Genomic DNA, 225988 nt, shown 5'->3' on the forward strand with positions numbered 1-225988 from the left:
GCGCTCCGGGCCCCGCGGCCCGGGCGGACGGCCCTCTCCTGTCGCCCTGGGCGCATGTCGTCCGGGTCGCCGCGGCGCTCGCGGCGGGCATGGGGGTCGGCCGCTTCGTGTACACCCCGATCCTCCCGCTGATGCACGCCCAGGCGGGCCTGTCCACCGACGCCGGCGCCCACCTGGCCACCGCCAACTACGTCGGCTACCTCGTCGGCGCGCTCGCGGGCACCCTCTCCCCCGCCCTGGTCCGCTCGCGCGCGACCCTGCGCGGCGCACTCGTCCTGCTGATCGGCACGCTGGCTGCGATGCCGGCCACGCACAGCACGGAGCTGTGGCTCACGCTGCGACTGCTGGCGGGCGCGGCGAGCGCGCTGATCTTCGTCGTCGCGGTCAACTCGCTCCTCGGCCACCTCCGGGACCACCCGCCGCACCTGTCCGGCTGGGGCTTCGGCGGTGTCGGCGCCGGTATCGCGCTCTCCGGCCTCCTGGTCCTCGCCCTGCGCCCGACCGCGGACTGGCGGACCGCGTGGTGGGCAGCGTCCGCGCTCGCCGTCGTCCTGGCGGCGGCCTCGTGGAACCTACGGCCGGAGGTGGCGGCGGCGACTGTGTCTGCCGCGTCGCCGGACGACATGGCGTCCGCGCACATGCCGGAGGCCGCTACGGCGACGGCCGACCGCCGTTTCGTCGCCCTGTTCGTCAGCTACAGCCTGGAGGGTGTCGGCTACATCGTCGCCGGGACCTTCCTGGTCGCCGCGATCGCACAGGGCTCCCCCGGCTGGATCGGCGGCGGCGCGTGGGTGCTCGTCGGGCTGGCCGCCGTACCGTCCTCCGCGCTCTGGGCCCGGCTCGGCCGCCGCTGGTCACGGCCCGGGCTGCTGCTGGTCGCGCTGGTGATCCAGGCGGTCGGCATCGCGCTGCCCGCGCTGGTCGGCGGGGTGGCGGCGGCCCTGGTCTCGGCGCTGCTGTTCGGCGCGACCTTCATCGGCGTCAGCACCCTCGCCCTGGCCACCGGAGCCCAACTGCGCTTCCCGCGCTCGGTGGCGCTGCTGACCGCCGGCTACTCCGTCGGCCAGATCCTCGGCCCGCTCGCCGTCGCCCCGCTGCTGCGCCACGGCTACCGCCCGGCCCTGCTCCTGGCCGCCCTGGTGGTCCTCGCCGCGGCCGTCGCCGCCGCCGTCCTGCGCGCCGGCTTCCCGCACCACGCGGTGGCGGTACGACAGTCCGTGCCGGAGCAGGAACGACGGCCCGCGCCCACCGACGCGGGCCGCTGATCGGGCGGGGTGGACCCCAGCAGGGCACGGCAGTTGACCCACAGTGGGCTCAGCCACCCGTCAGGATCGACGCACCGCACGCACCGACACCGGGCCGCCGTTCAAGCGGCGCTCGCCCCCAGCAGGGCGCGGCAGTTGGACCAGAGGGGGGTCAGTCGCCCGGTGTTGTTGTAGAGCTTGGCGAACATCACCTGGCCCTCCAACTGTGCGACGACGGACCGTGCCGCCTCCCCGGTGTCGGTCACGGTGACGTCGCCGCGGTCGCGGGCCTCGGTGACGACCGCGTCGACCATCTCGACCTGGGCGTCGAAGATCTCCTGGAGCCGGGTGCGGACGGCCTCGGTCTGGTTGCTCATCTCCAGGCTGAGATTGCCGAACAGACAGCCCAGTACGGTCCCGCAGCCCTGCTGTCCGGCGCGCAGGCCCGCCTCCGTCTCCTCGAACAACTGCCGCAGCCGCTCCAGCGGTTCGGCGTCCCCACCGAGGACACGGGTCCACTCCCGCCGCTGCTCCGCCCAGTGCTCGTCGACGACGGCCAGCGCGAGGGCCTCCTTCGACTCGTAGAAGTAGTAGAAGCTGCCCTTCGGCACCCCGGCCGCCCGGCAGATCTCGGCCACTCCGAGCGCCGAGTAGCCGCGCGCCTCGAAGAGCGCGCGCCCGGCGGCGAGGATCTTCTCTCCGGCATCACTGGTCCTACCCATACGGCAACTATACGACCGGTCGGCTATGAGCCACCGAGCCCCTCCAGCCGGGCCACCAGCTCCGCCGCGGTCGACTTGATCGTCTCCAGCCCCGGCCTCCCCCACGGCCGCGGCTCCGTGTCGACGACGCACACGGTGCCGAGCACCATCCCCGTGGAGTCGATGAGCGGCGCCCCCAGATAGGAACGGATGCCGAACTCGTCGACGACCGGGTTCCCCGCGAACCGCGGATAGTCGCAGACATCCTCAAGAACCAGCGCCTTGCGTCGCACCACCACATGGGGGCAGAACCCGTATTCACGCGCCAGCTGCCGCCCCACCTCGGGCTTGGCGTGCTCCCCTCCCTTGGCGGCCCGGGGCAGCCCCGCACCGCCCGGAGTGTGCAGACCGGCGAAGAACTGCCGGTCCTCGTCAATGAAGTTGACCATGGCGTACGGCGCCCCGGTCAGCTCGGCGAGATGGTCCGCGAAGGCGTCGAGCGCCGGGTCCGGGTGCTTCCCCAGACCCAGCCCCCGCAGCCGTCGCACCCGCCCGGGTGCCTCCTTGTCCTCGGGCGTGAGCAGCAGACGACCGGCCGGACGCGGCGGGTCGTAGCTCATGGGCGTACTCCGTCCCTGTGGACGTATGTCATAGAGGAACTCCGTGAAGGGTGTGCGGGGATCACATGTGGGCCCCATGGCTCGGCGCGTGCGCCGGGGCGTGTTCGATGAGATGGCGTACGAGGGTGAGCAAGGTCTGCACCCCGGAACTGGAGATCCGCGCGTCGCAGCGCACGACCGGGACCCCGGGGTCGAGATCTATGGCGGCCCGCACCTCCTCGGGGTCGTAGCGGTAGGAGCCGTCGAACTCGTTGATCGCGACGATGAATCCGAGGCCGCGCTGCTCGAAGAAGTCGACGGCGGCGAAGCACTCCTCCAGGCGGCGGGTGTCGGCGAGGATGACCGCGCCGAGCGCGCCCTCGGACAGTTCGTCCCACATGAACCAGAACCGCTCCTGTCCGGGCGTGCCGAACAGATAGAGCACATGTTCCGGGTCGAGGGTGATCCGGCCGAAGTCCATCGCCACGGTCGTCTCGACCTTGTTCTCGATGCCTTCGAGATCGTCGGTCGCGGCACTGACCGTGGTGAGCAACTCCTCCGTGCTGAGCGGCGCGATCTCGCTCACCGCGCCGACGAAGGTCGTCTTGCCGACGCCGAAGCCGCCCGCCACCAGGATCTTCAGTGCGGTGGGGAAGGGATCGTGGCCGCTCACGTAGTCAGAGCTGTCGTCGTAGTCCATCGAGCACTGCCTCCAGAAGAGACCGGTCAGTGGGGTTGTGGTGGAACTCGGGCGGCTTGGTGGTCAGCGCTCCGCAGTCGACCAGGTCCGACAGCAGCACCTTGGTGACCACCGCCGGCAGCTTCAGGTGGGCGGCGACCTCGGCGACCGAGACGGGCGCGCGGCACAGGTCGAGCGCCTGCGCGTGCTCGGGGCCGAGATAGCCGAGGGGGGTGGAACCGGTGGCCATCACCTGCGACAGGAGATCGAGCGCGATGGACGGCCGGGTACGGCCGTTGCTGACCGTGAAGGGGCGCACAAGACGTCCGGCCGCGTCGTCCAACCAAGGCCCGTCGCCGGCCGTCGCCACGCTCAAGGCCTCATCGCAGGGGATTCGACGGCGTGCTGGCGGGGCGCGGTCACGAGGTAGGGGCGGACGCTCTTGACCAGCATCGCCATCTCGTAGCCCAGCACGGCGGCGTCGGCCTCGCGGCCGGCCAGCACGGCGAGACAGGTGCCGGAGCCCGCGGTGGTCACGAACAGCAGCGTCGAGTCGAGCTCGACGACGACCTGCCGGACGTCCCCGCCGTCACCGAAGCGGACGCCCGCGCTCCGGCCGAGGGAGTACAGGCCGGAGGCCAGGGCCGCCATGTGGTCGGCGCTGTCGGGGTCGAGCCCGTGGACCGACTTCACGAGGCCGTCGCAGGAGAGCAGTACCGCGCTGGTGGTGTGCGGTACGCGCTGCACGAGGCCGCTCATCAGCCAGTCGAGATCGGATACATGGCCGGTCGGCGCGTCGCTCGCCATGGTGGATCGACTCCTTGGGGTACGAAGGTCTGCGGGAGCGCGGGTGGGGGTGGAGGTGGGGGCGTGCGTGGTCATCCGGCTGATGCGCTCCCGTCGTGCCGGGCGGTGAGGTCGTGACCGGGCGTATGCGCGTGGGCTTCGGTTATGGGGGCGGCGTCCATGTGGGGGGCGAGGAAGAAGCTGTCCGCGCCGGTGCCGGTGCCTGCGTTGGTGCCCGCACTGGTGCTGGTGCCGGTGCCCGCGCTTGTGTCGAAACCCGTGTGGTCGGGGCCCGAGTGGTCGGAGCCCATGTGGTCGGAGCCCGTGTGAGGCCGGCTCATATACACCCCGCCTGTGTGCACGCCGTTCGCATGCGCCCCGTTCGTGTGCGGGAACTCCGTGTGGCTTGCCTCCGTGTGGGCCGACTCCATGTGTGCCGTGTCCATGTGTGGGACATCCACGTGAGGCAGCTCCGCATGCGGCACCTCCACGCGCCGGACGTCCATGTGCGGGACCTCCACGTGCCCGACGTCCACGTGAGGGACCTCCACGTGCGGAACGTCCACGTGAGATGACGCCATGTCGGTCGCCTCCTCCACCAACTCCGTCGCTTCCATGTGCTGTTGTGCCTCCGCGAGGCCGATCCCGCGTTGGAAGGCCGCCATCAGGTCCGGGTCGTGGCCGACGGGGTGTTCGGAGTCCTGGCGGGGTGCGGGGCCGTCGCGGAGTTGGGGTGCGATGTGTTCCTGGGCGCGGCGCCGGGGCAGTTGGGGCGGCTTGCCCATGGTGCCGCGTACCGCGCCGCCCCGCGGGACGGGCGGCGTGGCCGCGTTCGCCGCCACGGTGTGCCGGTCGTCGGGCCGGATGCCGGGTACGGCCTCCGCCGGGTTGGCGCGTTCCGCGTGGGCGCCGCGCACGGGCAGTGGTACCGGTCCGCCGCCGTTCGGCACCGGCGCGACGGGCGGTGCGGAGTCCCGTCGTTGATGCCGTCCGGGCGCGGCGGGCGTCGCCCCGGGCGCACCCCTCCGGCCGGCGGTCCGCCGACCGCCTTCGGCACCTCCCTGGGCCCCGCCCGTCCCACCCTGCGTCCCGCCTTGCGATCCGCCCTGCGGGGACTGCTGCGGAAGCAGAAGTGGACGCCCCCCGCCCATCGTGTCCTCCGGCCGGCCTACGGCTCCGGAATCACCCGGCGCCGTACCCAACAAGGCCTGTGGCACGACGAGTACGGCCTGTACGCCGCCGTAGATGTTGTTCTGGAGACGGACGTGGATGCCGTGGCGGCGGGCGAGTTGGGAGACCACGAACAGGCCGATGCGGCCGTCGGCCAGCAGGCTGGCGACGTTGACCTGGTCGGGGTCGGTGAGCAGGGCGTTCATCCGGCTCTGTTCGCCGACGGGCATGCCGAGTCCGCGGTCCTCGACCTCGACGGCGAGCCCCGAGGTCACGAGGTTGGCGCGGAGCAGGACCTGGGTGTGCGGAGCGGAGAACACCGTGGCGTTCTCGACGAGTTCGGCCAGCAGGTGGATCACGTCGGCGACGGCGTGGCCGCGCAGGGTGCCGTCGATGGGCGGCACGAGTTTGACGCGGGAGTACTGCTCGACCTCGGCGATGGCGGAGCGCAGCACCTCGGTCATGGAGACCGGGTTGCTCCACTGTCTGCGGGAGACGGCGCCGCCGAGGACGGCGAGGTTCTCGGCGTGGCGGCGGATGCGGGTGGCGAGGTGGTCGACGTGGAAGAGGCCCTTGAGCAGGTCGGGGTCCTCGATCTCGTTCTCCAGCTCGTCGAGGATGGAGATCTCCCGGTGCACGAGGGACTGCAGGCGCCGGGCGAGGTTGACGAAGACCTCGACCTTCTGTTCGCTGCCGGCCTGGCTGGAGAGCTGGGAGGCGGACACGACGGCGGTGACGGCGCCGTCGTGGGCGCGTGCCAGGTCGGCGGCGAGCAGGTCGAAGTCGTCGGCGTCCCCCGGCGGCCGGCCGCGCGGCTTGCGCTGGGGCGGGCCCTCGCCGCGGCGCAGCGCCTCGACCAGGTCGCGCAGATCGGCCTCGCCGCGCGCGCTGTCGCGGCGCAGGGCGCCGACGCGGTCGCTGACGGAACCGGCCGCGCGGCCCGCGGCCACGGCGGCGATCAGGATGCCCGCGCAGGTCACCGCGGTGGCTCCGGCGAGGACGCCCCAGAGGGTGAGGCTGGTCCGTGCTCCGGTGGAGCGGACGGTGAACAGGACGGCCGCGCTGGCGCTCAGCGCGACCGCGACGGGCGGGAGCACGGCGAGGCGCAGGAGCTGGGACCGTATGTGCGTCTCGGGCAGCGCTGGCACGGGTCGGGCGGCCGGTCGCCCGTGCCGGCCGCCCTCACGGCGGTCTGCGCGTGCGGCCGGTGCACGGAGTTGAGACATCGGCGTCCTCGTACTGGTGCGTCGGACCTGTTTGCTCGCGCGGGGTGCGCGATTCGGGCATACGCCATCGCGGTGCCGGTCGGGAGAGCCGAAAAAATCGGCCCCGCGTCGCCCGGCGGACACTCACAGTAGTCGTCAACGCATCAGGTGCGGTGGGCAGTTGACAAAGTCCCCCGGAGAGCGTCCCGCTCTGGTATGAGGCTTCGCACGACAGACCGATAACTCCGACGGCCGCATGCCGAAGAAGGACAAAGAACCGATCGCCCCTGATCGGAACCGGTCACGAACGGGCGCCGGGGGCCGGGGAGTTCGGTGCCGCCCGGCTCCGCCGTCCGACCGCTCCGGGCCCGGCGGCCGGGCCGGCCGAGCGATTTCAGGCGATCCGTCCCATCGTCCGCCGCGGCCCCGGCACATCACAGGCAGTGTCCGCCGGAGGGCGTCCGCTGAGCATGCGGAACCGATCCTGTCCGGGCGTTGTCCGGGCAGTAGTGGCGTCTCTTCTGTTTCTGATCCTGGTTCTCTCGCCGTTCGTGACACCGTTCGTGTGCGTGGCCGCGGCCGCGGGACTCGCCTGGCGGGCCTGCCATCGGCTGCCGGTCAGCGGGTGGCGGCGGCTGCCGAGCGTCGGGACCTGCGCGCTGGTGGCGGTGCTGGCCGGCTCGGCGGCGCTCGGCGCGTACACGTGGGGCGCCATGTCGGGGTTCTACATCCTGGACCCGGGCCAGATGTGTGCGGCGATGGGTGCGGCGGGCGACCACGTCGTGACACGGATGACGCTGCCGGTCAGTTCGCAGTGCGTCACGTCGGGCGGCGTGGGCACCGAACTGGTGCCGGGCTGGGTGAACCCGGTGGTCTTCCTGGGACTCTCCCTGCTGGTGCTCGCGTTCACGACGGGGACCTACGCGGGGGTACGGCGGCTCCGCGCCCTGCAGTGAGACATCCCCCTCGACGACGCGGCGCACCCGACCGCCGACGCCGTCGAAGGGACTGTCGCCCGTGTCAGCGTTCGCTCGCCAGGTCGAGTTCCGCCTGGGGCTCCGCCGCCTTCGACTCCGGCTCGGACCCCGCTCCCGACCCCACCGGCTCGGCCCCCCGCCAGGGACGCGCGAGCGTGCCCCCGAAGGGCCCCCACCAACGGTCCGTCGTCAGTTCGGCACCCGGTTCGAACGGCTCGCCCGGCCTCGGTGTCGCCACCGCCTGGCCCGCCGCTTCCGCCGCGTCCGCGGTCCACTCGCCGGGCTCGGCCCACGCGTGCAGCGCCAGATTGAACGTGGCCCAGTGGATGGGCAGCAGCACCCCGTGCGCCTGCCCGCCCTGGAGGTCGAGGTGGGCGCGCATGCCCTCCTCGGGTGTCATGTGGATGTCGGGCCAGAACTCGCTGTAGGCGCCGATCTGGATCATCGTGGCGTCGAACGGGCCGTGCGCCGCGCCGATGTCCTTGAAGCCCTCGAAGTAACCGGTGTCGCCGCTGTGGTAGATCCGGTGCTCGTCACCGGCGACGACCCAGGAGGCCCAGAGGGTGTGCTGGGTGTTGCGCAGGCCCCGGCCGCAGAAGTGGCGGGCCGGTGTCGCGGTGAGGGTGAGGCCGCCGACCTTGGTCTCCTCGTTCCAGTCCAGCTCGCGCAGCCGGTCCGGGGAGACACCCCAGTGCTCCAGGTGGGCGCCGACACCGAGCGGCACGGCGAACAGGGTGTCCGTGTCGGCCAGTGCCTTGATCGAGGGCATGTCCAGGTGGTCGTAGTGGTCGTGCGAGATGACCACGACGTCGACGGGACCGAGGGCGGCCAGTGGCAGGGGCACCGGGTGCAGCCGCTTGGGGCCGGCGAACGGGAACGGGGAGCAGCGTTCGCCCCAGACCGGGTCGAAGAGGACCCGGTGGCCGTCGATCTCCGCGAGCACGCTGGAGTGGCCCATCCAGGTCAGGCGCAGCCCGGTGGCTGCGGGCCCGGCCAGGTCGGCGAGGGTGGTGGCGTGCACCGGCAGCGTGCCGTCGGGGGCACGGCGGACGCGCGCCTCCTTGTCCAGGTAGGCCTTGCCCATCTCGCGCATCGTGCCGCCGGACGGGCGGACGTTCGTGTTGCCCCCGGGGTTCTGGAAGACCCCGTCCTTGAAGTGGGGCGATCTGCGGATGCGCGCCAGGCGCTCGCCGCTCGGGTCCGCGCCGAAGGCCGCGGGCTGCAGCGCGCGGAGCCCGGAGCTCAGGGTACGGATTCCGGTCACGGTGCCTCCAGGTGGAGTCGGTCAGGCTTTCCATTATGGTCGACCCCTGTGACAACGCCGGTGCATCGGCTTCGCGGGGCCGTCATTCCAAGGAAAGACCAAAGTTCCGCGCCCGGGGTTGACACCGCGTCGCTGAATTCGATCTTCCGTTGACAGGGCACGGCCCCACTTCCGATACTGACTCGCCGTTCAGTACCCGAGGAGTCCGTATGACCGCCCCCTTGATGTCGCTCACCTGGACCGACCACGTCACCGGCCGCCGGGGCTTCCTGGTCGTCGACCGGCTGGTGCGCGGGGTGTCCAGCGGCGGGCTGCGGATGCGGCCGGGCTGCACCCTCGACGAGGTGGCCGGACTCGCCCGCGGCATGACCATGAAGGAGGCGCTGCACTACGACCCGGCGGGCCGGTACATCCCGCTGGGCGGCGCGAAGGGCGGCATCGACTGCGATCCCCAGGACCCGGTGTCGTACGGCCTCCTCGTGCGCTATCTGCGGGCCATGCGGCCGTACGTCGAGAGTTTCTGGACGACGGGTGAGGACCTCGGGCTCAGCCAGGACCTGGTGGACCGGGCCGCCGCGGAGGCCGGGCTCGTGTCGTCGATCCAGGCCGTGTATCCGCTGCTCGACGACGAGGCCGCGGCGCGGCGGCGGCTCGCGGACGCGTTCGCGGTCGAGGTGGACGGGATCGGTCTCGACGAGCTGGTCGGCGGCTGCGGGGTCGCCGAGTCGGTGCTCGCGGCGCTGGACCGGGCGGGCGTGCCGTACGCGGGGACGCGGGTCGCCGTGCAGGGTCTGGGGACCATGGGTGGGGCCACGGCACGGTTCCTCACGCGCGCGGGGCTGACTGTGGTGGCCGTCGCCGACGTCAAGGGGACGATCGTGAACCCGGCCGGGCTCGACGTGGACGCGCTGCTCGCGGCGCGGGACGCGTACGGCACCGTGGACCGGTCCGTGCTGCGCCCCGGCGACCGCGAACTCCCGGACGGGGACTGGCTGTCCGTCGAGGCGGAGGTGCTGGTTCCGGCGGCGGTGTCGTACGCCGTCGACACCACGAACCAAGCAGCTGTCACCGCGCGCTGGATCGTCGAGGCGGCCAACATGCCGGTGCTGCCGGAGGCGGAGGAGCTGCTCTCCGCGCGCGGGGTCGTCGTACTGCCGGACGTGGTCGTGAACTCGGGGACGAACGCCTGGTGGTGGTGGACCCTGTTCGGCGACATCGGCGCGGACGCGGACGAGGCGTTCGCGCACACCCGGCGTTCGATGCGCGCCCTGATCGAGCTGATGCTGGCCCGCGCGGAGGCCGACGGGACGACACCGCGCGCCGCCGCGCACGCCATCGTCGCCGACCGGCTGCCGGTCATCGCCGAGCGGTTCGGCTGGTACCGGTGAGGCACGGGGCAACGCGTTCGCGGGCCACGGAATAGGGTGGCCGCGTGGCGAGAGTGCGGTTGAGTGTGGCGGAGCGGCGTGCGGAGTTGCTGCGGGCCGCCGTGGAGCAGATCGAGGCGCGGGGTGTGGCGGCGGTCAGGATCGCCGACGTGGCCTCGGCGCTCGGGGTGAGCAACGCGCTGGTGCTCTATCACTTCTCGACCAAGGAGAAGCTGGTCGCCGCCGCGTTCACGTTCGCCGCCGAGGACGATCTCGCACATCTGCGCAAGCTTCTCGGCCGCCGTACGACCGCGCTGCGCCGGCTGCGGGCGGCGGTGCGCTGGTACGCGCCGACCGGGCAGGCCAAGGGCTGGCGGCTGTGGATCGAGGGCTGGGCGGCGGCGCTGCGCGAACCCGCGCTGCTGGAGGTGACGCGCGATCTCGACCGGCAGTGGAAGCGGGCGCTCGCGGAGGTCGTCGCCGAGGGAGTGATCGCGGGCGAGTTCCACTGCGCGGACCCGAACGCGGCGGCCCTGCGCCTGACGGCCCTCCTGGACGGCCTGGCCGTACAGATGACGGCTTACGGGGGCGCGGTGTCGCGGACGCGGGCCCTGGAGTGGGTCGACGAGGCACTCGCGCAGGAACTCGGCCTGGAACGGGCGGCGTTGACGACGCCCTGACCCGCCCCTCCGTGGACGGCGGCCCGTGGATCGGTGCGGCCACGCGCGCGCGGACGCACCGATCCACGGCACCTGGGCGCCCTGCGTGTCGGCCGCGGCCACGCGCGGACGCACCACCCCGGCCGAAGGAACGCGCGCCGTCACGTGCGGCCACACGCGTGCGGACGCACCGCGGTCGTCGTCGCCGCGCTCGGTCTCACGACACGTGCGGCCACACGCGCTCGAACGCGCCGGCGCCCCGCGAGCCCTACGCCCCGTCAAGCCACCCAGTCGATCCGCATCTTGATGTCGTCGGGCGACAGCGCGCCCTTGGCCTCCACATGGTCGCCGGAGGACTCGCCGCGCAGTCGGCGGCCGATCCACGGCACCAGGTACTCGCGCGCCCAGTGCACGTCGTCGCGGCGAATGTCGAGCGTGCCGCGCGGCGGAAGCGGCGGCCAGGGCTGGTCGGGGTCGGCCGGGACCTCGACACCGAGGACCTGACCGGCGCGGAGCGCCACGCGCGTGTGGCCCTCGGGAGAGAGGTGGAGCCGGTCGCCGTCCCAGGCCCGCCGGTCCTGGACCGTCTTGAGGGACCACAGGTCGAGCACCGGGCAGCCGTAGCGGTCGGCGATGGCCCGCACATGTCCGTTGTAGGTGGCGATCTTGCCGCGCAGATGCTTGAGCACCGGCACACCGCGGGTGTCGAAGCCGGTCGTCACCAGGACGGTGCCGACGGCGGAGGTGAGGTCGGCGACCGCGCGTTCGAAGCGCTCGGCGACCTCGTCGGGGTCGGTGCCGGGCCGGATGATGTCGTTGCCGCCCGCGCAGAAGGAGACCAGGTCCGGGCCGATCTCCTTGGCCCGGGTGAGCTGGTCGGCCACGATCTGGTCGAGCAGTTTCCCGCGCACGGCGAGGTTGGTGTACTCGAAGTCGCCCTCGGGCCGCCGGTCCGCGAGCAGTACCGCGAACCGGTCGGCCCAGCCGACCATCGCCCCGTCGGGCCCGGGGTCGCCGACGCCCTCGGTGAAGCTGTCCCCCACCGCCACGTACGACCCGATCACTGATCTGTTGTCACTCTTCGAATCGTTAGCCACAGCAACCATAATTCACCTTGGACTGTGACCTACGCGATCGTATTTTGGGGTTGACGAGCGGTGAGATAAGCCACTTGTAAAGGGTTGTCCAAAGTCGGAATAAGCCCCTGGCCAGGGGCGTTGACCCCGGGAACTGCCCTGCGCCGGGCCCCGACGTCAGCCGACGGTGACGCCGTGCGAGCGGAGGTAGGCGACCGGGTCCACGTCCGAGCCGTAGTACGGAGTGGTCCGGATCTCGAAGTGCAGGTGCGGGCCGGTGACGTTGCCGGTCGCGCCGGAGAGGCCGATCTGCTGGCCCTCGGTGACGGTCTGGCCGGCCGAGACGGACAGCTGCGACATGTGGGCGTACTGCGAGTACTCGCCGTCCGCGTGCCGGATGACGACCTCGTTGCCGTAGGCGCCGTCGTAGGCCGCCGAGACGACCGTGCCCGCGGCGACCGCCTTGACGGTGGTGCCGGTCGGGACGACGAAGTCGACGCCCGTGTGATAGCCGCTGGACCACATGCTGCCCGCGACGTGGTAGCCGGTGCCGATGGTGCCGCCGGTCACGGGGAGGGTGTATCCGCTGGAGGTGCTGGTGGTGTCGGCGCTCTGGGTGGCGGTCGACTTCTTCGACGACGAGGAGGAGGACGACGACGAGGACGAACCGGCCGACGATCCGGACGACTTGGTCGTGCTCGTCGTGGCCTTCTTGCCGAGGGAGAGCTTGAGGCCCGGGTGGATCAGCGACGGGTCGGCGCCGATGGCCTCGCGGTTGTCCTGGTAGATCTTCTTCCAGCCGCCGGTGACGTCCTGGTCCTCGGCGATCTTCGCGAGCCAGTCGCCCGCCTTCACCGAATACGTCTTCACGCCTTCGGTCTTCGCGGTCGCCGCCTTCTCCGTCACCGTTTTCTCGGCGACCGGAACCGACTGAACGGCCTTTTCCGGAGCGGAAGTCGAAGGGGCGGCATGGGCGCCGGTGGCCCCCATGAGCGGAAGGGCGAGCGCGGCGCCGCCGGTTCCGGCTGCGGCTATCGAGCGGCTGAGGCGCTGGGACTTGGGGCGGCGGTGCTTACCCTTCGCGGGCATGACGAATTCCTCTCCGGCGCCTGCGGGGTGAGCTGTCGGGTGCGGGCTGGAGATGCCCGGCCGCGCGCTGGTCGCGGCTTTACCCCAAGCCCGTTCCGGAGACCGGAACAGGCGTCCTACCTGTGGGTCCCCCGCTCCTGCCGCATACGGGTGGGTGTGTGCGGAGTCCGGTCGGCGGCAGGATTGGGCGTCCGTCCGGATTGGTGGCGAACGTAAGCGAGGAAGACGCAAAGGGACAAGCAGGAGGTTCCACGGTTTTGGGTTTCTTGTGACTTCCTGTGGGAATTCACAGTCACCCTCCGTGAATTCCCACAGAACTTCCCCCTCAATTACCCTGGAAAAGCACGTCAATTACGTGAACATGACCAGCGACGTACGGTCACGGGTATGACGCTGCTCACGTACAAACTCTCAGGTTCCCTTATTCCAGAGCGAGTTGTAACGAAGGCTGCAATTCGGGCAGAAGGCTCAGATGCGACGCAGCCGGAGAACCGTCGCATCGAGGTCACCGCGCAACCCTGTCCGCAGCCCGTGGTGCAACAGGACGGCACCCCGGTGGACTTCACCCGTTTCGAGGCATTCGTACGACGCCGTCGGGTCGAGCCCGCGCAGCCGGAGCGCCGGTACCGGCTCGCCGTAGTGCTGCGCCTGGAGCAGGGCGAGGACGACGCTCTCGTCGCCGCGCGTGTACTGCACGGCGCTCAGTCCGCCGGTCGGCGGGCGCAGCCGGTGGAGGTCGCCGCGCTGCACGAGCGGCCGAATCTCCTTGTAGAGGGCGATCCACTCGCGGGCCTCGGCGAGTTCCTCCTCGGTCCACTCGGAGAGGTCGCCGCCCACGCCGAGCACCCCGGCCATGGCGCTCACGAACCGGAAGCGCAGGCTGCTCACCCGGTCGTTGAGCTGGGTGTTGGGGCTGTCGGTGACCCAGGCGGCCATCACGCGCGCGGGGTGGATCTGGCTGAAGCCATGCTGGATGGCGAGCCGGTCGAGCGGGTCGGTGTTGTCCGAGGTCCACACCTGGTCGGTACGGCTGAGGATGCCGAGGTCGATCCGGCCGCCGCCGCCCGAGCAGGACTCGAAGGCCACACCGGGGTGGGCCTCCCGCAGCCGGTCCAACAGGGCGTACAGGGCGCGCACATGGTCGACCCAGAGGCGCTGCGGATAGGCGTCGCCGGGCCAGCCCGCGTCGGTGAAGCAGCGGTTGAAGTCCCACTTCACATAGTCGATGGGGGCGCTGGAGAGGAGCCCGTCGAGCTGCTCCCAGAGATACTCCTGGACGTCCTCGCGGGCGAGGTTGAGGACGAGCTGATTGCGGAACTCCGTCCGCTTTCGTCCCTCTTGGTACTGCACCCAGTCCGGGTGGGCGCGGTACAGGTCGCTGTCCGGGTTGATCATCTCGGGCTCGACCCAGATGCCGAACTGCATGCCCAGGGAGTGGACGCGGTCCGCAAGAGGCTTGAGGCCGGCGGGGAAGCGGTCCGGGTTGGGGGTCCAGTCGCCGAGTCCGGCGCGGTCGCTGGTGCGGGCGCCGAACCAGCCGTCGTCGACCACGAACAGCTCGACGCCGGCCGCCGCGGCGCGCTGCGCGAGCACCTCCTGCTGCTCCTCGGAGATGTCGAACTGCGTGGCCTCCCAGGAGTTGTAGAGCACCGGGCGGTCCTTGTCCGCGTCCGGGACGACGTACGTCCGCTGGTAGGCGTGCCAGGTGCGGCTGGCGCCGCCGAAGCCGGCGTCGCTCCACAGGGCCGCGAAGAGGGGTGTCGTGAAGGACTCCCCGGGCGCGAGGCTCAGCAGCCCCGACTCGTCGTACCCGGCGCCGCCGGTGATCTGCACGCGCGCGTCCGGGAGTTGGGCCACGGCGATCCGCCAGGACCCCGACCAGCCGAGGGCGCAGCCGTAGACCTCGCCGCGTTCCTCGGTCGCGTCGGTGTCGAGCGCGACCCAGGGGAGGTACTGGTGTCCGGTGTGGCCGCGGCGGCTGCCGATGACCTTCTCACCGTAGGTGAGGGGGGAGCGCACCAGCCGTGACTCGGCGGCCCAGCGTCCGTGCACGTGCGACAGCTGCCACTCCTCGCGGTCGGGCAGGGTCCAGGTCGCGGAGTCGGCGCGCAGCAGCTCCAGCGGCTCGGTCCCCTCGTTGTCGAGGACGGTCCAGCGTTCCACGACGTCGCCGCGCGTGCGGTAGTGCAGGGTGATCGTCAGTCCGGCGTCGCGGAAGCGGAGCCGCAACTCGTCGCCGTCGGTGTCGTAGCGGTCGAAGGTCCACTCGGTGCCGCGCCGCTCGGCCGTGCGCACCGACAGGGCGGGGCGGACGAAGCGGGGGCCGCCCTCGACCGGGTACTCCTCGTGTCCGTCGAGCGGGGACTCGAAGGAGGAGCCGCCGGGGAGCGGGCGGGCGGCGAGTTCCTCGGCGTCGGCGAGCGCGATACGGGGACCCCAGTGGAGATGGAGCAGTTCGTCGCGCTCGGTGAGATGGACGGCGTAACTGCTCGTGGGTCCGGACAGCACCCACGTACGGCCGTTCTCGGCGGTCTCCAGCATCAAGTCCCTCACAGATTCGAACAAGTCCACTCAAGCGCCAACATCATCAATGGTGCGGGACCTGCGAGGCAACGCCTGTGGAGAACTCATAACCTGTGGAAACCCGTGTCACGCGTCCGGGTCAGCGATGCCGGCCCGGTCCGGTCAGCACTCCGCTGAAGCCGGCCAGCACGGAGGGGTTGTCGACGAGCCAGGCCCGTACCCGGTCCGCCCCGTGCCCGTCGGCCGGACCGGACCGGAAACAGGTGTCCAGGGTGTCGAGGAGGGCGCCGACCGCGCGGCGGGCCAGTGGTTCGCGCACCCGGTCGTGGGCCTTGGCGGCGCGGTCCCTCCACATCCGGGTCTCGTCGGCCGCCGAGGGGGTCGGCGGGCCGAACGCCGCGACGACCGTCAGACCGAGGGCGGACATCGCCCTGCGATCGAGCGGTGCCGTGGAGCTGTCCCACACTCCGGCGAAGATCGTCCGGGCCTCCGGGAAGCGGTCCCCGTGGAAGGCGAGCGCTCCGCGCAGGATGGCCGCGGCGGCGCGGACGTCGTCCGCGCCCAGTTCGTCGGCGAGCCGCGCCACCTCCGCGAGCCGGTGTTCGGCCGTCGCGATCGCGCCCTCCCCGATGTCCAGGCACACGATCCGCAGCGCGGTGTAGGCGTAGAGGGCGCGCGCGCCGATGGAGCGCAGGACGAGGACCGCCTCGGTCCAGTGCTCGCGGGCCCGGTCGCGGAAGCCGCCGCTCTCGTCCGCGTCGCCGCAGAGCACGAGGGAGAACGCCCGTGCGTAGTCGTCGCCCGCGGCGCGCGCCGCCGCGACGGCGGTCCGGCCGTGCGCGCGGGCGCCGTCGATGTCGCCGCGCTGGAGGCAGTACGTCGTCCAGTTGGTCTGCAGGACCGCCCGGTCCCAGTGGAAGGCGGTGCCCGCGATGCCGTTCTCGGCCCGTACGAAGAGTTCCTCCACGTCGTCGTGGCGTCCGCTCAGCATGGCGTGGAACGGTTCGTGGCAGGCTCCCAGGACGCCGACATCGGGGTTCTTCGCCCGCCGGCACGTCACCTGGTACTGGTCGATGAAGAGGCCGGCCTCGGCGTGCCGGCCGACGACATGACTGAGCCAGACGAGCCAGGTGAGCGCGCGGAACAGCGCCAACTCGTCCTCCTCGGTGGGCTCCAGGACGTCATAGGCCCGCAGACTGCGCCGCAGGCGGTCGATGCCCTCCTCCTCCCGACCGCTGATGGTCCAGTAGTAGGCCCGTCCCGCTTCCAGGGCCAGGGCCTCGGCCGTTCTCGACCGGGCCATCAGGAGGTCCGAGGCCGCCCGGACGTTGGCGGACTCCGCGGTGTGCCGGCTGATCCACTCCCCTTGGCCGCCCGGCGCGCCGTCGTGCACGAAGCGCAGGGCCCACGCCATGAAGCGTTCCTCCGCCTCGGCCTCCCGCCCTTCGGCCCGGAGCCGGTCCAGCGCGTACTCGCGGACCGTCTCCAGCATCCGCAGCCGGCTCCCCTCGGGCGTCGGAACGGTGAACAGGAGGGATTTGTCGACCAGTTGGGCCAGCACCCGCAGGGTCTCGTGGCGGTCCGCCCCGGGGAGGGAGAGCGCCGTCTCCGCGGTGTCGAGGGAGCAACCGCCGACATACAGGGCGAGTTCGGTCAGCACCCGCTGCTCGGTGGCGTCCAGGAGGGCGTAGCTCCAGTCCAGGACGGCACGCAGGGTGCGGTGCCGGGCGGGCGCGGTCCGCTTCCCCTTGGACAGTAGGGCGAAGCGGTTGTCGAGGCGGCGTTCGATCTCGCGCACAGGCAGCAACCGCACGTGCGCGGCGGCGAGTTCGACCGCGAGGGGCAGGCCGTCGAGTCCCCGGCACAGCGAACGGACGTCGTCCAGCTCCGTTCCCTCCGCGCTGAAGTCCGGGTCGTTCATGAGGGCCCGGATGCCGAACAGTTCGGCCGCCTCGCCGTCGGGCATCGGCGCCAGCGGGAACAGCCGCTCGCCCGCGACGGCCAGCGGCGCCCGGCTGGTGGCCAGGACGGTCAGTGCGGGGCACCGGCCGAGCAGGACCGCCACGAGCGGGGCGAGCGTGTCGAGCAGGTGCTCGCAGTTGTCGAGCACGAGCACGGCCTGACGCTCCGTCAGGAACGAGGTGAACCGGTGTACATAGTCGTGCGGCGGCTGGTCCGGCCGTACCGAGGCGTCCGACAGCCCGAGGGCCGCGGCGATCGCCGGAAGGACACCCGCGCCGTCCGCGGAGGCCAGATCGACCCACCACGCGGCGTCGTACGAGGACGCCATCGACGCACAGGTCTCCAGCACCAGCCGCGTCTTGCCGACACCACCGGGCCCCACGACGGTCACCAGCCGTTCCCGCTCCAGGGCCGCACGCAACCCGTCGAGGTCCGCCCCACGACCGACGAACGGGCCGAGGGGATGATCTGGCCCGCCCCGGCCGGGCGCCGGACGGGAGTCGACGGATGCCGGGACCAGTCGTACGGCGCCCCTGGCCGCCGTCCCGGGGGACCGGTCGCGGGCGAGCAACTCCTCGTACAGGGAACGCAGTTCCGGGGAGGGATCGACGCCCAGCTCGGAGCGGAGCAGTGCGCGGCCCGCCTCGTACACGTCCAGGGCCTCGGCGTGGCGACCACAGCGGTGGAGGGCGAGCATCAGGCGGGCCCGGGACCGTTCGCGCAGGGGCGCGCCGGCCACAAGTGCCGTGAGTTCGGGGACCAGTTCGGCGGCGCGGCCGAGTTCGAGACCGGCGGCGGCCGCGTCCTCCCGTGCGCCCAGGCGCAGTTCCTCAAGGCGCAGCCGTTCGGCGTCGAAGACCCGGCCCTTCAGATCGTCCAGGGCGCGGCCCCGCCACAGCTCAAGTCCCCGCCGCAGAGCGTCTTCCGCCTCCCGGTACGCGCCCGCCGCCAGCCGCTCGCGCCCCTCCTGGAGCGCCGCCTCGAAACGGACCGTGTCGAGTTCGTCCTCCGGTGCCAGCACCAACTGGTAGCCGCCGTAACGGGATTGGAGGCGCCGGTCCCCGCCGTGCGTCGCGAGGGCCGCGCGCAGCTTCGTCATCTGGACCTGGAGCGCGTTGACCGGGTCCTTCGCGCCGCGCTCCTCCCACAGTTCGTCGATGAGCGTGTCGCGGTGCACGACGGCTCCGCCGGCCAGCAGGAGCCGGCCGACGACCGCGCGGGAGACGGCACCCGGCAGAGCGACGGCACCGCTCGCGTCGGCCAGTTCCAGGCGGCCGAGGAGTCGGAAGCGGATGCCGTCATCGTTCATGTCTCGACCTTCGTGCACGTCGGCCACCGTACGGAAACGGAGGCGGTTACCCGCAAGGGCTGCTGGTACCCGTTGGGTACCATCGCTGGATGACGAAGACTTCGAACCTCTGTGACGACCCCAAGAGCGTCTATCTTGCCGCCTGCCCCTGCCGCGACATGCTGGACCTGCTCGCCAACAAGTGGAGCGCCCTCGCTCTCGGCGCCCTGGAGGACGGCCCGCAGCGCTTCGGCGCGCTGCGCTCCCGGCTCCAGGGCGTGAGCCCCAAGGTTCTCACCCAGACGCTGCGCCGTCTGGAGGACTACGGTCTGGTCGACCGCCGGATCTACGCCGAGGTGCCGCCCCGTGTCGAGTACAGCCTGACCCCGCTCGGCCTGGACGCCTGCGCGCCGCTCGCCCATCTGCGAACCTGGGTGGAGCAGAACATCGACCGTTTTCCCGACGCCGCCTGATCCGACCTGGACACTTCCCGACGGGAAGTAGGATCCCTTGCAGGTTACTACCTCCCGATGGATACCGTTCGGAGCGTGGCCGCGGCCCTTCACCGGCCACCGCACGAACCGAGGAGATCCATGATGAGCGTGACCCCGAAGACGATGCCCGCCGTCGGCTACCTCAAGAGCCTGCCGGTCGACGACGAAGAAAGCCTGCTGGACCTCGAACTGCCCGTCCCGGAGCCAGGTCCGCACGATCTGCTGGTCCAGGTCGAGGCGATCGCGGTCAACCCGGTGGACTACAAGGTCCGGCAGGGCAACGACCCGGGCGGCGAGCCCAAGGTGCTGGGCTGGGACGCCGCCGGCACGGTCGTCGCGGTCGGCGACAAGGTGGAGCTGTTCGCGGTCGGCGACGAGGTCTTCTACGCCGGCGCGATCGACCGGCCGGGCACCAACTCCCGCTTCCACACCGTCGACGAGCGCATCGTCGGCCGCAAGCCCCGCACGCTCTCCTTCGCCGAGGCGGCGGCGCTGCCGCTGACCTCGCTCACCGCCTGGGAGGGCCTGTTCGAACATCTGGGTCTGCGCCAGAGTCCGGAGCAGACCGGCACGCTGCTGGTGACCGCGGCGGCGGGCGGGGTCGGGGCCATGGTGGCCCAGCTGGCCCGGGCCCTCACCGGCCTGACCGTGATCGGTACCGCCTCGCGCCCGGAGACCGTCGAGTTCGCCCGCCGTATGGGCGTGACACATGTGGTCGACCACCATCACCCCCTGCCCGCGCAGGTGGCCGAGGTGGCGCCCGGCGGGGTGGAGTACGTCTTCGGCACGGCCGGCACGGACAAGAACTTCGCCGTGTACGCCGAGATCCTCAAGCCGTTCGGCGGACTGCTCGCCATCGACGACTTCGGTGCCGTGGAGATCGGTCTGCTGAAGTCCAAGAGCATCTCCTTCCACTGGGAGTTCATGTTCACCCGCTCCCTGTACCGGACCCCGGACCAGGTGGCGCAGCACCGCATCCTCGGCGAGATCGCCCGGCTGGTGGACGCCGGCAGCCTGCGGACCACGGCCACCCAGGATCTCGGCACGATCAACGCCGCCCATCTGCGCGAGGCGCACCGCATCCTGGAATCCGGCGCCACCATCGGCAAGGTGACGCTCACCGGATTCTGATCGGCCTGTGAACCTCCTCGTCCCTCGTCCCGTTTACCAAGCGGAAGAAGAAAAGGCTTTCCCACAACCACGGAAAGATGACGAGCATGCGGGTCATGAGGTTCACGCCGGAGCAGCGCATTGATCACCTGCTCCGCTGGGCGGCGGAATGGAACGGGACGCGACGGGGCCGAAGTATGTGGGCCTACTCGCTCAGCCTCGGGGGCTCCCACGCCCTGCTGAACGACTGGGTCAACAACGAGCGGCTCATGGATCTCCTCACCTTCGAGGAGAGGAGATCCGTGGATGAGGCACGCAAGCGGGCGAGACAATAGCCTTCCCCAGCATTCCGAAGAGCGACGGGCACCGGATGTCTCCGGTGCCCGTCGCTCTTCTCCGTCCTGTTCAGCAATTCCCGCTGCGCCTGCGGTACGACTCGGCGTACGCCCGGGCTCGAAAGGCGAGCACCGGGTCGTCGGACAGCTCGATCCCGGCGGTGACCCGGGTGGGGTCGAACCGCTGCGCGGCCCAGTAGTCCTGGTCGTCGACCGGCGCGGTGATCTCCAGGCGTCCGGCGGTGATCTCCTTGCGCCGCTCCGGCCAGGCGACGGCGGGGTCGTGCGTCGGATCGTCCTCCTCGGCCGGCTGGACCTGGAGGGTGAACGCCACCGGGCCCTGCCGTAGGCGCTGGTGGAGTTCGTCGGTCAGGTACTGGTCCGGGCGGCCGGCCGCCTCCTCGGCGGACAGTTCCGCGCGGCCGGCCTCCGGCTCCCAGCGGTAGCGCACCGGCTGTCTGTTGCCCGCCGCGTCGGTCCAGACGAACGCGTGGATCGCCCAGTAGGCGGCGGTGCCGTAGCCGACCGGAATCGGCGGGACCTGCGTCACGGCCCCGGCGAGGTGCGGATGGGCGGCGACATAGGCCTGCACCTGGCTCATGTCGGGCGCCCCGGTGGCGGGGTCCGGCCGTAGCGCCTCGGTCAGTTCGAGGAACTGTGCCGGGGTGGAGGCGACGAACAGCGGCACCGTCATGGCGACGAGATCGGTGTCGCCGCCGTCCGGCAGCTGGAACCGGGCCGCCATCCCGCGGGCCACCGGCACGGTGTCGCGTGAGCGCGGATTCCCCTCCGAGTTGGAGAACCGCACGACGACAGGGGTCGGCGGGCCCTGGAGATGGACCGCCGTGGTGAGGCCCGCCGCGTCGCCGGTCGGGGTGAAGGTCGCCTTGAAGCAGACGCCCCGCGCACCGGAGCGCCGGTGGCCCGGATACAGGCCGTGCATGCGTTCCATGCTGTCGACGACCTGCTCGGCGGTGGGCAGGGCTGCGGGGATGCTCGACATTCGTTCCTCCACGACGGAAGTGAGGTGCCGCCGACCCGGTGCCGGGCCCCGGGGGCGTCCGACGCGGCGGCGCGGACGAGCCGGTCGCCGGGCCCGTCACGTGCGGTACACGAGGAGAACCGCGGAAACGGTTCACGCACCCGGGACGCACGCCCGGCACGGCCTACGGCGTGTAGCCCCGCTCCGTGAGTGCGGCCCGAAGTGCCTTGAGGGCCAGGTGTGTCCGGGACTTGACCGTGCCCGGCGGGATGCCCAGCATGCTCGCCGTACGGGCCACGGACTGGTCCAGGAACTCGACGTGGACGAGGATCTCGCGATGCTGCAGCGTCAGGTCCGCCAGGGCCTCGCGCACGATCTTCCTGGTGAGCGCGGGGTCCATGTGTTCCGGGCCGGGCAGGTCCTGGAGGACGGTGTCGACCGTCTCCGGAGGGCGGGCCTGCCGGGCGCGGTAGCCGTCGATGACGAGGTTGCGGACCACGGTGACGAGCCAGGGCCGGATGCCCTCGGCCCCCGGGTCGAGGATGTCGGCGTGCTGCCAGGCGCGCAGGACCGCTTCCTGGACCAGGTCCTGGGCCTGGTGGCCGTCGCCCCGCAGCAGTCCGGTGGCCACGCGCAGCAGATACGCGCCGTGCTTGTCGTAGACGGCGCGGATGAACGCCTCGTCCCGTGCCCGTTCACGCGTCCCGCCGTCCGGGCAGCCCGGCCGTGTGTCCCGGATCGCTGTGCTGTGTTGCCTCATTGCCACGTTCCCCCAGTGCGCCGTGGGTCCTGTGCGGCGCACCAATTCGTTGAAAGCTGAACGGGGAAACCTTGGGAGGGGCCTCTTGCCGGCCGCTTGATCTCCGCTTTCCTCGCCCGCGCCCCCGAGGACAGGAGCGGGAAAGGAGACGGACAGCGGGCACGCGCGCGTGCCGGCTCACTGCTGACGGGGTACGGGCGGGCTCTCGGCCAGGGCGGCCCGGACCGCCGCCTCCCGCAGTTCGAGGAGTCTGCCGGACCAGTCCCCCAACAGCTCCTCGTCGGGCAGCAGTCGGACGGCGGCGAGCGCGGTGCGGATCTCGTCCACCTCGCCCGCGCAGCCCGGGCACGCCCGCAGATGGCGGCCGACGCGTACGGTCTCCCCGGGATCGAGGGCCGCCATGGCGTAGGCGGCCAGTTCGGTTGTCTCCTGCTCGCATGTCACCGCGGTCTCCAGCCTTCCGACGCCGTCCGTCCCTAGGCCGTGGTGTGTTCCGGGCCGACGGTGTGGTTGTTGACCCGGAAGAGGTTCCGCGGGTCGTACCGCCGCTTCAGGCTGCGCAGCCGGGCCAGGTCGCCGTCCGTGAACACGTTCTCCGCCCGGTCGTCACGGCCCGCGAAGTTCGTGTACGTGAGCCCCGTGGACCACGGGCGCAGCCGCTCGACCATCCCGCCCAGCATCGCCATACCGGCCTCGACGACCTCCGGCGGGCCCACCGTCGCGCCCCACACGGTGAACACCGCGTCCCGCGCGGCGACGGGAGCGGCGGCGGCCGGCTGGGCCGACAGGGCCCCGCCGAGATGCCTCAGCTCCAGGACCGTGACGAGACCCCCGGCGGCGATCTGGGCGCTCTCCACCAGGGAGTCGACGGCGGCGGCCGGCAACTCGGCCAGCAGGGCGCCCTGTTCCTCGTACGGGAAGGGTTCCGCCGGGTCGGTGTGGACGAGGGCGTACGAGCCGTAGGGGTGCCGGGCGATCGTGTCGAGGATCCCCGAGCCGATGGCCCGGAAGGGGGCGATGAGCTTCTCGGCCTCCTCGTCGGTGCCGAGGTGGGTCACCCGGACGTGGGCGAGGAACCGGCCGCGCAGCGGTTCGGGCACCTGCGGGACCGGCGGGAAGTTCAGCAGCGCCACCGAGCAGGTGAAGGCGTCGGGCGCGTCGCGGACCACCTCGGGGAAGGCGCGGAGCACGGCCTCGACGTCCTCGGCGGGGAAGTGGATGCCGCCGCCGTAGAAGGAGGTCACCGGGAAGAGCCCGATCTCCAGCGCGGTCACGACACCGAAGTTGCTGCGTCCGCCGCGCAGGGCCCAGAAGAGGTCCGGTTCGGCCTCCGGTGACACCCGGCGCAGTACGCCGTCCGGCGTGACCACCTCGATGGCCACGACGTGGTCGGCGGCCCAGCCCTGGGACCGGCCCAGGAAGGGGCTGAGTCCGCCGCCGAGGGTGAAGCCCACGACCCCCACGTCCGGGCTGGACCCGTTCAGCGGTGCGAGCCCTTCCTCCTGAGCCGGTCCCACGACGTCCGACCAGCGCGCGCCCGCGCCGACGCGGGCCACCCCACGCTCGATATCGATGTCGACCGTGCGCATCGCACCCGTCGTGACGAGCAGGAAGCCCTCCTCGGCCGGGAACGGCTGGTGTCCGGTGGCCATGACTCCGACGGGCAGGTCGTGCCGGGCGGCGAAGGCGACCGCGGTCTGCACATCGGCGGCGCTGCCGGCCGCGACGACTATGCGGGGCCGCTGCCGCGACCGCAGGTTGAACCCCGCGACCGCCTCCTCGTAGCCCGCGTCGCCCGGGACGCCCGGGACGAACACGGATCCCCCGATCCGGTCGGCCAGTTCGGTGACGGCTGCCGCGCCGACAACGGCCCGGCCCTGGTACTCGGTCATGCTGCTGTGCCTTTCGTCGGAGCGTCGGCCGCCCGGAAAGCAGGCGGAAACGGCTCCCCGACGCGACCGGGTGCCGTCCGATGGCTGCTACGGCGCACGCTCCGAAGAGGTTCACGGCGTGCGCGTACCTCTTGGCGAAAGGGTGAAGACGGTCAGCAGAAGGCGGCGAACACCGAGGGACCGCCCGCGAGCCAGGCGCAGACCTGGTCCGGGCCGCTCTGCCCGCTCCCCCCGGAGCGGTGGATGTCCAGCCGGTCCAGCAGTACGCCCACCGCGTGCCGGGCCAGCGGCTCCAGCAGTCCGCCCTGGGTGCGGCGGGCCCGGTCGGTCCAGGTCCGCACGTCGGCGGCGGCGGTGGGGCCCGGCGGGCCGAACGTCGCCAGGAGCGCGCGTCCTACGGCGGAGACCGCTCTGCGGTCGGCCGGTGCCGCCGGAGAGTGCCAGACCCCGTCGAAGACCGTCGCCGCGTCCGTGAAACGGCCGTCGTGGAGGGCCAGCACTCCGCGCAGGTTGGCCACGGCCGCCTGGAGGTCGTCCGCGCCGAGTTCGTCCGCGAGCCTGCTCACGTCGACGAGCCGCCCCTGGGCGGTGGCGAACTCCCGCTCGGCGATGTCCAGGCAGGCCAGTCTGAGCACGGTGTACGCCCAGCGGGTACGCGCTCCGACGGCGCGCAGGATGCGGGCGGCCTCGGTCCACTGCTCGCGGGCGCGGGCGCGGAGGCCGTCGCTCTCGTCCGCGTCTCCGCAGAGGGTGAGGGAGAAGACCCGGGCGAAGTCGTCCTCGGCCGCGCAGGAGGCCGCCACGGCGAGCAGACCGTGGCGGCGGGCCCCCTCGATGTCCCCGCGCTGCAGGCAGTAGGTCGACCAGTTCGTCTGCAGGACCGCCCGGTCCCAGTCGAAATCGGTGTGCGCCACGGCGGTCTCGGCCAAGGCGAACCGTTCCTCCACGTCGTCGCGCCCGTCGAGCATCGCGTGCAGCGCGTCGTAGCACCGGCCCAGGACCACGAGGTCGGGGTTCTTCGCGTGCCGCCAGACCGCGGTGTGCCGTTCCCCATAGGAACCGGCTTCCGTGTGGTGCCCGGCGACATGGTTGAGCCAGGTGAGCCAGGCGATGGTGTAGAAGAGCGCCCACTCGTCCTCCTCGGCGGGCTCCGCGGTCCGCCGGCCGGCCGCGGCGTCGTAGGCGAGCAGGGTGCGGTGGAGGCGGTCGATGCCCTCCTCCTCCCGGCCGCCGATGAACCAGAAGTAGCCCAGTCGCGCCTCCAGCAGCAGCGCCTCGGCCTCCCTGGACCTGGCCGTCATCAGGTCCGAGGCCGCCCGGATGTTGGCGGACTCCTCGGTGAGCCGGCGGGCCCACTCCTTCTGGGCTGGGGACGAGAGACCCGCGCTGCCGTCGCGGACGAAGTGGGCGGCCCAGGCCATGAGCCGTTCCTCGGCGTCCGGCGCGCGGCCTTCCTCATGGAGCCTGGCGAGCGCGTACTCGCGGACCGTCTCCAGCATCCGCAGCCGCGTCCCGTCGGGGGTGGAGAACGGGACGACGAGGGACTTGTCGACCAACCGTGCCAGTACGTGCAGCAGTTGGGCGCCGTCGGCCCCGTGCAGCGCGGCGGCGGACTCCACCATGTCGAGGGAGCAGCCGCCGACGTAGAGGGCCAGTTCCGTGAACAGGCGCTGTTCGGAGGTGTCGAGGAGGGCGTAGCTCCAGTCGAGGACGGCGCGCAGGGTGCGGTGTCTGGCCGGTGCGGTGCGGTCCCCCTTGGTGAGCAGGGCGAAGCGGTTGTCGAGGCGGGCCTCGATCTGCCGCACGGACAGCAACCGGACGTGGGCGGCGGCGAGTTCGACCGCCAGCGGCAGCCCGTCGAGCCTGCGGCACAGGGAGCGGATGTCGCGCAGCGCCGCCTCGTCCGGGGCGAAGGACGGGTCGATCATGGCGGCGCGGGCACCGAACAGGTCCGCGGCCTCCTCCTCGGCCATCGGCGCGAGGGGATACAGCACTTCGGCCGGGACCTCCAGCGGTGCCCTGCTGGTGGCCAGGACGGTCAGCGCGGGGCACCGGCTCAGCAGTGTCGCCACGAGCGGGGCGACGGCGTCGAGGAGGTGCTCGCAGTTGTCGAGCACGAGCACCGCCTGACGGACCGTCAGGAACGAGGTGATCCGGTGCACATGGTCGTGCGGCGGCTGGTCCGGCCGGACGGACGCGTCGGAGAGCCCGAGCGCGGCGGCGACCACGGCGAGCGCGTTCGCGTCGTCGGCGGGGGCCAGGTCGACCCACCAGACGTTGCCCCGGGAGGGCTGCAGGAGCGCGCACACCTCCAGCGCCAGCCGCGTCTTGCCGACACCCCCCGGCCCCAGTACGGTCACCAGCCGCTCGCGGTCGACGAACTCCCGCAGCGCGCCGAGTTCCTTGTGTCTGCCGACGAACGGGCCGAGCGGCCGGATCGGACCGCCTTCGCCGACCGCCGGCCGGACGTCCGTACGGATGGAGGACAGCGCGGACGGACAGCCGGACGCGGCGGCGGGCCCCTGGAGAGCCGGGTCCTGGCGGATCATCGCGGTGTGCAGGGAGGCCAGCTCCGACGAGGGCACGGCACCGAGTTCCGACCGCAGCAGCAGACGGCCCGTCTCGTAGATCTCCAGGGCCTCCGCGGTCCGCCCGCAGCGGTGCAGCGCGAGCATGAGGCGGGCCCGCGACCGCTCGCGCAGCGGTGCGAGGGAGACCAGGGCCGTCAGTTCGGGGACCAGTTCCCGTGCCCGGCCGAGGGCGAGACCGGCGGTGGCCACATCCTCCAGGGCGCCCAGCCGCAGCTCCTCAAGACGGGTCCGCTCGGCCTCGAAGACCCGTCCCTCCAGGCCGTCCAGGGCACGCCCCCGCCACATCGCGAGGGCCGCCCGCAGCTCGCCCTCGGCCTTCTCCCACTCCTCCGCCGCCAGATGCCCACGGCCCGCCCGGACCGCCGTCTCGAAAGCGGTTGCGTCGATCTCGTCGTCCGGCCTCAGGACGATCCGGTAGCCGCCGTGCCCGAACAGCAGCCGCGTGTCCTCGCCGCCCGCCGTGAGCGCGGACCGCAGTTTGGCCATCTGGACCTGGAGCGCGTTGACCGGATCCTTCGCCCCGCGCTCCTCCCACAGCTCCTCGATGAGGGTGTCGCGCCGTACGACGGCCCCGTGGGCGAGCAGCAGCCGCCCCACGATCGCCCGGGAGACGGCACCGGGCAGGGCGATCGCGCCGTTGCCGTTCACCAGCTCCGGGCGGCCGAGCAGTCGAAAGAGCATGCCCGCCATTCTGCCGTCGGCGGCCGACTGCGCCGAAAGGGCTTGTCGGCGCGCCGCGCCGGCGGGTGAACCGAGTCGCCGCAGGCCCCGTAGACGTCCACGTCCACCGAGACGCGACATCGACGGCAGGAGCGGAAATGATCCGGAATCTCGTCTTCTTCAAGCTCAACGACGGTCTCACCCGCGAATCCCCGGAGGTCGTGGAGGGATTCGAACTCGTACGGAACCTGGAGCGCGAGATCCCCGAGATCCGGCAGTGGGAAGTGGGCTGGCACGCGTTCGACGAGACGCCCGTCTCCTACGACTTCGCCCTGAACAGCCTCTTCGACGACACCGCCGCCTTCCAGCGGTACTTCAACCACCCCGCACACCTGGCCGCCATCGCCCACTGGATGGACCACGCGACCTGGGTCGTCGTCGACATGCACGTCTGAGGGCCGGGCAGCAGCCGAAGTGGCGGGCCGGTCGCGCTGCCGCCAGGCTGACGGCAGACGTACCGGCACGCACGACGGACAGACGGACGCACAGAGGGACTGGTTCCACATGCAGATCGACCTGACGGGACGCACCGCGCTGGTGACGGGTTCGACGCAGGGCATCGGCGCGGCGATCGCGGCCGGACTCGCGCGCTCGGGCGCCCGGGTGGGGGTGAACGGCCGCAACGAACAGCGGGTCGCGGAGGGCGCGGCACGGCTGGCGGCGGAGGTGCCGAACGGCGCCTTCGTGCCCGTGACCGCCGACGTGACGACCGAGGAGGGCGCCGCGCGCGTCCTTCAGGCGCTGCCGGAGGTGGACGTCCTCGTCAACAACCTCGGTGTGTTCGGCGCCGCCGACCCGCTGGAGATCAGCGACGAGGAGTGGCGCCGCTATTTCGAGGTGAACGTGCTGGCCGCCGTACGACTGACCCGCATGTACCTGCCGGGCATGACGGGGCGCGGCCGGGGCCGGATCCTGAACATCGCCAGCGACTCGGCGATCGTCATCCCGGCCGAGATGATCCACTACGGCATGTCCAAGACCGCGCTCCTCGCCGTGAGCCGCGGCTTCGCCAAGCAGGCGGCGGGCACGGGCGTGACGGTCAACTCGGTCATCGCGGGCCCCACGCACACGGGCGGTGTCGAGGACTTCGTCTACGAACTCGTCGACCGCGAGCTGCCGTGGGACGAGGCGCAGCGCGAGTTCATGCGCAAGCACCGGCCGCAGTCCCTGCTGCAACGGCTGATCGAGCCAGAGGAGATCGCCAACATGGTCGTCTACCTCAGCTCCGACCAGGCCTCGGCGACGACGGGCGGTGCGCTGCGGGTCGACGGGGGTTACGTCGACTCGATCCTGCCCTGACACCTCCCGGAAGAGAGCCAGGTCAGCGCCTCTGAGGCATCCCGGGCCGCGGTACGCATGTCGTATCGTCGACAGGGTGCCCGCCGGTGAGCCGCGCCGTCGGGCCGAGTGGGAGGAGCCCTCGTGACGCAGCAGATTCCGTCGACCGAGCCGGAGTTGTCCGGAGTGCGCAATTTCCGGGACGTGGGCGGGCTCCCGACGGCGGACGGACGGCGGGTGCGGCACGGCGTGCTGTTCCGCAGCGGCCATCTCGCGCACGCGACCGACGAGGACGCCGCGTTCCTCGACTCGCTGGGCCTGCACACGATCTTCGACTTCCGCAACGCGTCGGACCAGAAGCTGGAGGGCCCCGACGTCGAATTGCCCGGCGTGCGCAATGTGAACCTGCCGCTGTCCGACCCGGCGGACGGCTCCGAGTTCTGGAAGATGGTCCGCGACGGCGAGATAGAGCAGCTGCGCGAGATCCTCGGCGGCGACAAGGGCGCCAACCGCATGATCGCCTCGTACCGCACGATCGTCACCCAGCGCACCGCCGAGCACTCCCAGGTGCTGCACGCGCTCGCCGAGGACAGCGTCCCCGCGCTGATGCACTGCGCGGCCGGCAAGGACCGCGCGGGTCTCTCCATAGCCGTGACGCTGCTCGCCCTGGGTGTGGAGCGCGAGGCGATCGCCGCCGACTACCTGGAGTCGAACGCCAAGCACCGCCGCTACAAGGTGCGCCGCAGCGACTCCTCCTCGGCCGGCTACTCCCCCGAGGTGATGGAACTCCTCAGCCCCCTCTTCGACGCCCGCGCCGAGTATCTGACGGCGGCCTTCGACACCGTCGAGGAGACCTGGGGCGGCGTGGACGCCTATCTGGAACAGGGGCTCGGAATCACCCCGGAGATCCGGGAGCGGCTGCGCGAGCGCCTGCTCGACTGAACTCCGGTCCCCGGCGGGCTACTTGGCGCCCACGGAGAACAACAGGTAGATGAAGGCCGCGAAGAGGTGGCCGACGGCGATGTAGATGAGGAGCCGTACCCACAGGGCGCGGGGGAACCTGTCCTCGATGTTGTTGCCGCTCATGGCGTGTCTCCGGTGATCGGGCCCAGGCACAGGGTGGCCGTGGGACTCTGCAGCAGGGTGTGGACGAAGAGCACCTCGACACCGTCCTCGTCGGCGGCGGCGAGGCGGTGCGGGGTGAGCGAGTCGAAGTGCGCGCTGTCGCCGGGCGCGAGGAGGTGCGCGGTGTCACCGAGCCGCAGCCGCAGCCGCCCCGTGAGGACGTAGAGCCACTCCTCGCCGGGGTGCACGCGCACGATGTCGCCCTGGGAGCCGTGCGGGATGCGGACGCGCAGCGACTGCATCCCGCGGCCGGGGGCGCCGGCCTGCCAGTACGTCCAGCCGCCCGCCCGGGTCGGTTCCATGTCGGCGGCGCGTACGACGGCTTCCCGGTCGGTGACCGTCTCGCCGAGCAGCTCCGAGACTGTCGTACCGTAGATGCGGGCGAGCGCGAGCAGCATCGGCAGCGAGGGCTGGCGCTGCCCGGTCTCCAGGCGGGAGAGATGGGCGGGCGAGAGTCCGGCCGAGCGGGCGGCGGCCTCCAGGGTGAGGGAGGCGCGGCGGCGCAGGGCGCGGAGCTGCGGTGCGACGGTGGCCGGCAGGTCGTCGGCCGGTCCGGCCGGCGGTTCCGGCTCGGTCTCGGAGGGGCTCACGCCTCCATTCAGCCGGACTTTTGCCCCTGCGGCAAATTTCTTGCCACAGAGGCAAAAATCTCGGTTCTCGCAGCTCAGCGGTTGGCGACCGCCTGCTTCACGAGCGTCCGGCTGAAGTCCCACATCAGCCCGCCGCCACTGTGCGCGTCGTCCATCACGGCCGTGAACGCCTCGACGAACCGGTCCACCTCGCGCTCACCGACGATCAGCGGCGGAATCAGCTTGATGACCTCCAGGTGGTCGCCGGAGACCTGGGTGAGGATGCGGTGCCGCTGGAGCAGCGGTACGACCACCATCTGCGCGAACAGTCCCTTGCGCGCGGCCTGGAGCATGGTCCAACGGCTGCGCAGCTTCAGCGACTTGGGCTTCCCGAACTCGATGCCGATCATCAGACCCCGGCCGCGTACGTCGGCGAGCAACTCGTACTTGTCGACCAGCGCCGCGAGCCGCGCCCTCAACTGGTCCCCGGTGGCACGGGCGTTGGCGACGATCTGCTCGTTCTCCACGACGGACAGCACGGCGAGGCCTGCCGCCATGGCCTGGGCGTTGGACCCGAAACTCGCCGAGTGGACCAGCACGCGGTCCATGGACGAGTAGACCTTCTTGAAGATCCAGTCCTTGCCGAGGGTGGCGCCGACCGGCACATAGCCGCCGGACAGCGCCTTGGCCACACACACCAAGTCGGGCTCCACACCCTCCTCGTGCTGGTAGGCGTAGAAGTCGCCGGTACGGCCCAGCCCCGTCTGCACCTCGTCGGCGATGAGCAACGCCTTGTGCCGGCGCAGGAGTTCCTGCGCTGCGCGCAGATAGCCGGGCGGCGCCTCGTGGACACCCTTGCCCTGGATCGGTTCGACGACGAGGGCGGCGACGTCGCCCTTCTTCAACTCCCGTGCCAGGGCGTCGAGATCACCGAGCGGCACGGCGGTGTCGGGCAGCAGCGGGGCGAAGCCGTCCCGGAAGCCGTCCTCGCCGTTGACCGAGAGCGAGCCGGTGGTCAGGCCATGGAAGGCGTGGTCGCAGTACAGGACGCGCGGCTTGCCGGTGGCGTAGCGGGCGAACTTGAGCGCTGTCTCGACCGCCTCCGTACCGCTGTTGCCGAAGAACACCCGGTCCAGGTGCGGGCTGTGGGCGAGCAGCTTCTCGGCGAGCAGGCCGGGCAGCGGCTGGCAGTCGAAGCGGGTGAGGTCGGCGAGCTGGGCGTCGAGGACGTCGTGCAGCGCCTTGCGGACGACGGGGTGGTGGCGGCCGAGGCCCATCACCCCGAACCCGGCGAGCATGTCGAGGTAGTCGTTGCCGTCCGCGTCCCAGAAGTAGGCGCCCTCGCCCCGCTCGTAGACCTTGTCGAAGCCGATGGTGTGGAGCATGCGCGGGAGCTGGTGGTTGAGGTACTTGGTGTGCAGCTCGTAGCGCTCGGCTCCGCGCTCGGCCAAGAGCGCGGTGAGGTCGAACTCCTTGGTCATTCGGGTTTCTCCTTGGCTGCGTGGCCGGTCGTGTCCTTGACCGCCAGGCTTGCGCTGATCCGTCCGGCGACCTCGACGGGTGTGAGGCCGATGTCGGCGAGCACCTCGCCGCGTTTGGCGTGCGCGAGGAACTGCTCCGGGATGCCGAACCTCCGCACGGGGACGTCGACTTCGGCGTCACCGAGGGCCAGCGCCACGGCGGCGCCGACGCCGGAGGCACGGCTGTTGTCCTCGACGACGGCCACCAGGCGGTGTTCGGCGGCGAGACCGGGCAGCGCCGGGTCGACGGGCTTGACCCAACGGGGGTCCACCACCGTGCAGTTGATGCCCCGGGCTTCGAGAAGTTCGGCGGCCTGGAGGCAGACGGGCGCCATCACTCCCACGGCGACGAGCAGCACCTCGGGTGTCCCCGCCCCCCGGTGCAGGACGTCGAGGCCGCCCACGCGGTCGATCGCGGGGATCTCCGGTCCGACCGACTCCTTCGGGAAGCGGACGAGGGTCGGCGCGTCGTCGACGGCGACCGCTTCCCGCAGCTGGGCGCGGAGTTGGTCGGCGTCGCGCGGGGCGGCGATCCTCAGGCCGGGGACGACCTGGAGGATGGACATGTCCCACATGCCGTTGTGTGACGCTCCGTCAACTCCGGTCACTCCGGCGCGGTCCAGGACGAACGTCACCCCGCAGCGGTGCAGCGCCACGTCCATCAGGAGTTGGTCGAAGGCGCGGTTGAGGAAGGTGGCGTAGACGGCGACGACGGGATGCAGTCCGCCGGTCGCGAGCCCGGCCGCCGACACGGCCGCGTGCTGTTCGGCGATGCCGACGTCCCACACGCGGTCGGGGAACCTCGCGGCGAACTTGCCGAGCCCGACCGGGTGCAGCATGGCCGCCGTGATCGCCACCACGTCCTCCCGCTCCTCCCCGATGCGCAGGATCTCGTCGCCGAACACACTGGTCCAGGAAGGGCCGTTGGAGGGCACGAGGGGCTCGCAGGTGAGCGGATCCATCACGCCGACGGTGTGGAAGTGGTCCTCCTCGTGGGCGAGGGCGGGTTCGTAGCCGCGTCCCTTCTCCGTGAGGCAGTGGACCAGGACCGGTCCATGGAAGCGTTTCGCGCGGCGTAGCGCCGACTCGACGGCGCCGATGTCGTGTCCGTCGATCGGGCCGACGTACTTGAGGCCCAGGTCCTCGAACATGCCCTGCGGGGCGAACGCGTCCTTGAAGCCCTTCTTCGCGCCGTGCAGCGACTCGTAGACGGTGTTGCCGACGACCGGGGTGCGCAGCAGGACGTCCTTGCCCCAGGCGAGGATCTTCTCGTAGCTGTCGGTCGTGCGCAGGGTGGCCAGGTGGTTGGCGAGGCCGCCGATGGTGGGCGAGTAGGAGCGCTCGTTGTCGTTGACGACGATGATCAGCGGGCGGTCCTTGGCGGCGGCGATGTTGTTCAGCGCCTCCCAGGCCATGCCGCCGGTGAGCGCGCCGTCGCCGATGACCGCGACGACATGGCCCTTCTCGCCCTGCACCTGGCGGGCCTTGGCGAGGCCGTCGGCCCAGCCGAGCGCGGTGGACGCGTGACTGTTCTCGACGATGTCGTGCTCGGACTCCTCACGGGAGGGGTAGCCGGACAGGCCGCCCTTGCCGCGCAGTTTCGAGAAGTCCTGACGGCCCGTCAGAAGCTTGTGCACATAGCTCTGGTGGCCGGTGTCCCAGACGATGCGGTCGACCGGTGACTCGAAGACCCGGTGGAGCGCGATGGTCAGTTCCACCACACCCAGGTTGGGCCCGAGGTGGCCGCCGGTCCTGGCCACCGCGTGCACCAGGAACTCCCTTATCTCTTCGGACAGTTCACCGAGTTCCGCCTCGGACAGCGCCTTCAGGTCGCGTGGTTGACGGATGCTCTCCAGGATCGTCACGTCGGGCCCCCTTCGGTCCGTGCTGTTCAGCTCACGGTGACGGCCGGCTCCCCCGCCGCGACGCCGTCCTGCTCCATCTGCTCGGCGATCTTCATCGCCTCCTCGATGAGGGTCTCCACGATCTTCGACTCGGGCACGGTCTTGACGACCTCGCCCTTGACGAAGATCTGGCCCTTGCCGTTGCCGGAGGCGACGCCGAGGTCCGCCTCCCGCGCCTCGCCGGGCCCGTTGACGACGCAGCCCATGACCGCGACGCGCAACGGCACCTCCATGCCTTCCAGGCCCGCCGTGACCTCGTCGGCGAGCTTGTAGACGTCCACCTGGGCACGCCCGCAGGACGGGCACGACACGATCTCAAGACGGCGGGGCTTGAGGTTCAGCGACTCCAGGATCTGGAGGCCGACCTTGACCTCCTCCACCGGCGGGGCGGACAGCGACACCCGGATCGTGTCGCCGATGCCCTCGCTGAGCAGCGCCCCGAAGGCGACCGCCGACTTGATCGTGCCCTGGAAGGCGGGCCCGGCCTCGGTGACCCCGAGGTGCAGCGGATAGTCGCTCTGCGCGGCCAGCAGCCGGTAGGCGTTGACCATCACCACGGGGTCGTTGTGCTTGACGGAGATCTTGATGTCGCCGAAGCCGTGCTCCTCGAAGAGCGAGGCTTCCCACAGGGCCGACTCGACGAGTGCCTCGGGGGTGGCTTTGCCGTACTTCTGGAGCAACCTCCGGTCCAGGGAACCGGCGTTGACCCCGATGCGGATCGGCGTGCCGTGGTCCTTGGCGGCCCGCGCGATCTCCTTGACCTTGTCGTCGAACTGCTTGATGTTGCCGGGGTTCACGCGAACTGCCGCGCATCCGGCCTCGATCGCGGCGAAGACGTACTTGGGCTGGAAGTGGATGTCAGCGATCACCGGGATCTGCGACTTGCGGGCGATGGTGGCCAGCGCGTCCGCGTCGTCCTGCGTGGGGCAGGCGACGCGGACGATCTGGCAGCCGGACGCGGTGAGTTCGGCGATCTGCTGGAGGGTGGCGCCGATGTCCGACGTACGGGTCGTGGTCATCGACTGGACCGACACGGGGGCCCCGCCCCCGACCGCCACCGGTCCGACCTGGATGCGTCGCGACACACGTCGCTCGGCGATCGGCCGGACCGGCATCTCGGGGACGCCCAGGGACACTGCGGTCATGACGTCAGTCGCGGTTTCCGGCGACGGTCTCGCGCATGGCCCGCAGCGACTCCTTGAGGGAGCCCATGGTGGCGAGGACGGCGGTGGGCTCGTAGCCGCAGTGCGCCATGCAGTTGGCGCAGCGCGGGTCCTTGCCGCGGCCGTACTTGTCCCAGTCGGTCTCCTCGATGAGTTCGCGGTACGTGGGTACGTACCCGTCGCTCATCAGGTAGCAGGGGCGCTGCCAGCCGAAGAGCGAGTAGTTCGGGATCGCCCAGGCCGTGCACGGGAAGTCGACCTTGCCCTCCAGGAAGTCCAGGAAGAGCGGGGAGTGGTTGAGCCGCCACTTCCGGCGGTTGCCGCCTGCGAAGGCCTTCTTGAACAGCTCGTGGGTCTGCGCGACGCCGAGGAAGTGCTCCTGGTCGGGCGCCTTCTCGTAGGCGTAGGCGGGCGAGATCATCATCTCGTCGACCTTGATGTCGTCGTTGAGGAAGTTCAGGACCTCGATGATGGTCTGCGGGGTGTCGGTGTTGAAGAAGGTGGAGTTGGTGGTGACCCGGAAGCCGCGCTTCTTGGCCTCCTTCATCGCCTCCACGGCCTCGTCGAACACACCCTCCTTCGCCACGGACTCGTCGTGCCGCTCGCGCAGGCCGTCGATGTGCACCGCGAAGGCGAAGTACGGGGAGGGCTTGAACTTGTCGAGCTTCTTGCGCAGCAGCATGGCGTTGGTGCAGAGGAAGACGTACTTCTTCTTCGCCACCAACTGCCGCACGATCTCGTCGATCTGAGGGTGCATCAGGGGCTCGCCGCCCGCGATGGACACCATTGGCGCACCGGATTCGAGCACTGCCCCGACGGCCTGCGCCACCGGCATGCGCTGCTTGAGCACGCCCGCCGGGTGCTGGATCTTGCCGCAGCCCTCGCACTTCAGATTGCACGCGAAGAGCGGTTCCAGCTCCACGATCAGGGGGAACTTGTCCCGCTTGCGGAGCTTCTGTTCAGCCAAGTATGTAGCGACCTTGATTGTCTGGCGCAGCGGCATGGCCATCTGGCTCACCTCCGAGGGAGCAGCAAAGAACGGTGCCATTCGAAAAAAGCGGGAAGAACGGAACGAAGAACGCGGAAAGCCGATATTCCACCGCGCACCGTGCCGATCCGGACGAGTTCATGTTCAGGAGCGTCCACGACCACCCGTACGGCCGCAACCGGGCGCGCGCCCGTGCGCACGGCGCTCAGCAGCGTGGCCGCCGACTCCATGTCGACCGCGATCGCGCCGGTCGCGAGCAGATCCGACCGTTCGTGACCGCGGACGACGTGATCGGAGCCGGTGAGGGGGCCGGTGTGGACGGTGCGTCCGGGCAGGGCCCGCACCAGTTCCTTGACGAGCAGTTCGGTGGCGACGCACGGAACGGTTCCGCGCGGGTCCCGGGTCTCCTCGGCGACCACCAGGTCACCGGGGTGCATCCCGGGGGCGAGTCCGGCGCAGAAGCCCGTGGCCAGCACGGCGGCCTCGGACAGCGCCGGGTCGGCGAGGCGTCGGGTGACAGCCGCTTCGGCCGCCGCGGGCCCCATGCCCGTCCGCAGGACGGTGAGCTGCCCGCCGGCGCCGGAGCGGTCGCCGGTGCGCAGGGCGAGGTGCTCGATGCCGAGCGCGCAGGCGATCAACAGCGGCGGAGCGGCGGGCCGGGTGCTCATCAGCCCCCCTTGGTCGGGGAGACGGCCGGGGAGACGGTCCGGGTGAACGGTTCTCCATGGACGTAGCGCCCGAGCGCGGTGAGCGGGAAGACCTGCCGGTAGAGGTGGTAGTTGATGGAGAAGTCCCACGGGAAGCCGGTCCCCGTGAAGTAGGGCTCGTCCCAGGAGCCGTCCTCCCGCTGGGTGGTCGCGAGCCATTCGATGCTTCGCTCGACGGCCTTGGAGTCCTTCTCCCCCGCCGCCAGCAGGGCCATCAGCGCCCAGGCCGTCTGCGAGGCGGTCGAGGCGCCCCGGCCGCTCCACTCCTTGGCGTACTTGTAGGAGCGCAGGTCCTCGCCCCAGCCGCCGTCGTCGTTCTGCACGGTCTCCAGCCAGGTCACCGCGCGCCGGATCGCCGGGTGCGAGCCGGGGAGCCCGGCGGCGGCGAGGGCGGGTACCACGGACCCTGTGCCGTATACGTAGTTGACGCCCCAGCGGCCGAACCACGAGCCGTCCGGCTCCTGTTCGGCGAGCAGCCACTCGATGCCGCGCCGGGTGCGCGGGTCGTGGGCGAGGCCCTCGACGGCGAGCATCTCGACGACGTGCGCGGTGACGTCCGCCGACGGCGGGTCGATCACCTCGCCGAAGTCGCAGAACGGCAGCCGGTTGGGGAAGGGGCTGGTGTTGTCGACGTCGAAGGCGCCCCAACCGCCGTTCTTGGACTGCATTCCGAGGTTCCAGCGGACTCCGCGTCCGACGGCCCGGTCGACGCGTTCCGGGTCGTGATGTCTGACCCGGCGCAGCGCGAGCACGACCTCGGCGGTGTCGTCGATGTCGGGGTAGTTGTCGTTGTGGAACTCGAACGCCCAGCCGCCGGGCGGCAGTTGGGGCCGTTTGACCGCCCAGTCGCCGGGGCGGACGATCTCCTCCCCGAGCATCCAGTCGGCGGCCTTGACCAGTTGGGGGTGATCGGCCGGCACGCCCGCGTCGGCGAGCGCGATGGTCGCGAGGCAGGTGTCCCACACCGGGGACTGGCAGGCCTCGATCATCCGGGCCCCGTCCTCGCGCCAGATCGCGAACCGGTCCAGCGACTCAAGTCCCGCGCGCATCACGGGGTGTTCGAGGTCGTAGCCCAGCAGGTGCAGGGCGATCACCGAGTACACGGCCGGCGGCTGGATGCCGCCCCAGCAGCCGTCGTTCTCCTGCCGCTCGATGATCCAGCGCGCCGCCGTGTTCATCGCGGACTTGCGCAGCTTGCGCGGGGCGACCTTGCGGTAGAGGTGCAGCGCCTTGTCGAGCCGCTGGAAGGCGCCGTCCCAACTCGCCACCTTGGCAAGGGGCTTCACCGGATTCGGGTTGTCCGCGTCGGTGTGCAGTTCGTCGAGCGGGAAGGGCGCGGGCCGTACCGGCCGCTTCGCGGAGACGACCGTCAGCGGCACGATGGTCTGCCGGGCCCAGCATCCGAAGTCGTAGATGTTGAGGGGGACCCAGGTGGGGAAGTAGATGAGTTCCGGCGGGAGTTCGGGCAGGTCGTCCCACTTCCACCAGCCGAACAGGGCGAGCCAGATCCGGGTGAAGACCCGGGCCGAGGCGATCCCGCCGCGCTCGCGGACCCACGCGGAGGCCTTCGCCATGTGCGGGGCGTCCGGCGCGTCACCGGCGAGCCGGAGGGCGACGTACGCCTCGATGGTGGTGGAGAGTTCGCCCGGGCCGCCGTAGAAGCTGGCCCAGGTGCCGTCCTCGCGCTGCTCGCCGCGGATGAAGAGTGCGGCGGCCCGGGTCGTCGACTCGTCGCGGATGCCCAGGAACTGACGGAGCAACAGATCCTCGGCGTCCATCGTGACGTTCGTGTCGAGGTCGCCCTTCCACCAGCCCTGCGCGTCCTGGAGGGAGAGCAGGAAGTCGGTGGCGCGTTGCACGGCGAGTGCGGCGGCGTCCTGCACCCCGGCCGCCACGGGGGTGTTGATGTCGGTTTCGCTGGCCGCGGCAACACGGGGCCGCATCGCCCCGGTGCTTCCGTCGGTCGTCGCTGTCATGGCTTCCCCTTCGTGCAGTGGCATGTCTCTGCTGTGGGTCCGCCGTCGGCCGGTACTCGTTCGTTCGCAGCACCGGCCGGCGACTACGCGAGGGCTATTCGACCGATAGTGATCATCTCTTTCGTACGACGACGAAGTCGGCGAGCGCCGTGAACTGCGCCCGAACCCGGTCGGGCATGGTGATGGCGTCCAGGACCTCGATGGCGATGGTGTGCTGACGGCGTGCCTCTTCGGCGGTCCACTCGCGACCGCCGGCCTCCTCGATGAGCGCGGCGCGGGCCGCGAACTCCTCCTCGGAGAAGTTCTCGAAGTCACTGCTCTTGGCGTCGGCGGCGAGGATCTCGCCGAGCCGCTCGGAGGCGGGTCCGCCCGCCGCGAGCGCCGCCACCACGGGCAGGGACTTCTTGCGCTGGCGCAGATCGCTCCAGGTCTGCTTCCCGGTGGACTCCGGGTCGCCCCAGATGCCGAGGAGGTCGTCGACGGCCTGGAAGGCCAGGCCGAGGTGGTGGCCGTACTTCTCCAGGACGTCGGCGGTGCGGTCGTCCGCACCGCCGAGCACGGCCCCGATGGAGGAGGCGCAGGCGAGCAGGGCGCCGGTCTTGTTGCCCTCCATCTCCAGGCACTCCTCGACGCTGACGCGGTCGCGGTGCTCGTAGGAGATGTCCTGCGCCTGGCCGTCGATGAGGGCGCGGGTCGCGCTGGTGAGACGGCGGGTGGCGCGGCCTGCCTCGACGGTGCCCAGCTCCAGCAGGACCTCGTTGGCGAGCGCGAACAGGGCGTCGCCGACCAGGATGGCCTGCGCGGGGCCGTGCACCTTCCACACGGTGTCGCGGTGCCGGCGCTGTTCGTCGCCGTCCATCAGGTCGTCGTGCAGCAGCGAGAAGTTGTGTACCAGCTCGACGGCGACGGCACCCGGGATGCCGACCTCGGGGGCGGCACCGGTGACCTCGGCGGAGAGCACGGCGAGCGCGGGGCGCACGGCCTTGCCACCGTCGCCGGCGGCCGGGTTGCCCTCGGCGTCGATCCAGCCGAAGTGGTAGGCGGAGACGGTGTCCATGGGCGGTGCCAGACGGTCCACGGCGGCCCGCAGCACCGGTGTGGCAAGGGTCCGGCCGCGCTCCAGGAGCGCGGACACGTCCACCGCGGTCCTCGCAGCGGCCGTCTCGGCCGGGGGCACAGTGGGCACAGTCTCTCCTCTTGTCGCGGTACCGGGGGTGCGGGGGCCTGCCGCGTGCTCGTCGAGCATCACGCCGCCTCCTCGAACTCGAAGAGCCGATGGGGGCGGGGCCGGCCCAGGGCAGCGAGCGCGGCGTCGGCCGCGCTCACCCCACTACGGACCGCACTTTCCATGGTCGCGGGCCACCCTGTGGCGGTCCACGCTCCGGCCAGGTACAGGCCGGGGGCCTTGGTGCGGGCGCCGGGCCGCAGCCGTCCGACGCCGGGGGCGGGAGCGAACGTCGCCGTGCGCTCCCTGGTCACGAAGAAGTCCCTCACCTCGGCGCCGCGCGCACCGGGCAGCAGCCGTTCCAGTTCGGGGAGGTAGCGCTCGCGCAGTTCGGCGACGGTCTCGTCGATCTCGTCGTGCGCGGCGGACTGGGACAGCGCCAGGTACTGGCCGTCCTTCAGCCCGGACGCCCCGGTCCGGTCGAACACCCACTGCACGGGGCTGCCCAGCGCGGCGAAGAAGGGCCGGGCGAGCACCTTGCGGTCGTAGACGACGTGGACGTTGAGGATCGGCGCGGTGTCGATGGCGAGCAGCCGCTCAGGGGCGTCGAGGGCCCCGTCGGGCAGCAGATCGTGGGCCTCGCGCTGGGGTACGGCGAGGACGACGGCGTCGGCCTCAAGGGTCTCACCGGGAACCTGAACGCTCCAACGCCCGTTCTCGTCAGTAGAGATGGAGGTGACGCGTGTACGGACTTCGGTGCGCACGCCCGCGGAGTCGAGCGCCTTGCGGGCCAGCCGGTCGTGCAGTTCACCCAGCGGCACATGGGCCCAGCCGATGTCGGCCGCGCCCGGGTCGGAGAGCAGACCGGTCTTGAACACCATCGCGGCCAGCGCCAGCGAGGAATCGCCGGCCACCGCGTTGAGGGTGGCGACCCCCACCAGGTCCCACAGTGCCTCGACGGCACGCGCCGACTGACCGTGCGCGGCCAGCCAGCTGCCGAAGTCCTGCGTGTCCAGGGCCGGATCGTTGAGGTCGAGCGCTTTGAGCGCGAGTGCGGCACGGCCGACTTTGGCGCGCTCGGCGAGCGAGAGATGCGGGTAGGTGGCGAGGCTGCGCCCGAGATGCAGCGGCACGGGCAGCGGATCGCGCCGCAGTCTGCCGAGCCTGCGTCCCTCGGGGCGGTTCGCGTCGAGTACGGGCACGTCGAGACGATCCTGCAGCGGCGAAAGCGCCGCGCCGTCGATGCGGTCGAGGAACCAGCGGTAGGCGGTGCAGCAGCGCAGATACACGTGCTGTCCGTTGTCGACGGTGAGGTCTCCGCGCTGGAAGGAGAAGGCGAGTCCGCCGAGGCGCGGCCGGCCTTCGAGCAACGTCACGCGGACTCCGGCGTCGGCGAGCGCGAGCGCGGTGGTCACGCCGGCCAGCCCGCCGCCGACCACGACGGCATGCCGTGCGGCCCCGCCCGCCGATGGATCCGAGGGCAGCCCGTCGCCGCCCTGCGTCCCGTCGCTCATCGTGCACTCCCCCCTGTGCGCCCACCGTGGCAGGTCGTTGCAGTCAGGGACGCGACTTCAGACCGGAGGGTTGCGTGCCGCATTTCTCCGCTGACATCACCTTGGCCCACTTTGTCCATTAGGTGCGCCTCCTGAGGGTCGTGCGCGTGACGTGGCGGGTGTCCAGTCCGGACAGGCCGCGCACGGCGACGTAGGCCTTCTCGCGTCCGGGGAGCGAGACCCGGCCGCGCAGCACGGCCTCCGGCTCGCGCTCGATACGGTCCAGGAGGCGGCGGTAGATGCCGGCCATCGCGGCGACACAGGCGCCGCTGCGGCGGTCGAGCATGGGGAGCAGTCGGTAGCCCTCGGCGAAAAGGGTGCGGGCCCGGCGCACCTCGAAGTGCACGAGACCCGCGAAGTCGGAGCCCTCCGGCGGAGTCGGCCCGTTGAACCCGGCCGAACAGCCGAATTTCGCGAGGTCGTCGGCGGGCAGATAGGTACGGCCGCCCTCGGCGTCCTCGCGGACGTCTCTCAGGATGTTGGTGAGCTGGAGCGCGAGCCCCAGCGTGTCGGCGTACTCCGAGGCGCGTTCGGAGCCGCGCGCCCCCGCCTCCGTGCCGAACACGCCGAGCGAGAGCCGCCCGATCGCGCCCGCGACGCAGCGGCAGTAGACCTTCAGGTCGTCCCAGGTCTCGTAGGTCTCGCCCTGGACGTCCATGAGGACGCCGTCGATCAGCTCGTCCAGGCCGCCGAGCGGGATCGGGAAGGCCTCGGCCGCGTGCGCGAGGGCGACCGCGACCGGGTCGGTGTCGTCCTCCTCGACCTTGCCTTCGCGCACCCGGGTCAGCAGCGCCCGGGTGTCCTCCAGCCGCGCCGACTTCACCTCGGTCGCCAGCGTGCCGTCGCCGATGTCGTCGACACGCCGTGAGAACGCGTACAGCGCCGACATGGCGCGGCGCTTCGGCGTGGGCAACAGTCTGATGCCGTACGCGAAATTGCGCGCCTGTTGTCCGGTGACGGCCTCGCAGTAGCTGTAGGCGGCGAGTACCGGCGCGGACATGTGCGGAGCAGACTCCACGGTCCGGATCACCCCTCTCCTCGCAGAGTCACGCCCACCTCACGCAGCAACTGGATCTTGCCGGGTTTGGGCGGGCCGGGAAGTACGTCGTATTCGGCGGCGACGATCGCTCCGACCGCCGCCCGTCCCCCCGCCACGAACCCCGCGAGCAGCAGCTTCAGTCTGCCGTGGACGCTACCCACCAGGGGGGCGCCTTCATTCAGGAGATCGCGGGCGCGTTCTGCTTCGTATGCAACCAGTGCGCGCACCGATGCGCCCGCGGAGGGCGTGGCGAGATCCGCTTCCTGGACGTGAAAGCGCTTCATGTCCTGGGCGGGCAGGTAGATGCGGTCGCGGCCGAGGTCCTCGGTCACGTCCTGAAGGTGTTCGACGATCTGCAGTGCGGTGCAGACCATGTCGGAGAGCCGGACCCGCTCGGGGGTCTCCGTGCCGGTGACACCGAGGACGAGGCGGCCGACCGGGTTCGCGGAGAGTTCACAGTAGGCAAGGAGATCGTCGTAGGTCTCGTAGCGCGTGACGAGTTGGTCCTGGCGGTTCGCCGCGATCAGGCCGAGGAAGGGTTCCGGGGTGAGCGCGCACCGGCGGACGGTCGGCTGGAGGCGGCGCAGCAGGGGGTGGTGCGGGGTGCCGTCGAAGACCCGGCGCAGATCGGCCTCGAAGGCGTCGAGAAGGAGCAGGCGGTCCTCCGCGTCCTCGGGCGACACGCCGAGCAGCCGGGCGTCGGCGCCGCCGGGGGCGAGGTCGCCGTCGCCGATGTCGTCGACGAGGCGGGCGAATCCGTAGACCGCCATGAGGTCGGTGCGCCACGCCCTGGGCAGGAAGAAAGGCGCCACGGGGAAGTTCTCGCCCGCGGCCTTGTCGAGTGTGCCGCGCTCCGGATCACCGGTGGCGGCGGAGCCGCTTCCCGTCACCGCTCACTGCCCGGGGCGGGGACGGCACATGCTTCGGTGAGCTGGGGAGTTTCCGTAGCCATTGCCGTCACATCTCCCGTTCTACACTGCCGACCCAATACACACTATTTCGGACACGCCGCCCAGTCGTCCGCACGGTGACCCGCATTTGGGTGTCGCGCATTATCGCCCCACTTGCCGCTATTCGGCACCGGTACAGCTTACGTTGTACAACGCAGCGAGCTTCCTCGGGGTGTCCTGCACATCACAACAACACACCGATTGGCGTCAAGATTCCTTGGGCCGGGCCGAGTTGACGTTTCCTTTGCAGACGCGGGGCCCCGCCGGAGCAGTTCCGGCGAGGCCCTGGGAAGCGTTCCGGGCTTTTGCGCCCATGTGCGAGTGGACTACTTGCCCGTGAACTTCTCGTACTCCTTGATGACCTCGTCGGTCGGCCCGTCCATCCGCAGTTCGCCGCGTTCCAGCCACAGCACCCGGTCGCAGGTGTCGCGGATCGACTTGTTGTTGTGACTGACGAGAAACACCGTGCCCGCGGACTTCCGCATCTCGCGGATGCGCCCCTCGGAGCGCACCTGGAACTTGCGGTCGCCGGTGGCCAGCGCCTCGTCGATCATCAGGACGTCGTGGTCCTTGGCGGCGGCGATGGAGAAGCGCAGCCGGGCCGCCATTCCGGAGGAATAGGTGCGCATGGGAAGGGTGATGAAGTCGCCCTTCTCGTTGATCCCGGAGAAGTCGACGATGTCCTGATAGCGCTCCTTGACCTGTTCGCGGCTCATGCCCATGGCGAGACCGCCCAGGATGACGTTCCGCTCACCGGTGAGGTCGTTCATCAGGGCCGCGTTCACACCCAGCAGCGAGGGCTGGCCGTTGGTGTAGACCCGGCCGCTCTCGGCCGGGAGCAGGCCGGCGATGGCACGCAGCAGGGTCGACTTGCCCGAGCCGTTCGAACCGATCAGGCCGACGGCCTCACCGCGGTAGGCGACGAAGGAGACGCCCTTGACGGCGTGCACCTTGCGTACGCCGCGTTCCTCGCCGCGCTTGACTATGCGGCTGAGGGCGGAGGTGGCGCTGCCCTTGCCGGTCTTGGCACCGTGCACGCGGTAGACGATGTGCAGTTCGTCCGCGATGACGGTGGGGATCAGTGCCCCCGGAGCCCGGTCCACCGGGTTCTGCTCGACGCTGGGCTCAGCCACGGCCGTACCTCTCTTCCGCCTGCCAGAAGTAAACGAAGCCGCCGGCGAACAGGACCACGGCCCAGAAGGTCGCGATGGCCCAGACGTGCGGCGGCAGGTTCGAGGCGCCGTAGCCGTCGATGAGCGCGAAGCGCATCAGGTCCATGTAGATCGCGGCCGGGTTCACCTGGAGCAGGCGGACGAACACCTCGGAGCGGCCCTCCATCATCTTGCTGATGGAGAACATGACGCCGGACGTGTACATCCAGGTGCGCAGGATGAACGGCATCAGCTGGGCGAGGTCCGGGGTCTTGGCGCCCATCCGCGCCACGATCAGCGCGAGCCCGGTGTTGAAGAGGAACTGCAGCAGCAGGATCGGAAGGATCAGCAGCCACGACAGGCTCGGGTAGCTGCCGAAGCCGATCACGATGACGAACAGCACGGTCATCGAGAACAGCAGCTGCTGGAGCTGCTGGAGCGCGAAGGAGATCGGCAGCGAGGCGCGCGGGAAGTGCAGCGCGCGCACCAGGCCGAGGTTGCCGGAGATCGCGCGGACGCCCGCCATGATCGAGCTCTGCGTGAAGGTGAACACGAAGACGCCCGTGACCAGGAAGGGGATGTACACGTCCCGCGACATGCCCCGGCTGGCCTTCAGGATGACGCCGAAGATGAAGAAGTAGACGGCCGCGTTCAGCAGCGGGGTGGCCACCTGCCAGAGCTGGCCGAGCTTCGCCTGGCTGTACTGGGCCGTCAGCTTCGCCTGGGAGAAGGCCAGGATGAAGTGACGTCGTCCCCAGAGCTGGCGGACGTAGTCGACGAGTCCGGGGCGGGCGCCGCTCACGGTCAGCCCGTACTTGGCGGCGAGCTGCGGCGCCGTGAGGCCTTCGTCGGGCGACGGGCGCGGGCTCACCGCGACCCCGCCGTCATGCGTTGTCTCACTCAAGGTGTGGAAGCCTTCATGTTCGGATGCGTCTTACGATCGTCATGCGTTCGTCTTACGGAATTGTGCTACAGGAAGCGACACGTATCCGCCGCCGGACACGGTTCAGGGGCGTCCGCGCGCCGAGCGCCCGGTCACACACCGTCGAGCCTGTCAGATCACCGGGGGCCGGCCCAGTCGGGTCAGCCGCCACACCGTACGCCACTTCATGGGCCTGCGCGGTCCGCACGGAGTGGTCCAGCCCTCCTTGAAACCGCCGAACCAGGCCTGCAGGGCAGGACGCGAGGGCCGGCGCAGGAGGGTGAGCAGCAGCCACACCCCGAGGTAGACGGGGACGAGGGGGGCGGGGAGGTTGCGGCGGGCCAGCCAGACCCGGTTGCGGGCGACCATGCGGTGGTAGACCGCGTGCCGGGAGGGCGCCGTCGTCGGGTGGTACAGGACCATGTCGGACCGGTAGTCGATCATCCAGCCGGCGTCGAGGGCCCGCCAGGCGAGGTCGGTCTCCTCGTGGGCGTAGAAGAACTCGTCCGGCAATGCGCCGACTTCGGCGAAGACCTTGGTGCGGACGGCGTTGGCGCCGCCGAGGAAGGTGGTGACGCGGGAGGAGCGCATCGGGTCGGAGGCGCGCAGCCGGGGGACGTGGCGGCGCTGGGTGACGCCGGTGTCCGGGTCGGCGATGCGGAAGCTGATGATGCCGAGCCGGGGGTCGGTGGCGAAGGCCTGGCGGCACAGTTCGGCGGTGTCGTGCTGGGCGAGCAGCCCGTCGTCGTCGAGGAACATCACCATGTCGACATCTCGACCACAGGGCCCGAAGGCCTCCAGGCCGATGTTGCGCCCGCCGGGAATGCCGAGGTTCTCGGGCAGCTCTATGGTCCGGACCCCGTCCGGCACGTCCGGGACGGGCGAGCCGTTGCCGACGACGACCGCCTCGACCCGGTCGCCGTCCTGCTTAGCGACCGAGTCGAGCAACGCCCGTAGTTCGTCGGGCCGGTTGCCCATGGTGATGATCACCGCGCCGACCTTCATGCCGCTCACTTCAGCCTGCTCGACGCGAGGATCGACACCAGGTGCAGCAGGGTCTGGAGCAGCGCGATGCCGGCGAGTACGGCGACGCCGAGCCGCGAGTAGAACAGGTCGCCGCGCATCTGGTCCACGATCGCGAGGACCAGGATCAGCAGGGAGGCCTCGATGCCGAGGATCAGCCGGTGGAACTTGAAGGCGGCGGCGGCCCGCCGGGCCAGCGCCATCCCGGAGGACCGCATCTCGGCCGCGGACTCCTGCACCGGCTCCTTGCCGGTCTGGTGCCGGGCGACCCCGACCAGGTCGGTCTCGGCCTTGATCAGGATCGCGCCGAGCGCGGCCAGCGTGCCGAGGAAGGCCCACAGCCAGTCGATACGGCCGCTGCCGAACAGGTCGGCGGCGCGCAGCCCGAAGCCAACGAGCACGGCCGCGTCGGTGAGGTAGGCGCCGACCCGGTCGAGGTAGACCCCGGCCAGCGAGTACTGCTTGCGCCAGCGGGCGATCTCGCCGTCCACGCAGTCCAGCAGCAGATACATCTGGACGCACACCACGCCCAGCACGGCGCCCGTGATCCCCGGCACCAGCAGCGCCGGGGCGGCGAGCACGCCGAAGACGGTCATCAGGTACGTGAGCTGGTTGGGCGAGACCCTGGTGTTCACCAGGTAGCGGTCCACCCGCAGGGACACCTCACGCATGTAGAGGCGTCCCATCCAGTGCTCACCGCTGCGCCGGTCCTTCACCCCTGCGGGGTGGACGACGGGACGGAGTTCAGCTACCGATGGCCTTGACATAGTCGGCGTAGATGTCCTTGATCTGGTCGGTTTTCAGGTCGAGGTGTTCGAGGATCGTGTAGCGGCCGGGGCGGGTCTGAGGAGCGAACTCCACGGCGCGGACGAACTCGTCCACCGTGAAGCCGATCTCCTCCGGCAGCACCGGCAGTCCGTGCCGGCGCAGCACCTCGGCCGTGTACACCGATTCCTCGTGGGCTCCGCGCAGGTACATCGCGAAGGCCGCGCCCAGTCCGCACTGCTCGCCGTGGGCGGCGGCGCGTTTGGGGAAGAGCAGGTCGAAGGCGTGGTTGATCTCGTGGCAGGAACCGGAGGCGGGACGTGAGTCGCCCGAGATCGACATCGCGATTCCGGTGAGGACCAGGGCCTCGGCGAGCACCTGGAGGAAGCCGCTGTCCCCTATGCCCCCGGGGTGCCGCAGCACCGCCTCGCCGGCCTGCCGGGCCATGGCGGCGGCGAGGCCGTCGATCTTCTCGCCGGTGACGCGGTTGGACAGTTCCCAGTCCGCGATCGAGTTGATGTTGGAGATCGCGTCACCGATACCGGCCCGCACGAAGCGCGCCGGTGCCTCGCGGATGACGTCCAGGTCGATGACGACCGCGATCGGGTTCGGCACGCCGTAGGAGCCTCGGCCCGCGTCGTTGTCGAGGGTGGCGACCGGCGAGCACAGGCCGTCGTGCGCGAGGTTCGTCGGTACGGCGACCAGTGGCAGGCCGATGCGTGCCGCGGCGAACTTGGCGCAGTCGATGATCTTGCCGCCGCCGAGGCCCACGACCGCGTCGTAGTGACCGGCCTTCATGTCGCCGGCCAGTTGGATCGCGTCGTCGAGGGTACCGCCGCCGACCTCGTACCAGGTGGCGCCGGGCAGGCTCGGTTCGAGGCGCGCGCGCAGCCGGGCGCCGGAGCCGCCGCTGACGGCGATCGCGAGCTTGCCGGAGTGCGAGATTCGCTCGTCGGAGAGGACACCGGCCAGGTCGTCGAGGGCACCCGGGCGGATGTCCACGACGACGGGCGAGGGAATCAGCCGGGTCAGTACAGGCACGCGATCTCACGCCCCTTGGCCAGATCGTCGTGGTTGTCGATCTCGACCCACTTGACGTCGCCGATCGGGGCCACGTCGATCCGGAAGCCGCGGTTGACGAGTTCCTGGTAGCCGTGCTCGTAGAACTGCTGCGGGTCGGTCTCCCACACCGTCTTGAGCGCGTCGGCCAGTTCGGGGGTGGCGTCGCCCTCGATGAGGGTCACGCCGATGTACTCACCGGTGGCCTCGGCGGGGTCCATCAGCTTGGTGATCTTCGTCATGCCCTTGGCGGGGTCGACGACGACCTTCATCTCCTCGTCCGCAAGGGACTTGACGGTGTCGAGGGCGAGGATGATCCGCTTGCCGTCGCCGCGGGCGGCGAGCAGGGTCTTCTCGACGGAGACCGGGTGGACGGTGTCGCCGTTGGCGAGGATCACGCCGTCCTTGAGGGCGTCACGTCCGCACCACAGGGAGTAGGCGTTGTTCCACTCCTCGGCCTTGTCGTTGTCGATGAGGGTGAGCTTGAGGCCGTACTTCGCCTCAAGGGCCGCCTTGCGCTCGTACACGGCCTCCTTGCGGTAGCCGACGATGATCGCGACCTCGGTCAGACCGATCTCGGCGAAGTTGCCGAGCGTCAGGTCCAGAACCGTCGGTTCGCCCTCTATGCCCGCGGGCCCCACCGGCACCAGAGCCTTGGGAAGGCTGTCGGTGTAGGGGCGCAGACGCCGTCCGGCGCCGGCCGCCAGCACGAGGCCGATCATGCGGGTTCTCCTTCATCGTGTACGGCGGGCGCCCCTGCGGACACCCAGAAGCGGATGCTCTCGACGAGCACCAGCAGGGCCACGGCCACGGCCAGGACCGTGAGCGCGACCGGGAACTGCGACGCGGTGAGCGCGGCGGCGAGAACGGTGACGAGCAGCGTCCGCCCCTCCTGCCCCCCGATGGCGCGCACCAGCCAGGCCGGGGGCGCCCCGGCGTTGCCGCGAATGCGGTACACCGTGTCGTAGTGATGGTAGGCGACGGCGGCCACCAGGCCGAAAGCCGCCGGAAGCGCTCCGTTTACCTCCGCTTTGGCCGCGAGCACCAGGACCGTGCAGTATTCGGCCGCCCGGAAGAGCGGCGGGACCAGCCAGTCGAGGGCGCCCTTGAGGGGCTGGGAGAGGGCGAGACCCGAAGTGACGGCATAGACGACGGCACCGCCGACCGCGGTCCAGAGGTCACCGGAGAGAACCGTCGAAATAAGGACGGCGACGCCGAGCACCGCGAACAACAGCGGGGAACTCGCATAGAACCGGGTGTTCGGGCCGCGCAGCTTCGCCACGGCCGAGGCCAGCGGCCCGTTGTCCGCGAGGTCCGCCAGCGCCTGCGCCGCCCGGTCCGTCCGCCGCGCCTTCCGGGTCAGCGAGCGCAGCACCCGGCCCGCCGCCGTGTAGGTCGCCGCGAAGGCACAGCCGACGAGGAGCACGTAGAAGGTGATGCGGGGGGTTGTCACTGCCGTGAGGACGGCGATCATCGCCCATCGTTCGCCGATGGGCAGGACTATCATCCGGCGCACCCAGACCGTCCAGCCGACGCTGTCGAGCTTGTCGGAGAGGGCGGCGGTGGGGCTGGTGTTGGCGGTGGCGTCGTGGTTGGCCTCGTTGAAGGAGAAGTCCACGACGTGCCGGCAGGTCTGCAGGATCATCGCGCCGAGCGCGAGCGCCCATACGTCGTCGCCGCCCCGGGCCGCTCCCAGCGCGAGGCCCGCGTAGTAGGCGTACTCCTTGGCCCGGTCGAAGGTGGCGTCGAGCCAGGCGCCGAGGGTCGAGTACTGCAGGGAGTAGCGGGCGAGCTGGCCGTCGGTGCAGTCCAGGACGAAGGACGCGATCAACAGGACGCCGGCCGCGACGAACCCGGCGCGGGTACCGGTGGCCGCGCAGCCCGCCGCGATCAGCGCGGTGATGAGGGAGGCGGTGGTGACCTGGTTCGGGGTGAGGCCGCGGCGGGCGCACCAGCGGGCGATGTAGCGCGAGTAGGGGCTGATGAAGTGGGTGGTGAAGAAGCCGTCGCGGGACTTCACGGCCGACTTCAGGCGTACGGCCTCGTCGTCCACGGCGGCGACGGCCTGGCGTGCCTCGCTGCCGGCCTGCGCGTCGGCGGGGACCGTGGCGACGAGGCTGCCCAGCTCGGCGTGGTGCACGTCCGAGCCGTCGGCGTCGAGGGCGGTGACGATGCGGTCGGCGAGGTTGTCGAGGAGGGTCGTGCCGCCGCCGGCCGAGTTCTCCCGGGCCATCGCGCGGGTCAGGGCCTGGCGGCCGGCCGGCTGCGCGGTGACGGCGCCCGGTACCGCGGCGAGCGGGAAGCGGGGGTCGGTGAGGCCGAGGCGCAGCGCGTGCCGGTGACCGACGAAGCGGGCGTCCACGACGGCGACGCGCCGGTCGCCCGGAACGGCCGCGAGCAGCGTTTCCGCCTCGGTGGCGTCGGCGGCGATCCGGACGTCGAAGCCGAGCGAGCGCAGGTCGTCCTCGATCGACGATCCGGGGACCGGCTGACCGGTGAGGATGGCGGTCGACAACCGAACTCACTCCCTGGTGCCGGCGCGTGGGCGCCGGTCATGTGCATGGTGGTGGCGCCCCTTGGGTGGCACCCGGGCGGCATGTCGGCAGAGGCTATCGGATGCTCTCAAGCCCGTGTTCACCGGCCGTTCATAGGCTGATCAACAGGATCTGCAGGCGCCTCCGCCGAGATCATCATCAGGGATTCGGGCCCCGGCCGACAAACCGCAGCTGCCAGAGCGGGCATCGCCGGACATTCCGCGGAGCCCGCGACGGCGGTCCACCGCAGCGGGTGTCCGGCGGCCCCGCCTTCCACCCCCTCTCGCACACACTCCGCGCCACCCCGACCTGCGATCCGTTTGCGCAGGTCAGGGCACATGACAACGGTGTTCAGTGCCGCGTTGCCCTATACCCCCCACCCGTAGTTCACTGTGGTTCCGGGCAGTCATCAGGAGGGCGGCTTTCATGGGGGCAGGGCACGACCACGGGCATTCCCACACGCACGACGCTCCCGTCACCGGTACGGCCGCCGCCGCGTACCGGGGCAGGCTGCGGGTCGCGCTGGGGATCACGCTCATCGTGATGGTGGTCGAGGTGGTCGGCGGGCTGCTCGCGGACTCCCTGGCGCTGATCGCGGACGCGGCCCACATGGCGACGGACGCGCTCGGGCTCGGCATGGCGCTGCTCGCCATCCACTTCGCCAACCGCCCGGCGGCCGGCAACCGCACCTTCGGCTACGCCCGCGCGGAGATCCTCGCCGCGCTCGCCAACTGTCTGCTGCTGCTCGGCGTCGGCGGCTACGTCCTGTACGAGGCGGTCCAGCGGTTCGTCGCACCCGCCGACACCGAGGGCGGGCTGACCGTCGTGTTCGGTCTGGTCGGCCTGGTCGCGAACATGATCTCCCTCACGCTGCTGGCGCGCGGCCAGAAGCAGAGCCTGAACGTGCGCGGGGCGTTCCTGGAGGTGGCCGCCGACGCGCTGGGCTCCCTCGCGGTGATCGTCTCGGCCCTGGTGATCCTGACCACGGGATGGCAGGCGGCCGACCCGATCGCCTCGCTCGCCATCGGCCTGATGATCGTGCCGCGCACGCTCAAGCTGCTGCGCGAGACCCTGGACGTACTGCTGGAGTCGGCGCCCAAGGACGTCGACATGCGGGAGGTGCGCGCCCACATCCTGGCCCTGGACGGCGTCGAGGACATCCACGATCTGCACGCCTGGACGATCACCTCGGGCCTACCGGTGCTCTCCGCGCACGTGGTCGTCGGCTCGAACACGCTGAACGCCATCGGCAACGAGAAGATGCTCCATGAACTCCAGGACTGCCTCGGCGACCACTTCGACGTGGAGCACTGCACCTTCCAGCTGGAGCCCGGCGGGCACGCGGAGCACGAGGCGAAGCTCTGTCATTGACGACGTGATGGACGACCGACCGGCGTCTGACCGGCGTCTGACCGACGACTGACCGGCGCCTGACAGAAGCCGACGGAATCTGAGGGAAGTCGACCAGGTCGGACGGAACGCAACCGTCCGGTGCGCACCCATGTCCACACTCCCGTGACCCCACCCCCGGACGGTTCCCCCGTCGCCGCGCCGGGCACGATGAACTGCCGGGAGTGCCGGATTCGTACGGCAGACTTGGCTTTGAAGACCGATGTGAAGGATGGGTATGCCGATCACACCTGCCACCGCGACGCACAGCTCGTCGAACGGCACCGCCGAAGCGATCCTGCTCGAACTGGTCGACGAGAACGGCGTGACGATCGGCACCGCGGAGAAGCTCTCCGCCCACCAGCCACCGGGTCGGCTGCACCGCGCCTTCTCCGTCTTCCTCTTCGACGAGCAGGGTCGCTTGCTGCTCCAGCAGCGGGCGCTCGGCAAGTACCACTCCCCCGGCGTCTGGTCCAACACCTGCTGCGGTCACCCCTACCCCGGCGAGGCGCCCTTCGCGGCGGCGGCCCGGCGGACGTACGAGGAGCTCGGGGTGTCCCCCTCGCTGCTCGCCGAGGCGGGCACGGTGCGCTACAACCACCCGGACCCGGCCTCGGGCCTGGTGGAGCAGGAGTACAACCACCTCTTCGTCGGCATGGTGCAGTCCCCGCTGCGGCCGGACCCGGAGGAGGTGGGCACGACCGCGTTCGTGACCCCCGCCGAGCTGGCGGAGCGGCACGCGAAGGACACCTTCTCGTCCTGGTTCATGACCGTGCTGGACGCGGCCCGCCCGGCGGTCCGCGAGCTGACGGGCCCGTCCGCGGGCTGGTGACCGCCCGGCCCTACGGCACCCGCGCCACGGTGAGCGGCAGCGCGGCCCAGATCACCTTGCCGCCGCCCGCCGTATGCTCGACGTCGCACACGCCGCCCGCATCCCGGGTCACCTCGCGCACCAGCAGCAGTCCCCGGCCACCGGTCTCGTCGTGGCCGGCCACGAGGGCGGTCGGGCGGTAGGGGTGGTTGTCCTCGACGGACACCCGCACCCACTCGGCGCCCACGGCGACCTCCACCGCGAGTATCGGCGACAGCAGCGCCGCGTGCTTGACCCCGTTGGTGACCAGCTCGGAGACGATCAGCAACAGCCCCTGCAGCAGGTCGTCCGTCAGGGGCACGCCCTGGCGGAGGAGCAGGTCCCGCACGGCGTGTCGCGCCTGCGGGACGGAGGCGTCGACGGCGGAGGCGGTGAACCGCCAGACTCCCTCGTACGGCAGCGGACCCGGCGGGGCGGGGGCCGGAGGATCGTCCCCGACGCCGCCTTCTGGGCGGGGGCCTGACCCACGCCCATCGTTCTCCATCGTCCGGTCGCCACCCTTGCGCTCGATTGTCACCACCCGACGAGTGTTGGCAACGACCCGCTCCACCCCCTACGACTGAACAGAAGTCAGCAGTTTTCGGGTGTATTACGACCGCTTCCGCCCGACATGGTCGCGTGTCGGACCGCTCGTGTTCCGATCATGCCGACTTCGCGAACTCTTCCGGTTGTACGTAGCATCCAGCGCATGGAGCCCCGCCTGCTGCACGAGGTCACCGACTCGGTCGCCACCGTCGTCATCCACCATCCCGGCAAGCGCAACGCGATGACGGCCGCGATGTGGCGCGCGCTGCCGCCGCTGCTCGACACACTGGCGGCCGATCCGGCCGTACGGGCGCTGGTGCTGACCGGCGAGGGCGGCACGTTCTGCGCCGGGGCCGACATCTCCGCGCTGCGGGAGTCGCCGGGTGAGGCGCAGGGGCTCGCGGTCCTCGCGGAGGAGGCGCTGGCGGCGTTCCCGAAGCCGACGCTGGCCGCGATCCGGGGTCATTGCGTGGGCGGCGGCGCGCAGTTGGCGGCGGCCTGCGATCTGCGGTTCGCGGAGCAGGGGGCGCTGTTCGGGGTGACTCCGGCGAAGCTCGGGATCGTGTATCCGGCGTCCTCCACCCGGCGGTTGGTGTCGCTGGTGGGTCCCGGGACCGCCAAGTACCTCCTCTTCTCGGCCGAGTTGATCGACGCGGAGCGGGCGCTGCGCACCGGGTTCCTCGACGAACTGCTGCCCGAGGGCGAACTCGCCAAGCGCGTCACGGAGTTCACCCGGGTACTGGCCGCCCGCTCACGCCTGACACAGGCCGCGGCGAAGGAGTTCGCCAACGGGCGTACGGACAGGGACGGTTACTGGACCGAGCAGGCCCGCGGCAGCGACGACACCGCGGAGGGCGTCGCCGCGTTCCTGGAACGCCGCGAGGCGCGCTTCACCTGGACTACCCGAGAATGAAGCGGCTCCTGGCCCGGAACTCCGCGACGAGATGCGCGGGCGCCTTCTCCGGGGACCCCGCGTCGTAGGGCGGCTGCGGGTCGTACTCGGTCAACAACTGTACGGCCTGGGCGTGTTCGTCGCCGGCGATCCGGCCGAGCAGGGTCAGACCCATGTCGATGCCGGAGGAGACACCGGCCGCGGTGACGTACTTGCCGTCGGTCACCACACGTTCCCCCGTTGGCTCGACACCGAACCGCTTCAACTCCTCCAGGGCCAGCCAGTGCGAGGTCGCGCGCCGGCCGTTAAGGAGCCCCGCGGCGGCCAGCAGCAGCGAGCCTGTGCACACCGAGGTCGTCCAGGTGCTGGTCGCGTCGACCGTACGCAGCCAGTCCAGGAGGGTCTCGTTCTCCATCTGCGGGGTCTGGCCGGGGCCGCCCGGGACGACCACGATGTCGGGGCTCGACACCTCAGCCAGGGTCCGGTCGGCGACGAGCGCCAGATTCCCGCTCTCGTTGCGGACGGGGCCGGTCTCCTCGGCGACGAAGACGGTCTCCGCGTCGGGGAGACGGCCGAGGGTTTCGTAGGGGCCCACGGCGTCGAGAGCGGTGAAGCGGTCGAAGAGGACGATGGCGATTTGCATTGGGGGCCTTTCGGGGTGGGGGTGGGCTGTGGGCGGGTGCTGTTGGTTCGGTGAGGGCTTGTGCGGTCGGCGGTCGGCGGTCGGCGGTCGGCGGTCGGCGGTCGGCGGTCGGCGGTCGGCGGTCGGCGAGCTACGGTCGTCAGGTGATGGGCTGCCGTCGACAGTCGACGAGCCGCGGTCAACCGTCGACAATCTGCAGTCGACGAGCTGCGGGCTGCAATCGGCGGTCGACGGTGAGCGGTCGGCGAGCCGCGGTCGACGGTCGACAATCTGCAGTGAACGATTTGCGGTCGGCACTCGGCGGTCGACGGTAGGCAATCGGCAGTCGACGACCCTCAGTCGCCAATCGGCGGTCGCCAATCGGCAGGCCGCAGGCCGCAGGCCGCAGTCGGAGATTGCCGGTGCGTCAGGTCTGTCCGCGTTCAGCGCGCGTCTGTCGCCGGTGCAGGGCGGAAGCGGCGGCGGTATTCCGCCGGGGCCGTGCCCAGGGATTTGAGGAAGGCGCGGCGCATGGCCTCCGGGGTGCCGTAGCCGCTGGCACGGGAGATCTCCTCGATGCCGTCGCCGGTGTCCTCCAGGAGGCGTCGGGCGTGTTCGAGGCGGACGCGGTCGACGTAGCGGCCGGGGGTCATGCCGGTCTCTGCCCGGAAGGCGCGGGCGAAGTGGCGGGGCGAGAGGCGGGCGCGGGCGGCCAGGGAGTCGACGCCGAGATCGTCGCCCGGATGCTCGGTGATCCACTGCTGGACCTCGCGGAGGGGTTCCCGGCAGGCCGTCTGGGCGGCGAGTTGGGCGCTGAACTGGGCCTGGTTCCCGGGCCGACGGAGGAAGACGACCAGGTGGCGGGCGATGGTCAGTGCCGCGTCCCGGCCCAGGTCCTCCTCGACCAGCGCAAGTGCAAGGTCGATGCCCGAGGTGACACCGGCCGAGGTGGAGACAGGTCCGTCGCGGACGTAGATGGGGTCGGGTTCGACCGTCACGGCGGGATGGTCACGGGCGAGTTCCGCGCAGTACGCCCAGTGCGTGGTGGCCCGCCGGCCGTCCAGCAGGCCCGCATCGGCGAGCACGATCGCTCCGGTGCACACGGACACCAGACGTTCGGCGCGCGGCCCGTGCTCGCGCAGCCAGTCGGTCAGCCGCGGGTCCGGAGCACGCGCGCCCGGGCCGCCGGGGACGAGCAGGGTGTGCGGGGCGGGCGCGTCGGCGAGGGTCGAGTCCGGTACGACGGTCAGGCCGCTGGAGGTGTGTACCGGTCCGCCGTCCAGGGAGGCCGTACGGATGCGGTAGGTCCCCGGTGCCAGTTTCTCGGCGCCCGTGAAGACCTCCAGCGGGCCGGTGACGTCGAGGCTCTGCACATCGTCGAAGAGGACCACCAGGACGGTTCGCATACCGTCGATTGTTCGCGTTCCACATGGTGGCCGCAATGACGAGTACCCCACCTTTCCTGCCATCCGATGCCCGCTGCTGGAGCGCGTACCGACCAGTCGGTAACGTGACCGTCATGACTACTGCCGCCGTCGATCCCCGTGCCGGGCGCCGCTGCCACAACGCGCTCAACTCCCTGCACGCCACGCTGTACTTCTCGCCCGATCTGGGGAGGGAGTTCGCGGAGCTGGGAGTGACGGACTCCAGGGCGATCAACTTCGCCGCGCGGGCGGCGGCGCTGGGACGGGTCGGGCCCGGCGTGGTGGCGGCGACCTTCTACAACTACAAGTACGAACTCGTCGCCCAGCACGTGCCCGCCGTGTGGGAGATCGTCTCCCCGGAGCAGGCCCTTCAGGCACGCGCGCGTGCCGTCGACGCGACCTTGCGCCGGCTGCTGGACGACGACGTGGTCGAGTCGGACGAGATGGCGGAGGCCGCGCGGCTGGCGCTGCGGGCCGCCGAGGCGTGCACGCGTGCCGCCCGCCCCCTGTACGCCGCGTACGCCGACCTGCCGGTCCCCGAAGAGCCGCACCTCGCGTACCTCCACGCCGCGACCCTGCTCCGCGAGCACCGCGGGGACGGTCACCTCGCCGCCCTCGTGTCCGCCGAACTCGACGGCCTGGAGGCCGTGGTGAGCCACACCGCGACCGGTAAGGGCATGACCCCGAAGTGGGTGTTCGGCACGCGCGGCTGGAACCAGGAGGAGTGGGACGCCGCCGCGGGACGGCTGCGGAAGCGCGGACTGCTCGACGGGGACGGCGAGTTGACCGAGGCGGGCGTCGCGCTGCGCGCCGGGATCGAGGCGGAGACCGACCGGCTGGACCGGGCACCCTACGAGCACCTGGGCGCCGAAGGGGTCGTACGACTGACCGAGCTGGCGACCGGGTTCGCCCGGCGCGCGCTCGCCGCCGGGGCCTTTCCCGCGAATCTGCTCGGCAAGAGCTAGCAAGGGCTCACGCGCTGCGGTGCTTGTCCACCATGGCCAGGAACACCTGAAGATTCGGGACGCTCTTGGCCATGGCGCGGGCCCAGAAGGCCGGTTCGCCGGTCTTCGTCACGGCGACGGCGCCACCACCGAGCTTGACCTGTCCGACCTGGGTCCAGGGCAGCAGCTGCTTGCGGTGCGCGACGCCGGCGGTGGAGAGGTCGAACTCGCCGAAGTCCAGGACCTCGCCGGCCAGGAACGCCTGCTGCGCGGTGGCACCTTGGGCCCGGAGTACCGCCGTCTGCATGGCCGGGGCCCAAGTGCGGGGGTTTTCGTAGAAGTTGGTGACGGTCACGCTCGCGCCCGGGCTCGTCGCCACGCAGGTGTACAGGATCGGGCCCGGTATGCCGTTGATGATCTTCTGTACCTGCTCCTCGTAGAGCCTGATCCGGTCCCACCGCACGGCCACCGCACCCGCGCCCGTCTCCTGGTCGGCGATCATGCCGTGCTCGAACAGGTGCAGTCGCTTGGCCGCCTGCCGGGGGTTGAAGTCCGGGGTGCGGCGGAGCGCCACGTAGTAGAAGATCACGGCCGGCACCACGAACATGAAGAACAGCACCGCGAGCGTCAGGTAGAACGACGACTTCACGAACCACCCGAACCGCTGGGGTCTGAAGGTGGCGACGAGCGCACCCAGTTCGTGCTGTGCCGCCAGTTCGGCGACGGCGGGGGACGGGGGCGAGAGGGGGACTGTCGCGGGCATGAGCCTCAACTTCGCTGGGAGTGGTGTCAGTTGTCTGTTGCCTGCCCATACCAGGCGATACCCGCAGCCTGTCCTACTCCGCTCCCGCCGTCCAGAAGATCACGGAAAATCGAATCCAGGACTGCGCCCTGATCCCCGAGTGTCGGTGCCACCTGCCACAATTGCCGCGCAACCTCAGTGGAGAAGGCGGTACGGGCGTGACGACACCCCTCGTAGGGTCCATCGAAGGCAGGATCGCCGAGGAGCTCGGCGTACGGGAGCGGCAGGTGAAGGCCGCCGTCGAGCTGCTCGACGGCGGTTCGACGGTGCCCTTCATCGCCCGCTACCGCAAGGAAGCGACCGAGATGCTCGACGACGCGCAGCTGCGCACGCTCGAAGAGCGGCTGCGGTATCTGCGGGAGCTGGAGGAGCGGCGGACCGCGATCCTCGAATCGGTGCGCGAGCAGGGCAAGCTCACCGAGGAGCTGGAGGCGCAGATCCGGGCCGCCGAGACCAAGGCGCGCCTTGAGGACATCTACCTCCCGTTCAAGCCCAAGCGGCGCACCAAGGCGCAGATCGCGCGCGAGGCCGGTCTTGAGCCGCTCGCGGAGGGCCTGTTGGGCGACCCGTCCGTGGAGCCGCCGGCCGCTGCCGCCGCGTTCGTCGACGCCGACAAGGGGGTCGCCGATCCGCAGGCCGCCCTGGACGGCGCCCGGGCGATCCTCACCGAGCGGTTCTCGGAGGACGCCGACCTGATCGGCGAGCTGCGCGAGCGGATGTGGGGGCGCGGGCGCCTCGCCGCGAAGGTGCGGGAGGGCAAGGAGGAGGCGGGCGCCAAGTTCGCCGACTACTTCGACTTCTCGGAGCCGTTCACCGCACTGCCCTCGCACCGCATCCTGGCGATGCTGCGCGGCGAGAAGGAGGACGTCCTCGATCTCGTCCTGGAGCCCGAGGAGGCCACCGAGGGGCCTTCTTCCTACGAGGGGATGGTCGCCCACCGCTTCCAGATCCTCGACCGGGGCCGTCCCGGCGACAAGTGGCTCCAGGACACGGTCCGTTGGGCCTGGCGCACCCGCATCCTGGTGCACCTCGGCATCGACCTGCGGCTGCGGCTGCGCACGGCGGCCGAGGACGAGGCGGTCAACGTGTTCGCCTCGAACCTGCGCGACCTGCTGCTGGCCGCCCCGGCCGGCACCCGCGCGACCCTCGGCCTGGACCCCGGTTTCCGTACGGGCGTGAAGGTGGCCGTCGTCGACGCGACCGGCAAGGTCGTCGCCACGGACGTCATCTACCCGCACGTTCCGGCCAACAAGTGGGACGAGGCCCTCGCCAAGCTGGCCCGGCTGTCCGCGCAGCACTCGGTCGACCTGATCGCGATCGGCAACGGCACGGCGTCCCGCGAGACCGACAAGCTCGCCGGTGAACTCATCACCAAGCACCCGGAGTTGAAGCTCACCAAGGTGATGGTGTCCGAGGCCGGCGCGTCCGTGTACTCGGCGTCCGCGTTCGCCTCGCAGGAACTGCCCGACATGGACGTGTCGTTGCGCGGCGCCGTCTCCATCGCGCGCCGACTCCAGGACCCCCTCGCGGAGTTGGTGAAGATCGACCCCAAGTCGATCGGTGTCGGCCAGTACCAGCACGACCTGTCCGAGGTGAAGCTGTCACGTTCGCTGGACGCGGTGGTCGAGGACTGTGTGAACGGCGTCGGCGTGGACGTCAACACGGCCTCGGCGCCGCTGCTTTCACGCGTCTCCGGCATCACCTCCGGCCTCGCCGAGAACATCGTGTCGCACCGCGACGCCAACGGCCCCTTCACCTCCCGCACCCAGCTGAAGAACGTGGCACGGCTCGGCCCCAAGGCCTACGAGCAGTGCGCGGGCTTCCTGCGCATCCGCGGCGGCGACGACCCGCTCGACGCGTCCAGCGTGCACCCCGAGGCGTATCCGGTCGTACGGCGGATGGTGAAGACGGCGGGCAGCGAGGTCGCCTCGCTGATCGGCAACACGGCGGTGCTGCGGTCGCTGAAGCCGACGGAGTTCGTGGACGAGAAGTTCGGTCTGCCGACCGTGACCGACATCCTGAAGGAGCTGGAGAAGCCGGGGCGCGACCCGCGGCCCGCGTTCAAGACGGCCACGTTCAAGGACGGCGTCGAGAAGATCTCCGACCTGGCGCCCGGGATGGTCCTGGAGGGGGTCGTCACGAACGTCGCCGCGTTCGGGGCGTTCATCGACGTCGGCGTCCACCAGGACGGACTGGCCCATGTTTCCGCCCTGTCGAAGACGTTCGTCAAGGACCCGCGGGACGTGGTGAAGCCGGGGGACATCGTCAAGGTGAAGGTGCTTGATGTCGACATTCCGCGGAAGCGGATCTCGTTGACGTTGCGGCTGGAGGATGAGGCGCAGGCCTCCGGCGGGGAGCGGCGGCAGCAGGGTGGGGGCGGTGAGCGGCGACAGCGGGGTGGGCGTCCGCCTCAGCAGCGGCAACAGCAGGGCGGCGGCTCGCGCCAGGCCGCGGCCCCGCCGCCCGCCAACAGTGCGATGGCGGATGCTCTGCGCAAGGCGGGCTTGCTGGACCCGGGCAAGAAGGGCAAGCGCTGACGGATCCGGCGGTCAGGTCGTGGGGAGCTGCGGGCCGGTGGGGGCTGGGCGCGCAGTTCCCCGCGCCCCTTCAGGGCGCGCAGCGCCCTGCTGAACAATGGGCGCATGATCACACCGGACTTCAAAGCGGACCTCCGCGTCATCCTCCAGGACAGCCGTGACACTCTCCTCTGGAAGCTCGAAGGGCTGTCGGAGTACGACATCCGGCGGCCGATGACACCGACCGGGACCAATCTGCTGGGGCTGGTCAAGCATCTGGCCGGAGCCGAGGGGTTCTACTTCGGAACGGTCTTCGGACGGCCGGTCGAGGCGCCGGAGTTGTGGATCGCAGGGGCCGCCGAGCCGAATGCGGATCTGTGGGCGACGCCGGACGAGACGCGGGAGCAGATCGTCGGGGAGTACCGGCGGATATGCGCGCACTCGGACACGACGATCGAGACGCTGCCCCTGGAAGCGATCGGCCACCTGCCCGGTGAACCGGGGCGCGAGATCACGCTGCACCGCACCCTCGCCCACATGATCTACGAGACGTCCCGGCACGCGGGCCACGCCGACGTCGTACGAGAACTCATCGACGGAGCGGCGGGCCAGCGGGCCGAGGGCGACAACATGGCGCCGGGCGACGCGAGTTGGTGGGCGGAGCACCGGGAAAAGGTGGAGCGCGCCGCAAAGGAGGCCGCAGGTGAGCGCCCTTCAGGGGCGCGGGGAACTGCGCGACCAGCCCCCACCGGCCCGCAGTGAACGCACTACCTGAGCCTCACCGCTGTTCGGTCACTTTCCCGTCCGCGACCTCCAACCGCCGAGTCACCTGAACCGCGTCCAGCATCCGCCGGTCATGCGTGACCAACAACAACGTGCCCTCATACGCGTCCAGCGCCGACTCCAACTGCTCGATCGCCGGCAGGTCCAGGTGGTTCGTCGGCTCGTCCAGAACCAGGAGGTTGACACCCCGGCCCTGGAGCAACGCCAGGGCCGAACGGGTCCGCTCGCCCGGTGACAGCGTCCCGGCCGGCCGCATCACGTGGTTCGCCTTGAGGCCGAACTTGGCGAGCAGCGTGCGGACTTCGGCCGGTTCCGTGTCCGGGACGGCCGCGCAGAACGCGTCGAGCAGGGACTCCGTGCCGTGGAACAACTGGCGCGCCTGGTCGACCTCGCCCACCAGGACACCCGAGCCGAGCGCCGCGTACCCCGCGTCCAAGGGGATACGGCCGAGCAGCGCAGCGAGAAGCGTCGACTTGCCCGCGCCGTTCGCGCCGGTGACCGCGACCCGGTCCGCCCAGTCGATCTGGAGGGACACGGGCCCGAAGCTGAAGTCACCCCGCCGTACCTCCGCGTCCCGCAACGTCGCGACGACCGCACCCGAGCGCGGCGCGGACGCGATCTCCATGCGCAGCTCCCACTCCTTGCGGGGCTCCTCGACGACGTCGAGGCGTTCGATCATGCGCTGGGTCTGCCGGGCCTTCGCGGCCTGCTTCTCGCTGGCCTCGCTGCGGAACTTGCGGCCGATCTTGTCGTTGTCGTTGTTCGCCTTGCGGCGGGCGTTCTTGACGCCCTTGTCCATCCAGCCGCGCTGCATCTGGGCCCGGTCCTGGAGCGCGGAGCGCTTGTCGGCGAACTCCTCGAAGTCGTCGCGGGCGTGCCGGCGGGCCACCTCCCGCTCCTCCAGATAGGCCTCATAGCCGCCGCCGTAGAGGTTGATCTGGTTCTGCGCCAGGTCGAGTTCGAGGACCTTGGTGACCGTGCGGGTGAGGAACTCGCGGTCGTGCGAGACGACGACCGTGCCGGCGCGGAGGCCGGAGACGAAGCGTTCGAGGCGTTCCAGGCCGTCGAGGTCCAGGTCGTTGGTGGGCTCGTCGAGGAGGAAGACGTCGTAGCGGGAGAGGAGGAGGGAGGCCAGGCCCGCTCGCGCCGCCTGGCCGCCGGACAGGGAGGTCATCGGCTGGTCGAGGTCGATGGTGAGGCCGAGGGTGTCGGTGATCTCCTCGGCGCGTTCGTCGAGGTCGGCGCCGCCGAGGTCGAGCCAGCGCTCCAGGCTCGTCGAGTAGGCGTCGTCGGCGCCGGGTGCGCCGTCGACCAGGGCCTGGGTGGCCTCGTCCATCGTGCGCTGGGCCTCGGCGACGCCGGTGCGGCGGGCCAGGAACTCGCGCACGCTCTCGCCCGGGCGGCGTTCCGGCTCCTGCGGGAGATGTCCTACGGTCGCGGCCGGCGGGGAGAGGCGCAGTTCGCCCTCCTCCGGTGCGAGCAGTCCGGCGAGCATCCTGAGGAGGGTGGACTTGCCGGCGCCGTTGGCACCGACGAGGCCGATCACGTCGCCGGGGGCGACGACGAGGTCGAGCCCGGTGAACAGGGCGCGGTCGCCGTGTCCGGCGGCGAGATTCTTGGCGACGAGAGTGGCAGTCATCAGACCGCCGATCCTAATCGGTCCCCTTCCCGGCCCGTGCCGCGCGTTTCAGCGCGCCATCGGCGCCACCAGCACGCTCCCCGTGGTGCGGGCCACGACGAAGGACTCGCCCTTCACGGCTTTGGCGTCGAGGGCGATGCGGTGGCGGCCGGGTTCCAGGACGCCGTCGAAGACGTCCTGGGTGTGACCGCGGTGGAGGCGGTCGAGGCGGTACGCGGTGACGCGTACCCGGCACGGGGAGGTGACCTCGATGCCCGCCTCGCCGTCGGCGGCGACCAGCCGGGTCAGCCGGTGCTGCTCCGACGGGCGGCGGTCCAGGGCGTGTTCGATCTGGGCGACGAGGAGCGGGACGACGGGGGCGAGGCCGTCGACGTAGGCGACCTCGACTCCCGCACGGTCGAACGCGGCGCGTACGGCGGCGCGTTCGTCCTCGGTGACGGCGCGGCCGAAGGCTACGGCGCCGTAGCCGCGGAGTTCGTCGGCGGGGACGTGGGTGGCGTCGCCGGTGATCTCTGCGCCGATGCCGATGGCGCGGAGGGCGGCGGCGAGCTTGTTGAGGACGGCGACGCGGGCGCCGATGAGGAGGACGCGGCGTGTGGCGGCCGGGGGCTCGGTGCCGTCGATGAGGGCGTCGAGGGCGGCGCGGTACTCGGTGCCGGCGAAGCGGAAGGGCCCTATGCCGTGGTAGCCGTTGCGCTCCAGGTCGGCGTGTTCGTCGGTCTGCCAGGCGAAGTCGCGCCAGATGTAGTCGGTGCCGTCCTGTTCGATGACGGCGGTGACGGCGCCGCAGGCCAGGTCCGCGCACTCGGGGCAGCCGTAGATGATGTGGCGTCCGCCTTCCAGGGGTGGGTCCGTCTCCAGGAGGAGGCTGCGGACCTGGGCGGTGAAGATCGCGGGCGGGATGTCGGAGGCGAGCGGGGAGACGGCGTCCAGGTCGGCGAGCCGGAAGAGCAGTGGGCGGCCGTCGACGAGGAAGTCGACGAAGTCGCGGTGCGCCTGGTAGCCGCCGTCCGCGAGGACTTCACCGGCGCGCATCGCCGGTGCCAGGCCGAAGGCCGCGTACGCGGCGGACATCGCGTGTTCGGCAGACATGCTGTGAGTATCCCCAGCATGTGGCCGGTGTGAGCACGGCATGGTGCATTCCGCTACCGTCCGCGCATGGAGAGCGGTGTGAGTGGCGAAGTCATCGTGGTCGGCGGGGGCGTCATCGGGCTGACGACGGCCGTCGTGCTGGCCGAGAGCGGTGCCCGGGTCCGGGTGTGGACGCGTGAGAGCGTCGAGCTGACGACCTCGGCGGTCGCGGGCGCGCTGTGGTGGCCGTACCGCATCGAGCCGGAGGCGCTCGTCGGCGAGTGGGCGCTCCAATCGCTCGGTGTGTACGAGGAGTTGGCGGCGCGGCCCGAGGAGACGGGCGTACGCATGGTCGAGGGTGTACAGGGCGGGACACGGCTGGACGAGCTGGGGCCGTGGGCGCGCCGGGTGCCGGGGCTGCGCGAGGCGCGGGCCGAGGAGTTCGCGGGCGGCGGGCTGTGGGCACGGCTGCCGCTGATCGACATGTCGACCCATCTGCCGTGGCTGCGGGAGCGGTTCCTGCGGGCGGGCGGGACCGTCGAGGAGGCCTCGGTGACGGACCTCACCGAGGTGCCGGCGCCCGTCGTGGTCAACTGCACCGGGCTGGACTCCCTGGACCTGGTGCCCGACCGTTCGATGCGGCCCGTGCGTGGTCAGTTGGTCGTGGTGGAGAACCCTGGGATCACGACCTGGTTCACGTCGGTCGACCACACGGCGGACACGTCCACGTACTTCTTCCCGCAGCCGGGCGGACTGATCCTGGGCGGCACGGCCGAGGACGGCGCCTGGTCGATGACCCCGGACCCCGCGACCGCCGAGGCGATCATCGCCCGCTGCGCGGCGGTCCGGCCGGAGATCGCCGACGCCCGGGTCCTGGAGCACCGGGTGGGCCTGCGTCCGACGCGGCCCGCGGTACGGCTGGAGCGTCAAGTGCTGCGGGGCGGGCGGGTGTTGGTGCACAACTACGGTCACGGCGGGGCCGGGATCACGGTGGCGTGGGGGTGCGCGGAGGAGGCCGCGGAGTTGGTACGACTGCGGCTGGGCTGAGCCTCACCTGTCTGCCCGGAGCGGGGCGGCGGAGTGTGTTCGCGCCGCTGCCCCGCTCCGGGTCGGTGATCAGTTGCCCGGTACCCGCTGGGCGGCGGAACGGGGTGCCCGTACGCCGTCGAGGGTCGTGGCCGTGGGTACCGTGGTCCTGACTCCCGCCGTGGCCTTCGCGAACGCCGACGCCCCGCCGACGAGCGGGAGTTGGGCCGACGTGCGGGACAGGGTCACGGTGAGGGTCGGGGTGGTGGACGGCGGGTCGATGAGGTCCCGGTCCGTGCCCGCGACGATCAGGGCGAGGCGGTGCCCGGCCGGGACTACGTGATCGGTCGCCGCCAGGTCGAGCGTGATGGTGTACGCCTTGCCGGGGGTGAGCGGTACGCCCTTCGTGGCGGAGGCGTAGTTGCCGAGGTCGGCCCAGCCGCGGCTGAAGACGTTGTAGTCGACTGCCGTGGTTTTGGCCTGGGTTGCGAGGAAGCAGGCGCTGTCACCCGCCGCACTCTCGCCCCAGCAGGTGCGGTTGGTGAGCGTGGTGATGCCCTCCGCCGAGTCGGCGTAGTCGCGGATGGTGTCGGGGCCCAGGTCGACCAGGACGGCGGAGAGATGGGCCGTGGCGGTGGTGGGGGTCGCCGTGATCGTCACCTTCGAGGAACCCGACAGACGCAGGTCCTTCTTGAGTGGTCCGGTGACGAAACCGGCCTTGTCCGCCGTCGACCTGTCGATCGCGGCGGCCCAGTCGGTCTCGCTCTCCTGCGGGTTGTCGGTGAACTTCTCGGTCCCGGTGCCCGTGGTGAGCCCGAGCGTGCCGACGCCGGCCTGGGTGCCCTGCGCCGGGTGGAGGGTCGTGGTCGCGGTACCGCTCGGCGGCCAGACCTTCGACGTCTCCCACTGGTCGGGGTGGCGTTCGACGTCGGCCATCGGCTGGCGGTCGATTCCGTTGTCGTAGCCGAGGAGTTCATGGTCGAACCAGCGGTGCAGGGTGTCGACCCAGGCGTCGCGGCGGTAGTCGAAGGGGTCGACGTGGCCGGTCTGGGAGAGCCAGATCTTGCGCTCGACGCCGTTCTTCGCGAGGGCGTCCCACCACTGGCCGAAGTTCTTGGTGCGGACGTTGAGGTCCTGCAGCCCGTGCACGAGGAAGACGCTGGCCTTGACCTTGCTCGTGTCCTTCACGTAGTCGCGCTCGGTCCAGAACGGCGTCCAGTCGCCGGTGCGCGGGGCCCCGTCGACGATCTTCTGCTGGACGGCGGCGCACTTGGCCTGTGCGTCGGGGCTCTCGACCACGTTGGACAGCCAGTCGGGGCCGGAGTCGTAGAGCGGGGCGCCCTTGGCGAAGTAGTAGTCGTACCAGGAGGAGATGGCGCTGATCGGGACGATCGTCTTCAGGCCTTTGACGCCGGTGGCGGCGACACCGTTGGCAATGGTGCCGTCCCAGCTCTTGCCGATCATTCCGGTCTTGCCGTTGGTCCAACTCGCCTGCGTACGAACGGTTCCGGTCCGTGTGGTGTACGCCTTCGCGCGGCCGTTCAGCCAGTCGACCACGGCCTTCGCGGACTGGATGTCGGAGCGGCCGCCTACGTCGACGCAGCCGTCGGAGCGGTTGGTGCCGGCGAGGTCGACGCCGACGAAGGCGTAGCCGCGCGGCACGAAGTAGTTGTCGTAGAACAGCGGCATCTGGACAACGTTGCCGCTCGCGTCGTACGTCTTCAGCTGGCTCTCGTTGCCGCGTCCGCAGCAGGAGTAGTAGGGGCTGGCGTCCATGATGACGGGGACTTTGCGGCCCTCGCGGGCGGGTTCGCTCGGCCGGACGATGTCGACGGCGACCCGGTCGGTCTTCCCGTCGCCGTCGCCGTCGAGTCCGGTGTCCACCCAGACGGCCTCGCGGATCGCGTTCGCGTAGGAGTAGACGGGTTGGCTTTCCTGCGGGGCGCTCTGAGCCACTGCCGGGGTGAGGAAGGTGGCGAGGAGGGCGGCGGTCGCCGCCGTCGCGAGCGATCTCCAGATCGTGAAGCGCGTGCGTTTCGGCATGCGCGGACGGTACATCGGTCAACTCCCGTGCAGGAAGAGGCACTCGGAGTCATGTCGGCCGAATGGCGATCGTGTGACAGGAGGTGCCGTGGACAGGCATGGGGGCACAGGGACTGAATAGCCTTTGAACAGACTGAAGACCGAGCGGACCCTACGGCTCTTCGGCGCTTCGACCTTCGTGGACCCCCACGGCTCTTCGGCCTTCCGTGGAGCCCTACGACTTGGAGTTCTCGTGCACCGCAGAATCATCGCGCCGGGAGCGCTCGCGGCGGCCTCCCTGCTGCTGGCGATCCCGGCCTCGGCGGCAAGCTACTCCCCCGGCGCTCCGGGTATCGGCGACCCCTACTACCCGGCCTACGGCAACGGCGGCTACGACGTCTCGCACTACGACCTCAGGCTTCAATACCAGCCCGCGACGGACGAGTTGGCGGGTACCGCCACCATCCTCGCCAGGACCACGCAGGATCTCTCGCGGTTCAACCTGGACTTCCTCCTCGACGTGAGCGAGGTGCGGGTCAACGGCGTGCAGGCCACCTTCGCGACCTCCGGCCAGCACGAGCTGGAGATCACCCCGAAGACCCCACTGCCGTCGGGCACGCCGATCACGGTCGTGGTCCGCTACAGCGGGGTGCCGTCCACGAAGAGCGCGTACGGCTTCACCACCTGGCACCGCACTCCGGACGGCGCGGTCGCGGCCGACGAGCCCGAGTCGGCGTGGTGGTGGTTCCCCAGCAACGACCACCCCAGCGACAAGGCGACCTACGACGTGTCGGTGGCCGTACCGAACGGCACCCAGGCCATCTCCAACGGCACGCTCCAGTCGACGAGTTCACAGCTCGGCTGGACCCGCTACAACTGGCGGGAGAACAAGCCGCAGGCCACCTATCTGGCCACGCTCGCGCTCGGGAAGTTCGACATCACGACCAGCACCTCGGAGGGCGGCGTCCCGGTCGTCAACGCCTACAGCAAGGACCTCGGCGACAACGACGGGTCCGCGCGGGCGAGCGTGGAGCGGACCGGGGAGATCGTCGACTGGCTGAGCGGCTACTTCGGCCCGTATCCCTTCAGCAACGCCGGCGGGTATGTGCCCAACACGACCACCGGGTACGCCCTGGAGACCCAGAGCCGCGTCTACTACAGCCCGAGGCAGTTCGCGAACGGCGCCAACACGTCGGTCGTCGTGCACGAGTTGGCCCACCAGTGGTACGGCGACGACGTGTCGCTGAAGGGCTGGAAGGACATCTGGATCAACGAGGGCTTCGCGCGCTACGCGCAGTGGCTGTGGTCCGAGCACGAGGGCGAGGGCACGGCGCAGCAACTCGCCGACTACGTCTACGCGTTGCACCCGGCCGACGACGCGTTCTGGACGATCGCGCCGGGCGACCCGGGTCCGGACGACCAGTTCGAGCTTCCGGTCTACGACCGGGGCGCGCTGGCCATCCAGGCCTTGCGCAACGAGGTCGGTGACGACGCGTTCTTCGCGATCCTGAAGGGCTGGCCGAAGGAGCACGCGTACGGCAACGCGTCCGTCCAGGACTTCCAGGCCTATGCCGAGCAGGTGTCGGGGAAGTCGTTGTCGGCGCTCTTCGACACGTGGCTGTTCGAGCCGACCAAGCCGGCGGCGCCTGCCGCGCGGGCCGCTTCCATCGCGAAGGCTTCCGTGGCTCCGGTGCAGCCGAAGTCGTGGAAGAAGATCGCGGCTACCAACGGCGTGCACTAAGCGTCTGCCGGGTTCGGTTGTATGGGGACTGCGGGCCGGTTGTGGCTGGGCGCGCAGTTCCCCGCGCCCCTAAGGGCGCGCTGTCCCTGCCCGTGTCAGGAGGTCGCCGCGGGTTATCGCCTCCGCCTCCGTCGACGGAATCGTGCAGGCGTGGGCGCCCGCGATCGTGCCGTACAACGCCGCGCGCTGTGGTGTCTCTCTGTTGAGCCAGCCGTAGAGGAAAGCCGCGGCGAAGGCGTCGCCCGCGCCGTTCGAGTCGATCGGTGGGGAGGGCGGGGTGACCGGTGGGATGTGGGTCACCTCGTCGTCGGCCAGCAGGTAGGCGCCCTTCGCTCCGGCCGTGGCGACGATCAGTTCGGCTCGGCCGTGCTCGGCGATGGCGCGCATCGTGCGCTCGGGAGTGTCGGTCAGCGCGGTGGTGGACAGGAAGACGATGTCCGCCGCGAGGGCGAACTCCTCCTGGTACGGGTTCTTGCCGTCCCAGTTGTGCAGGTCCGTCGAGATCGTCACGCCGGCCTCGCGCAGGGTGGGCAGCGCGTGGGAGCAGGGCTGGGTGATGGAGACGTGGGCGTGGCGGCTCGACTCGGCGAGGGCGCGGACCGTGGGTTCGGGCAGGCGGTCGTCGGGGTGGGCGCGGGTCGAGTCGTAGAGGGAGAGGCGCCGGCCGTCGGGGCTCACGAGATTGACCGCGCGCTTGGTGCCGGCGGGCCCGGGGACTTCGGTGAGCGGGATGCCGTGGTCGCGGTGGAACGCGCGGACCAGGTCGCCCTCCGGGTCGGCGCCGAGCAGGTCGAGGTGGTGGGTGCGCAGGCCGAGCGCGCTCAGGCCGAGGGCCACGAAGTCGCCGGTCTGACCGGCGCGGGTGGTGATGCCGGGGTCGATCATGTAGCTGTCGGCATACGGGAGCGGCAGTTCGGGGACGTGGACGATGGTGTCCACGCCGGCGCCTCCGAGGACGAGGACGTCGATGTCACGGCTCATGATCACGGCCTTCCCTGTGGTTGCGCAAGATTCTGCAACTCCTTTCAGTGCGGGGCAAGTTGGTTCGGGGATCGGCTCTGCTCAGTCCTCGTGGTCGTACACCGTCACCGCGATCCCTCTCCGTATCAGCCGCTCGGTGACGAGTGGTTCGACCCGTGACCACTTGCCGCCCGCTAGGCCGCAGCCGATGCGGGGCATGTGCACGGACGCGCCGAGTTGCGCCGAGCGGTCGGCCAGCAGGCCCAGGGCCGTGTCGATCGCCTCGTAGCGCACGGGGACGCCCTTGCTGCCCGTGCGTGTCCCCCGCTGGCCGATCATGTTGGCCACCCAGACGTAGCGCTCGACCTGGACGAACCGGACGGCGCCCAGTCCGAAGTCGTTGGCCGCGCGGGCGCGGTGCCAGGCCCGGTACTCCTTCTCCGGCTCGGGCCAGCGGCGGGACACGGCCAGCACGAAGCCTTTTCCCCAGCCTCCGATGTCGTTGCAGACATGCGCGATCACCTTGACGCCCTTGACCGACGGAACGGTCGCGTCACCCCGGACATAGTTGATCTCCCCCATGCCATCCACCGTAGACGGCACCACTGACAACGACCCTGGCGCCGACAACGGCCTTCAGTGGTTTCACAGCATTGGTGAGACAGCGATACTGCTGCGCATGACGACCGACACCGGGGAGCCGACGCCGCCGACGCTCACGATCGACGAACTGGCCGCACGGGCGGGCACCACGGTCCGCACGGTCCGGTTCTACGGCACGAAAGGGCTGCTGCCGCCCCCGGTGATCGGGGCCCGGCGGGTCGGGCACTACGGGCCGGAGCATCTGTCCCGGCTCGCGTTGATCGAGGAGTTGCAGCAGCAGGGCATGACGCTGGCGGCGATCGAGCGCTATGTGGCGCAACTGCCGCCGGACCTCAGCGCGCACGACCTCGCGATCCACCGCGCGGTGGTGGCGTCCTGGGCGCCGGACGGCACGGAGACCCTGGACCGGCGGGAGTTGGAGCAACGGGCCGGGCGGACACTCACCGAGGAGGACGTGGAACGGCTCGCCGCCATGGACGTGGTCCGGCCGGACGGCGCCGCGTACCGCGTCGACTGCGGTCTGCTGCGGCTCGGTGTGCGACTGCTCGACGTGCCGCTGTCCCAGGAGGCGATCCTCGCCGCGCGGAACGTACTGATCGAACACTCCCGTACGGCCGCCCACGAGTTGTCGCGGCTGTTTCGCGACGAGGTCTCCCAACGTGCCGCGCATGACGTGAAGTCGCTGTCCGAGCACATGCAACCCCTCGTGGTGCAGGCCCTCCTGACGGCCTTTCAGCGGTCACTGCGGGAGGAGCTCCAGCAGTGGCTCGGCGCCTCACAAGTAGGCGGATCCTCCTGACACGTTGAGGGTCTGCCCGGTCAGGAAGCCGCTGCCCTCGTCGACCACGTACAGCAGCGTCGAGACCAGGTCGGACGGCTGCTGGGTGCGCGGCACCACCTGCTGGTCGCGGACGTGCTCGAAGCCGCCGTCGGCGCCGACCGTCCGCTCGGCGGTCGCGGTGCGCACCATGCTGGGCGCGATCGCGTTGACGGTGATGTCGTACGGCCCGAGCGCCGCCGCGAGCGACCGGGTGAAGCCGATCAGGCCCATCTTCGAGGCGACGTACGGGACCATCGTGGGCGGTGCGGTGAGGACGGCGGCCGAGACGATGTTGACGACCCGGCCCCGGCCGGCGGCCTTCAGATACGGCAGGACCGCGCGGGTCAGCAGAAACGGGGCCTCCAGGTTGACTCGCATGACCCGGCGCCACTCCTCGGGCGTGATCTCCTCGAAGGGGCGCGACGGATAGACACCGGCGTTGTTGACCAGGACGTGCAGGGTGCCGAATCGGCCGATGAGACGGTCCAACGCCCGCTGGATCTGGGCCTCTTCGGTGACGTCGGCGATCAACTCCACGTAGTCCCGGACCTTTTCGGCGGTCTCCGGCTGCGGGACGAGGTCGAGTCCGGCGACCCGGTAGCCGTGCCCGGCGAGCGCGACGGCGAACTCCTGCCCGAGGCCCTGTGCCGCTCCGGTCACCAGGGCGGTACGCGTCTCCATGGGGCGAGTGTGACGATCCGTCAGGCGTCGGGCAAGAGCGCATTTCACTCGCTGAAACGCCCTGGTTGCCGCGCACGCCCGCTGGGCCCACCCTGCGTGACGACCCCAGCACCAGCCGCCTACGGGAGCCGTGCCCGATGACCGAGACCGAGCGTGCCGTGGACGACGCGGACGATGCGGACGACGCCGAGCGCGCCCGCGAACAGGGCGGCGGGCAGGGCCGGTTGACCCCGGCTCGGCGTCGCTGGGTCCGGGACGAGTTCGGTGTGCTGCTCGTGCTGGGGCTGCTGATCGCCGGGATCGGCATCCCGTACCCGGACTTCCTGGACACGGACAACCTCCTGTCCACCGCCCACAACTCCGTCTACATCTCGCTGATGGCGTGCGGCATGGTCTTCGCGCTGTCGATGCGCGAGGTCGATCTCTCGGTCGGCGGCAGCTACGCGATGTGCCTGGTCGTCGGGGCGCTGCTGGTGCGGGACGGCACCCCGCCGTGGCTCGCGGTGCCGGTGATGCTGGTCACCGGGATCGCGCTGGGCGTGTTCAACGCGCTGGTGACCACGCTGCTGGCGCTGCCGTCGTTCATCGTCACGCTGGGCACGCTGATGCTGTTCCGGGGCGTCGGTCTGGCCCTCGCCGACGGCAAGCAGATCACCGATCTCCCCCTGAACGACTCGTTCTTCACCTTCGCGGGCGGTGATCCCGGCGGGGTGCCGTTCGCCCTGTGGGTGCTGCTCGCCGTGATCGTCGTGCTGGCGGTCGTGCTGACCCGGACGCGCTTCGGGGCCCGGGTGCGGGCGATCGGGTCCAACCCCGACGCCGCCGCGTTCAGCGGCATCCCGGTCGTCCGCACCCGTATCCAGGCACTGGCCCTCTCCGGCCTCACCACGGCCTGCGCCGCCGCGCTCGCGCTCGCCTTCTACGGCGCCGGAGATCCAACTCTGGGCCAGGGCTACGAGTTGCAGGCGATCGCCGCGTGCATCATCGGCGGCACTCCGCTGGCCGGGGGCCGCGGCTCGGTGGTCGGCGCGGTGGCCGGGGCGATGATCCTGTCGGTCGTCGCCTCCGGCCTGGTCTTCTTCGAAGTACCCATCAACTGGACGTCGTTCGCGACCGGCGGGGTGATCCTCGTCGCCGTCGCGGCCGACAGCGCGCTGCGCCGCACCGGGCGCCGTCGCAAGTGAAATCCCCCGTGGTCCACCAAGTCCCCCTGGACCCGAACCCCTCTCTGCTCCCAGCCCCCCTCCGCTCCAAGTCCCCCTGTGGTCCAGCCTTTTGGAGGCCGTGATGCACCCCCGTTCACGTACGTGGTCCGCGGCGCTCGGCGCCCTGGTCCTGCTGGCCGCCGCGGGCTGCGGCAGCGGCGGCTCCGGAGGCAGCGGCGGCCGGCTGAAGATGGGGATCTCGGTCGCCAACATCTCCCTCAACTTCGCCCACGAGATGGTGCTCGGCGCACAGAGCGCGGCGAGCCACGCGGGGAAGGTCGACTTCAAGGCCGTAGGACCGCCCAACACGGACGGCCCGGCGGAGGCGCAGCTGTTCCAGAACCTCACCGCGGTCGCCAAGGACGGCATCGTCCTGGAGAACCTCGACCCGCCGATCTTCACCCGGCCCGCCGCCCGCGCCGTCGACCAGGGCATCCCGATCGTCGCCCTGGACACCTCGCCCACCGACGGCAGCAAGGTCGACTTCTATGTGGGCAACGACAATTACGCGCTCGGCGAGCTGATGGCGAAGGAGGCGCTGAAGCGGCTCGGCACCAACCCCAAGGGCCAGATCGTCATCGGCGTGCCCAACCCGGGGACACCGGTGCTGGACAACCGGGCCAAGGGCATCTCCGACACGTTCAAGAAGGAGGCGCCCGGCGTCAAGGTCCTGGGACCGTTCCAGACGTACAGCGATCCCGGCCAGAACTACAGCTCCTGGTCGGCGCAGGTGAACGCGCACCCGGACGCGCTCGCCTTCCTCGGTGTCGGTGACGCGGACAGCTACAACCTCGCCAAGATCAAGAAGGCCGAGCACGGCAAGTGGCTGACGGCCGGTTTCGACGTCGACCCGAAGACCCTGGACGCGGTGAAGGACGGGTCCAACTTCGTCACCATCGACCCGCAGCACTTCCTCAAGGGGTATCTGTCGACGGCGATGCTGATCGAGGCCGTACGCGACAAGAAGGGGAAGCTGCCCAGCGGTTGGTTCCTGTCCCCCGGCGGAGTCGTCGACTCGTCCAACATCGACGAGATCATCGCCCGGCAGAAGTCGGCGCAGGCGGCCTACGACTGGTACAAGCCGACGATCGACAAGCTCCTCGGCGACCAGGCGGCCAACCTCAAGCCGCTGAAGGACGCGCGCTGACATGGTCCACGACGACATCCTCGTGGCGGAGGGACTGGTCAAGTCCTACGGCGGGGTACGGGCGTTGGACGGCGCGTCGATCCGGCTGCGCGGCGGCGAGGTGCACGCGCTGGTCGGTGAGAACGGCGCCGGGAAGTCCACGCTGGTGCGCATCCTGTCGGGGACCCTGGGCGCGGACGGCGGGACCGTGCGGGCGGCCAAGGACACCCGGATCGCCGTCGTCTCCCAGGAGTTGAGCCTCTTTCCGGACCTCACCGTCCGCGAGAACCTCTTCCCGCAGCACCCGCCCCTGCGCCTGGGCCTGTTGGACCGCCGCGCCATGGACAGCGCGGCCCGGCCGATCCTCGCGGAACTCGGGCTCGACGTGGACCCGCGCACCGAACTGGGTGAACTGTCGCTGGCCGACCAGCAGTTGACCGAGATCGCGCGCGCTCTGCTACGACGCCCCGGGCTGCTGATCCTCGACGAGCCCACCTCGGCACTCCCGGCCACCGCCGTCGACCGCCTCGAACGCGTCCTGCGCACACTGACCGACCGAGGGATCGCCGTCCTGTACGTCTCCCACTTCCTGGACGAGGTGATGCGCTTCGCACGGCGGGTGACGGTCCTGCGGGACGGGCGAGTCGTCCTGGCGGGCGTGGAACGGTCCAAGGTCGACGTACCGGAGCTGGTGTCGGCGATGCTGGGCGGCCGGCCGGAGCAACCGCCACGCCGGGAGAGGTCGTTGGTGGACCGGCCGCCGCCCGTGGTGCTCTCCGGGGTGACCGTGCCGGGGCGGCTGACCGATGTGACGTTCACCGTGCGGGCGGGCGAGGTGGTCGGGGTCGCGGGGCTCCAAGGGGCGGGCCATCTCGACGCGTTGGCGGTGGTGTGCGGGCGTACGGCGGTCTCCGGGGGCCGGGTGGACGTCGGCGGGCGGGGGTTGCCGCGCTCGCTGCGGGGCGCGGTGCGCGCGGGTGTCGCCTTCGTGCCGAGCGACCGTAAACGGTACGGGCTGATGGTGGACCGTACGGTGTGGGAGAACACCACGGCGGTCAGCTGGCTGGCGCTCGGCCTGGGCGGGTTCGCCCCCGCCCGCTCCGAACTCGTGCGCCGTACGGCCGAGTTGACCGAGCGACTCCGACTGCGTGGCGGGCCCTACGACCTGGTCGCCCGGCTGTCCGGCGGCAACCAGCAGAAGGTCGTCTTCGCCAAGTGGCTCGCGACCGAACCGAAGATCGTCGTGCTGGACGATCCGACCCGGGGTGTCGACGTCGGCGTACGCGCCGAAATGCACCGCATCGTCGGCGAGTTGGCGGCGGGCGGCGCGGCCGTCCTGATCGCCTCGACCGACCTCGCGGAGCTGACGGAGGTGTGCGACCGGGTGCTGGTCTTCGTGCGCGGAAAGGTCACCGAGGAGGTGCGCGGGGAGCAGTTGACCGAGCACGGGCTGGCGGTGGCCGTGCAGCGGACGGGGGTGACGGCGTCGGACTGACAGGGGCCGGAAGTGACGGCGTCTGACCGACAGGGCCCGGAGGTCACGGCGTCTGACCGACAGGGCCCGGAGGTCACGGCGTCTGACCGACAGGGCCCGGAGACGGCCGCGTCACACCCGGCAGACTCCGGAGAGGGCCGGCGTCAAACCGACCAGCTCCGAAGACAGCCGCGCCAAACCGTCAGGGCCCGGAGACAGCCGAGCCGCCAGACCGACAGGCTCCGAAAACGGCCGCGTCAGACCGACAGGCTCCGCGTGATCGCCCGCGCCGCCGCGCACAGCCGGGCCCCGATGCGGTCCACGTCCAGGCGGCGGGTGCCGCCGGTGACGGAGATCGCGGCGATGGGGCGGGAGCCGCGGTCGGCGGCGTAGACGGGGGCCGCGACCGCCGAGATGCCGATCTCGGCCTCCTCCAGGTTGACGCCGTAGCCGCGGGCCCGGGTGAGGGCGAGGTCGCGGGCGAGCTGGCCGGGGAGGACGAGGGTGCGCGGGGTGAGGCGGGGCAGGGTGCGGCGGGGCGGGCGGGGGTCCTGGGCGAGGAAGACCTTGCCGGTGGCGGTGCAGTGGGCCGGGAGCCGGCCGCCGGTGCGGGAGACGATCGGGGTGGCGCGGCGGCCGGTGATCTTCTCCAGGAAGAGGGTGTCGGTGCCGTCCGGGACGGCGAGGTGCACGTTCTCATGGGTCGCCTCGTGCAGATCGCCCAGGTAGGGCAGCGCCGCGTCCCGCAACTCCCGTACGGACGGGGAGGATTGGCCGAGGACGAAGAGGGCGAGCCCGATGCGGTAGCTGCCGTCCGGCATACGTTCGACCAGGCCGAGGCGGACCAGTTCGCCGATCAGCCGGTGTGCCGTCGGTTTGGGCAGGCCGGTGCGCACGGCCAGTTCGGCGAGGGAGAGCGCGGTCCCGGCGTCGCCGCAGGCGCGGAGCAGCAACACCCCGCGTGCGAGTACCGACTTCGGCAACTGCCCGTCCGTCATGGACCGATGGTGGTCGCTCGCGCGCACGGGTGACAAGGTGTGGGTCACGGTGAGTCGCGACCGCAATCGAAGCGGTATCTCTACGAGGTGCGAAGCGGTACGTCGACGAGCATCGGGCACGTCAACTCGTCTACCCCGGCGACCAGTTCACGCAGGTGGTCCGCGCTCTCCGCCCGGACCGCGTCGACCCCGAAGAAGCGCGCGGCCAACGTGAAGTCCAGGGCGCCGAGTTCGGTGCCGGGGCAACTGCCGCTGCCGCCCATCGCCTTGTAGGTGTCCTGGAGAGTGCGGTAGCTGCCGTTGCCCATCACCACGAACAGCACCGGTACTTGCTGGCGCGCCGCGCTCCACAGTCCCTGGAGTCCGAAGAGCGCGCAGCCGTCCCCGAGGACCGAGACGACCGGCCGGCCCGGGTCGGCGAGCGAGCGGCCGACGGCGGCGCCGATGCCCCAGCCGAGGCCGCCGCCGACGGTGTGGGTGTAGCTGCCGGGCCGGTCGAGTCGTAGCAGCCGGCGGAGCAACAGGCCGACGGTGATGGCCTCTTCGACGACCACGGCGTCCGGCGGCAGTCCTCGTGCGACGGCGTGGGCGGCGGCCCAGGGGGCGAGAGGCGCGGCCGAGTAGGCGGCGCGGGCGGCGGACTCGGCGCGGGCCCGTTCGGCGGTGTGCCGTTCGCCGGCGTGCAGGACACGGGCCTTCGCGGTGTGGTCGGGGACCTGTTCGCGCAACAGCTCGGCCAGGCGGTGCAGCGAGGGCGCGAGCGCGCCCACCAACCCCGCGTCGACGGGGAAGTTGCGGCCGATCTCGTCGGCGTCCGAGTCGAGCTGGACGACGGTGATGCCGGGCGGCAGGGCGGGCCCGGGGCTGTAGTGGTGGGGCGTGAAGGCGTGGGCGCCGACGATCAGGACGGTGTCGTACGGCGCGAGGGCGGTCCGGATCGCGTCGTGGCGGGGTGGCAGCATCCCGGCGTAAAGAGGGTGCGTGGCAGGGAAGTTGAGGCAGTCGGCCATCGGCTGGTGGTGGACGGTCGCCCCGCAGGCCTCGGCCGTACGGACGAGTGCGGCCACCGCGTCCTCGCGGCCCACTCCGTCCCCGGCGACGATCGCGGGGCGGGCCGCACCGCCGAGCAGCACGGCGGCCCGGTCGAGCCCGGCGGCGGGTCCCGGCCGGGGCGGCGGGGTGCGGGCGGGGACCTCGACCTCGGTGTCCTCGGTCAGCAGGTCCATGGGGAGGGACAGGAACACCGGCCCGGCGGGCGGCCGTTGGGCCTGCGCGAAGGCGCGGCGCAGCGCGAGGGGCAGGTCGCGGGCGTGCTGGATGTCGTACGTCGCCTTGGCCGCGGGCCGGGCGAGCCCGAGGAGGTCGCCGGAGAGCATGGGGTCCTGCTGGAGGTGGCGGCGGTCCTGCTGGCCGGCTGTGACGACGAGCGGGGTGCGCGAACGACGGGCGTTGAGCAGGCCGATGAGGCCGTTGGCGAGCCCGGCGGCGATGTGCAGGCTGACGAACGCGGGGCGGCCGGTGCCGCGCGCGTAGCCGTCGGCCATGGAGACGACGGCGCCCTCGTGCACGCCGAGGACGTACTCGGGGGCGTCCCCGGCCTCCGACAGGGCTGCCAGGAAAGGGAGTTCGGTGGTGCCGGGGTTGCCGAAGATCCGGTCCACGCCCTCGCCGCGCAGGATGTCGAGGAGGGCGAGGGCGGGGCGGTGACCCATGGGGGGCTCCTCGGGGGACGGGACCGTTGACCGGTTCGCCGGTCAGCGTCGGGGTCCCGTCCCCGTGAGGCAAGGGCAGCGTGTCGCTCAGCGATACGTCGACACGTCAGCGCGCGTCGGTGAACCGCTCGCCCTTCTCGGCCTTCTCGACGAGCAGCGCGGGCGGGGTGAACCGCTCCCCGTAGCGCTCGGCGAGCGCACGCGCGCGTGCCACGAAGCCGGGCAGGCCGCCGTCGTAGCCGTTGATGTACTGGAGGACACCGCCGGTCCAGCCGGGGAAGCCGATCCCGAAGATGGAGCCGATGTTGGCGTCCGCGACGGACGTCAGGACGCCCTCCTCAAGGAGCTTGACGGTGTCGAGCGCCTCGGAGAACAGCATGCGTTCCTGCATGTCTTCGAAGGGGATCTCGGCGCCCTCGCGGGTGAAGTGCTCGCGCAGGCCCGGCCACAGTCCGGTGCGCCTGCCGTCGTCGCCGTAGTCGTAGAAGCCCGCGCCGCCGCTGCGCCCGGTGCGGCCGAACTCGTCGACCATGCGGTCGATGACGGCCTCGGCGGGGTGCCCCGGCCAGGTGCCGCCCGCCTCCTCGACGGCCCGCTTCGACTCGTTGCGGATCTTGCGCGGGAGCGTGAGCGTCAACTCGTCCATCAGGGAGAGGACCTTGGCCGGGTAGCCCGCCTGTGCGGCGGCCTGCTCGATGGACGCGGGCTCGATGCCCTCGCCGACCATCGCGACGCCCTCGTTGATGAACTGGCCGATCACCCGTGAGGTGAAGAAGCCGCGCGAGTCGTTGACGACGATCGGGGTCTTCTTGATCTGCCGGACCAGGTCGAAGGCCCGCGCGAGGGCCTCGTCGCCGGTGCGCTCGCCCTTGATGATCTCGACGAGGGGCATCTTGTCGACCGGCGAGAAGAAGTGCAGCCCGATGAAGTCGACTTGACGCTCCACGCCTTCGGCGAGGGCGGTGATGGGGAGGGTGGAGGTGTTGGAGCAGAGCAGCGCGTCGGGCTCGACGATGTGCTGGATCTCCTGGAACACCTTGTGCTTCAGGGAGGTGTCCTCGAAGACGGCCTCGATCACCGCGTCGCAGCCCGCGAGGTGCTGCGGGTCGGCTGTGGGCGTGATGCGGGCGAGCAGCGCGTCCGCCTTCTCCTGGGTCGTACGACCGCGGGAGACGGCCTTGGCGCAGAGCTTCTCGGAGTAGGCCTTGCCCTTGGCCGCCGCCTCCGGAGTGACGTCCTTCAGGACGACGTCGATGCCCGCGCGGGCGCACGAGTAGGCGATGCCGGCACCCATCATCCCGGCGCCGAGGACGGCGACCTTGCGGACCGGGCGGGACTCGATGCCCTGGGGGCGGTTGGCGCCGGAGTTGACGGCCTGGAGGTCGAAGAAGAACGCCTGGATCATGTTCTTCGAGGTCTGCCCGGCGGCCAACTCGACGAAGTAGCGGGCCTCGATGAGCTGGGCGGTCTCGAAGTCGACCTGGGCGCCCTCGACGGCGGCGGCGAGGATGTTGCGCGGGGCCGGGTAGGGGGCGCCGTTGGTCTGCTTGCGCAGACTGGCCGGGAAGGCGGGCAGGTTGGCCGCGAACTTCGGGTTGGCCGGGGTGCCGCCCGGGATGCGGTAGCCGGGCTTGTCCCAGGGCTGCTGCGACTGCGGGTTGGCGTAGATGAAGGCGCGGGCCTTGGCGATCAACTCGTCCGGGGTGGCGGCCACTTCGTGGATGAGGCCGTTGTCCAGCGCGCGCCGGGGGCTGTACTGGGTGCCCTGGAGGAGCACCTTCAGCAGGGCGTCGGTGATGCCCAACAGCCGTACCGTACGGACGACTCCGCCGCCTCCGGGGAGCAGGCCGAGGGTGACCTCCGGGCAGCCGATCTTCGAGCCGGGGGCGTCGAGCGCGACGCGGTGGTGGCAGGCGAGGGCGAGTTCGTAACCGCCGCCCAGGGCCGCGCCGTTGAGCGCGGCGACGACCGGCTTGCCCAGGGTCTCGATGCGGCGCAGGTTGCGCTTGATGGCGAGGCCGCCGTCGAGCAACTCCTGGGCGGTGTCCGGGGTGACGCGGATCAGGTCGCGCAGGTCGCCGCCCGCGAAGAAGGTCTTCTTGGCGGACGTGAAGATGATGCCCCGGACGGACTCCTGCTCGGCCTCCAGGCGGTCGGTGACCGCGGCGAGGGAGTCGCGGAAGGCCGCGTTCATGGTGTTCGCGGACTGGTCGGGGTCGTCGAGGACGAGGGTGACGACACCGGTGTCGTCCTGTTCCCAGCGGATGGTGGTGCTCTCGGTCATGAGGGGGTTCTCCGTAGAAGTCTCTGCTGCCGCTGGGGAGTTCAGACGCGCTCGACGATGGTGGCGATGCCCATGCCGCCGCCGACGCACAGCGTGGCGAGGCCGTAGCGCTTGTCCTGGCGCTCCAGTTCGTCGATAAGCGTGCCGAGGATGATCGCGCCGGTGGCGCCGAGCGGGTGTCCGAGCGCGATGGCGCCGCCGTTGACGTTGACCTTGTCCAGGGACAGGCCCATGTCCCGCACGAAGCGCAGGACGACCGCCGCGAAGGCCTCGTTGATCTCGACGAGGTCGATGTCGTCGATGGTCAGCCCGGCCTTGGCGAGGGCCTTGCGGGTGGCCGGGGCGGGCCCGGTGAGCATGATGGTCGGCTCGGAGCCGGAGACGGCCGCGGAGACGATCCGCGCGCGCGGGGTGAGGCCGTAGCGCTCGCCGACCTCCTTGGAGCCGATGGCGACGAGGGAGGCGCCGTCGACGATGCCGGAGGAGTTGCCCGCGTGGTGGACGTGGTCGATCTTCTCCACCCAGTGGTACTTCTGCAGGGCCACGGCGTCGAAGCCGCCGAGTTCCCCGATGTCCGCGAAGGACGGCTTGAGCCGGGCGAGGGAGTCGGCGGTGGTGCCCGGGCGCAGGTGCTCGTCGTGGTCGAGGACGATCAGGCCGCTGCGGTCCTTCACCGGCACCACGGAGCGCTCGCAACGGCCCTCCTTCCAGGCGGTGGCCGCGCGCTCCTGCGAGAGGGCCGCGTACTCGTCCACATCGCGCCGCGAGAATCCCTCGATCGTGGCGATCAGGTCGGCGCCGATGCCCTGGGGCACGAAGTTGACGGCGAGGTTCGTCATCGGGTCGTTGAACCAGGCGCCGCCGTCCGAGGCCATCGGCACCCGGGACATCGACTCGACGCCACCGGCGAGGACGAGGTCCTCCCAGCCCGAACGCACCTTGGCGGCGGCCATGTTGACGGCCTCAAGACCCGAGGCACAGAAGCGGTTCTCCTGCACTCCGGCCACCGTGTCCGGGAGTCCGGCGGCCACGGCGGCGATCCGGGCGATGTCGGAGCCCTGGTCGCCGACCGGGCCGACGACACCGAGCACGATGTCGTCGATCGCGGCCGGGTCCAGGTCCGGGAAGCGGTCGCGGATCTCGTGGATGAGTCCGACGACCAGGTCGATGGGCTTCGTCCCGTGCAGGGATCCGTTCGCCTTGCCGCGCCCGCGCGGGGTGCGGATCGCGTCGTAGACATACGCTTCGGTGCTCACTGCCAAGCCTTTCACTGAGGGTTTTCGAGAACGCGTCGAGGTGTCCCCCGATCACCGTCCTCAACGACGTCGGCAAGCCGGGGGACGTCCCAGTCACGGGCCACGTCCGAGGTGTCGGCGCCCGGCAGGGCGGGCCCGCCGCGCACCGAGGTGGGAGTTGCGGAGAACCGGGGCGCGGGGGCGGGCTGGGTGATCCCGCCGTGGTCGGTGAAGGTCCCGCGCGCGGCGAGATGCGGGTGCTTCGGGGCCTCACGGAGCGACAGCACGGGCGCCACGCACGCGTCCGTGCCCTCGAAGACCGCACTCCACTCGTCTCTCGTACGACTGCGGAAGCGGGCCGCGACCGCCTCGCGCAGCTCGCCCCAACGGGTCCAGTCCCGGCGGGCGTCGGCGAAGTCGGCGAGGCCGAGCAGTCGCGTGAACTCGTCGTAGAACCGCGGCTCCAGGGCACCGACCGCCATGTGCCTGCCGTCGGCGGTCTCGTAGGTGCCGTAGTACGGGCAGCCGCCGTCGAGGAGGTTGGCGGCGCGCCGGTCCTGCCAGCCGCCGGCGGCGAGCATGCCGTGGATCATCGCGGAGAGGTGGGCGGTGCCGTCCACGATGGCGGCGTCGACGACCTGACCGGTGCCCGTCACGCGCGCGTGGTGCAGCGCGGCGAGGACACCGACGACGAGGTAGAGGGAGCCGCCCGCGTAGTCGCCGAGCAGGTTGGCGGGGGTGGGCGGGGGCTCCCCCGGGCTGCCGATCATGCCGAGGGTGCCGGTCAGCGCGATGTAGGCGATGTCGTGCCCGGCGCGGTCGGCCAGCGGGCCGTCCTGGCCCCAGCCGGTCATGCGGCCGTAGACGAGCCGGGGGTTGCGGGCGTGGCAGGCCTCGGGGCCGACGCCGAGGCGTTCGGTGACGCCGGGGCGGTTGCCTTCGATCAGGATGTCGGCGCGTTCGACCAGGTCGAGGACGCGCGCGGGGCCGTCGGGCGCCTTCAGGTCGACGAGGACCGAGCGCTTGTTGCGGTTGGTGATGTCGTGCTCGGGGGCGACGCCGAGTCCGGGGCCGCCGGGCCGGTCGACGCGGACGACGTCGGCGCCGAGGTCGGCGAGGAGCATGGCCGCGAAGGGGCCGGGGCCGATCCCGGCCAGCTCGACCACGCGCACGCCGGAGAGCGGGCCGTGCCCGGGCGTCGTTGCCGCTGTCATCCAGCCCCCAGCTGTGACACAACCGATGTAACACCGATGATGCTAAGAACGTGTTCCACTCGACACAAGACCTTGACGAGCAAGCGCTTAGTCAAAGTACCTCCGTGGACTGCCGCCAGCCACGGCCGTCCGCGTCCAGCTCGGCGATCAGGCGCTTCGGGGCGATCGCGCGGTAGCTCTCCTCCACCCAGTCGCACAGCAGCTCGGCGGCCGGGGCATCCTGCTCGGCGAGCGGTATGCGCACCCAGCCGGCCTTGCCGAGGCCGTAGCCGGCGGGCTCGGCGCCGGGTGCGGTGAGCGCGTGGGTGTGGGCGGTCTCGTCCGTGAGCTTGACCGTGAGCGCGAGCGGATAGCCACCGTCGTCGACACCCAGGAAGACGAACACCTTCTTGTTGACCTTCGCGACGCTCTCGCCCCACGGGAACTCCTCGGCGGCACCCGGCAGCCCGAGGGCGAACTCACGTACTTTCGCCCACTTCTTCAGGGCGTTCCTGGGCACGGCCACCTGATACCTCCGGGCTCGTCGTCGGGCTCCGCACTCTTCACGCTAGCCTCAGCCACCGACAGCGGCGCGGGCTGCGGAACCCAGGAGTGTCATGAGCAGGCTGAACAGGACGGACCGTCCCTACGACATCGTGCTCTTCGGAGCCACGGGCTTCGTCGGCGCGCTCACCGCGGAGTACCTCGCCACGCACGCGCCGGAGGGGCTGCGCTGGGCGATCGCCGGCCGGGATGAGCTGAAACTGAAGCGCCTGCGCGAACGGCTGCCCGGCGGCACGACGGTGGGCGTCCTGCGCGCCGACGTGTCCGACCCGGCCTCCGTGCGCGAACTCGCCGAGCACGCGCGCGTGGTGGCCACCACGGTCGGCCCCTACGTCACCTACGGCGAGGATCTCGTCGCCGCCTGCGCGGACACCGGCGCCGACTATCTGGACCTCAGCGGCGAGCCGGAGTTCGTCGACCTGACCTACGTCCGGCACGACGCACGCGCGCGTGAGACCGGCGCCCGCCTGGTGCACGCGGCCGGCTTCGACTCGATCCCGCACGACCTTGGGGCGTACTTCACCGTCCAGCAACTCCCGGAGGGGGTGCCCCTGACGGTGGACGGTTTCGTGACCGCCGACGCGATGTTCTCCGGCGGTACGTTCGCCACGGCACTGACCCAACTCGGGCGCGGACGGCAGGTGCTGGCCGCCGCGCGGGACCGGCGACGCCACGAACCGCGGCTGGTGGGACGCCGGGCCACCGCACCCGCCGGGGCACCGCGGTTCGCCGGGGAGGTCGGCTCCTGGGCGGTGCCCCTGCCCACCATCGACCCGCAGATCGTTCAACGATCCGCCAAGGCCCTGGACCGCTACGGCCCCGACTTCCGCTACCGCCACTACGCGGCCGTACGGCAGCTTCCCGTGGCGCTCGGCGGTCTCACGGCGGTCGGCGCCCTGGCCACCGCCGCTCAACTCCCGCCCGCCCGGCGCTGGTTGTCCGACCGCCTCAAGCCCGGCGACGGACCGAGCCCGGAGAAGCGCGCGAAGAGCTGGTTCTCCGTGAAGTTCGTGGGCGAGGGCGGCGGCCGACGCGTCTTCACCGAGGTCGCGGGCGGAGACCCCGGCTACGACGAGACGGCGAAGATGTTCGCGGAAGCGGCCCTCTCCCTGGCCCTCGACGAACTCCCGCCCACCGCGGGCCAGGTGACGACGGCGACCGCGATGGGCGACGCCCTCATCGAGCGGCTGCGTGCCGCGGGCATCGTGTTCCGGGTGGCGGCGACCCGGTGAGGATGCCGGCTCCCCGTGCCACGATGGACACCATGGAGACGCCGAACACCGACTGGATCACCGTCGCCGCCTACGAGAACCTGCCCGGCTGCCCCTCTCCGTGGGCGGCCACGCGCGCTTGACTGCGGGAGCGCGGCATCGACTGGATGCCCTTCGCCCAGGGCGAGTTGAGGTGGGGGCTCGCCTGTGGCATCGGGTCGGACGGCCACTGGCACGGCTGGTTCGACGTCCGGGTGCGCGCCGACGCGCTACGACGCCTCGGACTGCATCCGGACCAGCCCACCGCCGAGCCCGTCGGCCCGTCCCCACCACGTTGGTGGCACGCCGACGCGGAACGCCTGGCCACTAACTGGCCCTGCTGATCGGGGAGTTCGAAGTACCCCTCGGGATGGTCTATAGTTGATCACGAGCCGGTCGCCGGAACACCCGGAAACTGGTTGCGCGTTGGTCGTCCAAGGAAAGACGCCCCGCTTCCTGCGGGGAGATGCAGGTGCAAGGCCTGCCCGGCGCTCAAGTCTGAGCCCCACACCGGTTGTTGCGGTGTGGGGCTCGTCGGTTTCCCGCCTCGTCCCACACCGTACGCGCGCCCGGCTCACGGCCACAGCGTGTAGATCATCCCGCCGATCCAGGCGAAGCCCGCCGCCACGGACAGGGCGAGCGCGACCGTCACGGCACGCTCGATCGGCTGGCTCGGGTGGGCAACGGGCTTCGGAGAACGGTGCGTTGTCATGCGGCACAGCCTGCCGATCACCCGGGCCCGGCCACATCCGTACAAGTACTCAGAACAGGTACTCAGAACCAACTCGCCCCGCATACTCAGGCGGTGGCCTCCCGCAGTGTCCGCCGGCACAGCGCGTCCGCCCTGCGGGTCGTCTCCGGGAGGCGGTACTCCGGGGTCAACGCGAGGGTGTGGGCACAGGCGTTGTCCAGGGTGACCCGGTGGCCGACGGAGACGAAGACCGGCTTCACGCCCTCGCGGGTGCGCAGCGCGCGGCCGACCTCCTCGGCGTCCGCACGGAGCGGGGAGGCGGAGCCGCGCGGGGCGCCCGGGTCGTCGTAGGTGAAGGCGAAGGGGTTCTTCGCGACGCCGATCGTGGGCAGGCCGGTGAGGACGCCGAGGTGGCTGGCGAGGCCGAAGCGGCGTGGGTGGGCCAGGCCGTAGCCGTCGCACACGACCAGGCCCGGCGGGCACGGCAGGGCGTCCAACGCGGCCAGGACCGTGGGGATTTCACGGAAGGCGAGCAGGCCCGGCACGTACGGGAACGAGACCGTGCCGACGGCGGTGGCCTCGGCGACGACGGTGAGGCCCGCCGCGTCCAGCACGACCGCCGCTGCCACCACCACGTCGCGCTCGTCGTCGTAGGCGACGTCGACTCCCGTGACGTGCCCGGTCCTTGGCGGTGGCCCCGGTTCGTCGGTCACCACCCGCTGCCGCAACTCGTCCTGGACTGCGCGGGCCTGCTCCTCGGTCGCGGGCCAGCCCGCGGGAATGCGTACGGTCGTCATGGTGGTGCCGAGCGTACGGGGATCTTCGGCGGCGGGTGCCATCAAAAAACCGCCGCACTCGCCGCACCGTCCCTGGCCGTCAGTCCTCCAGCCGCGCCACGCGCCCCTTCTCGCCCGCCGCCCAGCAGCCCAGGTCGGCCGCGCAGTCCACGGTGTCGTACGAGCCGGTGTCGACGGTCCGCCAGGTGCGGCCGGAGTCGGTCGTGACGTCCGTGCCGGTGGGGCCGACCGCGAGGGCGGTGGAGCGGCTGTGGGGCAGCCAGGTCGCGCCGGAGCGGTAGGCGGGCGGCGGGGTGGTGGCGGGAGCCCAGGTGCGGCCGCCGTCGCCGGTGACGGCCGCCGCGAGCGGTGACGGCTGGTCGGCGGTGTAGTCGCCGCCGACCGCGAGTCCGTGCGTACGGTCGCGGAAGGCGAGGGCGAAGACCCCGCGCGCGGGATCGCCGGCCGGGATCGGTGTGTCGGTCGCCGTCCAGGTGAGGCCGCGGTCGGCGGAGTGCAGGACACGCGCGCGTGCACCCCCGCCGGTGGCCAGCCAGACGTCCCGGGGCCCGGAGCTGACCAGGCACTGGCCGCTGGCCGCGAAGCCCGCCTCGCCGTCGAGCGCGGCCGGCATCCCGGTGTTGGGCAGCACCTTCCAGGAGCGGCCGCCGTCGCCGGTCGACAGGATGCGGAACTTTCCGTCCACCGGGTCGCTCATGGTGAGGCCGTGGCGGCTGTCGAAGAAGGTCATGCAGTCGTAGAAGGCGTTCGCGTCGGTGTTGCGGAAGGACTCCGTCCAGGTCGTCCCGCCGTCGTCGGTCCGGTAGACGCGGGAGGCCTCGCCCTCGCCGATCGCCAGCACCACCGCGCGGTGCGCGTCGAACGCCTCGATGTCCCGGAACTGGAGGTCGGCCGCGCCGGGCGGTGAGACGTTCCGCCAGCTCGCCCCGCCGTCGGTGGTGCGCAGCACGGTGCCCGCGGTGCCGGCCACCCACGCGGTGTTCCTGCTGACCGCCGACAGTCCCCGGAAGCGCACACCGGAGGCCCCGCTGTCCTTGAGCTCCCAGTGCGGAGCCCGGTGCGCCGTGTCCCGTGCCTGCGCCGGTACGGCGGTCAGTACGGCCAGCGCCGCCGCGCACATCACCCCGGCCGCCGCTCTCCGGTACGTACGTCCCACCCGTCGCGTGTTCCCCATGCGCCTCATGGCGGGCGAAGCTAGCCCACTCCCAGGAGGCCGTCCAGACGGCCCCGCCCACCTTGGGCGCATATGGGCGACGGTGACAGAGGTCACTGGAAATTCGTGTGCACGGATTGGCTCGTTCCGGCGTCTCTTCCATTGCGGACCCATCCACTCGGAGGACCGTTCCAGAGTCTTTTCAGGAGTCTGTCCGGCCGTCATCGCAGTCCGCACCGCCGTCACACAAGGGAGCAAGGCGTTGTCCATCGCAATCGAGCAGCAAGTAGAGGCCCGCCTCGTCGCCGCCGCACCGCGGATGCCGAGCATTCCCGCCACCCTGCACTACGACCGGCGCGACCCCTTCGCCGTCCGGATGACCTTCCCGGCACCGGCCACCCTGGAGGGCGTCGAGGTCTGCTGGACCTTCGCCCGCGAACTCCTCTCGGCCGGTCTGCACGGCGTCGAGGGTCACGGCGACGTCCGCGTGCGGCCCTACGGCTTCGACCGCACCGTCCTGGAGTTCCACGCCCCCGAGGGCACCGCGGTCGTGCATGTCCGCTCGACCGAGATCCGCCGCTTCCTGCGGGCAACCGGCGAGCTGGTGCCCGCCGGTCTCGAACACCTCCAGCTCGACCTGGACCACGACCTCGCCGAGCTGATGCGGGACGCCTGCTGAGTTAACTCCCCTGCTCCAACAGCGAGTTCAGCTCGCCGTAGCCCAGGCCTCCCACGACCGCGTCGTAGGTACCCGTGTCCAGCAGCTCCCGCGCGGCACGGCGGACCACGGCGTACGCGGCCAGGGCGACGCTGGAGCCCGCGCTCACCCGGGCGACGCCCAGGGCGGCCAGTTCGGCGACCGGCGGTGCGCCGGGGCCGACCAGCACATTGAGCGGACCGTCGATCCCGTCGGCGAGTTCCTGGACCGTTCCCGGTTCGACGGCCCCGGGGACGAAGATCCCGTCCGCGCCCGCGACCCGGAAGGCGGCGGCCCTCTCCAGGGTCGCGTCCACTCCCCCGGCGCCCCGCAGAAACGTGTCGATGCGCGCGTTGACGAACAGCGGCACCCCCTCCGCGTCGGCGGCCTCGCGGGCGGCGGCGATGCGCTCGGCCTGCTCCGCGACCGGGCGAAGGACGCCCTCACCCCCGTAGAGCGCGTCCTCGATGTTCACCCCGACCGCGCCCGCCGCGAGCACCGCGCGGACCGTGTCGGCGACGCCCGCCGGGTCCTTCGCGAAGCCGCTCTCGATGTCGGCGCTCACCGGCACGGCCACGGTCGAGGTGATGCGGGCGACCGCTGCCATGGACCGGTCCAGGTCCAGCCGGTCGCCGTCCGCGACGCCCAGGGCCCAGGCGAGGCCCGCGCTGGTGGTCGCCACGGCGGCGGCGCCCGCCTCCTCCACGATGCGGGCGCTCGCGGCGTCCCAGGCGTTCGGCAGGACGAGCGGACGCCCCGGCACATGCAGCGCGCGGAAGGCCAGCGCCCGGTCACGGAGAATGTTCTGGTTCGTCATACGGCCCACTCAAGCAGCCGCGGGCGCCCGTCGGCTGGCAGGAATCCGACATCGACGTGTCGGCCGGGAGGCGCCCTTTAAATTGCGTTGACAGGCGCCGGCGGCCCTCCGTAGCGTTTCTCCCGGTCCTGTTGCCGTCGATTGGAGAAGGACGTTGCTCGTCTGAGGTTCTGAGACACCGCGTCACACACCCCTGAGGTGTGTCCGTCGTGTTCGACCTCGGCGTCCGAGCCGTCCTCCGGAACAGGGCCTTCTCTCTGCCCTCCGGGACCAGCCTCCCGCCCCGCGGTGTCTCGCAACGCGTCTGCCCTGACCGCATCGAGCACCCGCGAGGCCCACATGAGTTCTTCCGTCACCTGCACGTCCCTCTCCTTCGCCTGGTCCGACGGCACCCCCGTCCTCGAAGACCTAGACGTCGCCTTCGGCCCCGGCAGGACCGGTCTCGTCGGCGTCAACGGATCAGGGAAATCAACCCTGTTGAAGCTGATCGCGGGCGAACTCGCCCCGGCCGACGGCCTGGTGCGGGTCGCCGGCGAGGTCGGATACCTCCCGCAGAACGTCACCCTCGACACCTCCCTGCACGTCGACGAGACCCTCGGCATCGCCGCACGCCGGGCCGCCCTGCACGCCATCGAGTCCGGTGACGCGTCCGAGGAGCACTTCGAGACGCTCGGCGACGACTGGGACGTAGAAGAACGGGCGCTCGCCACACTCGGCGAACTCGGCCTGGGACAGATCGACTTGGACCGCACCATCGGCGAGGTGTCCGGCGGCGAGTCGGTCCTGCTGCGGCTGGCCGCGCTGTTGCTCGGCCGGCCCGACGTCCTGCTCCTCGACGAACCGACCAACAACCTCGACCTGTACGCGCGCCGACGGCTGTACGCGGCCGTCGCGTCCTGGCCGGGCGTGATGATCGTGGTCAGCCACGACCGCGAACTCCTGGACCTCGTCGACCAGATCGCCGATCTGCGCTCTGGTGGGATCACCTGGTACGGCGGCAACTTCTCGGCCTACGAGGAGGCCCTCGCCGTCGAACAGGACGCCGCCGAAAGGATGGTGCGCGTCGCCGAGTCCGACTTCCGCAAACAGAAGCGCGAACTGGTCGACGCCCAGGTCAAGTTGGCCCACCGCAGGCGGTACGGGCAGAAGATGTACGACCAGAAGCGCGAGCCGAAGATCATCATGCAGGCGCGCAGGCGGTCGGCGCAGGAGTCCGCGGGCAAGCACCGGATCATGCACGAGGAGCGGCTCACCGAGGCGAAGGAACGGCTCGACGAGGCGGTGGAAGCGGTACGGGACGACGACGAGATCCGCGTCGACCTCCCGTACACGGCCGTACCGCCGGGTCGTACGGTCCTGACCGTCCTGGACCTCGAACTCGCCTACGGCGCGCGGGTGGCCGGCGGGCTCGATCTGCGCGGGCCGGAGCGGATCGCGCTGATCGGGCGCAACGGCGCGGGCAAGACGACGCTGCTGCGCACGATCGCCGGGGAGCTGGCGCCGGTGTCGGGCGAGGCGACTGCGCATGTTCCGCTGCGGTTCCTGCCGCAGCGGCTCGACGTCCTCGACGACGAGCTGACGGTGGCCGAGAACGTGGCCCGGTTCGCGCCCGCCGCCACCAACAACCGGGTCCGGGCCCGGCTCGCCCGCTTCCTCTTCCGGGGTGCCCGCGCCGACCAGAAGACGGCGACGCTGTCCGGCGGCGAACGCTTCCGGGCCGCGCTGGCCGCACTGATGCTGGCGGAGCCCGCCCCGCAGCTGTTGATGCTGGACGAGCCGACGAACAACCTCGACATGGCGAGCGTGCGCCAGCTCACGACGGCGCTGGAGTCCTACGAGGGCGCGCTGATCGTGGCCAGTCACGACCTGCCGTTCCTGGAGTCCATCGGCGTCACCCGCTGGCTGCTGCTGGACGGGGAGCTGAAGACGATCACTCCGGAGGAGGTGGAGAACCTGGTGTAGGACAGCGCGGCGCATCTCAGGAGGGCCACAGCCTCACGGCAGGGGTTTTGTCGGCACGGACGGGTGACGCATGATGGCCAACCGGTGCCCCTACGCGGGCACCGAAACGATCCCGCCGATACGGAGTCCCGCTCGTGCCCAGCCACAAGGCCCTCGTCCGCCGCCCCAGCCCGCGCCTGGCCGAAGGGCTGGTCACGCACATCGAGCGGGAGAAGGTCGACGTCGAGCAAGCCGTCGAACAGTGGGAGGCGTACGTCCAGGCGCTGCGCACGCACGGCTGGGAGACGATCGAGGTCGAGCCCGCCGACGACTTCCCCGACTCCGTGTTCGTCGAGGACACGGTCGTCATGTACAAGAACGTGGCGCTGATCACCCGGCCCGGCGCCGAGACCCGGCGCGAGGAGACCGGCGGGGTCGAGGAGGCGGTGGCCCGGCTCGGCTGCTCGGTGAACTGGGTCTGGGAACCGGGCACCCTGGAGGGCGGCGACGTCCTCAAGATCGACGACACGATCTACGTCGGCCGGGGCGGGCGTACGAACGCGGCGGGTGTGCAGCAGCTGCGGGCCGTGTTCGAACCGCTCGGGGCGCGCGTGGTCGCCGTACCCGTGAGCAAGGTGCTGCATCTGAAGTCGGCGGTCACCGCGCTGCCCGACGGCACCGTGCTCGGGCACATCCCCAAGGTGGACCGACCCTCGCTGTTCCCGCGCTTCCTGTCGGTGCCCGAGGAGGCCGGCGCCCATGTGGTGCAGCTCGGCGGCGACAAGCTGCTGATGGCGGCGAGCGCGCCCAAGACGGCCGATCTGCTCGCCGACCTCGGTCTGGAGCCGGTCGTGGTGGACATCAGCGAGTTCGAGAAACTCGAAGGCTGTGTGACGTGCCTCTCGGTGAGGCTCCGGGATCTGTACGCCTGACCGGGTGACCGGACCACCTGTTCGGCGTCGGGACCTGCGGTCCTGGCACCGTTCGGGATCCCCCGGCGACGCGGCCTGAACAGCGATCTTTACAGTGACCTTAACCTACGGTCTCGTAACCTACGGTTTCGTAGCCTACGATTCCGTAAGTTGCACAGACCCCGGCACCGCTCGCCGGTTTGTTCAGATTTGCACCACGTCCCCCTGGAGTCCCCGTGACGATCACTTCCCCGCACCTCGGCAGCCCCGCAGTCTGGACCGACGCCAAGCTGCTGTACGCGTTGGAAGAAGTCGTCGAGACGGAGCTCAACCGGCACCTCAAGGTCACCAAGGACTGGATGCCGCACGAGTACGTGCCCTGGAGCGACGCCCGCAACTTCCCCGGCTTCTTCGAGGACGGCGAGGCCTGGGACAAGGAGCAGTCCAAGGTCACCGAGATCGGCCGCATCGCCCTCGTGGTGAACCTCCTCACCGAGGACAACCTCCCCAGCTACCACCACGAGATCGCCTCCCTGTTCGGCCGCGACGGCGCCTGGGGCACCTGGGTGCACCGCTGGACGGCGGAGGAAGGCCGGCACGGCATCGTCATGCGGGACTACCTGCTCGCCTCCCGCGCGGTCGACCCGGACAAGCTCGAAGCGTTCCGCATGCAGCACATGAGCGAGGGCTTCGAGTCGGACAACCGGCACTCGATGCTGCACTCCGTGGCGTACGTCGCCTTCCAGGAGCTGGCCACGCGCGTCTCGCACCGCAACACCGGCCACCAGTCGGGCGACCCGGTCTGCGACCGCATGCTGGCCCGCATCGCGACCGACGAGAACCTCCACATGGTCTTCTACCGCAACCTCCTGAAGGCCGCGTTCGAACTCGCCCCCGACCTCACCATGCAGGCCGTGCGCGACGTCCTCGTCAACTTCCGGATGCCCGGTCACGGCATGCCCGGCTTCGAGCGGTTCGCCGCCCAGATGGCCATCGGCGAGGTCTACAACCTGCGCATCCACCACGACGACGTGATCCAGCCCGTGCTGCGCTTCCTGAAGGTCATGGACATCGACGGTCTCGGCCCCGAGGGCCAGCGCGCCCAGGAGGAGATCGGCCTCTACATGGGCGGCCTCGACTCCGAGGCGTCCAAGTTCGACGAGAAGCTGGCCATCCGCAAGGCCCGCATGGCGGCCCGCGCGAGCGCCTGACCCGACCGGCGATCGAGCGCGGAACAACACCCTCTTGTGGTCCTGGACGAGGAAACCGGTGCCGGTCTCCGTGCTGCTGTGGGTACTTGAGGAGGACGACCCGGACCTGAACCCCCGGGTCTGGCTCTGGCTCTGGCGACACATCTCGGCCGACAGCGCGATGCGCAGGGCCATCGTGCGGGGTGTGTCCTTCGGGGCCGCCCGCACGGGCCCGCTGCCCCTCCCCGCGAATCTGGGCCCGTAGGACGAACCCCCGGCCCCCGAGAACTACACCCGCTTCGGCATGCTCGGCGCCCTGCGCGAGGGCACCTCCGTGCGCGCCGCGCGGACGGCCGCCTCGATGGTCCTGGAACGCTCCGACCAGCAGGCGGTCACGGAGGCGGACCACGACCGCCCCCTGCCCGGATACGCGCGCTGGGGACTGTCCGTACGACCGGACTGCCCACCCGCGCTCCGCGCGCAGTTCGGCACGCACCGCAGGTTCACCCACCGCGTCGAACAGGCGGGCGCGCTGGACGGCCCGGCCGACTACGCGACCTCCTGGGGCCCCGCGTCGCACGTACTGGACGTGCTGTCCACGGGTCGTCCGGTGTTCCCCGCGCGCGTGGGCGAGGCCCAGGACGCGCTACGGCCGCTGGTGCGCGACCACTTGGCCGACCGCGAGGACGCCTGGGCGGTGCTGGCGCAGCTGATCGACACGTTCCACGGGAACGCGGTCGAGCTGGTGGTGACGGCGGGCGCGATCGCCTGAGTCGGGCCGTGAGGGGGGGGCGGGGCGGCTGGATGCGAACCAGCGTGCCCCAGGCCCGCAGCCGGTCGGCGATCCGATAGGCGCCCCCGGCAGTGATCCCGTTGCAGCCCAGGTAGAGCGTCTCGACCTCACCGTTGCCGCCCGCCACGACCTCGGCACCCTCGTCACCGAGCCCGTCCGTACCGAGCAGCAAGTGCCGTACGGGCGAAGGGCCTTGGGCCAGCGCCTCGGCCTCCTCGGCGCCCAGACCCTGTTTGCACAGATCCAGCCGCCCGTCCGGCAGCGCCGTCCCGACGGCGAAGTCCAGCCGCCCCCGGCCGGTTGCCCCGCCCGCAACCAGTCCAGCAGCGGCCCGAGTTCGGCGGCCGGACGTACTCCACACCGACGAAGCCGACCTCCCCCGTGTCCCCGACACCGGGTCCCCGACTCGCCGCGCACGATCGGGTCGTAGACGCGGGCCGCGCCGTCCACGATGTCCAGCGTGTGCGGAAACCGACCCCCGCCATACGGCTCTTCTTGGGGGCGGGGTTCTCGTCGGTGATCCCGCCCTCGCCAGTCATCGAATCCCGCCCCAGCCGGATTCGAACCGATGTGATTCGTCAGAGCACGGCACTCCCGCGCGCGGGCCGCATCGATAAACGCCCCGGTCCCGGTCAGCGCGAGGCGCGTCGGAGCTCCAGGCGCTCCTTCTCCGAGAGGCCGCCCCACACTCCGAAGCGCTCGTCGTTGTCGAGGGCGTACTCCAGGCAGACGGAGCGGATCGGGCACATGCCGCAGATGCGTTTGGCTTCTCGTACGGAGCTGCCGGGCTCGGGGAAGAAGAAGTCCGCCCCGGTCTGCGCGCACAACGCCTCCTGCTGCCAGTCCAGGTCGGGCGAGGTGATCGTGTCGATGTGCATGAGCAGGAGCGTGCCGTACGGTGAAAAACGTTCGATCAACGCGGGATCAACGCCGCGCTCCGGGGCCTCCGCCCACCCCGATGGTGGCGCCGCGCCCGCACCGGCGCACGGCGGCGCGCGGAACCCGGTGAAAACACGGAGAACTTCGGCGGTCACCGAGGGTAAGGACAGCCGTGTCCCCAAGTCGAACCGGCACTCCGGCAGCGATTGTCAGTGGGCGGTGCAAGACTCGGCAGTGCAGAGAACGGACCCCCTCACCACGGGACCCTTCAATGAGGAGGGCAAAGATGCTCACCACCCGTTTCGTCAACGGCGCTCCCAACTGGCTGGATGTCGGCTCGCCCGACATCGACAGCGCCATCTCCTTCTACGGCGGTCTCTTCGGCTGGGAGTTCCAGTCCGCGGGACCCGAGGCCGGCGGCTACGGCTTCTTCCAACTGGACGGCAGGACGGTCGCCGGCGGTATGCCACTGCCCCCGGAGCACGACTCGTCCGCCTGGACGGTGTACTTCCAGAGCCCGGACGCGGAAGCCACGGCCAAGGCGGTGGAGCAGGCGCACGGCGCGGTCCTGTTCCAGCCGATGGACGTGATGGGCGAGGGGCACATGGCGATCCTCAGGGACCCGGCGGGTGCCGCGTTCGGCGTCTGGCAGCCGGGCCGGACCAAGGGGGTCGACGTGGCGGGCGAGCCCGGTTCGCTGACCTGGGTGGAGCTGTACACGCCGGACGTCGCGGCGGCTGCGGCGTTCTACCACGCCTCGTTCGGTCTGGAGACCTCGGCCGCCCCCATGCCGGGCGGTGACTACACCTGTCTCAACCCGGCGGGTGCCGGTGAGGACGCGATGTTCGGCGGTGTCGTCCCGCTCGACTTCGACGCCACCGGGGCGGCCTCGGGAGCGTACTGGCTGGCCTACTTCGAGGTCGCCGACGTGGACGCCACCGTGGCCAAGGCGCTGGAGACCGGCGGCAAGGTCACCGTGCCCGCCGCCACCATGGAGGGCGTCGGCCGCATGGCCCAGCTCACCGACCCGCACGGCGCCCGCTTCGCGATCATCAAGAGCGAGCCGCCGCAGAGCTGACGGAGCGCCCCCGGGGCAGGCCTACGCGGAGGCGCGGTGGACCAGTGTGGTCGGCAGGATCACGCTGGACGGCGCGCCTCCGACGCCCTCGCTGGTGACCCGGCGGTCGAGGCCGCGCAGCAGCAGGCGGGCCATCAACCGGCCCATCTCCTCTATGTCCTGACGGACCGTCGTGAGCGGCGGCTCGGTCTGCTCGGCGACCGGAAGCATGTCGTCGAAGCCGATGACGGCCACGTCCTCGGGCACCCGCAGCCCCTCCTCGCGCAGCACCTTCATGGCGCCGTAGGCGGTGAGGTCGTTGGCGGCGAACACGGCGTCCACGTCGGGGCAGCGGTCGAGGAGTTCCCGCATGGCGCGCTCACCGCCGCCCGGGGTGAAGTCGCTCTCCACGATCAGCCGGGGGTCGACGTCGACCATGACGTCCCGGAATCCGTCGAGCCGGTCGACCGCGGACGTCTGGTCGAGGGCGCCGGTGATGTGCGCGATCCGGGTGCGGCCGAGCCCGACGAGATGGCGTACGGCCTCGCGGGCACCGCCCCGGTTGTCGCAGTCGACGTAGACGGTGGGTCCGGTCGCGCGGGTTCCCTCGCTCCAGGAGGGCCGGCCGCCGAACACCGTGGGGACACCGGCCCGTTGGATCAGTCCGGGCAGTGGGTCGTCGAGGTGGAGGGAGAAGACGAGCGCGCCGTCCACATGTCCGCCGGCGAGATAGCGGCCGACGCGGGCGTGGTCGGCGCGTCCTTCCGTGAGGAGCAGCACGAGTTGGGAGTCGTGGGCGGTCAACTCCTTGCTGATGCCCCTCAGTTGCATGGCGAAGAAGGGGTCGGCGAAGACCCTGGTCTCCGGTTCGGCGATCACCACGGCGATGGCGTCGTGCCGCCTGGTCACCAGGGAGCGGGCGGCCTGGTTGGGGACGTAGCCGAGTTCGTCCACGGCCTGCCGGACCCGCTCGACGAGCGATTCCCGCACCCCGTCCCCGCCGTTGACCACCCGGGACACGGTGGCCCGCGACACCCCCGCCCGCGCGGCCACGGCCTCCAGCGTGGGGCGCGGTGCTGTCTCGGTCACTTCTGGACCCCTCCTCGATGCTGCGGATCAGGATAGCCGCGGACGAAGCGGACGGTGAGAGCGCTCCCAACTCGACAAGATCCCATGGTTCACCCCAGGAGATTCACCTGCCGCCCGACCCCGTCCTCTTCCGCCCGCCGGTACGCCAGCCAGGCGAGCGCCAGGTCCTGCCAGGGCAGGCCGACGGGGGCGTACACCGAGCGGGCGGTGGAGTCGGTGCGGCCCGGGTGGTCGCCGCGCAGTACGTCGCCGAGTGTCGTGCCGATGTCGTCCGGCGCCAACGTGCCCACGGAAGCGACCAGTTGGCGGTCGTCGACGACGACGAGCGCCGCGTCGAGCAGGTCCGCGGCGAGTTCCCGCTTGCCGGGCTCGTCGGCGCCGAGGCTGGTGAAGTGCTGGCCCGCACGGGTGTCCGCGAGGGACAGCAGCGGGGTGCGGGACCAGGTCGCGAGGAGCACGGTGTCGGCGGCCGAGGCGATCTCCGTCGCCGAGCCCAGCACCCGGCCGCCGTGCCGTACGGCGAACTCGGCCGCCCGCTCGAAGTCCGTGTCGTGGACGAGGAGTTGACCGTACGGCCGCAGGACGCCCAGCCCCCGCACCATCAACTCGGCCTGCGCGCCGGCACCGATCACGCCCACCGCCGCGTCCTCCGCCGGACCCGCCAGCACATGGGTGCCCAGCGCCGCCGCAAGTCCCGTGCGCCACGCGGTCACCGTCGCCGAGTCCAGCAGGGCGAGCAACTCGCCGTCCACACCGCTGTACAGGCAGATGACACCCCGCAACGCGGGCCGCGCACCAGGGAACTTGGCGTTGACCTTCACGGTGTAGGCCTCGATCCCGGGCAGCAGTCCCGGGATCAGGGCGGTGGCCGTACCGGGGAACGGCAGGTCGGTACGCACCCGTTGGCCGGGAATCGCCGGCTCGGCTCCCACGGCGCGGAAGCCGTCGCGCAGCGCCGCGAGACAGGCCGAGGGTTCCAGGAGGTCACCGAGGTCGCTTCGGGTCAGGAGGCGGGTCATCCGCTCAGGATCCCTCAGGCTCTTTCTTCGCCCGGCTCGGCTGCACCCGCTTGGGCTCCCCCGGCATCTTCGGGTACTCCGGCGGATACGGCAGATCGCCCAGCCCGTGGTCGTGTTCGTCGCGGCGGGCCAGTTCGAGGAGGGCGTCGAGGGAGTAGCGGTGGTCGTCCATGTCGGCGTGCACGTCGCCGAGTTCGGCGAAACGGGCCGGCATGGTCGCCAGGTCGAAGTCACGGGGGTGCGCGGTGCCGACCTCGTCCCAGCGCAGCGGCGCCGAGACGGGGGCGTGCGGGCGGGGTCGTACGGAATAGGCGGAGGCGATGGTGCGGTCGCGCGCGGTCTGGTTGTAGTCGACGAAGATGCGCTCGCCGCGCTCCTCCTTCCACCACTTGATCGTCACCTGCTCGGGCATCCGGCGTTCCAGTTCGCGGCCGACGGCGATGGCGGCGCGGCGGACCTGGGTGAAGGTCCAGTTGGGCTCGATGGGGACGAAGACGTGCAGGCCTCGTCCACCGGAGGTCTTGGGGAAGCCCCTCAGCCCCCCGAACTCGTCGAGTACTGCGCGGAGTTCATGGGCGGCGCGGACCGCGTCGTCGTAGTCGGTGCCGGGCTGCGGGTCGAGGTCGATGCGGAGTTCGTCGGGGCTGTCGACGTCGTCGCGGCGGACCGGCCAGGGGTGGAAGGTGAGCGTGCCGTACTGGGCGGCCCACAGGACGGCGGCTTCCTCGGTGGGGCACATCTCGTCGGCGCTGCGTCCGCTCGGGAAGGTGATGTGGGCGCGCGGAATCCAGTCGGGCATGTTCTTGGGCGCCCGTTTCTGGAAGAAGTTCTCGCCCTCGACCCCGTCGGGGTAGCGCTCCAGGGTGGTGGGGCGGTCGCGCAGGGCGCGCAGGATGCCGGGGCCGACGGCGATGTAGTAGCGGGCGAGATCCAGCTTGGTGAAGCCGCGCTCCGGGAAGAAGATCTTGTCGGGACTGGACAACCGTACGGTCCGGCCGCCCGCCTCCAGTTCCACCGCTTCGCCCATGCGAGCCACGGTAGGCCCGCCGTCCGGACATCGCATACCGGGCGACAAGCGACGTACGAGCGCAGAATCGGAACCATGGATCTGCCGGTGATGCCGCCCGTGAAGCCGATGCTCGCCAAGTCGGTGGCGAGGATTCCGCCCGGCATGCACTACGAGGCGAAGTGGGACGGCTTCCGGGCGATCGTGTTCCGCGACGGCGCCGAGGTCGAGCTGGGCAGCCGTACCGGAAAGCCGTTGACCAGGTACTTTCCCGAGCTGGTCGAGGCGTTGAAGGAGCGGGTGCCACAGCGCTGCGTGCTGGACGGCGAGATCGTGATCGCACGGGAGGGGCGGCTCGACTTCGACGCGCTGACCGAGCGCATCCACCCGGCCGAGTCACGGGTACGGACGCTGGCCGAGCGGACCCCGGCGTCCTTCGTCGCCTTCGACCTGCTGGCCCTGGCCGACGAGTCGCTCGTGGACGTACCGCTCGCCGACCGCAGGGCGCTCCTCGCCCGGGCGCTGTCGGCCGCGACCCCGCCCGTGCACCTGGCGCCCGCGACCACCGACATCGAGGTGGCGCGGCGGTGGTTCGAGCAGTACGAGGGGGCCGGGCTCGACGGTGTCGTGGCGAAGCCGCTGGATCTGCGCTACCGCCAGGACGAGCGGGCCATGTTCAAGATCAAGCACGAGCGGACGGCGGACGTGGTGGTCGCCGGGTACCGCCTGCACAAGAGCGGACCCGTGGTGGGCTCGCTCCTGCTCGGCCTCTACGACGATCACGGCACCCTGCAGCACGTCGGCGTGTCGGCCGCCTTCACGATGAAGCGGCGCGCCGAGCTGATCGAGGAGCTGGAGCCGCTGCGCATGGACGACCCCGCGGGGCATCCGTGGGCGGCCTGGGCGGAGGAGGCCGCACATGAGAGCGCGCGGCTGCCGGGGGCGCCGAGCCGCTGGTCCGGCAAGAAGGACCTGTCCTGGGTGCCGCTGCGGCCGGAGTGGGTGGCCGAGGTGGCGTACGACCACATGGAGAACGGCGCGCGCTTCCGGCACACGGCGCGTTTCCGCCGCTGGCGCCCGGACCGGACCCCCGAGAGCTGCACCTACGCACAGCTGGAGGAACCGGTCCGCTACGACCTCGCGGAGATCCTCGGGCCTCCGGACTGACTTCTTCCGGATCTTCCGGTGGGCTGATCGGCCCATTCGACGCGCACAAACACAACCGAGCGGGTATGGCCAGCAATGAACTTATAAGAGCACAATCGAAACACGGACTGGTGGCAACGGTGGGCATGAAACAAAAGGCGCCCCGGCGTCGCGGCGCGAGACGAGCGGCGCTGCTGGCCGCCACGATGACGGCCTCCCTGGCGGTGGGCTGCACGGCACATCACGGCGGCACCACCGACGACGGACGCGGACGGAGCCAGTCCCCCACACAGAGCCCGACCCAGAGCCCGAGCGCGGGCGGCACGGTCGCCCCCGCCGCCGGTCCGGTGCTCGCGGTGAAGATCGACAATGTGCCGGCGGCCCGCCCGCAGACGGGCCTGGACTCGGCGGACATCGTCTACGCCGAGCAGGTCGAGGGCGGACTGAGCCGGCTGATGGCGGTGTTCGCCACCAAGCTGCCCAAGTCCGTCGGGCCGGTGCGCAGCGCCCGCGTGTCCGATCTGGAGCTGCTGCGCCAGTTCGACGACCCGACGCTCGCCTTCTCCGGGGCCCAGCACAAGCTGCTGCCGCTGATCGACAAGGCACCGCTGCGGTCCGCGTCGCCCGACGAGGTGGCGGGCGCCTACTACCGGGGTGTCGACAAGTCGGCTCCGCACAACCTCTATCTGCGCCCGAACAAGCTGCTCTCGTCCGCCCCGGGCGCGGCGGCCCTGACGACCGGTTTCCACTACGGCGCCGCCCCCGCGGGCGGCAAGGCCACCGCCTCCCGCACGGTGCGCTATCCGGCGGCCCGCTTCACCTTCACCTGGTCCGGGTCGCAGCACCGCTGGCTGGTCACCGAGGACGGCACACCCACCGTGACGACCGCCGGGAAGCGGCTGGCCCCGGCGACGGTCGTCGTCCAGTACGTGAAGATCCAGAAGTCCGCCTATCACGACGTCCTCGGCAACAACACGCCGTACACCGTGACCGTCGGCTCCGGGAAGGCGGACGTGCTGCGGGACGGCCGTACCTTCAGCGTCGACTGGAAGCGGCCGACGGCGACGGACGGGACGGAGTTCACCACCTCCGACGGCACGCCCGTGAACTTCGCGAAGGGCCAGGTCTGGGTGGTGTTCGCGAAGGCCTGACAGCGACGGCCCGAGGGTCAGCGGTGGGCGGCGAGGGGCTCCGTGGGGTTGCGGAGCTCCTCGGCCGCGTCCGAGACGCGTTGGATGAGGTCGAGGAAGACGCCCTGCTCCTCGGCGGAGAGGGGGGCCAGGAAGACCTGGTTCATCCGGGCCGTGCGGACGGCGAGCTTGCGATGGACGCGCCGGCCGTCGTCGGTCGGGCAGAGCACGAAACGGCGGCCATCGCGCGCGTCACGTACCTTGTCGAGGAGACCCCGGCCGCTCAGCCGGCTGATCACCTCGGCGACGGTGGACCGGTCCAGGCCCACCCGCTCGCCCACGGTGCGCTGGTCGAGCCCCGGTTCGGCGACGAGTGCGTTGAGCACCGCGAACTGCGGGGAGGTGATCTCCTCGGAGACCATCGCGTTCCACAGCAGGTAGTGCGCCTGCTGGAGCCGCCGGGCGAGATGCCCGGGGTGGAGGGTGAGGTCCACCGCGCCCATGTGCCCTCCCGAAGTCGAATTCGTCCGTGCACTGAACGATACCCGGGGACCCTGGGGCCGAGTCCAGGCCTGTGCAGGGAGCCGACCTGGGGCTTCTCCCAGGTCTTGACGGGGCGGCCCCGCAGTGGCAGCGTGAAGGAAACTTCACCGAAATGCTCAGTGCCCTGACGAACTGCGGCGATCTGCACCGCATGGACTGCTGACCGGGCGCTCGGACGGGACGGAGCTTCACGGATGGACAAGGTGGTCGCCACAGCCCTGGAGGCAGTGGCCGATGTGCCGGACGGAGCGACGCTGGCCGTCGGCGGCTTCGGGCTGAGCGGTGTACCGAACGTGCTGATCCAGGCGCTGTACGAACGCGGGGTCGGCTCCCTGGGCGTGGTCTCCAACAACTGCGGGGCGCTGGAGTCCGGCCTCGCCGTACTGCTGGCCGCCGGCCGGATCGCCCGGGTGACCGGCTCGTACATCGGCGCCAACAAGGAGTTCGCCCGCCAGTACCTGGCCGGGGAACTGGAGGTCGAGCTGATCCCCCAGGGCACCCTCGCGGAGCGGCTGCGCGCGGGCGGGGCGGGCATCCCCGCCTTCTACACCCCTGCGGGGGTCGGCACCCAGGTCGCCGAGGGCGGACTGCCCTGGCGCTACGACGGCTCCGGCGGGGTCTCGCTGGCCTCCCCGCCGAAGGAGGTGCGGGACTTCGACGGCACCGAGTACGTACTGGAGCGGGGCATCCGCACCGACTTCGCCCTGGTGCGGGCCGCGAAGGGCGACCGGCACGGGAACCTGGTCTTCAACAAGTCGACCCGGAACTTCAACCCCCTCGCCGCCATGGCGGGCCGGGTGACGATCGCCGAGGTCGAGGAGCTGGTGGAGCCCGGCGCGATCGACCCGGACGCGGTGCATCTGCCGGGGATCTTCGTGCAACGGGTGGTGGCCCTCACCCCCGAACAGGCCGCCGACAAGCGGATCGAGCAGCGGACGGTGAGCAGCTGATGGCCTGGACACGCGAAGAGATGGCGGCCCGCGCGGCACGCGAACTCGATGACGGGCAGTACGTCAATCTCGGCATCGGACTGCCGACCCTGATCCCCAACTACCTCCCGCCGGGCGTCGAGGTGATCCTCGAATCCGAGAACGGCATCCTGGGCACCGGCCCGTATCCGACCGAGGACCAGGTCGACCCGGATCTGATCAACGCCGGCAAGGAGACCGTGACGGTCCTGCCGGGCGCCTCCTTCTTCGACTCGTCGCTCTCCTTCGGGATGATCCGGGGCGGTCACATCGACGTCGCCGTACTGGGCGCGATGCAGGTCTCGGCCGGGGGCGACCTCGCGAACTGGGCGATCCCCGGCAAGCTGATCACCGGGATCGGCGGGGCGATGGACCTCGTCCACGGCGCCCGCACGGTCATCGTCGTGATGACCCATGTGGCCAAGGACGGTTCCCCGAAGATCCTCAAGGAGTGCGCGCTGCCGCTCACCGGGAAGGCGTGCGTGAACCGGGTCATCACCGATCTCGGCGTGATCGACGTGACACCCGAGGGGCTGGTGCTCACCGAGACCGCGCCCGGCGTGACCGTCGAGGAGATCGTCGCCAGGACCGACGCCGAACTGACCATCACGGAGGGCCTGTTGTGAACACCGTCTACATCGTCGACGCCGTCCGCACCCCGTTCGGCAAGTACAGCGGAGGCCTCGCCTCGGTCCGCCCCGACGACCTGGCGGCCCACGCCGTCCGTGAACTCCTCGCCCGCACCCCGGACTTGGACCGGTCCCGCGTCGAGGACGTGTACTTCGGCAACGCCAATGGCGCCGGTGAGGAGAACCGCAACGTGGCCCGCATGGCCGGCCTCCTCGCGGGTCTGCCCACCTCCGTGCCGGGCGTGACCGTCAACCGGCTGTGCGCTTCTGGGCTGGAAGCAGTCATTCAGGCAGCGCGCGCCATCGCCGTAGGGGACGCCTCCATCGCCGTGGCGGGCGGGGTGGAGTCGATGACCCGGGCGCCGTACGTCCTGCCCAAGTCGGACCGCCCCTTCCCGGCCGGGCACACCGAGCTGTACTCGACCACGCTCGGCTGGCGCATGGTCAATCCGGCCATGAACCCGCAGTGGACCATCCCGCTCGGCGAGAGCGCCGAGTTGATCGCCGACAAGCACAAGATCAGCCGCGAGCAGCAGGACGAGTTCGCGCTCGCCAGCCACAAGAAGGCGGCCGACGCGCAGGCCGCAGGCCTCTTCGACGGCGAGATCGCGCCCGTCCCGGTCCCGCAGCGCAAGGGCGACCCGGTCGCCTTCGCCGCCGACGAATGCGTACGGCCGGACGCCTCCCTGGCCGCGATGGCCAGGCTCAAGCCGTCGTTCCGCACGGAGAACGGGACGGTCACCGCCGGCAACGCCTCGCCGCTCAACGACGGTGCCGCCGCCCTGCTGCTGACCGACGAGGAAGGCCTCAAGGCCACCGGCCGTCAGCCCCTCGCCCGGGTATCGGCGACCGGTGTGCACGCGCTCGACCCGGACTACTTCGGACTCGCCCCCGTCGAGGCCGTGAACCGCGCACTAGCCAAGGCGGGCAAGGGATTTGACGACCTGTCAGTCCTCGAACTCAACGAGGCCTTCGCCGCCCAGGTACTCGGATGTGTCGCGGAATGGCCCGAGTTCGACCCCGCGATCCTCAACCCCCAGGGCGGTGCCATCGCGTTGGGCCACCCCCTCGGCGCCTCCGGTGCCCGCCTCGCCGGCACCGTCGCCCACCAACTCGCCCGCAAGGGCTCGGGAGTCGGTGTCGCCACCCTCTGCATCGGCGTGGGCCAGGGCCTCGCCCTCGTCCTCGAACGGTAGGAACCCCCATGGCTCTCACCCAGCACGACATCGACCTCGAAATAGCGACCGAGCACGCGACGTACGAGAAGCGGATCGCGGACGGCGCCCCGGTCGAACACCACCCGCGCCGCGACTACGCCCCCTACCGCTCCTCGCTGCTCCGCCACCCGAAACAGCCACCGGTCACCATCGACGTGTCGAAGGACCCGGAGCTGGTGGAGCTGGCCTCCCCCGCCTTCGGCGAGCGGGACATCACCGAGATCGACAACGACCTGACCCGGCAGCACAACGGCGAGCCGATCGGGGAACGGATCACCGTCTCCGGGCGGCTGTTGGACCGGTCCGGACGGCCGATCCGCGGCCAGTTGGTGGAGATCTGGCAGGCCAACTCGGCCGGCCGCTACGCGCACCAGCGCGAGCAGCACGACGCCCCGCTGGACCCCAACTTCACCGGTGCGGGGCGGACGTTGACCGACGACGAGGGCAGCTACCGCTTCACCACGATCCAGCCGGGCCCCTACCCCTGGCGCAACCACGTCAACGCCTGGCGTCCGGCGCACATCCACTTCTCGATGTTCGGCACGGCGTTCACCCAACGGCTCGTGACGCAGATGTACTTCCCCAGCGACCCACTCTTCCCCTACGACCCGATCATCCAGTCGGTGACGGACGACACGGCCCGGCAGCGCCTCGTCGCGACCTACGACCACAGCCTCTCCGTGCCCGAGTTCTCGATGGGCTACCACTGGGACATCGTGCTCGACGGCCCGCGCGCCACCTGGATCGAAGAAGGACGCTGACCCGCCATGACGAAGATCGACACGAGCCGCCCGGAGTCCGTGCTGCCGACCCCGTCACACACGGTCGGCCCCTTCTACGGCTACGCGCTCCCGTTCCCCGGCGGCGGGGACATCGCACCGGTCGGCCACCCGGACACGATCACCGTCCAGGGGTACGTCTACGACGGCGAGGGCAATCCGCTGCCCGACGCCTTCGTGGAGTTGTGGGGTCCTGACCCCGACGGCAACCTGTCCACGACCGACGGTTCGATCCGGCGCGACCCGGCCAGCGGCGGCTATCTCGGCCGCAACGGCGTGGAGTTCACCGGCTGGGGCCGCATCCAGACCGACGCCAACGGCCACTGGTACGCGCGGACACTGCGGCCGGGTGCGCGCGGGCTCGGCGCCCCGTACCTCAGCGCGTGCGTCTTCGCGCGCGGCCTGCTGGTACACCTCTTCACCCGGATCTACCTCCCGGGCGACGAGGCCGCACTCGCCGCCGACCCGCTGCTGTCCGGGCTGGACCCGGCGCGGCGCGACACGTTGATCGCGCGGGACGAGGGCAGGGGCACCTACCGTTTCGACATCCGCCTTCAGGGCGAAGGCGAAACGGTCTTCCTGGAGTTCCAGTGACTTCTGCCGACCCGTCGGACACCGGCCTGCTCGCCCCCGGGTGGGCCGGCTCCCCCGCCGCGTCCGCGACCAGCGACACCGCGTACCTACGAGCGCTGCTCGACGCGGAGGCCGCGCTCACCCGCGCCCAGGCGGCGCTCGGGCTCGCGCCCGCCGAAGCGGCCGCGGCGGTGACGGCCGCGGCCGACGTGGACCGCTTCGACGTACGGTCCCTCGCGGCGCGCGCCCGCGTCGGCGGCAACCCGGTGATCCCGCTGGTCGCGGACCTCACGAAGGCGGTCGGCGCGGAGTACGGCCCCTACGTCCACCGGGGCGCGACCAGCCAGGACATCATGGACACCGCGACGATGCTCGTCGCCGCCCGCACGCTGGACCTGGTCCTGGCCGACCTCACGCGTACGGAGGTCGCGCTGGCGGGGCTGGCCGCCGCCCACCGCGACACCGCACTGCCGGGCCGGACGCTCACCCAGCACGCCGTACCGACGACCTTCGGGTTGAAGGCGGCCGGATGGCGGTCGCTGGTACTCGACGCGCGGGACCGGATGCGGGTGGCGCGGAGTGCGCTGCCCGTTCAACTCGGGGGCGCGGCAGGCACGTTGGCGGCCTTCGTCGCGTACGGCGCCGAGGACCCGCTCGCGCTGCCGGAGGAGTACGCCCGTGAACTCGGCCTGACGGCACCGCTGTTGCCCTGGCACGCGCTGCGGACGCCGGTCGCCGATCTCGCCGGGTGCCTGGCCTTCACGGTGGGCGCGCTGGGCAAGGTCGCCGCCGATGTGCTCGTCCTGGGCCGCACCGAGATCGCCGAGGTCTCGGAGGGCAGTGGCGGGGGTTCGTCGGCCATGCCGCACAAGGCGAATCCCGTACGGTCCACACTGATCGCCGCCGCCGCACGGCAGGCGCCACAGCTCGCGGCCGTCCTGTACGGCTCGTTGGTCGCCGAGGACGAGCGGCCGGCCGGGGCCTGGCACGCCGAGTGGGAACCGCTCAGGGAACTGCTGCGGCTGGTCGGGGGCGCGGCGCGCGACGGCGCCGAACTGACCGAGGGGCTGCGGGTGCACCCGGAGGTGATGCGTGAACACCTCGATGTCACCCATGGGTTGATCGTCTCCGAGCGGTTGTCGGCCGAGCTGGCGCCGCTGCTCGGGCGGGCCCGGGCGAAGGAGCTGCTGACGGAGGCCGCGCGACTTGCCTATTCCGAAGCCCGTCCGCTGGCCGAACTGCTCGCGCAGGAGCCAGAGTTGAAGGACCTCGACCTCTCCGCACTCACCGACCCCGCCCGCTACACGGGTTCCGCCGGAGCCCTCACCGACCGTGCGCTGGAGCGACGTTGACCGAGAAGCTGCTCAACTTCCGTGCCGAGGGGCCCGCTTCGGCGCCCCCTCTGCTGCTCGGCCCCTCGCTGGGTACGTCGTACGCGCTCTGGGACAAGGTCGCGCCCGAACTGTCCATCACCCACCGGGTGATCCGCTGGGACCTGCCGGGTCACGGCGGTTCGGCACCGGATCTGATCGCTCCCGGGGCGAGTGTCGGTGACCTCGCCGATCTGGTGCTCGCGCTCGCCGACTCCCTCGGGATCGGGCAATTCGCCTACGCGGGCGTGTCGTTGGGCGGTGCGGTCGGACTGCACCTGGCTGTGCACCACCCGGAGCGGGTGTCGTCGCTCGCCGTCATCTGTTCCTCCGCGCACTTCAACGGGGCGAAGCCCTGGGAGGAACGGGCCGCGCGGGTGCGGAGCGAGGGGCTGGGCTGGCTGGTCGAGAACGCCGACTCCCGTTGGTTCACGCCCGGGTTCACCGTGCCGGAGCTGGTGGCCGACCAGGGGGCCGCCGACCCGGCCGCGTATGCCGCGTGCTGTGACGCGCTGGCCGCGTTCGACCTGCGGTCGCGGTTGTCCGAGATCGGCGCGCGCACGCTGATGATCGCCGGGCGCGAGGATCCGGCGACCCCGCCGGCGCATCTGCGGGAGATCGCCGACGCGGTGGCGGGCTCGGCCCTGGTCGAGATCCCGGGGGCCTCGCATCTGGCGCCCGCGCAGTGTCCTTCGGCCGTTCTGAGCGCGCTGCATGCGCATCTCGGTGGGGGTGCGCGGCTTGGGATGGCGGTACGGCGTGAGGTGCTCGGCGACGAGCCCGTGGATCGGGCGCAGGCTCGGCAGACCCCCTTTACCGCGCGCTATCAGGACTTCATCTCGCGGTACGCGTGGGGGGAGATCTGGACCGACACGACGTTGTCGCGGCGCGAGCGGAGCATGGTCACGCTGACGGCGTTGATCGCACACGGGCATTACGCCGAGTTGGCCATGCATGTGCGGGCGGCTCGGCGTAATGGGCTGACGGCGGAGGAGATCGGGGCTGTGCTGTTGCAGAGTGCGGTGTATTGCGGGGTGCCCGCGGCGAACTCGGCGTTTGCCGTGGCTCAGCGGGTGCTGGAGGAAGAGGACGGCGACTAAGGGGGTGGGGGTGGCGTTGTGAGTCGGGTGCGGCTGCGTCGTGGCTGGTCGCGCAGTTCCCCGCGCCCCTAAAGACTTGGGCCGACCCGCGTTTTTAAGGAGCACGGATTCCCGCGTGCTCCTTAAGACCTGGGCCGGCCTGTGTTTTAAGGCGCGCAGTTCCTCGCGCGCCTAAAAACTTGGGCCAGCCAGTGCTTTTAGGGGCGCGGGGCTGTATCCATCAGCGGCTCCGCCGCGGGGCGCGACCAGCCCCCACCGGCCCGCAGCCGAAGAACGCCTCACCGCAACCCCCTCCCCGTCTCCAACACCTCCCGCGCCTGCGTCACCAAGCCGTCCGCCCCGCACGTACGCGCCAGCGTCAAACCCCTGTTGATCTCCGCCACCGACCGCGCGGCGATCCCGTACTCCACCCGCGCCGCCGCGTGTTCGTACTGGCAGGGCGACGACTCCAGGTACGCGACCGCCTGCGCGGCGAGCCGTACCGCACGCTGACCCGTCTCCAGCGCGGCAGCGCACCGCAGGGCCTCGCCGATGGCCGTGTCCGTGCCGAAGCGTTCGGCACGGCGGCGGGCGTCGGAGGCGAGCTGGGCGGCGCGGGTCGGGTCCTCGACGGCGAGGGCCCGGGCGAGGTCGATGGCCCACGGGACCAGTACCGGATTGTGGTGGCTGCGGACGCTCGCCGCCTTCGCGGCCTGCTCCAGTTCGTTGATGCCGTCCTTGGTGCGGCCGACGGCGATCAGCAGCCGGCCGCGCACACAGCGCGGGTCGGGCAGCACGATGGTGGACGGGTAGGGCGGTGTGAAGCCGTACTGTTCGGCGATCGCCCAGGCCTGTTCGACATGGCCGCGGGCGAGCAGCGTGTCGACCAGGTTGCAGGTCGCCGACCAGTACAGGGGCAGTCCGCGGCCGACCCGCTCGGCCAGCCGCAGGGACTCGCGCAGCGAGATCTCCGCCTCCCGGAGCCGGCCGCGCCTGCGGAGGCCGAGGCCCAGATAGGCGTGCGCCAGCGAGAGGTGGCCGCCGCTCCAGCCCGCCGTCTCGTAGGCGCGCAGCGCTTCGTTGTAGAGGCTCTCCGCGCGGTCCAGGCGGTCCGTGTAGGCGTACGCGCTGGCCAGCATCATGAGGATCTCCAGGCCCCATTCGGTGTCGGTCCAGCCGAGGCCGGGGGCGAGCCGTCCGTTGACGAGGGCGCGGTCGCAGACCTCGACGACCTCCTCGGCGTTCTCGCCGTGGGTCATGGCGTCGAAGCCGCGCAGGATCAGCAGGGCCCGCTCGGAGTTGTCGCGGCCGGTGCAGGTCGCGGCGAGTTCGGCGAGCCGGTCGGAGCGTCCAGGGGAGGTGCCCTCGCCCGCGTGGATGCCTTCCCACATGTACTGCACGGCCTGCAACCGCATCCTGGCGGCGCCCGGTTCGTGCCGGGCGGCCTCCGCCTCGACGGTGCGGACGGCCTCCTCCAGCTGGTCGTTGTGGGTCAGTGCCTGGGACAGCCGGAAGACGGCGTCCACGCGCGCGTGGCCGTCGAGGCCCGGCATGGCCAGGGCGCTCTGGATGTGGCCGATGGTGACGGCGGGTGCGGTGAGCAGGGTGGCGCAGCCCAGTTCGTAGAGCACGCTCGCGTGGGTCTCGGCGAGCGGCGGTTCCACCAGGGCGCGTTCCAGACAGCGGCGGGCCGCGTCGGGGGCGCCGATGGAGAGGTGTTCCCTGGCGGCCTCGCGCAGTTGCTCGACGAGTTCCTGGTCCTCCTCCGGGTGCACTTGGAGGAGGTGCCGGGAGGCGGCCGCGGCGCCGCGGCCGGAGTCGGTGACGACCTGGGCGGCGATGCCGTGCATGGCCGTACGCCAGCCGCCCGGGATGGAGTCGTAGACGGCGCTGGCGATCAACGGGTGGACGAACTCCAGCTCGCCGGCGTCGGCTTGGGAGGCGGCGGGGTCGGGGGCGGTGAGGATGCGGGCGCTGCGCAGGAGTTCGGCGCAGCGGTCCGCCTCGTCGCCGGTGATGGTGGCGAGGCGGGCGACCAGTTTCGCGGAGATGCCGGTGCCGAGGATGGCGGCGGCCCAGGCGAAGCGGGTGGCCTCGGTGCCGAGTCCGTCGAGGCGGGCGACGAGTCCGTCACCGCGTGAGGAGGCGTTCAGGGCGCGCAGTTCGGCGGCCGAGGCCTCGACCGGCTGGAGTTGGCTGTCCTGGACCTTGGCGAGGAGTTCGACGGTGTAGTAGGGGTTGCCGCCGGTGACCGCCCACACCTCGCGGCAGAACGGGTCGTCGGCGTGCGGGCCGATGGTGGCGCGGGTGAGGCCGGCGGTCGCGTCCGGGGTCAGGACACTCAGGTGGGTGATGGGGCGGCCGGTGAGATCGGCGATCGCGTCCAGGTACCGGCCGCGTTCGCCGGTGACCTCGCCGGGCCTGCGGGCGACCACGACGAGGACGGACAGGTCGTCGAGGCGCTCGGCGAACGCGGAGAGCCAGCGCAGGGTCTCCTGGTCGGCCCAGTGGGCGTCGTCGATCAGCAGGACGAGGGGCCACTCGCGTTTGGCGAGTCTGCGTACGGCGGCTACCAGGCCGTCGCACACGCCCTGCGGGTCGGCCCGTCGCTCGCCGGGTTCGGCGATGCCGAGGGCGGGTCCCGCGATGTCGTACCAGTCGCCGAGGTACTCGCGGGCCTCCTCGGGCATCAGCGAGAGCAGGGCGGGCTGCAGTAACTGCCGTACGACGTTGAAGGGGACGGACTTGAGGGTCTCGCCGCCGCGGGCCTGCCAGACCACGCAGTTGCGTTCCTCGGCGATGCGGCGGGTCTCCGCGAGGAGCGCGGTCTTGCCGAATCCCGCCTCGCCCCGGACGACCAGCAGACTGCCCGAGGACGACTGGTCCGCGCACAGGGCGTCGATCGCCTCCACGACACCGGCGATCTCTTCGTCGCGCTCCCACAGGGAGGCCGAGGTGGCCTCCGGGGGCCGGTCCTCCGTCATCCCGATTCCTCCCCGAGTAGGCCGAACGACGTACAGGCTTCGAGCGTAGCCGTCCGGCTGCCGGAGCGGAGGCGGGTCCGGGCAGCTGTTGCCGTATCGGGTGACGGCGGGGTTCCCGGGCATGACGAACAGTCAGAAGGCGTCTAAATGAAGCCGCTTTCGATCAATCGCGCAACACCATGAACAGGCTCGCCCGGCGACCGACGTTGGCACGTGCGAATCCATGCTGGTCGCCCGATCCCTCGTCACCGGCATGACGAAGTACTGCCGATCGCGTGGCACCGGGTGGCCGACGGCGACCCCGCACCTGCGTACGGCGGCGGTCCGGAACTCGTTCCGGACCGCCGTACGTTGTCCGGAGGGGGATCGGCGCGAGGTGCGGCCGGATCCTCTCATCCCGCTTTCACCGACGCCTCATACGGTAGGGACATGACGCAGGTGACTCCCCCCGGGTGGTACCCCGATCCCGGGCAGACGAATGACGGTCCCGCCACCGAGCGCTGGTGGGACGGCAAGGCATGGACGGACCGGACCCGCCCGGCCGGGTCGGCCGCCGAATGGGGTCCTCCGACCGAGCCGCCGTTCCCCGGGACGTACCCGGTGTATCCCGCGCAGCCCCCGGCCGCGTCGCGCCGCAATCTGCGCACGGGCATAGCCGTGGCGGTGGCCGTCGCGGTCCTGACGGCCATCGGTGTCGGCGCCTACGCGCTGTCCGGCAACGGCAGCGGGAACGGCAACCAGGCCGGCACCCAGCAGGCGCCGAACGGCCAGGGCGGCATCGGCGGCCAGGGCGGCCCCGAGGGACAGGGCGGCACGGGCGGGCAGGGCAATCCCTTCGGCGGGTCCGGCGGGACGGGCGGTTCCGGTGGCACGGGCGGTGCGACACCCGCGCCCAGCCAGTCCGCGCAGCCGAAGGTCAAGGCCGGCGGCACGGTGACCGACTCGCTCGACGGCATCAGCTTCACGGTGCCGGCCGACTGGTACGGCCAGGTCATCGAGGGCGGTGCCCAGGTCAGCTCGAACGACACGTACAAGTGCCCCGGCGACACGTCCCAGCCCTGTTCCACGGGCGGTGCGTACTCGGCCCCCGCCGTGCTCCTCGGCACCGCCGGCAGCACGGCCGAGGCCGTCGCCAAGGCGGACATCTCCGCCGCGGCCGAGCAGCAGTACGGCGGCAAGGTCTACGGCGGCATCACCTCGCACCAGGTGCTCGCCTCCAAGGCCGTCACCGTCGCCGGGCAGAAGGGCTACCTGGTGCGCTGGAAGGCGGTCACCAGCAAGGGCGCCGACGGCTATGTCGAGTCACTGGCGTTCCCCTCGCCCGCGAGCACCGGCCAGATGGTCGTGGTCCGCTTCGGCGTCGACGTCGGCCAGAAGGAGTCGTTGATCGACCAGATCACCGCGGGCATCAAGGTCGCCACGGGCAGCGGCGACGGCCAGACGATCTGATCCCGTTCCGCCCCGGCACACAGTCGGCCGGGTGGGGCGCCTCCCGCTCAAGAGGAACCCCACCCGGCCGGGGGGTGCGCGCCGCCCCCGTCCCCACGGTGCGGCGCGGCCAGGTCACCGTCCAGTCATCCCATGGACGGCGGCCTGATTCTCAGGGCGACCCGGACAGACCCAGTGCGGGGAGCACCGCGGCCTCCACGAATCTGACGAGGTAGTCGGGGTCGGCGTAGCAGCCCTCCAGGACGGGGCGGGCGCGCAGGACGCCGAAGATCTGGGCGGGGACGTACGGCAGCGCGGGGTGGTCGGCTGGGATCTCGCCGCGTTCCACACCGCGGCGCAGGATGTCCTCCAGCGCGGTGATCTCGGGGTGGACGAGCGCCTCGCGCAGTGCCTGGGCGAGTTCGCTGTCCTGGGTGACGGCGTGGCCGAGGGCCGCGACGAGCTTGGTGTCCTTCGCCGACCAGGCGCCCGCGGCCCGCGCGGCCTGGCGCAGGTCCTCCGCGAGGGAGCCGGTGTCGATGCCGGTGAAGTGCGCCCGGCGGTTGGCGCGCAGCGCCGCGGCGACGAACTGGGGCTTGGTCCCCCACTGCCGGTACAGCGTGGACTTGCTGCACCGGGTGCTGGTGGCGACGCCCTCCATGCTGACGGAGTCGTAGCCGCATTCTCTGATCTGGTCGAGCACGGCGTCGAAGAACTCCCGCTCACGCTCGGGCGTGATCTTGGAGCGGCGCGAGGCGGCGACCGTGTCCGGTGCGTCCTCAGCCTGCGACGTCATGGCTCTTCTCCTCGCTCGGCCCGCGGACTCGGGGTCCGCTCTCCAGTGTGTCTCGTTTCGCTATCGATACGCCAGTGTACCGGTACTCCACCGTATCGGTACCATCTCGTATCGGTACACTGGCGTATCGGAACGGACTCGTACCGATGAGTTCGGGCCGCCGGAAGGGTCACAAGCCCTGCCAGCACCACCACACGCACCACCGTCAGCGAAGGGGCCGGGGGATGAATGCCCGCACCGAGCCTGCAGAGAAGGGGACCAGCGCGATAGCGCGGCCCCCGCTCGTCCGTGAGCTCCTGCTCGTCGCAGGACTCTTCCTCGTCTACAAGTTCGGCCGCCAGCTGGCGACGGGCCACACCACCGAGGCACTGCACAACGCCCGCCACGTGTGGGACCTGGAACGGACCCTCCGTCTCCCGAACGAGGGCTCGGTGCAGTCGGTGCTGCTGCACAGCGACACCCTCGTGCACCTCGCGAACACCTTCTACGCGACCGTCCACTTCCCGGCCACCGTCGCTTTCCTGGTCTGGCTGTACCTGCGGCGCCCGGCGCACTACGTCTGGGCCCGCCGGGTCCTGGCGACGGTCACCTCGGCCGCCCTGGTCCTGCCCTTCGTGTTCCCGCTGGCGCCCCCGCGCATGCTGGCCGCGACGGGCCTCGTCGACACCGCGAAGGTCTACGGCCCCTCGGTGTACGGCCCGCCGACCAGCGACCACCTCTCGAACCAGTTCGCGGCGATGCCCTCGCTGCACTTCGGCTGGGCCCTGATGGTCGCGATCGGCCTCATCGTCGCGACCCGCTCGCGCTGGCGCTGGCTGTGGCTGCTGCATCCGCTGGTCACGCTGGTCGTGATCGTGGGCACGGCGAACCACTACTGGCTCGACGCGATCGTCGCCACCGCCATGCTCGGCATCGCCCTCGCGCTGATCCACCCGCCCCACCGCACGGCCACCACGGCAGGCCGCGGTCAGCCGGGGCTCGCCCCGGAGAAGCAGCCGGTTCTCGTCGGAGCCGGCCGATGAACGCCACCTTGGTCGCCGTCGGCCTCTCCCTCTTCTCGGCCGTCGCCTACGCGGCCGCCGCCGTGGCGCAGGAGCGGCTGGCGTCCCGCAACTCCGACGCGGGCATGCTGCGGCTGCTCGCCACGGGTTCCTGGTGGTGGACGGTCGTGCTGAACGCGTCGGCCGCGCTGCTGCACGTCGTGGCCCTCAAGTACGGTCCGCTGACCGTCGTACAGCCGCTGGGCGCGCTCACCCTGGTCGCCGCCGTACCGATGGGCGCGCGGGTGGCCGGGCGGCGGGTCAGCACGAGCGAGTGGCGGGGCACCGCCCTCACCCTGCTCGGCCTGTCGGCCCTGCTGGTCACGGCGTCCGGCCCCCAGCCCGACCAAGTCCTCACCGTTCCGCAGGCGTTGGCGGTCGCTGGCGCGACGTCCGCGCTGATCGGCCTGCTGGCCCGGCGCGGCGCGAAGCCCGGCCTACGGCACGCCTCGGCGTCCGGTGTCGCCTCGGGTGTCGCCTCCGCGCTCACCCAGACCGTGACGGTCGCGGCGACGGACCGCTCGGGCCCGCTGCTGAGCATGCAGGTGGTCGGAGTCGCCCTGCTGGTCGCGCTGTTCGCGGCGGGCGGGCTGCTGCTGTCGCAGACCGCCTACCGGGGCGGGCTCGGCGCCCCGCTCGCGGTGGTGACCCTGGCGAATCCGCTGGCCGCTGCCGCAATCGGCCTGGCCCTGCTCGGCGAACGCCTCCAGGGCGGTGCGGCCGGCATCCTCCTCGCGCTGGCGGGGGCCGGACTCGCGTCCTGGGGTGTGGTGCTGCTGACCCGGGTGACCCCGGTCGTGGCGCTGCCGAACGAGTACGGCGACCACGATCATCCCGTGGCCGCCGTGCTGGCGCTGGAGCCCGAATCGGCCTCCCTGGAACCGGCGTTGATGCCCCGGCAGCCGAACCGACGGTCCGAGCCGGGACATCTCACCGCGCTGTGACCGGGGTCAGCCCAGGCCCCGCGAGTCCTGCTTGAGGGCGGTGTCGACGGTCAGGGCCGTCGCCACCACCAGGCTCAGCAGCGGCTCGGGCAGCTGGTAGTGGATCTGCAGGACGTAGTTGTCCGCGGTGGTGAACATCGTCTTGGCGAGGCCTTCCCAGGTCTTGGTGATCCGGGCGACCTCGTTGTCCGCGTGGTCGACGATCGCGAAGTTCCAGGCGCGCCAGTTCTCCGCCTTGATCGCGCCGATCTGCTGACCGTTCACCATCAGCCCGAAGTTGATCTTCCCGATCATGTTCTGCTGGACGATCTCACCCACCTGCGAGCCGTCCGGGCGGGACACGATCACCCGGGACTTCATGATCTTCGCGGGCCGGGTCAGCACCAACTGCGGCTGCCCGTAGGCGTCCCGGATCTCCAGCCGGTGCGTCATGAACTGGTCGAGGCTGGAGACGAAGCGCAGCGCCTTCTTCAGCGCGCTCTGGCCTATCTCGGTCACGGTGCCGATCAGATTGCCGTTCTGATCCATGACCTTGTACTCGTTGGTCAGCTCGATCAGCTTGGCCTTCTGGTTCACCACGAGCACCGGCTCGCTGAACAGGCTGCCGCCGCCGGGGCCGCCACCGGCGACCCCGGCCTGCTGCTGCACTTGCTGATGGACCCTCGGGTCCGGCCCGGCCGCCTGCGGCGGCACGCCCTGCGGCGCCTGCTGGGCGGTCTGCCCCTGCTGGTCCGCGTTGGTGTGCTCGGTCCACTTCGCGCCGTCCCAGTAGCGGAGGGTCCGGGGCGCTCCGTGCGGATCCGGGTACCAGCCTGCAGGTGTGTTCGAATGCGTGGTCACCGGGGCACACTACCGCGAGTGCCCCGGAATACAACCGGCTCTACGGCAGCGCTCACAGCCGCCCGATCGCCGGATCGCTGACCCCCGGGCGACCGTTCTCGACATGTCCGGCGAATCGCCGCACGAAGCCCGCGTCGCCGTCCGAGGTGACCGTCAGGTCGTACCACCGCCTGCTCGCACCGAGGTCGAAGGTGTGCCGGACGGTGGCGCCCGCCCGCACCTTCACGGTCCGAGTCTTCCCGCCGTAGCCGTTGACGACCCTCAACTGCACTGTGCCGGAGCCCTTGTTGGTGAAGGTCAGCTCGACGTCGTCGCCGCAGTCACGGGCGGTGACCTCGGGTCCTGCGGTCCTGCCCGGGCCCTTGAAGACACGCAGGAAGCCGTTCGGGCCGTGCACGGTCAGGTCGTACGAGCCGTTCGAGTACGCCGAGTTCCAGGTGTCCGAGACGGTCTTGCCGGCCTCGGTGGTGTAACTCCAGGGCCCGTCGGTGCGGTTGCCGGAGGTGACCAGGAAGTTGGCGCCGGCCTTGGCGCCGGAGGCGAAGCTCAGCGTGAACTTGCCGGCCGTCGTGTCCGCCGAACCGTCCACCACCGACGCGTACTTGAGCGGGCGGGCCGGGCGCAGTCCGCGCTCCTGCTTCGGCAGCACGGGGTTGGCGGGCGGGGTCGGAACGTAGTCGGGGTGGCGGTTCTTGTCCGGCGGCCGGTAGCCGTCGGTGTCCGGCAGCGGGACCTGCTTGACGTCCTTGCGGGAGAAGTCGAAGGCGGTGGTCAGGTCGCCGCAGATCGCGCGCCGCCACGGCGAGATGTTGGGCTCGTGGACACCGAAGCGGCGCTCCATGAACCGGATCACCGAGGTGTGGTCGAAGGTCTCCGAGCAGACGTAACCGCCCTTGCTCCAGGGCGAGACGACGATCATCGGCACCCGCTGGCCGAGGCCGTAGGGGCCTGCCGGGTGGCTCGCGTCGCCCTTGAAGAGGTCGGGGCCGACGTCCACCGTCGACTTGCCCTGAGCCGCCGAGCCCGGCGCGAACGGCGGGACCAGGTGGTCGAAGAAGCCGTCGTTCTCGTCGTAGGTGATGAACAGGGCCGTCTTCGCCCACACCTTCGGGTCGGAGGTCAGCGCGTCCAGGACCTGGGAGACGTACCAGGCGCCGTAGTTCGCGGGCCAGTTGGGGTGTTCGGTGAAGGCCTCGGGCGCGACGACCCAGGAGATCTTCGGCAGCTTGCCGCCCTTGACGTCGGCCTTCAGCTGGTCGAAGAAGCCCTCGCCCTTCGTGGCGTCGGTGCCGGTGCGGGCCTTGTCGTAGAGCGGGTCGCCGGGCTGGGCGTTCTGGAACTGCCTGAAGTAGAGCAGCGAGTTGTCGCCGTAGTTGCCGCGATAGGCGTCCTGGATCCAGCCCCAGCCGCCGGCCGCGTCGAGGCCGTCGCCGACGTCCTGGTAGATCTTCCAGGAGACCCCGGCCTTCTCCAGGCGCTCGGGGTACGTCGTCCAGCTGTAGCCGGCCTCGTCGTTGCCGAGGACGGGGCCGCCGCCGGTGCCGTCGTTGCCCGTGTAACCCGTCCACATGTAGTAGCGGTTGGGGTCCGTGGAGCCGATGAACGAGCAGTGGTAGGCGTCGCAGATGGTGAAGGAGTCGGCGAGCGCGTAGTGGAACGGGATGTCCTCGCGGGTCAGGTACGCCATCGTCGTGGAGCCCTTGGACGGCACCCACTTGTCGTACTTGCCGCCGTCGAACGCGGCGTGCCCGTCGTTCCAGCCGTGCGGGAGGTCCTGGATGAACTGCAGGCCCAGGTCGTCCGCCTCGGGCCGGAACGGGAGGATGTCTTTTGTGCCGTCCGACTGGTACCAGACCGGTTTGCCGTCCTGCCGGGTCACGACCGGACGCGGGTCGCCGAAGCCCCGGACACCTCTGAGCGAACCGAAGTAGTGGTCGAACGACCGGTTCTCCTGCATCAGGACGACGATGTGCTCGACGTCCTCGATGCTCCCGGAACGGTGGTTCGCGGGGAGCGCGGCGGCACGCTCGATGCTGTTCGACAGCGCGGTGAACGCCGTGGTGGCACCCGCTAGTTGGAGAAAGCGACGCCGGTTGACTTCGGACATGGGTGAGGCACCTCTCATCCTGACGCGCGGCCGGCCGGAACATGGCGAAATGCGCGCGGTGCGAGTGTTCCAAGAGCAACAAACGTCAGGGAAGGGTCTGGTGGCGCTCATGTGAATCTCGTCCGTACGTGCGGGGGCGGAGCGTCACGTGGTCGCGAGGGCCTCCGTCGGGGTGAGGCGGGAGGCCCTGACGGAGGGGTAGACACCGGCGGCCATGCCGATCAGGACGGCGCCGCCGAATCCGCCCGCCACCGCGGGCAGCGGGACCACCGGCGGCCAGCCCTGGTAGGCGGCGTAACCGACGGTCGCCAGGATGCCGAGGACCGTGCCCGCCAGACCGCCGAGGCAGGACAGCGCCACCGACTCGGTGAGGAACTGCCCGCGGATCTGGCCCTTGTTGGCGCCCAGCGCGCGGCGCAGTCCGATCTCCTTGCGGCGTTCGAGGACCGAGATGACCATGGTGTTGGCCACTCCGATCCCGCCCACCAGGAGGGCCACTCCGGCGAGGCCGAGGAAGAGCGCGGAGAACGTCGTCTGCGTGGCGCGTTTCGCGGCGAGGGCGTCGGAGGGGCGGCTGACCTGCACCATGCCGGGGAGTTCGGGGTAGACGGTCGGGGCGAGCACGTTGCGGACGGCGTCGATGCCGTCCTCCCTGGCCTTGACGTAGATGACGGTCGGGTGGCCGGTGAAGCCCAGTTGGGTGCGCGCGGCGTCCCAGCCGACCAGGACCGCGCGGTCGATGTCGGGCGACAGCGGGGTCCGCGCGAGGACGCCGATGACCGTGAACCAGCGGTGGGCGATGTAGATCTGCGGGGCGGGCCGCCCGGGGACCACTTTCGCGATGCCCATCCGGGTGGCGGCCACCGAGCCGAGCACGGCCGTGGGGAACCGCTCGGTGCTCGCGCTGAGGTAACGCCCGGACTGGACCTGGGCGTTGATCGCCTTGAGCAGGTTCGTCCTGCTGGCCAGGACGGCGAGACCCGCATAGTCGTCGGCGTCGACGCGGTCGTTGCGGAACACCTCCGCATGAGTGTTGGCGACCGCGCTGGCCACGGTGACCGGGCCGATCCGGCGGACCATGTCCACGGACTGCGGCGGGAGTTCGACCGGCGGGGTCTGGTTGGGGATCGGTACCACCTGGAGCATGTTGGTGCCCAGCGCGGAGAGTTGGTTCATCAGCGCCTTCTGGCTGGACGCCGGGATCCCGGTCACCACGATCATCGTGGCGATGCCGATCGAGATGCCCAGCGCGGACAGCGCCGCCCGCATCCGGCGGGTGTGGATGCCGAGCAGTCCCAGGCGCAGGATGTCCAGCGGAGCCAGCCGTACCGGCGTGGTGTCGGCGACGGCCATGGCGGCGGTCGGCTTCGGTGCGGTGAGGGTCATGACCGGCGTTCCCCCTGGATGTCGGTGAAGGTGTCCCTGCGGATGGCGAGGGTGTCGTCGGTGAGTTCGGCCGTGTCGATGGCCTGGGTGTCCTCGCCGGAACCGTCGCCGGAGCCAGAGCCGGAGCCGTCGCCACGGATGTCGGCGACCAGCCGACCGTCGAGGATCTCCACCCGGCGGGGCAGCTGCGCCGCGATGTCGCGGTCGTGGGTGATGATCGCGATGGTGGTGCCCTCGTCGTTCAGGGCGGTCAACAGCTCAAGTACGGCACGGCCGTTGGCGGTGTCCAGGGCTCCCGTGGGTTCGTCCGCGAGGACCAGGGCCGGGCGGTTGACCAACGCGCGGGCGATGGCGACCCGTTGGCGTTCGCCGCCGGAGAGCTGGTTCGGCAGATGCCCGGCGCGGCGCGCGAGACCGACCCGGGCCAGTGCCTCCCGGGCCAGCGGAGCGCGCTGCCGGCGCGGAACTCCCGCGTAGAGCAGGCCTGTTGCCACGTTCTCGGCGGCGGTCAGTCCGTCGGTGAGGTGGAACTGCTGGAACACGAAGCCGAGTTGGCGTCCACGCAGCGCGGAGAGCCTGCGGTCGGAGAGGGTCGCGACGTCGTGGCCGCCGATCTCCACGGTGCCACTGGTCGGCCGGTCCAGGGTGCCCATGATGTTGAGCAGCGTCGACTTGCCGGACCCGGACGGGCCGACGATGGCGAGGAGTTCGCCCTCCTCGACGGCGAGCGAGACACCGTCCAGGGCCTTCACCCCGCCGGGGTACTCCATGCCCGCGTCGATCACGGCCAGTACCGGTCGGCTCTTCACGAGGTGGTCTCCACCTTCAGCCCGGCCGTGACACCGGCGCCGCTGATCTCGACAAGCCCCTTGGCGAACATGCCGGTCTTCACCGCGAGCAGCCGGCCGCCGGGCAGTTGGACGGCGTAGCCGCCCTCGCTCAGCGCCAGCAGCGCGCCGACCGGTACGGCGAGCACGCCCTTGTGGCTCTCCGAGGTGAACGCCACCTGCACCGGAGCGGAGGTCAGCTTCCGCACCGCTCCGGTGTCGGGCAGCGAGACGGTGACCGTGAGCTGCGCGGGGGCCGAACCACTGGTGTCACCCTGGGAGTTGTCGGTGGCGGCGGTCGAGCCGACCACGTCGATGGTCCCCTTGACGGTGGAGTTGTCCGGCAGGGTCACGGTGACCCGGTCGCCCCGGGACATCGTGCCGACCTCGGTCGCGTCCACCGGCACGGACACCTTCTTGGTGGTGGAACTGACCGTCATCAGGGTCCCGGTGGCGTCGTCGCCGCTCTGCGCCTGCACCGCGCCGACCCGCACCTCGCCGGACTGCACCGTCACGTCCCCGATGCCGAGCACTCCGGTGGCGGGCATCCCGACATGGGCCTGCCAGCGCCGGATCGCGGCGATCAGCTCGGCGGTGAGCACGCCGTCGCCCTCCTTCACCTTGACCGCGGTCGCGGTCGGGGTGGGCGTGGGAGAAGGGGCGGCACTCGCGGAGGGGGCGGCCGTGCCGTCCGTCTTGTCGGACGCGCCGGCGTCGGTGGGATCCGTGGCGGCCGGGTGCTGAGTGACCCAAGTCCCCACTCCCGGTTGGAGCCCGATGTCGTAGCCGAGCTTCTTGAGGTTGTCGGCGACCACCCGGACGTCGGGCCCGGTGGTGCCCCGCGCGTTCAGGGTGCGGTAGAGGGGGGTGCCGCCGTAGAACACCGGCACGGGGACGTTGTCCACCTTGTACAGGGCGCGGCCCCTGGAGACCGTGGCTCCGGGGGCGGGCAGCCAGGTGACCAGTCCGGTCCTGGCGCCCTTGACCGGGGCGGCCTTGCTGTAGCCGAGGGTGCCGCTGAGGGTCTGGGCGTTGGAGAGGTCGGTCCTCGTCACCGTCGCGGTGCCGACCCGGGCCGAGTCGGCGGCCGTCGTGCTCGGTTTCGCGGTGCCGTCCTGCCAGACGGTGACGCCGAGCGCGGTCGCCGTGACGCCGGCCAGCGCCACGGCGCCGATCTTCAGACGGCGTCTGCCGCGCCGGGGGCGGGCGTCGTCGTCGCTGGTCGTCGTCACTTGTACGCCTTCAGCTCGCAGTCGTGGTCGAGCTTGTCCTGCTGGGCCTGGGTCAGGGTGGACTCGCCGACGTAGTTCCAGCCGGAGCCGTCGGCCAGGCCCTTGACCTTCAGGCCCCCGTCGTTGAGGCACTTGATGTACACGCGGAAGTCGTCCATGTAGTGCGGGTTCTTCGCCGGATCCTCCTCCGGCGGTTCGAGCGGCTTCTTCGAGAGGCAGGCCTTGGTGGCGGCCGGGTACTTGTCGAGGTCACCGGCGATGGACCACGCGGTCGAGCCGGGCTTGTGTCCGGTGGGGGCGCCCTGGTCGTGCAGACACTGGGTCCAGACCGCGTACAGCCGTGCACGCTCCTCGTCGGTGGAGTCCAGCCGCAGCTGCGGGCGGCCCGTCTCCGCCTCGGCGCTCGCGGACGCCGCCCCGGCGTTCGCCTTCGGGGTCTCGATCGAGGCGACGCCGGTGTCCTTCGAGGCGCTGCTGCCGTCCCCGCCCGAACCACCGCCGCACGCGGACAGGAGGGACAGCGCGGCTGCCGCGGCCAGGCCCGCGCCGAGGGCGGAGCGCCTTTGATGAGTGAGTTTCGACATGGCGGCACAGTCGCCGGAGCTTATGAAGATCCGGTCAGGCCGCCGTCAGACTCCTGTCTGATCTCGTGGCGGCGACCTTAGGGTGAGCGGCGTGAACGCATATGTCCTGGTGGCCGAGGACGACGTCAAACAGGCCGAGGTGATCCGCCGCTACCTGGAACGCGAGGGCCACTCCACCCTCGTCGTCCACGACGGGCGCGCGGCGATCGACGAGGTGCGGCGCCGGCAGCCGGATCTGCTCGTCCTCGACGTGATGATGCCGCTCGTCGACGGTCTGGACGTGTGCCGGGTGCTGCGCCGGGAGTGCGAGGTGCCGGTGCTGATGCTGACCGCGCGCAGCACCGAGGAGGATCTGCTGCTCGGCCTCGACCTGGGCGCCGACGACTACATGACGAAGCCGTACAGCCCGCGCGAGCTGATGGCCCGCATCCGCACCCTGCTGCGGCGCACCCGGGCCTCGGTCGCGGTGGACGATCCGGTGATCCGGATCGGCGCTCTCGCCATAGACCCGGTCCGCCGTACCGTCGACCTCGACGGACGCCAAGTGGTGTGCACGCCCGGGGAGTTCGAGATCCTCGCGGCGATGGCAGTCGAACCGGAACGGGTCTTCAGCCGCCGCCAACTCCTCGCTCTGACAAGGGGGTTCGACCGCTACATCACCGAACGGACCATCGACGTGCACATCCTGAACCTGCGCAAGAAGATAGAAGCCGTCCCCCGCCAACCCGCCTATCTGCAGACCGTGTACGGCGTCGGCTACAAGCTCGTCGACGGCAGCCGTGCGCACTGAGCCGGAGACCGGCGGCGAAGGGCGGCCCAGAACTCGGGTCCGGGCCAAAGTACCCCTGCACAGAAGCCTGTTGGTCCGCCTGCTGGCCACCTCCGTGATGATCGCCGTCTGTTCGGTCGCGGCCACCGCCTGGCTGGCGGCGCGCACCACGAGCAACGCCATCCAGCAGGAACAGGGCCAACTCCTGTCCTCCGACACGGAGATCTACGACACCCTCGTCGGCTACGCCGCCACGCACCGGGACTGGAGCGGCGTCTCCCCCACCCTGCGCCGGCTCGCCGAACGCACCGGGCGCCGGATCACCCTGACCACGCAGAACCATCGCCCGCTCGCCACCTCGGCCGCCTCGGTCGCCACCCTGCCCAGCAGGGCGTCGGCGGTCGTCGATCCCCTGCACACCGACTCGGCCCTGCTGCCCGGCACCGCGACGGACCGCATCGACCCGCGTGCCGTCGGCCCGTACCGGCTGACCGCCGCCGAGCGGAAGTCCCTGCGCATCACGGCGGAGAAGATCCGCTACTGCATGGGAGGCCCCGACGGCGTCGGCACCCTCGTCGAGACGCCGAGCGGCCGGACCTCCCTCAGGTTCCCGGACGGCATGCTGAGCGGGTCCGACAAGGAGTACAGCTGCGGCGTCGACCAGCTCTCCGCTCCCGTCCGGTCCGAGATCGCGCCGCTCAACCGGTTCAACACCATGGTCAACGAGTGTCTGGCGCGGCAGCACCAGGAACCCGTGAAGATCGGGCTCGACTTCGCCCTCCGGATGACGGGCGACACCCGGTCCGCCCAGTCCTGCGTCGACACCGCCCGCCGCGACCAGCTCGCCCCCTATGTGGCGCCGGCCGCGCTGCTGTACGTCACCACCCCGGCCGGTTCGACCGCCGCGCCCGGCTTCCGCTTCGCCTCCGCCAACACCGCCCGTATCGCCGGGGTCGCCGGTCTGGTGCTGCTGGTCACCGTGGCCGTCACCGTCGCCGTCGGCACCCGGCTGGTGCGACCGCTGCGCGCGCTGGCCGAGGCGGCCCGGCGTCCGGTGCAGGAACATCAGCGGGTGCCGGTGACGACCAACGACGAGATCGGCTATCTCGCCGCCGCCTTCAACGACCTCTCGCAGCGCCGCGAACGCGTGGAGGGCCAGCGCAAGGCGATGGTCAGCGATGTCGCCCATGAACTGCGCACCCCGCTGAGCACCATCCGCGGCTGGCTTGAGGCCGTCCAGGACGGCATCGCCACCTCCGACCAGGCCCTCGTGGACTCCCTGCTCGAAGAGGCACTGCTGCTCCAGCACATCGTCGACGACCTCCAGGACCTCGCGGAGGCGGACGCGGGCCAGCTGCGCGTCCATCCCGAACCGCTGCGCGTACGCGATCTCCTCGACCATGTCGCCACCGCCCACCAGGCCCGCGCCGACACCGCGGGGGTCTCCCTCACCACCCGCGTCGACGGCGATCCCGAACTGCCGGGCGATCCCGTACGGCTGCGGCAGGTGGTCGGCAACCTGGTGTCCAACGCGCTACGGCACACCCCCGCGGGCGGCCGCGTCACCCTGAGCGCCCGCGGGGCCGGGGACGGGGTGACGATCGAGGTCGCCGACACCGGTACCGGTATCCCGCCCGAGGACCTGCCACGGGTCTTCGACCGGTTCTGGCGGGCCGAGAAGTCCCGCAACCGCCGCACCGGCGGCAGCGGCCTCGGCCTGGCCATCGTCCGCCGCCTCACGGAGGCGCACGGCGGGACGGTGACGGTGACCAGCACGGTCGGCGCCGGCACGGTCTTCACCGTCCGCCTGCCGGCGTGAGCCCGCGACGCGGAACCTTCCCTACGACCCTCGGCGCGCGGCGGTGGGCGGCGGCAGGCGCAGTCCCGCGAGGTCCGGCGGGACCGGGGTGTCGGGGCGGAAGAAGGGGGCCGCGGGACCGTCCTGGACGGTGGCGGGGGCGTCGGTGAGCCGGAACCGGTCCCGCAGCCTGCCGTAGAAGTCGGTGGGACGCAGGCGGACGAGGCGCACGCGCTGCGGGGCGCGGAAGACGCCGATCCAGTCGCCGGGGTCCAGGACTCCGCGGAGTTGGCCGTCGACACTGACGGCCGCCTGGCCGGAGTGGGGCAGTACACGGAGGCCGACCGGCTCGTCGGGGGCGGCGACGACGCTGCGGTCGAAGGTCATGTGCGGGGCGATGGGCGTGAAGACGAGGGCGTCCATGTGGGGTGAGAGGACGGGTCCGCCGGCGGCGAAGCTGTAGGCCGTGGACCCGGTGGGGGTGGCGACGGCCAGGGCGTCGGCCGAGTAGCTCGCCAGCAGCCCGCCGGCCAGGTAGACACCGACGCTGACCTGCCGGTCGCGGGCGAGCTTCTCCAGGACGACGTCGTTGAGGGCGATGACGTCCAGCGCGCAGCCCCAGCCGCCGCCCTCCGTGGTCTCGGGCCGGACCTGCGGCGGCGGCAGCATCGGACCGCGGCCGTAGCGCAGCAGGGCCTCCATCTCCTCGGGGATGTCCAGGGGCCGGGAGGCGCGCATGGTCAGCGTCATGCGTTCCTCCACGATGGCCCGGCCCTCGTGCACGGCGTCGAGGGCGTCACCGATGTCGCGGGCCGGGACCTCGGTGAGGAAGCCGACCTTGCCGAGGTCGACGCCGAGGACGTCGGCCCCGCTCTTGACGGCGATCCGGGCCCCGCGCAGAAAGGTGCCGTCGCCGCCGAGGGTGACGACGAGGTCGGGGCGGCCCGCGGCCTCGGACTCCTCGCGTCCGGCACGACGGTGCTGGTCCTTGGCCCACACGTCGATCTCCGTGCAGCGGACGCCGTGTGCCTCGCTCCACGCGTGCACGTCGCGCGCCGCGTCCCGGGCGGTCGCCCGCCCCTGGTGGACGACGAGACCGATACGACGTACGGGCATGAGGTCCTCCGTGAAGTGGGGTCAGGCGTCGGGGGTGCGGAGTTCGTCGGCGAGGGCGGCGCGTTCGTCCGGCGGGACCAGGCTGAGCACGATCTTCCCGCGGGTGTGGCGTCGCTGCACCTGCCGGTAGGCCTCCTGGACCTGTTCCAGCGGATACACCTCGCTGATGTGGACGGTGAGCAGTCCCTTGGAGACCAGTTCGGCGAGTTCGGCGACCAGTTGAGGGGTGAAGACGTCCTCCTGGGCGCGGCTGCGCACGCCGTAGCGGGCGACGGCCCGGCCGTCGGCGAGGGTGTTGATGCGCTGCGGGGCCACACCCAGCTCGACGGCGATGTCGACGTTGCCCTGCCCGAAGGTGTCCACGAAGGCGTCGATGCCATCGGGTGCGGCGGCCCGCAGCCGGTCGGCGAGGCCGGGTCCGTGCGCGACGGGGACGACGCCGAGCGAGCCCAGGAAGTCGGCGTTGTGCGGTCCGGCGGTGCCGATGACCTGCGCGCCGCGCAGCCGGGCCAGCTGGACGGCGAGGGAGCCGACCCCGCCGGCCGCGCCCGACACGACGACGGTGTCCCCGGCGGTCGGTGCCACGGCGTCCACGGCGGCCCAGGCGGTCACGCCCACCGCCGACAGCGGTGCGGCGGCCTCCCAGTCGATGTCGGCGGGTTTGGGGGCGAGGAGTGCGGCGGGCGAGACGACGCAGTCGGCCTGCGCTCTGCGCGGCAGATAGCCGATGACCTCGTCGCCGACGGCGAAGTCGGCGACGCCCGGGCCGAGTTCGGCGACCAGGCCGGCGAAGTCGTTGCCCTGGCCCTCGGGGAAGTCGGCGGGCCACATGTCCGCGAAGACGCCCTGCCGGATGCCGGCCTCCCCGGGGTTGACCCCGGCGACGACCACCCGGACCAGCACCTCCCCGGGGCCGGGCTTCGGGCGCGGCACCTGGACGACCTCCAGCACCTCCGGGCCGCCGTAGCGGGAGAACTTCACTGCTCGGGGCATGGTCGGGTCTCCTGACGTCGATGGCCTACAGAAGGTACTGCCGCTTGGTCATGCGGTCCTTGAGGTCGACGGTCGGGCCGTCGTCGGCGAAGCACTCCGCGACGAGCGGTGCCCGAGCAGTTGCCGATGTCGACCACGGTGGCGGCCAGTTCGGCCGTCGGGACGGCTACGACGCACTCGACGGTCTCGACGGTCTCGACGAGCGCCTCGTAGCTGTGGTCCCAAGGGCCGATGGTCGCCGCGATCAGGGGCGGGTCGTGGCGCACCATCATGGTGAAGCCGTTGGTCATCACGTTCGGGACGCCCCGGTGCCGGGTGGTCACCAGGACGACGGGGCCGGGTTCGATCAGCCGGTGCGCCTGGTCCAGGGGGTGGGGCCGGCGCGCTGTCCGTCGGTTCGAGTGTCGACAGCGGGCGCGCCGGTATGAAGGCCGTGGTTTTCCTGGGTGCGGCCGGGCCGGTCTCGGCTCTGTCACGGGTGTGCGTTCGCCGGGGCCTTCTTCGGCTCGGCGGCCGGCGCCCGCAGTGTCTCGAAGGCCGCCGCGGTGGGACTCGCGGGTTCGGCCTGGTAGACGACGAGTTGCTGGTGCGGGGCGCCGTTGACGGTGAACGCGGCGAACGCGATGTGCAGGTCGCCGACGTCCGGGTGCTTGAGGTGCTTGACCTCCTGGGACTTGGACTTGACGTCGTGCTGCTGCCAGAGGGCGGTGAACTCCTCGCCGGCGTCGCACAGTTCGGCGACCACCTCGGCGATCCGGGCCGATTCGGGATCGTGCCCGTAGGCCGCCCTGAGTTCGGCGACGCAGGAGTGCGCGGCCCGCTCCCACTCCTGGTAGAACTCGCGCCCGGCGGGGTCGACGAACACATTGCGGGCGAGGTTGTCGAAGGCGTCGAACCCGCTGTGCAGCGCCGTGGCAAGGGAGTTGCCCGCGAGGATGTCGAGGGCGGGGCCGAGGACGAAGGCCGGGGTGTGCTCCCAGCCGTCCATCAACTGCAGCAGCTGGGCGCTGACTTCGGCCTCGCTCCGGCCGTGCGGGCGCTGCGAGGGCGCGAGGCAGAGGCGGTTGAGATGGTCGGCGGACTCCGCGTCCAGCTTCAGCGCCTGCGCCACGGCCTCCAGCACCTGCGGGGACGGGCTGCTCTCGCGTCCCTGCTCCAGCCTGATGTAGTAGTCGGAGCTGACTCCGGCGAGCAGCGCGACTTCCTCCCTGCGCAGTCCCGGCACCCGGCGGCGCCCGTACTCGGGCAGACCGACGTCCTGGGGCTTGAGGGCCTCGCGGCGGGCCCGGAGGAAATCGCCCAAAGGGGTCCCATTGCTCATGCGGCAAGACTAAGTGTTTTGGGTTCGATGAGAAGGCCGTCACCCGGGGAGCCGCGGTCCTGGGTGCGACGCACCCACCGTCGACCCTCCTTCTCCGGGTGTTTTCCGCCTAGCCTCGACGATATGGACAACGACACGCGCCCCGACCCGGCGGAAGGACTGGGTCGCTTCCTCCGCTCCCGCAGGGAACGCGTCGGCCCCGCGGACGCGGGGCTGCCCGGCTCCGGCCGCCGCAGGGTCCCCGGACTGCGGCGCGACGAGGTCGCGGCGCTCGCGGGAGTCAGCCGGAGCTACTACAGCCGGCTGGAACAGGGCCGTGAACTCAGCCCCTCCGTAAGGGTGTTGGAGGCGATGGCGCGTGCGTTGCGGCTCGGGGACGAGGACCGGCGAGAGCTGTTCCGCCTCGCACGGCCCACGGCACGTCGTACGAAGCGGCCCGTACGGGTCGAGCGGGTCCGCCCGCATCTGCGGCAGCTGATCGAGAGCTGGACCGGGACACCGGCCTTCGTCATCGGCCACGCCCAGGACCTGCTGGCCACCAACGCCCTGGCCGACGCGCTCTACGCCGACTTCGCCCAGCAGGACAACGTGCTACGGATGCTGTTCCTTGACCCGTCGGCGAGGACGTTCTACCGCAACGCGGAGCGGGCCAAGGACCGTGCGGTCGCCGACCTCCAGCAGACCGCCGCGAGCACGCCCGAGGATCCCCGCATCCTGGAGCTCGTCGGTGAACTGTCGGTGCGCAGCGGCGAGTTCCGCTCACTGTGGGCCCGTGAGTACACCCGGGTCCCGCCGTACGAGGTGAAGCGGATGCGGCATTCCGTGGTGGGGGAACTGGAGTTGCGGCACGAGGCCCTCACCATCCGCAGTGCGCCGGGCCAGCAGCTGATCATCCTCCAGGCGGAGCCGGACTCCCCCTCGGCGGACGCCCTGGCCCTGCTCGGATCGCTCAACGCGCCCGAGATGCCGCACCAGCAGAATCCGGCACAGGACGCCCAATAAAAGCACGGCCCTTTGCCGCGTCGGCTGTTACCAGGAATTCCGCTCGACAGCATCCAGTATTCGGTCCAGCATCTCGCCGAAAATGCGCACGTCGTCAGGAGTCAGTGGATCGAAGCCGGCTGCGCTCCCAGTCCACCTCGACGCCGAGGTCCCGTGCGCGCAGCACCCCGCCGGCGGACTCCGACAGGGGCGCGAGAAGCGCGTAGTCGGCCGCCGAGAGGCCCCATTCCCACTGCAACTGCTGGTCCTGGGCCCGTTCCTGGGTGTGGGACTCCCAGGAAAACCGCTGCCTTCATAGCTCCCCGGCGGAGGGACAGACTCATTTGTGTCAACAGGAAATCCCCCACAAGGGAAGCAACGAAAGAGGTTTTCCCCATGACTACGTGGTTTGTCACCGGCGCCTCCCGTGGAATCGGCGCGGAAATCGCCCGGGCCGCGCTGACAGGCGCTAACAATGTCGTGGTCGCCGTACGGAATCCGGAGCGGGTGCCGGCCGCGGTCTGCTCGGCGCGCTGGAGGAGATCACCGACGGGGAGGCCTGCTCGCTGTTCGACCGCAATGTGTTCGGCCTGATCAACGTCACCCGGGCCATCCTGCCCGTAATGCGCGAGCAGGGTTCGGGCAAGCTCGTGCACATCGGTTCCCGCTCGGACTTCGAGGGCGAGCCCGGTGTCAGCCTGTACTGCGCCTCGAAGTTCGCGGTCGCGGGGATCAGCGAGGCGCTCTCCGCGGAGATGGCGCCGTTCGGCATCCAGTCGATGGTGGTCGAACCGGGTGTGTTCCGCACCGCCTTCCTCGACGCCAGCTCGCTCTCGGTGGCCGCGCACCGTATCGCCGACTACGACGACACCCCGGCCCACGTGACGCTGGACTGGATCGACCGGGCCAACCACGCCCAGCTCGGCGACCCCGTGCGCGGCGCCGCGCTGATCGTCGAGGTCGCTGGCACCGAGAAGCTGCCCACACACCTCTCCCTCGGCCGCGACACGCTGGAGCGGCTGGAGGTCAAGTACCGGCAGGTGCGGGACGACCTGGCCCCGTGGCGCGAGAGGCCCGCGGCCACCGCGCACGACGACGTCACCTGACACCACTTCCGCCCTGCTCACTGGTACCCCGCCGGCCGTCCGCGTCGCCGTCGTCTCCGGCGCCTCCAGCGGCATGGGTGCCGTCACCGCCGAACGTCTCGCCGAACTCGGCGCCACCGTGGTGGTGTTGGGCCGCCGCAAGGAACGGCTGGACAGCCTGGTGAAGAACATCGAGGCGGCCGACGGCACCGCGCTCGCCCTGGCCGTCGACGTCACCGACCGGGACGCCGTCCAGACCGCCGCAGATCAGATCAGGTCGCCGAGCGCTTCGGCAAGGCCGACCTGGTGTTCAACAACGCCGGTGTGCAACTCATCTCCGACATCGAGGAGTTGAAGGTCGACGACGGGCAGCAGCAGATCGACCTCAACATCAGCGGGCTGATGAACATGATCGCCGCGTTCCTCCCCCACCTCGGCGCCATTGGTTGACACGACAACAAGCGTGGTATTTTGTTGACACGTCAATGAAGACGGTGAAACTCCCGGCAGACCGGAGGGCCCGACATGAACATCACGGTGATCGGACGAGGACACGTCGGCGGCGGCCTGGCCCGGCTGTGGGAGAAGGCCGGACACCAGGTCAGGACGCTGGGCCGGAACGGCGGTGACGCCTCCGACGCGGACGTGGTGGTCACGGCCGTCCCCGGCGGCCTCATCGCCGAGGCGCTCGCCGGCGTCACCGGGCTCAGCGGCCAGGTGACCATCGACGCGACGAACCTCTACGGCGACCGCGACGAGTCCTTCCCCTCGCTCGCGCACCAGGTCAAGTCGATCGTCGGCGGCCCGACCGCGAAGTCCTTCAACACCGTCTTCGCCTCGGCGTACGACCAGGTCGGCACCCAGCGCGTCACGCCCAGCAACCTCTACGCCGCCGAGCCCGCCGCCAAGGACATCACCACGCGGCTCATCACCGACGCAGGCTTCGACCCGCTCTACGTCGGCGACCTCACCCCGGGCGCCCGGCTCCTGGAGGACAGCTCAGGCCTGACCCGCGCTCTGGCTGGCCGGCTCGGCGGCGCGTTCTTCTACCGGTACGGCCGCCCCGGGGAGCTGTAGAACTGCCTGACTCCCGGCGGCAGTTCACGCCCCGGACTGGATGTCCCCCCGGGTGGACGACTCGATGGTGTCGCGGTGGGCGAAGTCGCCCGGGGGGATGCCGGGGTGGTGGCCGAGGGGGGCCGTGGGCGCCGCGACCGAGGGGCCGAGGGTGAGACGGGAGACGATGCGGTAGCGGTCGCCGCGGTAGATCGAGTGGACGTACTCGACGGGCTGCCCGGTGGTGTCCGAGGTGAGGCGTTCGAAGAGCAGGGCCGGGGAGAGTTCGGGGACGTCGAGGAGTTCGGCCTCAGCCTTGGTGACGACCGTCGGCTCGATGGCCTGGACCGCCTCCTGGACATGCACGCCGTGCTGTTCCCGCAGGTGTTCGTAGAGGTCGCCGGCCTCCAACTCCGGTGCGGACAGGGTGGGTACGAGATCGGCCCTGATGTGCAGGTGCTCGATGGCCATCGGGGCGCCGTCGACCAGCCGCAGCCGCGCCACGTAGACGATCTCGGCGGCGGGCGAGAGGCGCAGTCTGCGCCCCACCCGGGCACCGGCCGGGATGGTGGTGAACTCCAGCAGCCGGCTCGACCAGGCCCCGGAGGCCTGCGGTGCCGTCATGGTCTGCTCGGCGGAGACGAGTTCCTGGGTGATCTTCTCGGGCGCCACGAACATGCCGCGCCCGTGCTCCCGCACCAGCAGCCCCGCGGCGACAAGTTCGTCGACCGCCGCGCGCAAGGTCGGCCGGGACACGCCGAGTTGGGCGCAGAGGGCGCGCTCGGAGGGGATCGGGTCCCCCGGATGCTGCGACTCGACGAGGTCGAGGATGAAGTCGCGGACCCGCTCCCGTTTGAGTACCGCCCCTGGCGCGTCGGCCTTCATATCGCACTCCCTCGTACGCGGAATCCCCGGTTGACCAGTTGACCAGCAGTTGTCCGCAGCCGCCCTCTTGACGGGGGAAGTGTAACCACCATCAGACGGTGATCATCCGGATCCCGATCCATATACACGCCAAATCCCTTGGCGACAGAGGGGGTTGACGCCCGCATTGGTCTATGCCACCTTCGTCCCCACATCGAGAGGTGAGCTGTCCAGTGGGCTTCACTGGTCAGGTGGTCAGTTCATGTCCTCCAGGGGTGAACCGTGCAGCTCCGTATGTTCGCCGGCGTGTCCGTGCTCGTGATGACAGCAGGGCTGAGCGCCTGCAGCAGCTCTTCCGATACCTCCGACGGCAGTTCCAAAGGCTCCGGGGGAAACACCACCATCGACGTCTGGCTGATGCGCGACAGCGTCTCCGCCGCGTTCCAGAACGAGTTCGTCAAGGGCTTCGAGGCCGCCCACCCGGACATCAAGGTCAAGGTGCAGATCCAGGAGTGGGACGGCATCGGCGAGAAGGTCACCGCCGCCCTGGCCAGCAACGACGCACCGGACGTCATCGAGACCGGCAACACCCAGGTCGCCCAGTTCGCGCAGAGCGGCGGGCTGCTCGACCTCAGCGACAAGGTCGACGACCTCGGCGGGAAGACCTGGCTCAAGGGCCTCGCCGAGCCGGGCGCCTACGACGGCAAGCAGTACGGCATCCCGTACTACGCCGCCAACCGCGTCGTCATCTACCGCACCGACCTCTTCAAGCAGGCCGGCGTCGACGCGTCCGCCATCAAGACCCGGGACCAGTGGATCGCCGCCACCAAGAAACTCAACTCCGGTGGCACACAGGGCATTTACCTGCCCGGCCAGAACTGGTACACCCTCTCCGGCTTCATCTGGGACGAGGGCGGCGACCTCGCCACCCAGTCCGGCGGCAAATGGAAGGGCGCGCTGGACACCCCGGCGGCGATCCGCGGCATGCAGTTCTACGAGAAGTTGCAGGCCCTCGGCAAGGGCCCCAAGGACTCCGACGAGGCCAACCCGCCGCAGGCCGACGTCATGGCCAAGGGGAAGGTCGCCCAGGTCGTCTCGACTCCGGGCGGCGCCAACGTCGTCGTCCAGAACAACCCCGCCCTGAAGGGCAAGTTGGGCTTCTTCCCGATCCCGGGCAAGACCGCAGCGACGCCCGGCGCGGTCTTCACCGGCGGCTCCGACCTGGTCATCCCGACGGCGTCCACCAAACAGGACGCGGCCTACACGTTCATCAAGGAACTCACCGGCGACACCTGGCAGAAGAAGCTCGCGCTCGCCATGAGCTACGTCCCGAACAAGACCACCCTGGCCTCCGCCGTCGCCTCCGACCCGGGCGCCGCGGCCATGGCGGTCGGCGCCGCGCAGGGCCACGCCACGCCCAACACCCCGGGCTGGGCCGCCGTCGAGGCGAAGAACCCGATCAAGGACTACATGACGGCCGTGCTCACCGGCGGCGACATCCAGAAGAAGGCCGCCACCGCGTCCGAGGCCATCACCGCGGCGATGAACTCCGGCTCCTGAAGCGCCCGTTGACCGGAAAGAGGAGCGCCGTGTCGACCGTCCGAGAGCAGATCGCTTCCCGTCCCTTGCTCGGCCCCGGACCGCGCCCGGGGACCTCCGACACGGGATCGCCCCGCCCGTCGAAGTCCCCAGGCCGGGGAATCTGGCCGTACCTCCTGATCGCGCCCGCCGTGCTCGGCACGCTCTATCTGCTGGTGTATCCGCTGATCCGTGCCGTGGTGATCTCGCTGCAGGACTTCGGACTGCGCCAACTCATCCTGGGGCACGCGAAGTTCGTCGGCCTCCGGAACTACCGGACGCTGCTGGGCGACAGCGCCTTCTGGGAGGTCGTACGGCGCACGTTCCTCTTCATGGCGATCAACGTCGTACTGATCATGACGCTGTCCACGCTGGTCGCGCTCATGGTCGAGCGGCTCGGCCGGTTCGGGCGGACCACGGTCCTCAGCGCGCTGGTGCTGACCTGGGCGATGCCGGTGATCTCGGCGACGACGGTGTTCCAGTGGCTGTTCCACTCGGAGTTCGGGATCGTCAACGAGGTGCTGACCGGGCTGGGGTTCGAGTCCTTCGACCGCTATCCCTGGTTCGCGCACGGACCGGCCGCCTTCGCAATCGTCGTAGCGCTCGTGGTGTGGCAGTCCGTGCCCTTCGCGGCGATCACGCTGTACTCGGCCCTCACCACCGTCCCCGTCGAGCTGTACGAGTCGGCGCGCATCGACGGCGCGTCGGGGCCACGGATCTTCCGCTCGGTCACCTTCCCGATGATCCGGCCGATCTTCCTGCTGGTGTTCTCCCTCGAAGTGATCTGGACGTTCAAGGCGTTCGTGCAGATCTGGGTGATGACCAACGGCGGACCCGGCGACGCCACCACGATCCTGCCCGTGTACGCGGTGCAGACCGCGCTCTCCCACCAGCGCTACGACCTCGGTTCGGCGGCCTCCATGGTCACCGTGGTGCTGATGTCGGGCGTGCTGGTCTTCTACTTCCGTCAGATGTTCCGCCAGGAGGACGAGCTCGCATGAGCACCACCCGGCCCCGGATCCGCCGTCTGCCCCTGAACGCCGCCGCCGTCCTCACGGTCCTGGTGTGCCTGTTCCCGGTGTACTGGATGGTCGCGACCGCGTTCACCCCGACCCGCGACATCCAGTCCGACAACCCCCGCATCATTCCCGCGAGTTGGACCCTCGACCACTTCCGTACGGCCGTCGGCGCCGCCGGTTTCGGACTGTTCTGGCGCAACAGCGTCCTCGTCACGCTGAGCGCGGTGCTGCTCGCCCTCGTCATCGCGCTCGGCTCGGCCTACGCGGTCGCCCGGATGAACTGGAAAGGGCGCCGGCAGTTCATGCTGATGGTGTTCATCGCGCAGATGGCGCCCTGGGAGTCACTGATCATCCCGGTGTACATCATCTCCCGCGACACCGACATGCTGGACCGGCTGCCGACGCTGACGCTCGTCTACTTCATGATGACGCTGCCGTTCACGATCATCGTGCTGCGCGGTTTCATCGGCACGATTCCCCCGGAGCTGGAGGAGTCCGCGCAGGTCGACGGCTGCACCCGGTTCGGCGCGTTCCGGCGCATCGCGTTCCCGCTGCTCGCGCCGGGCCTGATGGCCACCTCGCTGTTCGGCTACATCACGGCCTGGAACGAGTTCACCTACGCCAACTTCCTGATCATCAAGCAGCAGGACCACCGCACGCTGCCCGTGTGGCTGTCCTCGTTCCAGAACGTCTTCGGCACCGACTGGGGCGCCACCATGGCGGCGTCAACTCTCTTCGCGGCACCGGCACTTGTGATCTTCCTGCTGCTCCAGCGCCATGTCACCTCCGGCTTCGCGGCCGGCGCGGTCAAGGGCTGACCCTCCGCACCACCCCCACACGCCCCCGTCCCGGAGACGATCCATGCCCGCACAGCGTTCCGTGCTCACCCTCGTCCCCCGACCCACCAAGTCCGCACTCCGGCCGGGGCACTTCACCCTCGACACCGACACCGCGCTGCACATCGGCGCGGGCGCCGAACCGGCCGCGGACCTGCTGCGCACCCTGCTCGCCCCCGCCACCGGACTGCCCCTGGAGGCGTCCCCCGACGGGCAGTTGACCCTGACGCTCGACCCCGGCCTGGCCGGTCTCGGCGACGAGGGCTACGGCCTCACCGTCGCCCCGCACGCCGTCCTGCTGCGCGCCGCGCACCTCACCGGACTGCTGCGCGGAATCCAGACGATCCGTCAACTCCTGCCCCCGCAGGCCCTGTCGGCGCGCCCGCAGCGCGACACGGAGTGGCTGCTGCCGTGCGTCGAGATCACCGACCTCCCCCGGCACCCCTGGCGCGGCGCGATGCTCGACGTGGCCCGCCACTTCCAGCCCGTCCCCTATCTCCGCCGATACGTCGACCTGTTGGCCCTGCACAAGATCGGCGTGTTCCACCTGCACCTCACGGACGACCAGGGCTGGCGCATGCCGGTGGCCGCCTACCCCAAGCTCACCGAGATCGGCGGCCACCGCGCGGAGTCCCAACAGGGGCCTGCCGGAAGCGACTTGTACGACGGAGTCCCGCACGGAGGGTCGTACACGCGGGCCGAACTCGCCGACCTGGTCGCCTACGCCGCCGCCCGCGGAGTGACCGTGATGCCGGAGATAGAGATGCCCGGCCACGTCCGGGCCGCCCTGGCCGCCTGTCCCGAGCTGGGCAACCAGCCGGAGCGCAGCCTCGACGTCTGGACCCGCTGGGGCGTGTGCGACACCGTCCTCGGCGTCCACGACGAGGTCCTCGACTTCTGCCGTACCGTCCTCGACGAGGTCATGGACGTCTTCCCCTCGCCGTACATCCACGTCGGCGGCGAGGAGTGCCCCACCGCCGAGTGGACGCACAGTGCCGCCGCGCGCGAACGGGCGGTGGCGCAGGGCCTGTCGAGTCCCGCCGCGCTGCACGGCTGGTTCCTCGGGCGGATCGGCGAGTTCCTCGTGCGGCACGGGCGACGCCCGGTCGGCTGGGCCGAGACAGGGGCCGAACTGCCCCTGGACTTCACGGTGATGACCTGGCGCGACGCGGCACACACCCTGACGGCGGCCCGGCGCGGCCACCAGGTGGTGAGCGCCTATCACCGGGCGACCTACCTCGACTACGCCCAGTCCGAGGACCCGCGTGAACCCCCGGCGCAGCCCGGCAAGGTCGTCGATCTGCGGACCGTGCACTCCCACGACCCCGTCCCCGAGGACGCGGACGCTCCGGCGGCCCGTCAAGTGCTGGGCACCCAGGCCCAGTTGTGGACCGAGTTCGTCACGACGCCCGAGCGCGTCGAGTACCTCACCTATCCCCGCCTGTGCGCTCTGGCCGACCGCGCTTGGAGCGGTCCAACCGACTGGGACGACTTCCGCGCCCGGCTCGACGGGCACACGGCCCGGCTCGACGCGCTCGACGTCCAGTACCACCCCTGACCCGACCTGCACCGCCAATGCCCCCTCCCGTACCGCCCCTTGATCTGTCCCGTTCCGGAATCACCCCACCTTCTGGAGAGGCACGACATGAGACTCGACCCGAGACACGACACGAGGTTCGCGAAGACCAGGCTGCGCGCCGCCGCCTCCGCCGCCGTGGCGGTGGCCCTGGGCGCCGCCGCCCTCACCGCCATGCCGTCCACCGCGAGCGCGGCCGGCGACGGGCTGAGCGTCCAGTACCGCACGAGCGCCACGGGTGCCACCGCCGACCAGTCCGAGCCCTGGTTCAAGGTGAAGAACACCGGCTCCACCACAGTGCAGTTGGCGAACGTCAAGATCCGCTACTACTTCAAGGCGGACTCGGCGAGCGCGAGTTACCGCTTCGCGTGTTCCTGGGCGGTCAAGGGCTGCGCCAACATCACGGGCACCTTCGGCACCCTCGCCAACCCGACGGCCACGGCGGACCGTTACCTGGAGATCGGCTTCACCTCGGGCGCCGGGACCCTCGCGCCGGGCGCCGACACCAGTGACATGCAGCTGCGGTTCTACCAGTCGACCTGGCAGACCCTGAACCAGAGCGACGACTACTCCTTCGGCGCCTCGCAGACGTCGTACGCCGACTGGTCCAAGGTCACGGCACAGCTGTCCGGCACCACCCTCTGGGGCACGGCTCCCGCCGGCAACGACCCGACGAACCCGCCCACCGACCCGCCGACCGACCCCCCGGCCACCGGCGCCACCCTGTTCGACGACTTCAACTACAGCGCCTACAACGACCCGAAGATCTCGGCGCACGGCTGGAACGTGCGCTCGACCTCCGGCGGTCCCGGGGTGTCCGGCGCCACCTGGGCGCCCGACAAGGTCACCTTCGCCACCACGAGCGGCAACTCCGTCATGAACCTGGAGACGTCGACCTCGGGAACCGGCGAGAGCACCAAGCAGACCGAAGTCGTCACCAACGCGAGGAAGTTCAAGAACGGCACCTACGCGGCCCGGGTCAAGTTCAACGACGCGCCCAAGACCGGCCCGGACGGCGACCACCTCGTGCAGACGTTCTTCACCATCAACGACCTGACGGCGCCGATGGCGGACGACTACTCCGAGTACGACTTCGAGTACCTCCCCAACGGCGGCTGGGGCGAGTCGTCCGACATCCTCTACACGACGTCCTGGGAGACCTACCAGGCCGACCCGTGGGTGGCGGTCAACCAGCACACCGAGGGCCGGCAGAGCTACAACGGCTGGCACGACCTGGTGCTGACCATCGACAACAGCAGCATCAAGTACTACATCGACGGCCAGCTCTTCGGCACCCACGACGCCGCGTACCTCCCGGAACGGCCGATGTCGATCAACTTCAACCAGTGGCTGATCGACTTCGGCGGCCTCACCAGCTCCACCGCGCGCGCCTACGACGAGCAGGTCGACTACGTCCTGCACGTCAAGGACCAGGTCCTCACCCCGGCGCAGGTCGCCGCGAAGGTGGCGGCCTACCGGGGCACGGGCACCACGTTCGAGGACACCGTGCCCAGCAGTTGACCACGGGAGCACGGCGGGGGGGGGGGGGGGGGGGGGGGGGGGGGGGGGGGGGGGGGGGGGGCCGCGGCGCCGGCGCCGCCAAGCGGTGTGAGAGTGTGGGTGGAGGGCCGGGGCCCGCCCCCCCCCCCCCCCCCCCCCCCCCCCCGCCGCCCCGCCCCCCCCGGGGGGGGGGGGGGGCGGCGCCCGCCCCCCCCCCCCCCCCCCCCCCCCCCCCCCCCCCCCCCCCCCCGCCGTCGCCTAAGCTCCGGGCCATGCGCGTATTGGTCCTGGAGGACGATCTTGAGCTGGGGCTCGTCGTCGCAGCTCAGCTGCGGGGTGCGGGGTTCGCGGTCGACCTCGCGCGGACGCTGGCCGAGGCCGATCTCAAGCTGTCCGTCAATCGCTACGACTGTGTCGTGGCCGACCGCTCGGTCCCGGACGGCGACTCCCTCACGCTGCTCGCCGCGCGGCGCCGGGCGGGATCGGTGCTGCCCTTCCTGCTGCTGACCGCGCTGGACGCGGTGAGCGACCGCGTGGCCGGCTTCGAGCACGGCGCGGACGACTACCTGGTGAAGCCGTTCGCCTTCGCCGAACTCGTCGTACGGGTAAGGGCGTTGTGCCGCAGGGAGCAGCCCGCGCGGCCCTCGCTGGTGCGGGCGGGCGACCTGGAGATCGATCTGCCGCGCCGCCGGGTGACCAGGGCCGGAGTGCTGCTCAGCCTCTCGGCCAAGGAGTTCGCGGTCCTTGAACTGCTGATGCTGCGGGCGGGCGAGGTTGTCACGCGCAGCGAGCTGATCGAGAGCTGCTGGGACGAGGCGAGCGAGCCGATGTCCAATGTGGTGGACGTCCTGATCGGGCAGTTGCGCAGACGCCTCGGGCCGCCCGACCCGATCGGGACGGTGCGCGGCGTCGGCTACCGGCTGGGCGGCGAGGCGTGAGGCCCCGGACCGAGGCGCCGGACCCGTCGCCTGCGGTGGCCCGGCTGCGGCGCACCCGCCGAATGATGACGCTCCTCTTCGCCTCGACGACCGCGGCCTGTCTCGTCGTGCTCGCCGTCGTCGCGATCCGTATCGACGCCGCCTCCCGCCGCTCCGGCCTCGACCACGAGGTGGGCAACCGCGCGGCGGGGCTGTCGCGGGCGGTCTGGTTCGACGCGGGCGTGCTGCACCTGGAGCCGCTGCGCGAGGACGAACTCGCCCAGGGCGCACAGGCGTTGGCCGTCCTGCAGGCGGCGCCCGGGAAGAAGCCGACCTTGCGGAACGTCGTACCCGGACGGTCGTCGCTGCCCGACGCGGACCAGTTGGACGAGGTCTGGCACAGCGTCCTGGACGAGCAGGGAACGGTCCAAGTCAGCGCCTCCGCCACCAAGGGCGGGCGGCTGCGGTGGGCGGCGGCGCCGGTCTGGGACGGCGACCGGATCGGCGCGGCCGTGCTGGTCGGGACGGAACTGGCGCGCAGCGACCGCGACCACGACCTCCTGGTGCGCTGGCTGGCCCTCGGCTGCACGGCGCTGGTGTGCTGCGCGGCGGCCGTCGGGCATCTGCTGTCCGGGCGGGCCATGCGCCCGGCCCTGCGCGGTCTCGACCAGCAGGAACAGTTCCTGGCCGAGGCCGCGCACGAGCTCCGCACCCCGCTGGCGACCCTGCGGCTCACCGTCGAGCGCGGCGGCTCCTCCGACGAGGCGCTACGGCTCGTGGACCGGCTGAGCCGGCTGGTCACCGGGCTGCTCGCCAGGGCCCGGCTGGAGTCCGGGGCGCAGCGGGTCGAGCTGGTGCCGTTGCGCCTTGACCAGTTGGTGGAGACCACGGTCGAGGAGTTGCCGGACCACCAGAGCGTGACGGTGACGGCCGAGCCGGTGGTGGTCCGCGGCGATCCCGACCTGCTGGCGCAGGCGGTACGGAATCTGGTGGAGAACGCCCAGCGGCATGGCGGCCCGGCCGGTTCGCCGGTGGAGGTCAGCGTCACGCCGGGGCTGGTCACGGTCCGCGACCACGGAGACGGCGTACCGCTCGCGGACCGCGAGCGCGTGTTCGCACGCGGGGTCTCCGGGACCGGTCCAGGTACGGGCGCGGGCCTCGCCATCGTCCGCTGGGTCGCCGGTCTGCATCACGGCACGGCCCGCCTCACGGACGCTCCCGGCGGCGGCCTGCTCGCCGAACTCCGGCTGCCGGCGGACCCGGCCCGGGCGTCCTCATCGTCATCTCATGAAGGCCCCGGCACCGTGGGCGCATGAACGCACTGCGCAGCCCTGTACTACTGGTCAGCACCGCCGCCACGGCCCTCGGCGCCGTCCTCGTCGCCCTCAACGTGTACGACACGACGAGCGCGCCGCCCGCCGCCGAGGCGGTCGTCCGGGTCGACCAGGTCGGCTATGCGCGCGGCGAGACGAAGCGGGCCTACGTCATGGGACCCACGAAGGCGCTCGCGGGGGCGCGCTTCAAGGTCGTCGACGCGAAGGACAAGGACAGGGTGGTCACGGCGGGCCGGCTCGGCGCCGTCACCGGCCACTGGAACGCCAAGTACCCGTCCGTGCGCACCGTCGACCTCTCCGCGCTGAACACCCCCGGCACCTACCGCGTCGTCCTGACCGGCACCGCCGCCGGCCGCTCCCCCGCCTTCCGGATCGCCGACGCTAGCGAGCTGATGACCCCGTTGGTCCGGGACAACGTCCGCTTCCTCCAGGCCCAGCGCGACGGAGCCGACGTACTGCCCGGAATCCTCAAGCACGGCCCGTCCCATCTCGCCGACGAGCACGCGACCGTCTACGCCGACCCGCACTACGACGAGGCGGGCGAGGAGCTGCTCGACGAGCAACTGACCCCGACCGGTGACACGGTCGACGCCTCGGGCGGCTGGTTCGACGCGGGCGACTTCCTGAAGTTCACCGGCACCACCTCCTACTCGACCGCCGAACTCCTGCTCGCCGAACGGGGCTTGCCGACCGTCATGCCCGCACTGTCCGCCGAGGCCGACCACGGTCTGTCGTGGCTGGACCGGATGTGGGACGGGGACACCGGGACGCTCTACGCCCAGGTCGGCATCGGCGCGGGCAACGACAACGTGCGCACGGACCACGACGTGTGGCGGCTGCCGGAGGCCGACGACCGGCTCGATGTGTCGCCCGGCGACCCGGACTACACGATCAAGCACCGGCCGGTGTTCCGGGCCAACGCGCCGGGCGAGCCGATCACTCCGAGTCTGGCGGGACGGGTGGCGGCGGTCTTCGCCCTCGCCGCGCAGCGCACGGCCGACTCCGACCCGGACCTGGCCCGGGAGTGGCTGGAGAAGGCCGCCGCCGTCTACGACCAGGCCGACACCGACCCGGACCCCGACAAGCCGCTCGTCACCGCGTTCCCCAGCGGCTTCTACCCCGAGGACTCCTGGCAGGACGACCTGGAGTTCGCTGGAGCCGAACTTGCCCTGGCAGCAAGGGAGTTGAGCGATGACCGGGAGAACGACTGGACGGCCGACGCCGCCCGCTGGGCCCGCTCCTACCTGGATTCCGACGTCAAGGGCACCCTCAACGTCGCGGACGTCAGCACCCTGGCACATGTCGATCTGGCCACCGCCTTGGACCGTTCCAGCAATAACGGCGTCGGGGCCGAGGACCTGTACAAGGACCTGCGCCGACAGTTGGAGGACGGGGTCGAGCGGGCCGGGCACGATCCGTTCGGCGCCGGTGCGGTCTACGACGACTTCGACGCCGTACCGCACACCTTCGGGCTGGTGGCCACCGCTCAGCTCTACGCCGAGGCGACCGGGGACACCCGCTTCGCGGCCTTCGCGGGGCGGCAGCGGGGCTGGGCTCTCGGCGCCAACCCGTGGGGCACCAGCTTCATGATCGGCGCAGGTGAGGTCTATCCACACTGCCCGGAACACCAGTTGGCCAACCTGCGCGGCAGCCTCGACGGGAAGGGCGCGATCCTGCGCGGCGCGGTGGTCAACGGCCCCAACGCGGCGGACAAACTCACCGACTTGAACGGCTTCTCGACCATGAAGAAGTGCACCGCCGGCCCGCCGAGCGGAGCCTGGACCGACTTCGACGGCAAGGGTTCGCGGTACGTGGACGACGTGGGCGCCTGGCAGACGGTGGAACCCTCGCTCGACTTCACCACGACGGCCCTGCTGGCCTTCGCCCTGACGGCGCAGGACGAAGGCCACTAGGACCGGTCCAGGTCAGGACGTGAGGTAGCAGGACTTGCTCACGTTCGGGAGCGGGTCGGAACCGAAGGCGGCCGTCGTGCAGCTCGTACCGCCGCTGAAGGTCTTGTAGAGGAAGCGGCCCCGGGCGCCGTAGGCGACGGTCTGCTGTCCGCTGAAGGAGCAAGTGCCGCCTTCCGCCGAGCAGTTGGTGGCGTAGCCGACCGGGCCGCCGGTCGCGGTGTAACAGGCCTTCGACTCACCGGAGATGGGGTCGCCGAACGTGGCGTCGGTGCACGCGGTGTCGCCGGTCGCGGTGGCCGTGGTGAACGCTCCGTAGGCGCCGTACATCACCGGCTGTCCCGCCACCGCCGCACAAGTCCCGTTCTGGTCGGCGCACTTGGTCCAGCCACCGGCCGGGGCGCCTGCGGGCGGCAGATAGCAGGACTTGGCGACACCGTCGATGGGATCGCCGAAGTGGGCGTTGGAACAGTCCACGGAGCCGTTGGTGACCTGGTGGACGAAGTTGCCGTTGGCTCCGTAGGCGACGTCACGGTTGTAGCCGGGCACGGAGCAGGTGCCGCCCTCGGCCGCGCAGGCGGTGTAGCCGGGCGGGCCGCCCGCGTCGGCGACGTAGCAGGACTTGACGAGGTTCGCGGCCGGGTCGCCGCCGAAGGAGTCGTTGGAGCAGGCGGTGCTGCTGGTCACGGTCTTGTACGTGTACGTCCCGGCGCCGTAGGCCACCGAGCGGGTGCCGCTGAAGGAGCAGGTGCCGCCCTCGCCCGCGCACCGGATGTAGCCCGCGCGCAGGGCGCCGGTGCCGGGTTCGGTGGGCGGTGCCGGGTTGCCGAGGCCGGTGGCGGAGACGGTGTAGCTGCCGGGGGCGACGCCGGTGAGGTAGACGTAGGTGTCGTCCTGGCTGCCGCCGGTGATGCCGGAGGTGGGTGTGAAGGTTCCGTTGCTCCAGACGGTCGCGCCGTTCACGGTCACCGTGATGTTGCCGGCGAGCTTCGGGACGCCGATCCGGCCGGTGCTGCCGGACGGGCTGGAGAGGGTGGCCGAGTAGGTGCCGGCCGACGCGTTCCGGGACCAGGAGGCGTTGATCGCGCCCTGGGGCATGGTGATACGGCCCTGGGCACTGGTCAGGTCGCCGGGGTGCGGGACGAAGCGGTAGGCGCCGGTCGCCGACTCGGGCGCGGTGCCGAGCACGTCGAAGGTGAGCGTCGAGGTGGGCGCGGTGGACCAGCCGTGGGCCAGGCTCATGAACGAACCGCCGTACGCGAGGCCGCCGTCGGACTGGATGCCCTCCCAGAACGTGCTCTTGGTGCCGATGTCGCTGTCGAGCATGTGGCCCCAGGTGCGGCGGATCTGGTCCAGGGCGGTGTAGTCGTCGTTGGCGGTGAAGCGGGCGTTCAGCTCCATGCCGCCGGCGAACGGCGAGACGTTGCCGCCCCATTCGGGCGTGGTCGGGCCGTAGATGCCCCAGTTGTTGCCGAGCCCCGCGATGATGCTCTTCGACTTGGCCGTGGAGTCGCTCAACCCGTACCAGACGGCAAGGGAGTTGCCGTCCTGCGGGTAGAGGCCGCTGGTCGGGTTGTCCTTGTACATGCCCTTGGAGGCGTCCCACAGCCGGGAGTTGGCCGCGGCCTTGATGGCGTCGGCCTTGCTGTTCCAGCTCGCGGCGAGCGCGCTGTCTCCCTCGACCGTGGCGAGGCTCGCGCCGCCCCTGAGGGCGCCGTACAGCAGCGCGTTGGCGGAGATGTTCTCGCCGCCCTGGCCGACCCTGGCCCAGTCCTGGGTGCGGGTCACGTTGAGCAGGTTGTTGCCGTCGATCTTGTTGGTGATGAAGGCCATCCCCCGCTTGTAGTTGGACCATTCGGAGTCCAGCCACGACTGGTCGTCGGTGTACGTGTAGTACGTGGACGTCCCCAGCAGCGTCCAGGTGTGGTACGTGTCCGAGCCGGTGAGGTTGAACGGCGGCCCGGACCAGGGGATTTCACCTGCCGACGACTGCGCGTTGTACATCGTGGTGAGCGCGTTGCGGGTCGAGGTGAGGTCGTTCGAGTACGCGTACTGCGTGGGGACGGCGATGCCCATGTCGCCGGGCCACACCGTGCGGTCGCGCTTCGCCCCGTCGACCAGGACGGAGTCGCCCACGCCGACAGTGGCGCTGTTGTCCCACGCCGAGGAGGGCGGCGGCCAGGCGCGGCCCTGGTTGGAGGCGATGGTGTTCAACTGCACGGTGTACGCCCCGGCGTACCAGATGCGGTTGAGCAACTCGTCGCTGGAGGTGAAGTAGTTGGCGTAGTCGGCCGGGTTGGACTTCCCCGGGGCCGCGGTGAAGTTGAGGCTGACGCCCTTGAGGTCCACCCAGCCCGAGCTGTCCAGGAACACGGTCAAGTAGCGGAAGCCGCCCCGGAGTTGGGCGGTGGGCACAGTGTACGTGCCGTTGGCGGAGGGCGTGGTGTAGAGGGCGCCGTCCTCGCCGTCGCGGCCACTGCTGCGGTCGCTGTTGTTGCCCACGTACAGGGACGACTCGCTGAAGGCCAGGCCGACGCGTTGGCCGCTGGAGCTGGTGCTGCCGAATGACAACGTTACCAAGCCGCCGACCTCCTTCCCGAAGTCGAGCGTGATGGCCGACTGCGAACCGGAGATCCGGGTCGCCGTCCCGTTCAGCACGTTGGTCGGGTTCGCGACGCTCCCGGAGGTGCGGTAGACGGCCGTCGGCTTGAGGGTGCGCGAGGTCGGCGAGTAGTTCACGGCGTCAAGTGCCGCCTTGGGGGCGGCTGTCACGGCCGTCGGTGCCGCCCCGGCGGACAGCGCCGGGGCTACGGCCAGCGCGGCGGCCACCACCACGGTGAGCCCAACTAGGCGCCCTGGTCTGGGCTTTCGGTTCAGCGCTGGCCTGCGACGGCGCATGAGTGCCTCCCGGATCGGTGGGGGAACCAGTCGCCCAACCGGACAACCAGACAGGTGAATCGATTCAATTAGATCGAACACAGGAGCCCGGAGTTTGAGGAGCGACGGGTGCGCGAGATGACTCGCCGAAGTTCGCACCGATGATGGGCGCCGGGAGAGCGGGTGTCAACCCATCGCGGAAGCCTTCAACTCCCAGGTAAAAAGCGCACCTTACGACATTGACAGGGCCGCACCAAGCCGGTTCACTGCGTCGAGTACGGGTAGAGGTATGGACCTTTGATCCAGAGCTGAATCCATTCACACCCGGCGTCCCCCATCGTGAAATCGAGGCGAGTTTCCGGTGCCCCTACATGGCTTCGACATCGTTGTCAGACCACGGTTCCTCAGCTTTCTCCTGACGGCCGCCCTCGCGTTCGTGGCGCTCGTCCCGGCCGCGGCGCCGGCGTCCGCCGCGACGCAGGTGTGCGTCCTGGCCTGCGACACGCTGGACCCTTCGCAGGCAAAACAGGAAACGTTTCCAGTGCCGGACAAGACGCTCAACGGCCGGCGGGTGCAGCTCCATGTCTCCGACGCGGACGACATGGCGTGGGCCAGTATCGACAACGGCTCGACCGGTGACGCGGTCTGGTTGGACCGGTCCTGGGACGGCGGCGCCACCTGGGACGGACTGCTCGGCAAGGCGAGCATCCCGAGCACTTGGACCGGTACCAGGACGCTGATGTACAACATCACCGACCCGCGCAACCACAAGCGCGGCCTGGTCCGGGCCTGCGGCGACGCGGCCGGCGTGGGCTGCACGAACTGGGTCTACCCCACCGTCTGCGACACCGTGTGCGACGGCACGAGCGCGGGCCAGGCGACCGGCGACGACCAGCCGGTGCCGTCGACCACCCTGTACGGCCGCACGATCCGGCTGCACGTGGATCAGAAGAACTCCATGGCCTGGGCGAGCATCGACACGGGCGGGACTGGTGACGAGATCTGGTTGGACCGGTCCTGGGACGGCGGCGCGACCTGGCCGGACGGCTCCTCCCTCGGCCGTACCAGCACCCCGTCCGGGGCCACCACCACCCGCACCACGATGTACGCCACCCGCGATCCGCGCGGTCTCCTCTACGGCGGCGCGGTTCGCGCCTGTGGGCGGGAGGCGAGCCACAACGAGGGCAGCTGCACCGCTTGGTACCGGCCCGTGCCGACCCGAGCGCGCGCGGCGGCGGACGCGCTGATGACGTCGTACGACCCCTACAACGGCTGGTGGCCCAGCAGTTGGTGGAACTCGGCGGCCACCCTCACGTCCGTCATCGACTTCGCGAAGACCACCGGCACGCACGACTACGACTGGATCATCGCCCGCACCTTCGACCAGAACAAGGGCGTCTTCCCGGCCGGGACACGCAGTTCGGACGCGATCGAGGGGGACTTCATCAGCCGGTCCATCGACGACTCGGGCTGGTGGGCGATCGCGTGGATCGACGCGTACGACTACACGCACGACGCGCGCTATCTCAACGAGGCCGTCACCATCGCCAACTACGTGCAGCAGTACTGGGACACGAGCACCTGCGGCGGCGGTGTGTGGTGGGACCGGGAGAAGACCTACAAGAACGCGGTGACCAACGGGCAGTACCTGTGGCTGACCACCGCGCTGCACCAACGCATCGCGGGTGACACCGTGTGGCTGCAGCGGGCGAAGACCTCGGCCGCCTGGTACAAAGCGAGCGGGATGATCAACTCCTCGGGTCTGGTCAACGACGGACTGTCCTCGTCCTGCGCCAACAACGGGTCCACCGTGTGGAGTTACAACCAAGGACTGGCCATCGGCGGCTTCACCGAGCTGTGGAGGACAACCGGGGACAGTTCGTTCCTGACCACCGCGCGGACCCTGGCGAACGCCGCGATCAGCAGTTCGCAGCTGACCGTCGGCGGGGTGCTCACCGAGTCCTGCGATGTCGGCTCGGCGTCCTGCGACGACAACCAGAAGCAGTTCAAGGGCATCTTCATGCGGAACTTCGCCGACCTCGCGAACGTGACCGGCTCCAGCACCTATCGCGCCTACATCCAGAAACAGGCCGACACGCTGTGGGCGCAGGACCGGTCCACGCTCAACGCGCTCGGTGAACGCTGGGCGGGCACCAGCCCGAACCAGACCGACTGGCGGACCCAGGCCAGCGCGCTCGGGGCGCTGACCGCCGCCGCGGGCTGAGCCGGCGCGCAGGGTGGGTGCGGGACACCTGGGGTAACGGCGGCCTGGTTGCGTCCTTCGGACGCGACCAGGCTTGCCACGAAGGTGTCACCCACTTGAGGAGCAGGCGATGAGCACCACCCACACGGATTCCGTGACCTGGAACGGTCCATCCTTCGACGAGATCGTCACGAACGGCGCTGGCCGTCCCGTCCTGTTCACCAACGCCCGCGTCCTGACCCTGGACCCGTTGATCGGCACCCTGACCGGCGCCGACGTCCTGCTCGTCGGCGCCCTGCTCGTGGGCGTCGGCCCGGGCATCGTCACCGCGGCGCAGGACGACAACGCCATCGTCGTCGACTGCACCGGCATGACGGTGGTGCCGGCCGTCGTGGACACGGTCGCCCTGGTCGGCGGGCGCGGCCAACGCTCCGAGTACGTTGCGACGTTGACGCCCGGGAACACCGGTGACCTGCTCGTCGTACCGGATGAACTCGCCCCCGACGCGGCGGGTGCGGTGGCCACGCTGCTGACCCGGCCGGAGGAGGTCCGCGCCCTCGTGGCGAACGGGAGGCCGGTCCTCTGGTCCGGTACCGACGTACCCGGCCGGGCCACCGCGCCCGAGGCGGGCATCCCGGCCGCCCAGGACCTGACCGGCAGCCCGCGCGTCGGCGTCTGGATCGACGAGAACGACTTCCTGAACCAGGAGTTGACCGCCGGAGGCCGCTACGACGAGACCCGCGGTGGCCGTCCGCACGCCTACGAGGGCCGCTACTGGATCGACGGCGACCGCATCGACTACCTCGACGACCTCGGCTTCTGGGCCTTCGGCGAGTTCCGGGCCGACGAGCTGCACCACGCGGGGTACGCGATGCGGCTCGGGGCGCGCTCCCGGTCGTAGCGGATCACTGGAACCCGGCGCGGAGTCGGGCCTCCGCTCCCGAGTCCGCTCGTGGGTGGAGGTCCAGGGCCGCCAACGCGGCACCGAGCAAAGGCGGTTGGGTGCACACCACCGGGCGGACGCCCGGGACCGCTGCCCTGAGCCGCTGTTCGACGTCGTCGAGGAGAGACCGGTGGCCGGCGGCCAACACGCTGCCGCCGAGGACCACTTCGGGCTCCGGGGCGGTGGCGAGCTGGAGTCGGCACAGGACCGTCAGGGCCATTCTCGCTATCTCCGCCGCGAGGCGTTCGACCAGTTCGGTCGCGATGCCGTCGCCGTCGTCGCGGGCCGCGAAGACCGCCGGGCAGAGTTCGCTCAGGCGGAGTGCGGGCAGGTCGCCGCTGTGGAGGGCGGCGGTGACGTCGGCGACCGTGGCGAGGCCGAAGTGGTCAACTACCATCGTGTGCAGGGCGGTTCGCGGGCCCCGGCCGTCCTCCGACCTGGCCGCGTGCCACAGCGCCGAGCTGCCCATGTCGATGCCGCCGCCCCAGTCCCCGGAGATCCGGCCGAGCGCGGCGAAGCCGGTGGTACGGCCGTCGGGGGCGACGCCGACGCAGTTGATGCCGGTGCCACAGACCACGGCGACGCCCCAGGGCCGGCCGGCCCCGGCGCGCAGGACGGCGTAGGAGTCGTTGTCGACGCGCTGGGTGACGGCCCAGCGGCGGGCGCCGACGGCCTCACGCAACGCCTTGACCTCGTGCGGCAGATCGGCGCCGGCGAGGAAGGCGGTGATGCCGTCCACCACGGTGTCGGCCCCGACACCCGCCGCCGCCATGGCCTCGGCGCGCAGCGCGGCCAGTACGTCCATGGCCGCGTCGAGGCCCACCGCCTGCGGGCGGAATCCGCCGCCCCGGGCGCGACCCAGGATCGTACCGCCGGTGGTCAGTACGGCGAGGTCGGTCTTGGAGTTGCCGCCGTCGACGGCCAGCAGCAGACCCGAACTCATCAGGCCCACCACAGGTGTTGGCGATTGGCGGCGACAAGTTTCGCCGCCAACTCCTCGGCGACGGAGACCTGTCCGATCAGGGGGTGCGCGAGCAGGGCGGTCGCGACCCGGTCGACCCCGCCGTGCAGGGCGGCTTCCAGGGCGAGTTCCTCGTACGCCGTCACGTGCGCGACGAGTCCGGCGAACAGCGGCTCTACGGCGTTGACAGGCAAGGGAGTTGCGCCGTGCGCGCCGATGCGGGAGGGGACCTCGATGACGGCGTCGTCGGGGAGGAAGGGCAGGGTGCCGTTGTTGCGGACGTTGGCGACGCGGACGTCACCGGTGTCGGTGGTGAGGGCGTGCACCAGTTGGACGGCGGCCTCGGAGTAGTAGGCGCCGCCACGCCTGTCGAGGAGGGCCGGTTTCTCGGTGAGGGCGGGGTCCGCGTACATCTTCAGCAACTCGCCCTCCATGGCGGTGACTTGCTCGGCGCGGGAGGGTTCGGCGAGCTGTTCGCGGAGGACCTCGTCGTGGGCGTAGTAGTAGCGCAGGTAGTAGGAGGGGACGACGCCGAGGCGGCGGACCACGTCGAGGGGCATGCGCAGCCGGTCGGCGAGAGCCTGGCCGTGTTCGTCGAGGAGTCGCGGCAGGACGTCGACGCCGTCGAGCCGTACGCTCCGTTCCCAGGTCAGGTGGTTGAGGCCGACGTGGTCGAGGGTGATCCGCTCGTGGTCGACGCCGAGCCAGTCGGCGAAGGTGCGCTGGAAGCCGATGGCGACGTTGCACAGGCCGACCGCCTTGTGGCCGGCGTCGAGGAGGGCGCGGGTGACGATGCCGACCGGGTTGGTGAAGTCGACGATCCAGGCGTTCGGGGCGCGCTTGGCGACCCGTTCGGCGAGGTCGAGGACGACGGGTACGGTGCGCAGCGCCTTGGCCAACCCCCCTGCTCCGGTGGTCTCTTGACCGATGCAGCCGCACTCGTGCGGGAGGGTCTCGTCGATGTGGCGGGCGGCCTGGCCGCCGATGCGGAGCTGGAAGAGGACGGCGTCGGTGCCGTCGATGCCGGCGTCCGGGTCGGCGGTGGTGGTGATCTTCGCGGGGCTGCCCTGGCGGGCCAGGATGCGGCGGGCGAACGGGGCGACGACGTCGAGCCGTTCGGGGTCGGGATCGACGAGGGCGATCTCGGTGACGGGCAGTCCCAACCGGGCGAATCCGTCGACCAGTTCGGGGGTGTACGTGGATCCGCCGCCGACAACGGTGATCTTCAACCTTTGACTCCTGTCAGTGTGACGCCCTCGATGAAGGCCTTTTGCGCGAAGAAGAAGACGATGATCACCGGCGCCATCGCGATGAGGGTCGCGGCCATGGTGAGGTTCCACTGCACCGCGTGGGAGGTCTTGAAGGTGGCCAGGCCCAGGGCAAGGGTCCAGTGGGCGGGCGTCTCGCCGGTGTAGATGAGGGGCCCGTAGTAGTCGTTCCAGGCGTTGAAGAAGGAGAACAGGCCGACCGCGACGAGCGCGGGGCGCATCATCGGCAGCACCACCCGGGTGAGTACGCGCAGTTCGCCGCAGCCGTCGATGCGGGCCGCGTTGAGGTAGTCCTCGGGGACGGTGAGCAGGAACTGGCGCAGCAGGAACACCGAGAAGGCGTCGCCGAACAGGGAGGGGAGGACCAACGGCCAGATGGTGCCGGTGAGATGGAGCCTGGCCCACATCAAGTACATGGGGATGACGAGGACTTGGGGCGGCAGCATCATCATGGTGATGACGCAGAGGAACGCGGTGTTGCGGCCCTTGAAGCGGAGCCGGGCCAGCGCGTAGGCGATGGGGACGCTGGAGAGCAGGGTGGCGGCGGTGGCGGCGACCGCGTAGAGCACGGTGTTGAGCAGCCAGGTGCCGACGGGTGCGGTGGCGAAGACGGTGCGGTAGTTGGACCACTGCCAGTGGTGGGGCCACAGGTTGGTGGTGAGGGACTGTCCGTCGGTCATGACGGAGGTCAGGAAGATGAACACGATCGGGCCGATGAAGGCGCAGGCCAGGCCGACGGCGACGGCGTGTTCGGCGATCCAGACCAGCTTGCGCCGCCGGCTCGCCCGGCCGCGTGCGGCCTGGTGGGGTGATGCGGCGCGGGTCTGCCGGGCGGGGGCCGGGGCGTAGGTCGTCGTCATCGCGGCGGCTCCTCGGTGACCAAGTCCCTTGCTGCCGGGGCGACTTCGCGCAGGATCAAGTCCCTTGCCGTCGTGGCGAGTTCTGGATGAGCGGAGCGGTACGTCATCGCGGTGCCTCCTCGATGTCGAAGCCGGAGGCGCGGCGGAGCAGGACGACGGTGAAGGCCATCGCCACCACGAAGAGCACCACGGCCAGCGCGCAGGCGTAGCCCGCGTGGAACTGGTTGAAGCCGGCGATGTAGAGCTGCTGCGGGAAGGTGAGCGTGGAGCCGTCCGGATAGCCGGGCGCGGGCTGGATGTTGCCGTTGGCGACCTGCGAGGCGACCATCGCCTGGGTGAAGTACTGGAGTCCGGCGATCACCCCGGTGACGGTCGCGAACAGCACGACCGGTGAGATCGTCGGCAGGGTGACGTAGCGGAAGCGGTGCCAGGAGCCGGCGCCGTCCAGTTCGGCGGCCTCGTACAGTTCGGCGGGGACTTCCAGCAGGGCCGCCAGGAAGATGACCATCATGGTGCCGCTGCCCCACAGGGCGAGCAGCGTCAGGGCCGGTTTGGACCAGCCCGGCGAGTTGAACCACAGCGGTCCGTGGATGCCGAGCAGGCCCAGGATCCGGTTCACCGGGCCGGAGTTGGGGTTGAACATGCAGACGAAGGCGACGGTCGCGGCGACCGGAGGGGCCAGCGCGGGCAGATAGAACAGGGTGCGGAAGACACTCGCCCCGGCCTTGAGGCGGGCGGTGACCATGGCCACGCCGAGGGCGAAGAGGACTTGGGCCGGGACCATGACGGCCACCAGCCAGCCGGTGTTGCGGATCGCGTGCCAGATCAGCGGGTCGCCGTCCAGCAGATAGCGGTAGTTGCGCAGGCCGACGAAGCGGGCCGGGGAGATCATGTTGGAGTTGGTGAAGGACAGCCAGACCGTCATCACCAGGGGGTAGACCAGGAAGACGGCGAAGCCGACCAGGCCGGGTGCGAGGAAGAGCAGGACGCGCAGCCGGTTGCGGCGCAGCCGGGCCCTCAACGGCGCCGGGGCGAGCCGGAGTTGGGTGGCCATGACGGTCACTGCCCCAGCTTGAGCGCGGCGTTGTTCTGCTTGTCGACAGCGGTGAGGCCGGCCTTCAGGTCGGATACGGAGCCGTTCTGCCACTTCTCCACGAAGTGGCCGAAGTTGGTGAGGTAGGCGCCACCGTCACCGCTGGCCGGAGTGGTGGTGGTGAGCGGGTTCTTGAACACCTGGAGGAACGGCGCGAAGTTCGGGTCCTTGGAGAGCCCGAGGGCGGGCGAGTCGAGTGCGGCCTTGGTGGTGGGGACGTTGCCGATGGCGTCGGCCAGGGTGGTCAGCGCGTCGGTGTCGGTGGTGAGGAACTTGATCAACTTCCAGGCGGCGCCCGGGTGTTTGGCGCCGCGCGGCATACCGATCACGTTGCCGCCGACGTAACCGGCGCCGTACAGCTGGGACTTGCCGTCGGCGGCGGGCATCACCGCGGTGCCGTAGTCGATGTTCGCCTTGTCGTTCTTGATGAACGAGTTGCGCCACTCGCCGTCGACCATCATGGCCAGCTTGCCGGTCTCGAAGGCGTTCTGGGCGGAGAACTCGTCGCCCATGCCGGCCTTGAAGGTGACGAGTTTCTTGACGCCGAACCAGTCGACCAGGCTCTTCTGCCAGGTCAGCGCCTGGGCGAAGGCGGGGTCGCCGCCGACGTTGGACTGGCCGTCGGCCGTGAGCCACTTGCCGCCCCAGCTGGGGACGAGGTGCTCGGTGAGCATCTCGTAGCCGCCCAGGTAGGGCATGAACCCGGCGGTCTTGATGGAGCCGTCCGCGTTGAAGGTGGTCAACTTCTTGGTGTCCGCGGCCAGTTCGGACATGGTTTTGGGCGGGGAGGTTATGCCGGCCTTCGCGAACAGCTTCTTGTTGTAGTAGAGGCCGAAGGTGTCGGCGAGCCAGGGCATGGTGCAGCGCTTGCCGCCGAACGCGGTGTACGACTGGACGGCCTTCGGGATCTGGGACATGTCGACGTGGTCGGCCTTGATGTCCGGGTTCAGGTCTTGGAACGCTCCACTGGAACACCAGCCGCCGACGTTCGCGGCGTTGAACGAGGACGCCACGTCGGGCGCGGTGCCGCCGCGGATGGCCTGGTTGACCTTGTCGTCGGTCTGGGCGGCGACGGCTTTGACCGTGATGTAGGGGTACTTCTTGTGGAACTTGGCGAGCACGGCGTTCACCGAGGCGATCTCGTGCGGGGAGCTGAGACCGTGCCAGAAGGTGATGGTGACGGGCGTGGTGTCGTCGGCGCCGGTGTCCGCCTTCGACGCGGCGCCCCCGGTGGTGCATGCTGCGGCCAGCAGGGCCGTGGCCGCGAGCAGCGACGCGGCGACGGTACGGGGGGGGCGGCGGGCGGTGCGGGTGACAGTGCGGGTGACGGGTCCGCCACGGGAATCAGACATGGGACCTCCGGCGAATTCACTTACCACTTATTGACCAGTGGGCACATGCTGGGGCACTATTTGGGGACTGTCAAGCAAGCATTTCGGAAGCAACCGGTAGCGAAGATGAACCACTGGTAAGGAAAGTTGGTAGGAATGGTCAACGGTGAGAGCCGTTGGGAGAAGCGGGAACGCATCCGCACCCACCTCCTCGACCTGATCGAGGAGACCGGGACCGGACGGCCCCTCCCGGGCGAACGGCAGTTGTGCGAGGAACTCGGGGTCTCCCGCCCCACGTTGCGCGCGGTCGTCGACGACTTCGTCCGTGACGGTCTGTTGGTGCGGGAGCACGGGCGCGGTGTGTTCGTCGCCCGGGCCAAGGTCGCCCAGCACCTCAGCGGCTCCCCCGGGCAGCCGCAGACGCTGGGCGTCGGCGGTGTGGACGGCACCTGGGCCAGCCGCACGCTGGACTTCAAGACCGTCGCCGCGGGACCCCGGATCGGCCGCCGGCTGGGCATCGCGCCCAGCGAGCAGATCCTGCGGATCCTCCGGCTGCGGACGGTGGACGGCGACCCGATGTGTGTGGAGACGCTGCATGTGCCGCACGCGCTGGTGCCCGGCCTGACCGCCCGTGACCTGGAGACCGACTCCTTCTACCGGCTGCTCGGCCGCCGCTACCAGATCCTGCTGACCGACGCCGCGCAGAGCATCGAACCGACCGTGGTCGACGAGTGGGAGGCGGAACTCCTCGGCGTGTCCGTGCACACCCCCGCCCTGCTGTTCGAACGGGCGGCCAGGGACGCAGAGGGCCGGGTGGTCGAGTTCACCCGCTCCGTCTACCGGGGCGACCGCTACCGCATCTTCACCAGGCTGTCGCTGGCCGGTCGGCCCGACGGCGGACGCGTCGTCGACGGCTCCTGGTCGGCCGCCACCACCGTCCCGGGCGCCGACACCCTGGCCTTCGACCCCTACTGGAGCAACTGACCGCTCCTGTCCCCCAGTTCACCGCGCCGGCCCTCCGGCCGACGCGGCGATCCCGCACGCCCCTCCCCACCCCTCCCCACCCGAAAGGACCGCTCATGTTCCGTCACGCACTCACCGTGACCGGCGTCGTGGCCTCCACGGTCACCACGCTGCTCGCCTGTACGGCCTCGGTCCCGGCCGGCGCCAGCCCCTCCGCCACCTCCGGCGTCCAGCTCCAGACCTGGCTGTACCCCGGCTCGACGGGCGACTCCACCTGCACCGCCAAGAGCGAGTACGCCGACGACAGGGTCAAGAACGGCGCCCTCAACCCCGAGTACTGGTCGGTCGGCAGCAACGGCTCGGTCACCCTGGAGACCACCGCCAACGGCACCTGCAACACGTACAGCGCGGCCAACGTCGCCGACCTCAAGGCGCACTCCGCCTACCAGTACCCGACGCTCTCCGGCATGACCACCGCCGACGTCCACGCCCTGGTCAGCACCAACGCCAAGCGTACGGCGGCCGTCTCCAAGGTCACCTCCCTCGTCAGCGACGCCGGGCTCAGCGGCGTCGACGTCGACCTGGAGGACTACTGGTCCTGGAGCACCGCCGACTTCACCAACTACAAGACGTTCCTGGGGCAGTTGGCGACCGCCCTGCACGCCAAGGGCAAGCGCCTCCAGGTCGACGCACCGGCGATGACGGAGGACGCCGCCTTCTACGACTACGCGGCGGTGGCCGCCACCGGCGTGGACGACGTGGTGATCATGGCGTACGACGAGGAGTTCGACACCGCCGCCGGCGCCCGCTGCCTGCCCATCAGCCCCTACGACTGGCTGAAGAAGGTCACCAAGTACGCGCAGAGCAAGATCCCCGACCCCAACCGCCTGATCATCGGTGTCCCCTCCTACGGCTACAGCGCCCCCGACCCCTGCGACCTCAACTCCGTGACGGGCAACATCCAGTTCAGCGACATGAAGAAGAGCCCCGGCTTCTCCAGCAACCCGGCCACCGTGGAGAGCCGCCGGGACGCGTCCTCCGGCGAGATCCGCTGGACCTCGGGCGGTGTCCTCTACGACTACGTCGACAGCGTCGCCATGGACCGCAAGCTCGCTGTCCTCAAGGGGCTCGGCGTCACCAAGGTCTCGGTGTGGTCGCTGGGCGGCGGGAACCCCTGGTTCTCCAACTGACCTGAGTACGGAACGGGGCGCTCCCGGGAGTGCCCCGAACTCCCCTCAGGCGACCGGGGTGTTGAGCACGTGGTCGCGGGACGCGTTGACCTCGGCACGCAGCGCGGGCAGGTCCACGTCGAGGACCTGCCCGTCCCACTTGCGCGGCTGCCCGTCGACGAACACGGCGCTGATGTTGCGGGCGTCCGAGCCCAACACCAGTGTCCCGATCGGGTCGTTGAGGGGCATGTTGTTGAGGTCCTCGGCCCGGACCATCAGCAGGTCGGCCTTCTTGCCGACGGTCAGCGAGCCGGTGACGTCGCCGAGCCCGTTGGTCCGGGCGCCCTGGAGGGTGGCGAAGTCGAGGACGTCGCGCGTGGTGATGCGGGAGAGCTCGCCGCCGGTGCCGTAGGCGGCGTTGACCGCGCGCATCCGCTGGATGGCGAGCAGGGCCCGCATCTGGGTGAACAGGTCGCTGGCAAGGGCGACTTCGACATCGATGCTCAGGCCCGGGCGGATGCCGACGGCGAGTGCCTCGTCCACGGCGGGGATCGCGGTCTCCAGGCCGATCTGCGCGTCCGAGGTGGGGGCCAGCGCGACCGTCGTGCCCGTCTCCCCCATCGCCTTCCACGCCTCGGCGGTCAGCCCCGTCGCGTGGATCAGGGTGACGTCGGGGCCGAGGATGCCGTGCTCCGCCCAGGACAGCACGGCCCGGGAGGACGCCTCACCGAAGGCCGCGTCGACGCTGACACCGATGCCCAAGTCGGCGGCGGTACGGGCGAGTTCGGGGCCGTAGGCGAGGGCGGGGCCGGCGATCTCGTCGGTGGCCAGGGTCGCCAGGCGGAGGGTGAGGAGCTGGTCGTCGCTGCTGAAGTACCGGTCCTTGAGCCGGGTCAGGTCGGCCGGCCACTGGCGGTCCCAGTCCCCGAAGTGCGGGCCCATGGACGCGTGGACTCCCCGGATGCCGGTGTCGCGGAGGGCCTCGATGGCCGCCTCGGAGTGCTCGCGGGTACGAGAGTTGTGCGAGAAGTCGAGCATCGTGGTGATGCCGCTGTCGAGCGCGGTGAGCGCCGCAAGTCTGGTGCCGATGTACATGTCCTCGGGCCGGTAGACGGTGGCGTACCCGGCGAGCGTGGTCATCACATAGCCGCCGAGGTCGTCGACGTCGGGCATGATCCGGCGCAACTGCGCCTCCCAGGCGTGCCGGTGGGTGTCGACGAAGCCGGGGGCCAGGATGGTGCCGGAGGCGTCGACGACCACCGCGCCGTCCGCGCTCAGGTCCGGCCCGATCGCCGCGACGGTGTCGCCCTCGACGAGCAAGTCGCCCTGGAGCGTGCCAAGTTCGGGGTCCATCGTGACGATGGTCGCGCCGGTGAAGAGGATACGGCGGGCGGGGTCGGCGGACTGGCGGCGGAGCTGGGCAAGAGTGTCGTGGGTGTCCACGGGGGTCCCCTTTCAAGAGGGTCGAGACGATGGCGAGTTGACTCAGGGGCGGTTCAACGGCGGCCCAGCCGGACTTCCTCCACGTCGAGCACTTCCTGCACGCCGCGCAGGACGATGTCGTCGATCCGGCCGCTGTCGCGGAGGTCGGTGAGGGTGTCCCGTTTGACCTGGAGCAGGGCGAGTTGGAGGTCGCGCACGCTCTCGCGGCGGTGCGCGGAGTCGGGTGCGGGGGCGGTGCGGTCCTCGATGTCCTGGACCATGCGCGCGATGTCCTCCGCGGGCACCCCGAACCGCTCGGCCAACTCCGGCAGGGCGTTGAGCGCGGCGCTGCTCAACCGGCAGCGGGCGAGGGTGAGTTCGGCGCTCTTGTCCGCGTCGGCGGGGAAGCGGGCCCGGCGGACCATGGCCGGCAGGGTGGGCCCGAGCATCGTGAGGGTGACGACGATCAGTTCGCGGCTGTCCATGGCCGTATCGGGTTACGCGCGGTACAGGACGAGGTGCTCGTGGAAGAGCACGCCGTCGCGGACGTCACCGGTGGCGGTGAAGCCGGTGTCGTCGATGTAGTCGATGTGGTTGCCGGTGACGGTGTAGCTGCCGGTGTAGGCGCTCTGCCGGTTGCCGCGGGCCTCGTCGTAACGGCCGTTGGGCAGGAGTTCCTGCCGGATGTGGCCGTCGGCGGTGACCCACATTCCGACGAAGGGGTGCGGTGCTGCGTTCGTGTTCATGGCTCCACGGTCGCGTTCCCGCGAGGGGGTAACCAGGCCACGCCTCTCCTGGGTGTCCGGCACCCACCCTCAGTGGACCGGTCCTACGACGGAGGCGTCGAAGGCGTGCGTCACCTCGGGGGCGGTGCCGGGCAGGAGGAGGGCGCGGGACTTGTCCTCGAAGGCGCGGTCGGTGGTGGTGAGGCGGTTGTGGTGCTGGGCGAGATGTTCGGCCCAGGAGCCGACGAGGTAGTTCTCGATGAACAGGCCGGGTTCGTTGCCGTCCTGGAAGAGGCCCCAGGTGAGGGCGCCGGTCCGGCGGCGGGAGCGGGCGACGTTGTCCATGGCCTCGACGAACGCGGGACTGTCGTCCGGTGCGACGCGATAGACCACGGAGACCAGGACCGGTCCATCGGAGGGGCCGGGCACGAAGACCAGCGGCGGAGTGGGCCAGTGGTCGGACAGGGTGGGATCGATGCCCTCCATGCCGTACAGCCGCCAGCGGCGGAGGCTGAGCGCACTGATCAGCATGACGGCGGTGCCGATGAGGAGGGCGGTGGTCAGGCCCAGCCATTGGACCAGGGCGCCCCACACGGGGGCGGCGACAGCCTGACCGCCCTGGAAGACCAGCAGGTAGACGGCGAGTCCGCGGGCCCGCACCCAGCCGGGGAGCCGGGTCTGGATCGCCGCGTTGAGGGTGGACAGGACGCCGATCCAGGCGACTCCGGCGGGCAGCAGCACGAGGACCGCGAGCCAGGTGACGTGCACGGTGGCGAGGACCAGCAGGACGAGCGCGAACACGACGGCACCGGCGGCCAGGATGCCGTTGATGCCGAGGCGTTCGCGCAGCCACGGCAGTGCGAACGCGCCGCCCACCGCGCCGAAGCCGACCGCACCGAGCAGCAGGCCGTAACCGCCCGACCCCATGCCGAGCGAGTCGGCGGCGATCAGCGGGAGCAGGGACCACAGTGCCGCCGCGCCGGGGATGAACAGGGCGGTGCGCAGCAGGACGCGCCGGATGCCTGGAGCGTTCCAAACGTAGCGGCGGCCCGCGTACAGCGCGGTCAGCAGCCGTTCGCGCTCGGCGGCGGGGACGGTCGTCTTCGGGCGGTGCCACAGCAGCAGTACGGCGGCGATCCCGAGGAACGACAGCGCGTTGAAGCCGAACACCCACCCCGCGCCGGCCGCCGCGACCACGACACCGCCGAACGCCGGACCGACCGCCCGCGCGAGGTTCATGTTCACCGCCCCCAGCGCGGACGCCTGCCCCAACTGCTCCCGCTCCACCAGCTCCGGCTGGATGGCCTGCCACGACGGCCCCATCAGCGCCGTACCGCAGCCCAGGAGAAACGTGAGAGCCAGCAGCGGTACGGCGGACAGCGCGTCCGCGAAGGCGAGCACGGTCAGCACCGCCGACACGGCGAACATCGCGAACTGCGCCACGAGCAGCAGCCCCCGCCGGTCGAAACGGTCGGCGAGGACGCCCGAGGGCAGCGCGAGCAGCACGATCGGCAGACTCGACGCCGTCTGCACCAGGGTGACCATGGTCGCCCCGTGCCCGAGCAGCAGCCACTGGGCGCCGACGGTCTGCATCCAGGTGCCGATGTTCGACACGAACTGGGCGATCCACAGGGCCCGGAACACGGGGCGGGCCAACGGTGCCCAGGCCGAGGCGGATCGCGCGGTGCCCCCGGTCGTCGTACTGGCGCTGGCGCTCATGGTGCTGCTCCCGGGGCGAGGTCGGGCGGTCGGGAAAGGTGACCGGTCGAGGAAGAAGGTACGCCGGTCGCGTCTGCCGGTCAGAAACAGCCGTCCAACGGGTCGAGCGCGCCGCCGAGTTGGTGCGGCACGGACGGTACGTGGTCGAAGTCGCCGCGCCGCTCGCGCCAGGCGCGCTGCTCCTCGGAGTCGGTGGCGGCGTCGGTGAGGGCACGGGCCTGCCGTGCGCCCGAGCCGTCGGTCTGTCGTACGCCGGTCGCCGCCTGGAAGCCGCCGAAGCGGGCGACCGGGCTCCAGGCGGGGCTGATCTCGGGGAGCGGGGCGGCGATGTTCTCGTAGTCGCCGGCCGCGTGCACGACCTTGCCGCCCGCCACGGTCACCAGGGACTCGATGCGGTCGATGTCCTCGTCGGCGACGGAGAAGTAGTCGGCGGACAGGATCGCCAGGTCGCCGTACTTGCCCTCGGTGATGGTTCCCTTGACGTCGGCTTCGCCGGTCAGGTGGGCGCCCGCGCTGGTGTACATCTCCAGGGCGGTGGAACGGTCCACGCGGTTCTCGGCCGGGTAGAGCAACGTGTCGCCGATGGTGCGGCCGGTGACCAGCCAGGACAGGGAGAGCCAGGGGTTGTAGCTGGAGACGCGGGTGGCGTCGGTACCGGCGGCGACCAGCAGGCCGGTGTCGCGCATGGCGCGGATCGGGGGTGCGGTCGCGGCGCGCTCGGCGCCGTAGCGGTCGATGAACGCCTTGCCCTGGAACATCATGCGGTTCTGCACGGAGACGGCGCCGCCGAGGGCCTTGATCCGGTCCAAACTCTCCTGGCTGACGGTCTCGGCGTGGTCGAACAGCCAGCGCGTCCCGGCCGGGAAGGCGCCGTCCGCGGCGATCTTCTCGAAGACGTCGAGGTCCTGGCGGATGGTCTCGTCGTAGGTGGCGTGGAGGCGGAAGCCCCAGCCGTTGTCGAGGAGGAGTCGGGCCGCCGCTTCCAGGTCCTGGCTTGCGCGGGCGGTGAGTTGAGGGCGGGGCTCGGCGAAGTTCTCGAAGTCGGCCGGGGACCAGGCGAGGTTCTCGCCGGCGCCGTTGCAGCGCAGCCACTCGTCTCCGTCGCCGGGGCTGACCATGCCGATCCAGCGGCGCAGGTCGTCGAGTTCCTGCCCGGCGGTCTGCGGGAAGAGGTGGTAGGCGATACGGACCGTGAGTTCGCCGCGCTCGGCGAGTTCGGTGACGGCCGCGTAGTTGTCGGGGAAGTTCTGGAAGCCGCCGGCGGCGTCGATGGCGCTGGTGATGCCGAAGCGGTTCAGTTCGCGCAAGTAGTGGCGGGTTGAGCCGAGTTGGTCCTCGGGGGCGAGGATCGGGCCCTTGGCGAGGGTGGCGTAGAGCAGTCCGGCGGCGGGGGCGGCGAGCAGGACGCCGGTGGGGTTGCCCGCGAAGTCTCGGACGATCTCGCCGCCGGGCGGGTTCGGCGAGTCACGCGTGAAGCCGACGGCCTCCAGCGCGGCCCGGTTGAGGATCGCCGACTGGTACAAGTGCAGGACGAACACAGGGGTGTCGGGGGCCGCGGCGTTCAACTCGGAGACCGTCGGCAGCCGCTTCTCCGCGAACTGTTCGCCGGTCCAGCCGCCAACCACCCTCACCCACTGCCCTGTCGGCGTGCGCTCGGCCTGCTCGCGCAGCATGCGCAGCGCGGTGCGCAAGGACCGTACGCCGTCCCAGCGCAGTTCGAGGAGGTAGTTCAACCCGCCCCGGATGACGTGCAGATGGGAGTCGTTGAGGCCGGGGATCACCCGACGCCCGAGCGCGTCCACAACGCGGGTGTCCGGGCCGATGTGCGGGGCCACGGTCGCGTCGTCGCCCACGGCGCTGAAGACACCGCCGGTGATGGCCACGGCGGAGGCCGCCGGGCGGGCGGGGTCGCCGGTGTGGATGCGACCGTTGCGGACGACGAGTTGCGCGGGGTGCCGGACCCCGTCGTAGGGGCGTATGCCGCCCACGGGCATGGTGCTGCTGGACACGTCGGCTCCTGAGAGGTCGATCGGCTGGTGGCGTCTCGACGCTAGGTTTGCGACGATGGATCGGTCCAACACATGGTTCTGCTTGAATCGATCGGCCAGACAGATGGATGGACAGATGGATAGCTGGACAGATGGATGGATGAGGCCATGGACCTGCGTCACCTGAAGTACTTCCTCGCCGTCGCCGAGACCCGTAACTTCACGCAGGCGGCGGCCAGTTGCTATGTCGCCCAGTCCGCGCTGAGCCAGCAGATCGCCCGGCTGGAGAAGGACGTGGGCGCCAAGCTGTTCAGCCGCACCAGTCGTTCCGTGCGGCTCACGGCCGCCGGAGAACTCCTCGAACCGCTGGCCCGCCGCGTCCTCGCCGACGTCGACAACGCGCAGGCGGCCCTCGACGCCCTGTCCGGGCTGCGGCGCGGGCGGCTACGCCTCGGCCTGGTCCAGACCCGCGCCTCCTCGGTCGACCTGGTCGAGGTGATGGCCGACTACCACGCCCGCTACCCGGGCATCGACTTCCATGTGACCAATGCGCCCAGCGCGCAGATGGCCGCGTCGGTCCTGGCCGGTGACCTCGACATCGCGGTCGTAGGCCTTGGACCGCGCCAAGTCCCGGAAGGGCTCGACCACTTGGTGCTGGCCGTCGACCCGCTGATGCTGATCGTGCCCGCCGGTCACGCCCTGGCCGACCGCGACACCGTCGACCTCGCGGACCTGCCGGAGAGCCACCAGCTCATCCAGTTCACCCGGGGCAGCGGACTGCGCCGCCAGGTGGAGGCAGCCTTCGCGCGCGCCGGGGTGGAACCGGGCCAGCACTTCCAGGTCGGCCAGATCCACGACATGATCCGGCTGGCCGCACGGGGCATCGGTGTGACGGTCGTCCCGCGCTCGTCCGTGTTCACCGACTCCGCGCCGGGCACCGACCCCCAGGACTCTCTGCCGTACGGCGCCCGCGCGCTCCGGGTGGCGGACGAGGCGGCGGTGCACACCATCTGCGTGGTCCACGACAGCAAGCGGCTGGCGCCGGCCGCCGCCGCGTTCCTGGAAGTGGTGGAGCGGCACGCGGTCAGCGGCCCGGGAGATCAATCGGTGTGACAGATCGCTGCGTCCACATCCATATGTTGGACGAAACGCTCCCGCGGCGCGAGGCTCATGGAGAAGCCCGAGATCCAGCGAAGGGGAGCACTGCCATGTCTGCCGTACTGCGGGACGCCTGGTCCACGGTCGTCCCGGACATGAAGGACCGGCACGGTCCACTCCCCCCGCTCATGCTCGGGCTGACGGTAGTGACCGGGCTCGTGGACGCCTTCAGCTATCTCGTCCTGGGCCATGTCTTCGTCGCCAACATGACCGGCAACGTCGTCTTCTCCGGCTTCGCGATCGCCGGCGCGGCCGGCTTCTCGCTGGTCGCGTCTCTCGCCGCGCTGGCCGCGTTCGCCGCCGGCGCCCTGCTCGGCGGCCGACTCGCCCACGGGGCCGGCGCCCACCGGGGACGGGTACTGCACCTGGCGCTGCTGCTGGAGACGACCCTGGTCCTGGCGGCGTACGTCGTCGCCCAGACCACGGACACCGCGCACACCAGTGGAGCGGTCCAATACACCTTGATCGCGCTCCTCGGCCTGGCGATGGGCGTGCAGAACGCCACCGCCCGCGCCCTGGCCGTACCCGACCTGACCACGACCGTACTGACGCTCACCATCACCGGAGTCGCCGCCGACAGCCGGCTCGCGGGCGGCAAGGGCAGCAAGATCGGCCGTCGACTGCTCTCGGCGGCGGCGATGTTCGCGGGCGGTCTGGCCGGTGCCGTGGCGGTCGAGCACGGCGGCCGGGCCCTGCCCCTGCTCTTCGCCGCGCTGCTGCTGGTGGCGGCCACCGGCACCGCGCTCGTACTGACCCGTTCCGACGCCTCGTGGACAAAGCCACTGTGAACGCGAACCGGCGCACGTTTCACTCGGCCCTCCTCGAACTCGCCCTGACCGCCATCATGTTGTTCCTCGTGGCCACCGCGGTCCGCTGGCTGATGGGCACCCTCGATCCGGCGGCGGGCGGCTGGTGGAACGGTCCAGAGGGCCGGCTCCTCGCCGTGGCCCCCCTCTCCGGCTACACGGTCACCGCCGTCATGCTCTCCCCCTGGGGCCGGGTGACCGGCGGCCACATCAACCCGGCGATCACCCTCGCGATGTGGCGCTACGGCCGCACACCGGGCCGCGATGTCGCGCCGTTCATCGCCGGACAACTGATCGGTTCACTGCTCGGCATCGCGGCCGGACGACTGGTCTGGGGGCCGGTGTTCGCCTCCCCCGCCGTGGACTACGCCGTCATCAGGACGGCTCCCGGCTGGAGTTGGGCAGCAGTGACCGTCGTCGAGGCCGCCACGATGTTCGTCATCGTCGCCGTCGCCGGAATCGGCGTCTCCAGCCGCCGACTCGGCCCCTTCACCCCCTGGGCGGTCGGCACGATGATCGCCGCCCAGATCATCGCCTTCGGCACCCTGTCCGGCGGAATCGCCAACCCTGCAAGGGAGTTCGGCCCTGCGCTCTTTTCCGGGGACCTCTCCCTCCTGCCGGTCTATCTCCTCGCCCCGCCGCTCGGCGCGCTCGCCGCGACGGTCGTGATCAACCGGATCAACACCCGCCGCCGCACCCCCGCACGGACACCGGCCGACCGCGCGCCGGCCCCGGCTCCGCACCCGTAGACGTACGCCTTCCGTGAGACGGAAGACCCATTGCCGCACCGCGCCCCCCGTCCCGAAGATGTGGCCACCACCACAGACGGGAGCCGCAACGATGCCGCACATGACCGCCTTCGCCAGGAATCAGTGGTATGTCGCCGCCTACAGCCACGAGGTCGGCCGTGACCTGCTCGGTAGGACGATCCTCGGCGAGCCCCTCGTCTTCTACCGCACCGAGGACGACGGCACCCCCGTGGCGCTGCACGACCGGTGTGTGCACCGGCGGTTCCCGCTCTCCGAGAGCCGGCTCGACGGGGACCGGATCGTCTGCGGCTACCACGGCTTCACCTACGACACGACGGGCAGCTGCGTGTACGTGCCGGGGCAGAAACGCATCCCCCGCACCGCCCGCGTCGCCTCGTACCCGGTGGTCGAGCAGGACGCGCTGGTCTGGGTGTGGATCGGCGACCCGGCCCTCGCCGACCCGCAGGTCATCCCCCGCGCCCCGCACCTCGCCTCCCCCGAGTGGGTCACCGTCAGCGGCATGGAGCCGATCGACGCCGACTACGGCCTCCTCGTCGACAACCTCCTCGACCTCTCCCACGAGACGTATCTGCACGGCGGCTACATCGGCTCCCCCGAGGTCGCCGAGACGCCGATCACCACGGAGGTCGACGAGGGCGCCGGTGTCGTACGGGTGAGCCGGCACATGGACGACGCCGAGTGCCCGCCGTTCTACGCCCGGTCCACCGGCATCCAGGGCCGCATCACCCGCTGGCAGGACATCGAGTACCACGCGCCCTGCCTCTACCTCCTGCACAGCCGGATCGCACCGGTCGGCGTCCTGCCCGAGGCAGACCGCAGCGACCCGAACGGCTTCCACACCGAGATCACCTACGCCATCACGCCCTCCTCCGACGGCAAGGTGTACGACTTCTGGGCGGTCTCGCGCGACTGGGCCACGGACGACGCCGAGGTCACCGAGTTCCTGCGGAGCAACAACCACACCGTGGTCATGCAGGACGTGGACGCCCTCAACCTCCTTCAGAAGACGCTGGGTTCGGAGCGCAGCGGCTACCAGGAGCTGAGCATCAACATCGACACCGGCGGTCTCGCCGCCCGCCGTATCCTCGCCCGGCTGGTCGAGGAGGGCGCCAAGCCGGTGGAGAAGGTCCAGTGACCGCTCCGACCGGCGAGGTCTACCGCATCGACTGGCTGCCGGGCACCGACATCCTGCACGGCACCTGCCACTGCGGCCGCGAGCACACGTCCCAGGATCCGATCGAGATGTGGGAGTGGATGCTCGCCCACCCCCGGGGCCACTCGGTCGACGAACCGCAGGGAGCCGACGCATGACCCCCTCCGAGGCCGAACTCGTCGCCGACCGGCGGGAGTTCGCAGCCGACACCGAACTCGTCGTCGAACGAAGCGAGTTCGCGGCCGACACCGAACTCGTCGTCGAACGAAGCGAGTTCGCAGCCGACGGCGTGCTCGCCCTCACCCTGCGCCACCCTCTCGGCGAGCAACTGCCCCTCTGGGAGCCGGGCGCGCACATCGACGTCCTGCTCAGCCCGGGCCTGGAGCGCCAGTACTCGCTGTGCGGAGACCCGGCGGACCGTACGGCGTGGCGGATCGCGGTGCTGCGCGAGCCGGACGGGCGCGGCGGATCGGCGTATGTGCACGAGCAGTTGGGGCAGGGCGACAAGGTGCGGGTGCGCGGACCGCGGAACCACTTCCGCCTGGAGGCCGCCCCCCGCTACCGCTTCGTCGCGGGCGGCATCGGCATCACGCCCATCCTCCCGATGCTGGCCGCGGCGGAGGCGGTGGGCGCGGAGTGGAGCCTGCTCTACGGCGGCCGCACCCGCAACTCCATAGCCTTCACGGAGGAGTTGAGCCGCTACGGCGACCGGGTCACCGTAGCTCCGCAGGACGAGGTCGGACTGCTGGACCTGCCGTCCGTCCTGGACGACGTGCCCGAGGGCACCCTCGTCTACTGCTGCGGTCCCGGACCGCTGCTCGACGCGGTCGAAGCACGGTGCCCGAGCGGCATCCTGCACATCGAGCGGTTCCAGCCGAAGATCCAACAGGCGGGCGCCGACACCGAGTTCGAGGTGGTGCTGGAGCAGAGCGGCAGGACGCTGACCGTCCCTGTGGGCGTGTCCGTGCTCGACACCGTGCGGGCCGCCGGGGTCGACGTGCTTTTCTCCTGCACGGAGGGCACCTGCGGGACCTGCGAGACGGACGTCCTCGAAGGCACCCCGGACCACCGGGACTCGGTGCTGAGCGAGGAGGAACGGGCGGCCGGCGAGACCATGCTCATCTGCGTCTCGCGCTGTCTGGGGAAGCGGCTCGTGCTCGATCTGTGATCCGCAGGTCGTCGTCGATGAGCGCCACCGCCGCCAGCAACTGGGGCAGCAGGTCCCGCCGTACGGCCTCGGCGGAGTGCCGGCCGGCGGGCACCCCGACACTCACGGCGGCCACCACCACGCCGTCCCGGTCGCGCACCGGGGCGGCGACCGCTCTGAGCCCCTCCTCCAGCTCCTCGTCGACGAGCGCGTACCCCTCGTGCCGAATCCGGTGAAGTTCCTTGCACAGTACGTCGGTTGACGGTCGGGCGTCCGGTCCCCCGGCCGGCAGGTGGGCGAGGAGCACCCGGCCCGCGGCGGTGGCGCGGGCCGGGTGGCGGGTGCCCACGGTGATCGTGGCGGCCAGGATCCGGCGGGCCGGGAGACAGGCGACGTAGACGACGTCGTCGCCGTCGAGGACGCAAAGGGACGCCGACTCCCCTGTCCGCGCGACGAGTTGCTCCAGATGCGGGGCCACGATCTGCGGCAGGGTGGAGCCCGCGAGGTAGGAGTAGCCGAGTTCCAGGACGCGCGGGGTGAGCCGGAAGAGGCGCCCGTCGGACTGGACGTAGCCGAGGTCGGCCAGGGTCAGCAGCAGCCGGCGGGCCGCGGCGCGGGTCAACTCGCAGTCGCGGGCCACCTCGCTGAGCGTACGGGCGGGATGCTCGGCGTCGAAGGAGCGGATGACGGCGAGGCCGCGCTCGAAGGACCTCACGAAGTGCGGTGCGCGGGCTGCCGCAGGCATCGTCGCCTCCAGACGGACGCACGGAGTGCGCTCCGGGAGCACGGTAGAAGCGCATTTCGATAACTGTCAACAATTTTGTTAGCCAAACCATTGACCCGGTCCAACGCCGGGTTCTACGTTCCCGCTGAGCACCAAGAAGAGCACCACTGTGCGCTGTGCGCACAGCCTGTCGGAACACCGTTGTCTGCACAGGAGGAGCCGTATGCGTCGTCTGCTCGCCGGTCTCACGGTCGGCACATTTCTGCTCGCCACCGCGGCCTGTGGCTCGTCCGACGGGTCGAGTTCGTCGAAGAGCACGTCCTCGGGGGGCACCACCACGGTCAAGGTGGGGGTCATCCCCATCGTCGATGTCGCCCCGCTGTATCTCGGCCAGAAGCAGGGCTTCTACAGCAAGCACGGCCTGAAACTGACCATGACGCTCGCGCAGGGCGGCGCGGCCATCGTGCCGGGTGTGGTCAGCGGCCAGTTCCAGTTCGGCTTCTCCAACATGACCTCACTCATGCTCGCCCAGTCCAACGACGTCCCGGTGAAGGCCATCGCCAACGGTGTCGCCTCAACGGGCGTGTCGGGCAAGGACTTTGGCGCCCTGGTCGTCAAGAAGGGCAGCACGCTGAAGTCGGCGAAGGAACTGGAGGGCAAGAAGGTCGCGGTCAACACGCTGAAGAACATCAACGAGACGGCCGTACGCGAATCCGTCCGCAAGGCCGGCGGCGATCCGGACAAGGTGAAGTTCGTCGAGCTGGCCTTCGACCAGATGCCGGCCGCGCTCGACAAGGGCCAGATCGACGCCGCGATGGCCGTCGAACCCGCGCTCACCACCATGCTGAACCAGGGCGCCCAGCAGATCGCCTGGCCGCTGGTCGACGTCGCGCCGAACCTCACCGTCGCCATGTACTTCACGTCGTCGGCGTACGCGGCCAAGAACCCGGACGTGGTCAAGAAGTTCCAGGAGGCCACCGCCGAGTCCCTGGCCTACGCCGACGCCCACCCGGACGAGGTCCGCCAGATCGTCGCCACCTACACCAAGGTCCCGGCCAGTGTGCTGGCCAAGGTGATCCTGCCCAAGTGGCCCGCCGATCCCAACCGTTCGTCGATCGAGGCGCTGGAGAAGCTGAGCGAGACAGACGGCCTCTTCAAGAAGACCCCCGACCTGAACACGCTGCTCCCGTGAAAGGACTGAACACCGCACTCGGTGCGGCCGGACTCGCGGCCTTCCTCGCCCTCGGCGAGGTCGTGCCGCGTGTCGGCATCGTCAAGGAGGCCTACTTCCCGCCGACCAGCAGGATCGCCTCCGCGTTTTGGACCGAGCTAAAGGACGGCGCGTTCTGGTCGGCGCTCGGCGACACCCTCACCGGCTGGGCCCTCGGCCTCGCGATCGCCGTCGGCGCGGGCATCGTCGCGGGCGTCCTGCTCTCCGTCGTCCCCCACCTCCGCGAGGCGACCGCCTCGACGATCGAGTTCCTCCGCCCGATCCCGTCGGTCGCCCTCATCCCCCTCGCAGTGCTGTTGTACGGCACCGAACTGAAGTCGGTGCTATTGCTCGTCGTCTACGCCTCCTTCTGGCAGATCCTCATCCAGGTCCTCTACGGCGTCCAGGATGTCGACCCGGTCGCCGAGGAGACGGCGCGGTCCTACGGTCTCGGCACCTGGGCGCGGGTGCGCCACGTGCTGTGGCCGACCGCGCTGCCGTACGTCATGACGGGCGTACGGCTGGCGGCGGCCGTCGCGCTGATCCTCACCATCACCGCCGAACTGGTCATCGGGGCACCGGGGTTGGGCGCCACCATCATGGTCGCCCAGAGCTCACAGGCCGTGCCCGAGATGTACGCGCTGATCGTGGTGACCGGTCTGCTGGGACTGATCATCAACGTCGGCGCTCGGACGGTGGAACGGCGGGCGCTGGCCTGGCACCAGTCGGTGCGCGGGGAGGTGGCGGTATGAGGCGGGCCCTGCTCCGGCTGCTGTTCGTGGTCGCGCTCCCGGCGGTGCTGCTCACCGCCTGGTGGCTGGCGTCGGACGGCAGCACCAATGTCTTCTGGCCACCGCTGCGGACGATCCTCAAGACCTTCCCGGACGTGTGGACCGCGGACCGCTTCAGGACGGACGTGCTCCCAAGTGTCCTGCGGCTGACGGCCGGTTACGCCGCGGCGGCCGTCGCCGGGGTCGCGCTCGGCACGGTCATCGGCTCGTACCGGCGGGTGCGCGCGGTGTGCGAACCGGTCCTGGAGTTCCTGCGCGCGGTGCCGCCGCCGGTCCTGGTCCCGGTCATCATGCTGTTCGCGGGCATCGGCGACACGATGAAGATCGTGGTCATCGCGAGCGGCTGCGTCTGGCCGATCCTCCTCAACACGGTCGAGGGCGTCCGCGCGGTCGATCCGGTCATGAAGGAGACGGCCCTCTCCTACGGCATCACGGGCGCCGCCCGTCTGCGGAGCCTGGTGCTGCGCTCGGCGAGCCCGCAGATCTTCACCGGGCTGCGCCAGGCGCTGTCCATCGGGATCATCCTCATGGTCATCAGCGAGATGTTCGCGGGCACCGACGGACTGGGCTACACCGTCGTCCAGTTCCAGCGCAGTTTCGCGGTGCCCGACATGTGGACGGGCATCCTCGTCCTCGGGATGCTGGGATTCCTGCTCTCCGTCGTCTTCCAGGTGGTCGAGCGGCGGGTGCTCGGCTGGTACCACGGCCTGCGCGCGGCCACCCGCCGGTCCCCGTGAACATCGTGAAAGGGCGGTCCATGCACGCGCTACTCGACGTATCCGGCCTCAAAAAGGTCTACGAGGGTTCCGGCCGCCGGGTGGAGGCGGTGCGGGACCTCACCGTCACCGTCGAAGCCGGCGAACTCGTCTGTCTCGTCGGCCCGTCGGGCTGCGGCAAGACCACCCTGCTCAAGTGCATGGGCGGACTGCTCACCCCGACCGCGGGCGAAGTCCTGCTGAGCGGACGGAAGGTGAGCGGTCCGCCGCCCGGGATGGCGTTCGTGTTCCAGGAGTACGGGCGCAGCCTGTTCCCCTGGATGCGGGTCGGCGAGAACGTCGAACTCCCTCTGAAACAGAAGGACTTGAGCAAGGCGCACAGGCGTGAACTGGTCGCGGACGCGCTGGAGTCGGTGGGGCTGGCGGATGCGGCCGGGGCGTATCCGTGGCAGCTGTCCGGCGGTATGCAGCAGCGGGTCGCGATCGCCCGCGCGCTGGCGTACGAGCCCGAAGTCCTGCTGATGGACGAGCCGTTCGCGGCGGTCGACGCGCAGACCCGCGCCGATCTGGAGGACCTGGTACGGGGGTTGTGGCGGGAGCGCGGCATCACGATCCTCTTCGTGACCCACGACATCGACGAGGCCGTCTACTTGGGCGAGCGGGTGGTGGTTCTCTCCGCGTCGCCGACCGTCGTACAAGAGCAGCTGAAGGTCGATCTGCCAGTGGAGCGCGACCAGTTGCACACCCGGGTCGCCCCGCGCTTCGCCGAACTGCGGACCCATGTGTACGAGCAGATCCAGGCGGCGAAGCGCGGGACGCTCCCGGTTCAGGACCGGCTCACGAAGTCTGATACGCCTCCACTTCGCTGAACTGGGCCGCCGGCCAGCCGGAGTTGGCGCTGACGCTGAGCCGCAGATAGCGGAGGTTGGTGCCGCTGGGCAGGGCCACGGTGACGGTGTTTCCGGTCGCCGGGTCGAAGCGGTAGCCGGTGGCGCCGACGACGGTCGAATAGGTCGAGCCGTCGGTGCTGCCGAGCACGGTGACGGTCTGCGTGCGCGCGCTCCACGCGGACGCGGGCGGCAGTTTCAGTACCAGTCTGCGGACGGCCTGGGCGGAGCCGAGGTCGACCGTCCAGGCCTGCGGGAAGGCGTTGTTGGCGGACTCCCAGTAGGTGTTCGCGTCGCCGTCGACCGCCTTGCCGGGCGTGTAGACGTCCTGCGAGCCGGTCGCGGTGGCGGGGCGGCCCTTGGCGAGGTTGGTGTTCTGGTCCGGGGGCGGGTTGCCCTGGCCGGGCTGCGGCCAGGTCGAGCAGTCCGACCAGGTGCTGCTCCAGCCGGAGTTGCCGCCGCCGTCGGTGAGGGTGAAGGCGCCGGAACCGGACGGGTAGGGGCAGTTGTAGATGCCGGCCGCGCCGACGCCGGTGGCCTGTACGTTGCTGAACTTCGCCGCGCCCTGCGCCTCGGCCTGGACGACGACCGTGCCGGTGTTCTGCACGGTCGCACCGCTGACGTTCACGTTGCCGGTCGAGTAGCCGTGCCCGCCGCCGGACACGAACTCGAAGGCGCTGTAAGGGCTGTTGGTGATGGTCGTGTTGGTGATGTTGACGGTCGCGTTGACCGCGCTGTCGTACGAGTCGACGCGCAACGCGCCCATCGGATGGCCCCAGTTGGGGTTGATCGCGCCGGTGCGGACGAGGGTGTTGCCGTCGACCGTGATGGTGCCGGCGAGGGGGTGGAAGGGGTCGAGGAACTTCTGGTTGGAGATCGCGATGCCGCTGCCGAGGGCGTTGGTGTCGGAGACCAGGTTGTTGCGGACCGTGATGTTCGTGCCGCCGTAGATCGCGATGCCGTTGGCGAGGTTCGGCTGCGAGATCGTGTTGTTCTCGAAACTGCTGTTGGTGTCCGGGGAGTTGAGCGACCACATGGCGAGGGAGTCGTCGCCCTGGTTGCGCAGGAAGTTGTTGCGGACGATCACGCCATGGGCGGTGCCGTTGAGGTTGAGGCCGTCGGCGGTGGTGTCGAGGATGCGGTTGTTCTCGACGACGAGGTTGTCGTTGTTGCCCGTCAGCCAGAAGCCGCACTTGAGGTGTTGGATCCACATCCCGGAGACCGAACTCCCGGGCCCGAGCGTCCCGTTGACGAAGTTGTCCGGGTTGGAGTCGACGCGCTCGGTGACCTCGCCGATGACCGCGAAGTCCTTGATGTGGACGCCGCCGGAGGAACCGGACTGGTCGATGAACCGCGAGGTGTGCACGACCGAGTACCACTGACCGGCACCCTGCAATGTCACATTCTGTACGCCGCTGAGGGAGGAGGTGAGCCGGTAGTCGCCCGGCGGGATCCACACCACTCCCCCTTGGGCGGCGGAGATGGCGTCCCGGAAGGCCTGCGTGGAGTCGCCCGCGCCGCTGGGGTCGGCACCCTTGGACACCACGGACACCGAACCGGCCGGCTGCGCGGAGGCCCCGGCGACCTGCTCGAAGTCGGCCACGTCGACGGTCACTTGAGTGCCCGTGGCGACGAACGCGACCTTGTCGCCCTGCTGCACGTTCTGGCCGAGCATGAGCCGGGAGTTGTCGAAGAAGTGGTGCGTCTTGGCTCCGGCGATCCAACTGGTGTCGACATACGAGTACTTCGACGTGACGGCGAGCGTCTTCGCGATCTTGGTGCCGTTGACGTACACGTCGAGGCTGCCGCTCTGCCCGTCCGGGACGCTGTACGACACGTTCACGGCGTTGGCCGCGCGCGGCACGGTGAACTCGACGCGCTGTCCGGACGTGAGCCGTACGGCCTGCCGCCCGGAGGCCTCGGAGGCGAGTGCCCCCTGGGTGTAGTCGGGGCCGATCTTGGTCCCGGTCGTGGTGGCGGACTCGGCCTCTACGGAGCTGAAGGGGAGGGAGGCGCCGGAGGCCGCGTGGGCGGCGGCGGGGGTCAGGGCGACGAGCATGCCCGCAGCGAGCGCGGCGGCCGCACTGATGCTTGGCATGTGCCTGACAGTTCTGGGCATGGTGCTGTGCATGTGCTGATCCCTTCGAGGTGGGGGTACGGGGATAGCGGGATGCGGGGTGGCGGTCGGCCGGCGACAGTCCGCGGCGACTGGCGACTGGCCGCGGTCGGCTGTCTGCCGTCTGCTGTCTGCTGTCTGCTGTAGACCGTTGATCGTTCGTTGATCGTCGACCGTCGGCAGTCGCCCGTCGGCGTTACGCGGTGTGCAGCCAGGCCGCCGTGTCCTGCGGCAGCCGGCCCTCGTCGTCCAGGGGGCCGCTGGTCAGCAGAAGTCGGGTGTGCGGCGGGAGGTCGACGGGTGTGTCCGACAGGTTCACCACGCAGGTCGCGCCGTCCGCGCGGGCGAAGGCCAGGACGCCGTCGGGGGCGGGCAGCCAGACGAGGGGGCCGTCGCCGAAGGCCGGCCGGAGGCGGATCGCCTCGCGGTAGAGGTTGAGCATGGAGTCGACCGTCCGCTGCAGACGGTCGACCGCATACGATGTCCAGCCGACCGGCTGCGGAAGCCAGGGCTCACCGCGTGAGCCGAAGCCCGCGTACGGCGCGTCGGCCACCCACGGCAGGGGCACCCGGCAGCCGTCGCGGCCGGGGTCGGTGCCGCCCGACCGCAGGTACATCGGATCCTGAATACGGTCGACCGGCAGCTCGACCTCGGGCAACCCCAGCTCCTCCCCCTGGTAGAGGTAGACGACGCCGGGCAGGGCCAGCGACAGCAGTGCCGCCGCCCTGGCGCGCCGGGTGCCGAGGGCGAGGTCGGTCGGGGTGCCGAAGGCCTTGGTGGCGAAGTCGAAGCCGGTGTCGGCGCGGCCGTAGCGGGTGACAGTACGGGTCACGTCGTGGTTGCACAGGACCCAGGTGGCGGGGGCCCCTATCGGGGCGTGCTCGGCAAGCGTCTCGTCGATCGACGTGCGCAGCCGGTCCGGGTCCCAGGGGCAGGACAGGAAGGCGAAGTTGAAGGCGGTGTGGAGTTCGTCGGGGCGGAGGTAACGGGCGAAGCGTTCGGTGTCGGGGAGCCAGACCTCGCCGACGAAGACCGCACCGTACTCGTCGGCGACGGCCCGCCAGTCGCGGTAGATGTCGTGGAGTTCGTCGCGGTCGACGAAGGGGTTCGGGTCACGGCCCTCGACGAAGTCGGGCAGCGCCGGGTCCTTGGCGAGCAGCGCGGCCGAGTCGATGCGGACGCCCGCGACACCGCGCTCGAACCAGAAGCGCAGGATGTCCTCGTGCTCCTGACGCACCGCCGGGTGGGCCCAGTTGAGGTCGGGCTGCTCGGGGGTGAACAGGTGGAGGTACCAGTCGCCGTCGGGGAGTCGCGTCCACACGGGTTCGGTGGAGGCGGCGAACTGGGACGGCCAGTCGTTGGGCGGGAGTTCACCGTGTGCGCCGCGTCCGGGGCGGAAGTGGAACAGGTCGCGTTCGGGGCCGCCGGCGAGGGCGGCACGGAACCACGGGTGCTGGTCGGAGACGTGGTTGGGCACGATGTCGACGATCGTGCGGATGCCCAACTCCCCTGCCTCGCTGATGAGTTTCTCGGCCTCGGCGAGCGAGCCGAAGGCCGGGTCGATGGCGCGGTAGTCGGCGACGTCGTAGCCGCCGTCCTTCATCGGCGACAGGTACCAGGGGGTGAACCACAGGGCGTCCACGCCGAGTTCGGCGAGATACGGCAGTCTGGAGCGGACGCCCGCGAGGTCGCCGGTGCCGTCGCCGTCGCCGTCCGCGAAGCTGCGGACGTACACCTGGTAGATGACGGCCGAGCGCCACCAGTCGTCGTGGCTCTGGGCATGGGTGGGCTGTCCCACTGTGCTGGCCTTTCTGTCGGAGGGCGTCGAGGGGCGGTGTCAGCCCTTCGTGCTGCCCGCGCTGATCCCGGCGATGATGTGGCGCTGGAAGACCAGGAACATGGCGACCATGGGGATGCTCGCGATCACCATCGCGGCGATGAGCACGGTCAGTTGGATGTTCTGCGACAGCTGGACGAGTGCCACGCTGATCGGCTGTTTGTCGGTGTCGGAGAAGACCATCAGCGGCCACAGGAAGTCCTGCCACACGGCGACCAGGGCGAAGATCGAGACGACGCCGAGGACGGGCCGGGACATGGGCAGCACGATGGACCACAGGATGCGGAGTTTTCCGGCGCCGTCGATCTCGGCGGCTTCCAGGACGTCGCGCGGGAGTTGGTCGAAGAACCGCTTGAGGAGATACAGGTTGAAGGCGTTGGCGACGGCCGGCAGCCAGATGCCGAGGGGGTCGTTCAGCAGGCTGGTGTGGATCAGCGGGAGGTCGGCGACGGTCAGGTACTTCGGTACGACCAGGGCCTGCGCGGGGACCATCAGCGTCGCCAGGATGCCGCCGAGGATCAACTTGCCGAAGGCGGGCTTGAGTTTGGACAGGGCGTAGGCGGCGGCCGTGCACAGGACCAGTTGGAACGCCCAGGCGCCGGCGGCCTGGACGACCGTGTTCCACAGGTGTTCCGGGAGCTGCATCAGGTCCCAGGCGTCGGTGTAGCCGCTGAGGTGCCAGTGCGTGGGGATGATCGTGGGCGGGGTCCGCGCGATCTCGTCCGGCGACTTCACGGCGCCGGTGACCATCCAGTAGACGGGGAAGAGGAAGGCGAGCGCGAAGAGCACGACGACGCCGGTGAACACCGTCCAGTAGACGGCTTTCCCGCGCGGCCGGGCGAGGGTCGCCGGGGAGAGCAGCGTGCGGGTGGTCACAGGTCGTCCTCTCCGGAGCGGGTCAGCCGCAGATAGGCGGCGGAGAAGACACCGAGCAGCACGAGGAGCATCACACTGAGCGCGCAGGCGCCGCCGAAGTCGTTGTAGAGGAAGGCGTATTTGTAGATCAGGTAGAGCACGGTGACGGTGGCGTTCTCCGGGCCGCCGCCGGTGATGACGAACGGTTCGGTGAAGACCTGCATCGTGGCGATGATCTGAAGGAGCATCAGCATGAGGATCACGAAGCGGGTCTGAGGGATCGTCACATACCGGACGCGCTGGAGGAGGCTCGCGCCGTCGAGTTCGGCGGCCTCGTACAGGTCGCCGGGGATGGACTGGAGCGCGGCCAGGTAGATCAGGACGGTGCCGCCCATATTGGCCCAAGTGGCCACGATCACCAGGGAGATGAGGGCGGTGTCGGTGCCGTTGGACCAGTTCGAGGTGGGCAGGTGCAGGAAGCGGAGCGTTTCGTTGGCAAGCCCCGCTCCCGGGTCGTAGAACCATTTCCACAGCAGGGCGGTGACCACCGGCGGGATCATCACGGGGAGGTAGACGACGATCCTGAAGAAGGCTTTCCAGTGCCTCAACTCGTTGAGGACCAGGGCGAGTACGAACGGGATCGCGAAGCCGACGAGGAGGGCCAGCAGGGTGAAGACGAGGGTGTTGCGCCAGGCGGCGGTGAACTCGGGGTCGTGCCAGACGCGGGTGAAGTTGGCGGTGCCGACCCACTCGGGCGAGGAGCCGGGCGTGTACTTCTGGAAGGCGATCACGACCGCGCGGATCGCCGGGTACCAGGAGAACAGGGCGAAGCAGATGAGCCCGCCGATGAGGAACGCGTAGGCGCGGGCCTGGTCCAGGAGGCGGCGCCGCCTCCGGCCCCCTGCCGGGGGCGGCGCCTCGACCTGACGAACTGCCGTCGGCTCGACGGGACTCCGGGTGGCCGTCCGGGTCATCGGGTCAGCCCCGGGCCAGGATGCCGTCGATCTTTCCGGAGGCGTCCTTCAGGAGTTGGTCGATGTTCGCGTCCTTCTTGGTGAGGACGGCGGAGACGGCTCCGTCGAGGACGGAGTAGATCTGCTGGGCGTCCGGCGGCTCGATCTTCATCTGGAGCGACTGGTTGCCGTCCAGGAACGCCTGGTAATTCTGCACCGGGACATTGGAGTTGGCCTTCTTGACCTGCTGGTCCTTGGCGTCGGCGGCGCCGGTGAACAGGCGCGGTTCGGGCAGTCCGACGGGGGCGTTGGCCGCCTTGGCGCGGGCGTAGTCGCCGAGGAAGCCGCTGCCCGGGGTGAGGAACATGCTGTCGAGCCACTTGAGGCCGGCGCGGATCTGGGCGGGCGTGTCGTGCTTGTTGAACATGTAGCCGTCGCCGCCGATGAGCGTGCCCTGGCCGCCGGGCATCGGGCCGAGGGCGAGGTCGTCGTAGTTGCCGCCCTTCTCCTTGACCAGGATCGGGATGTTGTCCGGGGCGGAGAGGTACATGCCGAGCTTGCCCGAACCCATCAGCTGCTGCACGTCGTTGATGACGAGGAGCTGCTTGCTGCCCATCGAGTTGTCGGTCCAGCGCATGTCGTGCAGGTTCTGCAGCACGGCGTGGCCCTGCGGGGTGTCGATGGTGGCTTTCTTGCCGTCGGCGCTGACGACGTCGCCGCCCTGTGAGTACATCTCGGCGGTGAAGTGCCAACCCCCTTGGTTCTGGGCGCTGTAGTCGGCGTAGCCGATGGTGCCGTTGCCGAGCGCGGCTATCTTCTTCGCGTCGGCGCGGACCTCGGCCCAGGTCGTCGGCGGCTTGTCGGGGTCGAGGCCGGCCTGCTGGAAGAGCTTGCGGTTGTAGATCAGGCCCATCGAGTAGCCGGTGCGCGGGATGCCGTAGATCTTGCCGTCGACGGTGTAGATGTCGCGCAGCTGCTGCTGAAGAGTGTCGTAGCTCTTCAACTCCTTGATGTACGGGGTGAGATCGGCCGCCTGGTTGATGTTCACGACGTGCTTGGCGTCGGTGAAGTACGTGTAGAACACGTCCTCCATCTGGCCGCCGGCGAGTTTGGCGTCGAAGGTCTTCGGGTCCTGGCAGGGGAACGCGTCATGGGTGACGACGTCGATGTTCGGGTTCTTCTTCTCGAAGGCCGCGACATCGGAGTCGAAGAACTTGCGGTCGACCTTGGCGCTCTTGGGCGGCTCGCAGTTGACCGTGATGCGCGTCTTGCCGCTCGCCGAGTCGTCGCCGGACCCGCAGGCGGCGGCGGTGAGCGCGAGAGAACAGACGCCGATCGCGGCGAAGGTACGGCGGAACCCGGTGCTTCTCATCGGTGGACCCCTCTGGGCAGGAGCGGTGGGCGCCCACACTCAAGCACCGCCGACATCTCTCCGCAAGATGTCGCGCAGAATCTGTAATTATTCGACAGTAGGGCGCCTGTCAGCTGCGCGGGGCTTGCGCGGTGGAACCCCTGACTACCAATTCCGGTTCGAAGAGGAGTTCTTCGGCGGGCACGACGGAGCCGCCGACCTGAGAGTTAAGAAGCTCGACGGCAGCCCGGCCCATGGCCTCGATGGGCTGGCGGACGGTGGTCAGCGGGGGCTCGGTGCAGTTCATGAACGCGGAGTCGTCGTAACCGACGACGGAAATCTGTGACGGAACGTCAAGTCCCTTGCGGCGCGCGGCTCTTACCGCGCCGAGAGCAAGCGGGTCGCTGGCGCAGATGATGCCGGTGACACCGCGGTCGATCAGCCGGGAGGCCGCCGCGTGGCCGCCCTCGATGGAGAAGATGGCACGCGCCACGAACTCATCGGGCAGGTCCGGGGACAGGGCTCGCGCGGCGGTCAACTTCCTTGCCGACGGCATGTGGTCGGCGGGTCCGAGGACCAGCCCGATGCGCTCGTGGCCGAGGGAGGCGAGGTGGCGCCAGGCCTGCTCGACGGCGACCGCGTCGTCGCAGGAGACGGCGGGGAAACCGAGGTGGTCGATGGCCGCGTTGAGCAGGACGACCGGGATGTTGCGCTCGGCGAGCAGCCGGTAGTGATCGTGCGGCGCGTCCGCCTGGGCGTACAGACCGCCGGCGAACACGACGCCGGAGACCTGCTGTTGCAGCAGCAGCGTCACATAGTCGGCCTCGGAGACCCCGCCCTTGGTCTGGGTGCAGAGCACGGGGGTGAGGCCGAGCTGGGCGAGCGCGCCGCCGATCACCTCGGCGAAGGCGGGGAAGATGGGGTTCTGCAGCTCGGGCAGCACCAGGCCCACCAGTCGCGCGCGTTCACCACGCAGCTGGGTGGGGCGCTCGTAGCCGAGGACGTCCAGGGCCGACAGCACCGACTGCCGGGTCGAGTCGGAGACTCCGGGTTTGCCGTTGAGTACCCGGCTGACCGTGGCCTCACTGACCCCGACCTTCTTCGCCACCTCAGCAAGTCGTCGCGTCATGTGCGCAAGAATAGCGCAAGTGACGCAAGTGGTTTGCGCTATCGGGCAACTGACCGGAACTGGTTCACGGCATCACGACCCCGATGTCAGTCGTGTGCGGCCCACAGACCGCGGACATGTCCCAGGTGACGGGTCATAATCTCCCGCACGGCCCGCTTGTCACGGTCCAACAGCGCGTCCAGGAGTTCCAGGTGCTCCTGGGCCGAGGCCAGCAGGCGCCCCTCCTTGACGAGGGCGGTGAGCCCGTACAGGCGGGAGCGCCCCCGCAGATCACCGACGACCTCGACGAGATGGGCGTTGCCGGCCAGGGCGAGCAGCCCGAGATGGAAGCGGGTGTCGGCCTCGACGTACGCGATGAGATCACCGGCCACGGCCGCGTGAACGATCTCGCGGGCGGCGGGCCGCAGCGCCTCCAGCGAGACGGGGTCGGCGGTCCCGGCCAGCCCCACCACCGTGGGGATCTCGATCAGGGCGCGGACGTGGGTGTACTCGTCGAGCTGCTTCTCGGAGACCGCGGTGACCCGGAACCCCTTGTTCGGGACGGTGTCGACCAGTCCCTCCTTGGCGAGGTCGAGCATGGCCTCGCGCACCGGTGTGGCCGAGACGCCGAAGCGGGCGGCGAGCGTCGGCGCGGAGTACACCTCGCCGGGCCGCAACTCCCCCGCGACCATCGCGGCCCTGAGCGCGTCGGCGACCCGCTCGCGGTAACTGCTCTTCCCGCCCAGCGTCGGCAGGTCCGGTGCGGTGGTGGGCGGGGCGCCGATGCGCTGGACGGCCATCGAATCTCCTGGTGTACAAGTGGTGCAATGTCACGCGTGACCCGCCATTATCCCCGGGCTAGAGGATGAACCCGCCCGGGAACGGGTCGGTGGGATCGAGCGAGTACTGCGCGGTGCCGGTGATCCAGGCCCGGCCGGTGAAGCTGGGCAGTACGGCGGGCACGCCGGCGACCTCGGTGGTGCCGAGGAGCCGTCCGGTGAACCGGGTGCCGATGAAGGACTCGTTCACGAACTCGGTGTGCAGCGGGAGTTCGCCGCGTGCGTGGAGCTGCGCCATGCGGGCGCTGGTGCCCGTGCCGCAGGGCGAGCGGTCGAACCAGCCGGGGTGGATCGCCATCGCGTGCCGCGAGAGCCGGGCGGTCGCGCCGGGCGCGTACAGGTGGACGTGATGGCAACCGCGAATGGAGGCGTCCTCGGGGTGGACGGGCTCGTCCCGGTCGTTGATCGCCTCCATGAGGGACAGGCCCGCCTTGATGATGTCGTCCTTGCGGGACCGGTCGAAGGGGATCTCGAACTGGTCCAGCGGCAGGATGGCGTAGAAGTTGCCGCCGTACGCCATGTCGTATGTCACGGTCCGCCCGTCGGCGAGTGAGATTTTCCGGTCGAGGCCGACGGAGAACGACGGGACGTTCTTGAGGGTGACGTTCTTCGCGGCACCGTTCTCGACCGCGACCTCGGCGACGACCAGTCCCGCCGGGGTGTCGAGGCGGATCGTGGTGACCGGTTCCACGACCTCGACCATGCCCGTCTCAACGAGCACGGTGGCCACGCCGATCGTGCCGTGCCCGCACATCGGCAGATAGCCGGAGACCTCGATGTAGACCACACCCCAGTCGCAGTCCGGGCGGGTGGGCGGCTGAAGGATCGCGCCGCTCATCGCGGAGTGGCCGCGCGGCTCGTTCATCAGGAACTGCCGGATGTGGTCGCGGTGTTCGCGGAAGTACAGCCGCCGCTCGTTCATCGTCGCGCCGGGGATGGCGCCGATGCCGCCCGTGATCACCCGGGTCGGCATGCCCTCGGTGTGCGAGTCGACGGCGTGCAGGACGAGTTTGCTGCGCATGACGCTCCTGGTGGATCGGTGCCGATGCGAGGGTACTTACGCGAGTCCGGCCGCGACCGCCTTCTCGGTGGCGGCGCGCACGACGGCCTCCTGCTCTGGCAGCAGGGGAACACGCGGCGGGCGCACCGGGCCGCCGTGTCGTCCGACGATGTCCATGGACAGCTTGATGGCCTGCACGAACTCGACCTTGGAGTCCCAGCGCAGCAACGGGTGCAACTGCTCGTACAGCTGCTTCGCGGTGGCCAGGTCGCCGTCGACGGCCGCGTGGTAGAGCTCGACGCTCGCGGCGGGCAGCGCGTTCGGGTAACCGGCCACCCAACCCTTCGCACCCGCGAGCGCCAGCTCCAGCAGAACGTCGTCGGCGCCGATCAACAGGTCGAGTTCCGGGGCGAGTTCGGCGAGCTGGTAGGCGCGGCGGACATCGCCGGAGAACTCCTTGACGGCGTGGATGTACCCCTCGCCGTGCAGCTTGGCGAGGAGTTCGGGCACCAGGTCGACCTTGGTGTCGATGGGGTTGTTGTACGCCACTATCGGCACGCCCGCCTTCGCGACCTCCGCGTAGTGCGCGAGGACCGAACGCTCGTCGGCGCGATAGGCGTTGGGCGGCAGCAGCATCACGGAGGCGCAGCCAGCGTCGCGGGCCTGCTCGGCCCAGCGGCGGGACTCGGCGGAACCGTAGGCGGCGACCCCGGGCATCACCCGCGCGCCGCCGATCGCGGCGACGGCCGTCTCGACGACTTTGGACCGTTCCTCGGGGGTGAGCACCTGGTACTCGCCGAGCGAGCCGTTCGGTACGACGCCGTCGCAGCCGTTGTCGACCAGCCAGGCGCAGTGCTCGGCGAACTTGTCGTAGTCGACGGCGAGTTCGTCGGTCAGCGGGAGCGCGGTGGCGACGAGGACGCCGCGCCAGGGACGGTTCGGGGTGGTGGTCATGGAGCGCCTCATCTCAATGGGGTGTGACATGTCATTGCTGCTCGTCGTCCTCGGCCTCACCGGCGTGCGCCAGCACACCGAGCGGTACGGGCCGCGCGAACGGCCGCCGGGACGGGGTGAGTTCGCATCCGGCGAGTCCCGCGACCGCGGGCCCGCACATCCGCCCCTGGCACCAGCCCATCCCGGCCCGCGTCAGCAGCTTCACGGTGCGCACGTCACCGGCGCCGAGCCCGGCCACGGCCTCGCGGATCGCGCCTCCGGTGACCTCTTCGCAGCGGCACACGACGGTGTCGTCGGTGATGAGATCGGTCCAACAGGCGGGCGGCGCGTACACGGCGTCGAGTGCGGCGAAGAACTCCCGCAATCGCGTACGGGACTTGACGGCCGTCACCCACTCGCGCGGCTCGGGTACGGCACCCGTCAGGCGGGCGGCGGCCGAGCGTCCCGCGATGTGCCCCTCAGCGAGAGCGAGGTCCGCGCCGCCGATGCCGGTGGTCTCGCCTGCCGCCCAGACGCCGGGGACGTCGGTGCGCTGTTCGTCGTCGACGTGGACGGCGAGCCCTTCGAGTCGACAGCCGAGGGTCTCGGCGAGGTCGGTGTGCGGGAGCATGCCGTGGCCGACGGCGAGGGTGTCGCAGACGAGGCGCCGTTCGGTACCGGGACGGACCCTCCCGTCGGTGTCGAGCGCGGCGACGCTCACCGCCTCCAGCCGCTCGTCGCCGTGCGCCTCGACGACGGTGTGCCGGGTGAGCAACTTGACGCGGTGGCACAGGAGTTGCGCCGCGTACCGGGCACCTTCAGCGGCCTTCCCGGGCTGCGCCGCGAGGGCTCGGGTCCGTCGTAGGAACGCCTTGGGGTCGGCGGACTCGACGAGCGCGGCCACTTCGACTCCGGCCGCGGCGAGGCCGGTCGCCACGGGGAGGAGAAGTGGACCGGTCCCTGCGACCACGGCGGTTCGTCCGGAGACAGCCAGGGACCCCTTGAGCATGGCCTGCGCGCCACCCGCGGTGAGGACTCCGGGGAGGGTCCAGCCGGGGAAGGGGAGGACCTTCTCGTAGCCGCCGGTGGCGAGGAGGACGGCGTCGGCGCGTACCTCGACCGGATCCTCCTGTGCGGGACCGGCCAGGGCGTGCACGGTGAAGTGGTCCGACCGGCGCTCCACGAACCAGACATGATGATCCGTCAAGTGTGTTGTGTGGCCTGCCTCTGCGTAGCGCGCGAGAGAGTCACGGAGCCGTTCCCACGGCCGCCACCGGTGGTGCAGGGCCTGCGGGCGGCGGGCGTTCAGTTCGGCGGCGGACTGTCGGTAGAACTGGCCGCCCGCCCGCGCCGTCGAGTCGATCAGCGTGACGCGGACACCGTGCGCCGCGGCGGCCACGGTGGCGGCGAGTCCCGCCGGGCCCGCGCCGATCACGGCGAGGTGAGGTCGGTCAGTCATCGTGGCCCGTTCCGTCCTGTGTGCGGATGGCGTCGCCGGGGTGCAATGGCACCAGGCACGCCCGTTGGTTCGGGCGGTCGTTGACGGTGACGAGGCAGTCGTAGCAGACCCCGATGCCGCAGAAGACGCCGCGTGGTGCGCCTCCGACCCGGGTGGTGCGCCAGGACGTCACGCCCGCCGACCAGAGTGCGGCGGCGACGGTCTGGCCGGGGACTGCCTCGATCTCGCGGTCGTCCAGGGTGACCGTGAAGACCGGTCCCGGGTGGGCGTCGGCAAGGTCTCGTGGGGATCCGGATCTCACTCGGCCTCCTCGTCGTCGTCCTGGAAGCGGTCGGGGCGGAAGGGTGCCATGTCGAGGTCGGGGGTCTTGCCGCCGAGGAGTTGGGCGATCAAGTGCCCGGTGCCGGTGGCGAGTCCGATGCCGGCACCCTCGTGCCCGCAGGCGTGGACGAGGCCGGGGGCCCGGGGGTCGGGGCCGATGGCGGGGAGGTGGTCCGGCAGGTAGGGGCGGAAGCCGAGGTAGGAGCGCATCGCCCGGACGTCGGCCAGGAACGGAAACAGGCGGGTCGCGCCTGCCGCCAGCGCCCGCAGGACCGCCAGCGAGAACTCCCGGTCGAAACCTACGCGTTCGCGGCTGGCACCGATCAGGACGGGCCCTGCGGCCGTGCCCTCCACGACGGGTGAGGTCTGCAGGGCGGCCGAGTCGCTGGCCACGTCGGCCACGTAGTCGGCGGCGTACACCTTGTGGTGGATCAGGCGCGGGAGCGGTTCGGTGACGAGGACGAAGCCGCGGCGCGGGAGGACGGGGAGGGTGACGCCTGCGAGGGCGGCGAGTTCACCGCCCCAGGTGCCGGCGGCGTTGATCACGGTCGGGGCGAGAATGTCGCCCTGGGCGGTGCGGACGCCTTGGACCGTTCCACCGGCCTTGCGGAGTACGGCCGTCACCGTGCGGCCGGTGAGCAGGCGGGCGCCGGAGGCCCGGACGAGGTGGGCGGCGGCCAGGGCGGGCATCACCTGGCGGTCCTGGGGGTAGTGCACGCCGCCCGGGAGGTCCGGGGCGAGGCGGGGTTCGAGGTCGTACAGGGCCTGGGCGTCGACCGGTTCGGCGACGACTCCGGCGGTGCGCTGCTCCCCGGCGAAGCGCTCCAGCGCGGTGAGCCCGCTGGGCGTGGCGGCCACGACGAGGCCGCCTTTGGCCTCGTACTCGATGAACTCCCCCAGTTCCTCGGCGAGTTGTGTCCACAGGCGGGCGGAGAGGAGGGCGAGGTCGAGTTCGGGGCCGGGTTCCTTGTCGGAGACGAGCAGGTTGCCCTCGCCGGCGCCGGTCGTGCCGCCGGACACCGGGCCGCGATCCACGATGACGACGTCGAGGCCGGCCCGGGCCGCGTAGAGGGCGCAGGCCGCGCCCACCACTCCGGCTCCGACGACCACGACATCGCAGGTCAGTCGCTTGCTCACATCAGTACTATGTCACATACCTCTCTGGCTGAGTATGTCCCCGCGCACATGTCATCGCGAGGACGGTGGGCCGCGGCGGACCGGGGACACCACTCCTTCAGGAGTGCTTACTGGCGCCGCTGCCCGAGGACGCAGAACTCGTTGCCCTCGGGGTCCGCCAGGACGACCCACGACTGCTCGCCCTGGCCGATGTCGACCCGCCGGGCCCCGTGGGCCTCCAGACGGGCCACCTCGGCGGCCTGGTCGTCGGGCCTGAAGTCGAGGTGCAGTCGGCTCTTGGACTTCTTGCTCTCGGCGAGCCGTACGAAGTCGATGCCCGGCAGGCGGTCCGGCGCCGGACGGATCTCGAACTCGTCGTCGTCGGCGTGGACCACCACCCAGCCGAGAGCCGTGGCCCACCACTGGCCCAGGGCCGCCGGATCCTCCGAGTGCACGATTACCTGTTCCCATTCCAAGGTCATCCGCAGAGCTTAGACCGGTCGGCGCCCCGGAAAACAGGTGTTCAGGGCGTCAGACCCGGCTGGCGGTGGCCGTGTCGGCGGACAGCCGCTGTGCGACGTAGATCGGGAGGACCGAGAGGAGTACGAGCACCGCGGCCACCACGTTGACGACCGGCGCCTGTTGGGGCCGGGTCATGTTGTTGAAGATCCAGATCGGGAGGGTCTCGATGCCGGGTCCGGCGGTGAAGGTGGTCACCACGATCTCGTCGAAGGACAGCGCGAACGCGAGCAGTCCGCCGGCCAGGAGCGCCGAGCGCACCAGCGGGAAGGTGACGTCGACGAAGGCGCGGAAGGTGTCGGCGCCCAGGTCCATCGCGGCTTCCTCGTACGACCCGGAGGTGCGCCGGAGGCGGGCGACGACGTTGTTGAAGACGACGACGATGCAGAAGGTGGCGTGTCCGACGATCACCGTGAACAGGCCGAGGCCCACGCCGAGCGGCTCAAGTACCGTGCTGAACGCCGAGTTGAGGGCGATGCCGGTGACGATGCCGGGCAGTGCGATCGGCAGGACGACCACGAAGGAGATGGCGTCGCGGCCGAAGAAGCGGTACCGGGCGACCGCGAAGGCGATCAGGGTACCGAGCACCAGGGCGATGGCGGTGGCGCCGAGGCCCGCCTTCACCGAGACCCAGAGTGCCGCGCGGGCGCCGGAGTTCTGCCGGGCGACGGACCACCAGTGCAGGGTCAGGCTGGAGGGCGGCCAGCTCGCGCTGCGGTCCGGGTTGAGGGAGTTGACGAGGACGAGCAGGAGCGGGACGTAGATCACCGCGAAGCCGAACCCGGCGGCCACGCGCAGGGCGATGCGCGCGGAACGGGAGAGTTGCACGACGGGCTCCTCTACAGACTGCTCAACGCGCCCGTGCGGCGCATCGCGAGCAGATACACGACGATGACGACGACGGGAACGGTGCCGAGGGCGGCGGCCATGGGCAGGTTGAGTTCGATGTTGGAGTAGACGAGGTTGCCGATGAGCTGGGTCTTGCCACCGACGATCTGCACGGTGATGTAGTCGCCGAGGCTGAGCGAGAAGGTGAAGATCGACCCGGCGGCGACGGACGGCACCACCATCGGCAGCACGACGGACCGGAAGGTCCGCCCGGCCCGCGCGCCCAAGTCCGCCGACGCGTCAAGGAGGTTGGCGGGCAGCTGCTCCAGCGCGGTGTGGATCGGGAGCACCATGTACGGCAGCCAGAGGTACGTGAGGGTGAGGACTGCGGCGGGGAGTCCGAAGCCGGGGCCGCTCAGCCCGAACGGCTTCAACATCCAGTCGGCCAGGCCGCCTTGGGACAGGATGAGCCGCCACGCGTACACCTTGACCAGGTAACTGGCCCACAGCGGGGTGAGGATGGCGACGACGAGCAGCGGGCGCCGGCTGGGCTTGGCAACGCGGGCCGTGTAGAAGGCGAGCGGGAACGCGATCACCGCGCACAGGACCGTGACCGAGAGTGCGACGCCGATGCTGCGCAGGATGACCTGCCGGTACACGGGCACTGTGAACAGCTCGTGGAAGTTGTCGGTCGACCAGACCTTCACCACCTCGGAGGTGAAGGAGTCCGTCGTCCAGAACGCGGAGACGAACAGCACGCTCAGCGAGCCGAGATAGAGCACGGCGAGCCAGAGCAGCGGTGCGGTGAGGAGCAGGGAGAGCCGTAGCCGGGGGCGCCGGTACAGCGCCCCCGCGGTCCGGTTGAGCAGGGACATGTGTCAGCCCTTGATCTCGGTCCAGGCCTGTACCCACTTGGCGTACGGCACGCACTTGACGTCCGTTCGGCCGTCGAGGCACTGCTCGATGGGCGTGTTCCAGAAGGCGATGTTCTTCCAGTACGCGGTGTCGGCGGCGTGGTAGGTGGTGCAGAAGTTCTTGTCGCTGGTCTCCTCGCAGGCCTTGGCGTTGGCGGGGGCCTCGCCGAAGTACTCGGCGACCTGGGCGTTGACCTTCGGGGAGACGATCCAATTGAGCCACTGGTAGGCGCAGTTGGGGTGCTTGGCCTTGGCGGAGATCATCCAGGTGTCGGACCAGCCGGTCGAACCCTCCTTGGGCACGAAGGCCTTGACCTCGGCACCGTCGTCGGTGGCGAGGTTGGCGATGACCTGCCAGGTGGTGCCGACGACGGAGTCACCGCTCTTGAAGGCGGAGATCTCCTTGAGGTAGTCGCTCCAGTACTCGCCGATGTCCGCGTTCTGCTTCTTCAGCAGGGCGACGGCGGCGTCGAACTGGGCCTGGTCGAGCGCGTAGGGGTCCTTGATCTTCAACTCGGGCTTGGTGGCCTTGAGATAGAGGGCCGCGTCGGCGATGTAGATCGGCGAGTCGTACGCGGTGACATGACCCTTGTACTTCGAGGCGTCGTCGAAGACCGCGGCCCAGGAGGTCGGGGCGGGCGTGACCTTCTGGGTGTTGTACATCAGCAGGTTGGCGCCGCGGCCGTGCGGGATGCCGTAGGCCTTGCCCTTGACCGAGTTCCAGGCCTGGAGCTTCAAGTCCGGGAAAATATCTTTGTAGTTGGGGACCAGGCTCGTGTTGACGGGGGCGGCGTCGCCGGAGGCTATGAGGCGCAGGGAGGCGTCGCCGGAGGCGGAGACGGCGTCGTACTCGCCGGTCTTCATCAGCTTGACCATCTCGTCGGAGCTGGCGGCGACCTTGGAGTTGACCTTGCAGCCGGTCTGCTTCTCGAAGTCGCTGACCCAGTTCACCTTGGGGTCGTTGGAGCCGTCCTCGACATAGCCGGCCCAGGCGATCAGATTGACCTCGCCCTCGCTCTTGCCGAGCTCCGACTGGGCTTTGAGGTCAGGGGGGTTGAGGCCGCCGCCCGATGAACTGCTGTCGGAGGAGCCGCAGGCGGTGGCGGCGAGCAGGACGGCGGCACAGGCCGTCACCTGGAGGGTTCGGGTGAGACGCACGGCGTTCTCCATGGGTGGAGGAGATGGGTGAGCGAGCGGATCGGCGAAGGGACGGGGGGGGGAGGGAGCGAGCGGGTCAGCGGGGGTCGGGGACGTGCACCGTGTGGCGCCGGTGCCATTGCAATCGCACCCGGCTGCCGCGGTAGGCGGCCACGTCCTCGGCGGAGGTCTCCAGGTTCTGCTGGAGGGCGGTGAGCCGGCCGCCGGCGTCGAGGTCGACGAGGAAGCGGGTGGAGTCCCCGAGGTAGACGACCTCGGCGACGGTGCCGGCGGCACTCTGGTGGTCCGGTTCGCCGGTCCCGTCGGAGTCCTTGAGGACCCGGATCTTCTCGGGCCGGATGCTGTACGTGCCGGTGGTGCCGACGATCCGCTCGGCCGCCTCGCCCGCCAGCAGGTTGGAGGTGCCGACGAAGGACGCGACGAACGGCGTCGCGGGACGCTCGTAGACCTCGGCGGGGGTGCCGACCTGCTGGATGCGGCCCTGGTCGAAGACGGCGATGCGGTCGCTCATCGTCAGGGCCTCCTCCTGGTCGTGGGTGACGAAGACGAAGGTGATGCCCACCTCCCGCTGGAGCGCCTTGAGTTCGACCTGCATCTGTTCGCGCAGTTTCAGGTCGAGGGCGCCGAGCGGTTCGTCGAGCAGCAGCAGACGGGGGCGGCCGACGAGGGCGCGGGCGAGGGCGACGCGTTGCCGCTGGCCGCCGGAGAGCTGGGCGGGGCGGCGGGCGCCGTAGCCCTCAAGTCGTACTTCGGAGAGGGCTGTTCGGGCGCGGAGCAGTCGTTCGGCCTTGGGGACCTTGCGGACTTTGAGGCCGTAGGCGACGTTCTGCTCGACGGTCATGTGCGGGAAGAGGGCGTAGTCCTGGAAGACGGTGTGGACGTCCCGTTCGAAGGGGGCGAGGCCGGTGACGTCCTGGCCGGCGAGTTCGATGGTGCCGCCGGTGGGGCTCTCGAAGCCGGCGATCATGCGGAGCACGGTCGTCTTGCCCGAGCCGGACGGGCCGAGCATCGAGAAGAACTCGCCGTCCCTGATCTCCAGGTCGACGCCGGCCACGGCGGTCGTCTCGCCGAACGACTTCCGCAGATCCCGCAGCCGGATCGCAATCCCCTCCATGGGCGGGAACCTTTCTGGTGCTCTGTGACGTTGTACGGAAACATATGAAGTCATAGTTCAAAGCTCAAGGCCCCCTTAGGGTAAAGCTTGAGTCAACATGCAAGGTGGTGGCCGTGAACCAGCAGCAGCACCTCAACGGCGGCGCCCGAAAAGCCGTCTTCGCCCCGGTCGACAACCGAGCGCGGGTCGACGCCGTCGTCAGCCGGCTCGGGGACGCCATCGAACTCGGACTGCTCGCCGACGGTGAGCAGCTGCCGGGCGAGAGCGAGCTCGCCGGGCAGCTCGGGGTGTCCACGGTGACCCTGCGGGAGGCGCTGATGGCGCTGCGCCAGCAGGGGCTGGTCACCACCCGGCGCGGGCGCGGCGGCGGCAGTTTCGTGTCCCTGCCCGAGGTCCCCGGCGAGGAGCGGCTGAAGGTCCGGCTGCGCGGCTGGAGCACCGAGGAGCTGCGCGACCTCGGCGACCACTGGGCCGCCCTGTCCGGCACCGCGGCCCGGCTCGCCGCGGAGCGCACCGAGCCCGAGGATCTCGTACAACTTCGGCGTACGGCCGAGGAGTTGACGCACGCCGAGGACGCGGCGGCGCGCGGTCGGGTGTACGGCCGGTTCCATGTCGAGCTGGCCGCCGCCGCGCAGTCGGCCCGGCTCACCCGGGAACAGGTCGCCTTGCAGACCGAGGTCGGGGCGCTGCTGTGTCTGGTGCTCGGCAGCGACGAATATCGTGAAGAAGCCGCAGACCGTCACCGCTCCGTAATCTCGGCCGTGCAAGATGGGGCCCACGATTCAGCCAGGGAGCTGGCCGAGCGGTGCGTGCAGGAATCGACGGCGCGGCTGATCGCCGAGCGGCTGGCCCTGTAGTCGTCGCCGCGTCCGCTCCCCGTCTGCTGGAGGGCACGCATGAGCCTCGCGACGGCACCGTCGGCCACGGCACCCGAGCAGTCCGTCGCGGCCGGGGTGCGCTCGGCCCTGGAGTCCGTGTTCGACGCCGTGGCCGCGACCCGCGCCGACACGACGGCGCTGCTCGCCAAGGTGGCCGCACAGGGCCGCCGCCCCGCGACCGTGGACCTCGCCGCACTGCGCCCGGGTCTCCATCTCCGGCTCGCCCGGCACGAGTTGGTGTCCGGAGTCGGCTTCGTCGCCGCGCCGGGGCTGCTGAGTGACGTACCGGCCTGGCTTGAGTGGTGGCAGACCACGTCCGACGGGGGCATCCGGCCGCTGCTGCTCGACCTCGATCCCGAGCAGTCGGCGTACGCCGACTACACGCACTGGGACTGGTTCGCGCTGCCCCGTGACACCGGGGAGCGGGCGGTCGCCGGACCGTACGTCGACTACCTCTGCTCGGACGAGTACAGCCTCACCCTGTCGGCGCCGGTGCATGTGGAGGGACGGTTCGCGGGGGTGGCCGCGGCGGACGTGTACCTACGGCACTTCGAGGCCGCCGTGATGCCGATGCTGCGCCAACTGCCCGGTCCCGCAAGGCTGGTGAATGCGCGGGGCCGGGTCGCCGCGTCCACCGACCCACGCCATCTGGTCGGTTCGCTCAGCAAGGGCCCGGACTTCGCCGAGGCGCTGGCGGCGGGCCGGGCGGGGTATGCGCGAGGGCTGCGGCTGGTGCCGTGCGACGGGGTGCCACTGGTCCTGGTCGTCGCCGAGCGCTGACCCCGACTCCCGTAGCCAGAAAGCGAGTCGGGGCAGCGCTCACTCGGGTGCCGGGACCACCCTCAGGTGTCCCGCGCCGCGAACCGGCCTGCGCGTCCTGGGCGGCGGGGTGCGGCGGGCCTCGCGCAGGACCAGGGTCAGACGCGTATAGCCCATGTTCTCAAGGGTCTTGGGGGTCTCGCCGACGACCCGGCAGTCCGTGGCACCCCAACGCGGGTCGGGGTGCAGCACGGGACGGACCGCGCCGTCGTGCTCCACGGCCTCCTCGCCCACCGCGCGGATCCAGTGCGGCAGGCCCTGCCGGTAGGCGGCCTCCATGATCGGGTCCTGGGCGATGTCACGGCGGATGGCCTGCAGACCGTGGTCGTGACCGTGGGTCTCCACCACGGAGGCGAAGTGGGCCAGCATCGGCAGGCACCAACTCGACTCGTGCTCACCGAGAACCGTGCTCGCGTCGGGGTGGAAGAGTACGAACCGGAGGAAGTTGTCGCCCGGCATGGCCGTCGGATGCGAACCGACCGCCCGGAAAAGTGACTTGAACGCGCCGTTGGTCAACACCACGTCCCAGCGGTGGTCCATGACGACGGAGGGAAAGGGGACGGCCTCCAACAGCGTGGCGTAGTCCAGCAGATACGCCTGGGCCTCGGGACTCTCGGGGGCGGGCCGCGGCGCGGACCGCTGCCCACCTGCCTGATACGCCATCGGGAGGTCACCCCTCTTGCCTATGCGGCCTTCTCGCGGCGCCCTGATCCTGCTGCCCCGACTCTTGTCGTGTCAACTATCGTGGCATTTCATGATGGTTGACGGCTGAAATTGGCCACAGTTGTGGCGAGACCTGGATGCGAGTTCGAACGAACCGCTACCCTCCGGGATGTTCACGGCCACCGTTTGTGAGAAGCCTGTGAGAGACATAGGAGATCTGTCGGTGTCGGATGGCTTCGAGGTACCGGGCACGACGGCCAATGCCGTGCTGCCCGCCGTCGTCGACCGCGTCACCGCGCTTGCCGAGCGGCTCGACGTTCCGCAGGCCGAGGTCTTCCACGTGGGCCGGCTCTCCGTGGCCTCCGGTGTCCCGGACCCCGTGGTCAGGGCCCTGCTGAGCGGTTGTCCCGCGGGCGAGCCCGATGTGCAGGCCCGGTTCCTGCAACGCCTCGACCTGCTGCGCCGCACGAGGCTCAAGCCCAACGGGCGCAAGTACACCCAGCAGGAGATCGCCGACGGCGCCGGCATGTCCCGTCAGCAGGCGGGTGCGCTCATCAACGGCGACCGGCGTCCCACCATGGAGCACTGCGACGCGCTCCAGCGCTTCTTCCGCGTGCACGCCGGATTCCTCACCGCCGAGGACCCCGAGGCCCTCGCGGGCGCCCTGCAGCGCACCGAGCAGGAGCTGCTGCAGAAGCTCGCCGACCGTGAGCGGGCGGCGGCCGAGACCGCGGGGGACCCGCTGGAGCGGCTGCTGCAGGACCACGGGGTGCGCGGAATCGCCTGGCGTGCCGCGCAGTTGCCGACCGACCAGCACCGCGACAAGGTCGCCGAGTGGCTGGACATGCTCCTGGAGAGCGTGAAGCGTCCCGAGTCGTGATCCGGGGCCGCGGGAAAGGGAATTGACGGAGCGTCAGGTCGCGCTGCGTTCGCTCGCCTCCCGCAGGTCCCGTTCCGTCGCGTCGCCCTGGGCCGTGACACCGGGCCGGCCCTCGCACAGGAGGTCGCGCCAGTGCTCGCGGCTCCAGTGGGCCGGGGTGGTGGTGCGGGTGAACTCCGTGACCAGGGCGAGGAATCGGGCCGGGTCGGTGTGGAACGGGAAGTGCCCCGCCCCCTCGAAGATCTCCAGCCGGCTGCCCGGCATGGCCTCGTGGGCGCCGTGGGCGTGCCGTACCGGCACCACGCTGTCCCGGTCGCCCCACAGCAGCATGGTCGGCATGCCCTCGGTCAGATAGCAGCGGTCGAGCATGGTCACCACCTGGCCGCGCCAGTCGACGACCGCGCGCAGGGTGCGGATGAACGCGTTGCGGGCGGTCTCGTCGGGCAACGCGTCGACAAGGGTGAGGAGTTCGGGGGCGTCCTGGCCGAGGTCGGTGTCGAGGAGTCTCATCAGGCCCACGGCGAGGCCGACTTGGAGACGCATACCGGGCAATCGCAGCGCGGACAGGGCGAGATGGGAACCCGGGAGGGTGACGAGCCGCAGCACGGGGTTGACCTCGCGGCCCACGCCGCCGGCGCTGACGAGGACGAGCCGTTCGGTGCGTTCGGGGAACTGGTAGGCGAACTGCATCGCCACTCCCCCGCCCAGCGAGTGCCCGAGCAGGGTCGCGGACTCGATGCCGAGGGTGGTGAGCAGATCGCGCACGCCGTTCGCGTAGGCGGCGACCGAGTAGTCGGCCCGTGGTTTGTCGGAGGCGCCGTGGCCGAGGAGGTCGGGGGCGATCACCGTGTGGGTGCGGGCGAGCTGCGGGATCAGCTCGGCCCAGGTGGCCGAGGAGTCGCCGATGCCGTGGATGAGGACGAGTGCCGGGCCCGAGCCGGCCATGCGGAAGGCACGGCGGTATCCGTGCACGACGCGGTACTGGAGTGTGAGTTCTTCGTCGCCCACCGGGCGCAGCCGTGCGGCGCGCGCCGGGCGCCGTGCCGGGACGTCCTCCACGCACTCGCCTCCCGTTCACCTGGCCGCCCGCGGACGGCCCAAAGCCCTTCCTCTCAGCGTAGGGCCGCTGTTCCACGGGGGATTTCGGGGACGTTTCGCCTCCGCTAAGCGGGCGAACCGGGGCCGGGGGAAACGGGATTGTCAGTGGCAGGCGGCAAGCTGGAGTCGTGCCACCGCTGTGCGGTGGCGCACGACGCCGATCAGGGGAGAGCCGTCCTATGCAGACCGCAGTGATGACCGACCGCGAGCGCGCCGCCGTCCAGGCCTATCTACGGCTGCTGCACACGGTCAGAGCCGCCTTCGACGGCCCCCCGGGCGACCCACGCCCTGTCCTGGTCCCACCCTCGGTGCTGGCCGAGGCGGACCAGGCCCTGACGGACGCCGGACTCGCGGGCAACGAGGAGGCGTTCTTCGGGTTGCTGGAGAACTGGTGCCCGGAAGGGTGAGGGGGTTCAGGGATGCGGGACCGTGATCGCGGTGGCGACCAGTCCCCGTCGTACGGTCCAGCGGCCCTCGAAGGTGTCGAGGCGCTCGCCGCCGACCACCGGGCCGGGGACGAGGAGACGGGCGCGCAGGCCGCCGCGCGCCTCGTCGCCGGGGTCAGCGAAGAGGTCGATGTCGGCCTCCGAGAAGTCCAGCCACTTCCCGGTGAGGGGGAACCAGGCCTTGTAGACGGACTCCTTGGCGCTGAACAGGAGCCGGTCCCAGTGGACGGCGGGCAGTTGGGCCGTGAGCCGGGTCAGCCGTTCCTGTTCGGCGGGCAGGGAGACGGCGAGGAGGACGCCGTCGGGGAGCGGGGCATGTGGTTCGGCGTCGATGCCGAGCGAGGCGAGGTCGGCGGCGCGGGCCAGTGCGGCGGCGCAGTAGCCGTCGCAGTGGGTCATGCTGCCGATGAGTCCGGCGGGCCAGGTCGGCGCGCCGTGGGCACCGGGCAGGATCGGCTGCGGGGGCACGCCGAGCTTCTCCATGGCGCGCCGGGCGCAGGCCCGTACGGCGGTGAACTCGCGCCGCCGCTTGGGCACCGCGCGGGCCACCCGGGCCGCTTCCTCGGGGTACAGCGGGGCGTCCTGGAACCCCTCGTCACCGTGTGTCTCCACGGTCACCACGGACTCCGGGAGCAGCTCCTCGATCACCGGCTCCGACCTCCATCGGCAGGATGCGGCGCAGTCGTCCCGGGGGTTCCGGGCGCTTCTGCCACTCGCGGGGGTATCCGACGGACACCTCTTCGAAGCGGACCCCCTCGTGGTGGGTGGTCCGCGGGATGTGGAGATGGCCGTAGACCATGGTGTCCACGCGGAATCTGCGGTGCCAGTCGGCGGTCAGGGTGGTGCCGCACCACATGGCGAACTCGGGGTACCACAGGACCTCGGTGGGGTGCCGGTCCAAGGGGTAGTGGTTGATCAGGACCGTGGGCAGGGTGTCGGGGATCCCGGTGAGCCTGCGCTCGGTCTCGGCGACGCGGGCCCGGCACCAGGCCTCGCGGCTGGGGTAGGGGTCGGGGTGCAGCAGGAACTCGTCGTTGCAGACGATGCCGGTGCCGTGCGCGTACGTCAGTCCCTCGTCCTTGGTGGCGCAGCCGGGCGGGAGGAACGAGTAGTCGTAGAGGAGGAAGAGCGGGGCCACGACGACCGGGCCGCCGGGGCCGTCCCAGGTCGGGTAGGGGTCCTCGGGGGTGAGGACGCCGAGTTCCCGGCACAGGGCGACGAGGTGTTCGTAGCGGGCGACGCCGCGCAGGGTGACGGGGTCCTTGGGGTGGGTCCACAGTTCGTGGTTCCCGGGGGACCACAGGACCTTGCGGAAGCGGCCGGCGAGGAGTTCGAGGACCCAGCGGATGTCGGCCACGGTCTCGGCGATGTCACCGGCCACGATCAGCCAGTCCTCGTCCGTGCCGGGCCGCATGTTCTCGACGAGGGCGCGGTTCTCGGCGTACCCGATGTGCAGGTCGCTGATGGCCAGCAGCTGTCCGGCACCGCCGGCCGTCGGCTCCACCTCTCGCCCCCTCCGCCTCCGCGCGCACGAATGAGGCCACGAGATCACATCCCGCCGTTCCGCGACAAGACGGCGAGGCCGCGGCGACGCCGGTCCGGACGGTGCCCGGGGCGGCCCCATGGCAGGAGTTCACGTGCCGGGTGGGCAGGATCGGGAAATCCGTAACACGGGCGTTGCACGCGGCACCCCTTGAAAGCCGTATGATCGCCCCAACACCACCGCCACGAACGCCTCTTCGCCGAGGGCGGTTTGGTGTCCCTCCAACCACCCTGGCCGGGCACGGCCTCGCTCCGCCGTGCCCGCGAACCCGAAAGGACGGCCCTGCATGGTCTCTCGCGTACGCGTCTGGCTCAACCGCACGTACGCGGAGAACGTGTTCTTCATGGATCAGCTGCGGAGAAATCCCAGCGATCGGGCCGTCGAGATCCATGCCACGCACGGCGACGCGGACTCCCCCGTACTGGCCGCGGCCGACACCGCCGACCTGGAGCCCGAGGGCCTGTCCCCGGCCGGTTACGTCGAGTACGCCCTCGACCAGTGCGCCCGCCGCGGCATCGACGTGTTCGTGCCCCGACTGCACCAGTCGGAGATCGTGGCGCACCGCGCGGACTTCGAGGCGGTGGGCACGGCACTGCTGGCGCCGACCCCCGAGGCCGTCGCCGTCTTCCACGACAAGGTGATCGCGTACGAGGCGGTCCAGGCGATCGGCGTACCCGTGCCGCCGTGGTGGCGGGTCCGCACGGCGCCCGAACTCGTCGCCGCCGTAGAGGAGTTGGAGGCCGACGGGCACAAGGCGTGCTTCAAGCCGGCGTCCGGTGCGGGCGGGGTGGGCTTCCGCGTGGTCACGCGCGCCCCCTTCTCGCTCATGCACCTCAACGGCTTCCCGAGCCCCTACGTCCCGCTCGACACGGTCGTCGAGGCGCTGGAGCAGGCCGACGAGCAGGTCGACTGGCTGGTCATGCCGCGTCTGGAGGAGCCGGAGGTGTCGGTGGACTGTCTGACCGGTCCCGACAACCTGGTCCGGCTCGCGGTGGGCCGCACGAAGAACGGCCGTCGGCGCGGTTTCACCCTGCACGAGCAGTGGCTGGAGCCGGCCCGCCGGATCGCGGAGGGCTTCGGACTGCACTACCTGTCCAACATCCAGTTCCGGATGTTCGGCGACAAGCCGGTGCTGATGGACGTCAACACCCGCCCCGCGGGCGGCCTGCACCAGCTGTCGCTGTGCGGGGTCAACGCCCCATGGGCGGCAGTGCAGTTGGCGCTCGGCGAGGACCCGGGCACGATGGAGCCGCCGTTCCTGGGCGCGGACTACGCGGTGGTCTCGGGCCCCCGTCAGCTGCGTCCCGTGACGCTCCCGCACCAGCGCGCGGAGGAGTCGGAGCCCCTGCTCCCGACGGTGCCCGCGCAGACCGAGGCGGAGCCGGAGAGCGCCCGGGCACCGGAGTTGGGCAGCCGGGCAGCGGCCCGCGCCTAGGCCTCCCGGGTCTCCCGTTTCCCCCTCCGCACCACAACTTCATACCGGTCTGGGCCAATCATGGAGCAGCGTCTTGACACCGTGATTGGTCCAGACCAAATTGGTTGCGCACCTTCCAGCACTCCCGAACACCCCCATTCCTTCAGGGAGATCGCGTGCGCGACACACTCAGACGTTCCAGACGTCGCCTCCTCGCTCTGCTCGGCACCGCAGCCCTGGCCATGGCCGGGGCCATCGCGCTGCCCGGTACCGCGCAGGCGGCCAACGTCCTGACCAACCCCGGCTTCGAGTCGGGTTCCCTGTCCCCCTGGTCCTGCACCGGAAACCTCGGCTCGGTGGTCTCCTCGCCGGTGCACGGCGGCTCCAAGGCCCTTGCGGGCGCGGTGAGTTCGAGCGACACCGCACAGTGCTCCCAGACGGTCGCCGTGCAACCGAACACGGCGTACTCGCTCAGCGGCTGGGTGCGCGGCAGTTACGTCTACCTCGGTGTCAACGGCGGTTCCTCGACGTGGACTTCGTCCCCGTCGGCGTACGCGCAGTTGACGACGTCGTTCACCACCGGCGCCTCGCAGACCAGCGCCACCATCTACGTCCACGGCTGGTACGCGCAGGGCACCTACTACGCGGACGACATCAGCCTCGACGGTCCCGGCGGCGGTGGCGGTGGCGACACCCAGGCGCCGACCGCGCCGACCGGACTGACCTCCACGGGCAAGACGTCCTCCAGCGTGTCTCTGTCATGGGGCGCCTCGACGGACAACGTGGGTGTCACGGCGTACGACATCTACAGCGGCGCGAACCAGGTCCTCAGCGTCTCCGGTACGAGCGCCACGGTCAGCGGGCTCTCGGCCAGCACCGCCTACACGTTCACCGTGAAGGCGCGGGACGCGGCCGGGAACTCCTCCGCGGCGTCCAACGCGGTGAGCGTCACGACGAGTGCCGGCACCGGCGGCGGCACCGGGTTCACGCAGGCCGCGCCCTATCTGTACGAGGGCTGGGGCGATCCCCCGAGCCCGAGCACGGTGATGAGCGCGACCGGCATCAAGTGGTTCACGATGGCGTTCGTGCTGGACTCCGGCGGCTGCACCCCCGCCTGGGACGGCAGCCGGGCCCTGACCGGTGGCGTCGACCAGACCGCCATCAACCAGATCCGCGCGGCCGGCGGTGACATCGTGCCGTCGTTCGGCGGCTGGCAGGGCAGCAAGCTCGGCGCCAACTGCTCCTCCGCGAGCGCGCTCGCCGGGGCGCTGCAGAAGGTGATCGACGCCTACGGCCTCAAGGCGATCGACATGGACATCGAGAACACGGACGAGTTCGAGAACGAGGCCGTCCAGGCGAAGATCCTGACCGCGCTGAAGACCGTCAAGGCCAACAACCCCGGCCTGCGGACGATCGTCACCTTCGGCACCTCGACCACCGGCCCGACGTACTACGGCAACCGCCTGATCGAGCAGGCGCAGTCGCTCAACGCCAACATCGACGTCTTCACCATCATGCCGTTCGACTTCGGCGGCGGCGCCGACATGTACGGCAACACGGTCGCCGCGGCCGAGGGCCTGAAGACCAAGCTGAAGTCCACCTTCGGGTGGGACGACGCGACGGCCTACTCGCACATCGGGATCTCCGGCATGAACGGTCTCTCCGACCAGTCGGAGACCACCACCCCGGCGATCTGGACCTCGATCAAGGACTGGTCGAACTCGCACCACATCGCACGGCTCGCGTTCTGGTCGGTCAACCGTGACCGCGGGTGCGCCGGTGGCGGAGTGGTGAGCAACTGCTCCGGCATCAGCCAGAACACCTGGCAGTTCACGTCCATCACGGCCGGCTTCACCGGCTGAGCGTCAGCGTGGGGGTGCCCCGTCCGGGTACCCCCACGTCCGCGCCAACTCCCTCAGCCTGTACGGCAGTTCGGTCGCCGGATCGGCGGTGCGGGCGGGCTGGACCCGACCCGACCTGAGGGTGCTGCTCCAGTCGCCGAGCTGCGGCCGGTGGACACCGTGGTCCTTACTGCCGTAGTCGAGCATCCCGCTCTCCCAGGGCACACCGAGGTACTCGCACAGGCCGCGGGTCGACTTCTCCGGTTCGGCGGTGAGGTCCTCGTACGTCATCACATGGGCGTCGAGATGCTGCCGGGCCTCCTCCAACTTCTCGGCGTAGCCCAGGACTTCGGCGCGGATCGCCTCGTGGTCCGGATGGTCCCGGCGGGCGGTGAGCGAGGCGACGATCGCGCCCGGGTGGCGCAGCAGCAGGATGTAGCGGGCGTGCGGCCAACATCGGTGCAGGCGGGGCCAGATGAGGGTGTTGGGCGGGGTCTTGTCGACGATGACGTCCTTGCCGCTGCGCTGCAGTTCGAGGTGGAGCACCCGGTCCCACAGGACGTGTTCCAACTCCTCTTTGTCGAGCGCGAGTTCCCGCATGGCGTCGTCGCTGAACCCACGGGACAGATGGACGTGCAGGGTGCGCAGATGCATCTCGTGCGGGGCGCGGATCCGGCTGTGACTGTTCATCAGCACCCGCAGCAGCGTGGACCCGGAGCGCACGGACGACAGCACGAACACCGGCGAGTCCACCAGTCGCGGGGCACGCGGCGCGGTGTAGCCGTCGGTGGCCGACCGGGGCGCGGGCATCGCGTCGAGGTGGCGGCGCGGCGGGCTGACCGCCTGCGCCATCAGCCTCCCCCGCCGCCGCAGCCCCTTGCCGATCGCGGACATCCGCGGGTCTCGCATGCTGACACCTTTCTCTCGCCGTTCCCCTCGGATCCCAGAGGGGACAGGCGAATTCCAGGTGTCCCGGAGTCGAACAGCGCGGGCCGGAATCGACCGAAAAGAGCCGCTGACCTGCCCGCTTACCGCTTCCTTAATTCTTGATGGGAACTCGTCCGCACCCCGAGACGCGCGAGGGCCTCAGAAGCGGCCCGAGCCGCGATACAGCTCCAGATCCCCGTCGAGTTCCACGGCCAGCACGGTCGCGTGCGGGTCGAGGTCTGCCTCGGCGGGCGGGTCGATCCACAGCACGCCGACCGCCTCGTGGAGCCCGCCGATCACGCGGTGGGCGAGTTCGGTGCCGGTGCCGAGCACGGTGACCCTACGGACCGGGGTGACCAGTCCCCGGACGCCGATCTCGGCGCGTGGGACGTCGAACAGCGTGAGGTAGAGGGTGCGGCCGTCGGCGGAGAGGGTGCTCGGCCCGTAGTGGTGCCCGGCCGGAAGGCCGCGGACAGTGCCGTACACGGCGTCGGAGTGCTTCCGGATCCACTCCCCCAGGCCTTCGAGGCGCTCGACCTGCGGCTGCGGGATGGTGCCGTCCTCCATAGGACCGACGTCGAGGAGGAGGTTGCCGCCCCCGCCGATCGTCTCCGTGAAGTAACGCACCAGCTGGCTCAGCGACTTGTGGTTGTCGTCGTGGTGCTGATACCCCCACGAGTCGTTGATGGTGAGGCACAACTCCCAGGGCCCGTCCGGGGGTTCGATGGGAGCGCCCTGTTCCGGTGTCGCGTAGTCGCCCTCGCTGAGCATGCGGGCGTTGAAGACGACATGCGGTGAGTACGAGCGGATCAGCGCGGCGAGTTCCCTGATGCGCCACTGCTCCTCGCCGCGGTCCCACTCGCCGTCGAACCACATCAGGTCGGGCCGGTAGCGGGAGGCCAACTCCCGTATCTGGCCGTCCCGGTAGGCGAGGAACCGCTCCCAGGCCGCCAGATCCTCGTCCTCGGCCGAGCACTCGGAGTACCGGTTGTCCTCCTGCTCCGGCGGGCGGCCCGGCTTGCGGGTGGTGGCGTAGTCGGGGTGGTTCCAGTCGGAGTGCGAGTAGTAGAGGCCGACCTTGAGGCCCTGCTCGCGGAGCGCGTCGGCGTAGCCGGTTATGTAGTCCTTGCCGAGGTTGAGATCGCCGAACTCGGTGTCCCACAGGGCCACTCCGTCGTGGTGGCGGCTGGTGAGGACGGCGTACTTGGCTCCGGCGCGGGCGAACAGGTCGGCCCAGGCGTGCGGGTCGTACTCGGCGCCGGTGAAGCGGTCGAGCTGGGACATGTACCGGTCGTGCGGCACGATGTCGTCGTAGAACGACCAGGACTCCTGGACGCCGTCGACGGCGTAGATCCCCCAGTGGACGAAGATCCCCAACTTGGCGTCGGTGAACCACGGTTGCATGGGCACGGCTGAACTCCTGTTGCGTACAAGGTCAGTTGGGGGATGCCGGAGGGCGGGCCCGGCGTGCGACGACCGGGACCGCCCTCCGGGGTTCTACTGGCCCGCGTCCGCCCGCTTCAGACGGAGCGTCAGGATCTGGAAGGGCCGCAGGGCGACGGCGACCGAGCCGCCGTCGAAGGAGACCTCTTCCTCCAGCGGGCGCTCCAGCAGGTCCGTGATGCGGGCGCCGGCGAGCGGGAAGCCCGTGCGCAGGGTGCCCTCGGCGCGACCGCCGCTCGACTCGTAGAGCCGGACCACGACGTCGCCGGACTCGTCGTCGGCGAGCTTGACCGCCTCGACGGTGATGCCGTCGCCGTCGACGGAGACGACCGGTTCCGGGACTCCGCCCGAATCGGCCACCCGCAGCGGGAGGTTGAGGGCGTAGCCCTCGGCGACCGCGTCCTCGATGCTCGCGCCGGGCAGCAGCGAGTAGACGAAGCGGTGCCTGCCCTGGTCGGCGCCCGGGTCCGGGATGCGCGGGGCGCGCACCAGGCTGAGGCGGACCGTGGTCGTCGTACCGCCGTCCTCGCGGACGGTGCGGGAGACGTCGTGGCCGTACGTCGAGTCGTTGATGACGGCGACGCCGTAGCCGGGCTCGGCGAGGTGCACCCAGCGGTGGCCGGAGACCTCGAAACGGGCCGCCTCCCAGCTGGTGTTGGTGTGCGTGGGCCGCTGGATGTGGCCGAACTGGATCTCCGCGGAGGAGTGCGCCGCCCGGATGTCCACGGGGAAGCCGGCCTTGAGGAACTTCTCGGCCTCGTGCCAGTCGATGTCGGTCTCGAAGTCGATGCGGGCGCTGCCCGCGCGGACGGTGATCGTCTGCACGATCTTCGACCCCTTGCCGAAGGACCGCTCGACGCGGATCGAGCCGAGCAGCGGGTCCTGGTCGACGACGGTGATGGAGTCGGCGTCGAGGAGGTCGGTGAAGCGGTTCTTGTAGTGCTTGTCGACGTCCCAGGCGTCCCAGTAGTTCGGGAGGTCGGTGTGCAGACGGAGCAAGTTGCCCTGGTCGGCGAGGACTTCACGGCCGCCGTGGCGCAGGTCGCGCACGGAGGCGAGGGTGCCGTCGTCGGCGAGTTCGACGCGGACGATGCCGTTGTCGAGGACGCGGTCGGTGACGGTCACCGCCTGCGGGACGTACTCGGCGGCCAGCGGGGCGCTGCCGCTCGCGGGAACCGTCGCGTACATCGGCACACCGGTCGCCGTGCGGATGACCTCGGCGCGGTCGTAGGGGCTGGTGTTGAAGACGGTGGTACCGCCGCCGCCCAGCGCGGCCACGGCCGCCGTCGTCAGCTCCTCCAACTCCGTTGCCACGCGCGCGTATTCGGCCTCCGCCTCGCGGTGCACCCAGGCGATCGAGGAGCCCGGCAGGATGTCGTGGAACTGGTGCAGCAGCACCGTCTTCCACAGCCGGTCCAGCTTCTCGTACGGGTAGGCGTAGCCCGGTACGTGCAGCGCGGCCGTGGTCGCCCACAACTCGGCCTCGCGGAGGCGGTGTTCGCTGCGCCGGTTGCCCTGCTTGGTGCGGGCCTGGGAGGTGTAGGTGGCGCGGTGGAGTTCGAGGTACAGCTCGCCGACCCAGACGGGGGCGTCGGGGTACTCGGCGCGGGCCTTGGCGAAGAACTCGTCGGGGTGCTCGACGACGACCTTCGGCGAGCCCTCCAGGTCGGCGAGCCTGCGCGCCCGTTCCATGATCTCGCGGGTGGGGCCGCCACCGCCGTCGCCCCAGCCGAAGGGGGCCAGGGAGCGGGTGGCGTTGCCCTTCTCCTGGTAGTTGCGGACCGCGCGGGACATCTCCTCGCCGCTGAAGCGGGCGTTGTAGGTGTCGACCGGCGGGAAGTGGGTGAAGATGCGGGTGCCGTCGATGCCCTCCCACCAGAAGGTGTGGTGGGGGAACTTGTTGGTCTGGTTCCAGGAGATCTTCTGGGTGAGGAACCACTCGTTGCCGGCGAGCTTGGCGAGCTGCGGGTAGGCCGCGTTGTAGCCGAAGGAGTCCGGCAGCCAGACGCCCTTGGTCTCGACGCCGAAGTGCTCGATGAAGAACCGCTTGCCGTGGATGAGTTGGCGGGCGATGGCCTCGCCGCCGGGCAGGTTGCCGTCGGACTCGACCCACATGCCGCCGACCGGCGCCCACTGGCCGCGCTTGACGGACTCCTGGATGCGGGCCCACACCTGCGGGTAGTTGTCGCGCACCCACTCGTACTGCTGGGCCTGCGAGCAGGCGAAGATGAAGTCCTCGTACTCGTCGGCGAGCGACGTCACGTTCGAGAAGGTGCGGGACGTCTTGCGCTTGGTCTCGCGGATCGGCCACAGCCACGCGGAGTCGATGTGCGCGTGTCCGACACCGGAGACGATGTGCGCGCTGGCGTTGGCGGGCTTGGACAGCACGGGCTTGAGCGCGGCCCGTACGTCGGCGGCCGTACCGGAGACGTCGTCGAGGTCGAGGAGGTCCATGGCCCGGTCCAGGGCGTGCATGATCTCGTGACGGCGGGGGTCGTGCTCGCCGAGTTCCAGCATCAGTTCGCGCAGCACCTGGACGTCGAGGTCGAGGTGGAAGACCTCCTCGTCGAGGACGGCGAGGTCGGCGCGGCGGAATGTATACAGTGGACGGTCGCCCGCCGTCAGTACATCACCGAGCGGGGTCGGCTCCGCGAAGTTGTTCGCGAGAATGTCGGGGTTGGAGGCCGCCTCGACCAGGTAGTCGATCACCTCGCCGCCCTCCGCCGGGTTGGCGATCGCGACGTACTGGTTGAGCGGGTTGACCGCCTTCAGCGGCGTCCCGTCCACGAGGTGGACCAGCGCTTCGGCCTGGTTGCCCGGCCAGTCGCCCGTGAAGCCGAGGTCGATGACGGCCTCGACGCGCTTCCCGGCCCACTCCGCGGGCACCTGTCCGCGCATCCGGAACCAGGTGGTGCCCCAGGGCGGACCCCACGGGGTGTCCATCGCGAACGGCTTGTACGGCGCCGCCGCGGCCTCCTCGAAGGAGACCGGCTCGCCGGGGGCCTGCCAGGCCTCGACCGTGAAGGGCGCGGTGGCCGCGTAGATCGCGGGCTTGATCCGCTGGTCGTGGGCGCGCTGGACGCGCTCCTCGATCCGGCTGCGTTCGTCGTGCATGGGAGGTCTCCAGGGAACCAGGGAGCTGAGCTGTTGAGAGCTTGGGGAGCTGGTGAGAACTCGCTGCCGAGATCTCGGGGAAAGCGCTTACCGGGCGGTGCCTACTTAAGGTACGCCAGACCCGGGTGGACCTCGGTGTAGCCCTCGACCAGGCGGCGCGCGACATTCACGGAGTCGACCAGCGGATGCAGCGCGAAGGCCTTCACCGCCGTCGTACGGGAGCCGTTCTCGGCCGCCGCGAGGACCTCGCGCTCGACGCCCTTGACCGCGCAGACCAGGCCGGTGGCATGGTCGGGCAGCGGGTCGACGGCGACGGGGTGGGCGCCGTTGGCGTCGACCAGGCACGGCACCTCGATGACGGCGTCCGTGTCGAGGACCGACAGCGCGCCCTGGTTGCGGACGTTGAGGATCAGGGTGGTGCGCTCGTCGCGGGCGATGGCCCGCATCAGGGCGAGGGCGACCTTCTCGTAGCCGCCGGAGAGGTCGTCGGCGTCGCGTTCGCCGGCGCCGGCCGTCTCCCGGTTCTCGGACATGTAGGTCGCCTCGCGCTCGGCGCGGGTGCGGTCCCAGGCGGTCAGCGCGGAGGCGTCCGGGCGCTTCATCTCGTCGTAGAACTGGGCCTGTTGGTCGCGCAGGAACGCGCCGCGGGTCCGCTCGACCTCGCTGTAGGCGCGCACGGTCTCGCGGTTGAAGTAGTAGTAGTGCAGGTACTCGTTCGGAATGGCGCCGAGCGACTGGAGCCAGTCGGTGCCGAAGAGCTTGCCCTCCTCGAAGGAGCCGAGCAGGTCGGGGTCGGCGAGCAGGCGCGGGAGTTCGTCGCGGCCGGCGACGCGCAGGCCGCGTACCCAGCCGAGGTGGTTGAGGCCGACGTAGTCGATGAAGGCCTCGCGCGGGTTGGCGCCGAGCACCTTGGCGATACGGCGGCCGAGGCCGACCGGGGAGTCGCAGATGCCGATGACGCGGTCGCCGAGGTGGCGGGACATGGCCTCGGTGACCAGGCCCGCGGGGTTGGTGAAGTTGATGACCCAGGCGTCGGGGGCGAGGCGGGCCACGCGCTGCGCGATGTCGACGGCTACGGGGACGGTTCGTAGACCATAGGCAATACCGCCGGCGCCGACCGTCTCCTGGCCGAGGACGCCTTCCGCCAGTGCCACGCGCTCGTCGTTGGCGCGGCCCTCCAGGCCGCCGACGCGGATCGCGGAGAAGATGAAGTCGGCGCCCCGCAGGGCCTCGTCGAGGTCGGTGGTGGCGGTGACCTTGGGGGCGTCGGGGACGGTTGCGGCCTGTTCGGCCAGTACGCGGGCGACCGCATACAGTCGACTGTCGTCGAGGTCGTGCAGCACCACTTCGGTGACCCGGCCCTCGCCGCGGTCCGTCAGCAGTGCCCCGTACACGAGCGGCACGCGGAATCCGCCGCCGCCCAGAATCGTCAGCTTCACGCTTTCACCTTTCCTGCCACGACGACCTCGACGCCCGCTTCCTCCAGGGAGGAGCGGGTCGCCGGATCGACCGGGGCGTTCGTCACGACCGCGTCGAGGTCCTCGGGACCGCACACCTTCGCCATGCCCGTACCCGGGAACTTCTGCGCGTCGGCGAGCAGGACGACCTTCTCGCCGGCCTTGATCATGGCCCGTTTGACCGGCACCTCGACGACCGTCGTGTCCATCACCTGTCCGCCGGGCCGCACACCGCTGGTGCCGAGGAAGAGCCAGTCGGCGTGCAGCTGGCGCAGGTTGTCCTCGGTGAGGAAGCCCACCAGGGAGCGGTACTCGCGCCGGACCATGCCGCCGAGCAGCACCAGTTCGATGCCCTCGTCGTCGGCCAGCTCCTCGTAGACGACCAGGTTGCTGGTGATCACGGTGAGGCGGCGGCCGTGCAGTTGCCGGGCGAGCCGGTAGGCGGTGGTGCCGATGTCGAGGAGGACGGACTGGCCGTCGGCCACCATGGCGGCGGCGTGCGCGGCTATCGCGTCCTTCTCGGCCACCCGCACCTCGGCGACCTCGGCGAAGGGCTGGTCGCCCTCGTCGGCCACGGCACCGCCGTGGACCCGGGTGAGCAGCCCGTCCTCCTCCAGTTTGAGCAGGTCACGCCTGATGGTGGCGGGGCTCACACCCAGCTGCTCGGAGAGATCGGTCACGGCCGCGGGGCCCCCGGAGCGCAGGGCCCGCAGGATGAGTTGATGTCGTCGTTCTGCCAGCACGCCGCGAACACTACTCGTCATCTTCAATCATTTCTATGCTCAGTTCTGCTTGGGTATTGACCAATCTCGTCGAGCAGCGCACGATTCCGGTCACCGAAATGAAGAGTTTTGACGAACTCTCCAGACGACGTGCCGACGAGAGGATGCGCGCGTGGACGACCCCCGGCCCGATGTGCTGCTGACCGGGCTGCTCTTCTACGACCTCGTCCTCACGGGTCTGGGGCAGCCGCCGACGCCGGGCGAGGAGATCTGGACGTCCGGCATGGGCTGCGGCCCCGGCGGCATCGCGAACCTCGCGGTCGCCGCGTCCCGCTTCGGTCTGAAGACCTCCCTGGCCACGGTCTTCGGCGACGACTTCTACGGCGCGTACTGCCACGAGATCCTCGCCGGCCAGGAGGGCGTCGACCTCTCCCTGTCCCGCACCGCGAACGGCTGGCACACCCCCGTCACCGTCTCGCTCGCCCACGGCAACGACCGGGCGCTGGTCACCCACGGCCAGGAACCGCCGTTCTCGCAGGACGTGCTGATGGGCGACCCGCCCGAGGCGCGGACGGCGCTGGTGCACATCGAGGCCGAACCGCGCGCCTGGCTCGCGAAGGCGTCCGCGAACGGCACGCAGATCTACGCCGATGTCGGCTGGGACCCCACCCAGCAGTGGTCCACGGACCTCCTGGACCAGCTCACCCTGTGCCACGCCTTCCTCCCCAACGAGGCCGAGGCGATGGCATACACCCGCACCGACAGCGCGGTCGCGGCGCTCGGCACCCTCACCGAACTGGTGCCGGTCGCGGTGATCACGCGGGGCGGCGACGGGGCGATCGCCGTCGACCAGACGACCGGCGAGTACGCGGAGGTCCCGGCCCTGGCCGTGGACGTCCTGGACGCGACGGGCGCCGGTGACGTGTTCGGCGCGAGCTTCGTCGCGGCCTCGCTCGGCGGCTGGCCGCTGGAGGAACGGCTGCGGTTCGCGGTGCTCGCGGCCGGGCTGTCCGTCCAGCATCCCAGCGGCGCGCTGGCGGCTCCGGGCTGGTACGGCGTCGACCGTTGGCTGCATACAGTCCGCGATCCCGAACTGCGGCGTGCATACGGCTTCCTCGTCGACAGGATCCCGGCGGACCCCGGCCCTCCCGTCGCCTACGCGCCCGTCACTCCCCCCGCACGGCAGTAACCCCCCACCACCTCGCAAGCAGCACCCGGCAAGTCCCCTGCAATTCCCCCCACTTCAGCACCTCGTATGCACGACCCGAACAGATCGAACAGATCCGAAAGGCGGTGGGAGCTGTGCGGCTCTCACGAAGAGGCCTGCTCCGTGCTGGCCTGGCCGGTACGGCCGCCACGGCGCTCGGCGGCCTGGCGTCCGGCTGCGCCGTACCGACCGGTTCCACCGGCCGGAACATGGTCCTGTGGTACTGGGACGGCGGCCTCGGCGACACGGTCGTCAAGAACGCCAAGGCGCGTTACGACTCCACGGTCGACCTCCAGGCGATCAAGATCGGCGGCTACTACCGGTCGAAGCTGATCACCACGATGGCCGGCCGGGCCCACATCCCCGACATCGCCGGCCTCAAGGGCGAGGACATGGCGTCCTATCTGCCCAACGCCGACCAGTTCGTGGACCTCAGGACACTCGGCGCGGACAAGTACAAGAGCCAGTACCTGGCATGGAAGTGGGAGCAGGGCATCGCCGACGACGGCACGATGGTCGGCTTCCCCATCGACTGCGGTCCGGTGGCGCACTTCTACCAGTACGCCGTGTTCCGCAAGGCCGGGCTGCCGTACGAACCGGCCGACGTCTCCCAGGAGTTGAACACCTGGGAGAAGTTCTTCGCGGCGGGCGAGCAGCTCAGGAAGCGGATTCCCGGAACCTCCCTGGTCACGGACGTCAACAGTGTCCTTGAGAACGTGGTGAACCAGGGCAGCAAGCGGTACGTCGACAAGAACCGGCACTTCATCGGCGACCAGGAGCATGTCCGGCACGCCTGGGCACTGGCCGTGGAGGCCAAGCAGCGCAGGATCGTCTCCGACTTCGTCAGTGGTACCCCTGACCAGATCTCCGCCGTGGACGACGGCAAGCTCCCCAGCCAACTCGGCGCTTCCTGGGCGACGTACGACATCAAGAACGGCAACCCGAAGACCAAGGGCAAGTGGCGGATTGCCGACATGCCGGTGCGGCCCTCCAACAACGGCGGCTCGTTCCTGTCGATCACCAAGGCGTGCCGGGAGCCGGAGCGGGCCTTCGAGATCATCGCGTGGATGCTCAACGCGGCCAACCAGGCCTCGGGTTACGTCGACGCGGGTCTCTTCCCCTCCACTCCGGCGTCGTACGCCCTGAAGCAACTGCGGGCGCCCGACCCGTTCTTCGGGGGCCAGATCACGACGGACGTCTTCGGTCCGGCGGCACAGAAGATCACGGTCGCCTACAACAGCCCGTTCGACATCGCGCTCGGGCAGCCCATCAAGGACGAGATCAAGAACGTAGGCGTCCTCGGCAAGGACCCGAAGAAGGCCTGGAGTGACGCCATGAGGAAGTGCCGGCGCATCGCGGACCACCTGGGGGTGAGCTACTGATGGCCACCGCACTGGACAAGCCACCGACCGCCGTGGGCAGTTCGTCAGCCGCCTCGCAGCCGAAGAGCGGCTTCCGCAAGTACTGGCATCTGTATGCCGCGATCTCCCCGTTCTATCTGCTCTTCCTCTGCTTCGGGCTGATCCCCGTCGGGTTCTCGTTCTACCTTTCCCTGCACCGCTGGGACGGCCTCGGCTCCATGGAGTGGGCGGGTCTGTCGCAGTACAAGTACCTGCTGAGCGACACCGACTTCTGGAACTCGATCGGCAACACCCTGATCATCTGGGCGCTGGCCACCTTCCCCATGATCTTCCTGGCGATGGTGACGGCCGTGATGCTCAACTCGGCGGTCCGCTTCAAGAACGTGTACCGCTTCGCCTACTTCCTGCCGAACGTCACCTCGGTGGTCGCCATCGCGATCGTCTTCGGCTCGGTGTTCTCCACCAACTTCGGCCTGGTGAACGCCCTGTTGCAGGCAGTGGGCATCGACCAGATCGCCTGGCTGAACACCCCATGGGGCATCAAGATCGCGATTGCGACGCTGATGACCTGGCAGTGGACCGGCTACAACGCGATCATCTTCCTCGCCGGTCTGCAGACCATCCCGAGCGAACTGTACGAAGCGGCCCGGATGGACGGTGCCGGACCGGTCCAAACGTTCTTCCGGATCACGCTGCCGATGCTCCGCCCTGTGCTGCTGTTCGTGCTCGTCATCTCGACGGTCACCGGCCTCCAGAGCTTCTCCGAACCACAAGTGCTGCTGCAGAACACCTCGAACGACTCGACGTTCGCGGGCGGTCCGGGCCACTCCGGCCAGACGATGGTCCTGTACTTCTTCCAACAGACCTTCGACAACAACGACTTCGGTTACGGCGCCGCCGTGGCCTGGGGCATCTTCCTCGTCGTCATCCTCTTCTCCATCGTCAACTGGCGCCTGGTGCAGCGCCGGGGCGAAGACTAGGGAGTTCGGTCACCATGGCATTCCTCCAAGGCACACGGCGACCGAAGGGCATCCGGGGCGACCGGAGCCGCGGCATCGCCCTCCATGTCTCCCTGATCCTGGGCGTGTTGCTCTCGGCCTTCCCGTTCTACTGGGCCGTGATCATGTCGACGCACACCTCGTCGGAGATCTTCTCCTACCCGCCGAAGCTGCTGCCGGGCTCGCACTTCCTGGAGAACGTCCGCAGCCTCTTCGACAACATCGACTTCTTCGGCTCGATGTTCAACTCGGTACTCGTGGCGGGGTCGGTGACCTTCCTGGTCCTGTTCTTCGACTCGCTGGCCGCGTTCGTCTTCGCCAAGTTCCACTTCCCGGGCAAGAACGTGCTGTTCGCCCTCCTGATGGCCATCTTCATGGTGCCCGCGCAGCTCGCGGCCATCCCGCAGTTCGTGATCATGGCGAAGCTCGGCTGGATCGGCTCGATGACGGCACTGATCGTGCCGGCGGCGGCCAACGCGTTCGGCATCTTCTGGATGCGCCAGTACATGAAGAGCGCGATCCACGACGAACTCCTCGACGCCTCCCGCATCGACGGCGCGAGCTTCCTGCGCCAGTACTGGCACGTGGCCCTCCCGGTGGTCCGCCCGGGCCTCGCCTTCCTCGGCATCTTCACCTTCATGGGCCAGTGGAACGACTACGCCTGGCCCCTGATCGCCCTCACCAACCCCAACAACGTCACCCTCCAGGTGGCGCTGTCCCAGCTCAACGGTACCCACGGCACCACCGACTACGGAATGGTCATGACCGGCGCGCTCCTGGCCCTCGTCCCCCTGCTGATCGTGTTCGCGGTCGGCGCCAAGCAGATCATCGGCGACCTCGGCAAGGGAGCCATCCGCTGATGACCGACCCGCTCCTCGCGCTCCGCCCCTGGGAGTCACCCGAGGTGACCTCCTGGGGGCGGTTGCCCATGTCCGCCGTCGACCGTCGACCGGATGCGGTCTCCCTCGACGGGGAGTGGCGTTTCCAGTTGCTGCCGGCGCCGGACGCACCGCCGGCCGACGTCGTATGGTCCATGGCATACGTGCCAGGTGTATGGACCATGCAGTCCGCCGGCGGCGACGACCTTCCGCAGTACACGAACGTCCGTATGCCGTATGCGGAATTCCCTCCACTGTCGCCCGCGGACAATCCGACGGGTGTCTACGAGCGGGAGATCGACGTCCCCGCCGAGTGGACCGGCCGGCGGATCGTGCTCCAGGTCGGGGCCGCCGAGAGCGTGCTGCTCGTGCACGTCGACGGGCGGCCCGTCGGCATCTCCAAGGACTCCCATCTCGCCGCCGACTTCGACCTCTCCGCCGTCGTACGTCCCGGCGAGCGGGCCACCGTACGGCTGACCGTGGTCAAGTGGTCGGACGCCTCACACATCGAGGACCAGGACCAGTGGTGGCACGGGGGTATCACCCGGTCGGTGCTGCTGTACGCGACCGACCCGCTGTATCTCGCGGATGTGACCGTGCGGGCGCGCTACGACGGTGAGCTGCAGGTCGACTGCCAGGTGCGGGACGCGGGCGGCGCGCTGCCCGCCGGGTGGTGGGTCAGCGGCGACCTCGACGGTCGGCTCCTCGCCCAGGACGCGGAGTTCGACCGGTCCAACGCCGAGGACGACCGGGTCTCCGACTTTCTCGGCGAGGCCCGGATGAGGGCCACCGTCCCCGAGGTGCGCACCTGGAACGCCGAGACGCCCGAGTTGTACGGCCTCACCGTCCGGCTGCACCGGGCCGACGGAACGGTCGCCGACACCTCGTACCGGCGCATCGGGTTCCGTGACGTGGAGATCGTCGGGCGGGATCTGCTCGTCAACGGTGAGCGGGTGTTCATCCGGGGTGTCAACCGGCACGACTTCCATCCGCTGACCGGCCGGACGGTGTCGTACGACGACATGCGCGCGGATCTGGTGCTGCTGAAGCGGTTCGGGTTCAACGCGGTGCGCACCTCGCACTATCCGAACGACCCGGCGTTGTACGACCTCGCCGACGAACTCGGGTTGTATGTCGTCGACGAGGCGGACATCGAGTCGCACGACCACGCGCACGAGATCGCGGACGACCCGCGCTATCTGAACGCGTTCGTGGACCGGGTGTCGCGGATGGTGCTGCGGGACAAGAACCACCCGTCGATCATCGTCTGGTCGCTCGGCAACGAGTCCGACTACGGCGCCAACCACGACGCGGCGGCCGGCTGGGTCCGGCGCCACGACCCGACTAGACCGGTCCAATACGAGGGTGCGGCCAAGCGCGGCTGGGCCGATCCGGATCTCGCCTCCGACATCGCGTGTCCGATGTACGCGCCGCTGGAGGACTGTGTCGCGCACGCGCTGTCCGGTGAGCAGACGAAGCCGTTGATCCAGTGCGAGTACTCGCACGCGATGGGCAACAGCAACGGGACCCTCGCGGACCACTGGGCTGCCATCGAGTCAACCCCGGGTCTTCAGGGCGGCTTCATCTGGGAGTTCTGGGACCACGGAATCCTGCAGCGTGTGAGCGATGGAAGACCCACCGGCCGCGCGGGCGCCGGACTCTATGACAACGGTGTCGCCGCGCCCGGTCAACGCTGGGCGTACGGCGGTGACTTCGGCGAGGCGATCCACGACGGCGCGTTCATCGCGGACGGCGTGGTGTTTCCCGACCGCACGCCCAAGCCGGTGATGTTCGAGCACCGGGAGATCGCGGCGCCGGTGCGCATCGAGTGCTTCCGGCACGAGGGCATCGTCCTCGGCAACCACCAGCATTTCCGGGGCCTCGAATGGCTCGCCGGTACTTGGGAGTTGGCGCTCGCGGACGGTCGTACGCTGACCGCTCCGGCACAGCTGCCCGCCCTGTGCCCGGGTGAGACGGTGACCGTACCGCTGCCGTTCGGGCTGCCGGAGGACGGCGGCGAGGCCTGGCTGACGCTGCGGGTGACCACGGCCGAGGATCAGGCGTGGGCGCCGCGCGGCACGGAGGTGTGCGCGCCCCAGGTGCTGCTGCGGGCGGCGGAGCCCGTGACCGGCCATGCCGCGGGCGGTGGTCGGATCGAGGTCGACGGCGAGGGTCTGCTGATCCACCCGCTACTGACGGTTTCGCCGACCCTGTCGCTGTGGCGGGCGCCCACCGACAACGACGAGTTGGGCGGGATGGCGGCGCGCTGGCGGGCCTGGGGGCTGGACTCGCTGGTCCGCAAGGTTGTCTCCGTGCGGCGGGACGGCGAGCGGGTGACTACGGTCGCCGAGTACGCGGGGGCCACGGGGGTGGTCCGGCACTGTCAGGTGTTCACGCCGGTCGCGGGCGGGGTCCGGGTCGAGGAATCGGCCGAACTGCCCGAGGAGTTCGACGACGTGGCCCGGGTGGGCACCGTGTTCGAGACGGTGCCGGGTCTCGATCTGCTGGAGTGGTTCGGCCGGGGTCCCTGGGAGTCGTACCCCGACCGCAGCACGGGCGCGCCCGTGGGCCACCACTCGGTCCCCGTCGACGAGTTGTTCACCCCGTATCTGCGCCCGCAGGAGAGCGGCGGCCGCAACGGAGTACGGCGGTTCACGCTGTCGGCACCGGACGCCACCGGTCTCACGGTCGACCTCGACGAGCCCCGCCAGGTCTCGGTGACCCGCCATCGCGCCGAGGATCTGACCGCCGTACGGCATCACGACGAGCTGGTGCCGCGTGCGTCCTGCGTGGTGCAACTCGACGCGGCGCACCGGGGGTTGGGCACGGCTTCGTGCGGCCCCGACACCACACCGCAGTACCTCGTCGCACCGGGTGTCCATCGCTGGAGCTGGACCCTGCGCGTTCTCTGAACTCCCCAGTTCTCAGCAGCACTCCCCAGTTCTCAGCAGCTTTCACGAGCACTCACCCTGTACGGAGCACACGTGTGTACTTCGCATGACCATGAGCACGAGCAGTGCGAGAGCGCCCAGGCCGGTGCCGGGCGCCGCAACTTCCTACGGGCCACCGCGCTGCTCGGTGCCGCCGCCACGGCCGGTGTCGCACTGCCGGGTGTCGCCGAGGCGGCACCGAACTCGACCTCCACGAAGGTCAGTTGGCGGCCTGACACCGAGAGCCGGCGCTTCACGCTCGCCGTGATGCCGGACACCCAGTACCTCTTCGACGGGCCGAGCATCGACAAGGCGCCGATCGAGGCCTCGCTGCGCTATCTCCTGGAGCACGGCAGGGACGACAACATCGTCTTCCTGTCCCACCTGGGTGACCTGACGCAGAACGGGGCCGTGCCCGAATTCGCCGCGATCGGGGAGGCGTTCAAGCTGCTGGACCGGCGGGGTGTCGGCTACAGCGTGCTGGCGGGCAATCACGACATCAAGTCGTCGACGGACGACCAGCGCGGGGCGTCGCCCTACCTGGACGCGTTCGGCCCGCAGCGGTTCAAGAACAAGTCCACGTTCGGCGGGGCCTCTTCGGACGGCTACAACACGTACCACGTGTTCAGGGCGGCCGGGCGGGAGTGGCTCGTGCTGGCGCTGGACTGGCGGCTCTCGGCGAAGGGCTACGCGTGGGCGAGGGACGTCATCGCGCAGCACCCGAAGACTCCGGTGATCCTCACCACGCACGAACTGGTCGTGGACGACGACACGTTGTCGGACTACGGGCAGCAGCTGTGGGACCAGCTCGTCGCGGACCACGACCAGATCTTCCTGACCCTCAACGGCCACTACTGGCCCGCGCGCCGGGCGACCCGCAAGAACGCGGCCGGCAATGACGTCCACCTCCACCTGACGAACTATCAGAACCGCTACTTCGGCGGCGCAGCGATGATCCGCCTCTACCACTTCGACCTGGACCGCGACGTCATCGACGTGGAGACGGTGTCGCCGTGGATCCTGGGCCGGGCCGCGAAGGGTCTCAACGCGCTGGAGCGGCAGGAGATCGAACTCAGCGGCGACGCCGACCGGTTCTCCGTCGGCATCGACTTCGCGGACCGCTTCGCGGGCTTCGACCCGGTGCCGGTCCGCGCGGCGCGCCCCGCTTCCAAGATGCTGATCCCGGGCACGGCCGCCTACTGGCGCTTCGAGTCCCCGGTGTCCGGCTCCGGCACCGTCCGTGACCTGTCCGGCCGCGGCAACGACCTCACCGTGGTCTCCGTGAACGGCGGCACCCTCGGCTGGTCGGCCGACCACCACCCGGACCAACCGGGCCACGGCAGCCTGGAGTTCACGGGCTACAAGTCCCCGCTGAAGGGCGCGTACCTGCGGACCGTGGACGGTGCGCCGCTCAACTCGGCGACATTCAGGGACGGTTACACCATCGAGGCGTTCTACTGGCTGCCCGCCGACTGGAACGCCTCGCACAACGCCTGGGCCGGTCTGGTCAGTCGCACGGGCCGCAACGGCTCGGTCGGCACGGTGACGGACGACCCCGACGAGCCGCTCGCGACCCTGTCGCTGTCCGACGGGCCGGGCCCGCAGTGGGCCGTACACCCCCTGAACCAGCAGCAGTTGGCCACCAACTGGGGTGACGAGACCGACCCCGAGATCTGGTGGCACCTCGCCGTCGTCAACGACGGACGGCACACCACCATGTACGTCCAGGGCTGCCCGGTGGCCCGCAACCCGCACGCCCCCGCGATCGGCATCGCGTCCTCCGGACAGCCGTGGCTGCTCGGCGGATACGAGTACGCGGACAAGATCGACCAGATCCTGCACGGCCGCCTCGGCGACGTCCGGATCGTCTCCCGGGCGCTGCCCGTGACCTCCTTCATGACCCACTGACAGCCCTCCAGAGGACTCCCGAACATCATGACCGAGCAGCAGCTGCCCATCTGGGCCGACCCGTCCGTCTCCCCCGCCGCCCTCGACGCGCAGGGCGTCTCCCGCCGTCAACTCCTGCGCCGCGCGGGCCTGTTCGGCGCCGCGTTCACCCTCGGTGCGGGCCCGCTCGCCACGCCCGCGGCGGCGGCCGGGCGGGGCTACGGCGGCAACGACCCGCGCCTCGCCTACCTCGTCGGCGACCACCACGTGCACTCCGTGTACAGCCACGACGCCAAGTACACGTTCTCCCAGCAGGCGAAGGCCGCCGCGCAGTACGGCCTCGACTGGATGGTGTTCAACGAGCACTCCAACTTCGGACACGCCAACTACGGCGCGAAGTTGGAGCACGCCGAGATCCTCAAGGCGCGCGCCGAGAACCCGCGCCAGCTGATCTTCCAGGGCCTGGAGTGGTACATCCCGGCCGCCGAGCACTGCACGATCTTCGCCGCGCCCGGCCGCCACGAGGTGGATCTGCTCACCCAGTTCGAACTCGCCTACGACGGCAAGCTGCTGGGCTACACCGAGGGCTCGGCCGGGGCGACGGACACCGCGCGCAACGAGGCCCACGCCGTCAAGGCCATCAAGTGGCTGGCGGAGCAGCGCCGTTCGGGCTACGTCGACGACGTCCTCGTCCTCGCCAACCATCCGCTGCGCCTGGGCATCGACTCCCCGCACGAGATGCGGGCCTGGCGGGACGCGGCCCCCGAGATCATGATCGGCATGGAGGGTGCACCGGGCGCGCAGGGCGCGGCCCTGCCCGGCTGGCGGGGTGCGACGTCGATCCGCGGCGAGTACGAGAACAAGCCGTCGGCGCAGTCCTGGGCGGGGTATCCGGCGGACGCGTATGTGACGTACGGCGGTTTCGACTGGGCGACGGCGACCGTCGGCGGGCTGTGGGACTCGATGCTGGCCGAGGGCCGGCTGTTCTCGATCACCACGAACTCCGACAACCACCGTACGGTCCACGACACTTGGGCCAACGGTGCCTGGCCCGAGGGGCAGAACTTCGACAACACCGGGAAGCTGCCCGACCCGGTGGACACCGGTACCCCGCAGCCCGGCAGCGACTTCTGGCCGGGCGAGTTCAGCCGCACGCATGTCGGCGTGACGCGTTACGGCTACGGCGCGGTGATGGCGGGGATGCGCGCGGGCCGCGTCTGGGTCGACCACGGGCACCTGCTGGACGGGCTCGACGTGCGTCTGAAGCGGGACTGCGACTCCGGTCGGGGTGTCACGCTGGGCGGCCGGCTGCGGGTCCGCAAGGGCGACCGGCTCACGCTGAGCGTCACCGTGACGACGGCCTCGCGGCCCAACGCCCAGGGAATCCTGCCGGAGTTGGCGCACGTGGACGTGATCCGGGGCGCGGTGCGCGGTGCGGTGGCCGACCGGGACGCGTGGCGGGCGCCGGACACGAAGGTGGTCCGTACGGCCGACGTGAGCGGCCGCAAGGGGACGTACACCCTGCGCATCCCGGTGACCGCCGGGGGCGAGTCCTTCTACCTGCGGCTGCGCGGCAGCGACGGCGAGCGGCACGGCGCGGGCTACCTGGGCGCCTCGGTCGATCCGCACGGCCCGATCCCCCACGAGCCCGGAAACGGTGACCCGTGGGCCGACACATGGTTCTATTCGAACCCCATCTTCGTCGACCTGGCAGGTAACTGATGAAGCGTCAACTCACTGTCCTCGCCGCCTTATTGGGTGCTTTCACGCTCGGCGTGAGCATCTCCTCGGCCGCCGCCGCGACCACCTGGGCGGAGACCGGCACGGCCTACACCGACAGCCTCGGCGGCGGCGAGGGCGTCGCGTCCCGTGCGGACGGCTCACTGCTGTACCGCGGACTGGCGTCCATCCCGCTGGACCTGCGCGCCCAGGGCTGGAACCACATCGGCGACCCGGACATCGCGAACGGCTATGTCTTCGACGCCTACCAGGCCGCCGACACGGGCACGTCGAAGATGTTCGCGGTCACCACGCCGTCCGGGACGCGCTACACGTACGTCCATCCGCTCGACTCGGGCGAGAAGATCAACAACTCGTTCGACGCGATCTCGCCGGACACGCAGTGGATGGTGTCGGGCGAGTGGGGCGACCAGTCCAGACTCCAGGTCTTCCCCACTCCCCTGCTCAACCCGTCCACTCCGGCGACGGGCGGCACGCTGCCGCAGGCCGGGCAGATCACCCTGGACAAGACGGTGAACGACATCCAGGGTTGCGACTTCGTGACGGACACCCGCCTGGTGTGCGTCTCGGACGACGCGTCGGGGACCAAGTTCCCCGAGATCCGCCCGCTCCTCCAGGTCGACCTGCCGCACAAGCTGGACGGCCAGCCGATCACCGGTACGGTGACGAGCCTGTTCGCGCTGCCCCAACGCAGCATCTGCACGGGCACGTTCGAGGCCGAGGGCGTCGACTACGACGTGAACAGCGGGACGTTGCGGGCCGAGGTGGTCCAGCCGGGCGTGTGCGTGGTGTCGACCAGCGTGTACTCGTACAAGCAGCAGTAGACCGGGAGTTCTGGACAGCCGGCGGCGGGCTTCGGCCCACCGCCGGCTGTGCCGTTCCCGGGCGGGCGGGTGTCAGAAACACACGCACACCGGGATGATGTGGTACACCATGGGAACTGACCGCTGCACAATCACCAGGCACACCACCGCGACCGGGTCATGAGGGGAGGCCGCGCATGTGGAAAGAGGTGCGGACGGGGGACGGTCGGCGATTAGCCGTCGAGATCACCGGCGATCCGGGCGGGTCACCGGTGTTCCTCCTGCACGGCACACCCGGCAGCAGACTCGGGCCGGCGCCCCGCCCGATGATGCTCTACCACCAACGAGTCATGCTGATCACCTACGACCGCCCCGGCTACGGCCCCTCGGACCGCCTCCCCGGCCGCCCGGTCGCGCACGTCGCCGCCGATGTGGCCGCCATCGCCGACGCGGTGGGGCTGGAGCGTTTCGCCGTGGTGGGCCGTTCCGGCGGCGGCCCGCACGCGCTGGCCTGTGCCGCACTCCTGCCGGACCGGGTCACCCGGGTCGCGGTACTCGTCGGGCTGGCTCCGCGTGACGCCGTCGGGCTTGACTGGTTCGCCGGAATGGCCGCGTCGAACGTCAACGAGTACACCAAGGCGCTGGCCGGCCCCGACCGGCTCGCCGCCAGCCTGCGCAGACGCTCGATCGCCATCCGCGCCGATCCCGTACAACTGCTGGCCCAGCTGCGCCGGGAGCTGACCGAGTCCGATCTCCGGGTGATCGCCGACGCGGGCATCCGCGCGATGCTGGTCCGCAACTACCGTGAGGCGCTGCGGGTGTCGGCCGACGGCTGGGTGGACGACGCCCTGTCGTTCTGCAGCCCCTGGGGGTTCTCCCCGGACGACATCTCCGTACCGGTGCTGCTCTGGCACGGAGAGCAGGACGCGTTCTCCCCCGCCAGCCACTCGCGCTGGCTCGCCGAGCACATTCCCAGTGTGATCGCCATCCTCCAGCCCACCGCCGCGCACTTCGCGTCGCTGCGCGTGCTGCCGGACATCGTCACCTGGCTACTGGGCGGCAGGCCCGCGCTGACGGCCGAGCGCTGCTGACCGGCCGTCACCGCGTACCGCTCACACGGGCAGCGGCTCCAGGTCCCGGTGGACCCGCTTGCCGCCGCTGACACTCACGGTGTGCGGATGCTCCTCACCGAGCCGCCGGGACAGTTCCTCCACGGCACCCCCCTGCAACTCGTCGGCCTCCGGCAGCCGCTTCAGGGCCCGCAGCGTGACGGACAGATTGGCGCGTGAGACGACGGTGTCCGGATGGCTCGGGCCGAGGCTGCGCTGGAAGCCGGCTATGGCCGTGCGCTCCAGTTGCTCGGTCATGAGCAGTTCCCCCTGCTCGGCCAGCACATTGGCGAGGTTCACGGCACCGGACAGGCTGTAGGGATGCTGCTCGCCCAGCACCTCGCGCAGGACGGCGAGGTTCTCCTCCAGCAGCTCCCGGGCCCTGCCCACCTCGCCCGAACCGCGCAGGAAGATACCGAGGTTGTTGACCGCCGCGAGGGTCGCGGGATGACGCAGCCCCGGCGCTATCCGGTACTGCGGCACGATCTCCAGCGCCAGTGCCACGGCCTCGTCCCGCGCGTTGGTGGCGTAGAGGTCGGTGGCGTAGTTGAGGGTGCAGTCCAGCACGTCGGGGGTGGACGTGGGGATCTCGCGGGCCCGGTAGTGCTCGCGGGTCTGGAGAGTGATGTGGCTGGCCTCCGCGACCTGACCGGCCTTGCGCAGCGAGACGGCGAGGCTCTTGGCGGCGCGCAGGGTGTCGGGGTAGGTGTCGCCGAAGCGCCGCCGGTAGATCTCGTAGCTGCTCCGCAGCAGGGTGAGCGAGCCGTTGTAGTCGCCCACCTCGCGCAGGTCGCGCCCCAGGTTGACGGCGCTGCCCAAGGTCTGCTCGTGCTCCGCCCCCAGGTCGTTGCGCCGTCGGTCGTAGATCTCCTGGTCGATGTCGCGGGCCTCGGTGTAGCGGCCCAGCTGCCGCAGGCAGACGGCGCGGTTGTTGTTGGCGTTGAGGGTCCGCTGGTGGTCCTCGTCGAAGTACTCCTTGAAGCCGTTGTACGCCTCGGTGGCCAGCTCCAGGGCCTCGGAGAAACGGCCGACGCTGCCGAGGTCGGTGGCGAGACCGCTCGCCGTCATGAAGATGTGCGGATGATCCGGGGACAGTATGCGACGCTGGCGGGCCAGCGTGTCCGACCCCAGTTTCTCCGCCTCCACGTACTTCCCCAGCGAGCGGAGCGGGTTCGCGATGTGGAAGCGCAGATGCAGGATCTGGATGTCGAGGTCCCGCACATAGCGTTCCTCCGCCTCCCGCAGCTCCAGATCCGCGGGGTCCGCGCTGCCGGTGCGCTCCTTGTCCGCGGCGATCCGCTTCTCCAGCTCGGCGATCCCCTCGCGCCGCGCGGCGAGTTGGTGTTCCCAGGACGACCGCAGCTCCGTACCGAAGGCGAGGGCTGAGTTGAGATCGCCGCGCTTCCACAGATAGCGCAGTCGGTCGATGAGGAGCTGCCGGGTCGCCGGTTCGTCGCAGGTACTGGCCTCGGAGGCCTCCAAGTGGGGCCAGATCGCGGCGAAGACGGCGTTGTTCTCGGGCTCGTCGATGGGCTCCTCGCCCGCGGGCCTGGCGCCCGCCAGGATGCGGTGCACCACGTGCTGGGCGCTCTCCTGCTCCTCCCGCGAGAGCTGGGAGCGGATCACCGCCTGCACCAGCCGGTGCACCTGGATCGACTTGGTGGCCCGGTCCACCTTGGCGAGCGCGAACCGGCCGATCTCGCGGATCACCCGGCCCAGGACCATCTTCTCCTGCAGCGTGGGGTCCTCCTGCGCGAGGACCTTGATCATCTCGTTGCCGTAGAGCAGGTTCAGGGATATCGGTTCCGCGGCGAAGAAGGCACACAGCTGGAGCAGGCGTACGGCGGCGGGCGAGCGCTCCTTGAGGCGCTCGATGGAGACGTTCCAGGTGGCGGCCACCGGTTGGGGGTAGTTGGCGGGGTGGCTGAAGGACAGCACCTGTTCGGCCTGCTGTTCCAGTTCCATCAGGTAGGTGTCCACCGGGGTGCCGGTCTCGGCCAGCCAGGCGCCCGCCTGGTCCAGGGCCAGCGGGAGGTCGCCGACGGCCTCAGCGACCCGGTCGGCCTCCGCGACGCTGAGGTCGGCGGCCCTGCGCAGCAGGTGCTCGACGCTCTCCTCGCGCAGGAAGGGGTCGACCTCCAGGGCCTCGCCGAACTGCAGCCAGGTCTGGTTGCGGGAGGTCACCAGGATGTGGCCGTTGCCGCCCGGGAAGTACCGCCTGACCTCCTCCGGCTCGTCGGCGTTGTCGAACACCAGCAGCCAGTGCAGCGCGGAGGTCGACTGGCGCAGGTGCTCGCGTGCCTCCTGTGCGGCCTGTGCCGCGTCCTCGCCGACCCTCAGGTTCAGCCGGCCGGCGAGGTCCTGCAGCGACGAGATCACGAACTCGCTCTGCTCCGAGGGGATCCACCACACCAGGTCGTAGTCGGCGGCGAAACGGTGGACGTACTCCAGCGCGATCTGGGTCTTGCCGACGCCGCCCAGCCCGTACAGGGCGTAGGGCGCCGGGGAGCCTCCGGCGGTGCTGGTGACGAGGCCGTCGCGGAGATGCTCCAGCAGGGCGCTGCGTCCGGTGAAGGAGGCGTTGCGCGGCGAGACGTTCCAGAACTTCGGGGCGGTTCCCGGGAATCGTGCCTCCGGGGCGATGCCGTCGGCGGACTGCTCGACGGGCAGCGAGGGCTTGCCGAGGGCGCGCAGCAGCACGGAAGCGGCACGCGGCTCGTCCAGCCGCACCAGGTCGACGGACTCCCACTCGCTGAACGACGGTGTCAGCCGGATGTCGCCGACCCGGACCGCCGTCACCTCACGACGCCTCGACGGGTCGCCACCGGTCGCGGTCTCCCACACCTGCCGGGCGCGCGCGGAACGCTGATAGGCCTGGGACAGTACGACGACGGTTCGGTCGGCCGGCTTCTCCGCACCGTCGCCCTCGGAGCCGACGTACTTGAGGACCACGCGGAAACCGGCGCGGGCCAGCAGCGAGCCGATCCAGTCCGCCCACATCCGGTCCTCCGCGACATAGCTGAGGTGGAGATCGGCGGGGAGGACCGCGCGGCTGCGGGTGAAGGCGCTCTTGTAGCGCTGGCGCACCTGTTCGTCGATGCGCGGCAGCGCGGTGACGGTCTGGCCGCTGATGACACCGGTGAGCCGCTCGAAGGCCGAGAGCAGCGAGGTGGGGTTGCCGATCTCGTCGCCGAACGTGGCGAGGGTCTCCTCGTAGGCGTAGTAGACGCGGTACGGGATCTCCACCGACCCCCAGTAGCTGGTGCGTTCGGTCTCGGTCATGCCCGAGGGGAACCCGTCGAACTTGGCCCGGGCCAGGGAGCGTCCGGCCTCGGCCTTCTCCTTCTCGCCCTCGTCGATGCGCATGGGGACCGGCAGGATCCGGATGGCGCGGGTGGCGAAACGGCGGTCGATGTGATGAGCGACCGCCGAGGCGCCGTCGATGCTCTGATCGCTGAGTGTGAAGCAGTCGACGAGGACGTCGGGGAGATGGGCGGTGCAGATGTCCGCGATGTCGGACAGGCCGGTGCGGCTGTCGATGAGGACGTAGTCGTAGTTGCGCCGCATGTCGTCGCGTAACGCGTCGAAGAACACTCCGCCGCCGAGGTGGTCGTAGAAGTTGTCCCAGTCGAAGGTGCTCACGATCGCGGAGTAGTCGCGGTTCTGCCGTCCCGCGGTGACCAGGTCCAGGGTGCCCTGGCCGGGGAAGGTCCATTCCAGGGAAACGGCGTGGCGCTGGATGCGGGCGTAGTCGAGGTACCAGTCCGGCGGGCGGGACTCGTTCTCGGCGGCGTCGGCCGCGGCCGCCCAGGCGTAGTCCGAGAGGAGTTCGATGACACCGGTGGTGGCGCCGATGGTCGCCGGGTCGAGGAACGGGTGGAAGAAGCGGTGCAGGCCGGGCGCCTCCAGGTCCCAGTCGACGGCCAGGACCCGTTTGCCGTTGGCGGCCAGGATCCAGGCGGCGTTGGCGAGCGTCATCGTCCGGCCGGTGCCGCCCTTGTACGAGTAGAACGTCACGATCCGGCCCTCGCGGCCGTCATTTTCCTCAGGGCTGCTCATCGTCGTCCTCCTCGGCATACGGGCGGGGCCCCCGCCGTCGACCGTCCTGGTCTCCCGAGATGCTCAGCCGGAAGCGCGGGACGGTGGGGCCGGGCAATGAAGGTCCCGGGTTCTGTTTGAGGTACTGGACCGCGGCCCACTGCACGACGTGCGGCAGCAGCACGCCACAGGACTCGTGGTCGGGAATGCCCCGGACGGCGGGTCTGCACGCCTGGCGCCCCTGGTTCATCTTCTGCGGCAGGACCGCCTCCGTCGCCGCCGACAGTTCTTCCTCCGCCGCCTCGCTGTCGGGATCGTCGCGGTTCCACGGGACGACGAGCGCGGTCGCCGGCCGGTGGCTCCTGTCGAACTCGGCCAGTCCCGCCCGGTGTTCGGGATCGCGCAGCGTCCAGCGGTCGAGCAGCATCACCTCCGGTCCGTCGGGCGGTCCCGCCTCGGCGGTCGTGCCGGGGTCGAAGGCCCTGACGTCGGGCCGGTAGTCCAGGCGCTCGGCGATCTCGGCGGCGACGCTCGCGAGCGGTTTGGCGGACTCCGGGTGGTAGGGATTCCAGTGCAGCGGCGAGCGGCCGTAGTAGGAGGGCGTGCGCCCGTCCGGGACTCGGTCCACCGAATGCGCGGCGACGGTGATCCGCAGGGTCCGCCGGGTGTCCAGCGGCTCGAAGGCGTTCGGCAGGTGCCTCAGAGGTGTGTCACCGCCACGCTCCACGACGATGTCCTCGCCGACCTTGACGATGCGCTGGGCGAGTTCCATCACCGCCTTCTGATAGGCGCCGCGGAACGAACTGACCTTGATGAGTCCGTACAGCCCGTACTCGCGGTAGCGGTCGCCCAGTTCGGGATGCGTGTACTGCAAGTCCCTTACGCTGTCCGGCAGTCGGTGGCTGGGGACGGGCGTCCACAGGGCCGGCACCACCGCGCTGGGCGCCGTGGTGCGC

Annotated in this window: 201 protein-coding genes, 1 pseudogene and 1 riboswitch (2 of these 203 only partly in view); of the genes and pseudogenes, 87 read left to right on the plus strand and 115 right to left on the minus strand. The window is 70.6% G+C overall.

Going from position 1 to position 225988, the window contains the following annotated elements; all coding sequences use genetic code 11:
- Window positions 1–1265: the 3' portion of a YbfB/YjiJ family MFS transporter gene (locus ACIBJH_RS31325; RefSeq protein ID WP_399120250.1), read on the plus strand. It extends 10 nt beyond the left edge of the window; only the last 1265 of its 1275 coding nucleotides appear in the window; its start codon lies beyond the left edge, outside the window; its stop codon occupies window positions 1263–1265.
- 101 nt (window positions 1266–1366) lie between these two features.
- Here ACIBJH_RS31325 and ACIBJH_RS31330 read toward each other — a convergent pair whose 3' ends face one another.
- From ACIBJH_RS31330 to ACIBJH_RS31355, 6 genes are all read right to left on the minus strand, one after another.
- A complete protein-coding gene (locus ACIBJH_RS31330; protein WP_399120251.1) occupies window positions 1367–1966 on the minus strand; it encodes a TetR/AcrR family transcriptional regulator in 600 nt (199 codons plus the stop codon).
- Window positions 1967–1989: 23 nt separating this feature from the next.
- Window positions 1990–2565, minus strand: coding sequence for a GAF domain-containing protein (locus ACIBJH_RS31335; protein WP_399120253.1), 576 nt, complete (start codon window positions 2563–2565; stop codon window positions 1990–1992).
- A 61-nt stretch (window positions 2566–2626) separates the two neighbouring features.
- Entirely contained in the window at window positions 2627–3244 is a 618-nt protein-coding gene (locus ACIBJH_RS31340; RefSeq protein ID WP_399120254.1) for a GTP-binding protein, read from the minus strand.
- Entirely contained in the window at window positions 3222–3593 is a 372-nt protein-coding gene (locus ACIBJH_RS31345) for a DUF742 domain-containing protein (protein WP_200708959.1), read from the minus strand. Before ACIBJH_RS31345 ends, ACIBJH_RS31340 begins: the two co-directional genes overlap by 23 nt.
- A gap of 2 nt (window positions 3594–3595) precedes the next feature.
- Window positions 3596–4030, minus strand: coding sequence for a roadblock/LC7 domain-containing protein (locus tag ACIBJH_RS31350; protein WP_019069670.1), 435 nt, complete (start codon window positions 4028–4030; stop codon window positions 3596–3598).
- Between the two features lie 71 nt (window positions 4031–4101).
- A complete protein-coding gene (locus ACIBJH_RS31355; protein ID WP_399120255.1) occupies window positions 4102–6405 on the minus strand; it encodes an ATP-binding protein in 2304 nt (767 codons plus the stop codon).
- A 548-nt stretch (window positions 6406–6953) separates the two neighbouring features.
- Between ACIBJH_RS31355 and ACIBJH_RS31360 the strand changes: the two genes are divergently transcribed.
- Entirely contained in the window at window positions 6954–7340 is a 387-nt protein-coding gene (locus tag ACIBJH_RS31360) for a hypothetical protein (RefSeq protein WP_399120256.1), read from the plus strand.
- Between the two features lie 64 nt (window positions 7341–7404).
- Here the strand turns inward: ACIBJH_RS31360 and ACIBJH_RS31365 are convergent, their stop codons facing one another.
- Complete coding sequence (locus ACIBJH_RS31365; protein ID WP_399120257.1) at window positions 7405–8625, minus strand: MBL fold metallo-hydrolase; 1221 nt, start codon at window positions 8623–8625, stop codon at window positions 7405–7407.
- A gap of 209 nt (window positions 8626–8834) precedes the next feature.
- Between ACIBJH_RS31365 and ACIBJH_RS31370 the strand changes: the two genes are divergently transcribed.
- Window positions 8835–10013, plus strand: coding sequence for a Glu/Leu/Phe/Val dehydrogenase dimerization domain-containing protein (locus tag ACIBJH_RS31370; RefSeq protein ID WP_399120258.1), 1179 nt, complete (start codon window positions 8835–8837; stop codon window positions 10011–10013).
- Between the two features lie 44 nt (window positions 10014–10057).
- Window positions 10058–10672, plus strand: a complete 615-nt coding sequence (locus ACIBJH_RS31375; protein WP_399120259.1) for a TetR/AcrR family transcriptional regulator — start codon at window positions 10058–10060, stop codon at window positions 10670–10672.
- Window positions 10673–10929: 257 nt separating this feature from the next.
- Here ACIBJH_RS31375 and ACIBJH_RS31380 read toward each other — a convergent pair whose 3' ends face one another.
- The 4 genes from ACIBJH_RS31380 to ACIBJH_RS31395 form a co-directional block, all read right to left on the minus strand.
- The gene (locus tag ACIBJH_RS31380; RefSeq protein WP_019069676.1) at window positions 10930–11715 is read right to left on the minus strand and encodes an SGNH/GDSL hydrolase family protein; all 786 of its coding nucleotides are present in this window, start codon (window positions 11713–11715) and stop codon (window positions 10930–10932) included.
- Window positions 11716–11904: 189 nt separating this feature from the next.
- On the minus strand, window positions 11905–12816 hold the full coding sequence (locus tag ACIBJH_RS31385; protein WP_399120261.1) for a peptidoglycan DD-metalloendopeptidase family protein: 912 nt from the start codon (window positions 12814–12816) through the stop codon (window positions 11905–11907).
- Between the two features lie 4 nt (window positions 12817–12820).
- A riboswitch (cyclic di-AMP (ydaO/yuaA leader) is annotated at window positions 12821–12983 on the minus strand.
- 301 nt (window positions 12984–13284) lie between these two features.
- Window positions 13285–15357 (minus strand): alpha-galactosidase, encoded by a 2073-nt coding sequence (locus ACIBJH_RS31390; RefSeq protein ID WP_399120262.1) that lies wholly within the window; start codon window positions 15355–15357, stop codon window positions 13285–13287.
- A gap of 121 nt (window positions 15358–15478) precedes the next feature.
- Window positions 15479–18610: an AfsR/SARP family transcriptional regulator gene (locus ACIBJH_RS31395; RefSeq protein WP_399120263.1), complete on the minus strand. Its 3132-nt coding sequence runs from the start codon at window positions 18608–18610 to the stop codon at window positions 15479–15481.
- Window positions 18611–18768: 158 nt separating this feature from the next.
- On the opposite strand from ACIBJH_RS31395, the gene ACIBJH_RS31400 reads away from it, so the two are divergent.
- The 3 genes from ACIBJH_RS31400 (at window position 18769) to ACIBJH_RS31410 (ending at window position 20528) form a co-directional block, all read left to right on the plus strand.
- Window positions 18769–19062 carry a winged helix-turn-helix transcriptional regulator gene (locus tag ACIBJH_RS31400; RefSeq protein ID WP_019069679.1) on the plus strand — a complete coding sequence of 98 codons (294 nt, stop codon included), beginning with the start codon at window positions 18769–18771 and terminating at the stop codon, window positions 19060–19062.
- Between the two features lie 123 nt (window positions 19063–19185).
- A complete protein-coding gene (locus ACIBJH_RS31405) occupies window positions 19186–20214 on the plus strand; it encodes a zinc-binding alcohol dehydrogenase family protein (RefSeq protein WP_399120472.1) in 1029 nt (342 codons plus the stop codon).
- Window positions 20215–20309: 95 nt separating this feature from the next.
- Window positions 20310–20528 (plus strand): hypothetical protein, encoded by a 219-nt coding sequence (locus tag ACIBJH_RS31410; RefSeq protein ID WP_399120265.1) that lies wholly within the window; start codon window positions 20310–20312, stop codon window positions 20526–20528.
- A gap of 70 nt (window positions 20529–20598) precedes the next feature.
- Here the strand turns inward: ACIBJH_RS31410 and ACIBJH_RS31415 are convergent, their stop codons facing one another.
- From ACIBJH_RS31415 to ACIBJH_RS31435, 5 genes are all read right to left on the minus strand, one after another.
- Entirely contained in the window at window positions 20599–21531 is a 933-nt protein-coding gene (locus ACIBJH_RS31415) for a catalase family peroxidase (RefSeq protein ID WP_399120266.1), read from the minus strand.
- Between the two features lie 163 nt (window positions 21532–21694).
- Window positions 21695–22270, minus strand: coding sequence for a sigma-70 family RNA polymerase sigma factor (locus ACIBJH_RS31420; RefSeq protein ID WP_399120267.1), 576 nt, complete (start codon window positions 22268–22270; stop codon window positions 21695–21697).
- Window positions 22271–22447: 177 nt separating this feature from the next.
- A complete protein-coding gene (locus ACIBJH_RS31425) occupies window positions 22448–22714 on the minus strand; it encodes an anti-sigma factor family protein (RefSeq protein ID WP_399120268.1) in 267 nt (88 codons plus the stop codon).
- Window positions 22715–22746: 32 nt separating this feature from the next.
- Window positions 22747–24162, minus strand: coding sequence for an FAD-binding oxidoreductase (locus ACIBJH_RS31430; RefSeq protein WP_399120270.1), 1416 nt, complete (start codon window positions 24160–24162; stop codon window positions 22747–22749).
- Between the two features lie 152 nt (window positions 24163–24314).
- Window positions 24315–27434 (minus strand): AfsR/SARP family transcriptional regulator, encoded by a 3120-nt coding sequence (locus ACIBJH_RS31435; RefSeq protein WP_399120271.1) that lies wholly within the window; start codon window positions 27432–27434, stop codon window positions 24315–24317.
- 137 nt (window positions 27435–27571) lie between these two features.
- Here ACIBJH_RS31435 and ACIBJH_RS31440 point away from each other — a divergent pair, with 137 nt between their 5' ends.
- From ACIBJH_RS31440 to ACIBJH_RS31450, 3 genes are all read left to right on the plus strand, one after another.
- Window positions 27572–27868: a Dabb family protein gene (locus tag ACIBJH_RS31440; protein WP_200710423.1), complete on the plus strand. Its 297-nt coding sequence runs from the start codon at window positions 27572–27574 to the stop codon at window positions 27866–27868.
- Between the two features lie 109 nt (window positions 27869–27977).
- The gene (locus ACIBJH_RS31445) at window positions 27978–28772 is read left to right on the plus strand and encodes an SDR family NAD(P)-dependent oxidoreductase (protein WP_399120272.1); all 795 of its coding nucleotides are present in this window, start codon (window positions 27978–27980) and stop codon (window positions 28770–28772) included.
- 123 nt (window positions 28773–28895) lie between these two features.
- A complete protein-coding gene (locus ACIBJH_RS31450) occupies window positions 28896–29693 on the plus strand; it encodes a tyrosine-protein phosphatase (protein ID WP_399120274.1) in 798 nt (265 codons plus the stop codon).
- Between the two features lie 18 nt (window positions 29694–29711).
- Here ACIBJH_RS31450 and ACIBJH_RS31455 read toward each other — a convergent pair whose 3' ends face one another.
- The 20 genes from ACIBJH_RS31455 to ACIBJH_RS31550 all read right to left on the minus strand — a co-directional run bounded on the left by ACIBJH_RS31455 (window position 29712) and on the right by ACIBJH_RS31550 (window position 50845).
- Window positions 29712–29837 carry a DUF6126 family protein gene (locus ACIBJH_RS31455; RefSeq protein WP_019069690.1) on the minus strand — a complete coding sequence of 42 codons (126 nt, stop codon included), beginning with the start codon at window positions 29835–29837 and terminating at the stop codon, window positions 29712–29714.
- Window positions 29834–30466: a helix-turn-helix domain-containing protein gene (locus tag ACIBJH_RS31460; RefSeq protein WP_399120275.1), complete on the minus strand. Its 633-nt coding sequence runs from the start codon at window positions 30464–30466 to the stop codon at window positions 29834–29836. Before ACIBJH_RS31460 ends, ACIBJH_RS31455 begins: the two co-directional genes overlap by 4 nt.
- Before the next feature lie 74 nt (window positions 30467–30540).
- Window positions 30541–31926: an aspartate aminotransferase family protein gene (locus ACIBJH_RS31465; protein WP_399120276.1), complete on the minus strand. Its 1386-nt coding sequence runs from the start codon at window positions 31924–31926 to the stop codon at window positions 30541–30543.
- Window positions 31923–33830, minus strand: a complete 1908-nt coding sequence (gene dxs, locus ACIBJH_RS31470) for a 1-deoxy-D-xylulose-5-phosphate synthase (protein ID WP_399120278.1) — start codon at window positions 33828–33830, stop codon at window positions 31923–31925. The genes ACIBJH_RS31465 and dxs overlap by 4 nt, the downstream gene beginning before the upstream one ends.
- Before the next feature lie 26 nt (window positions 33831–33856).
- On the minus strand, window positions 33857–35014 hold the full coding sequence (ispG, locus tag ACIBJH_RS31475; protein WP_399120279.1) for a flavodoxin-dependent (E)-4-hydroxy-3-methylbut-2-enyl-diphosphate synthase: 1158 nt from the start codon (window positions 35012–35014) through the stop codon (window positions 33857–33859).
- Window positions 35015–35018: 4 nt separating this feature from the next.
- The gene (gene hpnH, locus ACIBJH_RS31480; RefSeq protein ID WP_019069695.1) at window positions 35019–36041 is read right to left on the minus strand and encodes an adenosyl-hopene transferase HpnH; all 1023 of its coding nucleotides are present in this window, start codon (window positions 36039–36041) and stop codon (window positions 35019–35021) included.
- Between the two features lie 5 nt (window positions 36042–36046).
- Window positions 36047–36688, minus strand: coding sequence for a 1-hydroxy-2-methyl-2-butenyl 4-diphosphate reductase (locus ACIBJH_RS31485; protein WP_399120280.1), 642 nt, complete (start codon window positions 36686–36688; stop codon window positions 36047–36049).
- The gene (gene shc / locus ACIBJH_RS31490; protein WP_399120282.1) at window positions 36688–38703 is read right to left on the minus strand and encodes a squalene--hopene cyclase; all 2016 of its coding nucleotides are present in this window, start codon (window positions 38701–38703) and stop codon (window positions 36688–36690) included. Before shc ends, ACIBJH_RS31485 begins: the two co-directional genes overlap by 1 nt.
- Before the next feature lie 112 nt (window positions 38704–38815).
- Entirely contained in the window at window positions 38816–39949 is a 1134-nt protein-coding gene (locus ACIBJH_RS31495; protein WP_399120283.1) for a polyprenyl synthetase family protein, read from the minus strand.
- Entirely contained in the window at window positions 39949–41382 is a 1434-nt protein-coding gene (gene hpnE, locus ACIBJH_RS31500) for a hydroxysqualene dehydroxylase HpnE (protein WP_399120284.1), read from the minus strand. The genes ACIBJH_RS31495 and hpnE overlap by 1 nt, the downstream gene beginning before the upstream one ends.
- On the minus strand, window positions 41379–41501 hold the full coding sequence (locus ACIBJH_RS31505; RefSeq protein WP_399120285.1) for a DUF6380 family protein: 123 nt from the start codon (window positions 41499–41501) through the stop codon (window positions 41379–41381). Before ACIBJH_RS31505 ends, hpnE begins: the two co-directional genes overlap by 4 nt.
- Complete coding sequence (hpnD, locus tag ACIBJH_RS31510) at window positions 41501–42451, minus strand: presqualene diphosphate synthase HpnD (protein ID WP_399120286.1); 951 nt, start codon at window positions 42449–42451, stop codon at window positions 41501–41503. Before hpnD ends, ACIBJH_RS31505 begins: the two co-directional genes overlap by 1 nt.
- Entirely contained in the window at window positions 42448–43350 is a 903-nt protein-coding gene (hpnC, locus tag ACIBJH_RS31515) for a squalene synthase HpnC (RefSeq protein ID WP_399120287.1), read from the minus strand. Before hpnC ends, hpnD begins: the two co-directional genes overlap by 4 nt.
- Window positions 43351–43736: 386 nt before the next feature.
- Window positions 43737–44543, minus strand: coding sequence for an ABC transporter ATP-binding protein (locus ACIBJH_RS31520; protein ID WP_399120288.1), 807 nt, complete (start codon window positions 44541–44543; stop codon window positions 43737–43739).
- A complete protein-coding gene (locus ACIBJH_RS31525) occupies window positions 44536–45465 on the minus strand; it encodes an ABC transporter permease (protein WP_399120289.1) in 930 nt (309 codons plus the stop codon). Before ACIBJH_RS31525 ends, ACIBJH_RS31520 begins: the two co-directional genes overlap by 8 nt.
- 150 nt (window positions 45466–45615) lie before the next feature.
- Window positions 45616–46488: a glycosyltransferase family 2 protein gene (locus ACIBJH_RS31530; protein WP_399120473.1), complete on the minus strand. Its 873-nt coding sequence runs from the start codon at window positions 46486–46488 to the stop codon at window positions 45616–45618.
- Window positions 46489–46493: 5 nt separating this feature from the next.
- The gene (locus ACIBJH_RS31535; protein ID WP_399120290.1) at window positions 46494–47273 is read right to left on the minus strand and encodes a CDP-alcohol phosphatidyltransferase family protein; all 780 of its coding nucleotides are present in this window, start codon (window positions 47271–47273) and stop codon (window positions 46494–46496) included.
- Window positions 47251–48312, minus strand: coding sequence for an iron-containing alcohol dehydrogenase family protein (locus tag ACIBJH_RS31540; protein ID WP_399120291.1), 1062 nt, complete (start codon window positions 48310–48312; stop codon window positions 47251–47253). The genes ACIBJH_RS31535 and ACIBJH_RS31540 overlap by 23 nt, the downstream gene beginning before the upstream one ends.
- Window positions 48300–49052 (minus strand): phosphocholine cytidylyltransferase family protein, encoded by a 753-nt coding sequence (locus ACIBJH_RS31545; protein ID WP_262057373.1) that lies wholly within the window; start codon window positions 49050–49052, stop codon window positions 48300–48302. Before ACIBJH_RS31545 ends, ACIBJH_RS31540 begins: the two co-directional genes overlap by 13 nt.
- Window positions 49049–50845, minus strand: coding sequence for a DUF5941 domain-containing protein (locus ACIBJH_RS31550; protein WP_399120292.1), 1797 nt, complete (start codon window positions 50843–50845; stop codon window positions 49049–49051). Before ACIBJH_RS31550 ends, ACIBJH_RS31545 begins: the two co-directional genes overlap by 4 nt.
- 445 nt (window positions 50846–51290) lie before the next feature.
- Between ACIBJH_RS31550 and ACIBJH_RS31555 the strand changes: the two genes are divergently transcribed.
- Both ACIBJH_RS31555 and idi read left to right on the plus strand, forming a co-directional pair.
- Window positions 51291–52235: a cation diffusion facilitator family transporter gene (locus tag ACIBJH_RS31555; RefSeq protein WP_399120293.1), complete on the plus strand. Its 945-nt coding sequence runs from the start codon at window positions 51291–51293 to the stop codon at window positions 52233–52235.
- Between the two features lie 256 nt (window positions 52236–52491).
- Complete coding sequence (gene idi / locus ACIBJH_RS31560) at window positions 52492–53085, plus strand: isopentenyl-diphosphate Delta-isomerase (RefSeq protein WP_399120294.1); 594 nt, start codon at window positions 52492–52494, stop codon at window positions 53083–53085.
- Between the two features lie 10 nt (window positions 53086–53095).
- On the opposite strand, the gene ACIBJH_RS31565 is transcribed toward idi, so the two are convergent.
- On the minus strand, window positions 53096–53608 hold the full coding sequence (locus ACIBJH_RS31565; RefSeq protein WP_399120474.1) for an ATP-binding protein: 513 nt from the start codon (window positions 53606–53608) through the stop codon (window positions 53096–53098).
- A 204-nt stretch (window positions 53609–53812) separates the two neighbouring features.
- Here ACIBJH_RS31565 and ACIBJH_RS31570 point away from each other — a divergent pair, with 204 nt between their 5' ends.
- On the plus strand, window positions 53813–54562 hold the full coding sequence (locus ACIBJH_RS31570; RefSeq protein WP_399120295.1) for an enoyl-CoA hydratase/isomerase family protein: 750 nt from the start codon (window positions 53813–53815) through the stop codon (window positions 54560–54562).
- Here the strand turns inward: ACIBJH_RS31570 and ACIBJH_RS31575 are convergent.
- Window positions 54549–55184: a DJ-1/PfpI family protein gene (locus ACIBJH_RS31575; protein WP_399120296.1), complete on the minus strand. Its 636-nt coding sequence runs from the start codon at window positions 55182–55184 to the stop codon at window positions 54549–54551. The genes ACIBJH_RS31570 and ACIBJH_RS31575 overlap by 14 nt on opposite strands.
- A gap of 422 nt (window positions 55185–55606) precedes the next feature.
- A complete protein-coding gene (locus ACIBJH_RS31580) occupies window positions 55607–56569 on the minus strand; it encodes a GlxA family transcriptional regulator (RefSeq protein ID WP_399120297.1) in 963 nt (320 codons plus the stop codon).
- 113 nt (window positions 56570–56682) lie between these two features.
- Between ACIBJH_RS31580 and ACIBJH_RS31585 the strand changes: the two genes are divergently transcribed.
- Window positions 56683–57552, plus strand: a complete 870-nt coding sequence (locus ACIBJH_RS31585; protein ID WP_399120298.1) for a hypothetical protein — start codon at window positions 56683–56685, stop codon at window positions 57550–57552.
- A gap of 7 nt (window positions 57553–57559) precedes the next feature.
- Here the strand turns inward: ACIBJH_RS31585 and ACIBJH_RS31590 are convergent, their stop codons facing one another.
- Window positions 57560–58294, minus strand: coding sequence for a DUF6585 family protein (locus tag ACIBJH_RS31590; RefSeq protein WP_399120299.1), 735 nt, complete (start codon window positions 58292–58294; stop codon window positions 57560–57562).
- Window positions 58295–58491: 197 nt separating this feature from the next.
- Between ACIBJH_RS31590 and ACIBJH_RS31595 the strand changes: the two genes are divergently transcribed.
- Both ACIBJH_RS31595 and ACIBJH_RS31600 read left to right on the plus strand, forming a co-directional pair.
- The gene (locus ACIBJH_RS31595) at window positions 58492–60870 is read left to right on the plus strand and encodes a Tex family protein (protein ID WP_399120300.1); all 2379 of its coding nucleotides are present in this window, start codon (window positions 58492–58494) and stop codon (window positions 60868–60870) included.
- Between the two features lie 105 nt (window positions 60871–60975).
- On the plus strand, window positions 60976–61611 hold the full coding sequence (locus ACIBJH_RS31600) for a DinB family protein (RefSeq protein ID WP_399120301.1): 636 nt from the start codon (window positions 60976–60978) through the stop codon (window positions 61609–61611).
- Between the two features lie 16 nt (window positions 61612–61627).
- On the opposite strand, the gene ACIBJH_RS31605 is transcribed toward ACIBJH_RS31600, so the two are convergent.
- Both ACIBJH_RS31605 and ACIBJH_RS31610 read right to left on the minus strand, forming a co-directional pair.
- Entirely contained in the window at window positions 61628–63271 is a 1644-nt protein-coding gene (locus ACIBJH_RS31605; protein WP_399120302.1) for an ABC-F family ATP-binding cassette domain-containing protein, read from the minus strand.
- A gap of 48 nt (window positions 63272–63319) precedes the next feature.
- The gene (locus tag ACIBJH_RS31610) at window positions 63320–64345 is read right to left on the minus strand and encodes an oxidoreductase (protein WP_399120475.1); all 1026 of its coding nucleotides are present in this window, start codon (window positions 64343–64345) and stop codon (window positions 63320–63322) included.
- A gap of 84 nt (window positions 64346–64429) precedes the next feature.
- On the opposite strand from ACIBJH_RS31610, the gene ACIBJH_RS31615 reads away from it, so the two are divergent.
- Window positions 64430–65389, plus strand: coding sequence for an FAD-dependent oxidoreductase (locus ACIBJH_RS31615; protein WP_399120303.1), 960 nt, complete (start codon window positions 64430–64432; stop codon window positions 65387–65389).
- A 69-nt stretch (window positions 65390–65458) separates the two neighbouring features.
- Here ACIBJH_RS31615 and ACIBJH_RS31620 read toward each other — a convergent pair whose 3' ends face one another.
- A complete protein-coding gene (locus ACIBJH_RS31620; protein ID WP_399120304.1) occupies window positions 65459–67411 on the minus strand; it encodes a Xaa-Pro dipeptidyl-peptidase in 1953 nt (650 codons plus the stop codon).
- Window positions 67412–67643: 232 nt separating this feature from the next.
- On the opposite strand from ACIBJH_RS31620, the gene ACIBJH_RS31625 reads away from it, so the two are divergent.
- The gene (locus tag ACIBJH_RS31625; RefSeq protein ID WP_399120305.1) at window positions 67644–69131 is read left to right on the plus strand and encodes a M1 family metallopeptidase; all 1488 of its coding nucleotides are present in this window, start codon (window positions 67644–67646) and stop codon (window positions 69129–69131) included.
- A 69-nt stretch (window positions 69132–69200) separates the two neighbouring features.
- Here the strand turns inward: ACIBJH_RS31625 and ACIBJH_RS31630 are convergent, their stop codons facing one another.
- Together ACIBJH_RS31630 and ACIBJH_RS31635 are read right to left on the minus strand one after the other, a co-directional pair.
- On the minus strand, window positions 69201–70112 hold the full coding sequence (locus tag ACIBJH_RS31630) for a PfkB family carbohydrate kinase (protein ID WP_399120306.1): 912 nt from the start codon (window positions 70110–70112) through the stop codon (window positions 69201–69203).
- Window positions 70113–70193: 81 nt separating this feature from the next.
- Window positions 70194–70673 carry a macro domain-containing protein gene (locus ACIBJH_RS31635; RefSeq protein WP_399120307.1) on the minus strand — a complete coding sequence of 160 codons (480 nt, stop codon included), beginning with the start codon at window positions 70671–70673 and terminating at the stop codon, window positions 70194–70196.
- 97 nt (window positions 70674–70770) lie between these two features.
- Here ACIBJH_RS31635 and ACIBJH_RS31640 point away from each other — a divergent pair, with 97 nt between their 5' ends.
- Window positions 70771–71493, plus strand: coding sequence for a MerR family transcriptional regulator (locus ACIBJH_RS31640; RefSeq protein WP_399120308.1), 723 nt, complete (start codon window positions 70771–70773; stop codon window positions 71491–71493).
- On the opposite strand, the gene ACIBJH_RS31645 is transcribed toward ACIBJH_RS31640, so the two are convergent.
- Window positions 71470–72195, minus strand: a complete 726-nt coding sequence (locus ACIBJH_RS31645; protein ID WP_399120309.1) for an SDR family NAD(P)-dependent oxidoreductase — start codon at window positions 72193–72195, stop codon at window positions 71470–71472. The genes ACIBJH_RS31640 and ACIBJH_RS31645 overlap by 24 nt on opposite strands.
- Before the next feature lie 137 nt (window positions 72196–72332).
- Between ACIBJH_RS31645 and ACIBJH_RS31650 the strand changes: the two genes are divergently transcribed.
- The 3 genes from ACIBJH_RS31650 (at window position 72333) to ACIBJH_RS31660 (ending at window position 76021) form a co-directional block, all read left to right on the plus strand.
- Window positions 72333–73379: an ABC transporter permease gene (locus ACIBJH_RS31650; RefSeq protein WP_399120310.1), complete on the plus strand. Its 1047-nt coding sequence runs from the start codon at window positions 72333–72335 to the stop codon at window positions 73377–73379.
- Window positions 73380–73482: 103 nt separating this feature from the next.
- Complete coding sequence (locus ACIBJH_RS31655; protein WP_399120311.1) at window positions 73483–74547, plus strand: sugar ABC transporter substrate-binding protein; 1065 nt, start codon at window positions 73483–73485, stop codon at window positions 74545–74547.
- Window position 74548: 1 nt separating this feature from the next.
- A complete protein-coding gene (locus ACIBJH_RS31660; RefSeq protein WP_399120312.1) occupies window positions 74549–76021 on the plus strand; it encodes a sugar ABC transporter ATP-binding protein in 1473 nt (490 codons plus the stop codon).
- A 236-nt stretch (window positions 76022–76257) separates the two neighbouring features.
- Here ACIBJH_RS31660 and ACIBJH_RS31665 read toward each other — a convergent pair whose 3' ends face one another.
- The 6 genes from ACIBJH_RS31665 to ACIBJH_RS31690 form a co-directional block, all read right to left on the minus strand.
- On the minus strand, window positions 76258–76998 hold the full coding sequence (locus ACIBJH_RS31665) for an IclR family transcriptional regulator (protein WP_399120313.1): 741 nt from the start codon (window positions 76996–76998) through the stop codon (window positions 76258–76260).
- Between the two features lie 80 nt (window positions 76999–77078).
- Window positions 77079–78710 carry a thiamine pyrophosphate-binding protein gene (locus ACIBJH_RS31670; protein WP_399120314.1) on the minus strand — a complete coding sequence of 544 codons (1632 nt, stop codon included), beginning with the start codon at window positions 78708–78710 and terminating at the stop codon, window positions 77079–77081.
- Between the two features lie 106 nt (window positions 78711–78816).
- Entirely contained in the window at window positions 78817–80994 is a 2178-nt protein-coding gene (locus ACIBJH_RS31675) for a 3-hydroxyacyl-CoA dehydrogenase NAD-binding domain-containing protein (protein ID WP_399120315.1), read from the minus strand.
- Window positions 80995–81035: 41 nt separating this feature from the next.
- Window positions 81036–82250, minus strand: coding sequence for an acetyl-CoA C-acetyltransferase (locus ACIBJH_RS31680; RefSeq protein WP_399120316.1), 1215 nt, complete (start codon window positions 82248–82250; stop codon window positions 81036–81038).
- 11 nt (window positions 82251–82261) lie between these two features.
- Window positions 82262–83443: a CaiB/BaiF CoA transferase family protein gene (locus tag ACIBJH_RS31685; RefSeq protein WP_399120317.1), complete on the minus strand. Its 1182-nt coding sequence runs from the start codon at window positions 83441–83443 to the stop codon at window positions 82262–82264.
- A 91-nt stretch (window positions 83444–83534) separates the two neighbouring features.
- On the minus strand, window positions 83535–83948 hold the full coding sequence (locus tag ACIBJH_RS31690) for an MmcQ/YjbR family DNA-binding protein (RefSeq protein ID WP_399120318.1): 414 nt from the start codon (window positions 83946–83948) through the stop codon (window positions 83535–83537).
- Window positions 83949–84039: 91 nt separating this feature from the next.
- Between ACIBJH_RS31690 and ACIBJH_RS31695 the strand changes: the two genes are divergently transcribed.
- Both ACIBJH_RS31695 and ACIBJH_RS31700 read left to right on the plus strand, forming a co-directional pair.
- Window positions 84040–85218 (plus strand): saccharopine dehydrogenase family protein, encoded by a 1179-nt coding sequence (locus ACIBJH_RS31695; RefSeq protein ID WP_399120319.1) that lies wholly within the window; start codon window positions 84040–84042, stop codon window positions 85216–85218.
- A gap of 146 nt (window positions 85219–85364) precedes the next feature.
- Window positions 85365–85580, plus strand: a complete 216-nt coding sequence (locus ACIBJH_RS31700; protein WP_399120320.1) for a hypothetical protein — start codon at window positions 85365–85367, stop codon at window positions 85578–85580.
- A 230-nt stretch (window positions 85581–85810) separates the two neighbouring features.
- Here the strand turns inward: ACIBJH_RS31700 and mmpA are convergent, their stop codons facing one another.
- The 3 genes from mmpA to ACIBJH_RS31715 all read right to left on the minus strand — a co-directional run bounded on the left by mmpA (window position 85811) and on the right by ACIBJH_RS31715 (window position 87898).
- Window positions 85811–85948: a morphogenic membrane protein MmpA gene (gene mmpA, locus ACIBJH_RS31705; RefSeq protein WP_399120321.1), complete on the minus strand. Its 138-nt coding sequence runs from the start codon at window positions 85946–85948 to the stop codon at window positions 85811–85813.
- An 86-nt stretch (window positions 85949–86034) separates the two neighbouring features.
- Window positions 86035–86724 (minus strand): endonuclease V, encoded by a 690-nt coding sequence (locus ACIBJH_RS31710; protein WP_399120322.1) that lies wholly within the window; start codon window positions 86722–86724, stop codon window positions 86035–86037.
- 79 nt (window positions 86725–86803) lie between these two features.
- Window positions 86804–87898, minus strand: coding sequence for a WD40/YVTN/BNR-like repeat-containing protein (locus tag ACIBJH_RS31715; protein WP_399120323.1), 1095 nt, complete (start codon window positions 87896–87898; stop codon window positions 86804–86806).
- A gap of 241 nt (window positions 87899–88139) precedes the next feature.
- Here ACIBJH_RS31715 and ACIBJH_RS31720 point away from each other — a divergent pair, with 241 nt between their 5' ends.
- On the plus strand, window positions 88140–88556 hold the full coding sequence (locus tag ACIBJH_RS31720; protein ID WP_399120324.1) for an SsgA family sporulation/cell division regulator: 417 nt from the start codon (window positions 88140–88142) through the stop codon (window positions 88554–88556).
- A gap of 1 nt (window position 88557) precedes the next feature.
- Here ACIBJH_RS31720 and ACIBJH_RS31725 read toward each other — a convergent pair whose 3' ends face one another.
- Window positions 88558–89391 carry an isocitrate lyase/phosphoenolpyruvate mutase family protein gene (locus ACIBJH_RS31725; RefSeq protein ID WP_399120325.1) on the minus strand — a complete coding sequence of 278 codons (834 nt, stop codon included), beginning with the start codon at window positions 89389–89391 and terminating at the stop codon, window positions 88558–88560.
- 339 nt (window positions 89392–89730) lie between these two features.
- Between ACIBJH_RS31725 and ACIBJH_RS31730 the strand changes: the two genes are divergently transcribed.
- The 5 genes from ACIBJH_RS31730 (at window position 89731) to ACIBJH_RS31750 (ending at window position 94205) form a co-directional block, all read left to right on the plus strand.
- Window positions 89731–91353, plus strand: coding sequence for an ABC-F family ATP-binding cassette domain-containing protein (locus tag ACIBJH_RS31730; RefSeq protein WP_399120326.1), 1623 nt, complete (start codon window positions 89731–89733; stop codon window positions 91351–91353).
- 134 nt (window positions 91354–91487) lie between these two features.
- Window positions 91488–92264 carry a dimethylargininase gene (gene ddaH, locus ACIBJH_RS31735; protein WP_399120327.1) on the plus strand — a complete coding sequence of 259 codons (777 nt, stop codon included), beginning with the start codon at window positions 91488–91490 and terminating at the stop codon, window positions 92262–92264.
- 215 nt (window positions 92265–92479) lie between these two features.
- Window positions 92480–93454: an acyl-ACP desaturase gene (locus tag ACIBJH_RS31740; RefSeq protein ID WP_399120328.1), complete on the plus strand. Its 975-nt coding sequence runs from the start codon at window positions 92480–92482 to the stop codon at window positions 93452–93454.
- Window positions 93455–93512: 58 nt separating this feature from the next.
- Window positions 93513–93698 (plus strand): hypothetical protein, encoded by a 186-nt coding sequence (locus ACIBJH_RS31745; protein ID WP_399120329.1) that lies wholly within the window; start codon window positions 93513–93515, stop codon window positions 93696–93698.
- Between the two features lie 39 nt (window positions 93699–93737).
- A complete protein-coding gene (locus tag ACIBJH_RS31750; protein ID WP_399120330.1) occupies window positions 93738–94205 on the plus strand; it encodes a hypothetical protein in 468 nt (155 codons plus the stop codon).
- Window positions 94206–94858: 653 nt separating this feature from the next.
- On the opposite strand, the gene ACIBJH_RS31755 is transcribed toward ACIBJH_RS31750, so the two are convergent.
- Window positions 94859–95104: a WhiB family transcriptional regulator gene (locus tag ACIBJH_RS31755; RefSeq protein ID WP_399120332.1), complete on the minus strand. Its 246-nt coding sequence runs from the start codon at window positions 95102–95104 to the stop codon at window positions 94859–94861.
- Window positions 95105–95391: 287 nt separating this feature from the next.
- On the opposite strand from ACIBJH_RS31755, the gene ACIBJH_RS31760 reads away from it, so the two are divergent.
- On the plus strand, window positions 95392–96183 hold the full coding sequence (locus tag ACIBJH_RS31760; protein WP_399120333.1) for a VOC family protein: 792 nt from the start codon (window positions 95392–95394) through the stop codon (window positions 96181–96183).
- Window positions 96184–96204: 21 nt separating this feature from the next.
- Here the strand turns inward: ACIBJH_RS31760 and ACIBJH_RS31765 are convergent, their stop codons facing one another.
- The 3 genes from ACIBJH_RS31765 to ligD form a co-directional block, all read right to left on the minus strand.
- Window positions 96205–97251: a LacI family DNA-binding transcriptional regulator gene (locus ACIBJH_RS31765; protein WP_200709581.1), complete on the minus strand. Its 1047-nt coding sequence runs from the start codon at window positions 97249–97251 to the stop codon at window positions 96205–96207.
- Between the two features lie 89 nt (window positions 97252–97340).
- Window positions 97341–98270: an ornithine cyclodeaminase family protein gene (locus ACIBJH_RS31770; RefSeq protein ID WP_399120334.1), complete on the minus strand. Its 930-nt coding sequence runs from the start codon at window positions 98268–98270 to the stop codon at window positions 97341–97343.
- A gap of 4 nt (window positions 98271–98274) precedes the next feature.
- The gene (ligD, locus tag ACIBJH_RS31775; protein WP_399120335.1) at window positions 98275–99297 is read right to left on the minus strand and encodes a non-homologous end-joining DNA ligase; all 1023 of its coding nucleotides are present in this window, start codon (window positions 99295–99297) and stop codon (window positions 98275–98277) included.
- Between the two features lie 75 nt (window positions 99298–99372).
- On the opposite strand from ligD, the gene ACIBJH_RS31780 reads away from it, so the two are divergent.
- Together ACIBJH_RS31780 and ACIBJH_RS31785 are read left to right on the plus strand one after the other, a co-directional pair.
- Complete coding sequence (locus tag ACIBJH_RS31780; protein WP_399120336.1) at window positions 99373–100443, plus strand: ATP-dependent DNA ligase; 1071 nt, start codon at window positions 99373–99375, stop codon at window positions 100441–100443.
- Between the two features lie 125 nt (window positions 100444–100568).
- Window positions 100569–101573, plus strand: coding sequence for a DUF3048 domain-containing protein (locus ACIBJH_RS31785; RefSeq protein ID WP_399120338.1), 1005 nt, complete (start codon window positions 100569–100571; stop codon window positions 101571–101573).
- Window positions 101574–101590: 17 nt separating this feature from the next.
- On the opposite strand, the gene ACIBJH_RS31790 is transcribed toward ACIBJH_RS31785, so the two are convergent.
- Complete coding sequence (locus tag ACIBJH_RS31790; protein WP_399120339.1) at window positions 101591–102055, minus strand: MarR family winged helix-turn-helix transcriptional regulator; 465 nt, start codon at window positions 102053–102055, stop codon at window positions 101591–101593.
- Window positions 102056–102289: 234 nt separating this feature from the next.
- Here ACIBJH_RS31790 and ACIBJH_RS31795 point away from each other — a divergent pair, with 234 nt between their 5' ends.
- Genes ACIBJH_RS31795 through pcaD form a run of 7 tightly spaced genes read left to right on the plus strand, consistent with a single transcriptional unit; the run spans window position 102290 to window position 108731 of the window.
- Window positions 102290–103045, plus strand: a complete 756-nt coding sequence (locus ACIBJH_RS31795; RefSeq protein WP_388104356.1) for a CoA transferase subunit A — start codon at window positions 102290–102292, stop codon at window positions 103043–103045.
- Window positions 103045–103689, plus strand: coding sequence for a CoA transferase subunit B (locus ACIBJH_RS31800; RefSeq protein WP_399120340.1), 645 nt, complete (start codon window positions 103045–103047; stop codon window positions 103687–103689). The genes ACIBJH_RS31795 and ACIBJH_RS31800 overlap by 1 nt, the downstream gene beginning before the upstream one ends.
- A complete protein-coding gene (locus ACIBJH_RS31805; RefSeq protein ID WP_399120341.1) occupies window positions 103686–104888 on the plus strand; it encodes a thiolase family protein in 1203 nt (400 codons plus the stop codon). The genes ACIBJH_RS31800 and ACIBJH_RS31805 overlap by 4 nt, the downstream gene beginning before the upstream one ends.
- Window positions 104889–104896: 8 nt before the next feature.
- Window positions 104897–105670 (plus strand): protocatechuate 3,4-dioxygenase subunit beta, encoded by a 774-nt coding sequence (pcaH, locus tag ACIBJH_RS31810; protein WP_399120342.1) that lies wholly within the window; start codon window positions 104897–104899, stop codon window positions 105668–105670.
- Window positions 105671–105676: 6 nt separating this feature from the next.
- Window positions 105677–106282, plus strand: coding sequence for a protocatechuate 3,4-dioxygenase subunit alpha (gene pcaG / locus ACIBJH_RS31815; protein ID WP_399120343.1), 606 nt, complete (start codon window positions 105677–105679; stop codon window positions 106280–106282).
- Entirely contained in the window at window positions 106279–107613 is a 1335-nt protein-coding gene (gene pcaB / locus ACIBJH_RS31820) for a 3-carboxy-cis,cis-muconate cycloisomerase (protein WP_399120344.1), read from the plus strand. The genes pcaG and pcaB overlap by 4 nt, the downstream gene beginning before the upstream one ends.
- Window positions 107610–108731 (plus strand): 3-oxoadipate enol-lactonase, encoded by a 1122-nt coding sequence (pcaD, locus tag ACIBJH_RS31825; protein ID WP_399120345.1) that lies wholly within the window; start codon window positions 107610–107612, stop codon window positions 108729–108731. The genes pcaB and pcaD overlap by 4 nt, the downstream gene beginning before the upstream one ends.
- Window positions 108732–109009: 278 nt before the next feature.
- Here the strand turns inward: pcaD and ACIBJH_RS31830 are convergent, their stop codons facing one another.
- Window positions 109010–111694, minus strand: coding sequence for an ATP-binding protein (locus ACIBJH_RS31830; protein WP_399120346.1), 2685 nt, complete (start codon window positions 111692–111694; stop codon window positions 109010–109012).
- A 429-nt stretch (window positions 111695–112123) separates the two neighbouring features.
- On the opposite strand from ACIBJH_RS31830, the gene ACIBJH_RS31835 reads away from it, so the two are divergent.
- Window positions 112124–113143: a DUF2510 domain-containing protein gene (locus ACIBJH_RS31835; protein ID WP_399120347.1), complete on the plus strand. Its 1020-nt coding sequence runs from the start codon at window positions 112124–112126 to the stop codon at window positions 113141–113143.
- Window positions 113144–113294: 151 nt separating this feature from the next.
- Here the strand turns inward: ACIBJH_RS31835 and ACIBJH_RS31840 are convergent, their stop codons facing one another.
- A complete protein-coding gene (locus ACIBJH_RS31840; protein ID WP_399120348.1) occupies window positions 113295–113918 on the minus strand; it encodes a TetR-like C-terminal domain-containing protein in 624 nt (207 codons plus the stop codon).
- A 224-nt stretch (window positions 113919–114142) separates the two neighbouring features.
- Here ACIBJH_RS31840 and ACIBJH_RS31845 point away from each other — a divergent pair, with 224 nt between their 5' ends.
- Together ACIBJH_RS31845 and ACIBJH_RS31850 are read left to right on the plus strand one after the other, a co-directional pair.
- Window positions 114143–114940 (plus strand): phosphatase PAP2 family protein, encoded by a 798-nt coding sequence (locus ACIBJH_RS31845; RefSeq protein ID WP_399120349.1) that lies wholly within the window; start codon window positions 114143–114145, stop codon window positions 114938–114940.
- Entirely contained in the window at window positions 114937–115902 is a 966-nt protein-coding gene (locus tag ACIBJH_RS31850) for a hypothetical protein (protein WP_399120350.1), read from the plus strand. Before ACIBJH_RS31845 ends, ACIBJH_RS31850 begins: the two co-directional genes overlap by 4 nt.
- A gap of 6 nt (window positions 115903–115908) precedes the next feature.
- On the opposite strand, the gene ACIBJH_RS31855 is transcribed toward ACIBJH_RS31850, so the two are convergent.
- From ACIBJH_RS31855 to ACIBJH_RS31880, 6 genes are all read right to left on the minus strand, one after another.
- The gene (locus ACIBJH_RS31855) at window positions 115909–116742 is read right to left on the minus strand and encodes a phospholipid scramblase-related protein (protein ID WP_399120351.1); all 834 of its coding nucleotides are present in this window, start codon (window positions 116740–116742) and stop codon (window positions 115909–115911) included.
- A 52-nt stretch (window positions 116743–116794) separates the two neighbouring features.
- On the minus strand, window positions 116795–118849 hold the full coding sequence (locus tag ACIBJH_RS31860) for a phosphocholine-specific phospholipase C (RefSeq protein ID WP_399120352.1): 2055 nt from the start codon (window positions 118847–118849) through the stop codon (window positions 116795–116797).
- Between the two features lie 144 nt (window positions 118850–118993).
- On the minus strand, window positions 118994–120235 hold the full coding sequence (locus ACIBJH_RS31865) for an ABC transporter permease (RefSeq protein ID WP_399120353.1): 1242 nt from the start codon (window positions 120233–120235) through the stop codon (window positions 118994–118996).
- Window positions 120232–121044 carry an ABC transporter ATP-binding protein gene (locus ACIBJH_RS31870; RefSeq protein ID WP_399120354.1) on the minus strand — a complete coding sequence of 271 codons (813 nt, stop codon included), beginning with the start codon at window positions 121042–121044 and terminating at the stop codon, window positions 120232–120234. Before ACIBJH_RS31870 ends, ACIBJH_RS31865 begins: the two co-directional genes overlap by 4 nt.
- A complete protein-coding gene (locus ACIBJH_RS31875; RefSeq protein WP_399120355.1) occupies window positions 121041–122294 on the minus strand; it encodes a hypothetical protein in 1254 nt (417 codons plus the stop codon). Before ACIBJH_RS31875 ends, ACIBJH_RS31870 begins: the two co-directional genes overlap by 4 nt.
- The gene (locus ACIBJH_RS31880) at window positions 122291–122878 is read right to left on the minus strand and encodes a hypothetical protein (protein ID WP_399120356.1); all 588 of its coding nucleotides are present in this window, start codon (window positions 122876–122878) and stop codon (window positions 122291–122293) included. The genes ACIBJH_RS31875 and ACIBJH_RS31880 overlap by 4 nt, the downstream gene beginning before the upstream one ends.
- 91 nt (window positions 122879–122969) lie before the next feature.
- Here ACIBJH_RS31880 and ACIBJH_RS31885 point away from each other — a divergent pair, with 91 nt between their 5' ends.
- Window positions 122970–123668, plus strand: coding sequence for a response regulator transcription factor (locus ACIBJH_RS31885; RefSeq protein WP_399120358.1), 699 nt, complete (start codon window positions 122970–122972; stop codon window positions 123666–123668).
- Window positions 123669–123738: 70 nt separating this feature from the next.
- Window positions 123739–125466 carry a sensor histidine kinase gene (locus tag ACIBJH_RS31890; RefSeq protein ID WP_399120359.1) on the plus strand — a complete coding sequence of 576 codons (1728 nt, stop codon included), beginning with the start codon at window positions 123739–123741 and terminating at the stop codon, window positions 125464–125466.
- A gap of 21 nt (window positions 125467–125487) precedes the next feature.
- Here ACIBJH_RS31890 and ACIBJH_RS31895 read toward each other — a convergent pair whose 3' ends face one another.
- From ACIBJH_RS31895 to ACIBJH_RS31910, 4 genes are all read right to left on the minus strand, one after another.
- Window positions 125488–126561 (minus strand): NAD(+)/NADH kinase, encoded by a 1074-nt coding sequence (locus tag ACIBJH_RS31895; RefSeq protein ID WP_399120360.1) that lies wholly within the window; start codon window positions 126559–126561, stop codon window positions 125488–125490.
- 21 nt (window positions 126562–126582) lie between these two features.
- Window positions 126583–127554, minus strand: coding sequence for an NADP-dependent oxidoreductase (locus tag ACIBJH_RS31900; protein ID WP_399120361.1), 972 nt, complete (start codon window positions 127552–127554; stop codon window positions 126583–126585).
- Window positions 127539–127877, minus strand: a complete 339-nt coding sequence (locus tag ACIBJH_RS31905) for a flavin reductase (RefSeq protein WP_399120362.1) — start codon at window positions 127875–127877, stop codon at window positions 127539–127541. Before ACIBJH_RS31905 ends, ACIBJH_RS31900 begins: the two co-directional genes overlap by 16 nt.
- Window positions 127878–128026: 149 nt before the next feature.
- The gene (locus ACIBJH_RS31910) at window positions 128027–128875 is read right to left on the minus strand and encodes a helix-turn-helix transcriptional regulator (RefSeq protein ID WP_399120363.1); all 849 of its coding nucleotides are present in this window, start codon (window positions 128873–128875) and stop codon (window positions 128027–128029) included.
- A gap of 123 nt (window positions 128876–128998) precedes the next feature.
- Here ACIBJH_RS31910 and ACIBJH_RS31915 point away from each other — a divergent pair, with 123 nt between their 5' ends.
- Window positions 128999–129877 carry a helix-turn-helix transcriptional regulator gene (locus tag ACIBJH_RS31915; RefSeq protein WP_399120364.1) on the plus strand — a complete coding sequence of 293 codons (879 nt, stop codon included), beginning with the start codon at window positions 128999–129001 and terminating at the stop codon, window positions 129875–129877.
- A gap of 94 nt (window positions 129878–129971) precedes the next feature.
- Here ACIBJH_RS31915 and ACIBJH_RS31920 read toward each other — a convergent pair whose 3' ends face one another.
- Window positions 129972–130115 carry a hypothetical protein gene (locus tag ACIBJH_RS31920; RefSeq protein ID WP_399120365.1) on the minus strand — a complete coding sequence of 48 codons (144 nt, stop codon included), beginning with the start codon at window positions 130113–130115 and terminating at the stop codon, window positions 129972–129974.
- Window positions 130116–130252: 137 nt separating this feature from the next.
- Here ACIBJH_RS31920 and ACIBJH_RS31925 point away from each other — a divergent pair.
- The 4 genes and pseudogenes from ACIBJH_RS31925 to ACIBJH_RS31940 all read left to right on the plus strand — a co-directional run bounded on the left by ACIBJH_RS31925 (window position 130253) and on the right by ACIBJH_RS31940 (window position 132018).
- Window positions 130253–130962 (plus strand): annotated as a pseudogene (locus ACIBJH_RS31925) (SDR family NAD(P)-dependent oxidoreductase).
- A gap of 73 nt (window positions 130963–131035) precedes the next feature.
- Window positions 131036–131296, plus strand: coding sequence for an SDR family NAD(P)-dependent oxidoreductase (locus ACIBJH_RS31930; protein WP_399120366.1), 261 nt, complete (start codon window positions 131036–131038; stop codon window positions 131294–131296).
- On the plus strand, window positions 131266–131391 hold the full coding sequence (locus ACIBJH_RS31935) for a hypothetical protein (protein ID WP_399120367.1): 126 nt from the start codon (window positions 131266–131268) through the stop codon (window positions 131389–131391). The genes ACIBJH_RS31930 and ACIBJH_RS31935 overlap by 31 nt, the downstream gene beginning before the upstream one ends.
- 75 nt (window positions 131392–131466) lie before the next feature.
- Window positions 131467–132018, plus strand: a complete 552-nt coding sequence (locus ACIBJH_RS31940; protein ID WP_399120368.1) for an NADPH-dependent F420 reductase — start codon at window positions 131467–131469, stop codon at window positions 132016–132018.
- Window positions 132019–132042: 24 nt separating this feature from the next.
- On the opposite strand, the gene ACIBJH_RS31945 is transcribed toward ACIBJH_RS31940, so the two are convergent.
- On the minus strand, window positions 132043–132882 hold the full coding sequence (locus ACIBJH_RS31945; RefSeq protein WP_399120369.1) for a GntR family transcriptional regulator: 840 nt from the start codon (window positions 132880–132882) through the stop codon (window positions 132043–132045).
- 273 nt (window positions 132883–133155) lie between these two features.
- On the opposite strand from ACIBJH_RS31945, the gene ACIBJH_RS31950 reads away from it, so the two are divergent.
- The 8 genes from ACIBJH_RS31950 to ACIBJH_RS31985 all read left to right on the plus strand — a co-directional run bounded on the left by ACIBJH_RS31950 (window position 133156) and on the right by ACIBJH_RS31985 (window position 143534).
- On the plus strand, window positions 133156–134421 hold the full coding sequence (locus ACIBJH_RS31950) for an extracellular solute-binding protein (RefSeq protein ID WP_399120476.1): 1266 nt from the start codon (window positions 133156–133158) through the stop codon (window positions 134419–134421).
- 29 nt (window positions 134422–134450) lie between these two features.
- Window positions 134451–135440 (plus strand): carbohydrate ABC transporter permease, encoded by a 990-nt coding sequence (locus tag ACIBJH_RS31955; RefSeq protein ID WP_399120370.1) that lies wholly within the window; start codon window positions 134451–134453, stop codon window positions 135438–135440.
- Window positions 135437–136276 carry a carbohydrate ABC transporter permease gene (locus tag ACIBJH_RS31960; RefSeq protein WP_399120371.1) on the plus strand — a complete coding sequence of 280 codons (840 nt, stop codon included), beginning with the start codon at window positions 135437–135439 and terminating at the stop codon, window positions 136274–136276. The genes ACIBJH_RS31955 and ACIBJH_RS31960 overlap by 4 nt, the downstream gene beginning before the upstream one ends.
- Window positions 136277–136319: 43 nt before the next feature.
- The gene (locus tag ACIBJH_RS31965) at window positions 136320–137852 is read left to right on the plus strand and encodes a beta-N-acetylhexosaminidase (RefSeq protein ID WP_399120372.1); all 1533 of its coding nucleotides are present in this window, start codon (window positions 136320–136322) and stop codon (window positions 137850–137852) included.
- An 87-nt stretch (window positions 137853–137939) separates the two neighbouring features.
- Complete coding sequence (locus ACIBJH_RS31970) at window positions 137940–139391, plus strand: cellulose binding domain-containing protein (protein ID WP_399120373.1); 1452 nt, start codon at window positions 137940–137942, stop codon at window positions 139389–139391.
- Window positions 139392–139642: 251 nt separating this feature from the next.
- Window positions 139643–140308, plus strand: a complete 666-nt coding sequence (locus tag ACIBJH_RS31975) for a winged helix-turn-helix domain-containing protein (protein ID WP_399120374.1) — start codon at window positions 139643–139645, stop codon at window positions 140306–140308.
- A complete protein-coding gene (locus ACIBJH_RS31980) occupies window positions 140305–141603 on the plus strand; it encodes a sensor histidine kinase (protein WP_399120375.1) in 1299 nt (432 codons plus the stop codon). Before ACIBJH_RS31975 ends, ACIBJH_RS31980 begins: the two co-directional genes overlap by 4 nt.
- Window positions 141600–143534: a glycoside hydrolase family 9 protein gene (locus tag ACIBJH_RS31985; protein ID WP_399120376.1), complete on the plus strand. Its 1935-nt coding sequence runs from the start codon at window positions 141600–141602 to the stop codon at window positions 143532–143534. Before ACIBJH_RS31980 ends, ACIBJH_RS31985 begins: the two co-directional genes overlap by 4 nt.
- A gap of 12 nt (window positions 143535–143546) precedes the next feature.
- Here ACIBJH_RS31985 and ACIBJH_RS31990 read toward each other — a convergent pair whose 3' ends face one another.
- Window positions 143547–146429 carry an MGH1-like glycoside hydrolase domain-containing protein gene (locus ACIBJH_RS31990; protein ID WP_399120377.1) on the minus strand — a complete coding sequence of 961 codons (2883 nt, stop codon included), beginning with the start codon at window positions 146427–146429 and terminating at the stop codon, window positions 143547–143549.
- A 340-nt stretch (window positions 146430–146769) separates the two neighbouring features.
- Here ACIBJH_RS31990 and ACIBJH_RS31995 point away from each other — a divergent pair, with 340 nt between their 5' ends.
- Together ACIBJH_RS31995 and ACIBJH_RS32000 are read left to right on the plus strand one after the other, a co-directional pair.
- The gene (locus tag ACIBJH_RS31995) at window positions 146770–148632 is read left to right on the plus strand and encodes a glycoside hydrolase family 76 protein (RefSeq protein ID WP_399120378.1); all 1863 of its coding nucleotides are present in this window, start codon (window positions 146770–146772) and stop codon (window positions 148630–148632) included.
- Between the two features lie 109 nt (window positions 148633–148741).
- Window positions 148742–149512 (plus strand): Atu4866 domain-containing protein, encoded by a 771-nt coding sequence (locus ACIBJH_RS32000; RefSeq protein WP_399120379.1) that lies wholly within the window; start codon window positions 148742–148744, stop codon window positions 149510–149512.
- Between the two features lie 4 nt (window positions 149513–149516).
- Here ACIBJH_RS32000 and ACIBJH_RS32005 read toward each other — a convergent pair whose 3' ends face one another.
- The 5 genes from ACIBJH_RS32005 to ACIBJH_RS32025 all read right to left on the minus strand — a co-directional run bounded on the left by ACIBJH_RS32005 (window position 149517) and on the right by ACIBJH_RS32025 (window position 155088).
- Window positions 149517–150497 carry an N-acetylglucosamine kinase gene (locus tag ACIBJH_RS32005; protein ID WP_399120380.1) on the minus strand — a complete coding sequence of 327 codons (981 nt, stop codon included), beginning with the start codon at window positions 150495–150497 and terminating at the stop codon, window positions 149517–149519.
- Window positions 150497–151744: a 6-phospho-beta-glucosidase gene (locus ACIBJH_RS32010; RefSeq protein ID WP_399120381.1), complete on the minus strand. Its 1248-nt coding sequence runs from the start codon at window positions 151742–151744 to the stop codon at window positions 150497–150499. Before ACIBJH_RS32010 ends, ACIBJH_RS32005 begins: the two co-directional genes overlap by 1 nt.
- A complete protein-coding gene (locus tag ACIBJH_RS32015) occupies window positions 151741–152643 on the minus strand; it encodes a carbohydrate ABC transporter permease (RefSeq protein ID WP_399120382.1) in 903 nt (300 codons plus the stop codon). Before ACIBJH_RS32015 ends, ACIBJH_RS32010 begins: the two co-directional genes overlap by 4 nt.
- Window positions 152644–152746: 103 nt before the next feature.
- Window positions 152747–153697 (minus strand): carbohydrate ABC transporter permease, encoded by a 951-nt coding sequence (locus tag ACIBJH_RS32020; protein WP_399120477.1) that lies wholly within the window; start codon window positions 153695–153697, stop codon window positions 152747–152749.
- A gap of 5 nt (window positions 153698–153702) precedes the next feature.
- Entirely contained in the window at window positions 153703–155088 is a 1386-nt protein-coding gene (locus ACIBJH_RS32025) for an ABC transporter substrate-binding protein (protein WP_399120383.1), read from the minus strand.
- A 135-nt stretch (window positions 155089–155223) separates the two neighbouring features.
- On the opposite strand from ACIBJH_RS32025, the gene ACIBJH_RS32030 reads away from it, so the two are divergent.
- Together ACIBJH_RS32030 and ACIBJH_RS32035 are read left to right on the plus strand one after the other, a co-directional pair.
- On the plus strand, window positions 155224–156051 hold the full coding sequence (locus tag ACIBJH_RS32030; RefSeq protein WP_399120384.1) for a GntR family transcriptional regulator: 828 nt from the start codon (window positions 155224–155226) through the stop codon (window positions 156049–156051).
- A gap of 95 nt (window positions 156052–156146) precedes the next feature.
- Window positions 156147–157220: a glycosyl hydrolase family 18 protein gene (locus ACIBJH_RS32035; RefSeq protein ID WP_399120385.1), complete on the plus strand. Its 1074-nt coding sequence runs from the start codon at window positions 156147–156149 to the stop codon at window positions 157218–157220.
- A 45-nt stretch (window positions 157221–157265) separates the two neighbouring features.
- Here ACIBJH_RS32035 and ACIBJH_RS32040 read toward each other — a convergent pair whose 3' ends face one another.
- From ACIBJH_RS32040 to ACIBJH_RS32060, 5 genes are all read right to left on the minus strand, one after another.
- Window positions 157266–158642 carry an amidohydrolase family protein gene (locus ACIBJH_RS32040; protein WP_399120386.1) on the minus strand — a complete coding sequence of 459 codons (1377 nt, stop codon included), beginning with the start codon at window positions 158640–158642 and terminating at the stop codon, window positions 157266–157268.
- Between the two features lie 53 nt (window positions 158643–158695).
- Window positions 158696–159106 carry a hypothetical protein gene (locus tag ACIBJH_RS32045; protein ID WP_399120387.1) on the minus strand — a complete coding sequence of 137 codons (411 nt, stop codon included), beginning with the start codon at window positions 159104–159106 and terminating at the stop codon, window positions 158696–158698.
- A gap of 12 nt (window positions 159107–159118) precedes the next feature.
- The gene (locus ACIBJH_RS32050) at window positions 159119–159367 is read right to left on the minus strand and encodes an Atu4866 domain-containing protein (protein WP_399120388.1); all 249 of its coding nucleotides are present in this window, start codon (window positions 159365–159367) and stop codon (window positions 159119–159121) included.
- 69 nt (window positions 159368–159436) lie between these two features.
- Complete coding sequence (locus tag ACIBJH_RS32055; protein WP_399120390.1) at window positions 159437–161065, minus strand: MFS transporter; 1629 nt, start codon at window positions 161063–161065, stop codon at window positions 159437–159439.
- 80 nt (window positions 161066–161145) lie between these two features.
- Window positions 161146–163059: an amidohydrolase gene (locus ACIBJH_RS32060; protein WP_399120478.1), complete on the minus strand. Its 1914-nt coding sequence runs from the start codon at window positions 163057–163059 to the stop codon at window positions 161146–161148.
- Window positions 163060–163221: 162 nt separating this feature from the next.
- Between ACIBJH_RS32060 and ACIBJH_RS32065 the strand changes: the two genes are divergently transcribed.
- The 6 genes from ACIBJH_RS32065 to ACIBJH_RS32090 all read left to right on the plus strand — a co-directional run bounded on the left by ACIBJH_RS32065 (window position 163222) and on the right by ACIBJH_RS32090 (window position 168108).
- Complete coding sequence (locus ACIBJH_RS32065) at window positions 163222–164166, plus strand: LysR family transcriptional regulator (RefSeq protein WP_399120391.1); 945 nt, start codon at window positions 163222–163224, stop codon at window positions 164164–164166.
- 95 nt (window positions 164167–164261) lie between these two features.
- Window positions 164262–164999: a YoaK family protein gene (locus ACIBJH_RS32070; RefSeq protein WP_399120392.1), complete on the plus strand. Its 738-nt coding sequence runs from the start codon at window positions 164262–164264 to the stop codon at window positions 164997–164999.
- Window positions 164996–165766 carry an MIP/aquaporin family protein gene (locus ACIBJH_RS32075; RefSeq protein ID WP_399120393.1) on the plus strand — a complete coding sequence of 257 codons (771 nt, stop codon included), beginning with the start codon at window positions 164996–164998 and terminating at the stop codon, window positions 165764–165766. Before ACIBJH_RS32070 ends, ACIBJH_RS32075 begins: the two co-directional genes overlap by 4 nt.
- 91 nt (window positions 165767–165857) lie before the next feature.
- Complete coding sequence (locus ACIBJH_RS32080; RefSeq protein ID WP_399120395.1) at window positions 165858–166922, plus strand: Rieske 2Fe-2S domain-containing protein; 1065 nt, start codon at window positions 165858–165860, stop codon at window positions 166920–166922.
- Window positions 166919–167098 carry a hypothetical protein gene (locus ACIBJH_RS32085; protein WP_200715902.1) on the plus strand — a complete coding sequence of 60 codons (180 nt, stop codon included), beginning with the start codon at window positions 166919–166921 and terminating at the stop codon, window positions 167096–167098. Before ACIBJH_RS32080 ends, ACIBJH_RS32085 begins: the two co-directional genes overlap by 4 nt.
- Window positions 167095–168108: a PDR/VanB family oxidoreductase gene (locus ACIBJH_RS32090; protein WP_399120397.1), complete on the plus strand. Its 1014-nt coding sequence runs from the start codon at window positions 167095–167097 to the stop codon at window positions 168106–168108. The genes ACIBJH_RS32085 and ACIBJH_RS32090 overlap by 4 nt, the downstream gene beginning before the upstream one ends.
- On the opposite strand, the gene ACIBJH_RS32095 is transcribed toward ACIBJH_RS32090, so the two are convergent.
- Window positions 168059–168832: an IclR family transcriptional regulator C-terminal domain-containing protein gene (locus ACIBJH_RS32095; RefSeq protein WP_399120398.1), complete on the minus strand. Its 774-nt coding sequence runs from the start codon at window positions 168830–168832 to the stop codon at window positions 168059–168061. The two genes, ACIBJH_RS32090 and ACIBJH_RS32095, sit on opposite strands and share 50 nt — an antisense overlap.
- Window positions 168833–169034: 202 nt before the next feature.
- Here ACIBJH_RS32095 and ACIBJH_RS32100 point away from each other — a divergent pair, with 202 nt between their 5' ends.
- Genes ACIBJH_RS32100 through ACIBJH_RS32115 form a run of 4 tightly spaced genes read left to right on the plus strand, consistent with a single transcriptional unit; the run spans window position 169035 to window position 172397 of the window.
- Complete coding sequence (locus tag ACIBJH_RS32100; RefSeq protein ID WP_399120399.1) at window positions 169035–170003, plus strand: ABC transporter substrate-binding protein; 969 nt, start codon at window positions 169035–169037, stop codon at window positions 170001–170003.
- Entirely contained in the window at window positions 170000–170773 is a 774-nt protein-coding gene (locus ACIBJH_RS32105; protein WP_399120400.1) for an ABC transporter permease, read from the plus strand. The genes ACIBJH_RS32100 and ACIBJH_RS32105 overlap by 4 nt, the downstream gene beginning before the upstream one ends.
- Entirely contained in the window at window positions 170770–171549 is a 780-nt protein-coding gene (locus ACIBJH_RS32110; RefSeq protein ID WP_399120401.1) for an ABC transporter permease, read from the plus strand. Before ACIBJH_RS32105 ends, ACIBJH_RS32110 begins: the two co-directional genes overlap by 4 nt.
- Window positions 171550–171569: 20 nt before the next feature.
- Window positions 171570–172397, plus strand: coding sequence for an ABC transporter ATP-binding protein (locus ACIBJH_RS32115; RefSeq protein ID WP_399120402.1), 828 nt, complete (start codon window positions 171570–171572; stop codon window positions 172395–172397).
- Here ACIBJH_RS32115 and ACIBJH_RS32120 read toward each other — a convergent pair.
- The 17 genes from ACIBJH_RS32120 to ACIBJH_RS32200 all read right to left on the minus strand — a co-directional run bounded on the left by ACIBJH_RS32120 (window position 172366) and on the right by ACIBJH_RS32200 (window position 190836).
- Window positions 172366–174546 (minus strand): discoidin domain-containing protein, encoded by a 2181-nt coding sequence (locus ACIBJH_RS32120; RefSeq protein WP_399120403.1) that lies wholly within the window; start codon window positions 174544–174546, stop codon window positions 172366–172368. The genes ACIBJH_RS32115 and ACIBJH_RS32120 overlap by 32 nt on opposite strands.
- 181 nt (window positions 174547–174727) lie before the next feature.
- The gene (locus ACIBJH_RS32125) at window positions 174728–176329 is read right to left on the minus strand and encodes a glycoside hydrolase family 13 protein (protein WP_399120404.1); all 1602 of its coding nucleotides are present in this window, start codon (window positions 176327–176329) and stop codon (window positions 174728–174730) included.
- Between the two features lie 39 nt (window positions 176330–176368).
- The gene (locus ACIBJH_RS32130) at window positions 176369–177244 is read right to left on the minus strand and encodes a carbohydrate ABC transporter permease (protein ID WP_399120405.1); all 876 of its coding nucleotides are present in this window, start codon (window positions 177242–177244) and stop codon (window positions 176369–176371) included.
- Window positions 177241–178197 carry a sugar ABC transporter permease gene (locus ACIBJH_RS32135; RefSeq protein WP_329261558.1) on the minus strand — a complete coding sequence of 319 codons (957 nt, stop codon included), beginning with the start codon at window positions 178195–178197 and terminating at the stop codon, window positions 177241–177243. Before ACIBJH_RS32135 ends, ACIBJH_RS32130 begins: the two co-directional genes overlap by 4 nt.
- A gap of 4 nt (window positions 178198–178201) precedes the next feature.
- Window positions 178202–179548: an ABC transporter substrate-binding protein gene (locus ACIBJH_RS32140; protein WP_399120407.1), complete on the minus strand. Its 1347-nt coding sequence runs from the start codon at window positions 179546–179548 to the stop codon at window positions 178202–178204.
- Between the two features lie 109 nt (window positions 179549–179657).
- Window positions 179658–180656, minus strand: coding sequence for a LacI family DNA-binding transcriptional regulator (locus ACIBJH_RS32145; RefSeq protein WP_399120408.1), 999 nt, complete (start codon window positions 180654–180656; stop codon window positions 179658–179660).
- A gap of 86 nt (window positions 180657–180742) precedes the next feature.
- Window positions 180743–181435 carry a GntR family transcriptional regulator gene (locus tag ACIBJH_RS32150; RefSeq protein WP_399120409.1) on the minus strand — a complete coding sequence of 231 codons (693 nt, stop codon included), beginning with the start codon at window positions 181433–181435 and terminating at the stop codon, window positions 180743–180745.
- 58 nt (window positions 181436–181493) lie between these two features.
- On the minus strand, window positions 181494–182495 hold the full coding sequence (locus tag ACIBJH_RS32155; RefSeq protein ID WP_399120410.1) for a proline racemase family protein: 1002 nt from the start codon (window positions 182493–182495) through the stop codon (window positions 181494–181496).
- A gap of 36 nt (window positions 182496–182531) precedes the next feature.
- Window positions 182532–183428 (minus strand): dihydrodipicolinate synthase family protein, encoded by an 897-nt coding sequence (locus tag ACIBJH_RS32160; RefSeq protein ID WP_399120411.1) that lies wholly within the window; start codon window positions 183426–183428, stop codon window positions 182532–182534.
- A 31-nt stretch (window positions 183429–183459) separates the two neighbouring features.
- Entirely contained in the window at window positions 183460–184866 is a 1407-nt protein-coding gene (locus ACIBJH_RS32165; RefSeq protein WP_399120412.1) for an FAD-dependent oxidoreductase, read from the minus strand.
- Window positions 184859–185167: a (2Fe-2S)-binding protein gene (locus ACIBJH_RS32170; protein ID WP_399120413.1), complete on the minus strand. Its 309-nt coding sequence runs from the start codon at window positions 185165–185167 to the stop codon at window positions 184859–184861. Before ACIBJH_RS32170 ends, ACIBJH_RS32165 begins: the two co-directional genes overlap by 8 nt.
- Entirely contained in the window at window positions 185164–186324 is a 1161-nt protein-coding gene (locus ACIBJH_RS32175; RefSeq protein ID WP_399120414.1) for an NAD(P)/FAD-dependent oxidoreductase, read from the minus strand. The genes ACIBJH_RS32170 and ACIBJH_RS32175 overlap by 4 nt, the downstream gene beginning before the upstream one ends.
- Window positions 186325–186431: 107 nt before the next feature.
- Window positions 186432–186785: a VOC family protein gene (locus ACIBJH_RS32180; RefSeq protein WP_399120415.1), complete on the minus strand. Its 354-nt coding sequence runs from the start codon at window positions 186783–186785 to the stop codon at window positions 186432–186434.
- Between the two features lie 49 nt (window positions 186786–186834).
- Entirely contained in the window at window positions 186835–187650 is an 816-nt protein-coding gene (locus ACIBJH_RS32185) for an ABC transporter permease (protein ID WP_399120416.1), read from the minus strand.
- Between the two features lie 11 nt (window positions 187651–187661).
- Window positions 187662–188525, minus strand: a complete 864-nt coding sequence (locus ACIBJH_RS32190; protein WP_399120417.1) for an ABC transporter permease — start codon at window positions 188523–188525, stop codon at window positions 187662–187664.
- 3 nt (window positions 188526–188528) lie between these two features.
- On the minus strand, window positions 188529–189722 hold the full coding sequence (locus tag ACIBJH_RS32195; protein WP_399120418.1) for an ABC transporter substrate-binding protein: 1194 nt from the start codon (window positions 189720–189722) through the stop codon (window positions 188529–188531).
- 76 nt (window positions 189723–189798) lie between these two features.
- Window positions 189799–190836, minus strand: coding sequence for an ABC transporter ATP-binding protein (locus ACIBJH_RS32200; protein ID WP_399120419.1), 1038 nt, complete (start codon window positions 190834–190836; stop codon window positions 189799–189801).
- A gap of 113 nt (window positions 190837–190949) precedes the next feature.
- Between ACIBJH_RS32200 and ACIBJH_RS32205 the strand changes: the two genes are divergently transcribed.
- Together ACIBJH_RS32205 and ACIBJH_RS32210 are read left to right on the plus strand one after the other, a co-directional pair.
- Complete coding sequence (locus ACIBJH_RS32205; RefSeq protein WP_399120420.1) at window positions 190950–191693, plus strand: FadR/GntR family transcriptional regulator; 744 nt, start codon at window positions 190950–190952, stop codon at window positions 191691–191693.
- A gap of 39 nt (window positions 191694–191732) precedes the next feature.
- On the plus strand, window positions 191733–192494 hold the full coding sequence (locus tag ACIBJH_RS32210) for a cache domain-containing protein (protein WP_399120421.1): 762 nt from the start codon (window positions 191733–191735) through the stop codon (window positions 192492–192494).
- A gap of 39 nt (window positions 192495–192533) precedes the next feature.
- Here ACIBJH_RS32210 and ACIBJH_RS32215 read toward each other — a convergent pair whose 3' ends face one another.
- Window positions 192534–193196, minus strand: coding sequence for a hypothetical protein (locus ACIBJH_RS32215; RefSeq protein WP_399120422.1), 663 nt, complete (start codon window positions 193194–193196; stop codon window positions 192534–192536).
- 223 nt (window positions 193197–193419) lie between these two features.
- Here ACIBJH_RS32215 and ACIBJH_RS32220 point away from each other — a divergent pair, with 223 nt between their 5' ends.
- Window positions 193420–194076 (plus strand): helix-turn-helix domain-containing protein, encoded by a 657-nt coding sequence (locus ACIBJH_RS32220; protein ID WP_399120423.1) that lies wholly within the window; start codon window positions 193420–193422, stop codon window positions 194074–194076.
- A 33-nt stretch (window positions 194077–194109) separates the two neighbouring features.
- On the opposite strand, the gene ACIBJH_RS32225 is transcribed toward ACIBJH_RS32220, so the two are convergent.
- Window positions 194110–195135, minus strand: coding sequence for an alpha/beta fold hydrolase (locus tag ACIBJH_RS32225; protein WP_399120424.1), 1026 nt, complete (start codon window positions 195133–195135; stop codon window positions 194110–194112).
- Window positions 195136–195353: 218 nt separating this feature from the next.
- On the opposite strand from ACIBJH_RS32225, the gene ACIBJH_RS32230 reads away from it, so the two are divergent.
- Window positions 195354–195581: a hypothetical protein gene (locus tag ACIBJH_RS32230; protein ID WP_399120425.1), complete on the plus strand. Its 228-nt coding sequence runs from the start codon at window positions 195354–195356 to the stop codon at window positions 195579–195581.
- A gap of 6 nt (window positions 195582–195587) precedes the next feature.
- Here ACIBJH_RS32230 and ACIBJH_RS32235 read toward each other — a convergent pair whose 3' ends face one another.
- Both ACIBJH_RS32235 and ACIBJH_RS32240 read right to left on the minus strand, forming a co-directional pair.
- Window positions 195588–196268 (minus strand): 4'-phosphopantetheinyl transferase, encoded by a 681-nt coding sequence (locus tag ACIBJH_RS32235; protein ID WP_399120426.1) that lies wholly within the window; start codon window positions 196266–196268, stop codon window positions 195588–195590.
- On the minus strand, window positions 196216–197124 hold the full coding sequence (locus tag ACIBJH_RS32240; protein ID WP_399120427.1) for a metallophosphoesterase family protein: 909 nt from the start codon (window positions 197122–197124) through the stop codon (window positions 196216–196218). Before ACIBJH_RS32240 ends, ACIBJH_RS32235 begins: the two co-directional genes overlap by 53 nt.
- Window positions 197125–197449: 325 nt before the next feature.
- Between ACIBJH_RS32240 and ACIBJH_RS32245 the strand changes: the two genes are divergently transcribed.
- Complete coding sequence (locus ACIBJH_RS32245) at window positions 197450–198598, plus strand: ATP-grasp domain-containing protein (RefSeq protein WP_399120428.1); 1149 nt, start codon at window positions 197450–197452, stop codon at window positions 198596–198598.
- 155 nt (window positions 198599–198753) lie between these two features.
- Entirely contained in the window at window positions 198754–200439 is a 1686-nt protein-coding gene (locus ACIBJH_RS32250) for a carbohydrate binding domain-containing protein (RefSeq protein WP_399120429.1), read from the plus strand.
- A 3-nt stretch (window positions 200440–200442) separates the two neighbouring features.
- On the opposite strand, the gene ACIBJH_RS32255 is transcribed toward ACIBJH_RS32250, so the two are convergent.
- From ACIBJH_RS32255 to ACIBJH_RS32275, 5 genes are all read right to left on the minus strand, one after another.
- On the minus strand, window positions 200443–201327 hold the full coding sequence (locus ACIBJH_RS32255; protein ID WP_399120430.1) for a sulfotransferase family protein: 885 nt from the start codon (window positions 201325–201327) through the stop codon (window positions 200443–200445).
- Between the two features lie 177 nt (window positions 201328–201504).
- Window positions 201505–202755, minus strand: coding sequence for an alpha-L-fucosidase (locus ACIBJH_RS32260; RefSeq protein WP_399120431.1), 1251 nt, complete (start codon window positions 202753–202755; stop codon window positions 201505–201507).
- Between the two features lie 87 nt (window positions 202756–202842).
- A complete protein-coding gene (locus ACIBJH_RS32265) occupies window positions 202843–205902 on the minus strand; it encodes an alpha-mannosidase (RefSeq protein WP_399120432.1) in 3060 nt (1019 codons plus the stop codon).
- 101 nt (window positions 205903–206003) lie between these two features.
- Window positions 206004–207341, minus strand: a complete 1338-nt coding sequence (locus ACIBJH_RS32270; protein WP_399120433.1) for a 6-phospho-beta-glucosidase — start codon at window positions 207339–207341, stop codon at window positions 206004–206006.
- Window positions 207338–208102: a DeoR/GlpR family DNA-binding transcription regulator gene (locus ACIBJH_RS32275; RefSeq protein ID WP_317879370.1), complete on the minus strand. Its 765-nt coding sequence runs from the start codon at window positions 208100–208102 to the stop codon at window positions 207338–207340. The genes ACIBJH_RS32270 and ACIBJH_RS32275 overlap by 4 nt, the downstream gene beginning before the upstream one ends.
- Before the next feature lie 151 nt (window positions 208103–208253).
- Between ACIBJH_RS32275 and ACIBJH_RS32280 the strand changes: the two genes are divergently transcribed.
- The 9 genes from ACIBJH_RS32280 (at window position 208254) to ACIBJH_RS32320 (ending at window position 220976) form a co-directional block, all read left to right on the plus strand.
- Window positions 208254–209270 carry a carbohydrate kinase family protein gene (locus ACIBJH_RS32280; RefSeq protein ID WP_399120434.1) on the plus strand — a complete coding sequence of 339 codons (1017 nt, stop codon included), beginning with the start codon at window positions 208254–208256 and terminating at the stop codon, window positions 209268–209270.
- 113 nt (window positions 209271–209383) lie between these two features.
- Complete coding sequence (locus ACIBJH_RS32285; protein ID WP_399120435.1) at window positions 209384–210670, plus strand: ABC transporter substrate-binding protein; 1287 nt, start codon at window positions 209384–209386, stop codon at window positions 210668–210670.
- Window positions 210670–211629 carry a carbohydrate ABC transporter permease gene (locus ACIBJH_RS32290; protein ID WP_399120436.1) on the plus strand — a complete coding sequence of 320 codons (960 nt, stop codon included), beginning with the start codon at window positions 210670–210672 and terminating at the stop codon, window positions 211627–211629. The genes ACIBJH_RS32285 and ACIBJH_RS32290 overlap by 1 nt, the downstream gene beginning before the upstream one ends.
- Before the next feature lie 14 nt (window positions 211630–211643).
- Window positions 211644–212507: a carbohydrate ABC transporter permease gene (locus ACIBJH_RS32295; RefSeq protein ID WP_399120437.1), complete on the plus strand. Its 864-nt coding sequence runs from the start codon at window positions 211644–211646 to the stop codon at window positions 212505–212507.
- A complete protein-coding gene (locus ACIBJH_RS32300; RefSeq protein ID WP_399120438.1) occupies window positions 212507–215437 on the plus strand; it encodes a glycoside hydrolase family 2 TIM barrel-domain containing protein in 2931 nt (976 codons plus the stop codon). Before ACIBJH_RS32295 ends, ACIBJH_RS32300 begins: the two co-directional genes overlap by 1 nt.
- Window positions 215438–215509: 72 nt before the next feature.
- Window positions 215510–217363: a LamG-like jellyroll fold domain-containing protein gene (locus tag ACIBJH_RS32305; RefSeq protein WP_399120439.1), complete on the plus strand. Its 1854-nt coding sequence runs from the start codon at window positions 215510–215512 to the stop codon at window positions 217361–217363.
- Window positions 217364–217390: 27 nt separating this feature from the next.
- Entirely contained in the window at window positions 217391–219064 is a 1674-nt protein-coding gene (locus ACIBJH_RS32310; protein WP_399120440.1) for a PHP domain-containing protein, read from the plus strand.
- The gene (locus tag ACIBJH_RS32315; protein WP_399120441.1) at window positions 219064–219906 is read left to right on the plus strand and encodes a hypothetical protein; all 843 of its coding nucleotides are present in this window, start codon (window positions 219064–219066) and stop codon (window positions 219904–219906) included. The genes ACIBJH_RS32310 and ACIBJH_RS32315 overlap by 1 nt, the downstream gene beginning before the upstream one ends.
- A gap of 176 nt (window positions 219907–220082) precedes the next feature.
- The gene (locus tag ACIBJH_RS32320) at window positions 220083–220976 is read left to right on the plus strand and encodes an alpha/beta fold hydrolase (RefSeq protein ID WP_399120442.1); all 894 of its coding nucleotides are present in this window, start codon (window positions 220083–220085) and stop codon (window positions 220974–220976) included.
- 21 nt (window positions 220977–220997) lie between these two features.
- Here the strand turns inward: ACIBJH_RS32320 and fxsT are convergent, their stop codons facing one another.
- Both fxsT and ACIBJH_RS32330 read right to left on the minus strand, forming a co-directional pair.
- Entirely contained in the window at window positions 220998–225053 is a 4056-nt protein-coding gene (gene fxsT, locus ACIBJH_RS32325; RefSeq protein ID WP_399120443.1) for an FxSxx-COOH system tetratricopeptide repeat protein, read from the minus strand.
- A protein-coding gene (locus tag ACIBJH_RS32330; RefSeq protein WP_399120444.1) for a TIR-like protein FxsC crosses the window boundary here: on the minus strand, window positions 225040–225988 show its 3' portion. Its footprint extends 329 nt past the window's final position; 949 of the gene's 1278 nt are visible here — the last part of the coding sequence; its start codon lies beyond the right edge, outside the window; its stop codon occupies window positions 225040–225042. The genes fxsT and ACIBJH_RS32330 overlap by 14 nt, the downstream gene beginning before the upstream one ends.

The organism is Streptomyces sp. NPDC050548 (assembly GCF_044457385.1).
Lineage (GTDB): Bacteria > Actinomycetota > Actinomycetes > Streptomycetales > Streptomycetaceae > Streptomyces.

What these genes read in the sequence shown, in the direction of transcription:
- ACIBJH_RS31330 (WP_399120251.1), bottom strand. Translation starts at nt 1,966, where the DNA reads ATGGGTAGGACCAGTGATGCCGGAGAGAAGATCCTCGCCGCCGGGCGC.
- ACIBJH_RS31335 (WP_399120253.1), bottom strand. Translation starts at nt 2,565, where the DNA reads ATGAGCTACGACCCGCCGCGTCCGGCCGGTCGTCTGCTGCTCACGCCC.
- ACIBJH_RS31340 (WP_399120254.1), bottom strand. Translation starts at nt 3,244, where the DNA reads ATGGACTACGACGACAGCTCTGACTACGTGAGCGGCCACGATCCCTTC.
- ACIBJH_RS31350 (WP_019069670.1), bottom strand. Translation starts at nt 4,030, where the DNA reads ATGGCGAGCGACGCGCCGACCGGCCATGTATCCGATCTCGACTGGCTG.
- ACIBJH_RS31355 (WP_399120255.1), bottom strand. Translation starts at nt 6,405, where the DNA reads ATGTCTCAACTCCGTGCACCGGCCGCACGCGCAGACCGCCGTGAGGGC.
- ACIBJH_RS31370 (WP_399120258.1), top strand. Translation starts at nt 8,835, where the DNA reads ATGACCGCCCCCTTGATGTCGCTCACCTGGACCGACCACGTCACCGGC.
- ACIBJH_RS31385 (WP_399120261.1), bottom strand. Translation starts at nt 12,816, where the DNA reads ATGCCCGCGAAGGGTAAGCACCGCCGCCCCAAGTCCCAGCGCCTCAGC.
- ACIBJH_RS31390 (WP_399120262.1), bottom strand. Translation starts at nt 15,357, where the DNA reads ATGCTGGAGACCGCCGAGAACGGCCGTACGTGGGTGCTGTCCGGACCC.
- ACIBJH_RS31395 (WP_399120263.1), bottom strand. Translation starts at nt 18,610, where the DNA reads ATGAACGATGACGGCATCCGCTTCCGACTCCTCGGCCGCCTGGAACTG.
- ACIBJH_RS31400 (WP_019069679.1), top strand. Translation starts at nt 18,769, where the DNA reads ATGCTGGACCTGCTCGCCAACAAGTGGAGCGCCCTCGCTCTCGGCGCC.
- ACIBJH_RS31405 (WP_399120472.1), top strand. Translation starts at nt 19,186, where the DNA reads ATGAGCGTGACCCCGAAGACGATGCCCGCCGTCGGCTACCTCAAGAGC.
- ACIBJH_RS31410 (WP_399120265.1), top strand. Translation starts at nt 20,310, where the DNA reads ATGAGGTTCACGCCGGAGCAGCGCATTGATCACCTGCTCCGCTGGGCG.
- ACIBJH_RS31415 (WP_399120266.1), bottom strand. Translation starts at nt 21,531, where the DNA reads ATGTCGAGCATCCCCGCAGCCCTGCCCACCGCCGAGCAGGTCGTCGAC.
- ACIBJH_RS31420 (WP_399120267.1), bottom strand. Translation starts at nt 22,270, where the DNA reads ATGAGGCAACACAGCACAGCGATCCGGGACACACGGCCGGGCTGCCCG.
- ACIBJH_RS31430 (WP_399120270.1), bottom strand. Translation starts at nt 24,162, where the DNA reads ATGACCGAGTACCAGGGCCGGGCCGTTGTCGGCGCGGCAGCCGTCACC.
- ACIBJH_RS31435 (WP_399120271.1), bottom strand. Translation starts at nt 27,434, where the DNA reads ATGCTCTTTCGACTGCTCGGCCGCCCGGAGCTGGTGAACGGCAACGGC.
- ACIBJH_RS31440 (WP_200710423.1), top strand. Translation starts at nt 27,572, where the DNA reads ATGATCCGGAATCTCGTCTTCTTCAAGCTCAACGACGGTCTCACCCGC.
- ACIBJH_RS31445 (WP_399120272.1), top strand. Translation starts at nt 27,978, where the DNA reads ATGCAGATCGACCTGACGGGACGCACCGCGCTGGTGACGGGTTCGACG.
- ACIBJH_RS31455 (WP_019069690.1), bottom strand. Translation starts at nt 29,837, where the DNA reads ATGAGCGGCAACAACATCGAGGACAGGTTCCCCCGCGCCCTGTGGGTA.
- ACIBJH_RS31465 (WP_399120276.1), bottom strand. Translation starts at nt 31,926, where the DNA reads ATGACCAAGGAGTTCGACCTCACCGCGCTCTTGGCCGAGCGCGGAGCC.
- ispG (WP_399120279.1), bottom strand. Translation starts at nt 35,014, where the DNA reads ATGACCGCAGTGTCCCTGGGCGTCCCCGAGATGCCGGTCCGGCCGATC.
- hpnH (WP_019069695.1), bottom strand. Translation starts at nt 36,041, where the DNA reads ATGGCCATGCCGCTGCGCCAGACAATCAAGGTCGCTACATACTTGGCT.
- ACIBJH_RS31485 (WP_399120280.1), bottom strand. Translation starts at nt 36,688, where the DNA reads ATGAGCACCCGGCCCGCCGCTCCGCCGCTGTTGATCGCCTGCGCGCTC.
- shc (WP_399120282.1), bottom strand. Translation starts at nt 38,703, where the DNA reads ATGACAGCGACGACCGACGGAAGCACCGGGGCGATGCGGCCCCGTGTT.
- ACIBJH_RS31495 (WP_399120283.1), bottom strand. Translation starts at nt 39,949, where the DNA reads ATGCTCGACGAGCACGCGGCAGGCCCCCGCACCCCCGGTACCGCGACA.
- hpnE (WP_399120284.1), bottom strand. Translation starts at nt 41,382, where the DNA reads ATGAGCGACGGGACGCAGGGCGGCGACGGGCTGCCCTCGGATCCATCG.
- ACIBJH_RS31505 (WP_399120285.1), bottom strand. Translation starts at nt 41,501, where the DNA reads ATGGACAAAGTGGGCCAAGGTGATGTCAGCGGAGAAATGCGGCACGCA.
- ACIBJH_RS31530 (WP_399120473.1), bottom strand. Translation starts at nt 46,488, where the DNA reads ATGAAGGTCGGCGCGGTGATCATCACCATGGGCAACCGGCCCGACGAA.
- ACIBJH_RS31535 (WP_399120290.1), bottom strand. Translation starts at nt 47,273, where the DNA reads ATGTCAAGGCCATCGGTAGCTGAACTCCGTCCCGTCGTCCACCCCGCA.
- ACIBJH_RS31545 (WP_262057373.1), bottom strand. Translation starts at nt 49,052, where the DNA reads ATGATCGGCCTCGTGCTGGCGGCCGGCGCCGGACGGCGTCTGCGCCCC.
- ACIBJH_RS31555 (WP_399120293.1), top strand. Translation starts at nt 51,291, where the DNA reads ATGGGGGCAGGGCACGACCACGGGCATTCCCACACGCACGACGCTCCC.
- idi (WP_399120294.1), top strand. Translation starts at nt 52,492, where the DNA reads ATGCCGATCACACCTGCCACCGCGACGCACAGCTCGTCGAACGGCACC.
- ACIBJH_RS31565 (WP_399120474.1), bottom strand. Translation starts at nt 53,608, where the DNA reads ATGGAGAACGATGGGCGTGGGTCAGGCCCCCGCCCAGAAGGCGGCGTC.
- ACIBJH_RS31570 (WP_399120295.1), top strand. Translation starts at nt 53,813, where the DNA reads ATGGAGCCCCGCCTGCTGCACGAGGTCACCGACTCGGTCGCCACCGTC.
- ACIBJH_RS31575 (WP_399120296.1), bottom strand. Translation starts at nt 55,184, where the DNA reads ATGCAAATCGCCATCGTCCTCTTCGACCGCTTCACCGCTCTCGACGCC.
- ACIBJH_RS31580 (WP_399120297.1), bottom strand. Translation starts at nt 56,569, where the DNA reads ATGCGAACCGTCCTGGTGGTCCTCTTCGACGATGTGCAGAGCCTCGAC.
- ACIBJH_RS31585 (WP_399120298.1), top strand. Translation starts at nt 56,683, where the DNA reads ATGACTACTGCCGCCGTCGATCCCCGTGCCGGGCGCCGCTGCCACAAC.
- ACIBJH_RS31590 (WP_399120299.1), bottom strand. Translation starts at nt 58,294, where the DNA reads ATGCCCGCGACAGTCCCCCTCTCGCCCCCGTCCCCCGCCGTCGCCGAA.
- ACIBJH_RS31600 (WP_399120301.1), top strand. Translation starts at nt 60,976, where the DNA reads ATGATCACACCGGACTTCAAAGCGGACCTCCGCGTCATCCTCCAGGAC.
- ACIBJH_RS31605 (WP_399120302.1), bottom strand. Translation starts at nt 63,271, where the DNA reads ATGACTGCCACTCTCGTCGCCAAGAATCTCGCCGCCGGACACGGCGAC.
- ACIBJH_RS31610 (WP_399120475.1), bottom strand. Translation starts at nt 64,345, where the DNA reads ATGTCCGCCGCGTACGCGGCCTTCGGCCTGGCACCGGCGATGCGCGCC.
- ACIBJH_RS31615 (WP_399120303.1), top strand. Translation starts at nt 64,430, where the DNA reads ATGGAGAGCGGTGTGAGTGGCGAAGTCATCGTGGTCGGCGGGGGCGTC.
- ACIBJH_RS31620 (WP_399120304.1), bottom strand. Translation starts at nt 67,411, where the DNA reads ATGCCGAAACGCACGCGCTTCACGATCTGGAGATCGCTCGCGACGGCG.
- ACIBJH_RS31630 (WP_399120306.1), bottom strand. Translation starts at nt 70,112, where the DNA reads ATGAGCCGTGACATCGACGTCCTCGTCCTCGGAGGCGCCGGCGTGGAC.
- ACIBJH_RS31635 (WP_399120307.1), bottom strand. Translation starts at nt 70,673, where the DNA reads ATGGGGGAGATCAACTATGTCCGGGGTGACGCGACCGTTCCGTCGGTC.
- ACIBJH_RS31640 (WP_399120308.1), top strand. Translation starts at nt 70,771, where the DNA reads ATGACGACCGACACCGGGGAGCCGACGCCGCCGACGCTCACGATCGAC.
- ACIBJH_RS31645 (WP_399120309.1), bottom strand. Translation starts at nt 72,195, where the DNA reads ATGGAGACGCGTACCGCCCTGGTGACCGGAGCGGCACAGGGCCTCGGG.
- ACIBJH_RS31650 (WP_399120310.1), top strand. Translation starts at nt 72,333, where the DNA reads ATGACCGAGACCGAGCGTGCCGTGGACGACGCGGACGATGCGGACGAC.
- ACIBJH_RS31655 (WP_399120311.1), top strand. Translation starts at nt 73,483, where the DNA reads ATGCACCCCCGTTCACGTACGTGGTCCGCGGCGCTCGGCGCCCTGGTC.
- ACIBJH_RS31660 (WP_399120312.1), top strand. Translation starts at nt 74,549, where the DNA reads ATGGTCCACGACGACATCCTCGTGGCGGAGGGACTGGTCAAGTCCTAC.
- ACIBJH_RS31665 (WP_399120313.1), bottom strand. Translation starts at nt 76,998, where the DNA reads ATGACGGACGGGCAGTTGCCGAAGTCGGTACTCGCACGCGGGGTGTTG.
- ACIBJH_RS31670 (WP_399120314.1), bottom strand. Translation starts at nt 78,710, where the DNA reads ATGGGTCACCGCCCCGCCCTCGCCCTCCTCGACATCCTGCGCGGCGAG.
- ACIBJH_RS31675 (WP_399120315.1), bottom strand. Translation starts at nt 80,994, where the DNA reads ATGACCGAGAGCACCACCATCCGCTGGGAACAGGACGACACCGGTGTC.
- ACIBJH_RS31685 (WP_399120317.1), bottom strand. Translation starts at nt 83,443, where the DNA reads ATGACAGCGGCAACGACGCCCGGGCACGGCCCGCTCTCCGGCGTGCGC.
- ACIBJH_RS31695 (WP_399120319.1), top strand. Translation starts at nt 84,040, where the DNA reads ATGAGCAGGCTGAACAGGACGGACCGTCCCTACGACATCGTGCTCTTC.
- ACIBJH_RS31700 (WP_399120320.1), top strand. Translation starts at nt 85,365, where the DNA reads ATGCCCTTCGCCCAGGGCGAGTTGAGGTGGGGGCTCGCCTGTGGCATC.
- mmpA (WP_399120321.1), bottom strand. Translation starts at nt 85,948, where the DNA reads ATGACAACGCACCGTTCTCCGAAGCCCGTTGCCCACCCGAGCCAGCCG.
- ACIBJH_RS31710 (WP_399120322.1), bottom strand. Translation starts at nt 86,724, where the DNA reads ATGACGACCGTACGCATTCCCGCGGGCTGGCCCGCGACCGAGGAGCAG.
- ACIBJH_RS31715 (WP_399120323.1), bottom strand. Translation starts at nt 87,898, where the DNA reads ATGGGGAACACGCGACGGGTGGGACGTACGTACCGGAGAGCGGCGGCC.
- ACIBJH_RS31725 (WP_399120325.1), bottom strand. Translation starts at nt 89,391, where the DNA reads ATGACGAACCAGAACATTCTCCGTGACCGGGCGCTGGCCTTCCGCGCG.
- ACIBJH_RS31730 (WP_399120326.1), top strand. Translation starts at nt 89,731, where the DNA reads ATGAGTTCTTCCGTCACCTGCACGTCCCTCTCCTTCGCCTGGTCCGAC.
- ACIBJH_RS31750 (WP_399120330.1), top strand. Translation starts at nt 93,738, where the DNA reads ATGCTCGGCGCCCTGCGCGAGGGCACCTCCGTGCGCGCCGCGCGGACG.
- ACIBJH_RS31755 (WP_399120332.1), bottom strand. Translation starts at nt 95,104, where the DNA reads ATGCACATCGACACGATCACCTCGCCCGACCTGGACTGGCAGCAGGAG.
- ACIBJH_RS31760 (WP_399120333.1), top strand. Translation starts at nt 95,392, where the DNA reads ATGCTCACCACCCGTTTCGTCAACGGCGCTCCCAACTGGCTGGATGTC.
- ACIBJH_RS31770 (WP_399120334.1), bottom strand. Translation starts at nt 98,270, where the DNA reads ATGACCCGCCTCCTGACCCGAAGCGACCTCGGTGACCTCCTGGAACCC.
- ligD (WP_399120335.1), bottom strand. Translation starts at nt 99,297, where the DNA reads ATGGGCGAAGCGGTGGAACTGGAGGCGGGCGGCCGGACCGTACGGTTG.
- ACIBJH_RS31780 (WP_399120336.1), top strand. Translation starts at nt 99,373, where the DNA reads ATGGATCTGCCGGTGATGCCGCCCGTGAAGCCGATGCTCGCCAAGTCG.
- ACIBJH_RS31785 (WP_399120338.1), top strand. Translation starts at nt 100,569, where the DNA reads ATGAAACAAAAGGCGCCCCGGCGTCGCGGCGCGAGACGAGCGGCGCTG.
- ACIBJH_RS31790 (WP_399120339.1), bottom strand. Translation starts at nt 102,055, where the DNA reads ATGGGCGCGGTGGACCTCACCCTCCACCCCGGGCATCTCGCCCGGCGG.
- ACIBJH_RS31795 (WP_388104356.1), top strand. Translation starts at nt 102,290, where the DNA reads ATGGACAAGGTGGTCGCCACAGCCCTGGAGGCAGTGGCCGATGTGCCG.
- ACIBJH_RS31800 (WP_399120340.1), top strand. Translation starts at nt 103,045, where the DNA reads ATGGCCTGGACACGCGAAGAGATGGCGGCCCGCGCGGCACGCGAACTC.
- pcaH (WP_399120342.1), top strand. Translation starts at nt 104,897, where the DNA reads ATGGCTCTCACCCAGCACGACATCGACCTCGAAATAGCGACCGAGCAC.
- pcaG (WP_399120343.1), top strand. Translation starts at nt 105,677, where the DNA reads ATGACGAAGATCGACACGAGCCGCCCGGAGTCCGTGCTGCCGACCCCG.
- ACIBJH_RS31830 (WP_399120346.1), bottom strand. Translation starts at nt 111,694, where the DNA reads ATGACGGAGGACCGGCCCCCGGAGGCCACCTCGGCCTCCCTGTGGGAG.
- ACIBJH_RS31835 (WP_399120347.1), top strand. Translation starts at nt 112,124, where the DNA reads ATGACGCAGGTGACTCCCCCCGGGTGGTACCCCGATCCCGGGCAGACG.
- ACIBJH_RS31840 (WP_399120348.1), bottom strand. Translation starts at nt 113,918, where the DNA reads ATGACGTCGCAGGCTGAGGACGCACCGGACACGGTCGCCGCCTCGCGC.
- ACIBJH_RS31845 (WP_399120349.1), top strand. Translation starts at nt 114,143, where the DNA reads ATGAATGCCCGCACCGAGCCTGCAGAGAAGGGGACCAGCGCGATAGCG.
- ACIBJH_RS31850 (WP_399120350.1), top strand. Translation starts at nt 114,937, where the DNA reads ATGAACGCCACCTTGGTCGCCGTCGGCCTCTCCCTCTTCTCGGCCGTC.
- ACIBJH_RS31860 (WP_399120352.1), bottom strand. Translation starts at nt 118,849, where the DNA reads ATGTCCGAAGTCAACCGGCGTCGCTTTCTCCAACTAGCGGGTGCCACC.
- ACIBJH_RS31865 (WP_399120353.1), bottom strand. Translation starts at nt 120,235, where the DNA reads ATGACCCTCACCGCACCGAAGCCGACCGCCGCCATGGCCGTCGCCGAC.
- ACIBJH_RS31880 (WP_399120356.1), bottom strand. Translation starts at nt 122,878, where the DNA reads ATGTCGAAACTCACTCATCAAAGGCGCTCCGCCCTCGGCGCGGGCCTG.
- ACIBJH_RS31895 (WP_399120360.1), bottom strand. Translation starts at nt 126,561, where the DNA reads ATGCCCGTACGTCGTATCGGTCTCGTCGTCCACCAGGGGCGGGCGACC.
- ACIBJH_RS31900 (WP_399120361.1), bottom strand. Translation starts at nt 127,554, where the DNA reads ATGCCCCGAGCAGTGAAGTTCTCCCGCTACGGCGGCCCGGAGGTGCTG.
- ACIBJH_RS31910 (WP_399120363.1), bottom strand. Translation starts at nt 128,875, where the DNA reads ATGAGCAATGGGACCCCTTTGGGCGATTTCCTCCGGGCCCGCCGCGAG.
- ACIBJH_RS31915 (WP_399120364.1), top strand. Translation starts at nt 128,999, where the DNA reads ATGGACAACGACACGCGCCCCGACCCGGCGGAAGGACTGGGTCGCTTC.
- ACIBJH_RS31930 (WP_399120366.1), top strand. Translation starts at nt 131,036, where the DNA reads ATGGGTGCCGTCACCGCCGAACGTCTCGCCGAACTCGGCGCCACCGTG.
- ACIBJH_RS31940 (WP_399120368.1), top strand. Translation starts at nt 131,467, where the DNA reads ATGAACATCACGGTGATCGGACGAGGACACGTCGGCGGCGGCCTGGCC.
- ACIBJH_RS31945 (WP_399120369.1), bottom strand. Translation starts at nt 132,882, where the DNA reads ATGAAGGCCGACGCGCCAGGGGCGGTACTCAAACGGGAGCGGGTCCGC.
- ACIBJH_RS31950 (WP_399120476.1), top strand. Translation starts at nt 133,156, where the DNA reads ATGTTCGCCGGCGTGTCCGTGCTCGTGATGACAGCAGGGCTGAGCGCC.
- ACIBJH_RS31960 (WP_399120371.1), top strand. Translation starts at nt 135,437, where the DNA reads ATGAGCACCACCCGGCCCCGGATCCGCCGTCTGCCCCTGAACGCCGCC.
- ACIBJH_RS31965 (WP_399120372.1), top strand. Translation starts at nt 136,320, where the DNA reads ATGCCCGCACAGCGTTCCGTGCTCACCCTCGTCCCCCGACCCACCAAG.
- ACIBJH_RS31970 (WP_399120373.1), top strand. Translation starts at nt 137,940, where the DNA reads ATGAGACTCGACCCGAGACACGACACGAGGTTCGCGAAGACCAGGCTG.
- ACIBJH_RS31975 (WP_399120374.1), top strand. Translation starts at nt 139,643, where the DNA reads ATGCGCGTATTGGTCCTGGAGGACGATCTTGAGCTGGGGCTCGTCGTC.
- ACIBJH_RS31985 (WP_399120376.1), top strand. Translation starts at nt 141,600, where the DNA reads ATGAACGCACTGCGCAGCCCTGTACTACTGGTCAGCACCGCCGCCACG.
- ACIBJH_RS31990 (WP_399120377.1), bottom strand. Translation starts at nt 146,429, where the DNA reads ATGCGCCGTCGCAGGCCAGCGCTGAACCGAAAGCCCAGACCAGGGCGC.
- ACIBJH_RS32000 (WP_399120379.1), top strand. Translation starts at nt 148,742, where the DNA reads ATGAGCACCACCCACACGGATTCCGTGACCTGGAACGGTCCATCCTTC.
- ACIBJH_RS32005 (WP_399120380.1), bottom strand. Translation starts at nt 150,497, where the DNA reads ATGAGTTCGGGTCTGCTGCTGGCCGTCGACGGCGGCAACTCCAAGACC.
- ACIBJH_RS32015 (WP_399120382.1), bottom strand. Translation starts at nt 152,643, where the DNA reads ATGACGACGACCTACGCCCCGGCCCCCGCCCGGCAGACCCGCGCCGCA.
- ACIBJH_RS32020 (WP_399120477.1), bottom strand. Translation starts at nt 153,697, where the DNA reads ATGGCCACCCAACTCCGGCTCGCCCCGGCGCCGTTGAGGGCCCGGCTG.
- ACIBJH_RS32025 (WP_399120383.1), bottom strand. Translation starts at nt 155,088, where the DNA reads ATGTCTGATTCCCGTGGCGGACCCGTCACCCGCACTGTCACCCGCACC.
- ACIBJH_RS32030 (WP_399120384.1), top strand. Translation starts at nt 155,224, where the DNA reads ATGGTCAACGGTGAGAGCCGTTGGGAGAAGCGGGAACGCATCCGCACC.
- ACIBJH_RS32035 (WP_399120385.1), top strand. Translation starts at nt 156,147, where the DNA reads ATGTTCCGTCACGCACTCACCGTGACCGGCGTCGTGGCCTCCACGGTC.
- ACIBJH_RS32045 (WP_399120387.1), bottom strand. Translation starts at nt 159,106, where the DNA reads ATGGACAGCCGCGAACTGATCGTCGTCACCCTCACGATGCTCGGGCCC.
- ACIBJH_RS32050 (WP_399120388.1), bottom strand. Translation starts at nt 159,367, where the DNA reads ATGAACACGAACGCAGCACCGCACCCCTTCGTCGGAATGTGGGTCACC.
- ACIBJH_RS32055 (WP_399120390.1), bottom strand. Translation starts at nt 161,065, where the DNA reads ATGAGCGCCAGCGCCAGTACGACGACCGGGGGCACCGCGCGATCCGCC.
- ACIBJH_RS32060 (WP_399120478.1), bottom strand. Translation starts at nt 163,059, where the DNA reads ATGCCCGTGGGCGGCATACGCCCCTACGACGGGGTCCGGCACCCCGCG.
- ACIBJH_RS32065 (WP_399120391.1), top strand. Translation starts at nt 163,222, where the DNA reads ATGGACCTGCGTCACCTGAAGTACTTCCTCGCCGTCGCCGAGACCCGT.
- ACIBJH_RS32070 (WP_399120392.1), top strand. Translation starts at nt 164,262, where the DNA reads ATGTCTGCCGTACTGCGGGACGCCTGGTCCACGGTCGTCCCGGACATG.
- ACIBJH_RS32080 (WP_399120395.1), top strand. Translation starts at nt 165,858, where the DNA reads ATGCCGCACATGACCGCCTTCGCCAGGAATCAGTGGTATGTCGCCGCC.
- ACIBJH_RS32090 (WP_399120397.1), top strand. Translation starts at nt 167,095, where the DNA reads ATGACCCCCTCCGAGGCCGAACTCGTCGCCGACCGGCGGGAGTTCGCA.
- ACIBJH_RS32095 (WP_399120398.1), bottom strand. Translation starts at nt 168,832, where the DNA reads ATGCCTGCGGCAGCCCGCGCACCGCACTTCGTGAGGTCCTTCGAGCGC.
- ACIBJH_RS32100 (WP_399120399.1), top strand. Translation starts at nt 169,035, where the DNA reads ATGCGTCGTCTGCTCGCCGGTCTCACGGTCGGCACATTTCTGCTCGCC.
- ACIBJH_RS32110 (WP_399120401.1), top strand. Translation starts at nt 170,770, where the DNA reads ATGAGGCGGGCCCTGCTCCGGCTGCTGTTCGTGGTCGCGCTCCCGGCG.
- ACIBJH_RS32115 (WP_399120402.1), top strand. Translation starts at nt 171,570, where the DNA reads ATGCACGCGCTACTCGACGTATCCGGCCTCAAAAAGGTCTACGAGGGT.
- ACIBJH_RS32120 (WP_399120403.1), bottom strand. Translation starts at nt 174,546, where the DNA reads ATGCACAGCACCATGCCCAGAACTGTCAGGCACATGCCAAGCATCAGT.
- ACIBJH_RS32135 (WP_329261558.1), bottom strand. Translation starts at nt 178,197, where the DNA reads ATGACCCGGACGGCCACCCGGAGTCCCGTCGAGCCGACGGCAGTTCGT.
- ACIBJH_RS32140 (WP_399120407.1), bottom strand. Translation starts at nt 179,548, where the DNA reads ATGAGAAGCACCGGGTTCCGCCGTACCTTCGCCGCGATCGGCGTCTGT.
- ACIBJH_RS32145 (WP_399120408.1), bottom strand. Translation starts at nt 180,656, where the DNA reads ATGACGCGACGACTTGCTGAGGTGGCGAAGAAGGTCGGGGTCAGTGAG.
- ACIBJH_RS32150 (WP_399120409.1), bottom strand. Translation starts at nt 181,435, where the DNA reads ATGGCCGTCCAGCGCATCGGCGCCCCGCCCACCACCGCACCGGACCTG.
- ACIBJH_RS32155 (WP_399120410.1), bottom strand. Translation starts at nt 182,495, where the DNA reads ATGCGCAGCAAACTCGTCCTGCACGCCGTCGACTCGCACACCGAGGGC.
- ACIBJH_RS32160 (WP_399120411.1), bottom strand. Translation starts at nt 183,428, where the DNA reads ATGACCACCACCCCGAACCGTCCCTGGCGCGGCGTCCTCGTCGCCACC.
- ACIBJH_RS32165 (WP_399120412.1), bottom strand. Translation starts at nt 184,866, where the DNA reads ATGACTGACCGACCTCACCTCGCCGTGATCGGCGCGGGCCCGGCGGGA.
- ACIBJH_RS32180 (WP_399120415.1), bottom strand. Translation starts at nt 186,785, where the DNA reads ATGACCTTGGAATGGGAACAGGTAATCGTGCACTCGGAGGATCCGGCG.
- ACIBJH_RS32190 (WP_399120417.1), bottom strand. Translation starts at nt 188,525, where the DNA reads ATGTCCCTGCTCAACCGGACCGCGGGGGCGCTGTACCGGCGCCCCCGG.
- ACIBJH_RS32200 (WP_399120419.1), bottom strand. Translation starts at nt 190,836, where the DNA reads ATGGAGGGGATTGCGATCCGGCTGCGGGATCTGCGGAAGTCGTTCGGC.
- ACIBJH_RS32210 (WP_399120421.1), top strand. Translation starts at nt 191,733, where the DNA reads ATGAGCCTCGCGACGGCACCGTCGGCCACGGCACCCGAGCAGTCCGTC.
- ACIBJH_RS32215 (WP_399120422.1), bottom strand. Translation starts at nt 193,196, where the DNA reads ATGGCGTATCAGGCAGGTGGGCAGCGGTCCGCGCCGCGGCCCGCCCCC.
- ACIBJH_RS32230 (WP_399120425.1), top strand. Translation starts at nt 195,354, where the DNA reads ATGCAGACCGCAGTGATGACCGACCGCGAGCGCGCCGCCGTCCAGGCC.
- ACIBJH_RS32245 (WP_399120428.1), top strand. Translation starts at nt 197,450, where the DNA reads ATGGTCTCTCGCGTACGCGTCTGGCTCAACCGCACGTACGCGGAGAAC.
- ACIBJH_RS32255 (WP_399120430.1), bottom strand. Translation starts at nt 201,327, where the DNA reads ATGCGAGACCCGCGGATGTCCGCGATCGGCAAGGGGCTGCGGCGGCGG.
- ACIBJH_RS32265 (WP_399120432.1), bottom strand. Translation starts at nt 205,902, where the DNA reads ATGCACGACGAACGCAGCCGGATCGAGGAGCGCGTCCAGCGCGCCCAC.
- ACIBJH_RS32290 (WP_399120436.1), top strand. Translation starts at nt 210,670, where the DNA reads ATGGCCACCGCACTGGACAAGCCACCGACCGCCGTGGGCAGTTCGTCA.
- ACIBJH_RS32295 (WP_399120437.1), top strand. Translation starts at nt 211,644, where the DNA reads ATGGCATTCCTCCAAGGCACACGGCGACCGAAGGGCATCCGGGGCGAC.
- ACIBJH_RS32300 (WP_399120438.1), top strand. Translation starts at nt 212,507, where the DNA reads ATGACCGACCCGCTCCTCGCGCTCCGCCCCTGGGAGTCACCCGAGGTG.
- ACIBJH_RS32310 (WP_399120440.1), top strand. Translation starts at nt 217,391, where the DNA reads ATGACCGAGCAGCAGCTGCCCATCTGGGCCGACCCGTCCGTCTCCCCC.
- ACIBJH_RS32315 (WP_399120441.1), top strand. Translation starts at nt 219,064, where the DNA reads ATGAAGCGTCAACTCACTGTCCTCGCCGCCTTATTGGGTGCTTTCACG.
- ACIBJH_RS32320 (WP_399120442.1), top strand. Translation starts at nt 220,083, where the DNA reads ATGTGGAAAGAGGTGCGGACGGGGGACGGTCGGCGATTAGCCGTCGAG.
- fxsT (WP_399120443.1), bottom strand. Translation starts at nt 225,053, where the DNA reads ATGAGCAGCCCTGAGGAAAATGACGGCCGCGAGGGCCGGATCGTGACG.